Genomic DNA, 195,070 nt, shown 5'->3' on the forward strand with positions numbered 1-195,070 from the left:
TGGCCTCGCGAATGATGCGCTCGACCTCGTCGCCGGTGCCGACCGGCACGGTCGATTTCGTCACTACCACGGTGAAGCCCTGCAGCGACTGCGCGATCTCTTTCGCGGCGGCGTAGACGTAAGACAGGTCCGCGTGCCCGTCGCCGCGGCGCGAGGGCGTGCCGACCGCGATGAACACGGCGTCGGCATCGGCAACCGGCTGCTTCAGATCGGTGGTGAAGTCGAGCCGCTTGGCTTTCACGTTGTTCGCGACCAGCTCGTCGAGGCCAGGCTCGTAGATCGGGATCTCGCCGCGATGGAGCGCTGCGATCTTCCTCTCGTCCTTGTCGACGCAGGTGACGTCGTGGCCGAAATCCGCAAAGCAGGCGCCGGACACCAATCCCACATAGCCCGTGCCGATCATCGCAATTCGCATGAAAAATCCTGTTCCAGCTTGGTTAACGGACGTCCAACTCAGCCCAATCCGGGGCGGTTTAGCATTTTCCCGAGGGCATGGAACAGTCCGCATGCAAAAACCGGCCCGCGATTTGAACCGGTAAAGAAGTCGGAAACCACTGGGCTCCAAACTGGCCCACGCCCACACAGGGACGGGCGGAACGCGCCTCGAAAAGGGACACCATGGCACGATCAGGCACAATCGCGGCGGCCAGCCCTTCCAAGGCCCCTTCGGCCGCGCGTATCGACTGGGTCGATTATGCCAAGGGCATCTGCATCGTCATGGTGGTGATGATGCATTCGGTGCTGGGGGTGGAGCTTGCCGCCGGGCAGACCGGCTTCATGCATGCCCTCGTGGCCTTTGCAAAGCCGTTCCGGATGCCGGATTTCTTTCTGATTTCGGGCTTGTTCCTGTCTCTGGTGATCGATCGGGACTGGCGAACCTATCTCGATCGCAAGGTGGTGCATTTCGCCTATTTCTATGTCATCTGGGTGACAATCCAATTCGGCTTCAAGGCGCCGGCCTTCGCGGCCGAGACCAGCTGGCAGCACGTTGGCCTGTTTTATCTCGAATCCTTCGTCGAGCCGTTCGGCACGCTGTGGTTCATCTATCTGTTGCCGGTCTTCTTCGTCGTCACGAAACTGACACGCAAGGTCCCGCCGCTCGCGGTCTGGCTAGTCGCCGCCGCGCTGGAGACCGCGCGCATCACCACCGGGTGGACCGTCATCGACGAGTTCTGCGCACGCTTCGTCTATTTCTATTCGGGCTATTTGTTCGCGCCTTACGTGTTCGCCCTTTCGGATCGCGCGCGGAAACATCCCGCATTGGCGCTTGCAGCGCTCGCGACCTGGGCGCTGGTCAATGCCGGCCTCGTCGCATCGGGCGCCAGCGAGTGGGCGATCGTCTCGCTCGCGCTCGGCTTCGCTGGCGCCTGTGCCATCATCGCGGCGGGCACGCTGCTCGCGCGGGCGCACTGGCTCAACTTCCTCCGCTTCTGCGGCGAGCATTCGATCGTGATCTATCTCGCCTTCTTCCTGCCGATGGCGGCAACGCGGACGCTGCTGCTGCGGACGGGCGTCATTGCCGATATCGGCACGGTATCGCTGCTCGTCACCGTCGCCGGCGTGCTCGGTGCGCTGGCGATCTGGCAAGCCGCGCTGCGATTTAACGCGCGCTTCCTGTTCGAGCGGCCCGATGCGTTCTGGATTGCGCCGAGGAAGACGGCGCCGGTGTTGCAGGCGGCGGAGTAGCCACCTCTCGGTGTCGTCGCCCGGCTTGACCGGGCGACCCAGTACGCCGAGGCGCCAGCGATTGCGGCGTACTGGATTCCCCGCTTTCGCGGGGAATGACAGCGGGGGATAGTCGCGCTACCAGCTCAAAAATCCGCCTCCCAAGGCTGTCAAAGCCCGCAAAAATTCATACATTGCGGCCATGCCCAAGACATCTCCGAAGACCACCGCCAAAGCTGACACCAAGGCCGCGCCGAAAGCTGCCGAGACCAAGCCCGCTGCTGCCAAGACGGCACCCGCGACAGCTGCTGCCAAACCGGTGGCTGCGAAGGCGGCCGGCAAGGGGGACCATGTCTTCCTGGTCGACGGTTCCTCCTACATCTTCCGCGCCTATCACGCGTTGCCGCCGCTGAACCGCAAGTCCGACGGGCTGCAGGTCAACGCCGTGCTCGGCTTCTGCAACATGCTGTGGAAGCTGCTCCGCGAGATGCCCGAGGACAACCGGCCCACGCATCTCGCCATCGTGTTCGACAAGTCGGAGATCACCTTCCGCAACAAGATCTATCCGGACTACAAGGCGCACCGGCCGCCCGCCCCCGACGATCTCATTCCCCAATTCGCGCTGATCCGCGAAGCCGTGCGCGCCTTTGACCTGCCCTGCCTGGAACAGACCGGTTTCGAGGCCGACGATCTCATCGCGACCTATGTGCGCCAGGCCTGCGAGCGCGGCGCCAGCGCCACCATCGTGTCGTCCGACAAGGACCTGATGCAGCTCGTCACCGATTGCGTCACCATGTACGACACCATGAAGGACCGCCGCATCGGCATATCAGAGGTGATCGAGAAGTTCGGCGTGCCGCCGAACAAGGTGGTCGAGGTGCAGGCGCTCGCGGGCGATTCCACCGACAACGTGCCGGGCGTGCCCGGCATCGGCATCAAGACCGCGGCGCAGCTGATCACCGAATATGGCGATCTCGACCAATTGTTGTTCCGTGCCGGCGAGATCAAGCAGCCGAAGCGGCGCGAGGCGCTGCTCGAGAACGCGGAGAAGGCGCGCATCTCGCGGCAGCTCGTGCTGCTCGACGACAAGGTCGACCTTGAGGTGCCGCTGGACGACCTCGCCGTCCACGAGCCCGACGCGCGCAAGCTGATCGCCTTCCTCAAGGCCATGGAATTCACGACGCTGACGCGGCGCGTCGCCGAATATGCGCAGATCGATCCCGCCAATGTCGATGCCGATCCCGGCTATGCCAGCGGCGCCAGCGTGTTCACGACGCTGCCGCCCTCGGACGTCGTGCCGGTACCAGGCACGGGAACTGCGGCGCCGGCCCGGCCGAACCAGCCCAACAAGTCGACGGGCAAGGAGGACAAGGCTGCGAGCCTGAAGGGTGCGCCGATCTCGCTCGCCGCCGCGCGCGAAGAGGCGCTGCGCAAGCTTCCGGTCGATCGCGGCAAATACCAGACGATCAAGACGCTGAAGGAACTCGAGGCCTTCATCGCGCGCATTCATGATGCCGGCCATGTCGCGATCGAGACGAGAGCGAACTCGATCGATCCGATGCAGGCCGATCTCTGCGGCATCGCGCTGGCGCTGGCGCCGAACGAGGCCTGCTACGTGCCGCTGGCGCACAAGCAATCCGGCGGCGGCGCCGGCCTGTTCGATGCCGGCCTCGCGCCGGACCAGGTCAAGCACGATGACGCGCTGCAGGCGCTGCGGCCGGTGCTGGAATCGGCGGGCATCCTCAAGATCGGCTTCGACGTCAAGTTCGCGGCCGTGATGCTGGCGCAGCACGGCATCACCCTGCGCAACATCGACGATGCGCTGCTGATCTCCTACGTGCTCGATGCCGGCCGCGGCTCGCATGCGCTGGAATCGCTGTCGGAGCGCTGGTTCGGGCATGCCATGCTGAAGGAAAGCGAGCTGCTCGGCAGCGGCAAGGGCAAGATCACCTTCGACCAGGTGCCGATCGACAAGGCCGCCCCGCTATCGGCCGAAGGCGTCGACATCGCCTTGCGGGTCTGGCGCGTGCTGAAACCGCGCCTCGTTTCCGAGCACATGAGTTCGGTCTACGAGACGCTGGAGCGGCCGCTGGTATCGGTGCTTGCGCGCATGGAGCGGCGCGGCATCTCGATCGACCGCCAGGTGCTGTCGCGTCTCTCCGGCGACTTCGCCCAGACCGCAGCCCGCGTCGAGGCCGAGGTCCAGGAGATCGCGGGCGAGCCGGTCAATGTCGGCAGCCCCAAGCAGATCGGCGACATCCTGTTCGGCAAGATGGGATTGCCCGGCGGTACCAAGACCAAGACCGGCGCGTGGTCGACCACCGCGCAGGTGCTCGACGAGCTCGCCGAGCAGGGCCACGACTTCCCGAAGAAGATTCTGGAGTGGCGTCAGGTCTCCAAGCTGAAATCGACCTACACCGACGCGCTCCCGACCTACGTCAACCCGCAGACCCACCGCGTGCACACCACCTACGCGCTGGCCGCGACCACGACGGGACGCTTGTCATCGAACGAGCCGAACCTGCAGAACATTCCGGTGCGCACCGAGGACGGCCGCAAGATTCGCCGCGCCTTCATCGCCACGCCCGGGCACAAGCTGGTCTCGGCCGATTATTCACAGATCGAGCTCAGGCTGCTGGCCGAGATCGCCGACATTCCCGTGCTGAAGCAGGCGTTCCGCGACGAGCTGGACATTCACGCCATGACCGCGTCGGAAATGTTCGGCGTGCCGATCAAGGGCATGCCGAGCGAGATCCGCCGCCGCGCGAAAGCGATCAATTTCGGTATCATCTACGGCATCTCCGCGTTCGGCCTTGCCAACCAGCTCGGCATCGCGCGCGAAGAAGCCTCCGCCTACATCAAGAAATATTTCGAGCGCTTCCCCGGCATCCGCGCCTACATGGATGAAACGCGGGATTTCTGCCGCAACCACGGCTACGTCACCACGCTGTTCGGCCGCAAGTGCCACTACCCCGACATCAAGGCCTCGAATGCCTCGGTGCGCGCCTTCAACGAGCGCGCCGCGATCAACGCGCGGCTTCAGGGCACCGCCGCCGACATCATCCGCCGCGCCATGACGCGCGTGGAGGATGCGCTGGCCGCGAAGAAGCTCTCGGCGCAGATGCTGCTCCAGGTGCATGACGAATTGATCTTCGAGGTGCCGGACGACGAGGTCGAGGCAACGCTTCCCGTCGTGCAGAAGGTGATGCAGGACGCGCCGTTCCCGGCCGTGTTGCTCTCGGTGCCGCTGCATGTCGACGCCCGCGCCGCGAACAATTGGGACGAGGCGCATTAGTGCTCTCTCTTCACCTCTCCCCGCTTGCGGGGAGAGGTCGGATCGCATCGTCAGATGCGATCCGGGTGAGGGGGTACAGGTCTATCGATGACCGCCCGCAGGGAGAGAAGCCCCTCACCCCAACCCTCTCCCCGCAAGGGCGGGGCGAGGGAGCACACCGGCGCAAGAGCTCGATTGTCCTCCGAGCAATTGCGCGGTGGCTCCACGATCCCGCGCATATTAGAACCTTTGCATCTCCCGCACTGGTTCACCCATGCCCCACACCTCCGCCCTGCTCGGCTTTGCCCTGGTCAGCCTCGGTCTCGTGCTCACGCCGGGACCGAACATGATCTATCTGATCTCGCGTTCGATCACGCAGGGGCCCGCGGCCGGCATCGTCTCGCTCGGCGGCGTGGCGCTCGGCTTCGTGTTCTACATGCTGTGTGCCGCGTTCGGCATCACGGCGCTCTTGCTCGCCATCCCCTTCGCCTATGATGCGCTGCGCTTTGCCGGCGCCGGATACTTGCTGTGGCTCGCCTGGCAGGCGGTGAAGCCGGGCGGGCGTTCGCCGTTCCAGGTGAGGAAGCTCGCCATCGACAGCCCGCGCAAATTGTTCGCGATGGGCTTCGTCACCAACCTGCTCAACCCGAAAATCGCGATGCTGTATCTGGCGCTGCTGCCGCAGTTCATTGATCCCTCAGCGGGCAGCGTGCTGACCCAATCGGTGGTGCTGGGCGCGATCCAGATCGCGATCAGCGTCAGCGTCAACGCGATGATCGCGCTCGCGGCGGGCTCGATCGCGCTGTTCCTTGCGAACCGGCCGAGCTGGATGCTGGTGCAGCGCTGGCTGATGGGCACCGTGCTGGCCGGGCTCGCCGTGCGGATGGCGGTGGAAACGAAGAGGGTGTGAGGGCACACTGTCATGCCCCGGCTTGACCGGGGCGTCCAGTACGCCGCGGCCTCTCGGCTCAATCGCTGCCGTCTCTGGAATACTGGGTCGCCCGGTCAAGCCGGGCGACGACAGCCTCCAGCTCAATCCAGCTTCGCCTCCATGCCGCGCTTCACCGCCGGGCGCGCCATCAGGGCGTCGTACCAGCGCTTGACGTTGGGGAAGTCGGCCAGATCAACCTTGTGGCGAGGATGGCGCCAGGCCCAGCCCAGGATGGCAAAATCGGCAACCGAGAGCTCGCCGGCGACGAAGTCGCGCCCCTCCAGCCGGCGATCGAGCACGCCATAGAGCCGGCGCGTCTCGGCCATGAAGCGCCTCAAGCCGTAGGCCCGGTCCTGCTCATTCTCGAGTGCGATGAAATGGTGCACCTGGCCGGGCATCGGGCCGAAGCCGCCCATCTGCCACATCAGCCATTCGTAGACCGGAATGCGCTGGATGAGCGATTTCGGCAGGAATTTGCCGGTCTTTTCGCCGAGATAGAGCAGGATCGCACCGGATTCGAAGATGCTGACCGGCTTGCCGTCGGGCCCCTCGGGGTCGACGATCGCGGGGATCTTGTTGTTGGGCGAGAGCTTGAGGAACTCGGGCGCCATCTGCTCGCCCTTGGTGATGTTCACCGGGATCACCTTGTAGGGCAGCCCCATCTCCTCCAGCGCGACCGAGATCTTGCGGCCGTTCGGCGTGTTCCAGGTATAGAGCTCGATGGTCATTCCGTATCCTTCCCCAAGAGGCTTGCCCCTCACCTACTCCAGAAGGTTGCGCCCCCACAACCGGCGGACCGGGATGGCCGATCCCTGTTGACGGGAGACGCCCCCTCTGGAATGTCGCGTCGGTCGCGGATAAATTCCGCCTCCTCCAAAAACGCTGTTCGAGGGACCGCCGTGTCGAAATCAGCCTCCCGCGCCCGCCTGCTCGAGATCATCCGCCGGCGCTCATTCGGCCGCGGCGAGGTGACGCTCGCGTCGGGCCGCAAGAGCGATTTCTACTTCAACCTCAAGCCGACCATGCTCGACCCCGAGGGCGCGACGCTGCTCGCCGAGCTGACTTACGAGGCGCTGAAGGACGATCAGCTCGATTTCATCGGCGGGCTCGAGATGGGCGCGGTGCCGCTCGCCGGTGCGCTGGCGCAGATCTCCTGGATCAAGGGCCATCCGATCGCGGCCTTCTTCGTGCGCAAGAAGCCGAAGGAGCACGGCGCGAAGCTCGCGATTGAGGGCCTGCCCAAGGGCGAGACGTTGGCCGGCAAGCGCGTCGTCATCGTCGAGGACGTCACCACGACCGGCGGCTCGGCGATGAAGGCGGTGGAATCGGTGCGCGAGGCCGGGGCCAATGTCGTGCTGGTGCTGACCATGGTCGATCGCGAGGAAGGCGCCACCGACACGTTCGGTGCGGCCGGCCTGCCGTTCCGCTCGCTGTACAAGGCGTCGGAATTCTTGAAGGCGTGAAGTGGCGGAAATTTCACCGCCGTCATGCCTCAATGTGTCCCGATAGCAACCATCCGTCCAAAGCTGCGCCCGGCCTTAAAGAGGCCACCGCCTCGTCTTGAAACCGCCGCCGCTCAACTGCTCATTTACCATCCCGCTTTAGGTGAATCGTGTGCTGAGATCCCTCGGTCCAGCCGGTTCAGTAGCGTTGGGTGGAGTAAGCATTGCGTACAGTCATGTTCCATGCGCGCCGGCGGCGTCGCGCGACGCTTGTTGCCGCCATGCTTGCGGTTCCGCTGCTCGCAGCTCCTGCCCCGGTCTCGGCCGAAGGTCTGTTCGATTTCCTCTTCGGCGGAATGCAGCAGCAGCGGCTGCAGCGCGAGGTGCCGCAGACGAGCTCCTACACCGATCCCTTCGGCAGCCAGCAGAATGGCGCCACGCCGCAATATGTGCCGCCGACCCGCTCGGCGGCAGCCGGTGGCTCGGGCCCGGCCTTCTGCGTACGCAGTTGCGACGGGAAATACTTTCCGCTGATGCGCGGCATCGTCTCGCCCGCGCAGATGTGTCAGGCATTCTGCCCTGCCAGCGCGACCAAGGTCTATTTCGGCTCGTCAATCGACGGCGCCTATTCCCAGACCGGTGAGCGCTACGCCGACAGCGAGAACGCGTTCGCCTACCGCAAGGCGCTGCGCGCCGATTGCACCTGCAACGGCCGTGAACCGGTCGGCCTGGCCCCGGTCGACCTTGCGCTGGATTCCTCGCTGAAGGCCGGCGACGTGATCGCCACCACCGACGGCCTCGTCGCCTATACCGGCGTCCGCGTCGGCAACGACCAGACTGCGGATTTCACCCCGGTTGCCTCCTATCCCGGTCTCACCGCGCAGGTTCGCGCGCGGCTCGGCGAGATGAAGGTGGCGCCGGTGCGGGCCGAGACGGTGTCGGCAGATGCGCCGGCGTCCAACGAGATCGTGCGTGAGCCGCTCCCGGATGTGACGGTGCCGAAGACGGCCGCGAAGCCGGCGAAGCGCGCGGGATTGGATTAGCGTGGTCTCGTGTCCCGGACGCGAGCGCGGCATGCAATGACGCGACGCCGAGCCGGGACCCAGAATGCCGCGACATGGGCCCCGGCTCTGCAGCGCACCGCTGAAAGAGCGCTGCGCTGCGTCCGGGGCACAAGAATTCACCTCCCGATGATCACCCCGATCACGTTGGGCGCGGCCAGATATTTCTCCTCGATCGCCGCGCGCGCGGCGGCGCGGTTCTCAGGCGTCAGGAGACCGCGCTTCTCGGCCAGGATCATCCAGCAGAAACCCCACCAGTCCGTCAGCATGCCTTGATCGCCGACGAGGTCATAGCCTTGCTCGGCTGCGAAGATGCGCGCATGCGCCTCGTCCAGCGTGTCGAGAAACAGATGATCCTCGGGCGAGAACAGATCGTCGCTGACGTCGTCGATGGTGTAGCCCCAGATCGATTGGCACACCGCATTGAACTCGCGGTCAAACTGGTCGTCATCGACGGCGTAACGCCGCGCGGCCTGATGCAGCCGCGACAGCGAGCGCGCGAAATCGGCGATCCGGGTGAGGGCAAACTGGTCGAAGGCAATGGTGGACATGTAGTCCTCGCAAAGTCGGACAGACGCTAGATATTGTATCGGCGAGGCGCCGAATCACGATGATATATCAAAGGCTTGCTAAAGTGTTCTTAATTTGTTCTAGACATGTGTGTGCTGCGCGCCTGGCGCGTGCCGGAATCGAAAGGGGCCGCCCGAGGCGACCCCTTGCCGGTTGCAATCTTGTTCGGGAATGAAATTCCAGCCCCGGCAAGCGTGACGTTAAAACCGATAACGGGCTTTGCGCGATTCCGGAAAAATACCGATCGTAGCGCTGTCCTAATTCGGCCGGCGCCTCAATAGCAGCGCGACGCCGCAATGGCGTGGACGCGGCGGTCGCCGAGGAGATGGGCGACAAAGCCGTTCTGCGGAAAGATCCTGGCGAAGGCAGCGTCGCGGATGCTGAGGCCGCCGGCATAGGCGCCGAACGCAGGCATCACCGCGCGCAACCCGTCGCTGGCGAAACAACGGCGCTCCATCGAGCGGCCGCGCGCTGAGACGCGCGCCTTCGGATGCAGATGCCCGGCGATCTCGCCGCGTGCGCCGGTCGGCTCGTGACGGAAGGTGATCGGGCCGATCGCGACTTCATCCGCGATGGTGCCGCCGAGATCGCGCGGCAGCTTGGGATCGTGATTGCCCGAGATCCAGATCCAGTCGCGGCCGCTCTGGAGTGCCGCCACCGCGTCGCGGTCCGCGCCGGATAGACGCTCGTGCGCGCTGCGGTCGTGAAAACTGTCACCGAGCGCGATGACTACTCGCGGATCATGGCGGGAGATGACAGCAGCGAGCCGGCCGAGCGTCGCAATGGTATCGTAAGGCGGCAGCAAGACGCCGCGCGTGGCGAAGCTCGAGCCTTTCTCCAGATGCAGGTCGGAGACGACGAGCAGGCGCTGCTCGTCCCAGAACAACGCGCCGGAGAGATCGGCCGCGAAGGTCACATCGCTGATCGTGACTCTGGAAACGCGCATGTCCTCGACATCTCCCGAAATCAGCGCGCCTGCCGTCACGTCTTACCCGCTTCTATCCATCGCCTCTTTGACGAGTTCGTCGGCGGCTTCCGCCAAAAGCTCGTCTGCAGCTTCGCCATAAACTGACTCGCGGCCGATTTCCAGCATCACGGGCACGGCGAGCGGAGAGACATGGTCGAGTTCCCGGTGCGTGATACGGCCGTGGATGCGCATCAGCATGTCGCCGAGGCGGCGCAAATCGAGCAGGCCGGTGGCCGCATCGGCCCGCGCGGCGCGGAGCAGGACGTGATCGGCCTGGTGCTTGCGCAGCACGTCGTAGACGAGATCGGTCGAGAACAGCACCTGGCGGCGGCTCTTCTCTTCGCCGGTGTGACGGCGCGCGATCAGGCCGGAGATGATCGCGCAGTTGCGGAAGGTGCGCTTCATCAGGGCGGATTCGGCGAGCCAGGCTTCGAGATCATCGCCGAGCATATCGGGGTCGAACAGCGCGTTGAGGTCGATCCGGCCCTGACGGATCATGAAGGAGAGATCGCCAAGGCCCCAGATCGCCACCGCATATTCATTGGCGACGAAGCCGAGCGGCCGCGCGCGGGCGCGCTCCAGCCGCCGCGTCAGCAGCATGCCGAGGGTCTGATGCGCGAGGCGGCCCTCGAAAGGATAGCAGACCAGATAATGCTTGTTGGCACGCGGAAAGCTCTCGACCAGGAGCTCCCGGACGGCCGGCACTTGGCTGACGTCCTTCTGCAGCGACAGCCAGTCGCGCACCTGCTCCGGCAAGCCGCCCCAGGCGCGGCCATCATCGAGCAGCCGGCGCACGCGCTCGGCGAGATAGGTCGAAAGCGGAAACTTGCCGCCCATGTAGGACGGCACCTTCGGGTCCTTGTCATGCGCGCGCGAGACATAGACCTGGTCCTCCACCAGCGTCTCGTAGCGCACCACCTCGCCCGAGAACACGAAGGTGTCGCCGGGCGAGAGGCCCTCGATGAAGGCTTCCTCGATCTCGCCGAGCAGCCGGCCGTCGCGTGCGATCACGCCGGTGGATCCGCCTGCTTTTCCTTGCCCGCCGCCGCGCGAGCGCACCAGCCGCACCTTCAGCATGTCGTCCTCGACGATGGTGCCGACATTCATGCGATAGCTCTGCCGCACCTTGGGATTGGCGACGCGCCAGCGGCCTTCCTTGTCCTGCTTGATGCGGGCGAAGCGCTCATAGGTCTTCAGCGCGTAGCCGCCGGAGGCGACGAAATCGACGACGTCGTCGAAATCCTGCCGTGACAGATCGGCGTAGGGCGCGGCGGTGCGGACCTCCGCATAGAGCTCCTCGCTGAAAAACGGCTCGCCGCAGGCGCAGCCGAGCACATGCTGGGCGAGCACATCGAGGGCGCCCGTGCGCAAGGGCGGCGTATCCTGCGCGTTTTCGGTAATGGCATCAATTGCCACACGGCACTCCAGGACTTCAAAACGGTTGGCGGGCACCAGCACCGCGCGCGAGGCTTCGTCGAGGCGGTGATTGGCGCGGCCAATGCGCTGCATCAGGCGCGAGGAGCCCTTTGGCGCGCCGATATTGACGACGAGATCGACGTCGCCCCAGTCAACGCCGAGATCGAGCGAGGAGGTGCAGACCACGCCGCGCAGCCGGCCCGCCGACATGGCGTCCTCGACCTTGCGGCGCTGGGCGACGTCGAGCGAGCCGTGATGCAGCGCGATGGCAAGGCCATCGTCGTTCATGCTCCAGAGATTCTGGAACAGCATCTCGGCCTGGCTGCGGGTGTTGACGAAGACCAGCGTGGTCTTGTTGGCCTTGATCAGCTCGTAGATCTCGGGGAGCGCGTGGCGCGCGCTGTGGCCGGCCCAGGGCAGCCGCTCGCGCGTGTCGAGCATCTCGACTACAGGCGGCGCGGCACCGCCGGCGAGGACGATGTCGGCTGCCCGCTCCTTGCCGTCGGGCTGCGGCACCAGGACGCGCGCGAGCTGCTCCGGCTCGGCCACGGTCGCGGACAGGCCGATCGCGCGCATCTGCGGGGCGAGGCGCCACAATCGCGCAAGCCCAAGCGAGAGCAGATCGCCGCGCTTGGACGTCACCAGCGCGTGCAGCTCGTCGAGCACGATCCGCTTCAGGGAGGAAAACAGGTACGGTGCGTCGTCGGAGGACAGCAGCAGCGCGAGCTGCTCGGGCGTCGTCAGCAACACGTCCGGCGGATAGCGCCGCTGCCGCTGACGCCGCGAGACCGGCGTATCACCGGTGCGGGTCTCGACCTTGATCGGCAAGCCCATCTCCGCGATCGGACGCTCGAGATTGCGCGCGATGTCGACGGCCAGCGCCTTGAGTGGCGAGATGTAGAGCGTGTGCAGGCCGCCGCTGCGCTGCACGCTGCGGCCGGTGGAGACGAGGTTCTTCTTCGCGCCCGCGTCGCGTGTCAGCGGCTGCGTCGACAGCTCCACCAGTGTCGGCAGAAATCCGGCCAGCGTCTTGCCGGCGCCGGTCGGCGCAATCAAGAGCGCCGAGCGGTCCTCGTGCGCCTTCTGCAGCAGTGCCAATTGATGCGCGCGCGGCGACCAGCCGCGGGCTGCGAACCAGGCCTGGAAGCGATCCGGCAGCAGCGCGGCCGGCTCGGCCGATGTTTGGAGGGCACGGGGCGGCACGGCATGACAGGTAAGCCGTTGGGCTGGCTTCGTCGAGGGGTGCCGCCCTCCCCGCGTGCACGAGGAGGGCTATCGCTTATGGTGTGAACGGTGCTTCGGTGTCGGGACTCGGCTCCCTCTCCCGCTTGCGGGGGAGGGCTGGGGTGGGGGTATCTCCGCGCTGGGATTGTCGAGAAATGCGGATGCTGTCCCCGGGTGGCAAGAGCCCTCACCCGCCGCGCTCTGCGAGCGCGTCGGCCTCTCCCGCAAGCGGGAGAGGCGAAGCAAGCCCGGACAATCCTCGTAAAATCCATATGCGATAGCCCAGCCCTCTGCACCACGAGGTCCAGATCTCTCACGCCTCGGCCGGTACCTGATCGAGAAATCCGGTCACGCTCCTGATCCGGCCGTCCTTCAGCACGGCGAAATCCGTCCCCTTGATCGGGCTGTCGGCGCCGTCAGGACCAAGTCCCCACGAGAAGCGGACGTGGTCGCCGTAGCCATTGGGCTCGCCAATCAGCTTGAATTTGAAATCGGGAAAGCGCTGCTGCACGCCTGATATCAGCGCCTCGATGCCGTCCTGGCCGTCGCCCTTCATCACGGGGTCGACGTAGCTCGCATCCGTCGTCCAGCTTTCGCTCAGCAGCTCGCGGCGGCGGCCGGCGGAGCGCTCGTTCCAGAGCTCGATGTAGCCGCGGGCGATGGTGACGGGGTCGGTCATGGTTCTCTCCTTCGATGGTGCCGTGTTCGTCCGGCTGACCGTGACTATCGAAGGTTCACGCGCGTTGATCGATTACCTCGGAGGTCATCAACGCGCGTGAGGTTTTCACGAAAATTACTTCGCCGCCGTCACCATGATCTCGACGGTGTATTGCGGGGCCGCCAGCTTGGCTTCGACAGTGGCGCGCGCCGGGGTGTTGCCGGGCGAGACCCAGGCGTCCCACACAGCGTTCATCTCTGCGAAGGTCTTCATGTCGGTGATGTAGATCGTGGCCGAGAGCAGCTTCGACTTGTCGGTGCCGGCCTTGGCGAGGTGGCCGTCGATGGTCGCCAGGATGTCCTGGGTCTGCTTCGTCACGCTTTCGCCGGCCGCCTTGTTGGCGACGACACCGGCGAGATAGACGGTGTTGCCGTGCACGACGACCTGGCTCATGCGCGGGCCAGTTTCAAAACGCTGAATGCTCATCTGGGATCTCCTGACTGGAATGGCGGCCCTGTCTAACCCAGCGATTTGCACTGTGCCACCCCAAGCACGCATGCGTTGCCCGGCACGCATGCGTGGGTCAGCAACGCGTGCGCCGTTCACGGAAACCGGCTGAAGAACGTCCAGATCGTTTCGGCGCCGTCGATGTCGCCGTTTTGCGATCCGAGCAGGCTCCTCGCGACCTTCGGAAAGCGGGCATCCGGAGCGAAGCCTGGCATGCGGTGGCCACCATGGTTGATGCGATAGAGCACGACGTCGTGCCCAGCCGGACAGCGCGAGCTGATGCGTGTCACCGTGGACTGGTCCGCCGGCGCCGCGTCGGGCATGTCGGTGATCCCGGCGTCATCGGCCTCGCAGCCATTGAGCCTGCGCCAGAACGCCAGCGTTTCGTCCGTCGACCAGAATCCCTCTGCGGCAAAATAGCTCGATCCGCGCCCGCCCTCATAAGGGACCAGCGGATCGGCGGTCCCGTTCATGAGCAGCATTGGCAGCGGCCGCGACGGATGGCAGGTGACGGCGGCCTCATCGCTGAGATTCATGATCACACTCGCAGCCGCCGCAAACAGATCGGCACGCGCGCAGGCCATGGTCATCGCCATGGCACCGCCATTGGAGACGCCGACGACGTAGACGCGCTTCGGATCGGCCGTGCCGTCGGCCACCAGCTTCTCGACCAGCCTTGCGATGAAGGCGACGTCATCGGTGCCCGCCGGTGGTCCGCGCAAGGAGGGCCCCGCCTTGGTGCGCGCGTCCGCCCATGCATTGTTGAGGCCGTCCGGAAACACCACAGCGAGGCCCTCGCGCTTGGCGACCTGCGGCCAGGCCGTCCGCGTCACCATGTCAGCGCCGCGCTGGGTCTTGCCATGCAGCACGACGACGAGCGGTGCGGGCCGCTTGCCCGGCAGTTGCGCGGTGTAGGAGCGCTTCACCCCGTTGACATCGATCGTATCGGCGCACGCGGCCGAAGCTGCCGTCAAAGCAGCGATCAGCGCCCCGATGCGCATCCGCCGCCGCATGGTCTAGCCCGCCGCCTTGGCGGCGGCACGGCCGGCATTGCGGCCCGAGAACAGGCAGCCGCCAAGAAAGGTGCCTTCCAGCGAGCGATAGCCATGCACGCCGCCGCCACCGAAGCCAGCGGCCTCGCCGACGGCGTAGAGGCCCGGGATGATGCTGCCCTCCTCCCCGAACACCCGGGAGTCGAGATCGGTCTCGAAGCCGCCCAGCGTCTTGCGGGTGAGGATGTTGAGCTTCACGGCGATCAGCGGCCCATGTGCGGGATCGAGGATGCGGTGCGGGGAAGCGGTGCGGATCAACTTGTCGCCGATATAGCGGCGCGCATTGTGGATGTTCATGACCTGCGCATCCTTGACGTAAGGATTGGCGATCTCGCGGTCGCGCGCCTCGATCTGCATCCTGATGTGCTCGAGCTTGAGGAGATCGCTGCCGGCGAGCTTGTTCATGGCCGCAACGAGCTCATCGAGCTTGTCGCGGACAATGAAGTCGACACCATGGCTCTTGAACGCCTCCACCGGCGCCGGCGCCCCCTTGTTGGTGGCGCGGCGAAGCGTCATGCGCCAGCTCTTGCCGGTCAGGTCCGGGTTCTGCTCCGAGCCCGATAGCGCAAACTCTTTCTTGATGATGCTCTGGGTCAGGATGAACCAGGAATAATCATAGCCGGTGGACATAATGTATTTGAGCTGACCGAGCGTGTCCGAGCCGGGGAACAGTGGTGCCGGCAGCCGCGTGCCTGTGGCATCGAACCACATCGAGGAAGGACCTGGCAGGACGCGGATACCGTGGCGCGGCCAAATCGGGTTCCAGTTCTGGATGCCCTCGACGTAGTGCCACATGCGGTCGCGGTTGATCAGCCGTGCGCCGGTTTTTTCCGTGATGCCGATCATGCGCCCGTCGACATGCTCGGGCACGCCGGAGATCATGAACCTCGGGGGTTCGCCAAGCCGCTTCGGCCAGTTCTGCCGCACCAGCTCGTGGTTGCCGCCGATGCCGCCTGAAGCGACGATCACGGCCTGCGCCTTCAGTGCGAAGTCGCCGACCACGCTGCGCGAGGAGCTCTTGCCGCGCGCTGCATCATCAGGCGCAAGAACGACGCCGCTGACGCCATCTACTGTGCCGTTGGTGACAGAGAGCGCGTCGACGCGATGGCGGAATCTGAAGGTCAATCGGCCGGTCTTCATCGCCTCGCGCGCGCGGCGCTCGAACGGCTCGACGATGCCCGGGCCGGTACCCCAGGTAACGTGGAAGCGCGGCACCGAATTGCCGTGGCCCATCGCATCATAGCCGCCGCGCTCGGCCCAGCCGACCACGGGAAAGAAGCGATGGCCCATCGCGCGCAGCCAGCCGCGCTTCTCGCCGGCCGCGAAGGCCACGTAGGCTTCGGCCCATTGGCGCGGCCAGAAGTCCTCGTCGCGGTCGAAGCCAGCAGTGCCGAGCCAGTCCTGCATGGCGAGCTCGTAGGAATCCTTGATGCCGAGCCGGCGCTGCTCCGGCGAATCGACCAGGAACAATCCGCCGAACGACCAGAACGCCTGGCCCCCCAGCGACTGCTCGCCTTCCTGGTCGACAACCATCACGCGCTTGCCCACATCGGCTATCTCGGTGGCGGCAACGAGACCCGACAGTCCCGCGCCGACGACGATGACGTCCGTTTCTTCAGCCATGCGTTTCCCCCTCCATGAGTTCCCCCTGTATTTGCCCGGATTGAAGCCAGCGGTTGCAACTGAGATCAAGGGTATGGCGCGTAAGACCTCGTTAACTTGTTCCACTTTGGGATAGAGACCAGCCGGGTGCAGCGCGGACGCAACACTGGATTTGAATTTGTTTTGAGCCAGCAGGCCTGCCTGGACAAAACCTTGGTTACGACCGACGCTAGCCGTGCATCACCACCTGACACGCAGATTCGAATTCGACTGGGGCGGGGGACAATGAAGTTTCTGACGGGGTTGCTTGCGGCGGTTCTCTTGATCGCGGGCATGGGGGCTTCTCACGCGGTGGTTCGGATCGCGGATGACCGCGGCGGCCGGATTGGAACCTACGTCGACAGATACCAGGACCTCAGGCAATCGGGCGAGACGGTCATCATCGACGGCCTCTGTGCCTCGGCCTGCACCATCGTTCTCGGCGCCATCCCGCACGACCGGATCTGCGTGACCTCGCACGCGACGCTCGGCTTCCACGCCGCTTGGGATTTCGGTGCCAACGGCCGCGCCATCACCAATCCCGAAGCGACCCAGATGCTCTATGCGATGTATCCCTCGCAGGTGAGGCGCTGGATCGGCCAGCGGGGCGGTCTCACCCCGCGGATGCTTTTCCTCAAGGGCAAGCAACTCCAGGCCATGTACAAGCCCTGCTATCTGGATGCGCAGGCCTCGACGAGCAGGCCGTCGCGCCGGTCGCTGCCGCAAGCGGAGCCGCTCGAATCCGCTCGAGGCCAGCTCCTCCACTGACATCGCAGCCTGACGGCGTCCTTTGGCGCCGCGGCGTCTTGCCTGCTGGCGGCGCCTTGCCCGCGGCCGGTGCAAAGCCTATCTGAAAGCCAGGGAACCGGGGCCTTCGTCCCGATCGTTGTCATGGCTCAACCGCTGCACCCAACCCACCAGCTATCGGACAATTCGCCCACTGCCGGGCGGATGCCATCCGTGCTGCTGTGGGCTGGCGCGACAATCGGCGGCCTCGCCGTGATTGGCGCGCTGGCGCTCTGGTTCCACTACGGCAGCCAGGTGTTCTTCGAAATGATCAGGACCGGCTTTGCCGCCTGCTTCTGACCTGCGACAGGAAGTTGTCCGCCCATGAGCTCCGCCACCCGTCCGCTGGTGATCGCGACCGCTTTCGCCGCAAGCCTCGTTGTCGGGCTCCTGATCATGTTCTGGGCCATGGGCGGCGTCGGCAAGGTGGCACAGCCGGCCGCGATCGGCGGTCCGTTCCAGCTGACCGACCAGAACGGCAAGGCCGTCACCGACAAGAGCCTGAAGGGCAAGCCGACCCTGATCTTCTTCGGCTACACCCATTGCCCCGACGTCTGCCCGACCTCGCTGTTCGAGATCTCGGAAGTGCTGCGCGCGATGGGCAAGGACGCCGACAAGGTCAATGCCGTCTTCATCTCGGTCGATCCCGAGCGCGACACGCCGGCGACGATGAAGGATTACCTATCGAGCTTCGATCCGCACCTCCAGGGCCTGTCCGGCGACCCCGCCGAGACCGCCAAGGTCATCACCTCCTACCGGGTCTATGCCAAGAAGGTCCCGACCAAGGACGGTGATTACACGATGGACCACACCGCGCTGGTCTACCTGATGGACCGCGACGGCAGGTTCGTCTCGCCGTTCAACCTGAAGCGGACGCCGGAAGAGGCGGCGGTTGATTTGAAGCGCTATCTCTGAGTTTCACTCTGCCCGCAATCGGCGCTCGCGTTCCCGGGCGGATGGTCTATAAGGCCCTCCGATCCCGACGAAATTCATTCCTTCGGCCGATGGCTCCATCGCAACAGGCGAAATCGTTCAGATCTGTCCGTGGCTTGCTGGCAGGGCTGGCTGCCGGCCTTTGCCTGCTCGGCGGCCTCACCGAGGCGAACGCGCAAGGCCCCGCCAAGCGGCCTCCGGCAGCGTCACAGACCACCCCTCAGGCCGCGCCCCAGGCTGCCCCGCAGGCCGTGCCCGGGTTCTGGGACCCGCGCCGGCGGCCGGAGCGGCCGGACCTGTCGCGCCTGACCGTGATCCGCTTCCTGACCGAGACCGATTATCCGCCGTTCAACTTCACCGGCGCCGACGGCAATCCGGCCGGCTTCAACGTCGACTTTGCCCGCGCGCTTTGCGAGGAGATCAAGGTCACCTGCACCGTGCAGATGCGGCGTTTCGAGACGCTGGTGGATGCGCTCACCTCCAATCGGGGCGATGCCATCATCGCCTCCATGGCAGTGAGCCCGCAGCTGCGCGCCCGCGTCGACTTCACCGATCCCTATTACCGCGTGCCGGCGCGCTTCGTCTCGCGCAAGGATGCGGTGATGCCGGAGATCCGCCCCGAATATCTCGAGGGCAAGAAGGTCGGCGTCATCGCCGGCTCCGCGCACGAGGCATATCTCAAGGCGATGTTCACCGACGCCGAGCTGCACGCCTATCCCAGTGACGATGCGGTGCGCGCAGCTCTGCGCAGGGGTGAGGTCGACTTCATCTTTGGCGACGCCATCTCGCTGGCGTTCTGGATCAACGGTACGGATTCGGCCGATTGCTGCGCCTTCTCCGGCGGTCCGTTCGTCGAGAGCCGTTTCTTCGGCGAGGGCATCGGCATCGCCGTGCGCAAGGGCAACGACGTGCTGCGCCAGGCCCTGAACTGGGCGATGTTCCGGATCTGGGAAAAAGGCCGCTACACCGATCTCTGGCTACGGTATTTCTCGGTCAGTCCGTTCTGATTTTTCGCCTCTCCCCGCTGTGGCAGGTGAGCGGGGACGATCGCATCACGCGCGCGTCACACCCATTCACCACGCTCGCAATTCCCGGTCCCGCCCGCCAGCGAATTCCGCTATTGAGGGACGCGGCAATCGTTCCGTCCTTTCCGCGAGCATTCCGCGTTCGTCGACCCGTCTCGCCGGTGCGCAGGTTCAATGCAGCTTTACCTCCCCATCGCCGATCTTCCCGTCAACGTGTTCCTGGTGCTCGCCATGGGCGCGGCGGTCGGCTTCGTCTCGGGCATGTTCGGAATCGGCGGCGGCTTTCTGATGACGCCGCTTTTGATCTTCATCGGCATCACGCCGGCGGTCGCGGTGGCTTCCGTGGCGAGCCACATCGCGGCGTCCTCCTTTTCCGGCGCCCTCTCCTATTGGCGGCGACGCGCGATCGATCCGGCGCTGGCGAGCGTCTTGTTATGCGGCGGCGTGACCGGCACGACGCTCGGCGTCTGGACCTTCACTCAGCTGCGCGCGCTCGGCCAGCTTGACCTGATGATCGCGCTCTCCTACGTCGTGCTGCTCACCACGGTCGGCAGCCTGATGTTCTCGGAAGGATTACGCGCCTTGATGCGGACCCGGCGCGGGGCGCTGCCGCCGCGCCGCACCCACAACTGGATCCACGGCCTGCCGCTGAAGATGCGGTTCAAGCGCTCGAAGATCTATCTCTCTGTCATCCCTGTGGTGATCGTCGGCATCATGATCGGCTTCCTCGGCGCCATCATGGGAATCGGCGGCGGCTTCATCCTGGTGCCGATCATGATCTATCTCTTGAGGGTACCGACCTCGACGGTGATCGGGACCTCGATGGTCCTCACCCTCGTCACCATGCTGTTCGCGACCATGCTGCACGCGGCGACCAATCACCTGGTCGATGCCGTGCTGGCGCTGATCCTGATGGTCGGCGGCGTCACCGGCGCGCAGTTCGGCGCTCGTGCCGGCCAGAAGATCCGCGGCGAGCAGCTGCGGCTGCTGCTGGGCTTGCTCATCCTCTCGGTCGGAATCCGCTTCGCGATCGAGCTGGTGATCCAGCCCTCGGATCTCTTCACCATCCGTGAGCTCGGAGTGAGCGGATGAGGCGCACACTTCTCGCCATCCTCCTCGTCCTGCTGCTCGGCGATGCTGCGCGGGCCGAGCGGCTGATCGTGTCGGTCTCGAACCACCGCGTCACGGTGACGCCGAACTATTCCGGCGAGGAGCTGGTGCTGTTCGGCTCGGTCGAGAAGGACACGACGACGCCCGCGGACCGCACGCCCTACGATCTCGTCGTCACCGTGATGGGTCCGCGCGCCGACATGGTGACGCGGCGGAAGGAGCGTACCTTCGGCATCTGGATCAACACCGACTACCGGCAGTTCCTGCAGGTGCCGAGCTATCTCGCGCTGTTCGCCAACCGCCCGTTCGACGCCATCACCTCGCCCGAGATCGCGCGGCGGCAGCAGATCGGGCTCAACAACGTGCTGCTGACCCAGCGGGTCAGCGGCGACTTTGCCGACGTGGTGCCGAACGATGCGTTCCGCTCGGCCTTCATTCGCTTGCGCACCCAGCGTGGGCTTTATCGCGAAGACGGAAGCGCGGTGACGTTCCTGACCCCGACGCTGTTCCGCACCGGCATTCCGCTGCCCGCGGAGGTGCCGATCGGTACCTATGAGATCGAGATCAAGCTGTTCGCCAACGGTGCGTTCATCGGCAAGACCGAGACCGCGTTCGAGATCGTCAAGGTCGGCTTCGAGCAGTTCGTCGCGACCACCGCCCGGCAGAACGGCCTGATCTACGGCCTCGCCACGGTGGCGATGGCGCTGATGACGGGGTGGATGGCCTCGATCGTGTTCAGGAAGGACTAGCGGCTGTCATTCCGGGGCGCGCGTAGCGCGAGCCGGAATCCATCTCTCCGCAGAGTTGGTGGCCCGATGGATTCCGGGCTCGACGCTTTGCGTCGCCCCGGAATGACGGCAGGGCTACGCCGCCTCGATCACCGTCCGCACGCCTGGCTCCAGCAGGCGCAGCCGCGGGCCGAAGCCGAGCGCGTCGAAGGTCTTGCGCAAATCCTCGCTGTTCTGGCGGAAATGTGCCCAGCCTTCGGTATGCAGCGGCACGATCATGGCATCGGGAAAGGCGCGCGCGGTCTCGATGGTGTCGTTGGTGTCCATGGTGAGATGGAACGGCCCGCGCGTTTGCGCCGCGCCCGCGAAGGGCAGCACCACGCCGCACTTGAAGCGGCGCGCGACCTCGGCGACGCCGTCAAACCAGGTGGTGTCGCCGCTGATATAGACCGGACGCGTATCCTTGCGGCTCGACGACACCACGAAGCCGATGACATCGCCCGACAGCGGCTCGATACCGGCCGGTCCGTGGCGCGCTGGCGTCGCGGTGATCGTGAGGATGTTGCCCTTGCCATCGTCAAGACGGGCACTGGCCCAGGGCGCAAGGCCCTCGACATGTCCGCCAAGGCGCTTTGCGCCCGCCTCGGTCGTCAGCACGCGCTTGACCTTGAATAGATAGTCGCGGCCGGAATTATCCAGATTGTCGGAGTGCTGGTCGTGGCTGAGCAGCACTGCATCGACCGGGCCGATCGCATCAGGCCTCATGGCAGGCCCGATCGTCTTCTCCAGCTTCACATGCGGGAGTTGATAGGTACCGGGCGCATCGAAGGTCGGATCGGTGAGCAGGCGGAAGCCATCGATCTCCATCAGCGCGGTGGGGCCGCCGATCAGTGTGATGGAAACGGACATGATGTACTCCTGTTATGAGGCAGGCTTCGCCGGCCGCGTCACCAGATAGATGCCGAGCGCGACCGGAATGATGCCGAGCAGGTCGCGCGCCTCGATGTGCTCGCCGAGCACGAGGAACGCGAACAGCATGCCAAGCGGCGGCATCAGGAAATGATAGGCACTGGCGGCGGTGGCGCCACACGTCTTCAAGAGATGAAACCAGAGCCAATAGGCGAGGATCGAGCCGCCGAGCACGAGGAAAGCAAAGGCGCCGATCAGGCTCGGCGTATAGTCGATCGCGTCGACATCGACGAAAATGAGCGCGACCGGCGCGAGCGCGATGCCGGCAGCGAGGTTCTGCACGCCATTGCCGATCCACAGCGATCCCTTCGGCGCCAGCAGCTTGAACAGGATGGTGCCTGCCACGATGGAAGCGAGCGAGGCCAGCGTGAAGACGATGCCGTGCAGGGAATCGGTGCCGACCGACAGGCGGTGCCAGACGATCGCGGTCACGCCGATGATGCCGAGCAGGAGGCCGCTCGCCTTGCGCCAGGTCATGCCTTCGCCGAGCAGAAGCGCGGCGAGCGCCGCCGTGAACACGGGATTGGCGGAGACGATCAGGCCGCCGAGACCGGCGGAGACGGATTGCAGGCCGGTATAGCCGAGCCCGAGATAAAGCGCGTTGTTGGCGATGCCGAGCACCGCGAAGATCGCGGCATCGCGCCACGACAAGGACCAGGCTTCGCCGCGGATCAACGTGGCACCCAGGATCAGGATGCCCGCGAGCGAGAAGCGCGCCGCGAGCAGGATCAGCGGCGGGCAATGGGTGACGCCGATCTTGCCGGCGACGAAGGCGTAGCTCCAGAGCAGGCAGAACAGGCCGATCGCAAGCGGCAACGTGTTGAAGCGGCTGCGGGGGGCTGGAAGCGAGCTGGCGAGCGACATGAGGGCATTCTCGGATGTTCTTTCTTCTGGCCTTCGATCTAGGTGTGCCGCTTGTCATTTGGAAATTAAATGATTAACTCGATACAAGTTGATTTTCGAATGGAGACGGCCATGCTCGATCTCGAGCTCCTGCGCAGCTTCGTCTCTGTGGTCGAGGCCGGCGGCTTCACCCGCGCTGGCGAACGCGTCCACCGCACGCAATCGACCGTGAGCCAGCAGATCAAGCGGCTGGAGGAGGATGTCGGTCAGGTGCTGCTGCACCGCGACGGCAAGGAGGTGCGTCCAACCGAGGCCGGCGAGCGGCTGCTGTCCTATGCGCGGCGGTTGCTCTCGCTGGCCGAGGAGGCGCGCGACGTGTTGCGCCAGCCTGATAGCGAAGGCGCGATCCGGCTCGGCATCCCCGAGGACTTTGCGGCCTATCGGTTGGCAAAACTGCTGGGCGCATTCTCGCGCTCGCATCCGGGATTGCGGCTGGACGTGCGCGCCGACCAGAGCAAGCATCTCGCCCGCGATCTCGGACGCGGCGAGCTTGATCTTGCGCTGTACAAGCGCGAAGCCGGCGCGAAGGACGCGATCGCCGTGTGGCCGGAGCGGGTGCACTGGGTCACCAGCAAGAGCCATCCGGTCAACGTCAACGTGCCGTCGGTGCCGCTGATCGGCTTTCCGCTCGGCTGCATCTATCGCGCCGGCGCTATCCACGCGCTGGAAAGCGCGGGCCGCGCCTGGCACACCGCCTACACCTCATCGAGCCTCGCCGGCATCCAGGCAGCGGTCGCGGCCGGCATGGGCCTCAGCATCCTGTCGGAGATGGCGATCCAGTCCGACCACCGCGTGTTGACGGCGAAGGACGGCTTTGCGCCGATCAACAGGACCGAGGTGGCACTAATGGCTTCGCCGGATGCGAGCCCGGCGACGCTCCGGCTTGCGGACCGTCTCGCAGAGTTTTGCGATGCGGTGCAAAGCAAGGCGGCTTGAGCTCGCCGGCCCCCGACGGCTCTCAATTTGCTGCGGACATCAATTTGCCACCGCACGCGCTTGCATAGAACTTGCCGCCGCATTGGCGCTTGATCGCAGCGCAGCGGGCTGCGGGCGACGCATTCTGCGGCACCGTAAAGCCACAACTGAGCCCGTCGGCGCTGCGACCGGTTTTGCCGGCGGCAAACGCTGCGCTGGTGGCGCTGATGCAGATGACGAGCAGGGCCGCAGTGGCGATTTCGATCAGCAGTCTCACGGGTCCTCTCCTCCACACTGATGGCTGAATCTTTCGTAATCTAGCACCGAATCCGGGCTTCTCCGTGCTCCTCCGGGTTCCCAACTCGGCCCATTCCTTGCATAAATTTGCGCCAGCGCAGTGCACGGCCACACGGGCGACGGTTCCGGTGCAAGGGCAGGACGCGTAGATTGGTGAGAGCTCTTCGACCTAGGAAGTGACGGCTTTGCAGGATTCATCGTTCCAGCCCAGTTTTCCCGCCCCCGGGCAGCCCATCGACGAACTCGCGCTGGCCGAGATCAAGGGCGCAATCCTGGCAAAGCTGCGCCTTGCCATCGGCAAGGACACTGGCATGGCGACCAGGCACGATTGGTATCAGGCCGCGGCGCTCGCGCTGCGCGACCGCATCGTGCATCGCTGGCTCACGGCCGAGAAGCACAGCTACGACGCGGGCCGCAAGCGGGTTTACTATCTCTCGCTCGAATTCCTGATCGGCCGGCTCTTCACCGACGCGCTCAACAACATGGGCCTGCTCAAGATCTTCGAGGTCGCGCTCGGCGATCTCGGCGTCTCGCTGCCGGAGCTGCGCAAATGCGAGCCGGATGCGGCGCTCGGCAATGGCGGCCTCGGCCGGCTTGCCGCCTGCTTCATGGAGAGCATGGCGACGCTGTCGATCCCCGCGATCGGCTACGGCATCCGCTACGATTACGGCCTGTTCCGCCAGATCATCAATCAGGGCTGGCAGCAGGAATATCCGGACGAATGGCTGAGCTTCGGCAATCCCTGGGAATTGCAGCGGCCCGAGGTGATCTACGACGTCTATTTCGGCGGCGGCGTCGAGCATGTCGATGACAAGGGCCGCGACCGCGCGATCTGGCACCCGGGCGAGACCGTGCAGGCGATCGCCTATGACACGCCGATCGTCGGTTGGCGCGGCCAGCACGTCAACGCGCTGCGGCTGTGGTCGGCGCGCTCGCCCGATCCGCTCAAGCTCGATGCCTTCAACAAAGGCGATTATGTCAGCGCCAGCGCCGAGCAGGCGCGCGCGGAGGCGATCTGCAAATTCCTCTATCCGAACGATGAAAGCCCGGCGGGCCGCGAGCTGCGGCTGCGCCAGGAATATTTCTTCGTCTCCGCTTCGCTCCAGGATCTGGTCAAGCGGCATCTGTCGTCCGACGGCCAGCTGCGCAGCCTGGCGAACAAGGTCGCGGTGCAGCTCAACGACACCCATCCGAGCCTTGCCGTCACCGAGCTGATGCGCATCCTCGTCGACCTCCACAATTTCCGCTGGGACGAGGCCTGGAAGATCACGGTCGCCACCCTCTCCTACACCAACCACACGCTGCTGCCGGAGGCGCTGGAGACGTGGCCGGTCGAGCTGTTCGAGCGGCTGTTACCCCGGCATCTGGAGATCATCTACCGCATCAACGTGCAGCATCTGGCGCTCGCCGAAGCGCGCTGCCCCGGCGATATCGACTTCCGCGCCTCGGTCTCGCTGATCGACGAGAAGAGCGGCCGCCGCGTGCGCATGGGCCAGCTCGCCTTCGTCGGCTCGCACCGCATCAACGGGGTCTCGGCGATGCATTCGGACCTGATGCGCGAGACCGTGTTCCACGACCTCAACCATCTCTATCCCGGTCGCATCACCAACAAGACCAACGGCATCACCTTCCGACGCTGGCTGATGCTGGCGAACCCGAAGCTGACCGATTTGTTGCGCGAGACCTGCGGCGAGGCCGTGCTTGACGATCCGTCCCAGCTCTCGCTGATCGAGGCGCGCGCCAGCGACGTCGAGTTCCAAAAGAAATTCCGCAGCGTCAAGCACCACAACAAGGCGCAGCTCGCCCGCCTGATCGGCGAACGGCTCGGCATCAGGGTTGATCCGAGCGCATTGTTCGACGTGCAGATCAAGCGCATCCACGAGTACAAGCGCCAGCTGCTCAACATCATCGAGACGGTCGCGCTGTACCAGGCCATCAAGGACGAGCCCAACGGCAATTGGGTGCCGCGGGTGAAGATCTTCGCCGGCAAGGCGGCGGCGAGCTATCGCTATGCCAAGCTGATCATCAAGCTGATCAACGACGTCGCCGACATCGTCAACAACGATCCCGCGATCGGCGGCAAGCTCAAGGTGGTGTTCCTGCCCGACTACAATGTCAGCCTCGCCGAGGTGATCATTCCCGCCGCCGATCTGTCAGAGCAGATCTCGACCGCGGGCATGGAAGCCTCCGGCACCGGCAACATGAAGCTGGCGCTGAACGGGGCCATCACCATCGGCACGCTCGACGGCGCCAATATCGAGATCCGCGACCATGTCGGCGCGGAGAACATCGCGATCTTCGGCATGGAGGCCGGCGACGTGATGATCCGGCGCAAGCAGGGGCTGGATGCTTCCGACGTGATCCGCAAGTCGCCGAAGCTGCAACGCGCCATCGACGCGATCGGCGCCGGCGAGTTCTCGCCCGGCGATCCCGGCCGCTTCGAATCCATCGCGCACGCGCTGCGCTATCTCGACCATTACATGGTCAGCGCCGATTTCGATTCCTACTACGAGGCGCAGCGCGCTGTCGACGCGCGCTGGCAGGTGACGCCGGCCTGGACGCGCGCCTCGATCCTCAACGTGGCGCGGATGGCCTGGTTCTCCTCGGACCGCACCATCCGCGAATATGCCGAGGAGATCTGGAACGTGCCGGTCAATCCCACCACGCCGCTGCTGCCGAACCTGCGCGACGCCGCGGGCTGATTTTCCGCGAGATGGAAGCGGCATTACCCGATACGTAATTGCACATGCCAGCGATGGCTGTGATAGGACGACCGTCATTCCGGGGCGGCTCGCAGAGCCGAACCCGGAATCTCGAGATTCCGGGTTCGATGCTGCGCATCGCCCCGGGATGACAGACGGGAACACAAATGCACGCCAAGCTTCTGCACCCCTTCGACGAAGCCACGCGCGTCACTGCCGGTGACAGCAGCTGGCAGGGACACACCAGCGACGATTACTGGGCCTTTGTCGGCCCGTTCGGCGGCGCCACCGCCGCGACCATTTTGCGCGCGCTGATCGAGCATCCGCAAGCCGCCGGCGATCCGCTCGCGCTCACCGTCAATTTCTGCGCGCCGATCGCCAAGGGTCCGTTCGATCTCGACGTGCGCCTCGTGAAGGCTAACCGATCCAGCCAGCATTGGAGCGTCGAGCTCAGCCAGGGCGGCGGCGAGGTCGCAACGCTCGCCACTGCGGTGTTCGCCGAGCGGCGCCCGTCCTGGGAGCACAGGGTGGCGCAATATCCGGATGCAACGCCGTTCGAGGAGACGCTGCCGTTCCCGAAGATCTCGGCATCCTGGGCTAACCAGTACGAATTCCGCTTCGTCGAGGGCGAGATGCGGATCGGCCCGCCGCAGACCGAGCCCGCCAGCACTTACTCGAAGATCTGGATCAGCGACCGCACGCCGCGCAAGCTCGACCTGCTCTCGCTGATGTCGATGTCGGACGCCTTCTTCGGCCGCATCTTCCACGCCCGCCGCGAGCTGGTGCCGTTTGGCACGGTGTCGCTGACGACCTATTTCCATACCGACGCCGAGGAGCTCGCGGCTGAAGACATCACGCGCGTGCTCGCGACGGCGGATTCGAAGATCATGCACAAGAGCTACGCCGACCAGCACGGCGAGCTGTGGTCGCCGAACGGCCGGCTGCTCGCGACCACGACGCAGATCGCGTATTTCAAGGCGTGAGCTTTCTTACCCTCTCCCCTTGTGGGAGAGGGTGGCTCGCCGCGGAGCGGCGAGACGGGTGAGGGGTCTCGATCCTCACGAATAGTCTTGCGGGTGGAGAGAACCCCTCATCCGGCGCCTTCGGCGCCACCTTCTCCCGCAAGGGGAGAAGGAAAGAAAAAAGGCGGCCTCTCGGCCGCCCTTTTGCATTGAAGACAGAGCGTTTACTCCGCCGCGAGCTTCACGTCCGGCGCGGCGGCGCGCACCTCGGCGTCGACCTGGGCTTCGAACTTGGCGAAGTTCTTCTGGAACATGCCGACCAGCGCGCGGGCGGTCTTGTCGAACTCGTCCTTGTCCTTCCAGGTATTGACCGGGTTGAGGATCTCGGACGGCACGCCCGGCAGCGCGGTCGGGACCGCGAAGCCGAAATACTTGTCGGTGCGGAATTCGACGTTGCGAAGCGAGCCGTCGAGCGCGGCGGTGAGCAGCGCGCGCGTCACCTTGATCGGCATGCGCGAGCCGACACCATACTTGCCGCCCGTCCACCCGGTGTTGACCAGCCAGCAATCGACATTGTGCTGGGCGATGAGGTCGCGCAGCATGTTGCCGTAGACGCTGGGGTCGAGCGGGAGGAAGGGCGAGCCGAAGCAGGTCGAGAATTCCGGCTGCGGCTCGTTGCCGAGGCCGCGCTCGGTGCCGGCAACCTTGGCGGTGTAGCCGGAGAGGAAGTGATACATCGCCTGCGCCGGCGAGAGCTTGGCGATCGGCGGCAGCACGCCGAAGGCGTCGGCCGCCAGCATCACCACGTTCTTCGGCTGCGGCGCGCGGCCGGTGCGCGAAGCGTTGGGGATGAAGTCGAGCGGATAGGCCGAACGCGTGTTCTCGGTCTTGGAGCCGTCGTCGAAATCGACGACGCGGGTGTCCTCATCGAGTACGCAGTTCTCGAGCACCGCGCCGAAGCGGGTCGAGGCGGCATAGATCTCGGGCTCGGCTTCCTTCGAGAGCTTGATGCACTTGGCGTAGCAGCCGCCTTCGAAATTGAAGACGCCGTTCGGGCCCCAGCCGTGCTCGTCGTCGCCGATCAGGGTGCGGTTGGGATCGGCCGACAGCGTCGTCTTGCCGGTGCCCGACAGGCCGAAGAAGATCGCGGTGTCGCCCTTGGCGCCGACATTCGCCGAGCAGTGCATCGGCATCACGCCGCGCTCGGGCAGATAATAGTTCAGGGTGGTGAAGACCGACTTCTTCATCTCGCCGGCATAATAAGACCCGCCGATCAGGACGATCTTGCGGGCGAAATCGATCGCGACGACGTTCTCCGAGCGGCAGCCATGGCGTTTAGGGTCGGCGCGGAAGCTCGGCATGTCGATGATGGTGAGCTCCGGCACGAAGGTCGACAGCTCGATCGCCTCGGGGCGGATCAGCAGCGTGCGGATGAAGAGCGAGTGCCAGGCAAGCTCGGTGAAGACGCGCGTCTTGATCCGGTAGGCCGGGTCGGCGCCGCCATAGAGGTCCTGCGCGAACAGGCGCTTGCCTTCGGCGTGCTTGAGGAAGTCCTGATAGAGCGCCTCGAACTGCTCTGCGGTGATCGACTGGTTGCCGGCCCACCACATCTTCTTGTCGGTGGTGGCGTCGCGCACCGTGAACTTGTCCTTCGGACTACGCCCGGTGAACTCGCCCGTATCGGCACAAAGCGCGCCGTCGGCGGAGAGCACCGCCTCACCCCCTGCGAGTGAATATTGATAGAGCTGCGGCGCACCCAGGTTCCAGTGAACCTGCTTGAGATTCTTTAAGCCGAATTTGTCGGCGCCGAAGGCACCGTTGCGCACGCCCGTCTCTTGCACGAAAAAATCCTCCTAGAACCCGCGACACTCAGCGCGGCCAAGTTTGGCGCCGTCGCGCTCACCGTCAATATGGGCCGTTCGGCCTCGGCTGAACGACCTAATACTGGTGAACGCTGGCGTTGCCAAGCTGATCCCGCAGGATTTGGTTTATTCAAGGACCGCGCCAAACGTCGCGCATGTCAGCTCTGAAAGGACGCATCGAGAAAGTGCCGATGATCGCGCAACCAAATGCACGTTTGCGCGTTATGTCCGGTTATTGCGACGCACAATCGCTGCGCCAACGCCCTATTTTACCTCGCCCTCGCCGATCAGCGCGAACGGTCCCCACATCGCGGGATAAGCGTTGCGCGGCAACGAGGCGTCGTCGAGATAGGTTAACATCGCGCGGCGCAAGGCTTCGGCACGACCGAGCTTCGGTTCGTTCTTGAGCAGCTCGAACGTCGATGTGGTCAAGCGGGTCGCAGCCTCCGAATCCACGGCCCAATGCGACACCAGGAGCGCGCGGGCACCTGCATAGAAGAACGAGCGCGCCAATCCCGACAACGCCTCTGCACCGGGCTTGTCGCCCGCGATGGTGTTGCAGGCGGACAGCACAACCCAATCGGCATTGAGCTTGAGCTGGGCCACTTCGCTCGCGGTGAGAAGACCATCGTCGAGCTCCGTCGCCTGGTCGGGGATGGAGAGCGCAAGCGAAGGCTCCCCCAATCCCTTGACGTCGCCGGCAACGAGGCCGTGGGTGGCAAAGTAGATGATGCCGTATTGAGCAAGCGCTGCCCGCTTGAGCGTCGTTTCGCTGGCGTCGCGGCCAAGATGGATGTCGGCCTCGGCAGCGCCGACGTCCCTCGCCACCGCGTTCAATTCATCGGCGGTATCGGGCAGCTGCGGCAGTGCATGCGCCAGCCGCGCACGATCCACGCCTGCGCCGCGCCAGAAGTCGGCATAGGCGGTCGTCGCAATGCTGCGTGCGGCGACCTTGCCGCTAGTGGCGCGCCGGTCGGCAGGCCCTTCGGCTGCAGGGTTGAACACGGGATCGCCGAAACCGGTCATCGGCTTGACGCTTTGATCCCTGCGGGCAAAAGCGCGCAGCGATTTAAGGCTGATCACCGACGGCAGCACCGAAACGGCCTGACGCCGCAGCAGCCAGGCCGCGCCGCGATAGCCTTCGAGCTTATCCGGGATCGCAGCCTGCGGCTTCTCCGTGACCAGCAGATGAAACGGCAATGCAGTCAATGCCGCCGACGGCACGACCAGCAGGTTGCGCTTGTCCTTGGTCAGCGCCTCGACCGGGCCGAGCAGCGCGACATAGAGCTCGTTGGCAAGGCCAAGGTCGAACAATCCCGATTTGCCGGATGCATCGCGCGCCTTGCCGACATCGAGCCCCCTGCGGAAAGCCGTGACCTTCTGTGCAACCGCGTCCGCTCCGAGCGGAATCTCCTTCCAGTCGACGCTCTCGCGCGTGATCGCGACGACATAGCTCCGCCTGTCGACGACGGAATAGATCACCATCGCCTCGTCGGACGCCAGCAGCGGCTGGATGTCCTTCACGGTCAGCGGCAGCGGGTTGGAGAGCGAGGAATAGTCGGGAAACTCGACGGCGAGTGTCTTCTGCAATCCATTGCGCGCGCTCGCGATCGCAGCGATCCGCGCACGGCTGCGCTGCTCGGTCGCGACGTCGCGCTGGGCCGATGGCTTCGACACCGCAGCGATGATCGCCTTGTCGAGCGCTTCGGACTCGGCGGCGAGATCCTGATCCTTGCGCACGAGCTCGGCGAGCCGGTCGCTGCCGGCGGCGAGCCGCACCGCGAGCTTGTTCACGGCGGAAGCGGCAGAGGATTGCGTCCCGCGCTGGATCGCACCGAGCGCATCGTCGAGCGCCTTTTCGTTCGCCAGCAGCGATTGCTGCCGCGCCGCGAACAGGATTGGCAGCACGACGCGCAGTTGCGCACGATTGGCCGCGAGCGTCTTCTGCGCGAACGGCAGGGCGTCCGCCGTCCGTCCCGCCGCCTGCAGGAAATCGGCGAGATTGCTCGTCGAGATCGCGACATCAGGATGATCGGGCCCGAGCGCACACTCGCGGATCGCCAGCGCGCGGCGATAGAGCGGCTCGGCATCGACATAACGCTGCTGGTGCTGATAGAGCCCGGCGAGATTGTTGAGCGAGCGCGCGACGTCGGGGTGTTCAGGCCCCAGCACCTTTTCACGGATCGCGAGCGAGCGCTTGATCGGCGCTTCGGCATCGGCGTCGCGATCGAGGTCGCGCTCGACCTGTCCGATGTTGTTCAGGACCGTGGCGACCGCGGGATGCTCGGGACCGGCAGCTTTCTGATAGATCGCGAGCGCACGGCGGAACAGCGACTCGGCATCGGCAAAGCGCTCCTGCTTCACATAGAGCGTGGCGAGATTGTTGAGGGCCCGGCCGACATCGGGATGCTCGCGCGACAGGCTCTTTTCGCTGACGGCAAGCGCGCGCTTGAACAGCGGCTCGGCTTCAGCGAAGCGGCCCTGCCGCTGGTACAGCGCGGCCAGGTTGGTCAGCTCGGGCGAGATCAAGGCGGTGTCGAGGCCGAGCGACTTTTCCATCAGCGCGATCGCGCGCTTGTAGACCGGCTCGGCCAGATCGTCGCGGCCCTGCCCGGCATAGACCTGGCCGAGATTGTTGAGCGCGGCCGAAAGCTCGCGCCCGTCATTGCCCTTCTCCAGGCTCGCGACCATGGCCTGCGCCAGGGGCAGCGCTTCCGCATATTTGCCGGCCTGGTTGAGCGCGTTGATCCGCGCCCCCTGCGCGGCGAGATCGCCCTTCTGCGCGAGGGCCGGGGTGGCCAGCAAGGTGGCGATGGCAAGCGCCAGACCCGCCGTCCATGCCAAACGATGACGCGTCATGACCCCTCTCGCGGCGACCCCGAAAATCAGCACAGTCATGGGTCGCGGCGATCGGTAGCGGCGTTCAAGTGGTTGCGCCCTGGTCCATCTTCCTGCGCGCTTCGCCAGCGAGGCGGACCAGCATCTTGCGAAGCGCCGTGCCATCCGTCACCCGCTCCGGGAAGTCCAGCCGCAGCGTGGCCTGGCCGTCCTGCATGTCGAGGCCTTCGGGATCACAGCCGGTGCAGCGCCAGTCGCCCTCGGCGGCGTCGAGCAGCTTCGTTGCATAGAGATTGAGGGCGTCGCGATGGTCGGCGTTCATGTGCTCGACGGCGCTCGCCTCCGCCGCCAGCAGATCCTCGGCGCCGGTGAGGTCGATCAGGAATTGCTCGGGCTTGAGGTCGACGATCCGGCCGAAGCCGGCGACCAGATGGGTTCCCGTGGGCCGGATCAGGAAGAAGGAGAAATCCTTAAACGAAACAAAGCCTTCTGCTGAGGGATGGGCACTAAGATACCGCCGCTGGATTAGATCCCTGGCGGAATCGGCCTCCTCGGCACGGCCGGACAGCATGATCCGAGCGCCTTCCAGCGGATCGCCCGCCGCCCGCTCGTCCAGCATTAGCGAGACCCTGGAGTCCGCGAGGATGTTCTTGGTGTGCACGGCGAGGCGCGAGATCAACAGGATCGGCGAGCCGTCGGGATGGCTGGCCAGATTGACCAGGGAACAATAGGGATCGCCGCTGCCGGCCATCAGCGTCGCCAGAGCCCCCTGCCGGGACCGCCTCAGCAATGATTTGGCGAGCTTTGCGGGGTCGAAATCGGGGGTCGGTTGCATCGGCTTTCTCGGCTCAGGTGGTTGCAAGGAGGGCCTTTTTTCGGGTAAACGGGGGCCCGGTTATGGGTCGAGATGCGGCGAATCTGCCGTGTTTCGTGGAACTTGGTCACACTTCAGCCCAGCTTGCATTGCTCGGTGACAAGGTTCGAACGCCACGTCGGCACCCATGTATGCGGCGCATCACTGATTGCTCGCCGTTTCAAGCCACGACCCAAACGGAAAGCAGAAAGCAGAGAGGCTCATGCCCACAATCGCTTTGGTCGACGACGACCGCAACATTCTCACATCCGTCTCGATCGCGCTGGAAGCCGAAGGCTACCGTATCATGACCTACACCGACGGTGCCTCCGCACTCGACGGTTTCCGCACCACCCAGCCCGATCTCGCCATCCTCGACATCAAGATGCCGCGCATGGACGGCATGGAGACGTTGCGCCGTCTCAGGCAGAAGTCCGACCTGCCGGTGATCTTCCTCACCTCCAAGGACGAGGAGATCGACGAGCTGTTCGGCCTCAAGATGGGCGCAGACGACTTCATCCGCAAACCGTTCTCGCAGCGTCTGCTGGTCGAGCGCGTCAAGGCGGTGCTGCGGCGCTCGGCGCCGAAGGACCCGACCGTCGCGCCGAAGGAGAACGACGCCAAGGCGCTCGACCGCGGCCTGCTGCGCATGGACCCCGAGCGCCATACCTGCACCTGGAAGAACGAGCCGGTAACGCTCACCGTGACCGAATTCCTGATCCTGCAGGCGCTCGCGACCCGGCCCGGCGTGGTGAAGAGCCGCAACGCGCTGATGGACGCCGCCTATGACGACCAGGTCTATGTCGACGACCGCACCATCGACAGCCACATCAAGCGGCTGCGCAAGAAGTTCAAGGTGGTCGACAACGAGTTCGAGATGATCGAGACGCTCTACGGCGTCGGCTACCGTTTCAAGGAAGCCTGAGGCGCCCCCTCCACGGCGATCGAGAGCATCTCCGGTTCTCGTTCCATCGGGACGAGGATCGCTCTAGGATGCGGGGACCTTCGCACGGGCCGTCCTAACGCGGGCGTAAGCATTGCTTGACCGAACGCAGCCTGACCCTAACCAGAGCGCCGGGGATATCGCATCCGACGGCGTTCGGGAGCACGTTGCCGAGGACAAGCCGCAGGGCTTCCGGCCGCTGAACTGGCTGAAACGCGCCGGGCAGTTCTTCTTCGCGCTGTCCTTCTCGAGCCTGACCCGCCGCATCGTCTCGCTCAACCTCGCCGGCCTCGTCGCGCTGGTGGCGAGCATCCTGTACCTGTCGCAATTCCGTGCCGGCCTGATCGACGCGCGCGCCCAGAGCCTCCTGGTCCAGGCCGAGATCATCGCCGGCGCGATCGCGGCCTCTGCCACGGTGCAGACCAACGCCATCACCATCGATCCCGACCGGCTGCTCGACCTCAAGCCGGGCGAGACCTATGGCGGCTCGGATGAGTATTCGCCGCTGGACTTCCCGATCAATCCGGAGCGCGTCGCGCCGGTGCTGCGCACCTTGATCTCGCCGACCAAGACGCGCGCCCGCATCTACGATCCGAACGGCAGCCTGCTGCTCGACAGCCGCAACCTCGAAAACGTGCTGCGCTTTCCGCTGCCGCCGCCGGCCGACAAACCCGGCATCATCGAGCGCGGCAAGGTCGCGGTGCGCACCTGGCTGAACCGCGGCGACCTGCCGCTCTATCGCGAGCTCGGGCCCGAGAACGGCAACGGCTATGCCGAAGTGGGCGACGCCCTCCAGGGCCAGAAACGCTCGATGGTGCGGGTCAATGCACGCGGCGAGGTGATCGTCTCGGTCGCAGTCCCCGTGCTGCGTTCGCGCGCGATCCACGGCGCCTTGATGCTGTCGACGCAAGGCGACGACATCGACCAGATGGTCACCGCCGAGCGCCTCGCCATCCTGAAGGTCGGCGGCGTCGCCGCCGCCGTCATGATCATGCTGTCGCTGCTGCTGGCGAGCACGATCGCAGGTCCCGTGCGCCGGCTCGCCGACAGCGCCGAACGCGTCCGCCGCCGCATCAAGGCCCGGATCGAGATCCCCGATTTCACCCGCCGCCGCGACGAGATCGGCCACCTCTCCGGCGCGCTGCGCGATATGACCAGCGCGCTCTACAGCCGCATCGAGGCGATCGAGATGTTCGCCGCCGACGTTGCCCATGAGTTGAAGAACCCGCTGACCTCGCTGCGCTCGGCGGTCGAGACGCTGCCGCTGGCGCGCAACGAGAACAGCCGCGCGCGACTGCTCGAGGTGATCGAGCACGACGTCAAGCGGCTCGACCGGCTGATCTCCGACATCTCCGACGCCAGCCGGCTCGATGCCGAGCTGCAGCGCCAGGATGCGATCCCGGTCGATTTGCGCCGGCTGCTGACGACGCTGGCCTCCGTCGCCAACGAAACCAAACTCGGCCACGACGTCGCGGTCGAAACGCGGTTCGAAGGCCGCAGCCCGACCGACACATTCGCCGTGAGTGGCCACGATTCGCGGCTCGGACAGGTCGTCTCCAACCTGCTCTCCAACGCGCAATCCTTCTCCGAACCCGGCAGCAAGGTGCGCCTCACCTGTCGGCGCGTGCGCGGCGAGATCGAGATCGTGGTCGACGACGACGGGCCCGGCATTCGCGAGGACGCGCTGGAGCGCATCTTCGAGCGCTTCTACACCGACCGCCCGCATCAGGGCTTTGGCCAGAACTCCGGCCTCGGCCTGTCGATCTCGAAGCAGATCGTCGACGCCCATGGCGGACGGATCTGGGCGGAGAACCGTCCAGGCCCGCCGGACGCCGACGGCACTCCGACAATTGCCGGCGCGCGCTTCGTGGCGAGGCTGCCGGCGCTATGAACGAAGGTGAGCCCAGCGTTCACGCCTCTGCCGTCAAGGTCGGGCCTTTCGCCGTGCTGATCCGCGGGCCCTCAGGGGCCGGCAAGTCGCGACTTGCCTTCGATCTGATCATGGCGGGGCGCTCGGGCGTTGTGGAAAGGGCCGTTCTTGTCGGTGACGACCGTGTCCATCTGGCGACACTCGGCGATGAAATTGAGGTCCGACCCGCGCCTCGTCTGGCGGGCCTGATCGAGATCCGGGGCCTCGGAATCCGCCGCTGCGACTTCGTGGAGCATGCGACCGTCGGTCTCGTGGTCGATCTGGCCGCCTCGGACGCGGAGCGCCTGCCGCCGGCCGAAGCCCTGAAAACCAGCATTTTTGGTGTCGAAATACCGCGAATTCCTGTTGCCCGCGACTATTCGCCCCTTCCTCTGGTTGTTGCGGCCTTGACCACTACCAAGAGTTCATCTTCCGTTAACCCGTCAGGCGATTGTTTGAAGGGAAATGGTAACCATATGAACCCCACTATCGCGACCGAATAGACCGGCGCAGCTCCCCTCATCCATCCGTCTAGATTCAGGGAGATACGCAACATCCCCTCTTGCGCGGGGGCTCTGGATGGTCAAAGTGGCGCGTTCGTGCGGTGCACCAAAAGCGCCCGCGAGGAGTTTTCCGATGATTGGTCTAGTACTTGTGACCCACGGGCGCCTTGCCGACGAATTCAAGGCGGCGCTTGAGCATGTCATGGGTCCACAAAAGCAAATCGAAGCGATCACGATCGGCGCCGAGGATGATTCCGATCTCTGCCGAAGCGACATCATCGAGGCGGTCAACCGCGTCGATTCCGGCGACGGCGTTGCGATCCTCACCGACATGTTCGGCGGCACGCCGTCGAACCTCGCGATATCCTGCATGAGCCGACCCAAGGTCGAAGTGCTCGCGGGCATTAACCTGCCCATGCTGGTTAAGCTCGCCAAGGTGCGCGAGGAGCGATCGCTGCCCGACGCGATCGCGATGGCGCAGGAAGCCGGCCGCAAATACGTCACCATCGCCAGCCGCGTGCTCGCCGGCAAATGAGCGAGGAGGCGCCACAAGCCGCGACCGGCGTGCCCGCGGGCGCGATCTCCAAGGATCTCCTCATCATCAACAAGCGCGGCCTGCATGCGCGCGCCTCGGCGAAATTCGTCCAGGCGGTCGAGCGCTTCGACGCGCAGGTGTGGGTGACGCGCGGCGGCGAGACCGTCGGCGGCACCTCGATCATGGGCCTGATGATGCTCGCCGCGGGTCCCGGGACGACGATCACGGTGGCGGCGGCAGGGACCGACGCCGAAGCCGCGCTCGCGGCAATCACGGAGCTCGTTGAAAGCAAGTTCAACGAGGAAGGGGTTTAGGGGCTTCGTCAATGAAGCTGCCGTAGGGTGGGCAAAGCGAAGCGTGCCCACCAAGTCTGTCGCGATTGCCGAGAGATGGTGGGCACGGCGCTGCGCGCCTTTGCCTACCCTACGGCAGCTCGGCTATTTTCCCGGCGGCGCGAAGTAGATGTTCCAGCTCATCGACGGGCCGGCCTTGCCGTTGGTGAAGCGGCGCGTGGTCATCACGATGCGCTCGGCGTTGGGCGCGACGTCCGACACCCATTTCTCGAACGCGGGCAGGCGGCCGTCGGTCGGATCGAACACGCCGATGAACCCGTATTTCTTGGCGTCGTCGCGCGAGGTCAATCCGGAATCCCAGGCCTCCAACGGCAGCAGCGCGGCCGGATGATCCGGGCTGTAGAACACCAGCGGCTGGATCTGTTCCATCGTGCCGGCAACGACGGCCCAGCGCGAGCCGAAGCGGGTGTGCCAGGCCTGGGTCAATTCGCGCGCGAGCTCCGAGCGCGCGCCGTAGATCTGTGCATTGCCGGCATTGGCCGCCATCTCGCGCGCGGCGATCCATGGCGAAGCGGCGAGCGTCGCGGCGCTGAGCACGAGCCAGATCGCGGCGATGTTGAACAGCGCGGCGCTCTGCACGCGCAGCGTCGGGATCGCAACCAGTGCGAGCGGCACCAGGAAGAACAGCGAGATGCCCCAATCCGTCTTCATGTAGATGCTGAAGGCGAGCGCGCCGAGCGGCGGGCCGACTGCGACGATGACCTGGACGATCCAGACATTCAGCGCCTGCGAGACATTGACCCCTGCATTGGCGCCGCGCGCCCAGGCGCGCGTGACGATGCGCAACGGCGCACTTAGCAGCAATTTGACCCATGGCGGCACCAGCGCCATGGCCAGCGCCGCGAGCGCCACCGGCAAGGCCAGCAACGCGAAGTTATGCAGCACATAGCCCGCGACGAGCTGATGCAGCTGGGCCTTGTCCTTGAGGCTGTAGGTGTCGCCGGCATAGGTCAGCGGCACGAAATGCGCATCCGCCAGCCAGACGAGGTGCGGGATCATCGCCGCGACCATCGTGGCGATCGCCACCCATGGGGCCGGCGACGAGAGGAAACGCAAGCGGTCGGGATGGATCAGCGCGGCCAACCCAATCGCGCCGATCATCGTCAGCACCCAATATTTCGTCATCAGCGCCAGCGCGCCAGCAAGCCCGAGCAGGATTCCGGATTGCCAGCTCCGCTTCGCGAAGGCGTTGAGATAGGCGAGCACCAGGAGCGGCAGCGTGACGAGCTGCAGCAGGTCCGGGTTGTACTTGAAACCCTTGAAGTTGAAGATCGGGTAGAGCGCGATCATCACCACGACCAGGAACGCGCGGCGCGCATCCACCACGCGCAAGGCGATCAGCCAGCAGAGCACCATGCCGACGCTCACCGTCGTCATCGCCAGCGCATAGGTCGCCCAATCCGCCGCCGGGAACGCCTTGAACCAGAGGCCGGCCACCCAGCCCGACAACGGCGGGTGCTTGCCATAGCCCCAGAGGAATTTCTGTCCCCAGCCCCAGGCTTCTGCGACGTCCATGTGAACGTCCTGCGCCGCCTTCAGATTGATCAGGATGAAGGTCCACAGCACCGCGTGCAGGATGGCGAATTGGATCACCAGCCATAATTGCGCCTCGGGGCGGGTCGCGCAGGCAACCAGGAAGGCCCGGAAGCGGTTGTAACTCAAGCGGGTCTTTGCCCGCGCTCCGGCAGTGGGAATAGAGGTCGTGGACATGGCCGTTGCGTAGCGCGTTTTGGCCCGTCATGGAATCAGCTTGGCGTGAACAAAGGCCCTGAAAATACAGCAATATGGTTGCCGCACGGGGATGTGAGTGGTATCCCGCGCCCATGACGACCGTCCCCATTTCCAACATCCGCAATTTCTCCATCGTCGCCCATATCGACCATGGAAAATCGACGCTGGCCGACCGCCTGATCCAGATGACCGGCGGCCTCTCCGACCGCGAGATGGCGGGCAAGGAGCAGGTGCTCGATTCCATGGACATCGAGCGCGAGCGCGGCATCACGATCAAGGCGCAGACGGTGCGCCTCGCCTACCGCGCCAAGGACGGCAAGGATTACATCTTCAACCTGATGGACACGCCCGGCCATGTCGACTTCGCCTACGAGGTCTCGCGGTCGCTGGCGGCCTGCGAGGGTTCCCTGCTCGTGGTCGACGCCAGCCAGGGCGTCGAGGCGCAGACGCTCGCCAACGTCTATCAGGCGCTCGACAACAATCACGAGATCGTCCCGGTCCTGAACAAGGTCGACCTGCCCGCGGCCGAGCCAGAGAAGGTCAAGCAGCAGATCGAGGACGTCATCGGCATCGACGCCTCCGACGCGGTGATGATCTCGGCCAAGACTGGTCTCGGCGTGCCGGACGTGCTGGAGGCCATCGTCACCCGCCTGCCGCCGCCGAAGGGCGATCGCGACGCCACGCTCAAGGCGCTCTTGGTCGACAGCTGGTACGACGTCTATCTCGGCGTCGTCGTGCTGGTGCGCATTGTCGACGGCACGATGAAGAAGGGCCAGCGCGTGCGCATGATGGGCACCGGCGCGGCCTATGACGTCGAGCGTGTCGGCTTCTTCACGCCGAAGATGCAGCAGGTCGAGGAGCTGGGCCCCGGCGAGATCGGCTTCATCACCGCCGCGATCAAGGAAGTCGCCGACACCCGCGTCGGCGACACCATCACCGACGACAGGAAGCCGGTCGCCGAGATGCTGCCGGGCTTCAAGCCGGCGATCCCGGTGGTGTTCTGCGGCCTATTCCCGGTCGACGCCGACGACTTCGAGACGCTGCGCGCCGCGGTGGGCAAGCTGCGCCTCAACGACGCCAGCTTCTCCTTCGAGATGGAGACGTCAGCCGCGCTCGGCTTCGGCTTCCGCTGCGGCTTCCTCGGGCTGCTGCACCTCGAGATCATCCAGGAGCGGCTATCGCGCGAGTTCGATCTCAATCTGATCGCGACCGCGCCGAGCGTCATCTACAAGATGAAGCTCACCGACGGCCAGGAGATCGAGATCCACAATCCCGTCGACATGCCCGACGTGGTCAAGATCGCCGAGATCGACGAGCCCTGGATCGAGGCGACGATCCTCACGCCCGACGAATATCTCGGCAGCGTCCTGAAGCTGTGCCAGGACCGCCGCGGCGCGCAGAAGGAGCTCACCTACGTCGGCTCCCGCGCCATGGTGAAATACGACCTGCCGCTGAACGAAGTCGTGTTCGACTTCTACGACCGCCTCAAATCGGTCTCCAAGGGCTACGCCTCGTTCGACTATCATCTCACCGACTACAAGCCGGCCGATCTCGTCAAGATGCAGATCCTGGTCAATGCCGAGCCGGTCGATGCGCTCTCGATGCTGGTCCACCGCACCCGTGCGGAGGGCCGCGGCCGCGCCATGGTCGAGAAGATGAAGGAGCTGATCCCGCCGCACATGTTCCAGATCCCGATCCAGGCGGCGATCGGCGGCAAGGTGATCGCGCGCGAGACGGTGCGCGCGCTGCGCAAGGACGTCACCGCAAAATGCTACGGCGGCGACATCACGCGCAAGCGCAAGCTTCTGGAGAAGCAGAAGGAAGGCAAGAAGAAAATGCGGCAGTTCGGCAAGGTCGACATCCCGCAGGAAGCTTTCATTGCCGCGCTGAAGGTGGACAGCTGAGCAACGGACCTTCACTCATCGCGAACCGCCGTCATGCCCGGGCTCGTCCCGGGCATCCACGTTTTTGCCGCGACAAAAGTCGTGGATGGCCGGGTCAAGCCCGGCCATGACGACGATGCGGAGCAACTTTGTCGCGAGACCGGTTTCGGCCAGCAAAACAAAACTGCGAAAACAACCCCATGCACAGTAGCCGCGCCCTTGGCGGCATTGTGCTTTTTTTGATTTTACGAAGTCGGTTTGACCCGTCGGGCAAAACAGGGCTATGTTGGCAGGCTCGCAGCGGGCTGGAAGAGCCAGCACGATCGTTCGTCTAATTTTTAGATATCAAATCATTGAACCCAACGGAGCTATTTCATGATCCGTTCAAGCATCACACGTCGCAGACTTCTTGGCAGCCTTGGCGCGGCAGCCGGCTCGGCCTCCGCATTCGCGCCGGGCGTATTTACCAGTCCGGCCCGTGCGCAATCGACCCAGAAGACCTATGTGCTCGTTCCCGGCGCGTATTACGGCGCCTGGTCGTGGCAGCGCGTCACGGAACGCCTGCAAAAGCTGGGGCATCGCGTCTATGCGCTGACGCTGACCGGATTGGCGGAGCGCTCGCACCTTCTGAACAAGGACATCAGCCTCGACACCCACATCTCCGACATCGCCAATCTCGTCGAATGGGAGGACCTGACGGACATCTGCCTGGTTGCCCATTCCTATGGTGGCTGTCCGGCATCGGGCGCGCTCGAGCGCATCGGAAGCCGGGTCTCGTCGATCGTCTGGGTCGATGCCATCAAGCCCGCGGACGGTCAGTCGTTTCGGGACCTCGTCCCCTTCCCGATCGAGGAGGGCGCGATCAGCCGTCCGGCGCCCAAGGCGGTTCCTCCGAACGCGTTCAACGATCCGAAGGATGTGGCTTGGGTGCTGTCGAAGGTCACCCCACATCCCGTCGGCACATTCCTGCAACCGGTCAAGCTGTCGGGCGCGCGCGAAAAGGTCGCCAAGAAAACCTTCATCCGCTTGCCGAAATTCCAGCTCGCCGCCATGGACAAGGCGGCGGCGGAGTGCAAGGCGGACAACTCCTGGACCGTTCTCGAGAACACCACGTCCGGCCACTCGGTCATGATCGTCGAGCCGGATTGGTTGACGGACGTGTTGACCAAGTCCGCGTGAGATCGGTCTCAGCAAGCCTGGGTTTTTAGGTTAGGCAAAGCGACTTGTCCGCCATAGCTCGAAGAGCGACGGCCGAAGCGTGCCCACCCGCTTGTGTGCCGTCGGGAAGAGTGGTGGGCACGGCGCTCCGCGCCTTTGCCCACCCTTCGAAAGCTGTGCTCGCGTCCGCTCCTTGAGCACGCCCTCACAGCATCTTCTGCTTCGCCTCGACGTACTTCGCAAAATTGTCGAGGATCGCCTGCCAGCCACCCTGCTGCTGTTCGACCGAGTGCGTGGTTTCGGCGTCGAAGGTGACGCGGACGACAACGCCGTTCGGGCCGGATACGAACTCAACCTCGGCCTTCCGATCGCCGAACGCGTATTCGATCCGCTTGTGCTCGACGATCTTGGTGTAGGTGCCCGCGAAGTCGAAGCCCATGCTGCCGTCCTTGGCTTCCATCCGGGACGAGAAGGCGCCGCCTTCGCGCAGGTCGACCGTCGCCCTGGTCGTATGCCAGTCGTCGGACGCCGCATTCCACTTCACGATGTCGGCAGGCGTCGTATAGGCACGCCAGACCTGATCGATCGGTGCGGCTACGCTGGTTTCGACGGTGATCCTCATGGGTATTGCTCCAGTTGCGACTTTGGCGCTCGAATTGACGGAATCACGTCACGTGTGCCGGGTCCATCTCCAGCACGTCCGGGACGTATCCACCCAAGGACGATCGAGACCGGCCCATGCCGACATGGTCCGGCCTCAATGCGCCAAAAAAGTTGGAAATGTCGTCGTGTGGGCAAAGCGAAATGTGCCCACGAAATTGTGTGCTGTCGGAAGAATGGCAGGCCGGCGCTCGGCGCCTTGCTGGTCTTCAAATCGGCCTTGTCTTCCCGCGGATGGCCATCGACCGTTTCAGGACCTGCTGGGCATCGGCATAGCGGCCCTGATCCCTGTAGAGACCGGCGAGGTTGTCCAGAACGCCGGCGAGATCCGGGTGGTTGGGACCGAGGGTTTTCTCGAGAGTGGCCACCGACCGCTTGAACAGCCGCTCGGCTTCGGCGTTACGCCCCTGGCGCGCATAGAGTGCAGCCAGATTGTTCTGTGCCTGGGCGATGTCGGGATGATCGGGGCCGAACGCCTTCTCGGTCACCGCCATCGATCGCTTCAGCAGCTGCTCGGCATCGGCATAGCGACGCCGATTGATATAGGCGTCTGCCAAATTGTTCATCAGCACCGTGGCTTCGGGATCGTCGGGGCCGAGCGCTTTCTGCAGCACGGCAAGGCCTCGCTTGAACAGCGGTATGGCCTGATCGTACTTGCCCTGATTGCTGTAAACGGCGCCGAGATTGCTCAACGCCAGCACGATCGACGGATCATCGCTTTTCTCGCCAATGGCGATCGAGCGCTTGAGAAGCGGCTCCGCTTCTGCGTAACGCTCTTCAGCGCGATAGAGATCGCCCAGATTGTTCAGCACCATTGCGACTTCGGCATGATTCGGACCGAGTGTCTTCTCCCGGATGACCAGCGCGCGCTTGTAGAGCGGTTCGGCAACGGCGTATTGGCCGAGATTGTAATGGATCGTGCCGAGGTCGTTCAGCGGCATCGCGACGTGCGCATCGTCAGGGCCGAACTCCTTCTCGCGAAGGGCCAGCGACTTCTGTGCCAGAGGCAGTGCTTCCTTGTACTTCCCGGCCCGATAAAGCTCCTTCATCTGCCGGATCAGCGCGCCCGCCTCGTCCTCTTCGGCATGGGACGGCACGCCGAACGACAGGCTCAAGGCAAGCGCAGCAATTGCAGCGCAGATCGATGCTTTCAGGGTCCTCATCGCGCCTTCCCTTGTCGCGGTTATCGGGACTTACGCGCCGTTGGTGCTCCCGGAAGCCGGACAGGTTCAATGCAGCCGCGACTTGCGGACCCCATCACCGACTGGTCGGCGAATACCGGCCAGAAGGACGGACCCGACCGACCGCGCCGCCAGCGGGGCTGTATGCCATTGGCAGGCGCGATCAATTCATCATTGCCCGAGCTGCTGCAGCACGGCGAACCACAACGCGAGCGGCTCCCGGAGCGCGTTTGGCTCGGACGGCTTTTGGCGAACGGCCGTGTGCACCATGACGAGCTTGGAGGCGGGATCGACCAGGATGATCTGACCGCGAATGCCGAGCAGGGCAAATCGGCGCTGCTCGCCGGGGAGAAGCCACACCTGATAGCCGTAGCCGAAATAGCGCGTGGCCACGTGCGGGGCGAGATGGCCGTCGGCCGGCCGCACGGTCGTGGCATCGAGCAGCCATTGCCGAGGGATCAGCTGACGGCCTTCCCACGCGCCGTCATGGGCGAGCAACCGGGCCAGGCGCGCATAATCGCGCAGGGTTGCGTTGAAGCAGCAAAAGGCGATCTCCTGCCCGCTCCCGTCGATCACCCAGGAGGCGTCCGCCTCGGTGCCGATGGGGTCCCAGATCCGGTCGTGGAGATAGTCGGCAACCGGCGTGCCCGTGGCGGCGCGCAGGACCAGCCCGAGTATCTCCGTTTCAACGCTGGCATAGTGGAATTTGGTGCCTGGCGGCGCGGTTCGGGTGTTGAACTGCGCGACGATGGCGGCGGGATCTTTCGACGGGCCGCCGAATAGGGCCCGCCCAAGCCGGGCGATGTCGTCGTTCCCGTCATAGACTTCCGAAAATTCGACGCCCGACGACATGTTCAACAAGGCGCGGATGGATGTGTTGCCATATTCCGTGCCTGCAAGGCCGCCGACGTAGGTGGAGACGAGGTCGTCGATCGACTTGATCCGTCCCTCCGAGACCGCGATGCCGACCAGCATGGCCACCAACGTCTTGGCCATGGACTGCGAGACAAAGCGGTGATGGTCGGTCCGCGCATATTGATAGTGCTCGTACAGGATCGTGTCGTCCCTGGCGATCAGGAGACCCGTCACCGGGTTGCGCTTGAGGTAGTCCGCGATGCCGAGCTTTTCGTTACCAAAGCTGTAGGTGATCGACGGCTCCGGCGCGCGCTTGAATTGCCAGGGCGCGGTCGCGCGAGCGACCCGGCGCGAGGGATAGGTCTCGCCGAAATGGCTGTAGCTCCCGACGAGCTTGTTGAGCTCTGGAGTGGCTCCCCGCGTGCCGACCGGATAGCCTTCAGCAGCACCGTAGAGCTCGGCATCGGGACCGCTATCCGAAAAGACCGGCCCCGGCGCGGCGGGCGCGCTTCGGACGTCCTGCGCGCAGGCCAACGGCGCCCAGACCGCAGAGGCGAAAATGACGGTCAGGAAAAGCCTGCGGCACAGGCGCGGCCCAAACAGCGCTGCCCAGTTCATTGGACTTGCCTCCTCGCACGTTGGTGGGTGTGCGCTTGAACGACGTCGCAGGCCGGTGACGCGCGGCATGCTATCATCGCGGACGGGCCGTGTCAGCCTGCGGTGGCAACCCGCCTTGCTCTCGCCCCGCAGATAAGTCACCATCCCTCCCGCGCACCATCAAAAAAGAGCAAAAGCGCTAAGGAAACGCATGAGCAAGCCGTCACGCTTCGACTATGGCTGGGTCGTTGTCGCCGCGGGCGCACTGATGACCTGCATCGGATTCGGCACGATGCTGTCACTGGCGGTGTTCTTGCAACCGATCTCGGAGGCAATGGGCTGGTCGCGCGCCGGCGTGTCGGCGGCCGCGACGCTGGATTTCCTCTGCATGGGATTTGCCGCATTCCTATGGGGCACGCTGTCGGACCGGTTCGGCACCCGCATCGTGGTGCTCTCGGGAAGCCTGCTGCTGGGGTTCGGCCTCGTCGCCGCGAGCCAGGCAGCAAGCCTGTGGCAATTCCAGCTCTGCTTCGGCGTGCTGATCGGGATCGCCGTGGGCAGCTTCTACGCACCGATGATGGCGCTCGCGAGCGCCTGGATCGAAAAGAACCGCAGCCTCGCAGTGGCGCTGGTCTCGGCCGGCATGGGCGTATCGCCAGTGACGGTCGCGCCGGCCGCGAGCTGGCTGATCACGGCCTATGATTGGCGCACCGCGATGCTGATGATCGGCTGTGCTGCCTGGGCGCTGTTGATCCCCGCTTGCTTCCTGGTACGTCCGGCGCCGCCAGCCGCGGGCTCCGCAACGACGGACGCGGCGCCGGAGGTCGCGATGAACGCGGCGCAGGCGCTGCGCACGCCGCAATTCATCGCGCTCGCAGCGGCGCATTTCGCCTGCTGCGCGGCGCATTCCGGCCCGATCTTCCACATGGTGTCCTATGCGATGGTCTGCGGCATTGCTCCGCTCACGGCGGTGACGGTCTACAGCGTCGCCGGCGTCTCAGGCCTCGGCGGACGCCTGTTGCTGGGCGCGCTGGCCGATCGCATCGGCGCAAAACCGGTCCTTGTCGGCGGATTGTTCGTGCAGGCGATGTGCATTGCGACCTATCTGGCGGTGGCGCAGCTCGGCGAGTTCTACGCGCTCTCGGTCGTGTTCGGCCTCGCCTATGGCGGGGTGATGCCGCTCTATGCGGTGCTGGTCCGCGAGTTCTTCGGCGCGCGCATCATGGGCACGGTATTCGGCGCTGTGTCGGCCTTCGCCAGCCTCGGCATGGCGCTCGGGCCCTGGGCCGGCGGGATCGTGTTCGACACGTTCCAGCAATACACCTGGCTCCACGCCGGCTCCTTCGCGATCGGGCTTGCGGCGGTCGCGGTGGCGCTGAGTTTTCCGACGCGGCGCAGGCCGTCGCTCGATCTTAGCCGCGCGACAGCGTGACACCGAGCTGTGGCGATTGCCGGATCTGATTTTCCAGCCGAACGAACCTGCGTCATGACGATCATTTCCCTGGAACGCGCCGCCGACACTCTTCCCGCAGATTTCCCCGCGCTGGAGGCCGACGCCAAGGCCGATGGACACGCGCACATGACCCGTCTGGTTGCGGAATTCGCAACGGATCGAACCATGTTTCACGCCATATTCACCTGCCACCTGGATGGCAGATTGGCGGGCATCGGAGCAATCACCAACGAGCCTGCACCGGCGCCGGTGCCCATGTGGCGGATGCGGCGGTCTTACGTGCACCGGGACTACAGGAGGCGCAAGGTCGCCAGGGCCATCGCGAACGCCTTGCTGCAAGAAGTTGCGGGCAAGGTCGCAACTGTCACCGTCCACGCAGCAAATGCCGGCGCAGTGCGGTTTTGGGAAGCGATGGGATTCACTGAGGTCGACGGCCAACCCTGGTCTCACCAAGCACATCTGCCGATCCCCGAGCCTGCCGGCGGTCCGTGAGCCAGCCGAGCCTTGCCTCGACGGCCGGGCGCACTTTCTGACGCCGATCGGATTGGTGTAGCATTCTCTTGTGATCAGATCGTTCTGGCATCGCGAGAGGCCAAATGAGGCGACGGACGTTTCTCGGCTTCTTGGCAATGACGGCGATATCGGCGCGTGAAGCATTGGCCCAAAAGCGCGTTCCGGTCGTGGGATTCGTCGGATTTGCCACTCCGGACATCGACAATGCGACGCTCGTTCCATTCCGAAAGGCGCTGGCCGAGCTGGGTTACGTGGAGGGCCGCACCATCGTCATCGAGGTCCACTCGACGGCCGGCGATGTGTCGCGGGGCCTTGCATTGATCGACGACCTCGTGGCCAGACAGGTGGACGTCCTGCTTTCGCCAGGCCCAGCCGCAGCACGCGCGATGGTCAGGAAAACCAATATTCCCGTCGTCGCCGTGGCGCTGCCTGCGGTGCAAAGCGACCCTGAACTGTTTCAGAGCCTCGCCCGGCCGGGCGGCAGCCTCACCGGCTTCGCCGCGTTCGGCGAGGAGATGTCGGCCAAGCGCATCGAGATGATCCGGGAGATCCTGCCTTCGCTGAAGCGGATCGGCGTCTTGAACAATGCGACGGACCCGACCTTCAGCGCCTGGGGCGCGCAAACCATCGAGGAAGCACGACGCGCCGGGCTGGAGCCGGTGCGCCTCGGACTGACGAGCGCATCGCCGGCGGCGGTTGCCGAACAATTCAACGTGCTCGCGAACGCGGGCGGGAACGCCGTGATCGTCATTCGCGATTACATGACTGCCGCGATGCAGGACGCAATTTGCCGCATCGGCCTCGACATGAAGATCGCCGTCATCGGCCAGCACAGGGAGTTCGCGCATGCCGGCGCCCTGATCAGCTACGGCGCCGACATCGGCGACCTGTTTCGGCGCGCTGCGGGCTATGTCGATCTGATCCTGAAGGGACAAAAGCCGGCAAATATGCCAATCCAGCTGCCAACAAAATTCGAGCTGGCCGTCAATCTCAAGACCGCGCGTGCGCTCGGGGTGACGATCCCGCCCACCATTCTCGTGCTGACGGACGAGGTGATCGAGTGACGGGGTCGTCCAATATCCGTCGACGTGCGTGAGCGGACAGGCGATGAGAGGCAGCCAGACCAGAAGCCCGAGCACATGGGCCTGGTGCTCGGTGAACAGCAGCGCGCCGGCGACGATCAGGAATCTGAGCAGGACCAGGCCGGCCTTGGCCCTGGTGGACATGCCCGTTCGCGGGCGCTCTCGAAAATCGGACTGTTCTTGCACCGTCATGGCACGCTCCCGCGGCTATCGAAGCCTAGCGGCGCGGCCGTCATCAGAGTTGATTCACATGGTGCCCATCCCCCAGGCGCGAACAACCCAGCCTTCGGCTCGTCCAGGATGGAGCCGACGTGAGCGCGGACCTCTCCGCACCTTGACATTTCTCAAAGATGCCGCCCTCACAACCCTGGAGGATGGACATGATCACGAAGACAGTCTTGGCGGCAGCGGGCGTCGTTTGCCTGCTGGCGGCGCCGGCGATGGCGCAGACCACGGACAAGGAAAAGAACGGCCACCACTACAGCGGCGGACCGAAGAGGGAAGTGCCCCACCACGTGGGCAAGAAAGACACGACCGGCAGCTCGACGAAGGCGGCGTCAGGCGGCCATCATTACACCGGCGGCCCCAATACGCCGACGCCTCACCACATGGGCGAAAAGACCAAGTAGCCTGTCCGGGGGCCGCGGCGTGGATGAGCCGTCTGAGACGGAGTGGTCACGCCACCAGCGCCGCATCCTCGTTGCCGTCGATGCCGCGCTGTGCGGCCAGCAGGCTGACGATCTCCGCGTGCGGCCGCGCCTTGCTGAACAGAAAGCCCTGACCCTCATGGCAGCCTTCGGCGCGGAGGCAGCTGAGCTCGGCTTCGGTCTCGACGCCTTCGGCGGTGATGGTGACGCCAAGGCCCTTGCCGAGGCTGACGATGGAGCGGATGATCGCCTGGGCCTCGCGGTTGGCGGCGAGATCGCGCACGAAGGACTGGTCTATCTTGATCTTGTCGAACGGGAAGCTGCGTAGGTAGCTGAGGCTGGAATAGCCGGTGCCGAAATCGTCCATGGAGATGCGGACGCCGAGCGCGCGCAGCGCATGCAGCGTCGCCAGCACCTGCGCGCTCTTTTCCAGGAGCAGCGTCTCGGTGATCTCGAGCTCGAGCCGGCGCGGCGCCAGGCCGGAATGTTTCAGCGCGTCAGTGACCATCGAGAGCAGATTGCCGCTGCGGAACTGCAGCGGCGACAGGTTGACGGCGACGCGGACGTCGTCCGGCCAGGCTGCGGCGTCGAGGCAGGCCCGGCGCAGCATCAGCCCGCCGAGCGGATTGATCAGGCCGGTGTCTTCCGCGACCGGAATGAACTCGGCCGGCGACACCATGCCGCGCTCGGCATGCGGCCAGCGCACCAGCGCCTCGAAACCGGTGATGCGGCCGCTCGAGAGGTCGATCAGCGGCTGGTAGTACGGCCGCAGCACGTCATTCTGGATCGCGTCGCGCAGCTCGACCTCGATCTTGCGGCGGCTCTGCGCCTTCGCATCGAGTGCGGCCTCGAAGAAGGCGAAGCTGCCGCGCGCATCCAGCTTGGCGCGCGACAGCGCCATGTCGGCGCTCTTGAGCAGCTTTTCGGAATCCTCGCCGTCGCCCGGCGCCATCGCAATGCCGATCGAGGCGCCGATCACCACGGAATGACCGTCGAGCAGATAGGGATCGGCAATGGCCTCCAGGAGGCGCTTGGCCAGCATCACCGCGTCCTCGGGGCGCGCCAGCCCGCTCTGCAGAACCGCGAACTCGTCGGAATTGAGCCGCGCCAGCGCGTCCTCTTCCCGCAAGGTGGAGCGCAGCCGCTTGGCGACGCCGCGCAGGAGCTTGTCGCCGACCGCATGTCCCAGCGTGTCGTTGACCGCCTTGAAATTGTCGAGCCCCAGCATCAGCAGCGCGACCTTCTCGGCGCCGCGGCGCGTGTGCAGCAGCATCTCGTCCATCTGCTGCCGCAGCAGGCTGCGGTTGGGCAGGCCGGTCAACCCGTCATGCTGGGCCATGAAGGCGAGCCGCGCCTCTGCGCGCTTGCGCTCGGTGATGTCCATCAGCGCGAGCAGCACCGCAGGCCGCTCGGCATAAGTCAATTCGCGGGAATAGATCGCAAGGTCGATCAGCGCGCCGTCGGCCCTGACGTGTTTCCAGGTGCGGCCGGCCTGATCTTCGCCGGTCTCATCGACGGTCCAGGGCGGCTCGCTTTCGAACGCCTGCAAGGAGCGGATCTTCAATCGCTCGAACTCGGCCCGGCTGTAGCCATAATGCGCGACCGCGGCATCGTTGACGCCGAGGATGCGCTCGTCGTCCAGCGCGCAGACGATCATGGGCACGGGATTGCCGTCGAACAGCAGGCGGAACGAGGCCTCGCGCTGCTTGAGCTCGGTGATGTCGACGCGCAGACCGACGACGCCACCGTCATCGGTCAAGCGCTCGTCGATCAGGATGACGCGGCCGTCCGACAGCTTCTGCTCGTGGCGCGCGCCGGGCTTGTAGAGCTTTTGCAGGCGCTCGGCGATCCAGGCTTCTTCATTGCCGATGGCCTCGGGATAGTCGCCGCGAGCGACGCCGATGCGCAGCGTGTCCTCGAGCCGCGCGCCCTCCTCGAACAGATCCGCGGTCTTGCTGTAGATCTCGGCGTATTTCTTGTTCCAGAGGACGTAGCGGCCTTCGGCGTCGAGAAACACGATGCCCTGCGGCAGGATGTCGATGGCCTGGCGCAGGCGCTCATGCGACTTGCGCGCATCCGCGATCGCAGCTTCCGCCTCGGCGCGGCTGCGCAGGACCTCGTCGCGTTCGGAAAGCGAGACGCGCGCGAAACGCGGCTTGCGCGCCTTTTGGCCGGCGCGAGCAAGCATGCTCTGCTTTCGCTTTCTTGTTTTTCGAGACCCCAAACTCAACTTCACCCGTCCCAGTCGCGCCCAACGGCCGCAAGCCGTTGGGTCGGAAGTCTTGAGGCAAGTGTCTGAAAAAAAAGTAATCCTGCCCGGTCGCGGTCCGGGCGCGGGTCGCTTGCTGCCTGTTTGCGCGGCGTGGCGAGCGGCGGCAGGCGCCACCAGACTGAGTGATGCGCCGCAATCAAGGAGCGATCTGGCGCAAAATTGCGCGCGCGCCTGAATCGGTTCCGAAATCGCGCGCGACTGCATGCGAGCCGCAGAATTTTCCCCGCGCCGCGCACGAATTTTGGTCAATGCAGGATACGGTTATTGCACCGTTAAGAAACGGCGAGTCGGGGCGCGATTCGGGCGCGCTGCGGTGAGCCGGTGGCGGGCTCGTCGCCTCGTTCTTAACCCTGGTGCAGCATTGGGTTATAAGAACATCAGCATGAGTCGCCGCGGCATCACCCTCCTCCTGCTCTCGTTCGTCTGCCTGGGCGCCGGTGGCGCGCTGGCCCAGGACAAGGGCAGCATCAACCCGAAGCCGCTGCCGCCGCTCGCCAATCCCAACGACCCCGATCTCGCCGCGAAAGAACTGTTCGCGCGAAAGCTGCTGCCATCGAAGGGGCCGGCCCACGTCATCGGCTCCTACACCAGGGGCTGCATCGGTGGCGCGGAGCAGATGCCGGTGAACGGCGATCATTGGCAGGTGATGCGGCTGTCGCGGAATCGCAGCTACGGTCATCCCGACATGATCGCGCTGATCAAGCGGCTCGCCGCGAAAGCGCACAAGCACGCAGGCTGGCCCGGCATCCTGGTCGGCGACATCGCCCAGCCGCGCGGCGGGCCGGCGCTGTCAGGCCATGCCAGCCACCAGATCGGTCTCGACGCCGACATCTGGCTGACGCCGATGCCGGACCGGCGGCTCTCGCGCGAGGAGCGCGAGGAGATGTCGGCGGTGATGATGGTGCGCCAGGACCGGCTCGACATCGACCCCAAGGTGTTCACACCAGGCCATGTGCTGGTGCTGCGCGATGCGGCGCGGGAGCCCGCCGTGCAGCGCATCTTCGTCAACGCCGCGATCAAGAAGGCGCTGTGCCGCGACGCCAAGGGCGACCGCGCCTGGCTTTCGAAGATCCGGCCCTGGTGGGGCCACGACTACCACTTCCACATTCGCATGCGCTGCCCGGCGGGGGCCGGTGAATGCGAGGGCCAGCCGTCACAGGCCGAGGACGAAGGCTGCAAGCCCGCCGATCTCGCCTATTGGTTCTCCGACGCGGTGCTGCACCCCAAACCGCCGCCCGAGCCGCCCAAGCCGAAGCCGCCGATGACGCTCGCGCAGATGCCGGCAGCCTGCAAGGCGGTGCTGCACGCAGGCGACGCGAAGCCGTAAGGGCGGCGCTCATTGCTGTCGTCCGGGGCGCGAAGCGAGCCCGGGACCCATAACCACAGGGAGCGGTTGTGGCGCGAAGTGGTCACTCCGAGTCCTCGCCCAACGCAATCCTGTGGTTATGGATCCCAGGCTCGCGCTACGCGCGCCCCGGGATGACGGACCAGGTTTGACCTTCCAACCCGGCCTGCTATCTTCGCAACTGCGATATCCCCGCCGGCCGTAAGCCGTGGCAAGGGACCGTGGAACAGCGCGTCCGCCCGTCGCATCTGACCCACCCAACGCCAGATTTGCGCGTGCACCTTGCACGCGCGAGCTCGCACGGAGCGCATCCCATGTTTCGTCTCTCAGGACTTTTCACCGCCTTCGTCATTCTTGCAGGCACGGCCCTTTCGCCTGCCGCGGCCGAGGACAAGACCATCACCGTGTTCGCCGCGGCCTCGATGAAGAACGCGCTCGACGAGATCGACGCCGCCTACACCGCCAGGACCGGCGTCAAGTTCAGCGTCAGCTATGCCGCTAGCTCGGTGCTGGCCAAGCAGATCGAGCAGGGCGCGCCGGCCGACGTGTTCGTCTCCGCCGACACCGACTGGATGGACTACGCGATCTCGAAGAAGACCATCAACGAGCCTTCGCGAGTCAATCTGCTCGGCAACAGCATCGTGCTGATCGCACCGAAGGATTCCAAGATCGACAGCGTGACGATCGCGCCAGGTTTCGACCTCGCCAAGCTCGCCGGCGACGGCAGGATCGCGACCGGCGACGTCAAGTCGGTGCCGGCAGGCAAATATGCCAAGGCGGCGCTGGAAAAGCTCGGGGCCTGGCAGGGCGCGGAGCCGAAATTCGCCATGGCCGAGAGCGTGCGCGCGGCGCTGACGCTGGTCGCCCGCGGCGAGGCTGTACTCGGCATCGTCTATTCCACCGACGCCAAGGTCGAGCCGGGCGTGAAGATCGTCGGCACCTTCCCGGCGGATTCGCATCCTGCGATCATCTATCCGGTCGCGGCGACCAGCACCGCCAAGCCGGAGGCGAACGACTATCTCGCCTTCCTGCGATCGACGGCGGCCAAGACTATTTTGGAAAAACACGGCTTCAAGTTCCTGATCAGCCCGACGACCTGATTCTTGCAACCTGATTTTGCGACCTGATTTCTGCGACCTGAAATGACGACTTGATGTTGGATATCTCGCCCGCCGAATGGACGGCGATCCTGCTTTCGCTCAGGGTCGCCGTCATCGCCACGCTGGTCGCGACGCCGTTCGGCATTGCGCTAGCGTGGCTGCTCGCGCGGCGTGATTTCTGGGGCAAGTCGGTGCTCGACGCACTCGTGCACCTGCCGCTGGTTCTGCCGCCCGTCGTCACCGGTTATCTGCTGCTGCTCAGCTTCGGTCGCAAAGGTCTCATTGGCAGCTTTCTCGCCGACCATCTCGGCATGATCTTCGCGTTCCGCTGGACTGGTGCTGCGCTCGCCTGCGGCGTGATGGCGTTTCCGCTTCTCGTCCGTCCGATGCGGCTGTCGATCGAGGCGATCGACCGCCGGCTCGAGCAGGCCGCGGAGACGCTCGGCGCAGCACCGTGGAAAGTGTTCTTCACGGTGACGCTGCCGCTGGCGCTGCCGGGCGTGCTCGCCGGCATGGTGCTGGGCTTTGCCAAGGCGATCGGCGAGTTCGGCGCCACCATCACCTTCGTCTCCAACATTCCAGGAGAGACCCAGACGATTTCGTCCGCGATCTATTCGCTGATCCAGACCCCCGACGGCGACGCCGCGGCAGGTCGGCTCGTGATCGTCTCGATCGTGCTCGCGATCGGAGCCCTGATCGCGGCCGAATGGTTCGCCCGCCGCGCCACGCAGCGCCTGCACGGGAATTGACCATGCTGCGCGTCGACGTCGAAAAACAGCTCGGCGAATTCTCGCTGTCCGCATCCTTCAGCAGCGAGGGGCGCGTCATCGGCCTGTTCGGCGCCTCGGGCGCCGGCAAGAGCTCGCTGGTCAACATGATCGCCGGCCTGCTGCGGCCCGACCGCGGCACCATCGTGATCGATGGCGAGACCGTCGACGACACTGCGGCCGGCATTCACGTCCCCACTTACCGCCGCCGCATCGGCTACGTATTCCAGGATGCGCGGCTGTTTCCGCATCTGAGCGTGGCGCAGAATCTCGACTACGGGCGGCGCATGAACGGACTTGCGCCCGACCCGGCGCAGCACAAGCGCATCATCGACCTGCTCGACATCGGCGCGCTCAGGGATCGCCGCCCCGGGAAGCTGTCCGGCGGCGAGCGCCAGCGCGTCGCGCTCGGGCGCGCGCTGCTATCGAAGCCGCGCCTCCTGCTGCTCGACGAGCCGCTCGGCGCGCTCGACGAGGGCCGCAAGCTCGAGATCCTGCCCTATCTGGTGCGGCTGCGCGACGAGGCCAATGTGCCGATGGTCTATGTCAGCCACGACGTCGCCGAGCTGCGCCAGCTCGCGACACAAATCGTGATGCTCAAGCAGGGGCGGGTCACGAGCTTCGGCGGGGTGAAGGTGCTGACGTGAGCGGCCCGTGGCCTATCCCCGTCATTGCGAGCCAACGAGTCCGCGAAGCGCGGCCCGATGACAGGCTCCGCGAAGCAATCCAGAGTCTATACGCGGCGGCAGTCTGGATTGCTTCGTCGCAAGAGCTCCTCGCAATGACGCGTTCTTGGCCGACTTTGTCCTGCCTCACCTTGGTAGGGTGGGCAAAGGCGCGCTCTTCGCGCGCTGTGCCCACGTCTTGCCTGCTGGTGAGCACGGCGCTTGCCCGCCTTTGCCCACCCTACGGCAGCGTCAGACTCCCGCCACCGAGGACCACAGCTCCGCGAGCTTCTTGCGGACCGCTTGGGCACCTGTGAGCGGCGGCGGTGTCTCGTCCTCCTCCGGCAGGCGCAGGCCGACGAGGTTGACGCGGCCACCGGAGATGCTGCGGGCGACCAGCACGATCTCGTCCAGCGCGAGCTCGGCACCCTCCTTCGGCGCGCGGTCGAGATGGACGTCGAAATAATCAGCGAGCGTGAGCTTGCTCTCGACCTCGCTCACCTTGACGCCGTAGATCGCGGCGAGCTCGGCGAGCGTGTGCTCACCGGAGACCATGAAGTCGCCGAGCAGATGCGGATCGGGCGCGGTGCTCGGCTGCATGTCGACGAAGAAGCGATCGAGCGACTCGGCTTTTTCCGGCGGGGCCAGCAGATAGATGTAATCGCCCGGCGCGACCGGGTCGGCTTCCGCCGGCGTCAGGATGTTCTCGTTGCGGATGACGAGCGTCGGCTTGGACCAGGACGGGATCAGGCCGCGGCGGAAATACAGGCTCTTGGGCCGCACCGGATAGCCGACCAGCTGCTGCTCGAGCTGGCCGGGCAGATCGAGCTCGACGCGGCGGGGGCCGCGCTCGGCGCGGGGCAGCGCCACGTGCAGCTTGCGCGCGGCCGGCGCCAGGGTCCAGCCCTGCAGCAAGAGCGAGATGATGACGACGACGAAGGCGACATCGAAATAGAGATAGGCCTTGGACAGTCCGACCAGCATCGGGATCGAGGCCAGGAAGATCGCGACCGCACCGCGCAGGCCGGTCCAGGCGATGAAGATCTTCTCACGCCAGTTGAAGCGGAACGGCGAGAGGCACACGAACACCGCGAGCGGGCGCGCCACCAGCATCAAGACCAGCGCGACGGCGACCGCCGGCAGCACACTGGAACCCAACCGGCTCGGCGAGACCAGAAGGCCGAGCAGCACGAACATCACGATCTGCGCCAGCCAGGTCGCGGCGTCGAGGAACGTCACCACCGAATTATGCGCGCGGGTCGGCCGGTTGCCGATGATGATGCCGGCGAGATAGACGGCGAGGAAGCCGGAGGCGTGCATGATCTGCGAGCCGCCGAAGATCACGAGCGCGCCCGTGGTCACGAAGGGCGCATGCAGGCCCTGCGGCAGGGCGACCTTGTTGAGCGCAATGACGACGAGGCGGCCACCGAACACGCCGACGACGGCGCCCAGCGCCGCCTCGAGCACGAACTCCATCAGCACATGGCCGGGCGAGCTGGTACCGACCGAGATGTATTCCACCAGCATCAAGGTGAGGAAGATCGCGAAGGGATCGTTGGTGCCTGACTCGGCCTCCAGCGTCGCGCCGACGCGCGGGCGCAGACGCAGGCCCTGGGTGTGCACCAGGAGGAACACGGCGGCCGCGTCGGTCGAGGCCACCACCGCCCCGACCAGCAGCGACTCCGACCAGTTGAGGTCGAGTGTGTATTTGGCGAACGGCGCCGTGACGAGCGCAGTCAGCAGCACGCCGACGGTCGCGAGCACCACGGACGGCGCAAGCACGGTGCGGATGCTGGCGAAGCGCGTGCGCAGGCCACCGTCGAACAGGATCAGGGCGAGCGCGACGGAGCCGACCAGATAGGTGGTGCGGACGTCGTCGAACTGGAGCTGACCGGGGCCGGAATCACCGGCGACCATGCCGATGACAAGGAAGACGAGCAGCAAGGGCGCGCCGAAGCGCAGCGCAAGCAGGCTCGAGAGGATGCCGGCCATGACGAGGACGGCGCCGAGCAATATGGCGAGACTGACGGAGTCGAGGGAAGCCATCCACCTTCCGGGTAAAAAATTGCTGGAATTTCATCCTTATCGTCGGTGGACTCGCGCGCCAACCCATTTTCGCTCTTCGCGGCAATCTGCCCGCATTTTACGGCCTTAACGCGCTTCACTTCACGGTATATCGATGGCCCGGCCGCGCCCTTTGTGGGATTGTCCGGCGCCCTCGAATCAATTTCCCCGCTTGCCGACGAGACCCGATGGACATGGACCTCAAAGACTTCATGGAGTTCGTGCAGACCACCGCACGCAGCGTCGGGGCGGAAATCTCCTCACCCTGGTTCTACCTGCAATTCGGCCTCATCCTGGCCGCGGCAGGCATCGCCTATGCCGCGGAGGCCGCCATTCGCAGCCGTGTCGACCTGACCTCGCTGGCGATGCGCTGGCCGCTGCCGCTCCGGCATTTCGTCCGGGTCATGGTCGCCAGCGCCTCGACGGCGGTGTTCACGCTGCTCGTGATCGTCTCGCGCGTGGTGATGTATCACGCGACCTGGCCGAGCCGCTCCTATCTGCTGATGGTCGCAGCCAAGCTGGGGTTCGCCTGGCTGGTGATCCGGCTCGTGACCTCGGTGCTGCGCAATGCCTTCATCGTCAAGCTGGTGTCGATCACGGCATGGTTCGTCGCCGCGCTCTCCATCGTCGGCCAGCTCGACGCGACGGTCGATCTATTGGATTCCTTCGCGATCGTGCTCGGCGGCCTCAGGCTGACCCCGCTTCTGGCGCTCAAGGCCGGCGCGCTGCTGCTGATCGCGCTCTGGCTCACCAACATCGCCAGCAATTTCGCCGAGAGCCGGATCAATTCGACCACCGATCTGACGCCGTCGGTGCAGGTGCTCCTGGTCAAGATCATCCGCATCGGCCTGCTCACGGTCGCGATCGTGATCGCGCTCGGCGCCGTCGGGATCGACCTGTCCGCGCTCGCGGTGTTCTCCGGCGCGGTCGGCGTCGGCATCGGTATCGGCCTGCAGAAGATCGTCGCCAATTTCATCTCGGGCATCATCCTGCTCGCCGACAAATCGGTGAAGCCCGGCGACCTCGTCACCATCGGCGACAATACCGGCCGCATCAGCGCGATGAAGACGCGCTATATTTCCGTCGCTGCCGGCGACGGCCGCGAATTCCTGGTGCCGAACGAGGATTTGGTGACGCAGAAGGTCGTCAACTGGACCTATACCGACAAGAACACGCTGGTGAAGATCGCCTTCGGCACCAATTACGACGCCGACCCTAAATTGGTCTGCAAGCTTGCGGCCGAGACCGCGGAAGCCCATCCGCGCGCGCAGAAAGGCAAGCCGCCGACCTGTCTCCTGACCGAGTTCGCGGAAGCCGGGATGAAGTTCTCGCTGACCTTCTGGATCGCCGACCCCGATGGCATGGACAAGGTCAAGAGCGACGTGATGCTGGAGCTGTGGGACGCCTTCAAGCGCGAGGGCATCCGGGTTCCCTATCCCGTCCGCGAAATCCGCATCCGCGGCGGCGCCCTGCCGGTGGAAACCGCCGTGGAAGTCCCGAATTAGGTCACTTTCGTCCCCCAAGCAGGCCCCTCGGCTTGCATGAAGCCTGCCAATCATTAAATTGGGGCCTGAAATCAAGCCTTTCCACCGATATCGAGATCAGCCGAAAAGACTGCACATTCATGAGCTACGTCGAAGCCACCGAGACCTCCCTGCGCAAGACCGGACAGATCAAGCTGCACGGGCCGGCCGCCTTTGCCGGCATGCGCAAGGCGGGCGCGCTGGTGGCCAAGTGCCTGGACGAGCTCACCGACATCGTCGGGCCCGGCGTGCCGACCTCCAGAATCGACGACTTCGTCCGCGACTTCGCTTTCAGCAACAACGCCTATCCGGCGACCCTGATGTATCGCGGCTACCGCTACTCGACTTGCACCTCGCTCAACCACGTGGTCTGCCACGGCATGCCCGGCGACCGTCCGTTGAAGGAGGGCGACATCGTCAACATCGACGTCACCTTCATCGTCGACGGCTGGTACGGCGATTCCAGCCGGATGTATGCGATCGGCCCGATCGCCCGCAAGGCCGAGCGGCTGATCGAGGTGACCTATGAAGCGATGATGCGCGGCATCGCCGCGGTGAAGCCCGGCGCCACCACCGGCGACATCGGCCATGCCATCCAGAGCTTCGTCGAGCCGCAGGGCATGAGCGTGGTGCGCGATTTCTGCGGCCATGGCCTGGGCCGCATGTTCCACGACGAGCCCAACATCATCCATATCGGCCGGCCCGGCGAGGGCGTGCAGCTCAAGCCCGGCATGTTCTTCACCATCGAGCCGATGATCAATCTCGGCAAGCCGCATGTGAAGATCCTCTCCGACGGCTGGACCGCGGTGACCCGCGACCGCTCGCTGTCGGCGCAGTTCGAGCACTCGGTCGGCGTCACGGCGACCGGCGTCGAGATCTTCACGCTGTCGGCGCGGCACGGCGAGAAGCAGATCGGGTGAGTTCGCCCGCATCGCTTGCGTCCCTGCACCCTCCGGCCATCTGCGCGATCTGACTTCTGCGGCGGCTGATCCGAAGCGACGATGATCTAATCCGGATACTTTCGAAGCTCAGCGTTCCATCTCTTTGTAACGACGCGATCGCCGATCGTGAAACGCATGAGGTCTTCTCCGATCTCCAGCGGCCCCAGATAGGTGCTTTGCGTCCGTGTCGAGAGTTCACGCACGTCAGTGCCCAGAAGGACGATGTGCGAATAGGCTGCGAGCTTCGGCTTTACCCGGGAAAAAACCGTCCCGGCCTCCTCAGGCGAGGTGTGATGAGCCGCGATGGGCCTGAGTTGCGGCAGTTTTGCCATTTGCTCCGACATCGCGAAAACCTCATGGATCAAAAGATCCGTTCCCGCCGCATGCTTGATCAGGTTTTCATCGAACTTCGTGTCACCTGAGATCGTGACGGACCTTGCCCCATAGTCGATCCGATAGCCCACGGATGGCTTGATCAGGTCGCCGTGGTTGACCGCAAACGCCGTGACCTTGACACCGGCTTCATCGAACACGACTTGGTCGCCGTGAAAGTCGCGCACCTCGATCTGGGTGGCAGCCGCAGAGACATGTTCGTCCAACTGACGGATTCGCACGTCGTCGGAGAACGCCTCGGCAAGGCCTTTGGCAATCTTCGCGACGCCACTCGGCGCACTCGTTCCGTCCGATGGCCCCCACAGCCGCATGGCTTTGGCACGAGATCCGAAGGGCCCAAACATGTATCCCGTCATCCACAGATCGGGCAATCCAGCGACATGGTCCGAGTGATAATGAGTCAGGAAGACGGCATCGATACCGCTGCCGGAGGACGTGCCGAGTTGAAACAGACGTACCGTAACGCCCCGCCCGGCGTCGAAGAGCAGATTCAGTCCGCCGGCTTGGACCAACGTTGCTGGCCCGAAACGCGCGGGACTCGGCAGCGGCGCACCCGTCCCGAGCAGCGTCACGACGATGTCCTTTGACAGCGGTGGTTTGTCTTCCGCAGATGCCGTACCCGACCTTGAAAAGACCAGTGCCGAAATCGCCGCGATACATGCCAGCATGTATCGCAGCGTTGTCATGCCGCCACTTGCCACCATTGAAACAGCTCCTTTGCCCGATCACATCGGTCGTGCACTTCGACCCGCTCAAAATGCAGGCGCAGACCGGCTGCATCTTTTCACGCCATAGCAAATAGCCGCCTTCGATCGACGCGCTTGTATATTTCAGCCATCCGGAGAAAAAATGTTGTCCCAGTCGCCGACAAAATGACTTGGCCCGACGCCGACCAACGCATGGCATTCCCGGATGAAATGTGCCTGGTCGAAATATCCGGCTTCGTGAATGATGCCGGTCCACGGTTTCGCCGGTTCGTTGCGATGGGCCGTCAAGGTTGCGTCAAACCTGACCGTGCGCGCGTAGAGCTTGGGAGAAAGACCCACTTGGGTGGTGAACCGCCGCTGGAATTGGCGAGCACTCAAACCCGATTGCTTCACAAGATGGTCGATGCGGACGCGACCGCGCGTTTCCAGGAGCACACGAGAGGTAAGATCGATTCCATCCTGAGCAGGACTGTCATCCTGCATCATCGCGAACCACCGTTCCGCTGCTGCGACCCGCGAGTCAAAGTCCGTAGCCAGACGTACCGCGTCACTCAGCAACACCGCGCGCTTGCCTAGCACGTCGCGGGCCGGAATGCCTTCATTGACGAGGGACGTCATATCGACGCCGACGAGACGGTTGAGCGCAGCCGGCTGCAACAGAATGTTGAAGATATGGACCTCGCCTGATGCGTAGAGCTGGATGCGCCGCGACCCTTGCGGACCGACCACGACCGTTTCGGGGGCCGCCTGCAGAGGGCCTCCATCGATCCGAAGACGGAAGGGATCACCCAGATAGATATCTATGATCTGATGAGGCCGTGCCGTCAGCGGCCATGTCAGCTCGTCGGAGCCCAACACTCCGTACCGTTCCTCGAACGAGCGAACGACGCTGCGAAGCGCTGCATGGGGGATCTTTCGTCTGACTTCCATCGACGGCTTTTCCGTTTCGGCGCCACCGCAAGGCCTTACGACCGGCAATGGGCATGTTATCACGAACCGGCTTTTGGCAACGATGGCAAGGTGCCGCTCCGACATCTGGCGACGGTCGCCTCGTACGCCGCAATTGGCAGTTGCAAAAACATTAACCTCCGGCGATGCTGGCGCTTGATGCCCGCCAAGCCGGACCACGACAAGAGCAAGCCTGAGGATACGCCGCATTATCACGGCCACCGTGAGCGGCTGCGCGAGCGCTTCTACAGCGCGGGCGCGGATGCGCTGAGCGATTACGAGCTGCTCGAGATGGCGCTGTTTCCGGCGCTCCCACGGCGTGACACCAAGCCGCTCGCCAAGACGCTGATCAAGACCTTCGGCTCGTTCGCCGAGGTCGTGCATGCGCCGGTGGCGCGCCTGCGCGAGGTCGACGGGGTCGGCGAGTCCGCGGTCAACCAGCTCAAGCTGATCGCCGCGGCGGCGCATCGCGTCGCAAAGGGCGAGGTCAACAGCCGCAATGCGCTGTCATCCTGGAACGAGGTGATCGCTTATTGCCGCACCAGCATGGCGTTTGCCGACAAGGAGCAATTCCGCCTGCTGTTCCTGGACAAGCGCAACCAGCTGATCGCCGACGAGGTGCAGCAGACCGGCACGGTCGACCACACTCCGGTCTATCCGCGCGAGGTGATCAAGCGCGCGCTGGAATTATCGGCGACCGCTCTGATCCTGGTGCACAACCATCCTAGCGGCGATCCCTCGCCCTCGCAGGCCGACATCCAGATGACCAAGGCGATCATCGATATCGCAAAGCCGCTGGGGATTGCCGTGCACGACCACATTATCGTCGGCAAGAGCGGGCATGCGAGCCTGCGCGGGCTGCGGTTGATCTAGGCCAAATCAGAACGCCTGGTTTTTGGCGGCTCTCAAGTGGTCTTCCGCGGCTGTGATGCCGGCGAATGCCTTGAGCGTCAGAGCGGTCGGCTTCGGCTTCCATTCGGCAACCAGTTTCTCGGCCTTCTCGAGCTCCGGCTTCGACAACAGGGAAGCCATCTCGTTGACATTCTTGGCCGGCGCCACCTTCGAGAGCTTGAAATAGGCATACGACAGGGAGAGATCCCTCGGCGTGCCCTTTCCTGCGGAATATGCCCGGGACAGGCTGAAGAGGGCGCTGGGAAGGCCCTGGTCGCCCGCCATCTTCCACCATTTCAGCGCTTCTTCCGAATTTCCTTGCCGGTCATACATGAGCGCGACATCGTGCTGGGCACGCGCGTAACCGGCCTTGGCGGCCACAAGCTTGTACTTCAATGCCTGATCTGGATCGGTTGCGACGACGCCCACGCCTTGCCCGTCATAATAACAGCCGAGCTTGTAGGCTCCGAGCGGATCGTTGGCCGCAGCCGATTTTTGAAACCACTCGAATGCCTGGCTGCGATCCTGCTGCGTGCCGATGCCGTTATTGTGCATCATGCCGACATGATATTGCGCCTCCGCATCTCCGCGATTGGCCAGCGCGACCATCGCATTGAAGGTGCGGGTGTCATTCGCGCCGGCGGGCGTTGCGAAAAGCAGAAGGCCCAAAAAGGCCAGGCCAACGAATTTCATGTCAAAGCCCGATCGAGTCTGAACCATTCCGTCTTGGTCGCTCGAGACGGAGAAAAAGTTCGAAATCCGACGGATTCCAAAATCAGCGATTCTTGGCCGGTCCGGGTCCGTCCCATCAGGGCTCCACCCAGCGCTGCACCGCCTCGGCGGTGTCAGCAGGCGTGGTGTTGAAGCAGATCGCGGCGTCCGGCGCCAAACGGTGGACGAGGTTGAGCACCTTCTCGAACAGCAGCAGACGCTCCCTGGGCTCGCGCAGGCCGGCGCCGATCACGATGCAGTCGAAGCGCTCATCGCGCAGCGCGGCCACCACACCGGCTTCGGCTGTGGCATCGAGATCGATCAGGCAGCTCGTGACCTCGAAGCCGAGATCGCGCAGGCGCAACAGCTGCGCCTCGATATAGTCGCGCAGGAGCTCCGGCGTCAGCTGCGGGAATGTGTTGTAGTTGGCATTGCCGGGTTCGATGCCGATCGCGAGGACGCGCTTGGCCATGCAGGACACTCCTTGCCGGACCGTCTCGCCTCGCTAACGGAAAGATGGCCGTGCCGGTTCCCTGAGCGGTGGCCGCCTCGCCCTGGTTCTACCGATGATTTCCCGCCCAAGCTGTAAGCCATTTCACATGCGCCGGGCCGGTGAGCTGCCAGACTTTCGGCAGATCACGCTGGTCTCGGGCACCGATCACGACGCCTGACTAACTTTGGTTTGCACGGCAAGTCGATCATTCAATCAATTTGCGGGAGCGGAAGATGATCTCATTCGAGAGTTTCAAGAACGAATACGAGCGGAATTGGGCCGGTCTCGAAATCCGGCCCGGGCGCCTTGCCGAGGCGAATGCCATCGCCCGCAAGGCGCTCAACAGCAAGGCGACGTATCAGCAGATCGAGCGGCTGACCGGCGTTCCCTGGTACTTTACCGCGCTCTGCCACTACCGGGAATCCAATTTCGATTTCGACACCTATCTGGGCAACGGCGAGTCGCTTCATCGCACGACGACGATCGTTCCGAAAGGGCGTGGTCCGTTCGCCACCTTCGTGGATGGCGCCGTGGACGCGTTCAGAATCGAGAACTTCATCGGCGCCCGCGATTGGGGCATCGCGCGGATGCTCTTCCGCCTCGAGGCGTTCAACGGCTTCGGCTATCATTCCAAGGGCGTCAATTCGCCCTATCTCTACGGCGGCTCGACCCTGTACGGCCCACCGGAAGCACGAGCCGGAAAATTCGTCCGCGACCATGTGTTCGATCCCGGTCATGTCGATGGCCAGCTCGGCACGGCGGTGATCCTGCGTGCGATGATGGCGCTGGATTCGTCGATCACGCTCGACGACGGCCCGCAATTCGCCGGTCGCACCGAGCCCGAGGACGATGTGGCCTCGACGGTCGTTCTGATGCAGCAGGCGCTGAACAAACTCGGCGCCAATCCGCCGCTGGTCGAGGACGGCATCTGCGGGCCGAAGACCAGGGCCGCCGTCTCGCTGTTTCAGCAGCAGAACGGCCTGAGGGACACAGGATTGCTCGACGCCGCGACAGTCGCCGCCATCACGCGCGCGATGCAGCAGCCGGGCCCGGCCGGACAGACAAGCGATCTCTCGCAGATCCTTAAGCGGTTGGAAGACCTCACACAAGTGCTGCGACCGCCCGCAAGCGGCGGGACGCTGCCGGCGATCGTGCCGGGCAACACATTGCCCGCCACCAACGATCCCGTCAGCCTGTTCGAACGGCTGTTCTCCCTGATCAACAAGACGGCGCCGATGCCGGGACCCGTTGCCCCGATGAACCCCGCCCCCGTCGATCAGCTGAAGCAGGTCGTCGATTTGCTCAGCACCCTGCTCGACAACGGCGGCGGCAAGCCGATGCTCGGCCAGGTCAACGGCGCACTCGGCGAGACGATCGGCAAGCTGCTCGACGGCAAGAAGACCGCGCTCGGCCTCGGCGGCTCGCTGATCACCGCGCTGCTATCGTCGGTGACGGCAAGCCCGAATGCGGGCGGCCTTGCCGGGCTGCTCGGAACGATCGTGTCGGCAGTGCCCGGCCTTGGCCAGTTCGCGATGCCGATCTCGCTCGCGCTCGCCGCCTGGGGTGTGCTCGGCAAGATGGAAAAATGGGCGCAAGGCACCGCGCCGCGGCCGAAGGTGACGACGTAAGGAGATCGGGCTCGGGATGCTTCTCCAGGAATAGGTGCGCTCCCTGCCCACTTGCGGGTGAGGGTTGGGGAGAGGGTATCCCCACAATCGAGAACCCGCGAGAGGAGAAAGCCCTCACCCGGCGCTCGCCCTCGCCTACTGGCGCAGCATGATCAGGGGATCGGCGGTGTCGGGGACGCGGCGCCACTGGGCGTTGTCGTCGGCCTCGAACTGCCAGGCGTCGCCTGATTTCGACATCAGGATGATCTGGCCGCGCTCGAGCCGCCATTGCGTCGGGTTGAACTGCGCGATCGCGGCGTCGCATCTCGGCTTCAGGAAGACCTGGAAATTGTCCGGGCCCGCTTCGGTGTTGGTCAGCGTCAGCCCGCACACCGGCTGGCCGTTGCGGCGCACCATGGACCAGTCGCCGATCATCTGGTCCATCGACTTCGCCATCGAACGCGCGGCGGCGAGATCCTGCAGAATGTAGACGCCCTCGCCCTGGCGCAGGCCCTCGAAGATGCCGGCCTCGACCTCGGTGAAATCGATCACGGCTTCGCCGGTCGCATCCTGCAGGCGCACGATGTCGAGGCCCCTCACGCTCCAGGCTACGATGTCCTTGGTGAAGGGCAGCGCGGTCTTGCAGGCCGGCTCCAGCTCCAGCTTGAAACCCTGGCCAGCGGCGTCACCCTTGAGCGTGACGACGCAGGTCTTGCTGCGCTCGGTGGTCGAGAGCTCCCACTGTCCGGGCATCTGCTTCTTCAGGCTCGTCGCATCCTGCGCATGCGCGATGCCGACCGAGGCTAGATAAGCCGCGACGGCGAATGCGACGAGGCGAAGAGAGATCATCAGCGCCCCTTGACCGGCGTTTCCGCAACCGGGGTCAGCGGCGCCTTGCCGGCGAACCAGGCCTTGAGATTGTCGACTACGAGTTGGTCCATGGCGTTGCGCGTCACCACTGAGGCGGAGCCGATATGCGGCAGCAGCACCACGTTCTGCATGGACTTGAGCTCGTCGGGCACGTTCGGCTCGGCCGCGAACACGTCGAGGCCGGCGGCGAGAATGGTGCCCGACTTCAGCGCCTCGATCAGCGCGGGCTCGTCGACCACCGAGCCGCGGGCGACGTTGACCAGCACGCCGCGCGGACCGAGCGCCTTGAGCACCTCGGCATTGATCATCTTGCTGGTCGAGGCGCCGCCGGGCACGATCACAACAAGCGTGTCGACGGCTTTCGCCATCTCGATCAGGTCAGGGTAGTGCTTGTAGGCAACGTCCTTGGAGGGGTTGCGCGAGTGGTAGACCACCGGCACCAGCGAGGCATCGAGCCGGCGCGCGATGGCCTGGCCGATCCGGCCCATGCCGACGATGCCGACCTTGCGGTCGCGCAGCGAGCCGACGCTGAGCGGATAGTTCTGGGTCTGCCAGAGCCCGGACCGCACATAGCGGTCGGCCTTGATGAACTCGCGCAACGTCGCGATCAGAAGGCCCATCGCGACGTCGGCGACCTCCTCGGTCAAGACGTCCGGCGTGTTGGTGACGACGATGTTGTGCTCGGCCGCATATTTGGCATCGATGTGGTCGTAGCCGACGCCGAAGCTTGCCACCATCTCGATGTTGGGCAGCTGCGACAGCGAGTCCTTGTCCGCGCGCACGGTGTGGTAGGTCACCGCGACGCCGCGGATCCTGTCGCGGACCGCGGGCGTCAGCCGCTCGAGATCGCCGCGCGTCTCCGCCTTGTGCACGACGAAATGATCGGAAAAGCCGTTCTCGAGGATCGGCCGCACCGGCCCATAGATCAGAAGGTCGATCTTTTCGGACGAAATCGAACCGGCAGCCATCAGTTTTCCTTTCCAAGCGCGCTCTCATGCCAGCGCCGTAAAACGAGGTGGGAAACTAGCGCCAGCACCCCATAGATGACAATCCCGGCCAGCGACAACAGAAGCAGCGCGGCGAACATGCGGGGTATGTTCAAGCGATAGCCTGACTCGGCGATCCTGTAGGCGAGCCCGGAGCCGGCGCCGGCCGTTCCGGCCGCGATCTCGGCCACGACCGCGCCGATCAGCGACAGTCCGCCGGCGATGCGCAGGCCGCCGAGAATGTAGGGCAGCGCCGCCGGCAGCTTGAGAAAGCGCAGGGTCTGCGGCTTCGATGCGCCATAGAGCTGGAACAGGCCGGCGAGATTGCGGTCCACCGAGTTCAGCCCGAGCGTGGTGTTCGACAGCACCGGGAAGAATGCGACGATGAAGGCGCAGACGACGACCGCGGTCTGCTGCTCCAGATAGATCAGCAGGAGCGGCGCGATCGCGATGACAGGCGTCACCTGGAGCACGATGGCATAGGGGAACAGCGAATATTCCACCCATTTCGACTGATTGAACAGCAGCGCCAGCGCGATGCCGCCGATGCTGGCGGCGACAAAGCCTTCGAGCGTGGTTGCAAGCGTGGTCGCCAGCGATTGTGACAGCACCGCCCAGTCCTTGATCAGTGTCAGCACGATGATTGAGGGCGCCGGCAGCACGTAGGGCGGGATCTCCCGGATGCGGACCACGAGTTCCCAGGCAAGGAGGCCGGCCGCGAAGACGATGACGGGCAGCACCAAGCGCAGCGCGCGTTGCGCATGGGACGATTTTGCGGGCACAGGAGCTTGCGCGCTCATAGCGTCGATTGCTCCGAATAGGACGGCGCCAGCGCGGCGGACACGCGTCGGCAATAATCGGAATAGGCCGCCGAGGTGCGAAACTCCTCACCGCGCGGCTCGACCGTCTCGATACGGATGTCGGCCTGGATGCGGCCGGGGCGCGCCGTCATGACCACGACGCGCTGCGACAGATAGACCGATTCGAACACCGAATGGGTGACGAAGATGACGGTCTTGCGCAGGGACCGCCACAGCGCGAGCAGATCGTTGTTGAGGCGGAAGCGCGTGATCTCGTCGAGCGCGGCGAACGGCTCGTCCATCAGGAGGATATCCGGATCGGTGACGAGCGCACGCGCCAGCGACACCCGCATCTTCATGCCGCCGGAGAGCTCGCGCGGAAAGCTATCCGCGAAATCGGCAAGGCCGACGCTGGCCAAAGCCGCATCGGCACGCGCGCGCCCCTCCGCCTTCGGCACGCCGCCGAGCTTTAGCGGCAGCCGCACGTTCTCACGGACGTTGGCCCAGGGCATCAGGGTCGGCTCCTGGAACACGAAGCCGATGCCGTGGCCGGGCTGTGGCACGCCCTCGTGCCGTGCCACCCGCACCGTGCCCGATGACGGCGCGCTGAGCTCGGCGATCAGCCGCAACACCGTCGACTTGCCGCAGCCGGACGGGCCCAGCAGCGAGATGAACTCGCCCTTGCGGACGGCAAGGTCGAACGGGCCGAGCGCCATCACGCCGTTGTCGTAAACCTTCGTCACGCCGCGCAGGCTGACGGCGAGAGCCGTCAGGCTGGCCTCGACGGCGGGCGACGGATTGCGCTCTACCATTGAGAGCGGGCTGCTGTGTTTCGGGCCCCCTTCACCTCTCCCCAACGGGGAGAGGTCGCGCCGAAGGCGCGGGTGAGGGGCCTCAGGTCCCACGAGAGAGCGTAACCCCTCACCCGCATCGCATCTTGTGATGCGATGCGACCTCTCCCTTCGGGAGAGGTGAGCCCCAGTCGCACCGGCGTGCCCGATCTCAGCATGCGTTACGGCTTGTTCGGGCGCAGCTCGACCCCGACGCCCTTGTTGACGAAGCGCAGCGTGTAGGACTTGCGATAGTCGAGATCCGCCTTCACGACGCCGGCCTTGACCATCTTGTTGAAGAAGGAGGCATAGCGCTCGTCGCTCATCGCACCGATGCCGTTCTTCAAGCTGTCGCCGGAATCGACGATGCCGTGCTCCTTCATCTTGGCGACGGAATAGGCCAGGAGATCGTCGGTCATCTCCGGGTTCAGCTGCTTGATCAGGGCATTGCCGGCGGAATTGTCGCGGTAGATGTAATTGTACCAGCCGATCATGGAGGCATCGACGAAGCGCTGGACCAGGTCAGGCTTCTTCTCGACGATCTCGCGGCGGGTCTCGATCAGCGTCGAATAGGTGTTGAAGCCGTAATCGGCAAGCAGCAGCACATTGGGCTTGAAGCCGGCGGCCTTCTCGACCGCGAAGGGCTCGGAGGTGACGTAACCCTGCATGGCGCTCTTGGGATTGGCGATGAAGGGCTGCGGATTGAAATTGTAGGGGCGGACGTTCTTCTCGCTGAAGCCATATTCGGATTTCAGCCATTGGAAATAGCTGGTCATGCCTTCCTTGGAGACGAACAGCGTCAGCGGCTTGAGGTCCTCGATCTTGGTGACCTTGGCGTCGGGCTGCGTCAGCATCACCTGCGGATCCTTCTGGAACACCGCGGCGATGGTGACGACGGGGACGTTGTTGGCGACGGCGTCGAACGACATCAGCGTATTCGCGGCCATGAAGAAATCGATCTTGCCGGCGATCAGCAGCATCCGGTTGTTCTCGTTGGGACCGCCGGGGACGATGGTGACGTCGAGGCCGTATTTCTTGTAGGTGCCGTCGGCGACCGCCTGGAAGAAGCCGCCATGCTCGGCCTCGGCGACCCAGTTGGTGCCGAAGGTGACCTTGTCGAGCGTCTCGGCACGCGCCGAGATGCTTCCGACCCAAGCGGCCATCAGGCCCGCAATTAACGCTCGCCGCAGATGAAAGGGGGTCATGATGGCACTCCGTCGATCTTGGCTGGCCGATATGAAGGCAACGCGATAAAACTGCATGACATTCGGGGACGCGCGCCGACGAGGTCCGCGTCCCCTCATACCCCAAATTACGTGACAAATTCGGGCAAAGAAACCCACGATGACGCCACCTCGCGACTGGATCGACATCAACTGGGCCAATGCGGCCCCTGTGGATGTGTCGCGCTGGATCGCGGTGCTGCCGTTGGCGGCAACCGAGCAGCACGGCCCGCATCTGCCGCTGACGACGGACGTGCTGATCGCAGACGCTTATCTGGCACGTGTGCGCCAGCTGTTGCCCGAGCGCGTTCCAGCCAGCTTCCTCCCCGTTGAGCCGATCGGGATTTCCACCGAGCATATCGACTATCCGGGCACGCAAACGCTGCCGACCGAAATTGCGCTGAAAAAATGGACAGGGATCGGCGCGGAGGTTGCGCGCCGCGGCGTGAGGAAGCTCGTCATCGTCACCAGCCATGGCGGCAACAGCGCGGCGATGATGCTGGTTGCGCAGGACCTTCGCGCGCATCACAAGCTGCTCGTGGTGACGACGTCGTGGTCGCGGCTCTCAGGCGCCGACAAACTGTTCCCGGCCGCTGAAGTGCGGCACGGCATTCACGGCGGCGCGGTCGAGACCTCGATCATGCTGGCGCGCTATCCGGATCAGGTACGCAAGGATGCGATCGCCGATTTTCCCGCGAGCAGCATCGCGATGGAGCAGCAGTACCGCTGGCTGTCGACTCAGCGGCCGGCGCCCTTCGCCTGGCAGGCGCAGGATCTCAACGCCAGCGGCGCCGTCGGCAACGCGACGCTGGCGCAGCCTGAGAAGGGCGAGCAGCTACTCGACCAGGGCGCGACGGCGTTCTGCGAGCTGTTGGGCGAAGTCGATAACTTCGACGTGAACAGGCTTGCCAAGGGCCCCCTGGGCTAGCCCGCATCTTCCTGGATTTGTTCAGGAAAGATCGAGTCTTCGCGAGCACATTTGCGGTCTTCGAACCAGGCGCGAGGAACCTCCGTCCAACTGGGCACGCGGGCCACAACGGACCGCCTCAACCCCGGATGGAGTTTCACATGTCGATCAAGACCAAGATTGCCGCCGCAGCTCTCGCTGCCCTCGCCGTCACCGGCAGCATCGCGTCCACCACCACCTCGGCCGAAGCCAAGCAGCCCGGCTGGGTCTGGGGTGTCGGTGCCGGCATCGCCACCGCCGCCGTCGTCGGCTCCGCGATCGCCGCCAGCAACGATCCCTATTACCACGGCTATCACCGCTGCGGCTGGGTCGCCCAGTACAACGCCTTCGGCCAGTATGTCGGCCGCGTCCGCACCTGCTACTGATCTGAGTATCTGAGGCCGATCTCCACGTGGATCCTGCGTCCGACACGGGCGCCTCATCCACCCCGTGTCGTGCCCCGACCCCGCCCGGATGTCCCCCCCGGGCGGGGTCATTCGTTTTTGGGACTGCCAGAACAGCCCAACAATGACTCAGACGGTCCTTCCGGTTGCACGTTTTGCGTGTCAGGATGCGAACGGGTAGCTGGAGGGCGAGCGTGAATTGGCGGGTCTCAGTTGGATCGATCCTGACGGCGATCCTGACATCGGCACAAGCATTTCCCGACCCGGCCCCACAGCCGAAAACACTGGCCCAGGGCGACAGCCGCCCCGCCGTGGACCTCGAACTCGGGATCGCGGTCGACATTTCCTACTCGATGGAGCCGGATGACCTGGCAGCCCAACGCGACGGCTATGCCAAGGCCATTGTCTCGGAGGAGTTTCTCCGAGCGGTGCGAGCCGGTCCTGCCGGCAAGATCGCGCTGACCTATTTCGAATGGTCATCGACCAGCGACCAGAAAATAATCGTTCCCTGGCGGCGGATCGACGGGCCGGGTACGGCTGAGGCGGTCGCAACTGAAATCGCCAATGCACCGATCCGCCGCGGTTCGCGCACCTCGATTTCAAGTGCAATTAAGTTCGCCGCGTCGCTGTTCGAGCAGAATCCCTACAGTGGTCCGCGCCGTATCATCGACGTCTCGGGCGATGGTCCCAACAGCAATGGCGATCCGGTCACCTCAGCGCGCGACACAGCATTGCAGCAGGGCATCGTCATCACCGGCCTGCCGGTCATGACCAACGCGACACCCGCTGCTCCAACAGACTTTCAACATATCGACCATATCGATTGGTACTATGAGGATTGCGTGATCGGTGGCCCGGGTTCCTTTGTTGTGCCGATCACCAGCCGCGAAGATTTCAAGGCGGCGATCCGGACCAAGCTGGCTCTCGAGGTGGCGGGCCTCATGCCAGATCGATCGCCTGCCCCCTCTACAGACAAGAAGCCGCGCGTTCTCTGCACGATCGGTGAGAAACTCTGGCAGGAGCGCTGGGGCGCGATCGTGCCGGCGAGCAATAGTCCGGCGATGAGCAAACCGGCGGCGAGCAATTCGTCCAGCAAGGAGGACGCGCTGCTCGACAAGAAGATCAAGGGCATCTGTCGCGGCTGCTAGGTGCTTCTGCCGGCCGGCGGCCGACCGCCGGCCTTCGGCATCCCGCTTGCTCCTCCCATTTGCTTGGCCTCCGATGAGTCCCTGCAGAGGCCGGCCTCCGCTCGGACAGTAGGTGACGGGCGGCGAGGCGTTGTTGCAGCCGCGTCACACAGCGGTGCGAACCCTCCTCTGCGGCGATGCGCATCAGTTGCTATTGCGAATTAATCGCAATAAGGTTTGTCGCAGGTTCAGGAACTTGGGACGGAGTCGGGGCGAATCGAGATCATCTCGACCGGTCGCCCCAATCACGAGGGCCTGATGACAGAATCGCCGCGACCCGGCAGGGATATTGCGGCGGGTGGGACCACAAGCGTTTGGGGGCGTGCGTTTTGGCGTTGAGAGGTCACAGACATCGGTGCTTGCACACGGCCGTGGTGATTGCCACGGGCGTGCTGGCTTTTCCCACCGCCGGCCGCGCGGCCGATCTGCCGCTGAAGGCGCCGGCCTTGAGAGCGGTCTATGACTGGACCGGCCTCTATATCGGCGCGCATGCCGGCTATGGCCGCGGCTCGTCGCACTTTGCGCTGAACGACGGCACCGCACTCAGCGGCAGCGGCGTTTTCAGCGGCATGATCGGCGGCGTGCAGGCGGGGTACAATTACCGCCTCAACTCCGGCTGGCTGGTCGGCGTCGAAGGCGATTTCTCGTTTCCCAACTACATCACGTCGAACTCGATCGTCTCGTTCCTGGCAACGCCCGCCAACATCGTCACCCAGCAATGGGACTACACTGCGAGCCTGCGCGGCCGCGTCGGCTACACCAGCGGGCCGTGGCTCGTCTACGCCACCGGCGGCTTCGCCTTTATGGGCGAGCGCTATTTCGACGCGCCGGCCTCCGGCGCCGAAATCCCGAAGGTCCTGAACACGCGGCCCGGCTGGGTCGCAGGCGCCGGCGTCGAATACGGCTTCGCGCCGCATTGGAGCGCGCGGCTCGAATATCTCTACAGCCGCTTCGATGGCGCCAACGTCGCCTTCTCCACGGGCGCGCAATACACCTCCTCGTCGCTCGATTTCCAGCAGGTTAGGCTCGGCCTCAACCGCAAGGTCGATTGGCCCGGTCTGCCGAGCTACGATCCGAAGAGCTCGCTGATCGACACGGAATCGGACCGCTGGGAGATCCACGGCCAGAGCACCTATCTGCCGCAAGGCTATCCCTCGTTTCCCGCGCTCTACACCGGGCCGAACTCGCTGTCGCCGTCGCGGCAGGCCAAGGCGACGTGGAGCAACAGCCTGTTCCTGAACGCGCGGCTCTGGGACGGCGGCGAGGTCTATTACAATCCCGAATTGCTGCAGGGATTTGGACTGAGCGACACCGTGGGCGTGGCCGGCTTCCCGAACGGCGAGGCGCAGAAGTCGAACTTCCCCTATCCGCACTACAACACCTCGCGCCTGTTCGTGCGCCAGACCTTCGGCTTTGGTGGCGAGCAGGAGGAGCTTGCCAGCAGCCAGCTACAGCTCGGACAGAAGGTCGACGTGTCGCGCCTCACCTTGCAGGCCGGCAAGTTCGCCGTGGTCGACGTGTTCGACGGCAATGCCTATGCCAAGGACACCCGCAAGGACTTCATGAACTGGTCGCTCTGGGCGCCTGGCGCCTTCGACTATTCCGCCGACAAGGTCGGCCTCACCTACGGCGTCACCGCCGAGCTCAACCAGAAGCACTGGGCGCTGCGCGGCGGCTATTTCCTGATGGTCTCCGAGTCCAATTCGAATCATTTCGACACCAGGGTCGGCGAGCGCGGCCAGTACGTGCTCGAGCTCGAGACGCGCTTCTCGCTGCTCGGCCAGCCCGGCAAGCTCAGGACCATGGGCTGGCTCGACAGCGCCAACATGGGCAGCTTCCGCGAGACGCTGGACAATCCCGCGCTCAATCTCGACATCGCGCAGACCCGGCGCGGCCGCGTGAAGTACGGCTATGTGCTCAACCTCGAACAGGCGATCACGGACGATGTCGGGCTGTTCGGCCGCTGGAGCTGGAACGACGGCCGGTTCGAAACGCTGGCCTTCACCGACATCCATCGCAGCCTGTCCGCGGGCTTGTCGATCAAGGGCGCGAGATGGGGCCGGCCGGACGACGTGATCGGCGTCGGCGGCGCGATCAACGCGATCTCGCAGGATTATCGCGACTTCCTCGCCGCCGGCGGCACGGGCGTGCTCATCGGCGACGGTGCGCTGAACTACCGCAAGGAGCGCATCCTCGAAACCTATTACGCCTATGCGGTGAACAAGAACATCACCCTCACCGCCGACTACCAGCTCATCGTCAATCCCGCCTACAACGCCGACCGCGGACCGGTGTCGGTGTTTTCGGGACGGCTGCACGGGGAGTTCTGAGCGCGGGTCGGGTGCGATGAAATCGGGTGGTGGCCGTTTCACCTCTCCCGCTTGCGGGAGAGGTCGGCGCGAAGCGCCGGGAGAGGGCTTTCTCCTCTCGGAGATTGTCCCATTGTGGAAGCACCCTCTCCCCGACCCTCTCCCGCAAGCGGGAGGGGGAGCGCACCTCCGTTGCAGCGATCAACTCTCATATCGCGACGTCCTACGCCGCGCGGATCGCATCCAGGAATTTTCCGACCTCGGTCTTGAGGCGGCCGCTTTCGCCCGAAAGCGACCTTGCCGATGCGAGCACGTTGGTGGAGGCCGATCCGGTCTGGCTCGCGCCGCGCTGCACGTCGACGATGCTGGCGGAGACCTGCTGGGTGCCGCGCGCGGCCTGCTGCACGTTGCGTGAGATCTCGCGCGTCGCCGCGCCCTGCTCCTCGACCGCCGCGGCGATTGCGGACGCGATCTCGGACATGCGGGCGATGGTGTCGCCGATCGACTTGATGGCGCCGACGGAGTCTTCGGTCGCGGCCTGGATGCCCGAAATCTGCTGACTGATCTCGCCGGTGGCCTTGGCGGTCTGCTCGGCCAACGCCTTGACCTCGGAGGCGACGACGGCAAAACCGCGACCGGCCTCGCCGGCGCGCGCCGCCTCGATGGTGGCATTGAGCGCCAGAAGGTTGGTCTGGCCCGCGATCTGGCTGATGAGCTCGACGACGTCGCCGATCCGGCCTGCGGCCCTGGCGAGCTCGCCGACATGCTCGTTGGTCCGCCCGGCCTGCTGCACGGCCTCGCCGGCGATGCGCGCGGAATCCTGAACCTGACGGCCGATCTCGTCGACCGACGAGGCCATCTCCTCGGCCGCGGCGGCAACCGTCTGCACGTTGGTGGAAGCCTGCTCGGAGGCGGCGGCGACGGTCGCCGTGACCTTTTCCGATTGCTCGGCTGTGCTCGTCAGCGTCCCCGCGGAGGCTTCCAGCCCCGAGGATGCCGACGAGACGGTGTTGATGACGTCGCCAATCATGGCTTCGAACTCGCGCGCAATCTGATCCATGCGTTGGCTGCGCTTCAGCTTCACTTCCGCTTCGATCGCAGCCGCCTCGTCGGCGGACTTCTTGGCGAGCAGCGAATCCTTGAAATGCTGGAGCGAGCCGGCGACCTGGCCGATCTCGTCGCTGCGGCCCGTCGCGGGAATCTCGACCTCATGCTGCCCGGCGGCGAGCGCTGCGATCACATCGGCGATCCGGCCGAGCGGCGCCACCACGCGCCTGCGCAGCATGATGGTCACGGCACCGAGCGTCCCGAGCAGGGCCAGCACGGCGACACCGGCGAGCGCGAGCATCGCCAGCGCGCCGTCGCGCGCGGCGGTGGCGCGCTCGGCGGCTTCCGCCAGCGCCGCGTCGCGCACGCCGTAGAACATCTGAATGGCCGGCACGATGATCTTCGCCAGCTCGTCCGCGGTGCCACCGTACTTGCCGTCACCCCTAGCTGCAGGAAGCTCCTTGTCCACGGCGACCGCGGCCTCCGAAATAGGATTCCGTGGCCGCCTTCAGCGCGGCCGCGATGCGGGCGGGATGTCCAAGCTGCTCGAGACCGGCCTCGATGCGCTCGCGGTCGGCCTCGACGCGTCCCTGCATGCGGTCCATCAACGACAGTTCGGCCGCGGTGAGTGGACGGCGCGCGGACAGCGCCGGCGACAGCGTGGCGGCGCGGCTGCCGGCCGAAACGCGCAGATCCTGTGCCGTTCGCGCCAGGCTCAACAGCGCCGCAAGCGAGGAATCGGCGTTGATGACCTTCGCCTCAAGCTTGTTCATGACCGGTTCGATGTGGCCGATGACCGCGGCAACGCCGGGGAGGAAGCCCTTTGTCGCGGCGCTGTCGCGCGCCGCCAGGGGAACGCTCATCGCGCGATCGGCCGCATTGGTGATGTCCTTCAGCCGCCGCGCGGCCCGGTCGAGATTCTCGGCAATCGCGCCGCCGTCATCCAGCACCGAGATGGCGCGCCTTGCGGCCTCGAAGCCCGCCTCGGCCGTTTTCGCGGCCTTCGCGGCAGCTTCGAGCTGCGCCTGCGTTGCGGCGCTTTCCTGGAAGATCGGTCCGATATAGGGAGCGCGAAGGCTGGCGACGTGCTGGTTGGCCATCAGCGTCGCGCCGAACGCCTCCACCGTTTTGATGGCGTCGGAGCGGTTCGTGAAGATGCGAGCCTGAGGTATCAGCACCTCGGCGCCGAGAATGAGTGCAAATACCGTCACCGTCAGCATCGACAGCGCGAAGAGCTTTCCGATCCGCATCCTCAAGTCCCCGAATATATTTCTGCAATCGCGAAAATTAGCCGGCGGCCACTAAGGGCTCGTTAAGCAACGATCCGTAGTTCCGCGGTGACAAGCCGGTCCGGACGGCTGGGGAACGTTGTCGCGCACGGGTTCCCTTTCGGCGGCGAATAAGCAGAATCGCCAGCACTTCCGCACTGAATACCTATATCAATGGCTTGCGCGGCATCCCGGCCACACTTGCTTACCTTCGGAACGTCAAATGCTCTCGCTCGAACTCGTCATCGTCGTCGTCCTGATCGTCGTCAACGGCCTGCTCTCCATGTCCGAGCTCGCCGTGGTGTCGTCGCGTCCGGCACGGCTGTCGCTGCTCGCGGCGAAGGGCGTGCGCGGCGCCGAGCGGGCGCTGACGCTGGCGGCCGATCCCGGCAAGTTCCTCTCCACAGTGCAGATCGGCATCACGCTGGTCGGCGTGCTCTCCGGCGCGTTCTCGGGCGCGACGCTCGGGCAGCGGCTGACGCAATGGCTGCTCGAGCTCGGCCTGTCCCCAGGCATTGCCGACATCGTCGGCGTCGGCATCGTGGTCACGCTGATCACCTACGCCACCTTGATCGTCGGCGAGCTGGTTCCGAAGCAGGTGGCGCTGCGCGACCCTGAAAGCATCGCGGTGCGGGTCGCGCCGGCGATGCACGCGCTTGCGAAAATATCGCTGCCGCTCGTCTTTCTGCTCGACGTCTCCGGCAAGCTGATTCTCGCGCTGCTCGGCCGCGGCGGCAAGGCCGAGGAGAAGGTCTCGGAGGACGAGATCCATCACCTCGTCAGCGAGGCCGAGAGCGCGGGCGTGCTCGAGCCCGGCGAGAAGGAGATGATCGCCGGCGTGATGCGGCTCGGCGACCGGCCGGTCGGCGCGGTCATGACGCCGCGCACCGAGGTCGACGAGATCGACCTAAACGACGATCCCGCCGCCATCCAGGAGATCATCGCCAAGAGCCCGCATTCGCGCTTTCCCGTCTCCGACGGCGATCGCGACAAGCCGATCGGCGTGCTGCAGGCCAAGGATTTGCTGATTGCCTATATGAACGAACGCAACCCGGACCTGCGCGCGCTCGTGCGCGAGGCGCCCGGCATCCCGGTGTCGGCAGATGCGCGCGACGTGCTGACCATCCTGAAAGCGGCCCCGGTTCACGTCGGGCTCGTCTATGACGAATACGGCGGCTTCGAAGGCATGGTGACGGCCGCCGACATCCTCGAGTCGATCGTCGGCGCCTTTCATTCCGAGGAGGGACCGCCCGAGCCGGCCTTCATCAGGCGCGACGACGACTCGCTGCTGATCTCCGGCTGGATGCCGGCCGACGAGTTCGGCGAACTGCTCGGCATCGAGCTGCCGCCGCATCGCTACAACACGGTCGCAGGCCTCGTGCTGCAACAGTTCAACATGCTGCCCAATGTCGGCGACGCCTTCGATTTCGGCGGCTGGCATATCGAGGTGGTCGATCTCGACGGGCGAAGGATCGACAAGATTTTGGCAAGCCGGCTGGGCGAGCAGGCGGCGGCGTGAGTAACTTCTCTCGTCGTCCCGGACAAGCGCGCCCCAAGCGCGCGCCGATCCGGGACCCATACTCCCAGTAAGCAGTTTGGCGAAGACTGGGCGTTCGGTACTGCGACCAACCGCAACGAGAGATCACGCGTTATGGGTCCCGGATCGGCGCTCCGCTCTCGACAACGCTGCGCGTTGTCGAGAGCGGAGCTTGTCCGGGACGACAGCTGAATATGCGGTGAGAGCTCGAGCCAAGCCCGCTCACCCGAACCTCACGCCGATCCGCTTTTCCTTGCGCCAGACTACGGTGCAGGGCAGATGCCTGTGGTCGGCCTGGACGAACAGGGTGAAATGATCGGGAATCCCGACGGGGCTGGTGACGCCGAGTGCGGCGCCGGTATCCGAGAGATTGCGGACGGTGCAGTCGATCGCACCGCCGCCGAACTCGATCGTTCCGGCCTTCAGCACCCGATGTCGGGCTTTGTCGCGTCGCTCGTCCATGGGGCGAATCTACACCCAAAGCTAAACGAGACTTTAAACCCACCCTCCGCCCTTGGCAATTTGACGCCCCTGGCCCACGGCAGAAGCGGCCGGTATCTCACAGAACCGGCTGGAACGTCTCGGCGCGCGCCATCTGCCAGGCGTCGCGGAACCGCGGGTCTTCCGTGCCTTCGAGCAGCTCGCCCGGACGCAGCGCCGGATAAAGCTGCGCGAAGGACTTCACCTGGGTCGTCGACGTCCGTTGGCTGAAATGGATCGGCCGCAGCTGCTGCGGATGTTCGAGCCCGGCCGCGGCGATCAGCTCGGTCAGCGAGTGCAGCGTGGCATGGTGATAATTGGCTACGCGGTCGATCTTGAGCGGCACGTAGAGTGCGCGCGCCCGCGTCGGATCCTGCGTCGCCACCCCGGTCGGGCAGCGGTCGGTGTGGCAGCTCAACGACTGAATGCAGCCGAGCGAGAACATGAAGCCGCGCGCCGAATTGCACCAATCGGCGCCGATTGCCATGGCGCGCGCCATGTCGAAGGCGGTCGCGATCTTGCCAGAGGCGCCGATCTTGATGCGGTCGCGCGCATTGATGCCGACCAGCGCGTTGTGGACGAAATTGACGCCCTCGCGCATCGGCATGCCCAGATGATCCATGAACTCCAGCGGCGCCGCGCCGGTGCCGCCCTCATTGCCGTCGACGACGATGAAATCGGGATAGATGCCGGTCTGAAGCATCGCCTTGCAAATCGCCAGGAACTCCCAGGGATGGCCGATACACAGCTTGAAGCCGGCCGGCTTGCCGCCCGAGAGGCGGCGCATCTCGGCGATGAACTGCATCATGCCCACGGGCGTCGAGAAGGCGCGGTGTGAGGCCGGCGAGATGCAGTCTTCGCCCATAGCGACGCCGCGGATCTTGGAAATCTCCTCCGAGACCTTTGCCGCCGGCAGCACGCCGCCATGACCGGGCTTGGCGCCCTGGCTGATCTTGAGCTCGACCATCTTGATCTGGTCGTCGCCGGCGACGCGCGCGAACGCTTCGGGATCGAAGCTGCCGTCGAGATGACGGCAGCCGAAATAGCCCGAGCCGATCTCCCAGATGATGTCACCGCCCATCTCGCGGTGATAGGGGCTGACGCCGCCCTCGCCGGTGTCGTGCGCGAAGCCGCCCTTCTTGGCGCCGGCATTCAATGCCCGCACCGCATTCGGGCTGAGCGCGCCGAAGCTCATCGCGGAGATGTTGAACACCGAGGCCGAATAGGGCTTTGCGCAATCAGGCCCACCGATCACGACGCGGAATTTCTCCGTCGCATGCGCCTTCGGCGAGACCGAGTGATGCATCCACTCGTAGCCCTCGCGATAGACGTCCTCCTGGGTGCCGAAAGGACGCTTGTCGAGCTCCATCTTGGCGCGCTGATAGACCACCGCGCGGGTGTCGCGCGAGAACGGCATGCCGTCCTTCTCGCTCTCGAAGAAATATTGCCGCATCTCGGGGCGGATCTCTTCAAGCAGGAAGCGGATATGCGCCGAGATCGGGTAGTTGCGCAGCACCGCGTGGCTCTTCTGCAGGAGATCGCGGATGCCGAGCAGCGTCAGCGCGCCGAAGATCAGGATCGGCACCAGCAGGATGTCGAAGATCTTGCGGTCGACGATACCGATGCCGATCAGGAGCGCGGTGACCACCGCGCAGATCGTCAGCACGATGAAGCGCGGCGAGAAGGGCAGCAGCAGGGTTTCCATGATCCCCTCCTCCGCCAGCGGCAGACGTTTGGGGGATGAGTGGTGGGAGGATTCCTGCGTCTTGTTGTCGTCGGCCACGATTCCGGTCCTCTCGCCAGCATGAGGCGGTACGATACGCCTTCGCCTGTCATACGGATATGACGCGGCCCTTGTTTCAGGCTAGCGAATTCGGCCGAGACAAATCAATCAGCCGGACGGACGGATTTTGCGGTGCAACAGAGGGGTGGGATGGAAGAGGACCACAGCGGCCACAAGATCGGCTGTCATCCGGGCAAGCGTAAGCGCGACACGGGATCCATAACCACGGGATTTCGTGGCTGAAGGAAAGCCGTCACTCCAAGTCTTCGCATAACCACTCCCTGTGGTTATGGGTCCCGGATCGGCGCGCGCTTTAGGCGCGCTTGTCCGGGACGACGGCGGAGTTCAAAGCCTGGCAGGCCGGCACGAACACCGGGCTGCAAACAGAGCTTACCGCTCGACGAAGGCCTTCTCGATCACGAAATGGCCGGGCTTGTTGCCGCTTCCTTCGACGAAGTCGCGGCTCTCGAACATCGCCTTGAGCTCTTCGAGCATCGCCGGGCTGCCGCACATCATGATGCGGTCGGTTGCGATGTCGAGCGGGCCCTGCCCGATGTCGTCGAAGATCTGCTCGGAGTTGATCAGATCGGTGATGCGGCCGCGGTTCCGGAACGGCTCGCGGGTCACGGTCGGATAATAGACGAGCTTGTCGGCGAGCAGCTCGCCGAACAGCTCATCCTCGCGCAGGGTCGCGACCAGCTTCTCGCCATAGGCGAGCTCGGAGACCTGGCGGCAGCCATGCACCAGCACGATGGACTCGAACTGGTCGTAGACGTCGGGGTCCTTGATCAGGCTGGCGAAGGGCGCAAGGCCGGTGCCGGTCGAGAGCAGCATCAGCCGCTTGCCGGGAAGCAGGTTGTCGGTGATCAGCGTGCCGGTCGCCTTGCGGCCGACCAGGATGGTGTCGCCTTCCTTGATCTTCTGCAGACGCGAGGTCAGCGGGCCGTCCTGCACCTTGATCGAGAAGAACTCGAGCTCTTCCTCGTGGTTGGCGCTCGCCATGCTGTAGGCCCGCAGCAGCGGACGGCCATCGACCTCGAGGCCGATCATGGCGAACTGGCCGTTCTGGAACCGGAAGCCGGTATCGCGGGTGGCGCGGAAGCTGAACAGCGTGTCAGTCCAGTGGTGGACGGAAAGAACCTTCTCTCGGTAAAACGCGCTCATGATTTTCGATATTCCGAATAACTGCGGTTTTAGGGCAAAAGCGTTGCCCGGCCCTGAAATCGGGGCGGTCACCATTTGCCATGGCGGAGGATTTCGCGTGTGTGATCTACGCCATTGAGACCAATAATCAACCTCGTTTCGGATGCAATTGATGCCGGTCAAACCGGCATTTGCGGCAGAACTGGTCACATCATTAAGAAATCCGCTGCCCGGCGCGTGTGGAGGATAATTTCTTTTCCCTTACGGGCGTCATGGCAGCACTTAATTTCCGCCGCGCTCGCGGGAATTTCATTAAGAATAGCTCTGATTTTCACCCCGGTTTGGCGCCGATGCCCGCATTTTTGCGGCTTTTGGCGACAGGAACACGAACACCATGGCAAGCGGCGAGCGAATCTTCGTTTCTGCGATCAGGCGCTATTGCGCGGAGCGGGGCATCGCGGTCGATGTCCGCTCCGATGGCTGGCTGATCGCGATGCGCCGGGGGCCGCGGCGCCATTTCGCCTTCGGCTACGACATCGGCCTCAACAGCGCCATCGCCCATCGCCTCGCCAACGACAAATCAGCCACCGCCGAGGCGCTGACGCTGGCGGAAGTGCCCTGTGTTCCGCATCGGCTGTTCCTCAATCCGAAGCTGGGCGTGCATGTCGCCGGCGCCGATTGGCGCGAGGCGATGCTGGCGCTGCTCGCCCAAAATCCGCAAGGCGTGGTGGTGAAGCCGAACGAGGGGACATCAGGGCGATCGGTGTTCAAGGTGACGACGGAGGCGGATCTCGACCACGCGGCCAGCGAGGTCTTTTCGATGAGCACGGGGCTCGTGATCTCGCCCTATGTCGCGATCGAGGAGGAGGTCCGCGTGGTGCTGCTCGATGAGGTGCCCCTCGTCGTCTACAGCAAGCAGCGCGGCGCGGATTGGCGGCACAACCTCGATGCCGGCGCAAAGCCGGTGTTGCTGGAGGACGGCGAAGTTCGCGCGGCCTGCGTGAAGCTCGCGATCGATGCCGCGCGCGCCATCGGCATTGTCTTTGCTTCGATCGACGTGGTTCGCGTGAACGGTGAATGGAAGGTGCTCGAGATCAATTCCGGCGTGATGATGGAGACGCTGGGCAAGCTGCATCCGGAGCTGGTGCAGGCGGCGTATGACGCGGCGCTGGACCGGGTGTTTGGGAATGCGAGCTGAGCGCCAAGCGCGCGGTGCAACCCTTCTCCCCTTGTGGGAGAAGGTGGCGCGAAGCGCCGGATGAGGGGTTCTTTCCGCTCGCAAGACTGCTCGTGGAGATAGAGACCCCTCACCCGGCTTCGCTTTCGCGAAGCCACCCTCTCCCACAAGGGGAGAGGGTGCACCGAAATCGCCGCTAATTCTTCGCACTCGCTGAATCGTCCATCGCCCTGAACGCTTCCTCCAGCTGCAGCGAGATCGGCACGTTCAGGCGCTCGCCTGTGGGCAGCCGCGCGGTGAACCATTTGTTGTAGAGCGGGACGAGGTCGCGGTTGGAGCCGAGCTTGCGGAAAGCGCGCTCGACCACGGCTGCGAGTTGCGGATCGCCCTTGCGGAACATGATGCCGTAGGGGTCATAGGACAGATAGTCCCCGACCACTCGGAAATATTCCTGCGCCTTGTGGCGCGCGATCAGGCCGTAGAGCAGGATGTCGTCGGTCGCGAATGCATCGGCCTTGCCGTCGTTCACCATCCGGAACGACTGCTCGTGATCCGGCGCGGTCACGATGTTGAGGCCGAGCGAGAGCTTCTTGTCGACGGCGTGGATGGCCTGCTCGTTGGTCGTGCCCTTGGTGACCACGACGGTCCGGCCCTTCAAATCCGCAACACCGGAAACAGCCGCTCCCTTCGGCACCATCAGCTTGGTGCCGGCGACGAATATCAGCGGCGAGAAGGCGACGCGCTTGCCGCGCTCGGCATTGGCCGTGGTCGAGCCGCATTCCAGATCGATCTTGTTCTGGAGCACGGCGTCAATGCGGTCGTCCGAGGTCACCTTGACGTAGTCGATCCTGAGATTGGGATCGTCGACCTCAATGCCGATCTCCTCGACGATGGCTTCGCACAGTTCGAGGCTGTAGCCGATCGGCCGCCCCGACTGGTCGAGGAACGAGAACGGCGGTGAGCTCTCGCGATAGCCGAGCCGCACGGTGTGGGCCGACTTGATGGCCGACAGCGTCGGGCTGAGCCCTTCGCTGACGGTCTGGGCGAGTACCGACGTCGCGAACAAGGAGATCGCGAGCAACGATGCGGCGAGCAAGAGGACGCCCGACCTCAGCGGCCTTGCCAATATCCGGCCCATGGCCCGCTCCTACCCATGGCCGGCCATCGCGGGCACCTCGCCCGGGACCATGTCCTCGGGCACGACATCGCCGGGACCAAGCTCGTGCTCGGGGCCGAGCTCGCCCTCCCATTTGGCCACGACCGAGGTCGCAAGCGTGTTGCCGATCACGTTGGTGGCACTGCGGCCCATGTCGAGGAAGGTGTCGATGCCCATGATCATCAAGAGGCCCGCCTCGGGGATGTTGAACTGCGCCAGCGTCGAGGCGATCACGACGAGAGAGGCGCGCGGCACGCCGGCGACGCCCTTCGAGGTGATCATCAGCGTCGCCAGCATCGCGAGCTGGGTGCCGAGCGGCATGTCGATGTGATAGCTCTGCGCGATGAAGACGGCCGCGAAAGTGCAGTACATCATCGTGCCGTCGAGATTGAAGGAATAGCCGAGCGGCAGCACGAAGCTCGAGATTCGCGACGAGGCGCCGAAGCGGTTGAGCGCCTCGAGCGTCTTCGGATAGGCCGCCTCCGAACTCGCGGTCGAGAACGCGATCATCAGGGGCTCGCGAACCAGCTTCAAGAGATGGCTGTAGCGCGGCCCGATCACGATGAAGCCGACGACGATCAGGATGGCCCACAGGATCGCCAGCGAGAGATAGAAGCCGCCCATGAACACGACGAGCTTCCACAGCACGGCGAGACCGTTCTTGGCCACCGTCGCGGTGATCGCCGCCCACACCGCGAGCGGCGCGAACAGCATGACGTAGCTCGTCACCTTCAGCATGATGTGGCCGACGTCGTCAATCAGCGCCAGGATCGACTTGGAGCGCTCCGGCATCGCGCCCATCGCTACCGAGAAGAACACCGCGAAGATCACGATCTGCAGAATCTCGTTCTGCGCCATCGCATCGGCGATCGAGGTCGGAATCAGATGGGTCAGGAACTTCTCGATGGAGAAGGCCGAGACCGGCAGGCCGGTCGATTGGCCCGCTGCGGGCAGCGTGCCGGGAAAGTTGGCGCCGGGCTGCAGCAGATTGACCATGATCAGGCCGAGCAGCAGCGAGACGAAGGAGGCGCTGACGAACCAGCCCATGGTCTTGGCGAAAATGCGGCCGAGCTTGGAGCCCGAGCCCATATGGGCGATGCCGCCGACCAGGGTCGCGAACACCAGGGGCGCGATGATCATCTTGATCAGGCGCAGGAACATCATGGCGATCAGGTTGATGGAGGAGGCCCAGTCGGCACGCGTGTCGGGCAGGAAATTGTAGATCGCCGAGCCCATGACGATGCCCAGCACCATCGCGGCCAGAATGTATTGTGTGAATCTGTTGGACATCGCTTACCCTCACATGCTCCGGCGCTTCATGATGTCGCAGATGTCCCAGCGACGCAACACGCTTTGCGTGTGGTCGCGTTTTCGGGATGTTCCCGTTGTGAAATGGAATGCGGCGATCTAGCCTTCATACAGCGCACAACACATGCGGCCTGCATGTTTTCTTTGCGGCGGCTGCATCAATAATCGTCAAGCAAATGGAGAGGGAAACGCCATGAGCGGCAGCATCAATCGCCAGATCCTGCTGGTGGAAAAGCCCACCGGCAAGCTCGGTCCCGAACATTTCAAGATGGTCGAGGGCGCGATGCCGGAGCCGAAGGACGGCGAGGCCTTGCTGCGCGTACGATACATCTCGCTCGACGCGGCCAATCGCGCCTGGATGCACGGCGCGACCTATCGTTCCGCCGTCGAAGCCAACAGCGTGATGGCCGGCGGCGCCATCGCCGAGGTCGTCAGCTCGAAGGCAGCTGGGCTTGCGCCCGGCGACATCGTATTCGGCGACACCGGCTGGCAGGAATTTGCCGCCGTGCCGGCGAAGCATCTGACCAAAATGCCGAAGCTCGAGCCGATGACGCACCTGCTCAGCGTGTTCGGCATCGCCGGTCTCACCGCCTATTTCGGCCTGCTGGAGATCGGCAAGCCCAAAGAGGGAGAAACGGTCGTGGTCTCCGCGGCCGCAGGCTCGGTCGGCTCGATCGTCGGACAGATCGCCAAGATCAGGGGATGCCGCATCGTCGGCATCGCCGGCGGCACTGAGAAGTGCAACTGGCTGACCGCCGAGCTCGGTTTCGATGCCGCCGTGGATTACAAGGATGGCGCGGTGTTCAAGGCGCTGCGCGCCGCAGCTCCCAAAGGCATCGACGTCTATTTCGACAATGTCGGCGGCGACATCCTCGAAGCCTGCCTGCCCCAGATGAACAATTACGGCCGCATCGCCTGCTGTGGCGCGATCTCGCAATATGACGGGGTGCCGGCCGTACACGGCCCGCGCGGCGTACCCGGCCTGATCGTGGTGAAGCGGCTGACCATGCAGGGCTTCATCGTGATGGACTACATGAAGGACAGCGAGCGCGCGCTGGCTGATCTGCAGGCCTGGGTGAAATCCGGCAAGCTCAAGGTGCAGGAGGACATTCTCGACGGACTCGAGAACACGCCGAGAGCGCTGATTGGTTTGCTTGCAGGCGAGAACCGCGGCAAGCGCATGGTGAGACTGACGACGTAATCGCGTCCCAATTGCGCCGGCATTATCCACTTGCGGTAGAGGCCAAAGCGGCCAAAGATGCCGCTCGCGAGCTGACCCTCGCGACGATTGCGCTTGCATATTTTTTCAGGATGGTCGGCGTTCCCGATCGGGCAGGAATTCATTCAAATGTTCAACACGTTGAAGCATGCATCGACGCGCACGGCGTTGCTGGTGACAGCACTCTTCGCAACTGCAACAGGAGCGTTCGCGCAGACCGAGGCCCAGAAGAGCGCCATCCGGTCCGCATGCCGCTCGGACTTCATGGCGCATTGCGCGAGCGTGACGCCCGGCGGAGTGGAGGCGGTTCAATGCCTCGCCAAGAACATGTCGAGCCTGTCGTCGGGCTGCCAGGCTGCGGTTCGCGCGGTCGAGCCGGCCGCCGCGCCGAAGACCGAAGCAGCGCCCGCCAAATCCGAACCTGCCAAATCCGAGCCGGCCAAAACGGAGGCGGCGCCCGCCGCCGAGCCAGCGGCCAAGCCGGGAGCGGCAGCCACCCCGAAGGCAGCTGCAGCAAAGCAGCCGAGCCCCGCGCAGGTTTCCGCGATCAAGAGCGCCTGCCGCGGCGACTATCCCAAGGTCTGCGCCAGCGTGCCGCCCGGCGGAGCGCCCGCGATCGAATGCCTCGAGAAGAACAAGGCAAAGGTGTCGGCCGGTTGCGCCAAGGCCGTGAATGCGGCGTTCGGTGGCGAAGCAGCCGCGCCCACTTCCGCTGCCGCACCGGCCGCCGCGGCGGCGCCTGCCGCGGCACCGGCCGCCATCGTGCTGCGGCCATTGCTCCCGCGCGAAGAGCTGTTCATCGTGCGGTCGGCTTGCGGCGCCGACATCCGCACCCTCTGCGCCGGCGTGGCGCCCGGCGGCGGCCGGATCATCCAATGCATTTCCAACCGGGCGGCATCGCTCTCGCCGGCCTGCAAGGAGGTGCTCGCGCCTTTCGCCGCCAGATAGAGCGGAGTGGATGATGTTCATCCGCAGCACGGAGATGAATTGCGGCGTGCGCGACCGGATGTTCGCACGCTGACGCGGATACTCTCTTCAGACCCAGTTTCGATCACGACAAGCCCCGGGAGGACAACATGCGTTCATTGCTGCTCGTTGCTTCTGCGCTCCTCGCCTTCGCCGCCACCATGACCTTTGAGGCCACCGACGCTAATGCGGTGGTGTGCGCCCGAGGCGTCGTTCGCGCCGGTTGCGCTGGCCCGAACGCGGCCGTGGTCGTCCGCAAGCCGGTGCCGGCGGTCCGCTGCACCAGGGTTCTGGTGAACGGGGTCTATGTAAAGCGCTGCGTCTGACCCCCGGTGGCCAATCCGCCCCGGTTTGGCTATGATTCGCACCTGACGGTTTCGGACCCGCAAGAGCGTGTCCGGACACGTGCTTTGACGTGCCGCGCGCTGCCGATAATTCTGCTGGCGCCGGACGCCGGAGCACATTAGTCTACCCCTAGATAGTAAGTATACTGTCAATTAGGGAGGCAGACGTTGCGGATCGCCGTGATTGGCGGGGGGCCTGGTGGGCTCTACTTCGCCTATCTCTGGAAGAAGCGTCACCCCGAGGATCAGGTCGACCTGTTCGAACAGAACCCGGCCGACGCGACCTGGGGCTTTGGCGTCGTGTTCTCCGACCAGGCGCTGGAGTTCCTGCGCGCGGATGACCCCGAGACGGTCGATGCGATCGCCCCGCACATGGAGAGCTGGGAGAACATCACGCTGAACCTTCACGGCGACAGCGTCGCCATCGACGGCGTCGGCTTCTCCTCGATCGGGCGGCTGGAGTTGCTCAAGTTCCTGCAGCAGCGCGCGTTCGATGTCGGCGTCGCGCCGCGCTTCGACACGCAGATCCAGACGATCGACCAGCTCAACGGCCACGATCTGATCGTCGCCGCCGACGGGCTGAACTCGCTGGTGCGCCGCGCCTATGAGGGCGATTTCGGCACCTCGCTGTCCTACTCATCCAACAAGTTCGTCTGGTACGGCACCTCGAAACGCTTCGACACGCTGTCGCAGACCTTCGTGAAGACCGAGCGCGGCGCCTTCAACGCCCATCACTACCGCTATTCGCCGACCATGAGTACCTTCCTGGTCGAATGCGATCACGCCACCTGGCAGGCCTATGGCTTCGCCTACAAGGACGTCGAGCAGTCCAAGGGCGTCTGCGAGGAGGTGTTCGCCGACACGCTCGGCGGCCATTGTCTCGTCTCCAACAAATCGGTCTGGCGCAACTTCCCCTGGGTCTGGAACGAGCACTGGTCGTTCAAGAACATGGTGCTGCTCGGGGATGCCCTGCATTCGGCGCATTTCTCGATCGGCTCGGGCACGCGGCTCGCGATCGAGGACGCCATCGCCCTCGTCAAGGCGCTGGAGTCGGATGCGCATCTTGCGACCGCGCTGCATCGCTATCAGGCCGCGCGCAAGCCCATCGTGCAGAAGCTCGTCAACGCCGCGCGCACCAGTGCGTTCTGGTACGAACATTTCGCCGAGCACATGAAGCTGCCCCTGATGGACTTCGCCTACAGCTACATCACCCGCTCCGGCCGCATCGACGATTCCCGGCTGCGTGCGATGTCGCCGGCCTTCATGGCGCGCTACGAGGCGACCAGGAACGGCGGAGACGGCGCCGAACACAACGGCGGAGATGCGGCATGAGCCACGACATCCGTGACCAGGTGCCCGCGGACAGCGAAGGCGCGCGCGAGATCGGCTTTGCCGTTCCCGACATCTACAATGCCGGCCGCGTGCTGTTCGACAATCTCGGCAAGGGCCGCGGCGACAAGCTCGCGCTCCTGGGGCCGGCAGGCGCGCGCACTTATGCCGAGCTCTGCGCGGAGGCCTGCCGCTGGGGCAACGGTTTGGCTTCGCTTGGCCTTGCTCGCGGCGATCGCGTGCTGTTGTTTCTCGACGACACGCCGGCCTACCCCGCTGCCTTCTTCGGCGCGGTGCGCGCCGGCTTCGTGCCGCTGCTGATCAACACGTTGACGCCGCCGGACCTGTTGCAGTTCTATCTCTCCGATTCCGGCGCGAGCGTCGCGGTGGCGGATGCAGAATTCGCGGCGCGCTTCAATGCCGAGGCTTGCAAGGAGACGAAGCTGCAGACGCTGATCGTCGCCAATGGCGCGGCCGGCGAGCACGCGGCGCCGCGGGCGCTCGCGGCGGCGAGCTGGCTCGCGCAGTTTCCGACCGAGCTTCCGGAAGCGCCCACGCAGCGCGACGAAATGGCGTTCTGGATGTACTCCTCCGGCTCGACCGGACGGCCCAAGGGCATCGTTCACCTGCAGCACGACATGGCCTACAGCGATGCCGCCTTTGCGCGGAACGTGCTGAAGCTGACGCCCGACGACATCTGCTTCTCGGTGCCGAAGATCTTCTTCGCCTACGGCTTCGGCAATTCCGTCACCTTCCCATTCGCGGCCGGCGCCGCAACGCTGCTGCTGCCGGGCCAGCCGAAGCCGGCCTCGATCTTCGCGGCGATCGAGCAGTATAAGCCGACGGTCTTCTTCGGCCTGCCGACGCTGTACACCGCGCTGACCAAGGCAGAGGGCGCGGAGAAGACGGATTTCTCGTCGCTGCGCATGGCGCTCTCCGCCGCCGAGGTGCTCTCGGCCGAGGTCTTCAACGGCTGGAAGACGCTCACAGGACTTGAAATCATCGAAGGCCTCGGCTCGACCGAGGTGCTGCACATCTATCTCTCCAACCGGCCCGAGCGGAAGAAGCTCGGCGCCGCGGGCCTGCGCGTCCCCGGCTACGAGGTCGCGCTGCGCGACAAGGACGGCCGCGACGTCGGCGACAACGAGGAAGGGATTCTGTGGGTGCGCGGCGATTCCAACACGCCGCTGTACTGGAACCGGCCGGACAAATCCGCCGAGACGATTCGCGAGGGCGGCTGGATCTACACCGGTGATCGCTTCGTGCGGGATGCCGACGGCTTCCACTTCTTCCGCGGCCGCGCCGACGATCTCATCAAGATCTCCGGCCAGTGGGTCTATCCGCTCGAGGTGGAGCTGTGTCTCGCCGATCACCCCGACATCCGCGAATGCGCGGTGTTCGCCGCCGAGCTGCCGGACCGTCGCATGACACTGAAGGCGGTGGTGGTGATGAATAACCGTGCGGTCGACCAGAGTGAGGCGACGCGCAAGCTGCAGGACTATGTCAAGGGCAAGCTGCTGCCGTACAAATATCCGCGCGAGGTGGTCTTCATGGACGAGCTGCCGAAGACCGGCACGGGGAAGATCGATCGGCAGGCGTTGTTGAGGATGTGAGGCGATAGTGCCGCCACACATTCAGTGTCGTCCCGGACAAGCGCGCCTCAAGCGCGCGCCGATCCGGGACCCATAGCCACAGGCGGACGTGGTTGCGGGGACTCGGAGTTATCTTTTCGCGCCCAACTCCTTCCTGTGGTTATGGGTCCCGGATCTGCGCTCCGCTTCGCGGCGCTTGTCCGGGACGACAGTGAGAATGAGGCGCCAGCACAGCCTCACACCACCCTCACCCACCCTTCCCCAGATGCTCCAGCGCGTCCTCGGCACGCAGCGGCACGCGGGAGGCCTCGTTGTTGAGATCGACCAGCTGCGCCAGCAGACCCATCAGCGCCTTGCGGTCGGCGGGCTTGAGCGGCTCCAGCATCCGCCCTTGCGCGCGCTCGACGGCGGGGATGATCTCGCGCAGGATCGCAGCGCCGGACTTGGTCAGATAGAGCAGCTTGATCCGCTTGTCCTCGGGTGCCGGCTTGCGCTCGATATAGGCCTTGGCCTGCAGCCGTTCGATCACGCTGCCGAGCGTCGAGCGGTCGAAGGCGATCACCGCCGACAGCCGCGTCGCGTCGATGCCGGGATGGGTGTGGATTGCGACCAGCGCGGCATATTGCACCGGGGTGAGGTCGAACGCCTTGCACTCCTCCATGAAGATCGAGACCGCGATCTGCTGCATGCGCCGGAACAGATAGCCCGGCGCGGCATAGACCGCGTCCATCGCGATCGGAAGAAGAGGCTTACTCGGCATCGGGTTGCTTCTCCGGTGCGGCATCGGCAAACGCCGGCAGCGCCTTGGCGGCGGCCTCCGCCTGGAGCAGACGGGGATAGGCGGAGACATCGACGCCGAAGCGGCGCGCATTGCCGAGCTGCGGCACGAGGCAGAGATCGGCCAGCGTCGGAGCATCGCCGAAGCAGAACGGACCCGGCTCGGCCTTGATCAGCGTCTCGCAGGCCGACAGGCCCTCGCGATTGACCCAGGCGGCCCAGTCCTGAACTTTCTCCTCGGGCAGGCCGAGCTCGCGCAGCCGCGCCAGCACCTTCAGGTTCTGCACCGGATGGGTGTCGCAGGCGATCGCCAGCGCGAAGGCGCGCACCTTGGCGCGGCGCAGCGGATCTTTCGGCAGCAGCGGTGGATTGGGATGGGTCTCGTCGAGCCATTCGATGATGGCCACCGATTGCGTCAGCACTCCTCCCGCATCATCCTCCAGCGTCGGCACCAGGCCTTGCGGGTTGATGGCGAGATAGCTGGGCGCGCATTGCTCGCCCTTGCGCAAATGATGCGGCAGATGCTCGGCGCCGAGCCCCTTGAGGTTCAGCGCGATCCGCACGCGGTAGGCGGCGCTGGAGCGGAAATAGCCGTGCAGCTTCATGGAGAGCCCTCCCTGTCTGTTATTCCGGGGCTCGCGAAGCGAGAGCCCGGAATCCATACTCCCGATCGTGGGTATGGATTCCGGGCTCGACGCTGGCGCGTCGCCCCGGAATGACGATCTTGTATGTCATCCGTCACATTGACGCTACCTAGATCGTCAGTATACTGTCAATCAACAAAACGACCGGGAGCCGCAACCATGGAAGCCGTGACCAAGACGCCGGAACGCGAGGCGTTCTACAAGAAGATCGACGGCGAAAACCTCACCGCGCTGTGGACGGTGATGAGCGACCTGATCACGCCGGAGCCGAAAAGCGCGTGCCGGCCGCACCTCTGGAAGTTCGACGTCATCCGCGACTACATGCTCGAAGCCGGCAAGCTGATCACGGCCAAGGAAGCCGAGCGGCGCGTGTTGGTGCTGGAGAACCCGGGGCTGCGCGGGCAATCCAAGATCACGACCTCGCTCTATGCCGGCGTCCAGATGGTGGTGCCCGGCGATGTCGCGCCCGCACACCGGCACAGCCAGTCGGCGCTGCGCTTCGTGCTCGAAGGCAAGGGCGCCCACACCGCGGTCGACGGCGAGCGCACCGCGATGGAGCCTGGCGACTTCATCATCACGCCGTCGATGACCTGGCACGATCATTCCAACGAGACCGATCAGCCGATGTTCTGGCTCGACGGCCTCGACATCCCCCTGGTGCAGTTCTTCGACTGCTCCTTTGCCGAAGGCGCGAAGGAAGATCAGCAGAAGATCACCAAGCCCGCGGGCGACAGCTTTGCCCGCTACGGCCACAACCTCTTGCCCGTCGACGTGAAGCGGAGCTCGAAGACTTCGCCGATCTTCAGCTATCCCTATGCCTACACGCGCGAGGCGCTGGAGAAAGCCAGGACGCGCCAGGAATGGGACGCCTGCCACGGCCTCAAGCTGAAGTTCAGCAATCCCGAGACCGGCGATTTCGCGATGCCGACCATCGGCACCTTCATCCAGCTGCTGCCGAAGGGTTTTGGCACCGCGCGCTATCGTTCGACGGACGCAACGGTGTTCTGCCCGATCGAGGGCAAGGGCCGCAGCCGCATCGGCAATACGGTGTTCGAATGGGGCCCGCGCGATCTGTTCGTGGTGCCGAGCTGGCATTGGCTGACGCACGAGGCTGATGATGACGCCGTGCTGTTCAGCTTCTCGGATCGGCCGGTGCAGCAGAAGCTGGATCTGTTCAGGGAAGATCGCGGCAACGCGTGACGGTCTCGTAGGGTGGATTAGCCGAAGGCGTAATCCACTATCCGCTCCTCTGCGGTGAAGTGAGGTGGTGGATTACGCTTCGCTAATCCACCCTACGGCGCCGGTGATTGCCGCTACCGCCAGTGCAACAGCCGCATCTCCAGCCAGCCGATCACCTTCCCGACCACGAGGCCGAACACCGACAGGATCACGACGCCGGCGAGCAGCTGATCGGTCTGCATCAGGTTGCCGGCCTGCAGCACGAAGGCGCCGATGCCGTATTGGGCTCCGATCATCTCGGCGCTGACGACCAGCAGCAGCGCGACGGAGGCGGTGATGCGGAAGCCGGCGAGGATCGCCGGCAGCGCGCCCGGCCAGATCACCTTGCGCACGATGGTGGCAAACGGAACGTTGAAACTCTGCGCCATGCGGATCAGGTTGCGCGGCACGGCATCGACGCCGCTATAGACCGAGATCGCGGTCGAGAAGAACACCCCTAACGCAATGGTCGCGATCTTCGGCTCTTCGCCGATGCCGAGCCAGAGAATGAGCAGCGGCAGCAGCGCGATCTTCGGAATCGGAAACAGCGCCGAGATGAAGGTGATGCCGACGCTGCGCGCGAGTCGCGACAGGCCGATGGCGAAGCCGACGGCGACGCCGGCCGCCGTTCCCAAGAGCCAGCCGACGCCGATCCGCAGCAGCGAGGCCGAAACATGCTGCCAGAGTGCGCCGGAGACCGCGAGCTGATAGATCGCGCGGACAATTGCGGAAGGAGTCGGCAGAAACAGCGCATTGACGAGGCCGGCGCTGCCGGCGGCCTGCCAGATCGCGATGACGAGGCCGAGCGCGATCCAGCCGCCATACCTGCTCGACGCAGGAACGAAACCGGCGCCACGAAAGTGGACGCGCCGTGTCGGCTCGTTCTTGGCCGTCGTGTCCGTTGCCGCGCGATCAAGCATGCTGGACCTCACGCTCGGCATCGATCGCCTCGTTGCGGATCAGCGACCAGATCTGATTCTGCAGCGCCAGCAGCTTTTCGCGCGCCGCCGCTTCGCCGCGCGCCGCGCGCGCCATCGGCACGGTCACGACCTCGCGGATGCGGCCGGGACGCCGCGACAGCACCACGATGCGGTCGGCCAGCCGCGCGGCCTCTTCGAGATTGTGGGTGACGTAGACCGCGCCCATGCCGCCATCGGCGAGCAGGCGGATGAAATCCTCCATCAGCAGCTCGCGCGTCTGCGAATCCAGCGCCGAGAGCGGCTCGTCCATCAAGAGGATCGCGGGCCTCACCGCAAGCGCGCGCGAAATGCCGACGCGCTGGCGCATGCCGCCGGAGAGCTGCTTTGGGTAGGTCTGGCGAAAATCGGTGAGGCCGGTGCGGCACAAGGCATCCTCGACCAGCGCGCGGCGCTGCGCGGCCGAGAGCTGAGTGTGCAGCAGCGGGAATTCGACATTCTCCTCGACCGTGGCCCAGGGCAGCAGCGCAAAGTCCTGGAACACGAAGGTCAGCGGATTGAGACTGTCCGCCGGCGGCGCCCCGCGCAGCTCCGGCGCGCCGGAGGTCGGCTGCAAGAGGCCGCCGAGGATCGACAGGAGCGTGCTCTTGCCGCAGCCGGACGGCCCGACGATCGCCACCACCTCGCCGGCACCGACGGTGAACGAGACGTCGTCGAGCACGGCGAGATCGCCGAAACGGTGGGTGATGTGGCTGGCGATCAGGTCCATGCGGCGAACCCGCTCTTTTCACCCTCCCCTGGAGGGGGAGGGTCGGCTCGCATGTAGCGAAGCGAAATGCGGGCCGGGGTGGGGTGACGGTCTGTCCGCAGTGATACCGAGTATGAATGCACGCAAACTTTCGCCGAATGGTTTGACCAAACGACGGACGGACCGCCGCCGTGGCTCACCCCACCCCGCTCGCTCCGGACGATGCTACGCATCGCCAGAGCGATCGATCCTCCCCCTCCAGGGGAGGGTGGCACATCGACCGCGGCGAGAGACTGCATCTTCAACATCAATCCGCCTTCACGAATTCCTTCGCAATGATCGCTTCCGCATCAAAGCCCTTGTCGACAAAGCCCTGCTCCTGCAGCCATTTGATCTGGTTGTCGACGTTCTTCACATCTAACTTGCCGTCGGGATCGATATAGGCGCAGTTGCCGACCACCTGCTCGACCGGCAGGTTGGTGTACTTGGCGATGATCTCCAGCAGCGGTTTTGTCTGCTCGTTGATCGGGGCGACACCATTCTTCATCGAAGCCAGAATGACATCGTGATATTCGCGATCCGCTTTTGCGAGCACGCCGAGGAATTTCGTCACCAGCGCCTTGTTGGCCAGCGTCTTCGGCGAGGCGAATACCGCCCCCAGCTGCCAGGGCGTCTCGTCGCCGACCCAGCCCAGGAATTTCGCGCCGCCCTCGTCCATCAGCTTTCGCGCAGTCGAGATCGGCAGCAATGCGGCATCGACCGTCTCGCCCTTGAGCGCAGCGGCGGCATTCGACAGCGATTGCAGCGGCACGATCTTCACGTCCGCGAGCTTGAAGCCGTATTTGTCGGCGAGCAGGCCGAGCGAATAGTGGAAGCTCGATCCGACCTGCGTCATCGCTACGCGCTTGCCAGCGAGGTCTTTCGGCGTCTTCAGGCCGCTCGCATAGGCGTTGTTGCTGGCGAAATAGCCGATCAGGGGATAGCCGGGCTTCTCGCGGCTCATGCCGCCGATCACCTTCAGCACCCCCTTGCCGCCGAGATTGTAGAGGCCGGCGGTGAAGGCGGTGACGCCGAAATCGACGTCTCCGGAGGTGGTGGCGACCGCAATCGGCTGCGCTGCATCGAAGAACTTCAGCTCGACCTCCAAGCCGGCCTCACGGAAATAGCCCTTGTCCAGCGCGATGAAGACCGGCGCCGATGAAGACAGGCGGAGCACGCCGATCCTGGCTTTCAGCGCATCCTCGGCCCGTGCCGTAGCCATAGCCATGATCGCCATCAGGCCCGCTACCGCGAGCCGCGCAATCCCGATCATCCCGTTTCCTCCGCGTTGTCTTGCAGTGCGTTTACAGGCCTTCGGGCACCGCCTGGTCCCGTCCGATGAAGGCGCCCTGTTGTTTCAACGTTTCCTGCAACTTTTCAATGGGGATTTCGCGTGGAATCCGGTTTCCGGACAGCGCCAGCGCGGCGGCGGAACCGGCGGCCTCGCCCATCGCGAAGCAGGCACCGGAGACCCGCGCGGCCGACTGACCCTCGTGGGTCATCGACGCACAGCGGCCGGCGACCAGGAGATTGTCGACGCCTTCCGGGACCAGCATCCGGTAAGGCAGCTCGTTATAGCCGCGCGATTCCGGGATCGGCGGGAAGGTGAAGACGACGTCGCCGGGCACATGGGCCTCGATCGGCCAGCCGTTGACGCCGATGGAATCCGCGAACGAGGCACAGCCGAGCACGTCCTCACCGCTGAGCTGATAGCCGCCCTTGATGCGGCGGGTCTCGCGGATACCGAGCTGTGGCGGCAGGTCGACGATGTAGGACTTTTCGAAGCCCGGCACCGCGCTGCGCAGGAATTCGTACGCGGCGAGCGCCTGCTTGCGGCCCTCGATCTCGCCGCGGGTGAGATCGTCGGGCTCGATGCCGTTGATGGCATGGCCGTCCTCGCGCGCCACCTGGGTGAAGTTCACCCGCCATTCGATGCCGGACTTTTGCGGCCGAACGATCGCGCTTTTGCGCGGAAATCTGTGCGTGCCGGCCGCAACGGCCCTGTCCATCAATTGCGGAATGGTGCGCCAGGCCTCGCCGGCCTTGGCGGGATCGATGCCGTTGAGACGCAGCATCATTGAGGGATAGAGCGGGTGGCCGTGCTCGTCGCCGATCTCGAACGGCGCGCCGGCCCACACGGCGAGATCGCCGTCGCCGGAGCAGTCGATGAAGATCTCCGCGCGCACCGCCTGCCGGCCGGCCTTGGTTTCGACCAGCATCGCGTCGATGCGGCGCCCATCGGCCATGACGACGCCGGCGCCGAGCGCGTGGAAGAGCATATTCACCTTGTGGCTGGCGAGCAGCTCGTCGGCCGCGATCTTATAGGCGGCGGTGTCATAGGCCTGGGCAAAGACCTTTCCCAGGATCAGATGCGGCGCGTTGAGGCCGTTCAAGCGATCGATCCGCGCCAGCAGCTCCGAGGCCAAACCCTGCACCAGCCGCCGGTGCTCGCCATGGACATTGCCGTGCAGGCCGCAGAAATTGGTGACGCCGGCCGCGGTGCCCATGCCGCCGAGAAAGCCGTAGCGTTCGATGAGCAGGATCTTCCGCCCCGCGCGCGCCGCTGCGGCTGCAGCGACGATGCCGGCCGGGCCGCCGCCGAGCACGACGACTTCATACTCGCCATAGAGCGGCACTTTGCGCGCTGGTTCATCGATCGTCGTGGCCCGCATGGCGCGTTCCTTCCCGGAATCTGGTTCGAACTGGACCACGACTTAGCCGGGGGTCCTCGTCCTCGCAAGATCGCGGTTGCTCGCCACCGGTGAACCTGAGACAAGTGCGGCCATGAATTCGATCGTCGTCAGATACTGCTTCGCCGCTTCTATGGCTTTCGCGATCGCGGCCGTTCCCGCCTCGGCCGTGGAGCAAAACTGCCGCTTCATCGAGGCCAAGCCCGATCGCGAAGCCTGCTACAAGCGGCAGGAGGAAGAACTCGCGGTCAAGCGCAAGCCTGCACCTGCGACCGACGAGAGCAAGCCGCTCGAAACGCTGCGCCAATTGCGCCAGGACGACGATGCCGTCTATCGCAGCATCAACAACATCTGCCGCGGCTGCTGACGCCTAATCTTTGCCACCACCCCACTCCGCCGCCCGCTTCTCGGCGAACGACGCAAGCCCTTCCGCGGCCTCCGCGCTCTGGCGCTTGAGCGCATGCAGCTGCACGAGCCGCGCATACGCGGCATCGTCCACGGCCATGCCGCCGAACGAACTCTCCAGCGCGAGCCGCTTGGTCTCGGCCATCGCCTCCGGTCCGTTGGCGAGCAGCTGCTCGACCACCTTGGCTCCGGCAGCCTCGAGGTCGGCGAGCGGCACCACCTCGTGAACAAGGCCGATGCGGCGGGCGTCTTCGGCGCCGAAGCGCTCGCCGGTCAGCGCGTAGCGGCGGACCTGGCGGACGCCGATGGCATCGCAGAGTTGCGGGATGATGATCGCAGCGGTCAGCCCCCAGCGCACCTCGGTGATCGAGAACAGGGCGTTGTCGGCGGCAATCACGACATCGCAGGCCGCGATGACGCCGGTACCGCCGCCGAAGCAGCCGCCTTGCACCAGGGCGACGGTCGGGATCGGCAAGGTGTTGAGCCGCTGCACGGCTTCGAACGTCGCCCGCGAGGCCGCCTCGTTCGCCTCGCTCGATTGCGGACGCACGCTGTTGATCCATTTGAGGTCGGCGCCGGCCTGAAAATGCTTGCCGTTGCCGCGAAGCACGACGACGCGCAGATTGGGCTTGCTGCCGAGGTCGTCCATGGCCGCGAGCACGCCTGAGATCAGCGCGCCGTCATAGGCATTGTTGACCTCGGGCCGGTTCAACGTGACGGTCGCCACCCCGCGTTGATCGAGGCTCCACAGGACGGGGCTGGTACTCATCGGCGGTCCTCCGGTTGTTTGCCGCGCACTATGGCCGAGGGCGCGTGCCCTGATCCATATCTTTCCGGCGTAGGGCGGCCGCGTCCATCGCATGGCGGCTTGTGTCATGCTGGCCGCGGGCGACACCACGGGATGGATACGGGATATCAATATGCGCATCTGCATTTTCGGCGCAGGCGCCGTCGGCAGCCACATTGCGGTACGGCTGGCGCGCGCCGGCCATGAGGTCAGTTGCGTGATGCGGGGGGCGCATCTGGAGGCAGCCCGCGCCACTGGCCTTAAGCTGCGCGTCGGCGATTCCGAGGTCGGCGCCAAGGTGAACGCATCAGGCGACCCGGCCCAGCTCGGCCCGCAGGACGTCGTGATCTCGACCCTGAAGGCGACCGCGCTTACCGGGCTGGTTTCCAGCATCAAGCCGCTGCTCCAGGACGACACTGCGATCGTGTTTGCGCAGAACGGCATTCCCTGGTGGTACGGTATCGGCCTGCCGCCGCGGCACCCGGCACCGCCCGACATTTCCTTCCTCGATCCCGGCGGGCGCCTGCGCGCCTGCATCCCGAAGGAGCGGATCATCGGCGGCGTGATCTTCTCCTCCAACGAGGTGATCACGCCGGGCGTAGTCCAGAACCTGACGCCGGACCGCAACCGCCTCCTGATCGGCGAGTGCGACGACCGCAATTGCGAGCGCATCACCAGGCTGCGCGGGGTCTTCAACGATGCGCGGCTGGAATCGCCGCCGGTCGCCGAGATCCGCGAGGCGATCTGGTCAAAGCTGCTGACCAACATGTCGCTGTCGGTGCTGTGCCTGCTCACCGGCCAGACCGCGCGCGGCGTGCGCGACGATCCCGCCTTTGCGGAGGTGATTCCGCGCATGCTGAACGAGGCCAACGAGATCGCCCAATACTTCATTCCCGAGGTCAAGCGTGCCACCCGCAGCGGCCCCGCCCCCAATCACAAGCCGTCGCTGCTGCAGGATTACGAGCTCGGCCGCGCCATGGAGATCGACGTGCTGGTGAAGGCGCCCCAGGCCTTCGCGCGCACCGCCGGCCTGTCGACGCCAACGCTCGACCTGATCGCCGCGCTCGCGATCCAGAAGGCACGCGACAAGGGGCTTTATTCCGCGTGAGCCTCAGGCGAGCGCGTCGATCCAGGTCGCGAGCGTGTCCAGCACCTCGGTGAGCGCCTCGTCATTGGTCCGGCCGGATTTCTTCAGCACCGCAAACGAATGGTCGCCGCCTTCGACCTCATGCAGCGTCGCCTTCCCGAGCCGCTCGATGACGGGCCTGAGATGGGCGAGATCGGCAAGCTCATCGCGCGTGCCTTGCAGGAACAGCATGGGGATGGCGATTGCCGCGAGGTGGTCGGCACGCTCGCGCGACGGCTTCTTGGCGGCATGGAGGGGAAAGCCGAGGAAGGCGAGCCCTTTGACGTCGGGGAGCGGCGACTTCGACTGCGCCTGCGAGGTCATACGACCGCCGAACGATTTCCCGCCCGCGACAAGCTTCAGCCCCGGGCAGAGCCGCGCCGCCTCCGCGACCGCTGCGCGCACGGCTGCGTGCGCGACCGTCGGCGAATCGGGCCGTCCCAGCTTCTTTTCCATGTAGGGGAAATTGAAGCGGAATGTCGCGATGCCGCGATGCGCGAGACCTTCAGCAACCTTCTCCATGAACGCATGCCGCATATCGGCGCCCGCACCGTGTGCCAGCACGTAGCAGGCGCGTGCCTTGGGCGGCTGCGTCAGGATCGCGTAGACCGTGCCGATGCGCTCGATGTCGAGCTTAAGATCTGTCGTCTCGTACGTCATGGGCGTCGTCGATCCTCGACTTGTCCCCTACCGGCGCGCGCCGCTCACGGGCCAAAGATAGTTGAGGACCTGATCGAGCGTCATTATGATCTCGCGGCGGCCGCCGTCCGTTTTCACGGAGCCGAATTTATCTTCGAGCGCAAGCTTGGCAAAGCCGTGAACGGTCGACCAGGCTGCCGCAGCTGCGGTCTTCGCCTGCTTCGGCGTGCTGCCGACCAGTTCGGCGACGACGATCTCGAAGGCATGGCCCGCGGCTCTGCTCGCCTGCCTGAGGCGCGCATCATCGGCGACCAGGCGCTTGTTCGCGAACATCATCTGAAAACGGCCGGGATGTCTCAGCGCAAACTCGACATAAGCAAGGCCCTGGGCGTGAAGCTTGTCGCGCGGGCCCTGCTTGCCGGAGGCCGCCTCCCGCAAGGCGTCGGCAAGCGCGTCGTAGCCGCGGATCGCCACCTCGGTCAAAAGGCCCGGTGCGTTGCCGAAATGATGTGACGGGGCGGCCGGCGAAACGCCGGCGCGGCGGGCGGCCTCGCGCAGCGTGAAGCCTTCGGCCCCCTGCTCGGCGAGAATGGCTTCGCTCGCCGCGATCAACGCCTCCTGCAATTCGCCATGGTGATAGCCGGGCGCCGGCTTCGGGCGCGTGGTGCTGCGTTTGGCGGGGGAGGCCTGCTTCTTCATGTAACTTGACACTGTTCAGATTGCGCCGTATCTATCTTAACACTGTTTAGATAGGGCGAGCTGGAGTTCGAAATGGCCGAAATGCAGGATAGCACCGTGGCGAGCCCGGTAAAGCGTCGTCATCTGGTCGGGGGAGCGGCTTTGGGCATGCTTGCCGGCGCCGCCGGCGGCTTCGCCGGTGGCGTGGCCCTCGGTCAGGGCGCGACGCTGCCCCAGCAGAAGCCGAGCGGAAAACGCCGATTTGTCGACAAGGTCGTCATCGTGACGGGCGGCACCTCCGGGATCGGGCGGGCCGCGACGCTGATGTTCGCGGCCGAGGGCGGCCTCGTCGCATTCTGCGGGCGCAACGCCGAGCGAGGCAAGCAGGTGGAGACCGAGGTGCGCGAGGCCGGGGGCCAAGCGATCTTCGTTCGTGCCGACGTCCGCAATGAGGCGGAGGTCAAGGCTCTGGTCGACACGACCATCCAACGCTACGGGCAGCTCGACGTCGCCTTCAACAATGCCGGCATTTCCATCGAGAAGCCGCTGCATGAATACAGCGCGGCCGAATTCGACGACGTGATCGGCACGGATCTGCGCGGCGTGTTCTTGTCGATGAAATATCAAATCCCGCACATGCTGGAGAAAGGCGGCTCGATCGTCGTCACCTCCTCGTCGAACGCCATTGCAACGTCGGCCAAGCGCTCGGCCTATTCGGCGGCCAAGCGAGGACTGGTCGGCCTGGTGCAGGCCGCCGCACTCGACTACGCAAAGCATGGCATCCGCATCAACACGCTGGTCCCCGGCACCACGGACACTCCGATGATCCGCCGGCTCGCCGGTATGGAGGGCCTGCCCGATGCCGCCTGGCACGTCGGCATCGCGCAATGGGCCAAATCCAATGTCCCCGGGTTGCAGCGCGTGGCAACGCCCGAGGAGATCGCGGCTTTCGCGCTGGTGCTGGCCTCCGACGATCATCCCTACACGACCGGCGGCCAGTTCGTGATCGACGGCGGCAAGACCGCTCATGGGGGCTAAAGCGCGATGCGATAAGCATGAATCGTCATCGCGCTTTAGGTTATTGTTTGAGCATGATCTTTTCGGAAAACCGCTGCACACTTTTCCGGATCATGCTCTAGATCGGACGCAGCCTGAAAACACAATTCATGGCGATCCCGGTGGGCGTACGAAAGGGCACGGCTTGCGCCGGTGCCGGCCGTTGTGGCAGGCCTGACGCGGGCTGTCGCAAGGCGCGACATCACCGATCGAGGTTTCCATGCCCTACCGCTCCTCCTGGATGACCGAAGAGCTCGACGTCTTCCGCGACCAGTTCCGGAAATATCTCGCCAAGGACCTGGCGCCGCATGCCGAGAAGTGGCGCGAGCAGAAGATGGTCGACCGCTTCGCCTGGCGCGGGCTCGGTGAGATGGGCGCGCTGCTCGCGAGCGTGCCGGAGGAATATGGCGGCCTCGGCGCGACCTTCGCCTATGACGCCGCCGTGCTCGACGATCTCGAGAGCACAGTGCCGGAGCTGACCACCGGCGTCTCTGTGCACAGCGCCATCGTCGCACATTACATCCTCAACTACGGCTCGGAGGAGCAGAAGAAGCGCTGGCTGCCGAAGATGGCGTCCGGCGAGATGGTCGGCGCCATCGCCATGACCGAGCCCGGTACCGGCTCGGATCTGCAAGCCGTGAAAACCACGGCGAAGAAGCAGGGCAATTCCTACGTCATCAACGGCCAGAAGACCTTCATCACCAACGGCCAGGCAGCCGATCTCGTCATCGTGGTCGCGCGCACCGGCGAGCTAGGTGCCAAAGGCATTTCGCTGATCGTGGTCGAGACCGCGGGCGCGGACGGTTACAAGCGCGGGCGCAACCTCGACAAGATCGGCCTGCACGCCTCCGATACGTCGGAGCTGTTCTTCGACAATGTCACCGTGCCGCCGGAAAACCTGCTCGGCAAGGAGGAAGGCCAGGGTTTTGTCCAGCTGATGCAGCAATTGCCGCAGGAGCGGCTTGCGCTCGCGGTCGGCGCCGTCGCCTCGATGGAGCGCGCGGTCAAGCTCACCACCGACTACACCAAGGAGCGGAAGGCGTTCGGCCAGCCGCTGATGGATTTCCAGAACACCGCCTTCACGCTGGCCGAGCGCAAGACCGAGGCCATGATCGCGCGCGTCTTCGTCGATTGGTGCATCGAGCGCCTGATCGCAAAAGACCTCGACACGGTGACGGCCTCAATGGCGAAATATTGGTGCTCGGAGAAGCAGGTCGAGACCGCCGATGAATGCCTGCAGCTGTTCGGCGGCTACGGCTACATGCAGGAATACCCGATCTCCCGCATCTTCATCGATTCCCGCATCCAGAAGATCTATGGCGGCACCAACGAAATCATGAAGCTCTTGATCGCGAGATCGCTGTAATCAGGTCGCTGTCGGGGAGAGGCACGCGCGCTTGCACGGCAATCCCAACTCGTCGTCCCGGACAAGCGAAGCGGAGCGGAGCGCCGATCCGGGATCCATAGCCACAGGCAGAAGTTGTGACGAAGACTCGGAGTTATGACTTCGCACGACAACTAGATCCTGTGGTTATGGGTCCCGGATCTGCGCGCGCTTGAGCGCGCTTGTCCGGGACGACGAGCGGAGATCGGGGCCTAAGGCGTTGCCATAGGCGGCCCGCACACTAACTCCCCCTCACCGCGCGCGCCAGTCGCGCGGCCGGCAGCCGAAGCGCTGCTTGAAGCGGCGGGTGAAGTGGGAGAGGTCTGAGAAGCCCCAATCGAACGCGATGGTGCCGATCGCCTGGTCGGCCTTCGCAGGATCGCTCAGGTCACGTGCCGCGCCGTCCAACCTACGGTCCATGACGTAGTCCGAGAATGTGGTGCCTGCGCGCTCGAACAATTTGTGCACGTAGCGTTCGCTGATGCCGATGGCACGCGCGACGTCCGCAACCGCAAGGCGCTGCTCGGAGAGCCACTCATGCACGGCGCGGCGAAGCGCGAGCGCGGTCGCGTCGGCAAAGCTGGCGGCCTCGGCCGTCTGCGCACGCGCGCGGCGCGACAGGCTCAGCGCCACGAGGTCGAGCAGCACGCCGAACAGCCTGACGGCTTCGCCTTCCGTCATCCGCAGCGCGCCGGCATTCAGCGATCGCGCGGTCTCGACGATGAGATGGCCGACGAAGGGATCGTCGGACACGCGCTCCACCCTGAAGTCGAAGGATGGCGGCAGCCGGTCACGCAGTTCGCGCGAAGGCACCCAGAAGGATGCAACCTGCAGCGTCGGCCCGCGATCATGCAACAAGGTCACTTCCCGGTCGCTGTCGCAGATGCCGACCTGGCCGCGCGACAGGCTGACGTCGCAGCCGCCCTGGACCATGCGGCAGCGGCCGGCGAGCTTGAAGTTCAGATAGAAGCAGCTTTCAGTCGACGCAGCGATGTCCGCGCGCGAGCGATGCACGGTGTGCTCGGGAAAGACCACGCGGTTGATGGCACCGCTGCCGAACTTGATCGCCTCGACCTTCGCCGGGAAGCGTGAGGTGGTTGCCGATTCCGGCGTCAGGTTCATGAATGCCTGGCAGATCGCTTCGCGATAGTAGGAGAACTGCTCCTCCGGCCGCGTTTCGCCGGTGTCCCAGACCAGACGACGGGGCCGGCTTTCGGAATTGAGCTGCTCCATCAGTTCGCTCCAGGACCAATCCGGTTCAGCGTCAGACAAGCGCACAACGCGCCCAGCGGTTCAGTATGGCGGCAACGACGACATCGACCGGCGTTCAGCCGGCAAATCCGGGCAAGGTCATCGCCGCGCCGATCTAAGCAGTCTTCCGAGGGAGCCACAACATGTCGACCTACGTTCTCGTCCATGGCGCCTGGCACACAGGTGCCGAACTCGAGCCGGTCGCCGCGCCGATCCGCGCGGCCGGCCATCAGGTCCATACCCCCACCATCAAGGGCAACCGTCCGGGCGATGCCAAGACGACCGGGCTGAAGGAAGCGATCCAATCGATCGCCGACTACCTTGCCGAGAATAATCTGAAGGACGTCATCCTGCTCGGGCATTCCTATGGCGGCATGGTCATCACGGGGGTGGCCGACCTCGTGCCGGAGCGCATCCGTCGCCTGGTCTACTGGAATGCTTTCGTGCCCAACGACGGCGAATGCCTCAACGACATGGTGCCGCCGCACTATATCGGGCTGTTCGACGCCATCGCGGCCGAGCGCGGCGACGGCTCGGTGGTGCTGCCCTTCCCGATCTGGCGCGAGGCCTTCATCAACGATGCCGATCTGGAGACGGCGCAGCGCGCTTATGACGTGCTCAACCCGCATCCGCTGGCGACCTTCAGCGACAAGATCGCGCTCAAGAGCAATCCGGCCGAGATGCCGCTGGCCAAATCCTACATCAACTGCACCGAGGATACCGCACTGCCGCACAGCCATGGCTGGCATCCGCGCCTGTCGGAGAAGCTCGGCCTGTTCCGCCTGGTGCAGGTGCCGGGAAGCCACGAGCTATGCTTCTCCGATCCGGCACGGCTCGCCAAGGCGATCATGGAGGCGGGCCGCGACTGACGGCCACGACGCCGTGATCTCGTAGTGCGATGCCGACGGCGAGATCGACCAGCGCAAATCGATCGCACTCGTCGGCATGTAGCGATCGTCAATTCGGATGCCACCAGCGGCCGCCGACGACGACACCTTCGGACACGATCTTGCGATTCCCCGTCAGGTGCTCGCCAACGACGTCTTCGTAGTCGAACTGGCCGCGGCTGACCGATATCAGCGTGGCGTCGCCGACGCTGCCGGGCTTGAGGCTGCCGAGCTCGGGACGTCGCAGCGCCATCGCCGCATTCACGGTCGACGCCGCGATCACATCCGGCAGCTCCATGCCCATGCACAAGAACTTCGACATGGTCGTGACCTGGTCATAGGCCGGGCCGTCGATGCAAAGCTGATGGATGTCGGAGGAGATGGTGTCGGGATAGAAGCCGTTGGCGAGCATGGCGCGCGCGGTCTTGAACGCGAACGAGCCCTTGCCGTGGCCGATGTCGAACAGCACGCCGCGCTCGCGCGCCTCGAGCACCGCCTTCTTCACGGTGCCTTGCGCCGTCGCCGGCGTATTGGGGAAAGGGCGGAACGCATGGGTCAGCACGTCGCCGGGACGCAGCCGCGCCAGCACCTCCTCATAGCTCGGCGGCGGATGGTCGATATGCGCCATCAGCGGCATGCCGACCTCCTTCGCGACCTCGAGGGCGATGTCGAGCGGCACCGCGCCCGACGTGCCCGACGAATGCAGGCCCACGCGCACCTTGATGCCGACGATGAGATCGCGGTTGGCATCGGCCACCTCGGCCGCCTCGATCGGATTCATCAGGCGCAGCTCCTCGCTCTCGCCGACCATGATCCGGTGCGAGAAGCCGAAGATGCCGGCATGCGAGACGTGCAGATAGGCGAGGATGCGGACCTGGCTCGGCTCGATCACATGCTTGCGGAAGCCGGCGAAATTGCCCGGACCGGCGCTGCCGGTATCGACCGCCGTGGTAACGCCAGAGAGGCGGCAGAACTCCTCGGCATCGATGCCGAGCGAGGTGCCGCCCCAGTAGACATGGGTGTGGAGATCAATCAGTCCCGGCGTGACGATATAGCGCGCCACGTCGCGCACCTCGGTGCCCGGATCGGCCTTGAGCCCGGTGCCGATGGCCGCGACCTTGCCGCCGGCAAAGGCGACATCGGTCACGGCATCGAGCTTCTGCGAGGGGTCGACCACGCGGCCACCGCGCAGGATCAGGTCAAAAGGCATCGGGGTCTCCGGATTTGGGGGGTATTGCAGGGGGCCATACGCCGGGGCCACCTTCCCGCCTATAGCAAATCTTGCACCAACCAAGCAAAGCGCCGGGACGATCCCGAACAGGGCAGGCTGATATCGATCAGCCGTACTTGCGCCACTCACCGAAGTCCTTTTCAACGAACGCGGCGGCAGCTTTTGCAGCGGCATGAAGCCAATCGCGATCGCGCTCGTCCAGGTCATCGGTGATCTTCTTCGACGTGCCCGTCGCCGCGTGAACGGCGCCGACCTCGAAGCCCATGGCGTAGAGCAGCTTGAGCTCCAGCCGCATATTTGCGTGATCACGAAGATTGATCTTCCGCGAATCGGGGGCGATGCGCCGGATCATGAAGCCGCTTTGACGTTGAACCGCCAGGTGCGGATCGGGAGCCCGATACAGACCGCGCGCGAGCTTCAGAAATCGAGACTTGCCCTGCATTTCATGGGCCCAGTCCCAAGCCGACGGCACCAGGGCCTTCGCCTCCCTGACGACCTGGCCACCGCGCCAGTCGGCGACGGCGACGAAACGCGGGCGGCCCAAACTGCCGGCTCCTGCCGAACGTGTGCCGAAGTGACTGAACGAGGCGCCGCGCGGCAGATTTTTGCGGAGCGCCGCGGCGACGGGAGGCGGCGCCGGCAGCGGCATCCCCTTGCGGCGGTATTGCTTCACTTCGTCCCAGAACTCCGCACGCTCTTCGTCGGTGCACGCAACGAACTTACGCATCCAGCTTGCGTCTTCATCCAGAAGCGAGGGCCTCGGATGCTGGAGACCGTTCTTGTAACCGTAGAGAATCGCCTTTGCGGCGTCCCCATTCCCGATGTGGGTCATGGTCCGCCCTTTCTTTTTCTTCGCCTTGGGTGCAAGCCGGGCACTTGCCGCGAGGCGCACGAGATCGAAGGGATAGGGAATGCTCGCAGCCTCATCGAAATCGTTGACACCCCAGACGAGGCGTCCCTCAGCATCGCGCCAGGTCCCGAAATTCTCGATATGCATATCGCCCACGGACAACACGCGCGGCGCCCCCCTCAGGTCCGGGCACAGCGCTTCGATACACCTCGCCCAGCGGAAGAAGGTTGCGCGAAGGAAGACGAACGGATCCTCCTTCATCTTCTTGTGCTTCTCCTCGAGATCAGGCTCGACGACCCTGCATTGGGAGCGCAGCCAGCGCTCGAACGCTTTGTTGTCATCCAGAAAGGAACGCGGCTCGAGCCCGCCGCTCCCATTTGGCGTTTGCTTGATCACGGTGAGAGCTTCCTGAAGCGAGTAGTGATGCTGTGCCGGGCGCTGAATATTCAATTACAAAGCGAACAGGATAGTCCCGCAGCTACCGTTCGGCCAGCCCGGACGATACGACCTCGCCATCGGCAGCGGCGGGGGCGACTGGCGAAACACGCGGGCGAAGCTGAAGGATGGGGAAGATGGACGCAAGCGCGCCTGTGCGCACTCAACAATCACGTCAACCATCTGAGATAACTGGCGATCCCGGGAAGACTCGAACTTCCGACCTACGGTTTAGGAAACCGCCGCTCTATCCGGCTGAGCTACGGGACCGCGGAACCCGGAGCTGCGGGTTCGGCCCCCTCATAGCAGAGCAGGATGCGGTTCGCCAGCCGCAAGGCGGACGAGATCATCTGCAGGCCGAGCAAGGCGCCCGTACAATGCGCCCAGGTCCCTCTTGGCGGAGCAGCCCACATGATCGAGAGCATCAGCGCCATCACGCTCGGCACCCATGACATGGCACGCGCCGTGCACTTCTACCGCTCGCTCGGATTCGAGCTTCTCTATGGCGGCGAAGCCGCAGCATTCACGAGCTTTCGCGCCGGCAGCGGCTATCTCAACCTGACGGCGCAGCCGGACGACAAGCGCTGGTCCTGGTGGGGCCGCGTCATCTTCCATGTCGCCGATGTCGACGCCACCTACGAGCAGGCGCGCGCGGCGGGATGGCAGCCGTCGACCACGCCGCGTGATGCGGAATGGGGCGAACGCTACTTCCACCTCACCGATCCCGATGGTCATGAACTCAGTTTCGCCCGCCGGTTGTCATGACCGGATAAGTCGCAGTCGCTGACGTTCCCCAGCGTGCAAGTAGCGCTGTCTCAGCCACTGTGGCAAGCTGGGCGCGGTTTCCTCAAGCGAGAATTGCATCTGGATTCCTAACCAGGGAGGACGACCATGGTGACCTATGTCGTGCTGGGAAATTTCACTGATCAGGGAGTCCGCAACGTCAAGGACTCGCCGAAGCGGGCCGAGGCCTTCAAGGAGATGGCCAAGACGTTCGGCGTGACCGTGAAAGAGATCGTCTGGACGCAGGGACGATATGACGTTGTGACCGTTATCGAGGCTCCAGATGAGGCTGCCGCGATGTCGCTCAGCCTTAGTCTCAGCGCACTCGGCAATGTCCGCACCGAAACGCTGCGCGCGTTTTCGGCAGCGGATATGACAAAGATTGTTGGCAAGATGCTCTGACGCTCAGGCCCGCGCGAGCGCACCGGACCTGCCACCAGACCCGGGATGGCAATCCCGGGCAGAGGCCTCTCACGCCTTGATGTTGTTGTCCTTCACCACCTTGCCCCAATAGGCGACCTGCTTATCGAAGAAGGTCTTGAACGCGGCGCCGTCCTGGAGCAGCAGCGTCATGTGCTGGGTGTCCTTGAGCTGGGCAGCGGTCGCGGGCTCGCTCAGGATCTCCTTGGAGGCTGCCGCGAAGGCTGCGACGACGTCGGGCGGCGTGCCTGCAGGGGCGAAGATGCCCCACCAGGCCAGCGTCTCGAAGTCCGGGAAGCCGGCCTCGATCGCGGTCTGCGTGTCCGGCAGGGCCGGCAGCCGCTCGCGGCCGAGCTGCAGGATCGGGCGCAGCATGTTGGTGCCAAGCTGGGCGGCGACCAGCGCTGCCGATCCCGCGATGAGATCGACATGGCCGCCGAGCACGTCGTTCATGGCCGGCCCGCCGCCGCGATAGGGCACGTGCATGATCTCGACGCCGGCCTTGCTGCCGAGCACGGTCATGGCGAGATGGCCGAGCGTGCCGATGCCGACCGAGGCATATTTCACCGCACCGGGGCTCGCCTTGCAAGCGGCGACCACGTCGGCAAAGCTCTTGTAGGGGCGGCCGGCGCCGGCCGCGATCACGTAAGGTGCGGTGCCGATCAGCAGCACCGGCATCAGCTCGCGCTCGACATCGACCGGCGGCTTGTCGAGGATCGTCGGGATCACCGCGTGGGAATCGAACGTCACCAGGAAGGTCGAGCCGTCGGCCGGGCTCTTGGCGACCTGCGCCGCACCGAGCGCACCGGCCGCGCCCGATTTGTTCTCGACCACCACGATGCGACCAAGCTTGGTCTGCAGGTTCGTCTGCAGCAGCCGCGCCATGGCGTCGGTTGAACCGCCCGGCGGGAACGGCACCACCAGCGTGATTTTGCCGGCCTGCGCCATCACCGGCGTCAATGCGAGAATAGCCGGCGCGGCCAGCAGCGCCCGTCGTGTGATCGTCATGGTCCCCTCCCTTGTTGTTGCGCCCGGGTTTTGCTCTTTGGCGCCTCCTACGTCGTCCCGAAACCGGACCCCGCTTTCTTGTACTCTGGCCGAGGCGGACTGAAGATGTCCAGCACGCGGGCGCCGTCGGGACCGGCGCGCATGGTGTGCGGCACGTTCCCCGGCGTGCGCCAGAAATCACCCTTCTTCACCGGGATTTCCTCGTCGCCCTGGACGCGGATGGCGGAGCCGTCGAGCAGCACGCCCCACTGCTCCTCGGGGTGATGATGCAGCGTGCCTTGCGCATGCGGCGCCAGCGTCACCACCGACAGCATCGCCTGCTCGCCGGAGAAGATCCGCGTGGTCACGCCGGCGGTGAGCTCGCGGAACAGCCCGTCGCTCGCATCATCGAGATTATGAAACTCTTGCTTCTGGCTCACGCCGTCCTCCCCTTATGCACGCCAGATCAGGCCTTGCCGTAAGCGCCCTGGTAACGGCCCTCGCGGATCGCCTTCAGCGTCTCCTCCTCGCGCGCGACCTGGACGCGCACGGCTTCCAGCAGGGCGGCCGCGCCGGCAGCGGGAAACGACACCACGCCATCCTCGTCGCCGACGACGATGTCGCCAGGCGCAATCACGCTTCCGCCGATCGTCACCGGCACGTTGATCTCGCCGGGACCGTTCTTGTACGGACCGCGATGGATCACCGCGCGGGCGTAGCAGGGGAAGTCGTCGGCCGCGAACGCCGCGACATCGCGGATCGCGCCATCGATGACGTAGCCTTCGGCTTTGCGCCATTGCGCGATGTTCTTCATGATCTCGCCAACCAGCGCGCGCGTCTCGTCGCCGCCGCCGTCGACCACGAGGACGTCGCCGGGACCGACGAGATCCAGCGCGCGGTGGATCGCGAGATTGTCGCCGGGGCGGGTGCGCACGGTGAAGGCCGTCCCCACCAGCTTGCCGCCGCGGTGATAAGGCCTCAGCCCCACTGCGCCGGGCAGCCGGGCGAGATTGTCCGAGATCACCGAGGTCGGCGCGTCCCTGAAACCCTCGATGATACTTGTTGGCGGCTTCGGCACGCTGCTCGCTGCAATGGTGATCGGCATGTCAGTCCTTCCGTGTTTGTCTTATTCAGCATGTGTCCGCTCGAAGGCCCGATCCGGAAGGCCGCCACTTCGCCTTCTTGGCATCGACCGCAGGGACTGAGGCGCTCGCAGCACGAGTGTAGCAGCCTGTCGGCAGGGCGCTGTGACTCCTGCGCCACGTCAAGCACAAAATGTCAGCATCGCAGCCCTGATTTTCCTGGGTTCCATGGGTGACAAGCCGGCAAGAAAGGGGCAAAAATCCGGCTCGACTCAGTTCGGGTTGCGTCTTGCAAGGAATGCTCTCTCAGAATGTCGGCCGTGGTCACATCGCATCGCGCGGCGCTGCTTCTCGTTGCCGCAGCAGGATTTTTCCTGCTGGCGCAGGGGCATGCTGAGGCGCAATGGTGGAAACGCGCACCTGTCGATTTCGAGGAATGCGCCGACGCCGCCGAGAAGGCCGCAACCAAGGCGGAGAAGACGGCCGCCCTTGCCGATTGCAACGCCAAGTTTGCCGGCCGCCGCAAGCCAGGTGGCGGCTATTCCTATTACGATTTCCTCCAGGATCGCACCTTCGACATCGCCGGCCCCAATCCGACGCCGGAGGAGCAGAAGAAGATCGACGAAGCCTATACGGCCTATCTCGCCAGGCAGCGCCGCAGCAACGAAGCGGCGCAGGCTACCGCGCGGCAGCAGCGCGAACAGCAGGAGCAACAGGTGCAGCAGCTGCAGCAGGTTGCGCTGCGGACCGACGTCGCGCGCGTGCCGGTGCCGGTCGAGCGGCCGAAGGTGCAGCAGGCCGCAGGCGCGAGGCCGAAGGCTGCGCCTTGCGCCAAGGGCTCGTTCTCCTGCGAATGGCCGCGGCTGTCCGAAAGCTTGAACGACCTGAAGAAGCTGTTCAGCCCGACGCCGAGCAAGCTCGCGAAGAAGGGGTGAGTTTCCTCGGCTTCATTCTGCTGCCGCGGCAACTTCGCTGTCGTCCCGGACAAGCGCGCCTCAAGCGCGCGTAGATCCGGGACCCATAGCCACCGAATCGAATTTGGCGAAGACTCGGAGTTACTAGCCTCGCGCCCAACTACATCCTATGGTTATGGGTCCCGGATCGGCGCGCGCTTTTGAGCGCGCTTGTCCGGGACGACAGCCGAGTGTGTGGCTTCAGTTCGTGTGCTTCTTCTTGCCACGCTTCGGCTTGACCACCGGCGCTATTGTCGTCGGCGAAGCACCCAACTGCGACCTGCTCTCCTGCAACCGCCTGTCGTAGCCGGGGGAGTTCAAGACCGTCGGCGGCCTCGCAAGGGCGAGCGTCGATGCGCCGCAAAGCGCGGCAAGCGCGAGCCCGATGATCAAGCTATGTTTCATCGCGTCCTCCTTGCGCTCCGGCCGACCCCCGAATCTGCCGCGGCGTCATGCGGAGCGGACCGTTGCCGGCCGCCTCGGCTTCCTTGATCAGCGCAACAATGCGGCGCATCAGCGGCACGGCTACATGGTTCTGCTCGGCGAGCGCGATGACCGCGCCTTGCAGATAGTCGATCTCGGTCTTGCGGCCCTGCTTCAGATCCTGCCACATCGAGGAGCGCGCCTCGGGATCGATCTTCATGGTCCGTCCGAGGATCGCGCTGAAGATCGCATCGGGCAGCCGCAGCAAGGCCGGAGACCAGCTCATCGGGATCGGCGTCGACGACACCGGCACGACGCCGGCGGCCTTCAGCGCGGCCAGCCCTTCCGCCATCTGGTCGGCGAACAATCTTCGCCAGTCGCGGTTCGCCAGTTGCGCGGCGAGCGGCATGTCGGACAGCGCGCTCAGCGCGTTGTTGAGGTTGATGATCAGCTTGCCCCATTGCACGCCTGTGATGTCGCGGCTTGCGCGCACGTTGAGGCCAGCGACCGAAAGCGCCGCGGCCGTATTCTCCGGATCCTCTCCGACGTGGATGGCGCCGGAGGTCGAGCGGTGGAAACGGCCATTGCCCATCGCGATCACGTTGAACGGAACCATGCCGGCGAGCACGTGGTAGCCACCGAGCCGCTCGCGCAGCACCGCGACATTGCCGATGCCGTTCTGGAGCGAGATGATGACGGCATCCTCAGGCGCATGCTGCGCAATCTGATCGGCGACAGCGGCGGTGTCGGCGCTCTTCACCGTGACCAGCACGATGCCCGCGCTGTGGAAGATCGAAGGGTCTTCCGACAGCGCCAGCTGGCCGGCGCCGAGCTTTTTCTCGGAGCCGTCGAAATCGGTCAGAAGCAGGCCGAACCGTTCGATCTCGCTCTTCACCCGCGGCCGCACCAGCAGCGCGACGCGCCGCCCCGCCGCGGCCAGCATGCCGCCGACGAAACAGCCGATGGCACCGGCGCCCGCCACCACGATCGGTCGATCCGCAACCACTAAGCTTGCTCCCTGAATGAACGGCCTTCGATAGCAGAGGCGAGGCCGACAACCAATCGGTGCATCTGACTTGTAACGGTCATGACCGCCCCATATGTTTTGGCCCCGGGGGCAGTCAGCGGCGAGCGCTCGCTTAACGAGAACGCCAAAGGAGAGCACCATGGGTCTACTCGACGTCCTCAACGGCATGCAGAACGGCCCGCGCGGTCCCTCTACGCCGAGCTCCGAGAAATCCTCCGGCGGCATGTCGCCAATGACCATGGCGCTGCTCGGCCTGCTCGCCTGGAAGGCATTCAAGCATTTCACGACCAGCCAGTCAGGCTCGGCGCCGCAACCGTCACCATCGCCCGCACCGCCGCCGGTGAACGCGGGTGCAGGCGGCGGCAGCTTGAGCGACATGCTCAAGGGCGGCCTCGGCGGCCTGCTCGCGGGCGGCGCGGCCGGCAGCATTCTGAGCGGCGGGCTCGGCGATCTCCTCAACCAGCTGCAGCAGAGCGGCCACGGCGACACCGCCAGTTCCTGGGTCGGCAAGGGCGAGAACAAGCCGATCGCACCGGGCGATCTCGCCAGCGCACTCGGCGCCGACCAGATCGAGAGCCTGTCCGCCCAGAGCGGCCTGTCACGCGAAGAGCTGCTCTCCGGCCTCAGCCAATATCTGCCTCAGGTGGTCGACCATCTGACGCCGGATGGACGGCTACCGACCGAGAACGAACTCTCGGGCCGGATCTGACGGCAGCCTGAGCAAGGGGAGCACACTCATGAGCATGGGCGGCCTGTTGTGGATCATCCTCGTCGGCTTCGTCGCCGGCCTCATCGCCCGCTGGCTGGCGCCGGGGCCGAACAATCCGAGCGGCTTCATCCTCACCACCATCCTCGGCATCGCCGGCGCATTCCTGGCGACCTTCGTCGGCCAGGCCATCGGGCATTACAGCCCCGACCAGGGCGCCGGCTTCATCACGGCGACGATCGGCGCGGTGGTGGTGCTGTTCATCTGGCACCGGCTGGTGTCGAGTGGCGTGATCAAGGGGTAGTCACTGTCACGTTGTAGTGCGACCTATCAACCAGCTCGGTGGTCGTCCCGGACAAGCGCGCCCTAAGCGCGCGCCGATCCGGGACCCATAGCCCACAGGGAGGAGTTTGGCGAAGATTGACAACTCCGAGTCTTCGCCAAACCTCTTCCTGTGGTTATGGATCCCCGCCCCACGTGCGCAATTGCGCACTAGGCGGGGATGACAACAGAGAATGCCGCGCGAGCTCACGTCACCAAATGCATCCCCGCATCCATGCGCACGACCTCGCCGGTCATGTTGCTGGAAGCCGGCAGCGCCAGGAAGCAGACGAGCTGGGCGATGTCCTCCGCCGATGATGCGACCTTCAGCGGCACCTTCGCCACGACGCTGTCGCGCACCTGCTTGGCCTGCGCCTCGCCACGGCCCTTGGTGAACCAGGGCGTATCGATGTAGCCGGGGCAGACGGTGTTGACGCGGATCAGCGGCGCCAGCGCGCGCGACAGCGACAGCGTCATGGTGTTGAGCGCACCCTTGCTCGCGGCGTACGCAATCGACGAGCCGACGCCGCTGATGCCGGCGACTGAGGAGACGTTCACGACCGCAGACGGCCGCCCAGAAGCCTTGGCGGCGGCTTCAAGCAGGCTGCGCGCCGCGCGCACCATCTGGAACGGGCCGATGGTGTTGACGCCGTAGACCCGCTGGAAGTCTTCCGCCGACAAGCCATCGAGATCGGCGTGAGCCACATGCTTGGTGGTGCCGGCATTGTTGACGAGGATATCGAGCCGGCCCCAGCCGCTCGCCACTGCAACGATCTTGCGGCAATCCTCATCCTTCGAGACGTCGCCCTGTGCGACCAGCACCTCCGCGGCGCCCGCCTTGCGGCAGGTCTCGGCCGTCGCCTCGGCTTCCTTCTGGCTCGACGAATAGTTGATGACGAGCCGCGCCCCGCTGCGGGCGAGAATTTCCGCAGTCGCTGCACCCAGCCCGGATGCGGACCCCGTCACGATTGCGCACAAGCCCTCTTTTGCCATCCGGATTTCCTTCCCCTGTATCTGGTGTGGCGTCCTGTTTAGCGAGTTTGCCGCGCCCTGCAAATCGAACAAACTCCGCTAAGCGGAATTAGCATTTCCTGAAGCCTGGCCCCATGCCGGCGCCGCAGATGGGCCTGCGATCAACGCTTGTCAGGGCCATGGCTTTTTCCGATCATCGGGCGCAAGAAGAGACTGCGCACTGGCCGATCAGACCGGACGCGCCAATGGAAAGATACGGGGAACGCTGTGGCGGAGAGTGACAATATCGTCGTCGAGACCGCGGAGAAGATCTTCGCTGATCTCGCCGATCCGCAAACCATCAACAACGACAAGACGAATTCCTGGCAGGCGCCGCTGTGGCAGGCACTGAGCGAAGCCGGCCTGCCGCTGGCCTGGGTGTCGGATGATCTCGGCGGCTCGGGCGCGAGCCTCGCCGACGGCTTTGCGCTGCTGAACGCTGCCGGCCGTTTCGCAGTCGCGGTGCCGCTGGCCGAGACCATGCTGGCGGGATGGCTGCTGGCGCAGGCGAAGATTGCTTCGCCCGAGGGCGAGATGACGGTCGTGCCGGCGTCCCCGAAGGACCGCATCGCCCTCGATGCCGACGGTGCGCTCTCCGGCCGTGCGCGCGGCGTGCCCTTCGCCAAAACGGCGAAGCATTTTGCGGTGCTGGCGCACGGCAAGGACGGTGTTTCCATCGCGCTGATCGACGCCGCGAAGGCGCGGATCGAGGCCGGGCTCAACGTCGGCTACGACCACAGCGACACCGTCACCCTCGACAAGGTCCGGCCCGTCGCCATCAAGCTCGCGCCGAAGGGCTTTGAGCAGACCCATCTGATGCTGATGGGCGGCGTCGCGCGCAGCCTGCAGATCGCAGGCGCGCTGGAATCGATGCTCGACATTTCCGTGCGCTATTCCAACGAACGCGTCGCCTTCGAGAAGAAGATCTCGAAATTCCAGGCCGTGCAGCACAATCTCGCCCGCCTCGCCGGCGAATCCGCCGCGGCCCTCGCGGCGGCGACGTCCGCCGCCGACGCCATCGCGAATGCAAGATCGTTCAACGACGAGATCTATCTCGAAGCCGCCTCCGCAAAGATCCGCTGCGCGGAAGCTGCCGAGAAAGGCGGCGGCATCGCGCATCAGGTCCATGGCGCGATCGGCTTCACCATGGAGCACATCCTGCACCGCTATTCGCTGCGCGCGCTGGCCTGGCGCGACGATTTCGGCTCGGAAAGCTACTGGGCCGTCGAGCTCGGCAAGCTCGTCGCAAACCGTGGCGCCGACGAATTGTGGCCGCTCGTGGCATCGCGCTGATCAGGGGACGACCACAATGACCGCTGCCCTCCGTTTCGATCCGATCCGCCTGCCCGAGAAGTGCGAGCAATTGCGCAAGGAAGTCCGCGCCTTCCTCGCCGAGGAGATCGCCGCCGGCACTTTCGATCCGCATAAGCCCAACCGCGAAGACACCGACGCGCCGGAATTTTCCCGCCGGGTCGGCGCCAGGGGCTGGCTCGGCATGACCTGGCCGAAAAAGTATGGCGGCCAGGAACGCTCCTTCCTCGAGCGCTACGTGGTGACCGAGGAGATGCGCGTCGCCAACGCGCCGACGCGGCGCTTCTTCGTCGCCGACCGCCAGAGCGGGCCGGTGCTTTTGAAATACGCGCCCGAGCACATCAAGATGGACATCCTGCCGCAGATCTGCCGCGGCGAGATCTGCTTTGCCATCGGCATGAGCGAGCCGAACTCCGGCTCCGATTTGTTCGCGGCGAAGACGCGCGCGACCAAGACCGACGGCGGCTATCTCATCAACGGCACCAAGATCTGGACCTCTTCGGCGCATATCGCCGACTACATGATCGCGATCTTTCGGACCTCGCCGCCGACCAAGGAGAACCGCCGTCACGGCCTGACCCAGTTCCTGGTCAAGATGAAGCAGCCGGGCATCAAGGTGAACCCGATCGGCCAGATCACCGGCCAGTACGAGTTCAACGAGGTCGTCTTCACCGATCACTTCATCCCCGATGACCATGTGCTCGGCGAAGTCGACGGCGCCTGGAAGCAGGCCACGAGCGAGCTCGCCTATGAGCGCTCGGGTCCCGAGCGCTTCCTCGAAACCCATTACGTGCTGACCGAGCTTGTCCGCGCGGTCGGCCCCAACCCGGACACGCGCAGCGCGGAAGGAATCGGCCGCCTGGTCGCGCAGCTCCACACCATGCGGCGCATGTCGGTCTCGGTTGCCGGCATGCTTGAAGCCGGCAAGGAGCCGGTGGTCGAGGCGTCCATCGTCAAGGACATCGGCACGATCTGGGAGCAGCAGCTGCCGCATCGCGTGCGCGATCTCGCCGCTTTCGTCGAGGAGACTGCGACCAATCGCGAGACCTTGGAGCGGCAGCTCGACTTCGCGATCAAGACCACACCAAAGCTCACCATCCAGGGCGGCACCACCGAGGTGCTGCGCGGCATCATCGCCCGCGGATTAGGTCTGCGCTGAATGGGATCGAAACTCTGGCCTCGCGCTCCGTCCACCTCTCCCATCGGGAGAGGTCGATGTGCGTCAGCAAATCGGGTGAGGGGTTTTGCTCTCACGAGGGACCGCAGCCCCTCACCCGGCGCTACGCGCCGACCTGCATGGGAGAGGTGGTTCTTCGCTACGGACGCATCGAGATGTTTGGAGACTATCTATGAGCACCTATCAAGATATCGGCGTCGAGAAGATCGGGCATGTCGGCACCATCGAGATCCGCCGTCCCCCGCTCAACTTCTTCGACATCTCGCTGATCAACCAGATCGCGGACGCGCTTGACGAGTTCGACCGCGACGTCGAGATTCGTGCGTCCGTGCTCTCCGCGCAGGGGAAGGCGTTCTGCGCCGGTGCGAATTTCGGCGATCCGGCGCGGCAGGCCCAGGAGGCCCGCGAGGCCGAGAAGAAGGGCGATCCGGCCGACAGTCTCGGCCCGATCAACCATCTCTACATCCAGGCGGTCCGCATCTTCCGCGCCAAGAAGCCGATCGTTGCCGCTGTGCAGGGCGCGGCGATCGGTGGCGGGCTCGGACTTGCAGTGTCGGCCGATTTCCGCGTCACCTGTCCTGAAGCGCGCTTCTCCGCAAATTTCACAAAACTCGGCTTCCATCCCGGCTTCGGCCTGACCGTGACGCTGCCGGAGCTGATCGGCAAGAACAACGCCGAGCTGATGTTCTACACCAGCCGCCGCGTCACCGGCGAAGAAGCCTACAAATGGGGCCTCGCCAACGAGCTGGTGCCGCAGGACCAGGTCAAGGCGGCCGCGATGAAGCTCGCCGGCGAGATCGCCGAATGCTCCCCGCTCGGCCTGCTCTCCACCCGCGCGACGATGCGCAAGGACCTCGCCGACCGCGTGATGGCCGCGACCAACCACGAACTCGCCGAGCAGACGCGGCTGCGCGCGACGGAGGATTTCAAGGAAGGCGTCAAAGCCACGGAAGAGCGCCGCGTGGCGAATTTCAAGGGGCGGTGATCGGGGCGATGAACGCTCTCATCTTCCTTCTCCCCTTGTGGGAGAAGGTGGCGCGAAGCGCCGGATGAGGGGTTATCTCCGAGGGCTCCACTGCAAGAGAGTTGCGCGCGGAGAGAACCCCTCACCCGTCTCGCCGCTTCGCGGCGAGCCACCCTCTCCCACAAGGGGAGAGGGGAAGCGCCGGCAAACCTCTAACTCACGCGGAACGTCACTCCGCCGAGCAAGAACTCATTGCCCGCAACCGCGAGGCCCTTTGCCTTGGCGGTATGCAGCACCTGCGCCACGTCAGTCACACGAAACTCCAGCGCACTCATGATCTCGCTGGCGCCCTTCACGAAGCCAAAGGTCGCGTTGGACAGTTTCAGTTCGGTGCCTTCAGGCGCAATGCCGATGATCCTGCCCCAATGCTCGGCCAGCCCTTGCGGATCCGGGCTCTGCATCTCCACCGCCGTCAGCGCCTGCGTCACATCCTTGCGGATGAACTTTTGCCAGTCCGGTCCGGCCGGAGGATACGGCCCGAGGATATCGTCGCTGCCTGCGGTGTGATTGAACTCGATGAAGGCGGCGCGGCAGTCGCGGGGGTGGAGCTGCACGCCGTGATAGGGCGCGTGGTCGATGACGTTGGCGGTGCGCACGCCGAGTGCATTGGCGTTGCGGCCGCGCGCGTCCGGATCGTCGCAGCAGAAGATCGCCATGTACCCGCCGCGGCCGCCGGTCTTCTCGATGAAGCGGCCGGCCGTGGTGCCGTCCTTGAACGGCGCGACCACCTCCAGCAGGATCGTGTCGACCGGGAGCAGCGCGTTCTCCAGGCCGTACTTGGCGACATTGCCGTCGCGGTAGCAGACGGAAAGGCCCATGATCCGACCGATGTCCGTGATGACAGGCTCGAGCTGCGGGGCGACCAGGCAGATCTGACGCAGCCGGATATAGGGCGCCATGGTCATGCGCCCCTAAAGGTCGGCTTGCGCTTCTCGACGAAGGCCTTGGCGGCCTCCTTGTGATCCTCGGTGTCGCCGCAACGGGTGTGATGGATCGCCTCGCCATCGAAGCAATCCTCCAAGGCCAGGTGCTCGGCATTATTGATGTTGCGCTTGATGAAGCCGAGCGCAATCGAGGGACCCTGCGCCAGCGACAGCGCGAGCTCGTGCGCGGCCGCGTCGATCTCGGCGTCGGGCACGACCTTCGTCACCATGCCGATGGCGTGCGCTTCCCTTGCCGTGAGCAACGGCGACATCAGATAGAGCTCGCGCGCCAGCGCGCTGCCGAGCAGCTGGGTGAGGAAATAGGTGCCGCCGTAATCACCGGAGAAGCCGACCTTGGCGAAGGCGGTGGTGATCTTGCAGGATTCGGAGGCGATCCGCAGGTCGCAAGACAGCGCCATCGACAGGCCCGCGCCGGCCGCCGCACCATCGAGCTGGGCCACGACGGGCTTCGGCATCTGATGCAGGATGCGCGAGACCTCCATGCCGCGGCGGAGATTAGCGAGCTTGTGCTCGAACGGCAGCGGCGCGCGCCCCTGAGCCATCGATTTGACGTCGCCGCCGACACAGAACGAGCCGCCGGCGCCCTTGAACAGCACCGCCCGCACCTCGGGATCATCAGCCGCGCGCCGTGCCGCCTCGACCAGCCCGGCGACCATCTCGGAGTTGAGCGCGTTCTTCCGCTCCGGGCGATTCATGGTGATGGTGAGCAGCCCGCCTTCGAGCTTTTGCAGGACCATGTCGTTCATGGGGACGTCTCCCTTCGTTGTTTTACTCTGTCATTCCGGGGCGCGCCCTTTGGCGCGAACTACGGTGCGCAATTGCGCACCTGAGCATCCATCCCTCGATCGTCACTGCCGCCCGATGGATCCCGGGTTCTCGCTACGCGAGCCCCGGGATGACGCTTCGCGTCACTTCTTCACCAGCGGGCAGCGCGACTGCTCCAGCGACTGGAACGCCTCGTTGCCGGGGACGGTGGCGAGCAGCTTGTAATCGTCCCAGCGGCCCTTGGACTCGGACGGCTTCTTCACCTCGAACAGGTACATGTCATGGATCATGCGGCCGTCCTCGCGGATCTTGCCATTCTTGGCGAAGAAGTCGTTGATCGGCGTCTCCTTCATCAGCTTGATCACCGCCGCGGCATCGGTCGTGCCGGCCGCCTTCACGGCTTTCAGGTAATGCGTGACGGAGGAATAGACGCCGGCCTGGGCCGAGGTCGGCACGCGCTTGGTGCGCTCCATGAAGCGCTTCGAGAATGCACGCGTGTCGTCGTTGAGATCCCAATAGAACGCTTCCGCGAGCAGCAGCCCCTGCGCGGTCTCGAGCCCGATCGAGTCGATATCGGTGACGAACGCGAGCAGCGGCGAGACTTTCTGTCCGCCCTTGGTGATACCGAACTCCGCCGCCTGCTTGATGGCATTGATGGTATCGCCGCCGGCGTTCGCGAGCCCGATCACCTTGGCCTTGGAGGCCTGGGCCTGGAGCAGGAAGGACGAGAAATCCGACGTGTTGAGCGGGTGGCGGACGCTGCCAAGCACCTTGCCGCCGGTCTTGGTCACGACGGCGCTGGTGTCCTTCTCCAGATCCTGGCCGAAGGCGTAGTCGGCGGTGAGGAAGAACCAGCTGTCGAGACCGGACTTCACCGCCGCAAGACCGGTCACATTGGCCTGGCCGTAGGTGTCGAACACATAGTGGATGGTGTAGGGGCCGCAGGCCTCGTTGGTGAGACGGATCGAGCCCGGCCCGTTGAACATGATGATCTTGTTGCGCGCTTTCGCGATCTCGCCGGCGGCAAGCGCGGTCGCGGAGGCTGCGACGTCGTAGATCATCTCGACGCCCTGATTGTCGAGCATGTCGCGGGCGATGTTGGCGGAGAGATCGGCCTTGTTGAGATGGTCGGCCGCCAGCACCTGGATCTTGCGTCCCAGCACCTCGCCACCGAAATCCTCGACCGCCATCTTCGCCGCAGTCTCGCTCCCGGAGCCGGTGATATCTGCATAAAGGCTCGACATGTCGAGGATGCCGCCGATCTTCAGCGGCGGCTTTTCCTGAGCCTGTGCGGCGCTCGCATTGAGGGCAAACGCGGCGGCAAAAATGCCGGACAAAATAGTCTTCATCGAAAACAACCTCCCTTATCGCGCCGTGCTCTGATGGCGGCTTGGTTATTGCTCTTGGGTTATTGCTCTTGGCTATTCGCTGTTGCCGCAATCATGCCGCATGCGCAAGAGCGCAGCAAGCGCGCGCTGCGAGGCAGATGAATGATCAATGCGCGCTTTCCGCAAAGCGGAATGCTGAGAAGACGGAAGATGTCTCGGCATCGTCAGTGCGAGGAGCTCTTGCGACGAAGCAATCCAGAATCCCTCCGAGGAGGCACTCTGGATTGCTTCGCTTCGCTCGCAATGACGGAGTATGACGAAACCTCTTCGCGCCCTACTACGCATGAGGTATGATTGCCGCGCAATGCAACCTCTCCGGATCACGTGACGCAACGGCTTCGCTTCATCGTCGCATGTCTTCTCGTCGCAAGTAGCTCGGCATTCGCGAGCCCCTGCCAGTTCGAGTCCCAAGGCGAAGGCCGCGTCGCTGCCATCGTCGATGCGCGCAGCCTGCGTCTCGATGACGGGCGCGAGATCCGCCTCAGCGGCATCGCGCCGACCGCGACCACGAAGCAGGCGCTGACCGCGCTGCTCGCCGGCCGCGACGTCATGCTGCGGAGCGCTGACGACACGCCCGATCGCTACGGCCGCCAGGGCGCACTGGTCTTCATCGGCGAAAGCGACATCTCGGTGCAGGCCATGCTGCTCGCCCGGGGCGATGCCATCGCCTCCGCCGAGATCGTGGACAAGGACTGCGCGGCCGCCCTGATGGCGTCCGAAGCCGCAGCCCGGCGCCAAAAAATGGGCAGCTGGGCTGACCCGTCGGCCATAAAAAACGCGGAAAGTCCGGACGATATTTTGGCGGAGATCGGGCGCTTTGCGGTAATCGAGGGCAAAGTCCTGTCGGTCCGGCAAGCTGGGGCAACGACCTACCTCAACTTCGGGCGGAACTGGACACGTGGCTTTGCCGTGACTATTTCAAAGCGCAATCTAGCGGCGTTCGAAAGCGCTGGTATGACCCTTAAGTCCCTGGAGAATCGGCGTATTCGCGTTCGGGGCTGGGTTGAGGGGAATGCGGGGCCACGCATCGATGTGCGTCTCGTGGGGCAGATCGAGTTGCTGGGCGCAAACGAGCCGACAGGGGTAAGGCCTTAAAACAGGCCAGGCACGGGTTAAGCGACGTGAATGGGGTGCTAGAACGGCACGGACTGGGCGATTGCCGCCGCCTACGGGCTGCGCCGGCCGCGCTTTGCCTTGCGCTGGGCGGACTTCTCGCCGGCTGCGGCGATATGGGCCGGTTCCAGACTGCGGCGACCCCGGCAGCCGTCGCGATGCCGAAGCCGAAGCCCGCCGTCGCCCAAACCCCGGCCACCGAGAAGGAGCACGAGCGCATCCTGGCGAGCTATGGCGGGACCTATGACGATCCCAAGCTCGAGGCGCTCGTCAGCAAGACCGTCGACCGGCTGGTCGCGGCCTCCGACCGGCCCGACCAGGGCTACAAGGTCACCATCCTCAATTCCGGGGCGGTGAACGCCTTTGCGCTGCCGAACGGCCAGCTCTATGTCACGCGAGGCCTGCTTGCGCTCGCCAGCGACACCTCCGAATTGTCCTCCGTGCTCAGCCACGAGATGGCGCATGTGCTGTCCAAGCACGCGGCGATGCGCGAGGACCAGGCCCGCCAGGCCGCGATCGTCACCCGCGTCGTCACCGACATGAGCAACGATCCCGACCTCACTGCACTGGCGCTGGCCAAGACCAAGCTCACCATGGCGAGCTTCTCGCGCAAGCAGGAGTTCGAAGCCGACGGCATCGGCGTCGGTATCTCCGCCAAGGCGCATTTCGACCCCTACGGCGCGGCGCGCTTCCTGTCGGCAATGGAGCGAAATGCCGAGCTGAAGGCCGGCAAGAGCTCGCTCGATCCACGCGCGCAGGATTTCACCTCGTCGCATCCGGCAACCCCGGAACGCGTGCAGAACGCGCAGAACATTGCCCGCCAATACACGGCGCCTGAAGGTGCCGAGCGCGATCGCGAGAGCTATCTCGCCGCGATCGACAACCTCGTCTATGGCGAAGACCCCAGCGAAGGCTTCGTCCGCGGCCGGCGCTTCCTGCATCCGAAGCTCGGCTTCACCTTCCAGGCGCCGGATAATTTCACGCTCGACAACACCGCGCAGGCCGTGATCGGCGTGCGCGAGGGCGGCGCACAGGCGATGCGCTTCGACGTCGTGCGCGTGCCGGCCGAACAATCGCTCGGCGATTACCTCAACTCCGGCTGGATGGAAGGCGTCGAGAAGGCATCGACCGAGGATCTCACCATCAACGGCTTTCCGGCGGCGTCCGCCACCGCCAAGGGCGATCAGTGGCAGTTCAAGGTCTATGCGCTGCGCTTCGGCAGCGACGTCTATCGCTTCATCTTCGCGGCACGGCAGAAATCGACCGAGAGCGAGCGGAATGCGCGCGAGACCGTCAACTCGTTCCGCCGCCTGTCGCTGGAGGAAATCCAGGCCGCTCGCCCGCTGCGCATCAAGGTCATCACCGTGCAGCCCGGCGATACCGTGGAATCGCTCTCGCACCGCATGGCCGGCGTCGATCATCCCGCCGAGCGCTTCCGCGTGCTGAACGGCCTCGATCGCACCGCGCAGGTGAAGGTGCGCGACCGCGTCAAGATCGTGGCGGACTGAGTGTTTGAGCATGATCGTTTCGGAAAACCGCTACACACTTTTCCGGATCATGCTTTAGCGCCGCGCCAATGGCGCCTCATCCCACTGACGAGCGCTTTGCCCGCGGCTTCCCCCGCACCATGATCAGCGCCGCCGCCATCACCTGCAGCGCAATGCAGAGATAGAACGGCAGCGTATAGCCGCCGGAGAGATCGCGCAGGAAACCGACGACGCCGGGACCGAACGCGTAGGTCACCTGGTTGATCGCGGTGTTGAGGCTGATCAGCACGCCGAAGGCGGCTGAGTCGAACTCTTGCTGCACGATGAGCGAGGGCAGCGTGATGAGGTTGCCGACCGAAAAGCCGAACACGGCGCAGGCCGCGATCAGCACGTAATCGTTGTGCAGGTTGATGACGACGAGAAGCGCGACGGCCTGGCTGAGGAACGACAGCGCGGACGCGAGGCGCTGATCGAGGCGGTCGATCACCAGCGAGAACAGCACGCGGCCGACCACTGCCATCGCGGTCAACACCGCGACGGCCACAGCGGCGCGCTCGCGTCCGATCACGGGATCGAGGAACGAGATCAGATGCACGATGAAGCCGACCTGGGCGAACAGCACCAGGGCGAAGGCGATCGTCACCGTGAGGAAGCCGGCGTCACGCAGCGCGAAGTTGCGGATCTCCGTCGATGATTGCGGCTTCGCCTTCGCGGTCGCGTGCCAGCCGTGGCGATCGGGCGGGCGGCCGACGAAAAGGAGGATGACCGGCACGAGCAGCACCAGCATGGCGCCGGCGGCCGCGTACATCGCACCGGCAAAGCCGATATGGCCGATCAACGCGACCAGCAGCGGCACGCCGGCGATGCCGCCGAAGCTGGCACCGTTTAGCGCGAGACTGATCGCCATGCCGCGCTTCTCGTCGAACCAAAGGCTGATCGTGTTGGTGATCATGGCGAGACTGGTGCCGGCCCAGCCGAAGGCGAGCACGGCATCGGCGAGATAGAGCTGCCAGGGCTCGCGCACCGCGCCGATCGCGACCGCGGCCGCCGCCATCGCCAGCGTGCCTGCGATCAGGCTGAGCCGCGCGCCATATTTCTCGACGGCTTCGCCGACGAAGACGACGAGCAGCGCGCCGAACAGATAGAAGAACGTCGTTCCCGATGAGATCGACGACGCCGACCAGCCGTGGGCGCGCTGCAGCTCGGCGACATAGACGCTCTGGCCATAGAAGCCGAGGCCCCAGCCGAAGGTCGCGAGCAGGAAGCAGACGGCGACGATGCGCCAGCCTTCGTAGCGGAAGGAGGATTCGTTGATTGGCGGAGTGTGACGGGGATTGTCGAGCATTTGCGCTTCTCCTTCGCATCCCCGCAAGCGCTGGCTCTGCGCTCGCCTGTTCATGACGAGCATCATGTAACAACGCGGCTCTCGAAAATCACTTCGACCTGGATCGAAGTGTCAACGCTGCTGACAGCCTCCTGCCATCACACCGCATCCGGGAACTCGCCTATGGCCGCCTCCAGGCGCGCCTTGCGGCGGCGGGCCCAGGAGACCAGCGAGAGCACGACAAGACCCAGCACCACCGGCGGGAACACCACGAGGTTTACCGCGGACCAACCGTAATTGGCGAGCAGCTGGCCCGACGAGAACGAGCCGATCGCCATCATGCCGAATACCAGGAAATCGTTGAAGGCCTGCACCTTGTTGCGCTCCTGCGGGCGATGCGTCTCCAGCACCAGCGCGGAGGCGCCGATGAAGGAGAAATTCCAGCCCACGCCGAGCACGATCAGCGTCGCCCAGAAATGCATGGCCGTGAGGCCGGAGAGACCGATGGTGGCGGCGCCCGCTTCCAGCAGCAGGCCGGCGGCCACGATCTTCGGGGCGCCGAAGCGCGCGATCAGCGTGCCGGTGAAGAAGCTCGGCCCGTACATCGCAACGATGTGCCATTGCAGGCCGAAATTGGAATCGGACACGGACAGGCCGCACAGCTTCATCGCAAGCGGCGCCGAGGTCATGACCAGGTTCATCATGGGATAGGAGATGACGCCGCACAGCGCCGCCGCGATGAAGCGCGGCTGGGACACGATCGTGAGCAGCGGCCGGCCGCCGTGCAGATCGGCCGGCGCCGGCTTCGGCATGTCGACCCCGGCGACGATGCCCATCGCGATCAGCGCGACGGCGGCCTGCACCAGGAAACTGAAGGCGAACAGATAAGGCTGCCAGACATCCATGGTCCATTGCACGAGCTGCGGGCCGAGCACGCCGGCGAACACGCCGCCCGCCATCACCCAGGACACGGCCTTGGGCCGGTAGGCCGCACTGGCGCCGTCGGCGGCCGCGAAGCGATAGGATTGCGCCACCGCGCCGTAGAGACCGCCGAGAAAGGTCGCCAGACAAAACAGCGCGAACGAGCCGTGCAGGATCGCAAACGAGCCGAGCAGGCCGGTGAGCGCGCCGAGGCCCGTGCCGATGACGAAGGCGGCGCGTCGGCCGAAGCGGCGCGAGATCGCACCGGTCGGCAGCGTGCCGGCGGCGAGCCCGACCACATACATCGAGATCGGCACGGTCGCGAACGACATGTCCGGGGCAAGCGTGGCGCCGACGATCGCACCGGTGGCGAAGATCACGGCCGAGTTGGCGCCGGTCAGCGCCTGCGCGGCGGCGAGGCGCACCACGTTGGCGCGCACGCGGGCATCGTCGGCGATCTCATTGGCTGCAGTCACGTCAAGCATCGGCATTTCCGCCCGAAGGGCTCGGTTGATTCGCGGCACTATGGAGGGGCGTGAGAGGGCCGGCAACCGGCGCAAACGGGCGCGGGCCATGCCCCTGACGCAATCGCTTGAATGATAGCGCTGCGCGCCCTTGACGGCTTGCGCTCGATCAAATCCTATTCGCCGCGATCTTGGGAGTTACGTTCATGTCCGTCGACGACAGGCCCACGCTTGAAGCTCCCGACGACGATCCCTGGCTGTGGCTGGAGGAGATCGAGGGCCGGCAGGCGCTCGATTTCGTCGAACGGCAGAACAGCCTGACGCTGCAGGCCTTCGGCGGAGCGGCTTTCGAACGCGACCGCGACATTCTCGCCGGCATCTACGATCGTCCCGACAACATTCCCTATGTCGGCCGGCGCGGCGATCGCCTTTACAATCTCTGGAAGGACGCGGGCAATCCGCGCGGCCTGTGGCGGCGGACCACGCTGGAAGAATTTCGCAAAGCCGCGCCTGCCTGGGAAACCGTGCTCGACATCGACCAGCTCGCTGCCAGCGAGGGCGAGGACTGGCTCCTGAACTGGATCAGCTCGAGCCCGCAGCATCAACGCGTCATCCTGAGCCTCTCGCGCGGCGGGAGCGATGCCGTCACCTTGCGCGAGTTCGACATCGGCACCAAGAGCTTCATTGCCGATGGCTTCGTGCTGCCGGAAGCCAAGGGCGGCGTCGACTGGCTCGACGCCGATACGCTGCTGCTCTCCAGCGCCTATGGCGCGAACATGGCGACGACATCAGGCTATGCCAGAACGATCCGGCTGTGGCGGCGCGGCGAGCCGGTCGAGCAGGCGCAGGTGATCTTCGAGACGACCGCCGACCGGATGCGGGTCTATTGCGGCGTCGACGACACTGGCCCTGAGCCGCGGGCCTGGATCGTCGACCAGGTCGACTTCTTCAATTTCGCGATCTGGCTCCGCGACGCCGCCGGCGCGCTCACCAAGCTGGATCTGCCGACCGGCGTCTGGATGCAGGCACATGGCGACTGGTTCGCGATGAAGCTGCGGCAGCCATGGACCATCGCCGGGCGGACATTCGCGGCGGACAGCGTGCTCGGCATCTCGCTGTCGGCCTTTCTCGCCGGCGATCGCGACTTCACCGTGCTGTTCGTGCCCGGACCGCGGCGCGCATTGCAGGGCCTGTTCTGGACGGCGGGCAAGCTCGTGCTGCCGATCCTCGACGAGTTGCGGCCGGTGCATGAGGTCCGCACGCCCTCGCCCACCGGCTGGGCTCGTACGACACTGCTGGGGCTTCCCGACATCGGCGTGGTCGACGTCTGGCGGCTCGATCACCACGAATCCCAAGGCAATGGCGATCTGCTCGCCAATGTGCAGGATCCGCTGACGCCGGCCGCGCTGCTGCTGCTCGAGCACGGCGTCGCAAGCCCGGTCGTGCTGAAGCAGGCGCCAAAAACCTTCACCTCCGATGGCCTCTTGGTGACACAGCACGAGGCGATCTCCGTTGACGGCGAGCGTATCCCCTATGTGCAGACCGGCCCCGCTGGCGAGACCGGCGATGCGCCGGTCTATCTGAGCGCCTATGGCGGTTTCGGGGTCTCGGTGAAGCCGTATTACAACGCCTCGGTCGGCAAACTATGGCTGGAGCGCGGCGGCACGATTGTCCAGGCGAATTTGCGTGGCGGCGGCGAGTTCGGCACGCGCTGGCACGATGCCGGGCGGCTTGCCGGCAAGACGCTCTCACACGACGATTTTGCCGCGGTCGCCGCCGATCTCGTCCGCCGCGGTGTGACGAGCGCGAAACGCATCGCCGCCCAGGGCGGATCGAACGGCGGCATCCTCATCACCAACATGCTGGTGCGCTACCCCGAGCGTTTCGGCGCGCTGTTCTGCACCATCCCGCTGATCGACATGCGCCGCTACACCAAGCTGCTCGCGGGCGCGAGCTGGATCGCGGAATATGGCGATCCCGACAAGCCCAACGAATGGGAATGGCTGAAGACCTACTCGGCCTATCACAACGTCAGGGACGGCCAGTCCTACCCGCCGATCCTGATCGCGACCACGCGGCGCGACGACCGCGTCCATCCCGGCCATGCCCGCAAGATGGCGGCGAAGCTGCAGGCCATGGGCTATGAGGCCTGGTTCTACGAGCCGGCTGCAGGCGGCCACGGCTACGGCAAGGACAACAAGGAGCGCGCCGGATTCGAGGTGCTGGGCTATCGGTTCTTAAAGGAGAAGATCGGGTGGAGGGATGGGGCGTGACGGCCTCTTGATCTGACCAACGCGAGCCCAGTGGGCGGTGCACCTCTCCCGCTTGCGGGAGAGGTCGGCGTGCGAAGCACGGCGGGGGAGGGTTCTCTCCTCTAGGGGACTGTCCCATCGCGGAGACACCCTCTCCCCAACCCTCCCCCGCAAGCGGGGGAGGGAGCGCACCGCCTTCGTAGCTAGCGCGCGAACACCAGCGTCAGATTGTTCGCGGGCATCTCGATCGTATCGATGAGGCCGAGGCCTGCCGCCTTCGCGAGCTTCTCGACGTCGACGACGTCGCGCACGCCCCATTCGGGATTGCCCTCGCGCAACGAGGTGTCGAACACCGCGTTGCTGAGCGCGGTGTGCTTGCCGTCGCGCTTGAAGGGGCCGTAGAGGAACAGCTTGCCGTCACGGCGCAAATAACGGCCGGCGCCGGCGAACAGGCCTTCGGCCACGGCCCAGGGCGCGATGTGAATGACATTGGCGCAGAACACGGCCGCGAGGCTGGTCGGCCCCTGCCCGCTTTTCATTTTCGGGCACCAGTCGGGATCGGTGAGGTCGATGCGCAGGGGTGGGCGGATGTTCGGCAGGCCCGCATGCACGCGCCAGGCTTCGATGCTCTTGAGGTGGCGCTGGTTGAGATCGCTCGGCCACCAGGTCAGGCCGGGCGTGTGGCGGGCGAAATGCACCACGTGCTGCCCGGTTCCACTTCCGAGTTCCACGACGTTGCCGGTCGCATCCGCGAGGTGCTTTTCCAGCGCTGCCCAGATCGGTTCGTGATTGCGATGGAAGGCCGGCGCATCGAGCCGGCCATCCGGCTCCACCCGTCCGCCATCCCTGCCAAATTCGACCACATATTCAGCCAAGTGACGTCCCCAAAAATGCGAACCAGAAAAGAAGGCCAAACGCCCGAGAATAATCTGCTAGTCCACGCCCATCCGAATGAACGAACTATCTCGTCAGTTGCAATGCGGAGGATATTAACTCCATTTTGCCGCGTGCATAGTCTTGATTGTCAGGCGATGGCCTTTGTGCTTTTGAACAATTCCGCAAATGAGATCATCGAGATAACGTTCCGGGACGATGCCTTGACCCTCTTTCCTCGCAAGCCCGCTCTGCTTGCTGCACTGGCCCTCCTCGCCGGCGCGGCAATGGCCCCGGCGGAGGCGCAGTCCACCGTGGCGGAGGGCCAGAAGCTCGCCTTCGACCGCGGCAAGGGCAATTGCCTCACTTGCCACGTCATCAAAGGCGGCGACCTGCCGGGGACGATCGGACCGGAGCTGAAGGATATCAAGTCAAAATACCCTGATCGCAACGAGCTCACCGCGATCATCTTCGACGAGACCAGGCGCAATCCGCAAACCATGATGCCACCGTTCGGCCGGAACCGGATTTTGACCGAACAGGAGATCGACGCGATTGTTGATTTCCTGCAGACGCTGTAACCGCCGGCGGCCCCAGGAGACTTGAGATGACCACGACGACGAGGCCTCATCCGACGCGGCGCCTGATCCTTCAGGGCGCAGCCTCCGTGGCGCTGCTCGGCCTCGGCAATCTGCCGTTGGCGCCCGCGCGCGCTGCGGCGAACGACAAATATCCCGAAGAAGCCTTCAGGCAGAAGAGCGAGGCGGATGCGATCAAGTCGCTCTACGGCAAGACCGCCGAGCCGTCTGACAAGGTCAAGCTGGATGCGCCGGAGATCGCCGAGAACGGCGGCGTCGTGCCGATCTCGGTGACGACGACGCTGGACAAGGTCACCTCGATCTCGCTCTTCGTGGCGGAGAACCCGAACGCGCTGGCGGCCAGCTACAGGATTCCCGATGGCACGATCCCTGCTGTCGCCAACCGGCTGAAGATGGCCAGGACCACCAAATTGACCGCGATCGTAGAGGCCGACGGCAAGCTCTACAGCGCGACCAAGGAGGTCAAGGTCACCGTCGGCGGTTGCGGCGGCTAAACGAGGCAGTTCGACATGGCTTCCAGCATTCGCGTGCGCGCAACATCGAGCGGCGACATCACCGAGGTGCAGGCGCTGATCCAGCACCCCATGGACACCGGCCTCGTCAAGGATTCCAAGGGCGAGTTGATCCCAGCGCATTTCATCCAGCAGTTGAGATTCGAATGTAACGGCAAGGACGTGTTCGTCGCCGATTGGGGTACTGCGGTGTCCAAGGATCCTTATGTGAAGTTCAGCTTCAAGGGCGCCAAGAAGGGCGACGAGATCAAGATCTCCTGGACCGACAACAAGGGCGGCTCGGACACGACCACCGCGAAGATCGCGTGATGAAGGCCCGCTCCGTCCTCCTGCTTGGCTCGCTCGGCGCTGCGCTCATCGCGTTCGCGCTCGCCTCGCCGGGCGTGATCGCTGCCGACATGGTCGATCCCGTCGCCGATGCCAAGGCGTTCCAGAACTTCTTCTTCCAGAAGTTTCCGAACGTGAAGCACGAGGATTTCGTCAACGGTCCGTATTCCATGAACGAGGACATGAAGCGGCAGTGGCAGGAGAAGGAGGAATTCCCGCCTTACGAGTTCGCGCTCGAGGCCGGCAAGGAGATGTTTTCGACCCCGTTCAAGAACGGCAAGACCTATGCCGACTGCTTTCCGAACGGCGGCATCGGCATCCGTCAGAACTATCCGTACTTCGACACCGGGGAAGGCAAGGTCATCACGCTGGAGCTCGCGCTCAACCGCTGCCGCGAGGCCAACGGAGAGGCGCCCTATTCCTACGTCAAGGACGAGATGGCCTCGCTCACCGCCTACATGGCCTACACCTCGCGCGGCAAGCCGATGGAGATCAAGATCCCCGACGATCCCCGCGCGCTGGCGGCGTTCGAGAACGGCAAGCGCTATTTCTACACGCGGCGTGGCCAGATGAATTTCTCCTGCGCGAGCTGCCATGTGCAGAGCCCGGGCGAGCGCATCCGCGCCGAGACCCTCGCTCCGGCGCTCGGCATCCTCAACGCGATGCCGATCTACCGTTCGGAATGGAGCGGCATGGGCACGACCAGCCGCCGCTTCGTCACCTGCAACAGCCAGACCCGCGCGGTTCCGCTGGAGCCGCAGTCGGATGAGTATCGCGACGTCGAATATTTCCTGTCCTACGTCGCCAACGGTCTGCCGATCTCGGGACCGGGAGCACGGCCATGAAGCGGTCACTTAGCTTGGCCATGCTGCTCGCCTTAAGCCTTGCGCCATCCGCGCGCGCGGCGAATGAGGCGGACTACAAGGCGGCCTATGCCGCCGCCGAAGCCGCCTCCAAGGAGGCGGCCGGCATGCGCAACCAGTGGACCGTGACCGCATCTGCGCTGGCGGCCGCGAAGAAGGCTGCCGATGGCGGCGATTTCGACCGTGCGGTGGCCGCGGCCAGGGAAGCCGAAGCGCTGGCGAAGGCGTCGATCTTCCAGGCTGTTTCCGAAAAAGAAGCCTGGAAGGCGATGGAAATCCGCTAGACTGCCCGCAGTGAACGCAGTCCCGACGAGAGGCGCGGAGAATTCTTGAATGGCGATCCGCCGCCGCGATTTCCTGAAAGGTGCAGGCCTTGCCGCCGCAACAATCAGCCTGCCGCGGCTGGCCCGCGGCGCTGATGCCGCCAGCATCTACGACCTCGAACGGTTCGGCAATGCGCGGATCCTGCACATCACCGATACGCATGCGCAGCTCAATCCGGTCTATTTCCGCGAGCCCAGCGTCAATATCGGCATCGGTGAGATGGCGGGACGGCCGCCGCATCTGGTCGGCCGCGCCTTCCTCGAACGCTTCGGCATCCGGCCCGACAGCGCCGATGCCTATGCCTTCACGTGCTTCGAGTTCGAGAAGTCCGCGGGTCGCTTCGGCAAGCTTGGGGGCTTTGCCCACCTGAAGACGCTGGTCGATCGCCTGCGCGCCGATGTCGGCGAGCGGCGTTCGCTGCTCGTCGACGGCGGCGATCTCTGGCAGGGCACGGGGCTGGCCAACCTGATGCAGGGCCGCGACATGGTCGAGGTCGCCAATCTGCTCGGCATCGAGGCGATGACGGGACATTGGGAATTCACCTATGGCGAGCAGGCGCTGCGCGACAATCTGGAGCGCTTCAAGGGCGAGTTCCTGGCGCAGAACGTGTTCCTGACCGAGGAGGCCGCGTTCAACGATGCCCCCGCCTTCGACAAAGCCATTGGACGCGTGTTCAAGCCTTCTGTCATCAAGGAGCTCGGCGGGCATCGCATCGCGATCGTCGGCCAGGCCTTTCCCTACACACCGATCGCGCATCCCAGGAGGTTCACACCGGACTGGAGCTTCGGGATCCGCGAGGAGGAGCTCCAGAAGCATGTCGATGCCTTGCGCGGCACCGACAAGGTCGACGCCGTCGTGCTGCTGTCGCACAACGGCATGGACGTGGACCTCAAGCTCGCCAGCCGGGTCACGGGCATCGACGTCATTCTCGGCGGCCACACCCATGATGCCGTGCCGCAGCCGATGCCAGTGAAGAACGCAGGTGGCACGACGCTCGTCACCAATGCCGGCTCCAACGGGAAATTTCTGGGTGTGCTCGATCTCGCGCTCGACAGCGGCAAGGTCAGCGATGTCAGGTATCGTTTGCTGCCGGTCTATTCGGAGCTGCTGAAACCCGATCCGGCGATGGCCGAGCTGATCGGCCGGGTCCGTGCGCCGCACGTGGCCGACTGGTCGGAAAAGATCGCAACACCGGACCGGCTGCTTTATCGCCGCGGCAATTTCTCAGGGCCCATGGACGAACTGATCTGCACCGCGCTGCGCACCGAGCTCAACGCCGAGATCGCTCTGTCGCCGGGCTTCCGCTGGGGCGTCACCGCGCTGTCCGGCCAGGCGATGACCATGGAGGATCTGCTGGCGGAAACCGCGATCACCTATCCCGAGACCTATGTGCAGGAGATGACGGGGGCCCAGATCAAGGACCTGCTCGAGGACGTCTGCGACAACCTCTTCAACTCCGATCCCTACTACCAGCAGGGCGGCGACATGGTGCGTGCCGGCGGGCTCAGCTACACCTGCACGCCGGACGCCGCGATCGGCAGCCGCATCTCGGAGCTGAGGCTCAGTGGCGGCAAGGCGCTCAGCGCCAGCCACCGCTACAAGGTCGCGGGCTGGGCCTCGGTCAACGGCCAGCAGGGCGCGCCGGTGTGGGACGTGGTCGGCAAATATCTGCGCTCGGGCCGGATGGTTCAGGAGCGACTCGGCTCCGGCGTGACGCTGAAAGGGGTCGAGGGCAATCCGGGCATTGCAGGACTGGGATGAAGCGGTCGCAGCTCTGTCCGCGATCATGCTAGCTGCAACAAGAATCTTCTAAATTTCCTTGTTTATGCAGTAAATTAGTTCTCTACTCGGACCGTATTGTAGTAGAATCTTGGAAATCAGTTCCAAGCCGGGTCCTGCCATGATCTTCCGACAGCTCTTCGACAGCGTTTCGGGCACCTACAGCTATCTCCTCGCCAGCCGCCCCGGCGGCGAGGCGCTGATTCTGGACCCTGTGCTGGAGAAGGTCGACCGTTACTGCCGATTGCTGCGCGAGCTCGACCTCAAGCTGGTCAAGGCGGTGGACACGCATCTACATGCCGACCACGTCACTGGCCTCGGCGAGCTGCGCGACCGCACCCATTGCATGACCGTGATGGGCGACCAGACCAAGGCCGACGTCGTCGCCATGCGGGTGGCCGACGGCGACAAGGTGACGATCGAGGGCCTCTCGCTGGACGTGATGTACACGCCGGGCCATACCGACGATTCCTATTCCTACCTGATGGGCGACCGCGTCTTCACCGGCGACACGCTGCTGATCCGCGGTACCGGCCGCACCGATTTCCAGAACGGCTCGGCGCGCGCGCAATACGATTCGATCTTCAACCGCCTCTTGAAGCTGCCGGACGAGACGATGGTGTTTCCGGCCCACGACTACAAGGGCGACACCGTCTCCACCATCGGCGAGGAAAAGCGCTACAATCCGCGGCTCCAGGTGCGCTCGGTCGACGAATATGTCGAGCTGATGGCCAACCTGAAGCTGCCCAATCCGAAGATGATGGACGTGGCGATCCCCGCCAACATGCATGTCGGCCTGCATCAGGAGGAGCTGGAGAAGGAAGGCCGCGCGCTCAGCGCGATCGAGGCGATCCGCAGCCTCGGCCGGCCCGACATCCTGCTGGTGGACCTGCGCGAGACCAATGAGCGGATGAAGCACGGCATGCTCGAAGGCGCGCTGCACACGCCCTATCCGTCCGTCGAGGAGAGCCTCAAGCCCGGCGGCATGCTGCGCGAGGTCGCGGCTGCAACGGGGCGCCGCATCGTGTTCTTCTGCGCCTTCGGCGAACGCTCGGCGATGGCCGTTGCGGCTGCAAAGGAGGCCGGGCTTGTCAACACCGCGCATATCGCCGGCGGCCTCGATGCCTGGAAGAAGGCGGGCGGGCCGGTGGTGCACTGACGACCTCGTCGCCTCTTGAGATAAATCAGGCGCCGCACATATTTGGCGGGTAAATTCGGATGCAGCATCACCATCCGGGACCAGCCATGGCCAAGACCGGCAAGCCGAGCGAGCCGCCCAAGACCACCGAGAACAAGCCCGCGGACAACAAGGCGAAGAGGGCCCCGCGCCGGCGCGAGACCGATGACGACGATTACGAAGACGGCGACATCGCAACGCCGAAGCGCGACCGCTATGGTCCGGATGACGAGCCATTCTGAGGATGCAGCTCCGCTATCGTTCCTGCGCTCGCTAGGGACAACGGAAGCACACCCGACCCCGCACGGCCGCACCCGCACTACCTGCCATGCGCCTGCGTTCATGGACAAATAACCGCCCTCCCCGATAGTTTGCCCGTTCATCGGGAGTGAAACGGAACTGCAATGGTCGACGTTCTCGCCGCACCGCAGCAAGGCAAAGCGGACAGTGCGCTGCGCACGCTGACCGGAATCTCGATCGCGCATTGGGTCAGCCATTTCCATCTGCTGGTCCTGCCGATGCTGTTTCCGTTCCTGAAGGAGAAGCTCGGCGTCGGCTATGTCGAGCTCGGCTTCTCGCTGACCACGCTCGCCATCGTCTCCGGCCTGACGCAGGCGCCGACCGGCTACCTCGTCGACCATTTTGGCGCGCGCAAAATCCTGCTGATCGGGCTGACACTCGGCGGCTGCGCGCTGATCCTGCTCGGTCTGCACCTCAGCTACGCCGCGCTGATCGCCTGTGCCGTGCTGCTCGGGCTCGCCAACAGCGTCTATCACCCCGCCGATTACGCGATCCTGGCCCAGCACATGGATGAGGCGCGGATGGGCCGCGCCTTCTCGATCCACACCTTCGCCGGCTATCTCGGCGGCGCGGTGACGCCGGCGATCGTGGCGGCACTGGTCACGGTGTGGGGCGGCGTCGGCGCACTGATCGCCTCCGGCGCGATCGCCATTGTGGTGGCGATGCTGCTGGTGGCCATGGGCATCCCCGAGGCCGGCGCACACAAGAAGAAACCGGGCAGCGCAAGCGCGCCGAAGCAGGCCGTGATCACGCCGGCGCTGATCACGCTGACCGCGCTGTTCATGCTGCTCAGCCTGTCGGTCGCCGGCATCAACAATTTCGGCGTGGTCGCGCTGATGAGCGGCCACGGCACGTCCTATTCGATCGCCAATGTTGCGCTGACGGCGTTTCTCGCCGCAAGCGCCGCGGGCGTGCTCGCCGGCGGCTTCCTCGCCGACCGCACCGAGCGACACGGCTATGTCGCCGCGGCCTGCTTTGCCGCCAATGCGGCCATCGTGCTGCTGATCGCGCTCGTAACGCTGCCGGGCTGGGCCCTCACCGCGACGATGGGGACCGCGGGCTTCCTCTCCGGCGTGATCGCGCCTTCGCGCGACATGCTGGTGCGCAATGCCGCGCCTCCGGGCGCCGCGGGGCGCGCCTTCGGCATCGTCTCCACCGGCTTCAACCTCGGCGGCATCGTCTCACCGCTGCTGTTCGGCTGGATCATGGATCAAAGCGCGCCGCACTGGGTGTTCGGCGCGTCCGTGATCTTCATGGTGGCGACGGTGGTGCTGTCGCCGTTTACGGAACGCCGGGCGGCGAAAGCTTGACGACGGCCGAACTCGGATCGCGCGCTCGATACGACGACAGTCGTGAGTGAGGCGGCGGGCGGCCTCCTTACGTCGGCGACACTGCGCCCTTCAGCGCCGTGCCCTGCGCCGTCGCACCACGCGTCAGCCTGGCCTTTTCCGTGTTCGGCCACAGCAGCAGCAGGCCGATGACGCCGGAGCCAATCATGACCACCGCGTTGATGGTGAAGCCGGTCAGGTAGCCGTCGAGCATGCTGCCGGCGCGCTGGATCACGGTGCCCATCACGCTCGGCGCGATGATGCCTGAAAGCGTGTAGAGCGCGCCGTAGATCGCGAGCACTGCACCGCGTTGCGAGGCCGGGGTGAACTCGCCGAGCATCGGCGGGCAGACCACGTAGATCGCGCCGCAGAGGCCGGAGCCGACCACAAGCAGCGCGATCTGCAGGCCGGCGCCCTCGACATGCGCCATCGCGGCGAGGATCAGGCCGCCGACGATGAGCGGCACCGAGCCGAGCACGCCGCGCGAGACGCGCGTGGTGTAGCCGCGGGCCATCATCACCTGCGAGATCCAGCCGGTGAGGATGACGATGGTTGCACCGAACACCCAGGGCAGGATCGAGATGAAGCCGGCCTGGCTCTGCGAGAAGCCGAGCCCCTTGACGATGAAGGGCGTGAACCAGGTGAGGCCGAGCGACAGCGCCCAATAAGCGCCGAAGGTCGCGATCACGCAGCCGAGGAAGGTACGCGAGGTCAGCAGCTGCACGTACGGAATCTTCGGCTCGGCGGCGGCCAGGACCTCTGTATCCTCCAGCGGGCCTTCCTTGCCGAGCGCGAGCCAGGCTGCGACCCAGATCAAGCCGACGACCCCGAGCGCGCCGAAGGCGTAGTGCCAGGAATGGTTGACGATGATCCAGTTCAGCGCCGGCACCGCCAGGATGACGCCGAAGGCTGAGCCCTGCGACAGGATCGCGGTCGGCAGCGTGCGCTTCTCGTCGGGAAACCATTTGTAGATGGCGTGCGCGGCGACCGAGAAGGCCGGCCCTTCGCCCGCCCCCAGCACGATGCGGCAGATCAAGAGCGTGGTGAAGGAGACCGTGCCGACCATCGGGAACTGCGACACCGCCCAGATCACCGCCAGCGTCAACAACACCCAGCGCGTCGGCACCTTGTTGACGATGAAGCCGACCACGATGGCCGAGATCGAGAACAGGAAGAAGAACGAGGACCCGAGCAGGCCGAACTGCTCGGCACTGAGCTTCATCTCGGTCATGATCGGCACGCCGGCGAGACCGACGACGATCTTGTCCGCGAAGTTCACCACCATGAAAAGAAAGAGGAGAAATGTAATGGTCCAGGCGCCCTTTGGCGTTTTGGTCGTCGTAGCCGCCACATTGGGCGTTCCCTGAGCGCTCATCATTCTCCCCGCATGTCTTTTTTCGGCACTTTCTTGATTTGGCCGTCTTGGAAGCTAACAGCGGCTTCAGGGCCAACGCAACCCCGGCATTTCCGCATCAGGTGTGCTAGGCAGCAATTCCGTTAATTCCGTCCGACGCCATCATCGTGCTGAGCATCCGAAACCTCTCAAAGACCTTCTCTTCGGCCGGCGAGCCCGTCCATGTTCTGCGCGGCGTCGACCTCGACCTCGGGGCTGGCGAGCGCGTCGCGCTGACCGGTGAATCCGGCAGCGGCAAGAGCACGCTGCTGCACCTGATCGCCGGCCTCGACGCCGCCGATGGCGGCTCGATCCGGCTGGGCGACATCGAGGTCACCAAGCTCTCGGACGCGGGACGGGCCAGCTTGCGGCGGAATCGCATCGGCCTGGTTTTTCAGCAGTTCAACCTGATCCCGAGCCTCTCCGTGGCGGATAATCTCGCGTTTCAGGCGCGGATCGCCGGCCGGCATGATGCGGCCTGGACAAAAGAGCTTGTCGAGCGCCTGGGACTCGGCAGCCTGCTCAAACGTTATCCGGAGCAAATATCAGGCGGCCAGCAGCAGCGGGTCGCGATCGGCCGGGCGCTGGCGACAAAGCCCTCACTGCTGCTGGCGGACGAGCCGACCGGCAATCTCGACGAAGCCACCGCCGAGGAGGTGCTGGCGCTGGCGCGCGACCTCGTCGCGCGCACCGGCTGCGGCTTCCTGATGGTGACGCACAGCCTGCATCTCGCCGCCACGCTCGACCGTCATCTCACGTTGCATGCGGGGCGCATTTCATGAGGCGCGCGCTCTGGGTTCTCGCCGTGCTGCTCAGCCATTGGCGGCGCCACAAGATGCAGTTCGCGACGCTGCTGATCGGATTGATCGCCGCCACCGCGCTGTGGAGCGGCGTGCAGGCCATCAACCAGCAGGCCCGCAATGCCTATGACCGCGCCGCAGCGACATTCGGCGGCGTGCGCACCGCGATGCTGGTCGCTCCCAATGCGGCGACTTTCCCGCAGGAGCTGTTCATAAAGCTCCGTCGCGCCGGCTGGCCGGTGTCGCCGGTGCTGGAGGGACGTGTCCAGATGAACGGGCATTCGGTGCGGCTGCTCGGCATCGAGCCGGTCACGCTTCCGGTCGATGTCGGCAATGCACCGCGCCTGGGTGCAGCGGATCTCGGCAGCTTCGTTGCTCCGCCCGGCCAGACCTTGGTGGCACGGGAAACGCTGAGGGGCTTGCAAGAGGCGGAAGGCGCGGCGCCGGCGATCAGCAGCGGCGCAAGGCTGCCGCCGCTGCGCGTTCAGCCGCAGCTCGCACCCGATGTGCTCGTGGTCGATATCGGCGTCGCACAGCGGCTGCTGAGCAAGCCCGACCAGGTCTCTCGGCTGCTGATCGGCAAGCCGAGGGGCAAGCCCGCACCACTCGCGAGCGTGGTCGGCGAGCAATTGCAGCTGATAGAGCCGAATGCGGAGACGGAGCTCGAGCGTCTCACCGACAGTTTTCATCTCAACCTCACCGCCTTCGGCCTGCTGTCGTTCTTCGTCGGCCTGTTCATCGTCAATTCGGCCGTGGGCCTTGCCTTCGAGCAGCGGCTGCCGATGCTGCGCACCTTGCGCGCCTGTGGCGCCTCGGCGCGGCTGGTCAACATGGTGCTGGTGATCGAGCTGGTGGCCCTGGCGCTGGTCGCAGGCCTGATCGGGCTCGCTTGCGGCTATTTCATCGCAGCCGCCCTGCTGCCGGATGTCGCGGCCTCGCTGCGCGGGCTCTATGGCGCGCAGATCCCGGGGCAGCTCAGCCTGCGGCCCGAATGGTGGCTCGCCGGCATCGGCATCAGCGTGGCGGGTGCGCTTGTGGCGGCGGCGACCAGCCTGATCAAGGCGATCAGGATGCCGGTGCTGGCGACGGCGCAGCCGGGCGCCTGGCAGCAGCGGCAACGCCGCTGGCTGATCCTGCAGAGCTGTGCGGCCTGCGTCGTGTTCGCCGTCGCGCTGCTGCTGTTCCACTACGGGCAATCGCTGATCGCAGGGTTCGGCGTGCTCGCCGCACTGATGTTCGGTGCGGCCCTGATCCTGCCGGCATTCCTCGAGATCATCCTGCTCGTCGGCCAGCGCACCGCGCGCGGACCGATTGCGCTGTGGTTCTGGGCGGACAGCCGGCAGCAGCTCTCCGGGCTGTCGCTGGCGCTGATGGCGCTGCTGCTCGCGCTTGCCGTCAATGTCGGGGTCTCCACCATGGTGGAGACCTTCAGCCGCACCTTCATCGGCTGGCTCAACGGGCGGCTCGCGGCCGACGTCTACATCAGCGCCTCCGACAACGCGCAAGGTACGGCGATCCGCAACTGGCTTAAGGATCGCAGCGATGTTCAGGCGATCCTCCCCGGCGGGCGCGCGGAGGCGCTGGTGCGGGGCGAGCCGGTCGAGTTGCTCGGCCTGCCCGATCACGCGCTCTATCGCGAGCGCTGGCCGCTGCTCGACACCGCGCCGCGCGCCTGGACCCGGCTGGTGCCGGGCAATGCCGCCTTCATCAGCGAGCAGTTGAGCCGCCGGCTGAACGTGCAGATCGGCGACGTCGTCGAGGTGCCGGCGCCGGGCGGGAGCTGGGAGCTCGACATCGTCGGCATCTATGCCGATTACGGCAACCCCAAGGGGCAGCTCACGGTGAACGTCGCCGCATTGATCCGGCAGTTTCCGCAGACGCCGCAGACGCGGATTGGCCTGATCGTCGCGAAGGACAATATCCCCGGCCTGATCGCGGCCTTGCAGAAGCAGTTCGGGCTCGACGACCGCAGCGTTGCCGACCAGGCGACGGTGAAGGCGGAATCGATCCGTATCTTCAACCGTACCTTCGCGGTGACGTCGGCGCTGAACGCCTTCACGCTCGGCGTTGCAGGCATTGCGCTTCTTACTGGCCTGCTCACGCTGGCCAACTCGCGCCTGCCGCAGCTTGCGCCGCTGTGGGCGATCGGCCTGACGCGGCCGCGCCTTGCCGCGATCGAGCTGACCAAGACGCTCTCGGTCGCGCTGTTCACGGCACTGCTGGCCGTGCCGCTCGGACTCCTGGTCGCGTGGTGCCTGATCGCAATCGTGAACGTGAAAGCATTCGGCTGGCGGCTGCCGTTCCACGTCTTCCCGTTGCGGCTGGTGGAGCTGGTCGCGGTGGCGCTCTGCGCCTCGCTGCTTGCGGCGCTGCTGCCGATGGTACGGCTGGCGCGGATGCAGCCGGCAAACCTCGTCAAGGTGTTCGCCAATGAGCGGTGAAGCAATCACGCGGCGCGCCTTCGCCGGCAGCATCGCCGCCCTTGCCCTGGCGCACCGCGCCGGCGCACAGGGCTATGCCGGGCTCGGCGAGACCGCCGATGGGTTTGCAAAGGTGACGCCGGGAAAGGCGTTCACCTTTCCCGTCGATCACGGACCGCATCCGGACTTTCGTATCGAGTGGTGGTATCTCACGGCAAACCTGGTCGATGCGAGCGGCGCGGCCTGCGGCCTGCAATGGACGCTGTTCCGCCAGGCGGCGCAACCAGGTCCGCAAGGCGAAGGCTGGGCCAATCAGCAGGTGTGGATGGCGCATGCGGCGGTGACGCGCGCCGACACCCACCGTTTCTCCGAGACGTTTTCACGCGGTGGCGTTGGGCAAGCCGGCGTGACGGCAAAACCATTCGAGGCCTGGATCGACGATTGGGAGATGAAGGGTGTCGAGCGCCTCGACGATCGCACCTTGGCGCCGCTGACGCTGAAGGCGTCCGGTGCCGATTTCAGCTACGCGCTGACGCTGGAGGCCAACCGGCCAGTCGTGCTGCAGGGCGATCGCGGCTTCAGCCGCAAGTCGGAGCGCGGGCAGGCCTCGTACTACTACAGCCAGCCGTTCTACCGCGCGCGCGGCACGCTCAGCATCGACGACAAGCCGGCCGCTGTCTCCGGTCAGGCCTGGATGGACCGGGAATGGAGCAGCCAGCCGCTCGACGCCGACCAGACCGGCTGGGACTGGCTGTCGTTGCATCTGTCATCCGGCGACAAGCTGATGCTGTACCGGCTGCGGCAGAAGGACGGCAGAGACTATCCGTTCGGCAATTGGATCAGCGCCAGCGGCGAGACGCAGATGATTGCAGGCAGCGACATCCAGATGATGCCAAAGGCGACGGCGGAAGTCGCGGGACGCAAGCTGCCGGTAGAATGGCAGATTGCGATCCCGTCGCGATCGTTCGCGATCCTGTGCAAGCCGCTCAATCCCAAAGCCTGGATGGGGACCGGTTTCTCCTATTGGGAGGGACCGATCCACTTTGCCGGCACGCAAGACGGCGTTGGCTATCTCGAGCTGACCGGCTATTGAAGCGCGGTTTCTTTCCAAGGGGTTTCGCGATGTATCATCTCACCGCCCTCGTCACGCTGCTGGCGATCGCGTTTTATTTCTTCACCGCCATCAACGTCTCGCGCTCGCGCACCAAGACCGGCGTCAAGGTGCCTGCGATGTCGGGGCATCCGGATTTCGAGCGGGCCTTCCGCATCCAGATGAACACGCTGGAATGGATGCCGATCGTCCTGCCAGCCCTTTGGCTGTTCGCGATCTATATCAGCGACGCCATCGCGGCGGGGATCGGCGCGATCTGGATCACCGGCCGCATCATCTATTTCGTCGGTTATTCGCAAGCAGCGGCCAAGCGCGGCACTGGCTTTGCGATCCAGGCGCTCGCCGCCATCGCGCTGTGGGTCGGGGCGATGGGTGCGGTGTTGGTGCGGTTGGTGTGAGGGGCCGAGCTGCGGACACATACTCGGTGTCGTCCCGGACAAGCGTCAGCGCCGATCCGGGACCCATAACCACAGGAAGATGTCGTGACGCGAGCTGATCACTCTGAGTCCCCGTAACCACGCCTGCTTGTGTTTATGGGTCCCGGATCGGCGCGCGCTTGAGGCGCGCTTGTCCGGGACGACAGCGGAATGTGTGGCGCCCCTACTTCGTCAGCGGACAGCCGCTCTCCTTGGCGGTGAAGAAGGCCTTATCGCCGGGGACGGTGGCGAGCAGCTTGTAATAGTCCCAGGGCTTCTTCGATTCCGAGGGCTTCTTGACCTCGAACAGATACATGTCGTGAACCATGCGGCCGTTCTCGAGCACCTTGCCGCCCTGCGCGAAATCGTCGTCGACCGGCAGCTCCTTCAGCTTCTTGGCGACGGCATCCGGATCCTTGGTGCCGGCAGCCTTGACGGCTTTCAGATAGCTTAGCGTCGCCGAATAGGTACCGGCGTGGATCATGCTCGGCATACGCCCGGTGCGCTTGAGGAAGCGCTCGCCGAGATTGCGCGTCTTGTCGTTGAGATCCCAGTAATAGCCTTCCGTCAGCACCAGGCCTTGCGCGGCCTGCAAGCCGAGGCCGTTGACTTCGGCAAGCGTCATCAAGAGGCCCGCGAGCTTCTGGCCACTCGCGACGATGCCGAACTCGGACGCCTGCTTGATCGAATTGGTGGTGTCGAGGCCGGCATTGGCGAGGCCGACGATCTTCGCCTTCGAGCTCTGCGCCTGCAGCAGGAAGGAGGAGAAGTCCGACGAATTGAGCGGCACGCGTACCGAGCCGAGCACCTTGCCGCCATTGGCGGTGACGATCTCGCTGGTGTCCTTCTCCAGCGCGTAGCCGAAGGCGTAGTCCGCGGTGAGGAAGAACCAGGTGTCGCCACCGGCCTTGGTCAGCGCGCCGCCGGTGCCGACGCCGAGCGCGCGGGTGTCGTAGGCCCAGTGGAAACCGTAGGGTTGGCAGGCATCGCCGGTGAGCCGAGAGGTCGCGGCGCCGACGACGATGTCGATCTTCTTCTTTTCCTTGGAGAGCTCGTGGATCGCGAGCGCGACCGAGGAAGTCGTCAGCTCCGTGATCATGTCGACGTGCTCGACGTCATACCAGCGCCGCGCGATCGAGCTTGCGAGATCAGGCTTGTTCTGGTGGTCGGCCGTGACGAGCTCGACCTTCTGGCCGAGCACCTCGCCGCCGAAATCCTCGATCGCCATCTTGGCCGCTTCGACCGACCATTTGCCGCCGTAATCGGCGTACACGCCGGACTGGTCGTTGAGGATGCCGATCTTGACGCCTTGCGCGGAGGCGGGAACCGCAATCAAGAGGGCCGAGGCCGCTGCGGCCCAAAGTGCTGATTTCATATGTTTAACTCCCGGCATTGTTCTGTGAAATCGCGCGGATAGTAGTGAAGAACCCCGCGTGCGCCCATCCATTTCGTGTTGATCGTTAGTATAGGATTCCGCGCGCCAAGCTCCCGCTGTCGTCCCGGGGCGCGCGGAGCGCGAGCCCGGGACCCATAACCACAGGGAGACGCTTTGGCGATGACTCGGAGTTACCGGTGTCGCGCTGAACTACTCCCTGTGGTTATGGGTCCCCGCGTTCGCGGGGATGAGGCGGCGCCTATGACCATCAAGGCGGACCTCAGGCCATCGCCTCCGGCTTCTTGTCGCGCCGCCCTTCCGCCAGGTTCCGTACCACGACATAGAAGATCGGCGTGAACAGAAGGCCGAACAGGGTGACGCCGATCATGCCGAAGAACACGGCGACGCCGACGGCCTGGCGCATCTCCGAGCCCGAGCCGGTCGAGATCACCAGCGGCAAGACGCCGAGGATGAAGGCGAAGGAGGTCATCAGGATCGGCCGCAAGCGCAAGCGGCAGGCGTCGATGACCGCCTCCAGCCGCGGCTTGCCTTCGTTCTCGATGTCGCGCGCGAACTCGACGATCAGGATCGCGTTCTTCGCCGCCAATCCCACCAGCACGACGAAGCCGATCTGGGTGAGGATGTTGACGTCCTGACCCATGATGCGCACGCCGATGGTGGCGGCTAACAGGCACATCGGCACGATCAGGATCACCGCGAACGGCAGCGTCCAGCTGCCATATTGCGCGGCGAGCACGAGATAGACGAACAGCACGCAGATCGGAAATACGTAGAGACCGGCATTGCCGCCGGTGACCTGCTGATAGGACAGGTCGGTCCATTCGAAGGTGAAGCCGCTCGGCAAGGTGTCGGTCGCGAGCTGCTTGATGGCGTTAAGCGCGGTGGTCGAGCTGGTGCCCGGCGCCGGCTCGCCCTGGAGTTCGGACGCCGCATAGAGATTGTAGCGCGCCACGCGATCGGGTCCCGAGACGTCCTTGAACTCGACCACGCTGCCGAGCATCACCATGTCGCCGGAAGCGTTGCGCGTTCGCAGGCGCGCAAGGTCGCTCGGCTCTTTCCGGAACGGAAAGTCGGCCTGCGCGGTGACATGGTAGGTGCGGCCGAACAGGTTGAAGTCGTTGACATAGGTCGACCCGAAATAGGTCTGGATCGTCTCGTTGATGTTGGAGATGGGCACGCCCAGCTTCTGCGCCTTGGTCCGGTCGATGTCGACGAAGAGCTGCGGCGTGTTGGCCGTGAATGGCGAGAACACCGCGGGGGCGAGCAGCGAAGGCGATTTGCGCGCGGCGGCGACAAGCTCGTCGGTGGCCGCGGCGAGCATTTCAGGCCCACGGCCCTGGCGGTCCTGGATGCGGATGGCAAATCCGCCGCCAGTGCCGATGCCGGGAACGGCCGGCGGCGGAATCACGATGATGAAGGCGCCCTGGATCGCGGACAGGCGCTTGCGCAGCTCGGCCGTGATGGCGTTCGCGGACAGACCCTTCTTCAGCCGCGCCTCGGGCTCGTCGAACACCGGGAACAGCGCCGCCGCATTGCCGGCCTGGGTGCGGGTGGCGCCGGAGAAGCCGGCAAAGGCGGCAACGCGGACGATGCCTGGCGTATCCAGCGAGATCCGCTCGATCTCGCGCACGACCTCGGTGGTGCGCGCCAGCGAAGCGGCGCCCGGCAATTGCACGGATATGATGACGTAGCCGCGATCCTGCGCCGGGATGAATCCCTGCGGCGTGGTCATGATCAGCCAGCCGGCGCTGCCGATCAGCACGACATAGATCAGCAGCATCACCACCGAATGGCGAATCACGAAATTGGCGAGGCCGGCATAGCCATGCGCCAGCCGGTCGAACAGGCGGTTGAACACGCCGGTGAACGCATTCCAGCCGCGCGCGATGACGTTCCAGGCCGCCGGCGGCCGCTTCTCTTCGTGCGGCGTGAGGATCTGCGAGGCCAGCGCGGGTGACAGCGTCAGCGAGCAGAAACAGGAGATCGCCGTCGCAACGGCGATGGTGACGGCGAATTGCTGGAAGAATTGCCCGGAGATGCCGCCGAGGAACGCGGTCGGGACGAACACCGCGCATAGCACCAGGGCGATCGAGACCAGCGCGCCGCCAACCTCCTCCATCGTCTTCAGCGCGGCATCGCGACGACTGAGGCCGTGCTCGAGATGGCGCTCGACATTCTCGACCACGACGATGGCATCATCGACCACGATGCCGACCGCGAGGACGAGCCCGAAAAGGGTCAGATTGTTGATGGAGAAGCCGAGCGCCGCCATCACTGCGAACGTGCCGACCAGCGAGACCGGGATCGCGATGATCGGAATGATCGCGGGCCGCCATCCCTGCAGGAACACCAACACCACGATGACCACGAGCAGCATGGCCTCGTAGATGGTCTTGATCAGCTCGTGAACCGACTGAGCAATGAACTCGGTCGGGTTGTAGCCGATATTGTAGTCGAGGCCCCTTGGAAAGCTCTCCTTGAGCCTCGTCATGGTGTCGGAGATGTTCTTTGCGGTCGCGAGCGCGTTCGAGCCCGGCCGCTGCGTCACCAGCATGGCGACCGCCGACTTGCGCAGCAGGAAGCTGTTGGTGGAATAGGCCAGCGCCCCGAGCTCGATGCGGGCGACGTCGCGCAGCCGCACCGTGCGGCCGTCAGGGCCGGCCTTGATCAGGATGTCCTCGAACTGCTTCTGGTCCTTCAAACGTCCGGTGAAGGTGAGGTTGGGCTGGAAGGCGCGATCGGTGATCGGCGGCTCGGCGATCTGGCCGCCCGCGATCTGCACGTTCTGGGCGCGGATCGCGGCCAGTACCTCGCCCGAGGTCAGGCCGAGATTGGCGATGCGGTCAGGGTCGAGCCACAGCCGCATCGAATAGTCGCGGGCGCCGAAGATCTGGATGTCGCCGACGCCGTCGATGCGCAAGAGCTGGTCGCGGACCTGGAGCAGCGCATAATTGGAGATGTAAAGCTGGTCGAACGTGTCGTCCGGCGACAGCATGAACACGACCATCAGAATGTCGGGCGAGTTCTTGCGGGTGGTGACGCCGTTGCGCTGCACTTCCTCTGGCAGGCGCGGCTGCGCGATCGCAACGCGATTCTGCACGAGCACCTGGGCCTTGTCGAGATCGGTACCGAGCTTGAAGGTGACGGTGATGGTGAGCTGGCCGTTCGACGTCGCCTGGCTGTAGAGATACAGCATGTCCTCGACGCCGTTGATCTCCTGCTCGATCGGAGCGGCGACCGTGTCGGACACGGTCTGGGCGGAGGCGCCGGGATATTGCGTGGTGACGACGACGGTCGGCGGCACCACTTGCGGATATTCGGAGACCGGCAGCGTGGTATAGGCGAGCGCGCCGACGATCAGGAGCACGATCGACAGCACCATCGCCAGAATGGGCTGGTTGATGGAGAGGCGGCCGAGATTCATGGCTTGCCACCGGCCGGCGCTTGCGCGGTCTGGGGAGCGACCTTGGCGCCGACGCGGGCGCGCTGGATGCCGTTGACGATGACGCGATCGTCCGGCTTCAGCCCTTCACGGATCACACGCAGGCCGTCGTCGAGCGGACCGAGCACCACGGGGCGCGCTTCGACCGTGTCATCCGCCTTGACCACGAACACGATCTTGCGGGACTGATCGGTCGCGATCGCAACGTCTGGAATCAGCAGCGCCTCGTAAGGTGCGCTGCCGATCAGGCGGACGCGGCCGAACTGGCCGGGCAGGATCGAGAGATCCGTGTTCTTCACCACGGCGCGGCTGCGCAGCGTGCCGGTCGAGACGTCCAGCCGATTGTCGAGGAAATTGACGGTGCCCTCGTGCGATGGCTTGGTCTCGCCGGCCAGCGCCACCTGCACCGGGTTTGCGGTGTCGCGCGAGCTCGGGCGCCGGCCTTCGAACCACAGCTTGCTGTATTTGATGAAGGTCGCTTCATCCATGTCGAAATAGATGTAGATCGGATCGAGCGCGACGATCGAGGTCAACAGCGTCGAGGTGCCGGTGTCGCTGCCCTGCACGAGATTGCCGGGGCTGACGAGATGCCGGCTGACGCGGCCGGTCAGCGGCGCAGCCACATGCGTGAACTCGATATTGAGCTTGGCAGCCTTCAGCGCGCCTTCGGCCTGCATCTCGGCGGCATGCGCGGCCTGCAGCGCCTGACGGCGTTGATCAACGACCTGCTCGGAGACGGCGCTGGTCTGCACCAGATTGAGACCACGATCGAGCTCGCGCTTGGCAAGCTCCACTCTCGCCCGCGCGTCGGACAGCTGGCCCTCCGCCTGAGTGGCCACCGCCTCGAACGGGCGCGGGTCGATCACGTACAGCAGATCACCCTGACGCACGATGGCGCCGTCTTGGAACTCGACCGAGTTGACGAAGCCGCCGACCCGCGGCCGCACCTGGACCTCCTCCACCGCCTCGAACCGGCCGGTGAACTCGTCCCAATCGGTGACGGTGCGCTTGACGGGCTGGGCGACCGTCACTGGCGGCGCTGGCGGAGCCGCAGCCTGCGATGCCGGCTTGTCGCAGCCGGACAGGGCGAAGGCGGCGGCGAGAAGCCCGGCGATTGCGCTGACCTGAACAAAATCGTGGCTTTTGATCAACTGCCTGCTTCCGTCCGGTCCGCTCATCCCCAGGTCCTCGCATCAAAGCCGCAGAAAAAGGCAGGGTACGCTTCTACCCGCGGGCGCTGCAAGATGGGATGCAAAGATGAACTCTTCAAGACCAATGCGCGGGCAATGCTTCGAACGGTGCCCTGACCGGATGACGGGTTGACAGGGAAAGAGACGGTGTCGGGCGACGCAGCTGAGGCAAGCCGAACCCTGCCGTGAACGATGGGCCCTCGGAATTGCGAGCTCTTCCCGGCGGCTGTCCTTCGAGATGCCCCGCTTCAGGCGGGCCCATCATGACTGAGAGAGCTACTTCCGCAGCCTGGCCTTGGCGCCGGCGACGATCTGCATGGCGACGCCGGCAATCCAGCCGACCAAGACGAGCCAGGTCCAGGCGATGTGCGGATCGAGCCGGAGCACGATCACGGCGACCGAGGCGAAGGCGGTGAGCGTAGCGGAGAGCGTGCCGGCGGCGCTCATGAGCTCGGCGGCATCGATCTGGCTATGCGCGTCGTCGAAAGGCATCTGCGGCGTGTCGATGCCGAGATAGAAGCCGATGCCGCCGAGCAGCATCATCAGCAGCAGGAAGCCCTGCGTGGTGAGAGTGGGGATCGCCGAGCCGACATAGGCGCCGACGAACAATCCGCACGCGGCCCCCGCCATGGCAAGGCCGACGCGTTCGAACACATGGGCAGTTTTACGAAGACGGAAACGCATGGCCAGCCTCCGCGAGGCGTTGAGAGCGAGCAGGTTAGGCCAGTTTTGGGGGGCGTGGAAGGTGAGGAGGTTTACGGATTCGTGAGTGGGAGCGCGCGCACCACGCTCGCTCTCACCTCGCCCCGAACGTGGTCTTGCCGAACAGCGCCTTCTGCGTCGAGGGCTGCGAGCGCCAATATTGCGGCGGCGCCTCGACCGCCCCGCCGAGCTCGGCGGCGGCGTGCCAGCCCCAGCGCGGATCGTAGAGCAGGCCGCGGGCGAGCGCGACCATGTCCGCCTTACCCGACGCGACGATCTCCTCCGCGTGCGTCGGCTCGGTGATCAGGCCGACGGCGATGGTGGGCAGGCCGGTCTCGCGCTTGATCGCCTCTGCAAACTGCACCTGATAGCCGGGGCCGAGCGGAATTTTTTGCAGCGGCGAGACGCCGCCGGAGGATGCATCGATCCAGTCGACGCCGCGCGTCTTCAGCGCGTTCGCGAATTCGATGGTCTGTGCCAGATCCCAGCCGCCCTCGACCCAATCGGTCGACGACACCCGCATGCCGACCGGCTTGTCAGCGGGGAACGCGGCGCGCACCGCGTCGAACACCTCCAGCGGAAAGCGCATGCGGTTCGCGAGGCTGCCACCATATTCGTCGGTGCGCTTGTTGGATATCGGCGACAGGAATTGATGCAAGAGATAACCGTGCGCGCCATGCACCTCGATGGCGTCGATACCGAGCCGCGCGGCGCGCTTGGTCGAATCCACGAAGGCCTCGCGGATGCGCGTCAAGCCTGCCGCATCCAGCGCCAGCGGGGCGGCCTCGCCCTCCTTGTGCGGCACCGCCGACGGCCCGACCGTCTGCCAGCCGCCCTGCTCGACCGGGATCAGCTGGCCGCCGTCCCAGGGGCGCGCGCTCGATGCCTTGCGGCCGGCATGGGCGAGCTGCATCGCAATCGCGGTGGAGGAATATCTGCGCACCGAATGCAGGATCGGCTTCAGCGCGGCCTCGCAGGCATCGCTGTAGAGCCCGAGGCAGCCCGGCGTGATACGGCCGACCGCCTCGACATGCGTCGCCTCGATGCAGAACATCGCCGCGCCCGACAGGCTGAGATTGTTGATGTGGGTGAAGTGCCAGTCGGTGGCGACGCCGTCATCGGCCGAATATTGGCACATCGGCGACACCACGAGGCGGTTCTTCAAGGTCAGGCCGCGCAGCTTGATCGGGGAAAACAGGACGGACATGCGGGGAGTTCCGGGGGATGGAGGATTGTGATGGGAGTGTAGTGAGGGACGCGCGGATTGCTAGTTGCGCGGCGGGAATGGCGGACCGTGGGGCCATGCATTGCGCGCGTCGTACAACTCGGTTGTCATCCCGGGGCACGCGCAGCGTGAGCCCGGGATCCAGAACCACAGGATCCCGTTTGACGAAAACCGGCCACCACGAGCCGTCGCCAAACTTCTCCCTGTGGTTCTGGGTCCCGGGCTCGCGACTTCGTCGCCCCGGGACGACAGCAGAGAATTACTCCACCAATGCGAACTGCAGCAGCAGCGTCCTTTGCAGCATCGAGAAATTGTCGTCGGAGATCAGGGTCAGCACGGTCTCGCCCTCGGCCGTGACATGGGCGTCGATGCCTTCCATGTTGTCGATCTCGTGGCCGAGATCGGCTGCGAACAGCGTCAGGCCGTCGACGACGGCGCCCGGCGCGATCGACTTCAGCGGGATCGCACGGATGCGGATGTTGACGCCGGTGAACCAGGAGAATTTGCGTTCGAGGATGAGGAGATCGCCCGAGGGCAGCAGCACGGCGTCGCTGATGTCGAAATTCTCCGAGCGGCGCACGCTGAACTGGCCGGGCGTGGTGCCACCGATCAGGAAAGCGAGGAGATTGCCGTCGGCATCGAGCCCGCGCTCGGAGAAGGCGATCAGCGTGCCCGCGAGCGGCTGGGCGCTCTTGCCCGGTCCCTGCCCTTTGGGCACGACGACCATCGCCTCCAGCCCCTTGTTGTAAGGCAGCTTGCGCAAGGCCGGCGGGACGGCGATCACTTCGCCGCGGGCGCCGGTAGCACCCTTGGCGAAATCATAGCGCAGGATCTGGTTAACGCGTTCGAGCCCGACATAGACGAGGTTGCCGTCGCGCGCGAGCGACTCGGTGTCGTACCAGAGCCGCTTCTCGGTGATCGGCCGCCCGTCCGCGCCCAGCACCGGCGCAGCCTCGACGTCGGCGAGCCCGACCATCTCGCGGCCGGAATAGCGGATCGTGCCGGTGAACCAGCCGCCCTGATCGGAGATCGCGAGGAAGCGCTCGCCCTTGCCGTCGAGGAAGCGGAGGCCGGACAGGCCGCCGAAGCCGCGATAGGGCGAGGTCAGCACCAGGCCGCTGCGAAAATCGAGCGAGCCGAAGCGCGTGCGCGAGCGGTCGCGCGGCTCGAAATTGGCAATGCTCCGCGCATTGACCTCGACGCTGACCGGCGCGGTGACGGCATGCTCGAGCTGGAGGGCGCGCGGCGGCGGCTCGGTCTTGGGCTGCAGTTGCGCCTGCGCCAAGCGCGGCAGCGCGAGAGTGGAAAATCCCGCCGCCGCGAGGCTGACGAAGCTGCGGCGGGATGGATGCGTGCTCACGAATGCAATTTGCGTCGCGGGCGACCGGCCGCTGGCATTGGCGCTGTGTTGGTCTCACTGAACAGCTCGGCGAGCTTCTCTGTGATGGCGCCGCCGAGCTCCTCGGCATCCACGATCGTCACGGCGCGGCGATAATAGCGCGTCACGTCATGGCCGATGCCGATCGCGATCAGCTCGACCGGAGAGCGCGTCTCGATCTCCTCGATGATGTGGCGCAGATGCCGTTCGAGGTAATTGCCGGGATTGACCGACAGCGTGGAATCGTCGACTGGCGCGCCGTCCGAGATCATCATCAGGATCTTGCGCTGCTCGGGGCGGCCGAGCAGGCGCTTGTGCGCCCAGTCCAGCGCCTCGCCGTCGATGTTCTCCTTCAGCAGCCCCTCGCGCATCATCAGGCCCAGGTTTTTCCGCGCACGGCGCCAGGGGGCGTCGGCGGACTTGTAGATGATGTGGCGGAGATCGTTGAGGCGGCCGGGATTGGCCGGCTTGCCGGCGGCAAGCCACGCCTCGCGCGATTGCCCGCCCTTCCAGGCGCGCGTGGTGAAGCCGAGAATCTCGACCTTGACGCCGCAACGCTCCAGCGTGCGCGCGAGGATGTCGGCACAGGTCGCGGCGACCGTGATCGGGCGGCCGCGCATCGAGCCGGAATTGTCGAGCAGCAGCGTCACCACGGTGTCGCGGAACGTCGCCTCCTTCTCGTGCATGAAGGACAGCGGGTGATAAGGATCGGTGACGACGCGCGACAGGCGCGCGGGGTCCAGAATGCCCTCTTCGAGATCGAACTCCCAGGCGCGGTTCTGCTGCGCCATCAGGCGGCGCTGCAGCCGGTTGGCGAGACGGGCGACGATGCCTTGCAGATGTGCGAGCTGCTTGTCGAGATAGGCGCGCAGCCGCTCCAGCTCGTCATGGTCGCAGAGATCCTCGGCGGCGATGACCTCGTCGAACTTGGGCGCGAAGGCGTGATATTCCGGCCCGCGCGGCTCGTTCCTGCCGTGCTGATTCGGGCGCGTCGCCTCGCCCGGCGTCTCGTCGTCACCGAGCTCGCCGTCGTCGAAGGTGTCGGAGGTGGAGGCCTGCGCGCTTTCCATCGCGCTCTCGCTCATCTCCTCCGAGGTTGCCTGCGCCTGGTCGGCGCTCATCTCCTGCGCGGCGTCGGAATCGGGCGAGCCCTCGGCGCCGGACTGGTCATTGTCGCCGTCCTGGTTCTCGTCGTTCTCGTCATTGTCCTCGCTGTCGGCGTTGCGCTCGTCGCCGAGCTCGAGCGCCGAGAGCAGGTCATGCACGGCATCGCCGAACTTGGTTTGATCCTCGAGCACGCCGTCGAGCCGGTCGAGCCGCTTGCCGATCTTGTCTTCGAGGATCGGCCGCCAGAGGTCGACCATCTTCTTGGCCGCCGTCGGCGGCGCCATGCCGGTGAGGCGCTCGCGCACCAGCATCGCCAGCGCGTCCGCCAGCGGCGCGTCGGCGCGGTCGGTGATCTCGTCGAACTTGCCGCGGTGGAAATGGTCGTCGAGCATGGCCGTGAGGTTCTTGGCAACGCCCGCCATGCGGCGCGCGCCGATCGCCTCGACGCGGGCCTGCTCCACCGCCTCGAACACGCCGCGCGCCTGCGGATTGCCGGGCATCAGCTTGCGGTGAACCTTGGGATCGTGACAGGCGAGCTTGAGCGCGATGGAATCGGCATGGCCGCGGACGATCGCGGCGTCACGCTTGCTCATCTTGCGCGCCGGCTCGGGCAGCCGCGCCTTGCCAGGCGCAAGGCCCGGGCGTTCGGCCGCGAAGGAGACGTCGAGCTCGGGCGCCTTCGCGATCGCCTTCAGACAGGAGGCGACCGAGCGCTTGAACGGCTCGGTCGGTGCTTCCTTGTTGCTGCGGAATTTGGAGTTGGATGATGATGTGCTCATAGCGACTTCGTAAACGAATGGCGCGTCACCCCGCCGGGATAGCCGTCGATGGTGCCGAATTCCTGGTACCCGCAAGAACGATAGAAGCCCGGCGCCTGGAAACTCATCGTATCGACATGGGCTCGGATCGCGCCGAGCCGCCTTGCCTCGTCCTCGATCGCCGCGATCAGCTTCGTGCCGTGTCCCTTGCCGCGCTGCTTCTGGTCGATCCAGAAATACTGGATGAACAGAACCGTGGACCAGAGCTGACCGACGATGCCGCCGACGATCTTGCGGCCGTCCTTCAGCGAAACCGCGATGCTCTTGACTTTCTGCTTCCCAAACTTCTCGTCGTTGTAAGCGCCGAGACCGGCGAGCACAGCCTTCTTGGTGGTCCCAATGGTGCGCTCGACGGTGATTGATGGCATGGTCTAGCTGAGCGCGACGTTGACCGCCGATTCCGGCAGCTCCGCATTGAAGCAGCGCTGGTAGAACTCGGCGACCAGGGGCCGTTCGAGTTCGTCGCACTTGTTGAGGAAGGTGACACGGAACGCAAAGCCGATATCGCCGAAGATGTCGGAGTTTTCCGCCCAAGTGATCACCGTACGCGGGCTCATCACCGTCGACAGATCGCCATTGGCAAAGGCGTTGCGGGTGAGGTCGGCGAGGCGCACCATCTTGTTGACGATGTCGCGGCCCTCCTGGCTGCGATAGTGCTTGGCCTTGGCCAGCACGATCTCGACTTCCTCGTCGTGGCTGAGATAGTTCAGCGTGGTGACGATCGACCAGCGGTCCATCTGGCCCTGGTTGATCTGCTGGGTACCGTGATAGAGGCCCGAGGTATCGCCGAGGCCGACGGTGTTGGCGGTGGCGAACAGCCGGAAGGCCGGATGCGGCTTGATCACCTTGTTCTGGTCGAGCAGCGTCAGGCGACCCGAGACCTCCAGCACGCGCTGGATCACGAACATCACGTCCGGGCGTCCGGCGTCGTATTCGTCGAACACCAGCGCGACGTTGTTCTGCAGCGCCCAGGGCAGGATGCCGTCGCGGAATTCGGTGACTTGCTTGCCGTCGCGGACCACGATGGAGTCCTTGCCGACGAGGTCGATGCGGCTGATGTGGCTGTCGAGATTGACGCGCACGCAGGGCCAGTTCAGACGGGCGGCGACCTGCTCGATATGGGTGGATTTGCCGGTGCCGTGATAGCCGGTGACCATCACGCGGCGGTTCTTGGCAAAGCCCGCGAGAATGGCCAGCGTGGTGGCGCGGTCGAAGCGGTAATCGGCGTCGACTTCGGGCACGTGAGGATCGACTTCGGAATAGGCCGGGACTTCGAGATCGCTGTCGATCCCGAATACCTGGCGCACCGACACCTTCATGTCGGGCAGGCCGGAAACTTCCTCAACTTTGGACAGGGCGGCGGTCGTCATCAATCCTCCGAGGTCCCGGGCGGTCCCGAAACCGGTTATTCGCACGTTGGCTGCGGCTGGGTGCTGATCATCAACCTATCAGAGACAACGAGCCGGCAGAAGCCCGCCCACCAATCAAAGTTCCGTTGTCTTTTCATTTAGATAGGCAAGGAACGCAGTTTTTGGAGGGCTGCCTTGCGAATCACGCCGAAATTCCGGCGGGTCGCGCCCAATCCATGCGAATGGTACTTTGGCCGTATGCAGTTACTTATGTAGGGTCCGAAGCCCCATGCTCCAGCCCTTCAAGAGACGACGTGACGTCCTTTCTCGATCCCCTCATCGCCTTCGTTTCCGCCCATGCGTGGCTGGCTTATCTAACCCTGTTCCTGGCGGCGCTGCTCGAAGCCGTTCCGGTGGTGGGATCGGTGATCCCCGGCTCGACCATCATCCTGGCGCTGAGCGCCCTGGTCCCCGGCGGCGAATTGCAGCTGCCATGGGTGCTCTTGGCGGCCGCAACTGGTGCCGTACTCGGCGACGGGTCGGCCTATTGGATCGGGCACAGGCGGCAGCGCGAGATCCTCGACACCTGGCCGCTGACCAATTATCCGCGCGTCGTCGCCGAGAGCGAGAATTTCTTCCACCGCTTCGGCACCTGGGCCGTGTTCTTCGCCCGCTTCGTGCCGCCGATCCGCGCCTTCGTGCCCGTGACGGCCGGCGCGCTGGGCATGGCGCCCGCGACATTCTATGCCGTGAACATCCCGGCGATCCTGGCCTGGGCGCCGGCTCATGTGCTGCCGGGCGTGCTGGCCGTGTCGGCCCTGCATGAATATGCGGGGCTGCATCATCATACGCATGGCGGCAAACACATCTGGATGCTGACCGTGGTCGGCGTTGCGATCGTGCTCGGCCTGGGGATGTGGATCTATCGCCGGCGGAATGGCGGCGGCGCGACGGCAAAGCCGCAGGTTTAGGGAGACGCCGCATCACAAGCGCCGCCCTGCGTTCGCAGGCACCGAGTTCGTTGCGAGAGCATCGCACCCATGACATCCGTGTGATTGACCTGCTTCACCGCCAGCGGCACGTTGGCCCAGTCCTCGCGCCTGTCACCCCATGTTCACCATCGCCAGCCTCTGGATTCCCTTCACCATCGTGGCCGCGCTCGGGCAGGTCGCGCGCAATGCGATGCAGCGGTCGTTGACCAAGCCGCTGGGGACCTGGGGCGCGACCAATATCCGCTTCCTGTTCGGCTTTCCGTTCTCGCTGCTGTTCCTGGGGCTGGTGCTGCTCGCGACCGGCGATCATCTGAGCGCGCCGCCGGCCATGTTCTGGCCGTGGCTGCTCTTGGGAGCACTCAGCCAGATCGTCGCCACCGGCCTGATGCTGCTCGCGATGAACGACCGCTCGTTTGTCGTGACGACGGCCTACCTGAAGACCGAGGCGATCCAGACCGCGATCTTCGGCTTCGTCTTCCTCGGCGATCACCTGACCTGGCTGAAGGTGCTGGCGATCGTGATCGCCACCATCGGCGTCGTCATCACCGCGCTCCGCCCCGGCGGCGAGAGGAGCTTTGCCGAGCTGAAGCCGACCATCACCGGCCTGGTTGCCGCGGCGGCCTTCGCGCTGTCAGCGGTCGGCTTTCGCGGCGCCATCATCAATGTGCCCGGCGTGTCCTTCGTGACCGCAGCGTCAATCACGCTGGTGCTCGGCCTGTTCGTGCAGACGCTGATCCTGACGATCTACCTGCTCTGGCGCACGCCAGACGTGCTGCGAGGAATCCTCAGGTTATGGCGACCGTCGATGCTCGCGGGCTTTATCGGCGCCTTCGCCTCGCAATTCTGGTTCCTCGCCTTTGCGCTGACGGCCGCCGCCAACGTCCGCACGCTCGCCTTGATCGAGGTGCTGTTCGCGCAAGCCGTCGCCTACTATTCGTTCAAGCAGCCGGTCGCGCCGCGGGAGCTTGCGGGTATCGCGCTGATTGTCTTGGGCGTCGCGCTGCTGGTGGGAGTCTAACCGTCATTCCGGGGCGACGCGCAGCGTCAAACTATGGTGCGCAATTGCGCACCTGAGAATCTCGAGATCCCCCGATGCGCAATTGCGCATCTGAGGTCTGGTCCTTCGGACCATCCCGGATGACGCGCTCCGCGCGGTCAGTTCCTATCTTCCGGCAGCGTCGGCAGCGGCGAGACCTCGATGCCCTCCTCGATCAGCGACTTTGCCTCTTCGGGCGAAGCCTCGCCGTAGATCGGGCGGTGCTCCTTATCGCCGTAATGCATGGCGCGGGCTTCGTTGGCAAAGCGCTCGCCGACATTGTCGGCGTTCTTGACGATGTGGTCGCGCAGCTCTTTCAGCTTGGCGCGCAACTCGCGCTCCTGCGCCATCAGCAGCGAGGTCGGCCCTGACGGCGCAGCCTCGGGCGCGGTCGCGGCCACGGGCTCCGCCGGCGGCGTGGCGCGGCCGCGCCCCTTCTTGCCGACGACGCGCGGCGCCATGATCGCCTTGTCGACCTTGGCCGAGCCGCAGATCGGGCAGGTCACGAGCTTCCGCCTCACCTGCGAATCATAGGCGGACGAACTCTGGAACCAGCTCTCGAAGTCGTGGTCGCGGTCGCAGCGCAGCGCGTAGCGGATCATGCCGAGCCCCGCACGAGGTGCAAATGGTCCGGCCCGGCCTTGGGATCGGAGACGCCGAAGCGGCGGCCGTGCTGGAGCGATGGAATCGCGCGGCGCGCCGTCTCGACCTTGGCCGGGTCGATCTTGGCCATGATGATGCCCGGCTCGACATCGCCCTCGGCGAGGATCTCGCCCCAGGGATCGACGATCAGCGAATGACCATAGGTCTCGCGCTTGTTCTCATGCAGGCCTGCCTGCGCCGCGGCAAAGATGAAGCAGCCGGTCTCGATCGCGCGGGCGCGCAGCAGCACGTGCCAATGCGCTTCACCGGTCTTGCGGGTGAACGCCGACGGCACGGTGATGAAATAGGCGCCGCTTTCGGCCAGCGCGCGGTACAGCGCGGGGAAGCGCACGTCGTAGCAGATCGTCAAGCCGAGACGGCCCCAGGGCAGATCCGAGATCACCGCGGTCTCACCCGGCTGGTAATTGGCGGATTCGCGATAGCTCTCGCCGTCCGGCAGCTCGATGTCGAACATGTGGATCTTGTCGTAGCTCGCGAGCACATTGCCCTCGGGCCCGATCAGGAAGGAGCGGTTGACCGCCTTCTCCGGCGAGAAGCGCAGCGCCAGCGAGCCGACATGGAGGTGAATCTGCAGCTCCGCGGCGAGCGCCCGGTAGGCCTTCAGCGAGGTGTCGTCCTCTTCGCTCTGGAGATGCTCGAACAATGCCTTGCGGTTCACCTGCATCATGTTGCTGACTTCGGGCGTCTGCACGTAATCGGCGCCATTGGCAGCCGCCTGGCGGATCAGCTTCGTGGCCTGCTCGAGGCTCGGCCCGGGCATCAGGCCGGTGCGCATCTGCACCATGGCCGCCGTGAACGTGCGGTTCTCGCTCATGACGTGGCCTTCACGCTTTCGAGCATGCCATCGAGCTTGCCTGCGCGGTCGAGCGCGTAGAGATCGTCGCAGCCGCCGACATGGGTACCGCCGATCCAGATCTGCGGGAAGGTCGAAACCTGGCCGGCGCGGCCGTACATTTCCTGGCGCCAGGACGGGTTCTTGGCGACGTCGAATTCGGTAAAAGTCGCCTTCTTGCGGGTCAGCAGCGACTTGGCGGCGGAACAATAGCCGCAGCCCGGCCGGGTGTAGATCTCGACGGCAGCAGTCATTTCGTCTGGCGCTCTCATGTCATGAATTCGTTGAATTATATGGGACGGGGGCCGCTCTGGACAACCCGCGCAAAGACCAGCACGTCGACCTGGGCCGCCTTGGCGCGCAACAGGGCTCGCGCGCAGGCATCGAGCGTCGCCCCAGACGTCAGGACATCGTCGATCAGGACAACGCGGCGGCCCTGGACCTCGGCCTGGCGGTCGGGAGATACCTGGAATGCGCCCTGCACATTGGTGGCGCGCTGGGCCCGGGACAGGCCGATCTGCTGCTCCGTGGCGCGCACCCGCCGCAGCACGTCGCCCCGAACCTTGACCCCGCTCTGCCGCTCGATCACGCGTGCGAGCGCGCCGGACTGGTTGTAACGGCGCCGCCAGGCCCGCCGCCAATGCAGGGGCACGGGCACCAGCATGTCGGCGCCGGTCAGCAACTCGCGGCCCGCACGCGCCATCCAGCGGCCCATGGCCGGCGCCAGATCGGTGCGGTCCTGGTACTTCAGCGCATGCACCAGCGAGCGTGCCACGTCGTCATAGCGCACCGCCGCGCGCGCCCGCTGATAGGCCGGCGGGCTCGCGATCGCCTCCATCGACAGCATCTCCGGGCCGGGGTCATAAACGAAAGGAATGCCGAGTCGCGGGCAATAGGGTCGTTCGATGAACGACAGCCGGGCCCAGCACGAGGCGCAAACGCCCTCGCCATCGACCGGCTCGTGGCAGGATACGCACTGTGCCGGCAGCGCGATGTCGAGCGCCAGCCGCGCCGCCCGCGCCACCACGTGGCGGCTGGCGGTCCATGCGCTCCGCAGCGGTGCGGCGATGGAACGGATGGTGGTGGCGTCGGCTTCCATGTGGGGAGGCTAACGCTGCACGCAGCGGATTGCCAGAACTGTGGAGATCGGCGTAACCAGCGGCATGGTCCAGACCGCTCAAATCCCGCCCGCCTTGTTCGATCGTGCCTTGCTGCAGAGACGGCAGCAGCGCGCCCAGGCCCAAGGCGCGGTCACATTCCTGCTCGATCGGGTCGCCGAGGACATGTCCGACCGCTTGGCGGCGGTGATGCGGGAGTTTCACGCGCCTGTCGATCTCTGGACGCCCGGCGCCGGGCTGGCGGCATTGCGCACGCGGCTTGCCTCCATCGAACACATCGCGCTTGACGCGGCCGGCGCGGAGAAGCTTGCCTTCGCGCTGGAAAGCCTCGACCTCGTCGTCTCGGCGCTGGCGCTGCAATTCGTCAACGATCTGCCGGGCGTGCTCGCGCAGATCCGCCGTGCGCTCAAACCGGATGGCTTGCTCCTTGCCGCGATGATCGGCGGCGACAGTTTGACCGAGCTGCGGCAGGCCTTTGCCGCGGCGGAAGCCGAATGCGAGGGCGGTGTGTCGCCGCGCGTGGCGCCGTTCGCGGACCTCCGCGACGTCGGCGCGTTGCTGCAGCGGGCGGGCTTTGCGCTGCCGGTCACCGACGTCGATCGTGTCGTGGTGCGCTACGCCAATGCGTTCGCCTTGATGCAGGATCTGCGCCGCATGGGCGCGGCCAATGTGCTGATCGAGCGACGGCGAACGCCGACGCGCCGTGCGACGCTGCTGCGGATGGCCGAGCTCTATGCCGAGCGTTTTGCCGATCCCGACGGCCGCATCCGTGCGACGTTCGACATCGTCTGGCTCTCGGGCTGGGCCCCGCATGGGAGCCAGCAGCAGCCGCTCAAGCCGGGATCGGCGAAAGCAAGCCTGGCGGAGGCGGTGAAGAAGGCGGGGAAGGCGTGATCCCGGCACTGCGGCCATTCCGGGGCGCGCGATAGCGCGACTACGGGGCGCAATTGCGCCCCTGAGAATCTCGAGATTCTCTGGTGCGCAATTGCGCACCATAGTTCGATGCTGCGCATCGCCCCGGAATGACGAGCAGGGGCATCGTCACATCAACAAATCGATCAGATGCGGGATCAGCGGAATGTCCGCGGGCGGCATCGGATAGTCTCGCAGCTTGTTGGCGCGGACCCAGACGAGGTTCTGGCCCTCGCGTGCGGTGACCATCCCCTCCCAGCGCCGGCAGATGTAGAGCGGCATTAACAGATGGAAGGTCTCGTAACCGTAGCTGGCGAAGGTCAGCGGCGCGAGGCACGGCTCGGCGACGGTGATGCCGAGCTCCTCATGAAGCTCCCGGATCAGGCTCTGCTCCGGCCGCTCGCCCGGCTCGAGCTTGCCCCCGGGGAATTCCCACAGGCCGGCCAGGGCCTTTCCTTCCGGGCGCTGCGCGATCAGGACGCGTTTGTCGGCGTCGACAAGCGCGCAGGCCACCACCAGTGTCAGTTTGAGATTGGCCATGCGTGTCTGTCGCTCGCTGAAGATCGTCTGCAACGGTTTGTTAACCTCGTTGCGGTCCAAGTTTCCAAGGCCCCCATAAGTCATATTTAATCCGCAGTTCCTAGAGTGGGAACTCTTTAAACCACTCTAGGCCTACCCATGCGCGCTGCGCTTTCGGTTCTCGTCCGCCGGTTCGTCCGCGACCGGGGTGGCAATATCGCAGTGATTTTCGCTCTCGCCTGCGTTCCCCTGATCAGTGCGGTCGGGTGCGCGATCGACTATTCGCGCGCGACGCTGACCCGGTCCAAGCTTCAGGCCGCGGCGGATGCCGCGAGCGTAGGCTCGATCGCCAAGGCTTCGCCAGCGTTCAAAGCCGCCGGCAACATGACTGCGGACGGCTCGATTTTGGTCGGCGTCACGGATGCCGAGAACATCTTCAACGCCAATCGCGCCAGTCTGTCCGGCTATACGCTGACCGGCCTCACGCCGACCGTGGTGAAGTCCGGCTCGACCGTCACCGCGACGGTTTCGTTCACCGCAACTATGAACACCATGTTCCTCGGCGTGATCGGCAAGTCCGTGCTGACGTTGAGCGGCACGTCGAAGGCGACGGCCAGCATGCCGCTGTATATCGATTTCTATCTGCTGCTCGACAATTCGCCGTCGATGGGCGTCGGTGCGACCCCGGCCGACGTGCAGAAGATGGTCAACAACACGTCGGACAAGTGCGCCTTCGCCTGCCACGATCTCAAGGACAAGAACAACTATTACGATCTTGCCAAGAAGCTTGGCGTGACCACCCGGATCGACGTGCTTCGGAGCGCCACGGAGTCCTTGATGGATACGGCAAACGCCACCGAGACCTATTCAAACCAGTTCAGAATGGCGATCTATGATTTCGGCGGCTCTGCAAGCTCGCTCGGCCTGCGCAGTCTGTTTTCGTTGTCGGCCTCTCTCTCCAGCGCCAAGTCGGCGGCCGGCAAGATCGACTTGATGTCGGTGAACGGCCAGAACGAGAACAACGATCAGGATACCCCATTCACTGCGGTCTTTCCTGCGATCAACGGCGAGATCAGCGCCCCCGGAAGCGGCACGTCGGCCAGTCCGCTCAAATACCTGTTCTTCGTGTCTGACGGCGTGGCCGACGAGAGCAACACGGGATGCCTGAAACCGCTCTCGGGCAGCACGCGGTGCCAGTCGCCGCTCAACCCTGCGCTTTGCAAGACGATGAAGGATCGCGGCGTCAAGATCGCGGTGTTGTACACGACCTATCTCGCGCTGCCGACCAACTCCTGGTACATGAAGTGGATCGATCCGTTCAATGCCGGTCCCTATGGCCCGTCGCCGAACAGCCAGATCGCACAGAACATGCAGAGCTGCGCTTCGCCGGGCCTGTATTTCGAGGTCAGCCCGACGCAAGGGATCGCGGACGCCATGAACGCGCTGTTCAAGAAGGCGGTCGCAGACGCGCGGATCTCGGGGTGACGGCCCTAGCGCCTACGACCTGTAGTCCCCGTTGATCGCCACATATTCCTTGGTGAGGTCGCAGGTCATGACGCGGTCGCGGCCTTTGCCGAGGCCGAGCGAGACCCGAATCGCGATCTCCGGCGCCTTCATCGCTTCCGACACCTGCGCTTCGTCATAATCGGGATCGCGCGCGCCGCTCCTGGCGACGCGGATGCCGTTGAACGAGATCGACAGCTTGTCGCGATCGGCCGGCTCGCCGGCCTTGCCGACGGCCATCACCACGCGGCCCCAATTGGCGTCCTCGCCGGCGATCGCGGTCTTCACCAGCGGCGAGTTCGCGATCGACATCGCGATCTTGCGGGCGGAGGCCTTGGTCTTGGCGCCCTCGACGGTGATCTTGACCAGCTTGCGCGCGCCTTCGCCGTCGCGGGCGACCTGTTCGGCGAGATTGGCGAGCACCTGGTTGAACGCCTTGACGAAGGCCTTCAGGCGTGGATCGCTGGCGCGGCTGATCCTGGGCGCGCCATGCTCGGCGGCGGCGCCGGTGGCGAACGCCAGCAGCGTGTCGGAGGTCGAGGTGTCGCCATCGATCGTCACGGCGTTGAACGTATCCTCGACGCCGCTCTTGAGCAGCGCCTGCAGCGCGGCGGGCGCGATCGGCGCGTCGGTGAAGATGAAGGACAGCATCGTCGCCATGTCGGGCGCGATCATGCCGGCGCCCTTGGCCATGCCGTTGATGGTGACCTTGGCCTTGCCGAGCTTGACCGTCGCGGTCGCCACCTTCGGAAAGGTGTCGGTGGTCATGATCGCCTTGGCCGCGGCGAGGTAACCGCCGGGATCGGCAGCTCCGGCGAGGCGGCCGAGCACGCCGTCGAACTTGGTGGCGTCCAGCGGCTCGCCGATCACCCCGGTCGAGGCCAGGAAGATCTCGCTCTCGCTGCAGCCGACCGCCTTGGCCGCGATCTTCGCCGTCAGCGCGGTGGAGGCGCGGCCGGTCTTGCCGGTGAAGGCATTGGCATTGCCGGAATTGACCACCAGCGCGCGCGCCTTGCCGCCCTTCAGCTTGGCGCGGCACCATTCCACCGGGGCCGAGGGGCACTTCGACTTGGTGAAGACGCCGGCGACCGCAGTGCCCTTGTCCATCACCGCGAGCAGCACGTCGGTGCGATTTTTGTAGCGGATGCCGGCTTCGGCGGTCGCAAGACGGATGCCCGCGATCACGGGCATATCAGGGATGGTTTTGGGGGCCAGGGGAGAGACGGAGGAGGACATCGCGGGCGCCTTGGTAGGGTCTTGACATGCAGATGGCCGGGGGAGCCCCCGGCCATTGTGACGTTAGATACCCTTGGCGTCCGCGAAGTGACAGCGAATTCTTACTTCTTCGCCGGCGGCGCCATCTTGCTGTCGGACGGCTTGGCGTCCTTCGACGCATCCGCCGCCGGCTGGTCCAGCCGCTCGACCTTGGCTTCGGTGCGCAGCTTGGCGACATACTCGGCCTGGGCTTTGCGGGTTACATACTGCTCGATCTGCGCCTTGACCTGCTCGAAATCGGGCGCCTTGCGGTTGCGCTTTTCCTCGACCTTGATGATGTGCCAGCCGAACTGCGACTTCACGGGGTCGGAGATCTTGCCGGGCTCCAGCGAGAAGGCCACGGCCGAGAATTCCGGCACCATCTGCTCCTTGGTGAAGAAGCCGAGGTCGCCGCCATCGGCAGAGCCGGGGTCCTTGGACTTCTTCTTGGCGAGCTCGGCGAAATCGGCCCCCTTCTCGAGCTCGGCCTTCACCGCCTTGGCCTCGTCCTCGGTCTCGACCAGGATGTGGCGGGCGCGCACCTCCTGCTCGCCGGTGATCTGCTTGGCGGCCTCCTCATAGACCTTCTTCATGGCGTCCGGCGTGGTGGCGGCCTTGCCCTCGCCCGCGAGCAGGCTGTCCATCAGAAGCCGGTTGCGGGCGAAGGCCAGGCGCTTCTTGAACTCCTCGCTGTCGGCGATTTTCCTGTCTTCGGCAGCCTTGCTGACGATCTTCATGTCGATCAGGAACGACAGGACGTTCTCGTCCTTGGTGGCCGGGTCCATCTGGGCGAGGCTCGGCCCGAGTTCCTCCTCGGCCATGGTGACGTCGCTCTTCTTGATTTCCGCGCCATTGACCTTCGCCAGCACCGGATCATCGGCGGCCCGGAGCGGGCCCGCAAACGCCAGGGACAGCGCCAGAGCGAGGCTGCCAGCCAGGGCGGACGCGTAGCGGAAGCGCTGGGTTGCCGGGAACGAGGTGGTCATGGAAAATCCTTATGTTGAAGCAGGGGGCTGCTCGAGCGGGGCGGACACTCGCCCAATCAGGGGGGCTTGGCAACGCGAAAAGTCTGTCAAAATGATGAATTAGCCGCACTGCGCCCGCCGTTGACAAGGCCCCGACCGGGCCATATCTCTGCGCGGTCGCGACCATGGCGATGGCGTTTATTTTGCTGCGTTTTTGGCCGTTGAACCCAGACTTGCCCAATTCCCACCCATATGGCGGATGTCCCCCGCAGTTCGGGCTCCGACGCCGCGAAGCGTCACGGTGAGTTGATAGGCGGGCGGGTGACAACTTCTTAGGCCCAACGCGGTTGAATCGCGAACACAGGAACCAGGCATGATCGGCGCGCTCGCCCGCAAGTTTTTCGGCTCCGCCAACGACCGGCGGGTGAAGGGATATCAGTCCCGCGTCAATGCGATCAACGCGCTGGAGCCTGAGCTCGCCAAGCTCTCCGACGAGGCGCTCAAGGCCCGCACCGCGGAATTCAAGCAGCAGCTCGCGAACGGCAAGACGCTGGACGACCTTCTGGTCCCGGCCTTTGCGACCGTGCGCGAGGCCGCCAAGCGCACGCTCGGCCAGCGCCATTTCGACGTTCAGCTGATCGGCGGCATGGTGCTGCACGAGGGCGACATCGCCGAGATGAAGACCGGCGAAGGCAAGACGCTGGTCGCGACGCTTGCGGTCTATCTCAACGCGCTCGCCGGCAAGGGCGTTCACGTCGTCACCGTCAACGACTATCTCGCCCGCCGCGACTCCGGCTGGATGGGCCAGATCTACGGCTTCCTCGGCATGACCACCGGCGTGATCGTGCACGGCCTCGACGATGCCGAGCGCAAGGCGGCCTATGCCTGCGACATCACCTACGGCACCAACAACGAATACGGCTTCGACTATCTGCGCGACAACATGAAGTACCGGCTCGAGGACATGGTCCAGCGGCCGCACTTCTTCGCCATCGTCGACGAGGTCGACTCCATCCTGATCGACGAAGCGCGCACGCCGCTGATCATCTCCGGTCCGCTCGACGACCGCTCCGACTTCTACAACACCATCGACGGCTTCCTGCCCAAGCTCGACAAGACCGATTACGAGGTCGACGAGAAGCAGCGCACGGTGACGCTGACCGAAGGCGGCATGGAGAAGATCGAGACGCTGCTGCGCGATGCCGGCCAGCTCAAGGGCGAATCGCTCTACGACGTCGAGAACGTCTCCGTCGTGCACCACATCAACCAGGCCCTGCGCGCCCACACGCTGTTCACGCGCGACAAGGACTACATCGTCCGCGACAACGAGGTCGTCATCATCGACGAGTTCACCGGCCGCATGATGCCGGGCCGCCGCTATTCGGAAGGCCTGCACCAGGCGCTGGAAGCCAAGGAGCATGTCCAGGTCCAGCCCGAAAACCAGACGCTGGCCTCGATCACCTTCCAGAACTACTTCCGCATGTACGAGAAGCTGGCGGGCATGACCGGCACCGCCGCGACCGAAGCGGACGAATTGTTCGACATCTACAAGCTCGAGGTCGTGGAGATCCCGACCAATCTGCCGGTCGCGCGCCTCGACGAGGACGACGAGGTCTATCGGACCCAGAAGGAAAAATATCAGGCCATCCTCGCCGAGATCGAGCGCGCCAATGCGCGGCTGCAGCCGGTGCTGGTCGGCACCGCCTCGATCGAGAAGTCGGAAGTGCTCGCCGAATTCCTCAAGAAGAACGGCTACAAGCAGATCGATTTCGGCAAGGAGGGTGCGCTCGACAAGCTCTATGCCGCCGCCCGCGCCGGCAAGCCGGCGAAGCTGTTCGCGGTGCTGAACGCGCGCTTCCACGAGCAGGAAGCCTACATCGTCGCCGAAGCCGGCGTGCCGGGCGCGATCACGATCGCCACCAACATGGCTGGCCGCGGCACCGACATCAAGCTCGGCGGCTCCCTGGAGATGCGCATCCAGCAGGAGACTGCGGGCATCACCGACGAGGCCGAGAAGGCCAGCAAGATCGAGCAGATCAAGGCCGATATCGAGCACTTCCGCGACATCGTGCTGAAGGCCGAGGAGACCGTCGAGGTTGAGCCGGCCAAGGGATCCAAGCCCGCCAAGACCGTGAAGAAGCCGGGCGGCCTCTACATCATCGGCTCCGAACGCCACGAATCCCGCCGCATCGACAACCAGCTGCGCGGCCGATCCGGCCGTCAGGGCGACCCCGGCCGCTCGAAGTTCTTCCTGTCGCTCGAAGACGACCTGATGCGCATCTTCGGCTCGGATCGTCTCGACAGCATGCTGCAGCGTCTCGGCCTGCAGGAGGGCGAGGCCATCATCCATCCCTGGATCAACAAGGCGCTGGAGAAGGCGCAGCAGAAGGTCGAGGCGCGCAACTTCGACATCCGCAAGAACCTGCTCAAGTTCGACAATGTCCAGAACGACCAGCGCAAGGTGATCTTCGACCAGCGCGTCGAGCTGATGAAGGACGAGAGCGTCGCCGAGACCGTCGCCGACATGCGCCACGCCTTCATCGACGACCTCGTCGCCAAGCACGTGCCCGAGCATGCCTATGCCGAGCAGTGGGACGTCGCCGGACTGAAGGACGAATTGAAGCGCGTGCTCGATCTCGACCTGCCGGTCGACGACTGGGCCAAGGAAGAGGGCATCGCCGACGAGGAGCTGCTGACGCGCATCGAGACCAAGGCGGACGAGCACATGGCGGCCAAGGTCGCGCAATGGGGTCCCGACGTGATGCGTTACGTCGAGAAGACCATCCTCTTGCAGACGCTCGACCATCTCTGGCGCGAGCACCTGATCATGCTCGACCACCTGCGCCAGGTCATCGGCCTGCGCGGCTACGGCCAGCGCGATCCGTTGCAGGAGTACAAGACAGAAGCCTTCAATCTCTTCCAGGAAATGAGCGCTCACCTGCGCGAGGCCGTTACGGCGCAGCTGATGCGGGTCGAGATCGTCCCGCCGGAGCAGGAAGCCCCGGTGCTGCCGCCGATGGAGGCGCACAAGTTCGATCCGAACACCGGCGAGGACGAGATGGCCCTCGCCAGCGTCACCCTCGGCGCCCAGGCCACCGACGCGGCGCTACGCGATCCGAAGAACCCGGCGAGCTGGGGCAAGGTCGGTCGCAACGAGGACTGCCCGTGCGGAAGCGGCAAGAAGTACAAGCACTGCCACGGGCGGTATGCTTAGCGGCTAACTTCGCTGCCGTGCGCGCGTAAGGCGCGATACCAGCGCCTCATTCTCCGCCGTCGTCGCCCGGCCTTGACCGGGCGACCCAGTACGCCGCGGCGTCTCGGCTCAACCACAACAGCCTCTGGAATACTGGATCGCCCGATTAAATCGGGCGATGACAGCGAGTATGTGGTGTGCCCTCGTAGATGGGGTAACGGGCCGGCCGCCCCTTAATTCGAACTATCTATCAGGCTCTCCAGCAGCCGCTTCAATTCGCTCGTCGACTTGTCGCCGTAGCTCTCCAGGATGTGCTCCTCCTGGTCGACCGCGAGCGAGTTGAGCTTCTTGCACAGCACCTTGCCGCGGTCGGAGATGAACATCAGCACCTTGCGGCGGTCGTTGGGGTCCTGCACGCGGTAGACCAGCGTGTCGGAAACCATGCGGTCGATCATCTTGGTCAGCGTCGGATGGTTGAGCAACACGGCGTCCGCGAGCTCGCCCATCGAATGGCCCTCCCCATCCGACAGCACTTTCAGGATGCGCCATTGCTCGACCGGCACGCCCTCCTTGCTCAACCGCAGTTCGAGCTGCCGGTTGATCTCCCGGTTGGCTTGCGCGAGCAGGTAGGCGAGGTGTTCGGTGATCGGGGAGTTTTCTTTCGGCGGTTTTGCCACGGCTAAGACTTCGCCTTGACCCAAATGAGTGAATGTCTTGCAAACAATGCTGCATCTATATGCACTTCAATTCTTGAATATTCAATATTTTCAAAATAGGATCATTGCCCAACAAAAGGGCGGAAGCCGCGGCCGCCTGCTCAATGTGCTTTCAGGTCTGGTCTCAGACAGGAGTTGGCGTGCACGCGACGGTAAACTTCCCGGCTCACGGCGGTCCGGTGTTGCCGCCGTCCCTGCTGTTCAGGAATTTGTCGTCATCGGCGGCGGATTTCGACCTGTCTCCGGTCGATGCGCATGTCATCCAGCGGCGGGGTGCGCGCAACAAGCTGCGCATCGGCAATTTCCTCACCTTCACCGGCTCGCCCGGAATCTGGGGCCCGACCTCCACCAACAGCGCGATGCTGGCCGTGGCCGAGATCAACAAGCGCGGCGGCATTCTGGGCCGCGAGCTCGAACTATCGATCTACGATTCCGGCGGACCGATCGAGGAGGTGGTGCGCCGCGCCGAGCAGGCGATCGCCTTCGACGAGGTCGACCTCATCATGGGCTCGCATATCAGCGCGGTTCGGGTTGCGCTGCGCAAGGTCACCGGCAACCGCATCCCCTACATCTACACGCCTGTCTATGAGGGCGGCGAGCGCACGCCGGGCGTCATGGCGATCGGCGAAACGCCGCGCTGGCAGAGCCGGCCCTCGATCCATTGGCTGGCGGAGGTCAAGAATGCGGCGCGCTGGTACCTGATCGGCAGCGATTACGTCTGGCCCTGGCAGTCGCATCGCGCGGTCAAGCGCTACATCAAGGAAGCGGGCGGCCAGGTCGTCGGCGAGGAGTTCGTACCCGTAGGCGAGGACAATCACGAGCCGCATCTGGCGCGCATCCGCGCCGCCCGGCCCGATGTAGTGCTGATCTCGCTGATCGGCACCGACAGCATCACCTTCAACCGCGCCTTCGCCGAAGCGGGCCTCGCCACGTCGACGCTGCGGCTTGCAGGTGCGATGGACGAGACCGTGCTGCTCGGCATCGGCGCCGACAACACCGAGAATCTGTTCTGCGCCTCCGGCTATTTCAACGGTCTGGTCTCGCGCGCCAATGACGAGTTCCTCAGCGCCTATTATTCCATGTTCGGTGCCAACGCGCCGCCGGTCGGCTCCGTCGGTCAGTCGAACTATGAGGGGCTGCGCTTCCTGGAATCCGTCGCCAACCGCGCCGGATCATTGGCGTTTCGTCCGCTGCTCAAGGCCGCGCGCAACACCGTCTACTCGGCGGGCCGCGGTCCCGTGACGCTTCGCGACGGCCGCGCCGAGATGCCGATGTATCTCGCTGAAGCCGACGGTCTCGACTTCAAGATCATCAAGACGCTCTGAGAGACGGCTCCGATACGCCGCAGCCGCCTTGCGAAATAATACTTGAAATGGAAAATATTTCCGTCTCTAGTAACGACGTGAAGCCGGTTGGCCCGCGCCCCTGAAGGCGCGAGCGAGAGGCTTTCATCAGTGCCAGGGATCAAGAAGCTTCAAGGAGAGCGCCGTGACAGTTGCCCTTCCCACGCCAGCCCAACTTCGCAGTGTCGCCGAGCAGTGCGGCCTTTCGCTCACCGATGACGACGTCGCCTCGTTCCGCGGTCTCATGCAGGGCTCGATCGAAGCCTACAATCTCGTTGCCGCGATGCCGGACGAATTGCCCGAAGTGAAATATCCGCGCACGCCGGGCTACCGGCCCTCGGCGGAGGAGAACCCGCGCAATGCCTGGTATCGCAAGACGACCGTGAAGGGCGCCGCCAGCGGCAAGCTCAAGGGCAAGACCGTCGCGCTGAAGGACAACATCATGCTGGCCGGCGTGCCCATGACCAACGGCTCGTCGACGCTGGAGGGCTATGTGCCCGATTTCGACGCCACTATCGTCACGCGCATGCTGGATGCCGGCGCCGAGATCAAGGGCAAGGTGCATTGTGAGCATTTCTGCCTGTCCGGCGGCAGCCACACCGGCTCCTACGGGCCGGTGCATAATCCGCACAAGATGGGTTACTCGGCCGGCGGCTCGTCGTCGGGCTCGGGCGTCGTGGTCGCGCTCGGCGAGGTCGACATGGCCATCGGCGGCGACCAGGGCGGCTCGATCCGCATGCCGTCGTCGTTCTGCGGCGTCTACGGCATGAAGCCGACCTGGGGCCTCGTCCCCTACACCGGCATCATGCCGATCGAGATCTATGTCGATCACACCGGCCCGATGACCGCGACCGTCGCCGACAACGCCCTGCTGCTCGAAGTGCTCGCCGGCGACGACGGCTACGATCCCAGGATCAAGGCCCCGAAAGTGGAGGAATACACCAAGGCGCTCGGCCAGGGCGTCAAAGGCATGAAGATCGGCATCCTCAAGGAGGGTTTCGAGCAGCCGACCGCCGAATCTGCGGTGAATGAAAGCGTGCGCGAGGCCGCAAAGCGCTTCAAGGATCTCGGCGCCATGGTCGAGACCGTCTCGATCCCGATGCACCTCATGGGCGGCGCGATCTGGACTCCGATCGGCACTGAAGGCCTGACCCAGACCATGATGTTCGGCGACGGCTACGGCCTCAGCCGCGGCGATCTCTATTCGACCTCGCTGATGGATTTCCATCGCGGCTGGCGCCGGCAGGCCGACTCGCTGTCCGAGACCACGAAGCTTTTCATGATGCTCGGCACCTACATCAACAACAATTTCGGCCCGCGCTTCTATGGCAAGGCGCTCAACATCTCGCGCCGGCTGACCGCCGCCTACGACAAGGCCTTTGCGGATTACGATCTGCTCCTGCTGCCGACCACGCCGATGAAGGCGACCAAGCTGCCGGAGCCCAACGCCAGCCGTGAGGAATATGTTGCCCGCGCGCTCGAGATGATCTCGAACACCGCGCCGTTCGACATCACGCACCATCCGGCGATGTCGCTGCCCTGCGGCATGGTCGACGGCCTGCCGGTCGGGCTGATGCTGGTCGGCCGCATGTTCGAGGAATCCACCATCTACCGCGCCGCCCATGCCTTCGAGCAGATCGGCGACTGGAAGAAGATGTGAACCAAGATTTGATGCAGGCTGACGGAACACAGAAGCGTTTTCAAGCGAAGTGGATGCCGGTTCGCGTGAAGAAAACGCGTCAAAACAAGAATCCAACACATGGCTAACGCGTTCGTCGCGGCGTTCGAGATCCTGAGCTTCGGCGCGATCATCGTCCTGATCGTGCTGGGGCTCGGGATCATCGCCAGCATGATGGGCATCTTCAACTTCGCGCAAGGCGAGTTCGTCCTGCTCGGTGCCTACATCACCTATCTCGCTTATGCCAAGGGCCTGCCGATCTGGGCGGGCATGGTTGCAGCACCTTTCGTGGTCGGCGCGCTCGGCTTCGTGCTAGAGGCACTGATCATCCGACGATTCTACGCCGCGCCGATCGTTGCCATGCTCGGCACCTATGCGCTCGGCCTGATCATCCGCGAAGCCGTGCGCGGGCTGATCGGCGGCTTCTATCTCACCGTGCCGGAGCCGATCGGCGGCTCGATCGACATCGGCGCCATGCATATTTCGGCGTGGCGCTTCACCATCATCGTCATCACGCTGCTGGTGATGGGCCTCTGCTATCTGCTGCTGTCGCGCACCAGCTTCGGCCTGCGCGTGCGGGCGACGCTGGAGAACCCGTCGCTGGCGCGAGCGTCGGGCATTTCAACGCCGCTGATCTACGGCGCCACCTTTGCCTTCGGCGCTGCGCTCGCGGGCCTTGCCGGCGCGCTGATCGTGCCGGTGTTCAGCCTGTTTGCCGATCTCGGACTGCGCTTCCTGATCCAGGGTTTTGTCGCGGTCATGGTCGGCGGGGTCGGCTCCTTCATCGGCCCGGTCGCGGGCGCCGGCGTCATCGGCACGCTGAGCGCGGCGCTGCCCTGGGTGATGGCACCTGTCGTCGCCGACGTCCTCGTCTTCGTGCTCGCCATCGTCTTCATCAAATTCCGTCCGCAAGGTCTCATCGCTGGAAAAGGGGTTTAATCACATGCTCGATCGTACTCAGCTCACGCGACGTCGCTTCCTGTCCAATTTTGCTTTTGCATCGGGCGCGGTCGCGACCGGCGTCGGCAGCTGGGTGATCCCGGCGCCCTGGGCCAATGCTGCCGAGACGCCGATCAAGGTCGGCATCGCCACTGACCTCACCGGCCCGATCGCCTATGCCGGCAACGCCGACGCCAACGTCGCGAAAATGGTGATCAAGGAGATCAACGCGGCCGGCGGCCTGCTCGGCCGTCCGCTCGAGCTCTACATCGAGGACACCGCGTCCAACGAATCCGTCGCCGTCGGCAACGTGCGCAAGCTGATCCAGCGCGACAAGGTCGATATGGTGCTGGGAGGCATCACCTCCTCGATGCGCAATGCGATCAAGGACCCGATCGTGGCGCGCGGCAAGACGCTCTACATCTATCCGCAGCTCTACGAGGGCAAGGAGTGCACGCCCTATTTGTTCTGCACCGGCCCGACGCCGGCGCAGCAATGCGACGAGTTCATCCCCTGGCTGATCAAGAACGGCGGCAAGAAGTTCGCGCTGCCCAGCGCCAATTATGTCTGGCCGCACACGCTCAACGTCTACGCCCGCAAGGTGATCGAGGCGAGCGGCGGCGAGGTCGTGTTCGAAGAATACTACCCGCTCGACCAGGTCGACTTCTCCGCAACCGTCAACCGCATCATCTCCAACAAGGTCGACGTCGTCTTCAACACCGTCATCCCGCCGGGCGTCGGCCCGTTCTTCAAGCAGCTCTATGAAGCCGGTTTCCTCAAGAACGGCGGCCGGCTCGCCTGCGTCTACTATGACGAGAACACGCTCAACATCAACCAGGCTGCCGAGATCGAGGGCCTTGCGAGCTGCCTCGACTATTTCAAGGTGCTGACCAAGGAGAACCCGTTCGACGCCAAGATCCAGGCGGCCTATGAAAAGGATTTCCCAGGCAACTTCCTGTTCGCCGCCGGCAGCGCGGCGACCGGCACCTATCGCGGCCTCAAGCTGTGGGAAGCCGCGGTGAAGGAAGCCGGCAAGATCGACCGCGAGTCGGTGGCCGCCGCGCTCGACCATGCCAAGATCGCCGAAGGTCCGGGCGGACCCGCCGAGATGGTGCCGGGCAAGCGGCACTGCAAGATGAAGATGTACACCGCGGTCGCCAAGAGCGGAAACTACGAGATCGTCGGGCGCAGCAATGGCCTCGTCGATCCCAAGGAATGCTGAGGTGGAATGCTGAAGCCGATGAGTGTGGTAAGAGAGGCCATCGTCGCCGACGCGGACGACGAAGCGGACGGTGCGATGGCTAAGGGCACAGCGGCGGAACGGGCCAATGACCGCGTCAAGGCAGGACGAAAAATCCTGCCCATCATCGAGGGCCTCGTGCTCCTCGCGGCGCTACTCGCGCCGCTGGTGCTGCAGGACTATCTCACGGTGTTCGCGACGCGGGTGATCATCCTCGCGCTGTTTGCGCTGTCGTTCGACCTGGTCTGGGGCTATGCCGGCATCATGAGCTTCGGCCAGGCCCTGTTCTTCGGCTCGGCCGGCTACGGCGTCGCCTTGCTCGCGCGCGACCTCGACATCACCAACATCTTCCTGGTGCTGCCGGCGGGAACGCTGATCGGCCTCACCTTCGCGCTGCTGCTCGGCGGCTTCCTGCTGCTGGGCCGGCATCCCTCCAGCGTGATCTTCGTCTCGCTCGGCACGCTGACCGGCTCCTACGCCGCCGATCGCCTCGCGCGCGGCTGGTATTATCTCGGCGGCCAGAACGGCATCCCCTCGATCGCACCGATGTCGCTCGGCGGTTATGACTTCACGGAAGGACCGGCCTTCTACTATCTCGTGCTCGGCATCCTCGTCGTGGTCTATCTGCTCTGCCGCTTCCTGGTGCGTTCGCAATTCGGTCTGGCGCTGGCGGGCTTGCGCGAGAACGAACAGCGCATCGCCTTCTTCGGCTACAAGGCGCAGCACCTGAAAGCGATCATCTTCACCATCGGCGGCGCCATCGCTGGTCTCGCCGGCAGCCTCTATGCTTTCCACGAAGGTTTCGTCTGGCCCAACATGGTCGGCGTCGTGGTCTCGACCCAGGTCGTGCTCTATGTACTGTTCGGCGGCTCCGGCACGCTGATCGGCGCCGTCATTGGGGCCGTGATCGTCGAGGGCGTCAGCTTCTGGCTCTCGGACAATTATCGCGACATCTGGCCGATCATCCTCGGCCTGCTGCTGCTGCTCGTCATCCTGTTCCGGCCGCTCGGCCTGATCAGTTTTGTGCTCGGCGAACGCGAACGGGTCGGCAGCTTTGGCGCCAAGGTCAAGGAGACGCGCAATGCTCCTTGAAGCGGCCGGCATCAAGAAGGTCTTCGGCAAGCTCACCGCGCTTGACGGCGCAGCCCTCACCGTCGGCGAGAACGAGTTTCACGGCCTGATCGGCCCGAACGGCTCCGGCAAGAGCACGCTGATGAAGTGCATCGCCGGGGCCGAGGTGCCGACGCAAGGAAAAGTCTCCTTCGTCAACACCGACATCACCGCGTTCACGCCGACCGAGCGCGCCCGGGCCGGCATGAGCCTGAAATTCCAGATCACATCCGTGCTGCCGTCATTGACGCTCTACGACAACATCCTGCTCGCGCTGCAGGCGCAGTCCTCGCTGTTCGATCTCGTGTTCTCGCGCACGCGCGGTGCGTTGCACGACCAGGTCATGTCCATGCTGAGGCAGTTCCGCCTCGCCGATCGCGCCTTCGATGCGGCTGCCGCGCTGTCGCACGGTCAGCAGCAATGGCTGGAGATCGCGATGGCGCTCGCCGGCAAGCCGAAGCTCCTGCTGCTCGACGAGCCCACCGGCGGCATGAGCCTGGAGGAACGCCGCGTCACCGGCGAGCTGCTGCAGCCGATCAAAAAACATTGCTCGCTCGTCATCGTCGAGCACGACCTCGATTTCATTCGCGACATCTGCGATCGCCTGACCGTGCTGGACCAGGGCAAGGTGCTGGCAACAGGCACGGTGTCGGAGATCCAGGCCAATACATCCGTCCAGGAGATCTATCTGCGCCGTGCCTGAATTTTTGGACATCAAGCATCTCGACGCCGGCTATGGCCGCAGCCAGGTCCTGTTCGACGTCAGCCTCGGCATTCCCTGGCGCGGCGGCGTTGCCGTGCTCGGCCGCAACGGCGCCGGCAAGACCACGCTGATGAAGACCATCGTCGGCGAGTTGCCGGCATGGAAGGGCGAAGTCGCCTTCGACGGCCGCGACATCAGCCACCGCGCCACCCAGGAGCGCGTGCGCGCCGGCATCGGCTACGTGCCGCAGGAGCATTCGGTGTTCGCCCGCCTGTCGGTGCGCGACAATCTCGCCGTCGGCTCGCTCGCGAACAAAGACGCCTCCGCCATCGACCGCGTGCTAGCGATCTTCCCAAAGCTCGGCCAGCGCCTCGACCAGCCCGCCGGCACGCTCTCCGGCGGCGAGCGCAAGATGCTGGCGATCGGCCGCGCCATGCTGGGCGATCCAAAACTGCTGCTGCTGGACGAGCCGACCGAGGGCGTTTGGATCGGTGTCATCGAGGAGATCACCGAGCGCCTGATCGAGCTCGCCAAGACCATCGCCGTCATCATCGTCGAGCAGCACCTTGACCTCGCTTTGCGAGTCGCCGACTACGCCTATGTGCTCGACCGCGGCCGCGTCGCGCTGCAGGGCTACGCCGGCGAGGTGAAAGGCAATCCGGAGCTGATGCGGTATCTGGCGCCGTAGGGCGCGGCTCTACTTTTATTTTAGATCGGAACGAATCCGTCGGGCCGCGTTGAATCCAGCATGTGTGCTGTTGCGTTGCGTCAGTTGGGACTATCGCGCCTAGCCGGCGCGCGGAAGATTCCGATTCCGTCTTACATCGTGCCATGCGATCCCACGCTGCGCGAAAACCCACCGCAAGGCGGCGGCTGGGTGTTCGAGATAAAAGCCGACGGCTATCGCGCGCAACTTCACCTGCAGGCAGGCGCGGCGACGGTCTATTCGCGCGCTGGATACGATTGGACCGAGCAATTCTCGTCCATTGCAGCCGACGGGCGAAGGCTCAGAGCCGAGAGTGCGATCATCGATGGCGAGGCCGTGGTCTACGGTTGTAATGGCTTGCCGGATTTCCAGCAGCTGCGGCGCGAGCTCGGCGCCAAGCAGAGCCGCCGCATTCGCTATCACGCGTTCGATCTGTTGTATCTCGACCGATACGATTTGCGTGGCGTCGCCTTTGTCCAGCGAAAGCAACTGCTGCAGCGGCTTCTCAAAGAAGCGCCCGAGACTTTCATCTACGTCGAGCACGTCGAAGCCGACGGCGAGGAAATCTTTCGCCATGCTTGCAGGCTTGGCCTCGAAGGGCTGCTCGCCAAGCGCGCCGACGCACCTTATCGCTCCGGACGGCAGGAAGCCTGGCTCAAGCTGAAATGCAAGAAGAGCGAGACGTTTCCCATCGTCGCATTCGTCGAAAAGCTGGGCGCGTACCCGCGGAAGGTGGCTTCGCTCTACATCGGGCGTCACGAGGATGATCGCCTGCTTTATGCCGGCAAGGTCCGCACCGGCTACACCGAGGCGACCGCGCGTGAATTGCGTGAACGGCTCGACCCACTGATCCGGCGCAATTCTCCGCTCGATCTGCCGGTAAAGAAGCCCAAGGCGACGTGGGTCGAGCCGGTGGTGAATGCCGAGGTGGAATATGGCGCCCTGACCGACGATGGCCTGCTGCGTGAAGCCGTGTTCAAGGGCCTGCGCGACGATCTTGCGCCGCGGAAGGTCAGGGCGCCCCGGTTGGTGCCTTCATCGGTCGGACGGCCGAAGCTCGGCGTTCCCAAAGAGAATATCCTGCAGCTGCTGCCCGACGCGATCGTGCCGTCCAAGGAAGAGCTCGCGCGTTACTGGACCCGCGTCTGGAAGAAGGCGCTGCTGCATCTAGGACATCGACCGCTCAAGCTGGTGCGGCACGTGCACGGCACGACGTTCTATCATAAGGGGCCGCTGCCGAAGGACATTCCGCAAGCGGTGCACCAGCTACGCATCCGAAAGCGCGAAGGCGGCGAAGGCACGCGGCTTTGGGTGGACAGCCTTGAGGGTTTCCTCGGACTCGTCGAGATCGGCGCAGTCGAATTGCATCCCTGGAATTCGACTGTCGAGGATGTCGAGCACGCCGATCGCATCGTGATCGACCTTGATCCCGGCGAGGGCGTCGCATGGGATGCTGTGATCGAGACCGCCCTGGAACTTCGCGCGCTGATAAGCCGTGAGGGGTTTGCGACCTGGCCCAAACTGACTGGCGGCAAGGGCATTCATCTGACGGCGCCGCTTGACGTGCCAATGCTGCACGATCAGGCGCATCGCATGGCACGCAACCTCATGGCCGATTTCGCATTGCGTCGACCGGATCGCTACGTCCTCTCCGCCCAGGCCAGGCGCAGCGGCCGCATTTTTCTCGACTATTTGCGCAACGGCCGCGGTACCACCGCGGTCGGCACCTTCTCGCCGCGGGCGCGCGAAAATTTTCCCATAGCTGCGCAGGTGACATGGGAGCGGATCGAAAGCGGCATCGTGCCCGACGCGTTCACGATCCGCAGTCCCTTCCGTGTGGTGCGGAGGAGAGGGCGATAATGAGCGCGTTCGGGCGCCTCGCCGCCCGCCTACTTCATCGCCGAGAACCGGCTGTCGAACGAGTTCGACTGCACCACTCCCACATCAACGTTAGTTGTCAGGCTCCGCGAGCGGAGCATCCAGTACGCCACGGCCTCTCGCTCGATTATGGCTGCGCCGCTTCGTTGCTTAAATGTCAAAGAGCCGAACGTGACATCGCGATCCCGCGGCGCCCAGCGCCCGGGTTTTGCTTCGCTTCTGGCCCCTCGGAATCGGAAGGGGCGCAGGGAAGGCCGGGTACCGGCTGGCACCCGCGAGCCCCTGTGCATGATGCGTAGAGTAGACGCTCACAGGGGAGACACAGGTGCAGCCCGATAACCGGCCTTCCCTGCGCAGTGGTTTGACGGCTTATGTCGCGCTCTCCCCGGGGAGCGATGCACTATTGCCCCCGTCGCCTCGCGAGATCACTGATACGCGCCCTCCGGTTGGAGAACGTGCACCACCGCGAGACTTGACGTACAGACCCCGGACGTCAGGACCACACGATTTTGCCGTACGCGGCCCTGCTTCGCCCCTTGGCTTCGCAGGGCATGGCAGCGCCTGTCGTACCGCGCCCGCTGATCGCTCACGGGGACTACCCGCCCTGCGACCGCATCTGGCGCCAACGCCGCCCGCGTCCACCGCAACCCACCCCACGAACCGTGACGATCGCGACCCGCCCCCTTCCGGAGGGATGAGATGCGCGAAGGATAGGGTGTTTCGGGTGTTCGGGTAAAGCGAATTCCCTTATCCGAAGGAGCGTGCCTACTTCACCGCCGAGAAGCGGCTGTCGAACGAGTTCGACTGCACCACCGGCGCGGCGCCGGCCATCATCGGGGCGCTGTCGCCCGCGCCGTCGCTCACCGACGGCTTCAACGCCGGACGCGTCGCGGCGAGGCGGGTGTCGGGCTTTGCCGGTTCGGCGGTCTTGGCGGCGACAGCCGCCGGCTTCGGCGTATCCTTCGCAGCATCCTTGGACTTGTCTTGCCCCGGCACGAAGCGAGTCACGGCGGCCTTGAGTCGCGAGGCGGCCGTGGCCGGCGTCGTGGACGTCTGGGCGGCCGGCGCGACGGACGCAGTGGCCTGCGGCGCCGGCGTGGTGGTCGCCGTGGTATCGGCGGTGCCGAACCCCATCTTGCGGCCGAGATTGGAGAAGAAACCGCCGCTTGAGGATTTTTCGGCGGGCGCAGCCGAGGCGACGCGGGGGCCAGTCGCGGGCGCGCTGACCGCAACCACCGGCTCCTCCTGCGGCGCGGGCGCGCTTGCCGCCACATCGAGGTTCGGCTTGGGCGGGTTGACGTGGCCGGGGATCGTGCCCGGCGCCTTGGCCATGGCCAGCATCTGCAGCGTGGTGCCTTCGGCGCTCTCGGACAGGCCGGTCGAGCCTTCCGGAATCTTGGCGGCGAAGATCTTGTGCATGCCGCCGTCGATGCCGGTGTTCATCCGCGCCACCGGCGTGCCCTTGGCGACCAGCCTTGCGTATTCGGCTTCGTCCTTGGCCTGCTTCTCGCGCACGGCGCTGGCGATCTCCTCGGGGATCACATAGGCCGGGCACTTGGCCGAGGCGTCGAAAACCGGATCGCGCTTGGCATCCGCGGGCTTTGCCGCGTCGAAGACGTACTTCTTCTCGCAGAAATCGACCTTCGGCTCCTGCCGCGTCACCTCGAAATGATCATAGCCTTGCTTGATCATCTTCCAGAACGGCATGTTCGGATTGTTCCGGTGCCTGGCCATGTTCACCGGCGTCATCTTGAACGGATAGGCCTGCAGCTGGAACGCCTTCTGGCCGCCGAAGAAGGACTCGCGGCCGAGCGAATAGATCTCCGCAATCTGCTCGTCCGTCATCGCGTAGCAGCCGCGCGACGAGCAATCGCCATGCACCATTAGCTGCGAGCCGGTGCGGCCCAGCGCCTTGTCGAACGCGTTCGGGTAACCCGTGTTGAAGGAGAGGTAATAGGCCGATTGCGGATTCATCTGGCTCGGATTGATCGAGTAGAATCCCTCCGGTGCCTGGCGGTCGCCCTCGCGCACCTTGGGGCCGAGATCGCCCGACCAGCGGCAGATCGGATAGGTCTTGAGCAACGCGAACTGGCCCGAGCGGGTCTGCTTCCAGACCTCGAGCTCGGCCTCCTGCTTGAACAGGCGGACCAGGATCGGCGATTGCAGGTCCATGTCCTTCTCGGCCATCGCGGCGATCAGCTTCGGTGGCACCGGCTGATTGGCCTTGGCGTTGGTCGCGAGCGAGGCCTGATCGGTGTTGCAGCCGGCGAGCAGACCGCCGGCCGTCAACAGCGCAACCGAAACCAAGAGCGCGCGAGCAAGCGAACGAGAAATCAAGATGGACCCCACACCGTGCCGGGCTTTGAAGCGCGAACCCCAATTCTTCCGAAGCGCGATCCGACCGGAAAACCGACCCGCCGAGACGGGCCCGGTCAGACCTCGCTCCAGCGCTTATGCCCTGAAGCCATTGATTAAAATTCTAACCTCTGGGTCATGTGGTCGCAACCCGAGCGGGGATCACGAGGGCGTTGGCCCAGTGGCATGGTCAACGAAGACTAAATGGACGCGACTTGGGACGGAACTGGGGCCTTCCAAGCCGACGGGGACAGAGATCGCCGATTTGGGCAAAAAAAGGGTTAATGCAGGGTTACCGGCGTCATCTTCACCTCCCCCGCTTGCGGGGGAGGCCGGGAGGGGGCTCGCGCCGCATTGGGAATGTTGCGAGGGGAGACACCCTCTCCCCAACCCTCCCCCGCAAGCGGGGGAGGGAGCGCACCGCCGTTTGCGGCGCTAATCGAACCGAATCAGCCCAGTTTCCGGCCGATATCGAGGAATTTCTGCCGCCGCATCTTGCGGATGGCCTCTCCATCAAAGTTCCGCAGCTCGTCGAAGGCCTTGGCGATGGCATCCCCAGTGGTGGCGATCATGGCGGCGGGGTCGCGGTGGGCGCCGCCGACCGGCTCCTTCAGGATGGCGTCGATGACGCCGAAGCGGAGCATGTCCTGGGCGGTGATCTTCATGTTGTTGGCGGCTTCCTGCGCCTTGGTGCCGTCGCGCCAGAGAATGGAGGACGCCGCTTCCGGCGAGATCACGCTGTAGATGGCGTGCTCGAGCATCAAGACCCTGTTGGCCGTGGTGATGGCGATGGCGCCGCCCGACATGCCCTCGCCGGTGATGATCGCGACGTTCGGCACGGTCAGCGCCAGGCACGCATCGGTCGAGCGCGCGATCGCCTCGGCTTGTCCCCGCTCCTCGGCGCCGATGCCGGGATAGGCGCCGGCGGAATCGGCGAGCGACAGCACCGGCAGGCCGAACCGCTCGGCCATCTCCATCAGCCGCACGCATTTGCGATAGCCTTCCGGCCGCGCCATGCCGAAATTGTGCCGGATGCGGCTCTCGGTGGAATCGCCCTTTTCCTGGCCCATCACGCAGATCGGCTCGCCGCGGAAGCGGCCGAAGCCGGCGACCAGCGCCTCGTCCTCGCCGAACTTGCGGTCGCCGGCCAGCGGGGTGAATTCGGTGATCAGGCCCTTGATGAAGTCGTTGAAATGCGGCCGCTGCGGATGCCGCGCCACAAGCGTTTTCTGCCACGGCGTCAGGTTCGCATAGAGGTCCGCCAGCGCCTGCGCCGCCTTGTCCTCGATCCGCCCGATCTCGTCGCTGATGTCGGTGCCGGTGGCGGCGAGCGCGCGCAATTCGTCGACCTTGGAGTCGAGCTCGGCGACGGGCTTTTCGAAGTCGAGATAGCTGCGCATCTGGTCTTGCATCAACTCAATATAGAGGACGGGGCGAGGCGGCGAAGCGAATTTAGATCTGCGGAAAGAAGTGTAGCTTCTCCAATGGCTTGACCTGTGCGCTGCGAGCTTGCCCGCCAAATCATGCGAAAGGCCCCGGCTCTTTCTGCGGAGAAGTGGCCGAAGTCAAGGCGGTTTAGGCTGTCCTCCTGGCCCCGATGTCGTGTCCCGGACGCTGCAGCGCAGGGCCGGGACCCAGCAAGCCGCATGGGCCCCGGCTCAGCAGCGCATCACTTACGTGCTGCGCTGCGTCCGGGGCACGAGACCTGTTTACTTCTCCGCCAGCGGGTGCAGGTCACGCACCAGGCTCTTGAGCCGCTCCTCGACCACATGGGTATAGATCTGGGTCGTCGAGATGTCGGTGTGACCGAGCAGGGTCTGCACGATGCGCAGGTCCGCGCCGTTGTGCAGCAGATGGCTGGCAAAGGCGTGGCGCAGCACGTGCGGGGAGACCAGCCGGGCCTGCAGCCCGGACGCAACCGCGAGCTCCTTGAGGTCGCGGGCAAAATGCTGGCGGGTCAGATGACCGCTCTCGCCGAACGAGGGGAACAGCCATTTCGAGGCGGCCACGCTGCTCTTCCTGTCGGCCTTTGCCGCTTCCGTGGCGGCGAGATAATCCGCCATCGCCTGCCGCGAGGCGTCGTTGAGCGGCACCAGCCGTTCCTTGTTGCCCTTGCCACGCACCACGATCATGCGGGCGTCGCGCTTAGCCGCCGAGCGCGGCAGTGCCACCAGCTCGGAGACGCGCAGGCCGGTGGCGTAGAGCACCTCGAGCAGGCAGTAGAGCCGCAAGCTGCGCAGCCGCCTGGAGGGCGAGGCATCTTCCGCCTCGCTCAATTCCTTGGCGCGGCGGAGCATGCGGTCGACGTCGGCAATCGACAGCACTTTCGGCAGGCCGCGGCCGCGCTTCGGGCCTGACAGGATCGCGGCGGGATCGTCAGTGCGGATGCGCTCGTTCAGCAGGAAACGGTAGAGGTGCCGCATCGCGGACAGCCGGCGGGCCACACTGGTGGACTTGAAACCCCGGGTGTCTAGATCGGCGAGATAGTCGCGCAGCGTCTGGGTCTCGGCATCCACGAACGTGTGGCCGACCCGGCCCAGAAACTCAGAGAAATCGGTGAGGTCGCGGCGGTAGGCGTCGAGCGTGTTGGGGCCGGCGCCCTGTTCCGCTGCGAGCATGTCGAGGAACAGGCCGATGAGCTTGGCGTCTGAGGGCGGGCTGCGCATGCCCGGGAGGCTAGCTCCTATTTCTTTAGAAACTTGTCCGGCGGGATCGTCACCGTCATTTCCCGCGGCTTCGGATTGACGAAGTTCGCCAGCGCGAAGACCACGCCATAGACGATGCCGGCGATCACAGCGACGACCGTCAGGAAGCGGAACAGGCTCGGCATCGTTCTGGGGTCTCGGGTCGGGGCGCGGCGGCCAAATTAACCAATGAAATCATCCAACATGTTCGCCGTTTCGTGGCAAGAGTCCTCTGGCGAGGGCCCCCATGGGGTCGTATAGGTGGCCAAAGCATGCCGCATCTGGCGGCAGTTCGAGCGAGATCCAGTCGAGCGAGACGATGTCCGACGCCGCGTTGCCGCTTCCTGCTTCGCCCGAGGCCGACATCCTGTCGGCACTCGGGGCGCGCTCGATCGTGCTCGTCGGCATGATGGGGGTGGGCAAATCCACCATCGGCCGACGCCTCGCGGCCCGGCTCAAACTGCCCTTCGTCGATGCCGACACCGAGATCGAGGCGGCGGCCGGCATGACCATACCGGAAATCTTCGAGCGTTACGGCGAAGCGCATTTCCGCGAGGGCGAGGCCCGGGTGATCGCGCGGCTGCTCGACGACGGGCCGGTGGTGCTGGCAACCGGCGGCGGCGCCTATATGCGGGAGGAGACGCGAACCCGCATCGCGGCCAGGGCGGTCTCGATCTGGCTCAGGGCGGACCACGACGTCATCATGCGCCGCGTCCGCCGCCGTGCCGATCGCCCGCTGCTGCAGACCGCCGACCCGGAAGGGACGGTGACGCGCCTGCTCACCGAGCGCGAGCCGGTCTATGGCAAAGCCGACCTCACCATCGCCTCGCGCGACGTGCCGCACGACAGAATCGTCGAGGAGTGCATCGAGACGCTGCGCGCCCATCTCTGCGGCGAGCACTCCGCCCCACCCCCTCAAGACGTTGCGAGTGCGTCAAGATGACTGCGCCGTTGAAGCATTCCGATCCCGTCAATGTCGGCGTCGCGCTGGAGAATCGCGCCTATGACATCGTGATCGGCCGCGGCGTGCTGGCTTCGCTCGGCGAGCGCCTCGCCGCTCTGCGTCCCGGCGTGCGAACGGCAATCGTGACGGATCGCACGGTGGCAAAACACTGGCTCGAGCCGACCGAAGCATCGCTTGCGGCCGCCGGCATTCCGACCTCGCGCATCGTGGTCGAGGAAGGCGAGATCTCGAAAACCTATGCCGGGCTCGAAAAGGTCAGCGAGGCCCTGATCGCCGCTCGCATCGAGCGCAACGATCTCGTCATCGCGCTCGGCGGCGGCGTGGTCGGCGATCTCGCCGGCTTTGCCGCGGCCATCCTGCGCCGCGGCGTCGATTTCGTGCAGGTGCCGACCTCGCTGCTGGCGCAGGTCGATTCCAGCGTCGGCGGCAAGACCGGCATCAACTCGCCGCAGGGCAAGAACCTGTTAGGGGCCTTCCACCAGCCGGTGCTTGTCATCGCCGACACCGCGGTGCTCGACACGCTGTCGCCGCGTCAGTTCCGAGCCGGCTATGCCGAGGTCGCCAAATACGGCGTGCTGGGCGACGAGGCCTTCTTCACCTGGCTGGAAAAGAACCATGCCGAGATCTTCAAGGGCGGATCGGCCCGCGAGCATGCGATCGCGACCTCCTGCCGGGCCAAGGCCGCAATCGTCGCGCGCGACGAGCGCGAAACCGGCGAGCGTGCGCTGCTCAATCTCGGCCACACCTTCGGCCACGCGCTGGAAGCGGCGACCGGCTTCTCCGACCGCCTGTTCCATGGCGAGGGCGTCGCCATCGGCATGACGCTGGCGGCGCAGTTCTCGGCGAAGCTCGGCATGATCGGCGAGCGTGAGGCGGCGCGTATCGAGCGCCACCTGATCGAGGCGGGTCTGCCGACGCGCTTGCAGGACATCGCGGGCTTTGCGCAGGAAGGGCTTGCCGATGCCGACGCGCTGATGGCGTTGATGGCACAGGACAAGAAGGTCAAGCGCGGCAAGCTCACCTTCATCCTGCTGGAGGCCGTGGGCCGCGCGGTGATCGCAAAGGATGTCGAGCCGGCGCCGGTGCGCGACTTCCTGAAAGAGAAGCTCGCGCAGTGATGACGGGACCGTTCAGATCGGCCGCCCGCGAAACGGCGGGGAATGCCGGGGCGGTCGCGAGGCAAACATGAGTTCGATCTCGATCAATCTGCTGCTTGCGGCCCTCTTGCTCGCCGCCAACGCGTTTTACGTCGCGGCGGAATTTGCGCTGGTGAAGAGCCGCGGCTTCCGCGTCAAGGCCATGGTCGAGCAAAACCGCTTCGGCGCGCGCCTGCTCCAGACGATGATGGGAAACATCGAATCCTATCTCGCCTGCTGCCAGCTCGGCATCACCATGGCCTCACTCGGTCTTGGCTGGATCGGTGAGCCGACCGTGTCTGCGCTGCTGAGCCCCCTGCTCAGCCCGCTCGGATTGTCGGAGGCCACGCTGCACTTCACCTCCTTCGTGGCGGGTTTTCTGGTCTTCTCCTCGCTGCACATCATCATCGGCGAGCAGGTGCCGAAGACGCTTGCGATCAGGGAGCCGATGCCCGTGTCGCAGTGGATTGCTTACCCGCTGCATTTTTCCTACCTGGTGTTCTATCCGCTGAGCTGGTGTCTCAACACGGCGTCGAGCGCGGTCCTGCGTCTGATGGGGGTGCAGGAGTTCTCGCAACACGAAATCCTGACGGATTCCGAGATCGAAGGCCTGGTCGAGGAATCGGCCGTGCACGGCAAGATCGAGAGCGGCGAGGCCGAGTACATTCACAACGTCTTCCGCCTCGGCGAGCTGACGGTGTCCGACGTGATGGTCCACCGCACGGCCATGGTGATGATCAATGCCGACCTGCCGCCGGAGGAGCTGGTGCGGGAGGTGCTGGCGACCGAATACACCCGCATTCCGCTGTGGCGGGACAAGTCGGAGAACATCATCGGCATTCTGCACGCCAAGGATCTGTTGCGCGCGATCCGCGCATCGGAAGGCGACACCTCGCGCATCGACGTCACCACCATCATGCTGCCGCCCTGGTTCGTGCCGGAGATGCGGCCGATATCCCAGCAGCTCAAGGCGTTCCGCCGCCGCAAGACCCATTTCGCGCTGGTCGTCGACGAGTATGGTGAGGTCGAAGGCCTCGTGACGCTGGAAGACATTCTGGAGGAGATCGTCGGCGACATCTCTGACGAGCATGACGTGGTGGTCGCCGGCGTGCGCCGTCAGCCGGACGGCTCCGTCGTGGTCGACGGCTCGGTGCCGATCCGCGATCTCAACCGCGCCATGGACTGGCATCTGCCCGATGAAGAGGCAACCACGGTCGCCGGCCTCGTCATTCACGAGGCGCGCTCGATCCCCGACCGCGGCCAGAGCTTCACCTTCCACGGCTTCCGTTTCCGTGTCCTCCGCCGCGAGCGCAACCGCATCACCGCGCTCCGTATTTCACCGGTGACGCGCGAGGCCGAGCTGGAAGAGGCCAAGCCGAGACGCGCCGGGACGTCTTTTTGATTTTTGCTTACCCTCCCCTGGAGGGGGAGGGTCGATCGCGCGCAGCGCGAGCGGGGTGGGGTGATCTCTCCATACGGGCACTGTCGCGTGAGGAGAGACCGTCACCCCACCCCGTCTCTCGCCTCGCTTCGCTCGACATGAGCCGACCCTCCCCCTCCAGGGGAGGGTAAGAGAAGTCAACCTTCCCCCGGTGCTTGCGCGTTGATCGCGAGCGCGTGGACGCTGCCGGCGAGTTCCGCGGCGAGCGCCGAATTTATCATGCGGTGACGGTCGACCCGGCTCTTCCCTTTGAAGGCGGCAGACACGATATACACCCGGAAGTGCGTCTCGCCGCCCGGCCGATGGCCGGCGTGGCCCTCATGCAAATGTGACTCGTCGACGACTTGCAGGCTTTCCGGCGTGAAAGCTTCCTGCAACTTGTTGCTGATAGTATCTTTCATAGCCATGTGTGCCATTAAGGTGCGCGCTCGCATCTCGTCAATACCCGGACGTCCAAGCTCGTCGCGACCGGGTGCTCAGCGAATTGCAATGTCAAGACTTGAAGGTTTTTGCATTGCGTAGTCAAAGTCAGCCATGCCGATCGATTCATCAAAGTTCTTCGACTCCATCCGCGTGAAGCCGCGGGGCAAGCAGCCGGAAGTGAAGCCGCGCGACATCGCGGTCAATTGCGAATGGGCGGGCTGCGCCAACAAGGGCTCGCATCGCGCGCCGAAGGGCCGCGAGAACCAGCGCGAGTACTGGCACTTCTGTCTCGATCACGTGCGCGAGTACAACCAGAACTACAATTTCTTTTCCGGCATGAATGCCGAAGCCGTGGCGCGCTATCAGAAGGATGCGCTGACCGGTCACCGCCCGACCTGGAAGATGGGAGCCAATGGCGGCAAGAAGGGCGCGGAAGAGATCGACATGGCGTCCGATCCTTTCAGCATGTTCTCCGAGATCAACGGCCGCGCCAGCTGGCGCAAGGGCCCCGAAGCGGAGCCCAAGGCCGAGACGCGCAAGGTGATGAACGCCGAGCGCAAGGCGCTTCAGGTCATGGGCCTCGGCCCCAGCGCGACGCTTGCTGACGTCAAGACCAAGTACAAGGCGCTGGTCAAGCAGCACCACCCCGACGCCAATGGCGGCGACCGCTCGACCGAAGATCGCCTGATCGAGATCATCAAGGCGTACAATTATCTGAAGACGGTCGTGCGCGAGGCGTAAGGGCCTCGCGGCATTCAGTGTCGTAGGGGTGGGCAAATCGAAGCGTGCCCCCGCTTTTTTTAGATCGAGACAGATGGTGGGCACGGCGCAAATGCGCCTTTGCCCACCCTACGATTCCGGCCTCGCGGAGGCATCCGCTCTCAAACTTCCGGCATCGCTCCGACATAGGACGAGCTCGGTCTGATCAACCGCCCCGTCCGTTGCTGCTCGCGGGCATGCGCGGTCCAGCCTGCGCTGCGCGCGACCGCGAAGATCGGCGTGAACGCCTGCCGCGGAATCGCCAGCGCGTCGAGCAGGATCGCGGTGAAGAACTCGACGTTCGTCTCCAGAAGCCGCTCCGGGTTCTTCTTGCGCAGGGCGCTGCGGATATAGGCCTCGACCTCGCCGGCAAACGGCAGATCGGTGCCGCTCGCCGCCAGCGCCTCGACTGCGGTCTTGAGCACGTCGGCGCGCGGATCGCGGACGCGATAGACCCGGTGGCCAAACCCCATCATGCGCTCGCCGCGCGCCAGCGCCGCATCCACCCAGGGTTTTATGCGCTCGCGCGAGCCGATCGCGTCCAGCATTTCCAGCACCGGCTCCGGCGCGCCGCCATGCAGCGGACCGGTCAGCGCGCAATAGCCGGCGGTGACGGCCGCGAACAGATCGGCCTGCGTCGAGGCCACCACGCGCGCGGTGAAGGTCGAAGCGTTCATGCCGTGGTCGCTGGCGGTGACGAGATAGGCATCGAGCGCCGTGACCTCGCGTGCTTCAGGCGCGCGCCCGTGCAGCATGCGCAACGTGTCGGCGGCATGGCTCACGTCGGGATCGGGTGCGACCGGCTCCAGCCCTTTGGCGCGCCGGACCAGCGCGCCCGCGATCACCGGAAACGCGCCGACGATCGTCGCCTCGTGCTCCAGCCCGTGCTCGGCGCGAAGTCCGGCGATGGCGGCACGGAACCCGTCGATGATGCCCATGCCGCGCGTCGCCGGCAGCAGGTCCGGCAGCCGCGCGAAGGCGCGCTCGCGCGCCACGCCCAGGCTCGCCCGGACATTGGCTTCCGTGAGGGTGGTCTTGCTGGCGCCGTTCCAGAGCCGGGCGGTGACGCCCTCGAAGCTCGAGATAGCGGCGAGCCGTCCGACGTGCTCCCCGGCAATGATGAGCTCGCCGCGCTCGCCGTCGACATGACTCAGCACCGTCTCGGCCGCGGGAACGCCGTCCAGCCCGATCTGGCTCTTGGTGAGGTGGATGTTCATGGCCCAAATCTCCTGTTCACGAAAGACAGGGTGAGGCCTCTCGACACATTGATCAATCTTGATTACATAAATCAATATGAAAAATTCCGATGGGCTGTACCTCTCCGCCCGGGAAGCCGCCGCCGAGCTCGCGATCTCCCCGGCCACCCTCTACGCCTATGTCAGCCGCGGCCTGATCCGCTCCGAGCCGACACCGGACTCGCGAAAGAACCGCTATCGCGCCGAGGATGTCCGTGCGCTGAAGGAGCGTCGCGTGCCGTCGCCGGAGCCACGCGGCCTGCGCAGCTTCGATGCCGAACTGCCGGTGATGGACACGGAGATCTCGACCATCACCGAGGAGGGTGCGATCTATCGCGGCGTCAATTGCGTCGATCTTTCCGAGAACGACACGCTGGAGCACGCCGCCACGCTGCTGTGGGATGTCGCCGACGTCGATCCGTTTGCGCCTGACAATCAACCCGAGCTCTCCGCGGAAATGCGCGTGATCGCGGAGGCCGCGCGCCGGGCGGCACCGATCGACCGCGCCATCGCCGTGCTCGCACTGGCCGCGAGCGTCGATCCCCGCGCCTTCACCCGGGCACCCGATGGCCGCGCCATGGTCGGCGCGCGCATCGTCCGCCTGCTGGTTGCGACCATGCTCAATGCGGAAGCCTCGGCCGAGCCGCTGCATCAGCAGGTTGCGCGCGCCTGGGCGGCGGACAACAAGCACGCGCCCGATTTGATCCGCCGTGCGCTGGTGCTGCTCGCCGATCACGAGCTGAACGCCTCGACCTTCACCGCGCGCTGCGCGGCCTCGACCGGCCTCAATCTCTACGATTCCGTCATCGCCGGGCTCGCCGCGTTGAAAGGGCCGAAGCATGGCGGCGCCGGCGTCCTGGCCTCACAGCTCGTCAAGACGCTGGTCGACCGCGATGTCGAGCCAATGGTCCGCGAGCGCGTCGCCCTCGGCGAACGCTTTGCCGGCTTTGGTCATGGCGTCTACAAGCACGGCGACCCCCGCGCCCAATCGCTTTTGAACGCGCTGTCCCGCTCCGGCGCGCCGCGCAAATTCACCAAGGAGGTGCCAGAGCGGATCGCGGAAGCCACCGGCGAGTTCGTCAATATCGACTACGCGCTCGCCGTGCTCGTCCACGCACTGCGCCTGCCCGCCGGCAGCGAGCTGGCGCTGTTTGCGATGGCGCGCAGCGTCGGCTGGATCGCGCACGCCAGCGAGCAATTGCAGTTCGGCAAGCTGATCAGGCCGAGGGCGAGATATGTGGGTCCTGCACCGGGACGCAGGGCGGGGCCTGCTGGTTAGAATCTCTGCGAGTGCGGCGCTCTCCGCTGTCGTCCCTGCGAACGCAGTAGACAGCGTTCTGGGCGGAACAGCTCGTACCCTACCCAGGGCCGTTCACACCATCGCTTCCGCGACGACCATGTAGTTCACGTCCATATCGGACGACAGAGACCATTTGTCGGCGAAGGGCGAGTAGACGACGCCGGTCTGCTCGGTGATGACGAGACGGTTGTCGAGCAGGTATTTCGTCAGTTCGTCGGGCGTGACGAACTTGTTCCACTCATGCGTGCCGCGCGGCAGCCAGCGCAGGACGTATTCGGCCCCGACGATGGCGAGCGCAAAGCTCTTCCAGTTGCGGTTTAGCGTCGAGACCACCATCAGGCCGTTCGGCTTCAGCATCGCGGCACAGCGCTTCAGGAATATGCCGACGTCGGTGACGTGCTCGACCACTTCCATCGCCAGCACGATGTCGAATCGCTCGCGCGGGTCGATCTCCTCCACCGTGGTGCAGCGATAGTCGATCGCCAGATGACTCTTGTCGGCGTGCAGCTTCGCCGCCGCGATGTTGCTCGCAGAGGGATCGATGCCGATGACCTGCGCTCCGAGGCGCGACAGCGGCTCGCAGAGCAGGCCGGCGCCGCAGCCGATGTCGAGCACGCGCAAGGACCCGAGACAATTGAGGCTCCGCACGTTGCGCTCGAACTTGCGGCAGGCGGCATCGCGGATATAGCCGAGCCGCAGCGGGTTGATCCGGTGCAGCGGCGCCATCTTGCCCTTGGGGTCCCACCATTCCGCCGAGAGTTTCGAGAATTTCGCGATCTCGGCGGCGTCGACGCTCGAGCCGGGCTGGGCGGAAAGAGAAGTATTTTGCTGCATGCTCATGGTTGGGCGCGGTCCTACCGCGTGGTGATCGAACTACGGAAGGCGAGCGGCGAGGCAATCGTCTTGATCGTCTCGATACCCTCGCCGACGCCGCGAATCGTCACGTCGCCGTAGTTGAGAATACGTCCAAGAATGGTCTGGTCGACGTCGACGCTCTCGACCTTGTCCAGCGCCATCTCGAAGGTTCGGCGCTTGATGAAGCCCGTCTTATGCACGACCCTGAGATTGGTGACGTCGGTCTCGGTGGTGAAACGATGGAACCAGCCTTTCACAGTCCAGTACAGGGCCGCCAGCGCCGCGAGACCTGCGGCGCCAAGGCAAAGCAGAAGGAGCCAGTCCACGGTTGCCTGCCGCGACAGGATGAGCAGGGCCAGCGCTACGATCCAGGCCACGATGGCCGGAAAGTAAAAGATCCAGTGCGCATTGGTCGAATACAGCACTCGCTCGCCGGGCTGCAGGATCTCGTCGATGTAACGCGCCATGACCTAGCTTAACCCAACTACCCCACCCTGCCCCCGCAGGAACCCGCTTGCC

General features: G+C 65.0%; 178 protein-coding genes, 1 tRNA gene and 2 pseudogenes. 93 read left to right on the forward strand and 88 right to left on the reverse strand.

Annotation, left to right across the window (positions count from 1 at the left end; translation table 11 throughout):
* Positions 1–415: 2-dehydropantoate 2-reductase N-terminal domain-containing protein (locus tag HZZ16_RS19315; protein ID WP_197948788.1), on the reverse strand; the 415-nt coding region annotated here is incomplete at its 3' end.
* 203 nt (positions 416–618) lie between these two features.
* Here HZZ16_RS19315 and HZZ16_RS19320 point away from each other — a divergent pair.
* From HZZ16_RS19320 to HZZ16_RS19330, 3 genes are all read left to right on the forward strand, one after another.
* Positions 619–1,686, forward strand: coding sequence for an acyltransferase family protein (locus tag HZZ16_RS19320; protein WP_197950624.1), 1,068 nt, complete (start codon positions 619–621; stop codon positions 1,684–1,686).
* Positions 1,687–1,867: 181 nt separating this feature from the next.
* Positions 1,868–4,960: a DNA polymerase I gene (polA, locus tag HZZ16_RS19325; RefSeq protein ID WP_197950626.1), complete on the forward strand. Its 3,093-nt coding sequence runs from the start codon at positions 1,868–1,870 to the stop codon at positions 4,958–4,960.
* Between the two features lie 253 nt (positions 4,961–5,213).
* Positions 5,214–5,849: a LysE family translocator gene (locus tag HZZ16_RS19330; RefSeq protein WP_197950628.1), complete on the forward strand. Its 636-nt coding sequence runs from the start codon at positions 5,214–5,216 to the stop codon at positions 5,847–5,849.
* 122 nt (positions 5,850–5,971) lie between these two features.
* Here HZZ16_RS19330 and HZZ16_RS19335 read toward each other — a convergent pair whose 3' ends face one another.
* The gene (locus HZZ16_RS19335) at positions 5,972–6,598 is read right to left on the reverse strand and encodes a glutathione S-transferase family protein (protein ID WP_197950630.1); all 627 of its coding nucleotides are present in this window, start codon (positions 6,596–6,598) and stop codon (positions 5,972–5,974) included.
* Positions 6,599–6,769: 171 nt separating this feature from the next.
* Between HZZ16_RS19335 and pyrE the strand changes: the two genes are divergently transcribed.
* Positions 6,770–7,333, forward strand: a complete 564-nt coding sequence (gene pyrE / locus HZZ16_RS19340; protein ID WP_197950632.1) for an orotate phosphoribosyltransferase — start codon at positions 6,770–6,772, stop codon at positions 7,331–7,333.
* 215 nt (positions 7,334–7,548) lie between these two features.
* Complete coding sequence (locus tag HZZ16_RS19345) at positions 7,549–8,355, forward strand: DUF2865 domain-containing protein (protein WP_197950931.1); 807 nt, start codon at positions 7,549–7,551, stop codon at positions 8,353–8,355.
* 137 nt (positions 8,356–8,492) lie between these two features.
* Here the strand turns inward: HZZ16_RS19345 and HZZ16_RS19350 are convergent, their stop codons facing one another.
* The 7 genes from HZZ16_RS19350 to HZZ16_RS19380 form a co-directional block, all read right to left on the reverse strand.
* Positions 8,493–8,924, reverse strand: a complete 432-nt coding sequence (locus tag HZZ16_RS19350) for a hypothetical protein (protein WP_197950634.1) — start codon at positions 8,922–8,924, stop codon at positions 8,493–8,495.
* A gap of 293 nt (positions 8,925–9,217) precedes the next feature.
* Complete coding sequence (pdeM, locus tag HZZ16_RS19355) at positions 9,218–9,889, reverse strand: ligase-associated DNA damage response endonuclease PdeM (RefSeq protein WP_197950636.1); 672 nt, start codon at positions 9,887–9,889, stop codon at positions 9,218–9,220.
* Between the two features lie 42 nt (positions 9,890–9,931).
* A complete protein-coding gene (locus tag HZZ16_RS19360; protein WP_197950638.1) occupies positions 9,932–12,529 on the reverse strand; it encodes a ligase-associated DNA damage response DEXH box helicase in 2,598 nt (865 codons plus the stop codon).
* Between the two features lie 334 nt (positions 12,530–12,863).
* Positions 12,864–13,229 carry a nuclear transport factor 2 family protein gene (locus HZZ16_RS19365; protein WP_197950640.1) on the reverse strand — a complete coding sequence of 122 codons (366 nt, stop codon included), beginning with the start codon at positions 13,227–13,229 and terminating at the stop codon, positions 12,864–12,866.
* A gap of 114 nt (positions 13,230–13,343) precedes the next feature.
* Positions 13,344–13,694 (reverse strand): RidA family protein, encoded by a 351-nt coding sequence (locus tag HZZ16_RS19370; RefSeq protein WP_025032572.1) that lies wholly within the window; start codon positions 13,692–13,694, stop codon positions 13,344–13,346.
* 116 nt (positions 13,695–13,810) lie between these two features.
* A complete protein-coding gene (locus HZZ16_RS19375; RefSeq protein WP_197950642.1) occupies positions 13,811–14,728 on the reverse strand; it encodes a CE1 family esterase in 918 nt (305 codons plus the stop codon).
* A 3-nt stretch (positions 14,729–14,731) separates the two neighbouring features.
* Positions 14,732–16,390 (reverse strand): FAD-binding dehydrogenase, encoded by a 1,659-nt coding sequence (locus tag HZZ16_RS19380; RefSeq protein ID WP_197950644.1) that lies wholly within the window; start codon positions 16,388–16,390, stop codon positions 14,732–14,734.
* A 264-nt stretch (positions 16,391–16,654) separates the two neighbouring features.
* On the opposite strand from HZZ16_RS19380, the gene HZZ16_RS19385 reads away from it, so the two are divergent.
* From HZZ16_RS19385 to HZZ16_RS19410, 6 genes are all read left to right on the forward strand, one after another.
* On the forward strand, positions 16,655–17,176 hold the full coding sequence (locus HZZ16_RS19385) for a Clp protease/crotonase-like domain-containing protein (protein ID WP_197950646.1): 522 nt from the start codon (positions 16,655–16,657) through the stop codon (positions 17,174–17,176).
* 123 nt (positions 17,177–17,299) lie between these two features.
* A complete protein-coding gene (locus tag HZZ16_RS19390) occupies positions 17,300–17,494 on the forward strand; it encodes a hypothetical protein (protein ID WP_197950648.1) in 195 nt (64 codons plus the stop codon).
* Positions 17,495–17,518: 24 nt separating this feature from the next.
* Positions 17,519–18,109, forward strand: a complete 591-nt coding sequence (locus HZZ16_RS19395; RefSeq protein WP_197950650.1) for an SCO family protein — start codon at positions 17,519–17,521, stop codon at positions 18,107–18,109.
* A gap of 89 nt (positions 18,110–18,198) precedes the next feature.
* A complete protein-coding gene (locus tag HZZ16_RS19400; protein WP_197950652.1) occupies positions 18,199–19,134 on the forward strand; it encodes a transporter substrate-binding domain-containing protein in 936 nt (311 codons plus the stop codon).
* 192 nt (positions 19,135–19,326) lie between these two features.
* Complete coding sequence (locus HZZ16_RS19405; RefSeq protein WP_197950654.1) at positions 19,327–20,244, forward strand: sulfite exporter TauE/SafE family protein; 918 nt, start codon at positions 19,327–19,329, stop codon at positions 20,242–20,244.
* A complete protein-coding gene (locus HZZ16_RS19410; protein WP_197950656.1) occupies positions 20,241–21,011 on the forward strand; it encodes a TIGR02186 family protein in 771 nt (256 codons plus the stop codon). The genes HZZ16_RS19405 and HZZ16_RS19410 overlap by 4 nt, the downstream gene beginning before the upstream one ends.
* A gap of 114 nt (positions 21,012–21,125) precedes the next feature.
* Here the strand turns inward: HZZ16_RS19410 and HZZ16_RS19415 are convergent, their stop codons facing one another.
* On the reverse strand, positions 21,126–21,899 hold the full coding sequence (locus tag HZZ16_RS19415) for an MBL fold metallo-hydrolase (RefSeq protein ID WP_197950658.1): 774 nt from the start codon (positions 21,897–21,899) through the stop codon (positions 21,126–21,128).
* Between the two features lie 12 nt (positions 21,900–21,911).
* Positions 21,912–22,823, reverse strand: coding sequence for a DMT family transporter (locus HZZ16_RS19420; protein ID WP_197950660.1), 912 nt, complete (start codon positions 22,821–22,823; stop codon positions 21,912–21,914).
* Positions 22,824–22,934: 111 nt separating this feature from the next.
* Here HZZ16_RS19420 and HZZ16_RS19425 point away from each other — a divergent pair, with 111 nt between their 5' ends.
* Complete coding sequence (locus HZZ16_RS19425; RefSeq protein WP_197950662.1) at positions 22,935–23,798, forward strand: LysR family transcriptional regulator; 864 nt, start codon at positions 22,935–22,937, stop codon at positions 23,796–23,798.
* Between the two features lie 22 nt (positions 23,799–23,820).
* On the opposite strand, the gene HZZ16_RS19430 is transcribed toward HZZ16_RS19425, so the two are convergent.
* Positions 23,821–24,054 (reverse strand): hypothetical protein, encoded by a 234-nt coding sequence (locus HZZ16_RS19430; protein WP_197950664.1) that lies wholly within the window; start codon positions 24,052–24,054, stop codon positions 23,821–23,823.
* A 205-nt stretch (positions 24,055–24,259) separates the two neighbouring features.
* Between HZZ16_RS19430 and HZZ16_RS19435 the strand changes: the two genes are divergently transcribed.
* Entirely contained in the window at positions 24,260–26,776 is a 2,517-nt protein-coding gene (locus HZZ16_RS19435; RefSeq protein ID WP_197950667.1) for a glycogen/starch/alpha-glucan phosphorylase, read from the forward strand.
* Between the two features lie 167 nt (positions 26,777–26,943).
* Positions 26,944–27,759 carry an acyl-CoA thioesterase gene (locus HZZ16_RS19440; RefSeq protein WP_197950669.1) on the forward strand — a complete coding sequence of 272 codons (816 nt, stop codon included), beginning with the start codon at positions 26,944–26,946 and terminating at the stop codon, positions 27,757–27,759.
* Positions 27,760–27,962: 203 nt separating this feature from the next.
* Here the strand turns inward: HZZ16_RS19440 and HZZ16_RS19445 are convergent, their stop codons facing one another.
* The 3 genes from HZZ16_RS19445 to HZZ16_RS19455 form a co-directional block, all read right to left on the reverse strand.
* A complete protein-coding gene (locus HZZ16_RS19445) occupies positions 27,963–29,579 on the reverse strand; it encodes a phosphoenolpyruvate carboxykinase (protein WP_197950671.1) in 1,617 nt (538 codons plus the stop codon).
* 285 nt (positions 29,580–29,864) lie between these two features.
* Positions 29,865–32,459 (reverse strand): CHAT domain-containing tetratricopeptide repeat protein, encoded by a 2,595-nt coding sequence (locus HZZ16_RS19450; RefSeq protein WP_197950673.1) that lies wholly within the window; start codon positions 32,457–32,459, stop codon positions 29,865–29,867.
* Between the two features lie 64 nt (positions 32,460–32,523).
* Positions 32,524–33,273 carry a HugZ family pyridoxamine 5'-phosphate oxidase gene (locus HZZ16_RS19455; protein WP_197950676.1) on the reverse strand — a complete coding sequence of 250 codons (750 nt, stop codon included), beginning with the start codon at positions 33,271–33,273 and terminating at the stop codon, positions 32,524–32,526.
* Between the two features lie 241 nt (positions 33,274–33,514).
* Between HZZ16_RS19455 and HZZ16_RS19460 the strand changes: the two genes are divergently transcribed.
* From HZZ16_RS19460 to HZZ16_RS19480, 5 genes are all read left to right on the forward strand, one after another.
* Complete coding sequence (locus tag HZZ16_RS19460) at positions 33,515–34,216, forward strand: response regulator transcription factor (protein WP_008542552.1); 702 nt, start codon at positions 33,515–33,517, stop codon at positions 34,214–34,216.
* A gap of 112 nt (positions 34,217–34,328) precedes the next feature.
* On the forward strand, positions 34,329–36,125 hold the full coding sequence (locus HZZ16_RS19465; protein ID WP_197950678.1) for a sensor histidine kinase: 1,797 nt from the start codon (positions 34,329–34,331) through the stop codon (positions 36,123–36,125).
* Positions 36,122–36,646: an HPr kinase/phosphorylase gene (locus HZZ16_RS19470; RefSeq protein ID WP_197950680.1), complete on the forward strand. Its 525-nt coding sequence runs from the start codon at positions 36,122–36,124 to the stop codon at positions 36,644–36,646. The genes HZZ16_RS19465 and HZZ16_RS19470 overlap by 4 nt, the downstream gene beginning before the upstream one ends.
* Before the next feature lie 133 nt (positions 36,647–36,779).
* On the forward strand, positions 36,780–37,181 hold the full coding sequence (locus tag HZZ16_RS19475; RefSeq protein ID WP_024339151.1) for a PTS sugar transporter subunit IIA: 402 nt from the start codon (positions 36,780–36,782) through the stop codon (positions 37,179–37,181).
* The gene (locus HZZ16_RS19480; protein WP_036014186.1) at positions 37,178–37,495 is read left to right on the forward strand and encodes an HPr family phosphocarrier protein; all 318 of its coding nucleotides are present in this window, start codon (positions 37,178–37,180) and stop codon (positions 37,493–37,495) included. Before HZZ16_RS19475 ends, HZZ16_RS19480 begins: the two co-directional genes overlap by 4 nt.
* Positions 37,496–37,618: 123 nt before the next feature.
* On the opposite strand, the gene HZZ16_RS19485 is transcribed toward HZZ16_RS19480, so the two are convergent.
* Positions 37,619–39,244: a glycosyltransferase family 39 protein gene (locus tag HZZ16_RS19485; protein ID WP_197950682.1), complete on the reverse strand. Its 1,626-nt coding sequence runs from the start codon at positions 39,242–39,244 to the stop codon at positions 37,619–37,621.
* Positions 39,245–39,357: 113 nt separating this feature from the next.
* Here HZZ16_RS19485 and lepA point away from each other — a divergent pair, with 113 nt between their 5' ends.
* The 3 genes from lepA (at position 39,358) to HZZ16_RS19500 (ending at position 42,327) form a co-directional block, all read left to right on the forward strand.
* Positions 39,358–41,169, forward strand: a complete 1,812-nt coding sequence (gene lepA / locus HZZ16_RS19490; RefSeq protein ID WP_197950685.1) for a translation elongation factor 4 — start codon at positions 39,358–39,360, stop codon at positions 41,167–41,169.
* A 33-nt stretch (positions 41,170–41,202) separates the two neighbouring features.
* Positions 41,203–41,391 (forward strand): hypothetical protein, encoded by a 189-nt coding sequence (locus HZZ16_RS37220; protein ID WP_246510223.1) that lies wholly within the window; start codon positions 41,203–41,205, stop codon positions 41,389–41,391.
* A 132-nt stretch (positions 41,392–41,523) separates the two neighbouring features.
* Positions 41,524–42,327 (forward strand): alpha/beta fold hydrolase, encoded by an 804-nt coding sequence (locus HZZ16_RS19500; RefSeq protein ID WP_197950687.1) that lies wholly within the window; start codon positions 41,524–41,526, stop codon positions 42,325–42,327.
* Between the two features lie 184 nt (positions 42,328–42,511).
* Here the strand turns inward: HZZ16_RS19500 and HZZ16_RS19505 are convergent, their stop codons facing one another.
* The 3 genes from HZZ16_RS19505 to HZZ16_RS19515 all read right to left on the reverse strand — a co-directional run bounded on the left by HZZ16_RS19505 (position 42,512) and on the right by HZZ16_RS19515 (position 45,620).
* A complete protein-coding gene (locus HZZ16_RS19505; protein ID WP_197950689.1) occupies positions 42,512–42,928 on the reverse strand; it encodes an SRPBCC family protein in 417 nt (138 codons plus the stop codon).
* Between the two features lie 247 nt (positions 42,929–43,175).
* A complete protein-coding gene (locus tag HZZ16_RS19510; protein WP_197950691.1) occupies positions 43,176–44,129 on the reverse strand; it encodes a tetratricopeptide repeat protein in 954 nt (317 codons plus the stop codon).
* 189 nt (positions 44,130–44,318) lie between these two features.
* Positions 44,319–45,620, reverse strand: coding sequence for a serine hydrolase domain-containing protein (locus HZZ16_RS19515; protein WP_246510224.1), 1,302 nt, complete (start codon positions 45,618–45,620; stop codon positions 44,319–44,321).
* A 190-nt stretch (positions 45,621–45,810) separates the two neighbouring features.
* Here HZZ16_RS19515 and HZZ16_RS19520 point away from each other — a divergent pair, with 190 nt between their 5' ends.
* The 3 genes from HZZ16_RS19520 to HZZ16_RS19530 all read left to right on the forward strand — a co-directional run bounded on the left by HZZ16_RS19520 (position 45,811) and on the right by HZZ16_RS19530 (position 48,629).
* The gene (locus tag HZZ16_RS19520) at positions 45,811–47,031 is read left to right on the forward strand and encodes an MFS transporter (RefSeq protein ID WP_197950695.1); all 1,221 of its coding nucleotides are present in this window, start codon (positions 45,811–45,813) and stop codon (positions 47,029–47,031) included.
* A gap of 54 nt (positions 47,032–47,085) precedes the next feature.
* Positions 47,086–47,544, forward strand: a complete 459-nt coding sequence (locus tag HZZ16_RS19525) for a GNAT family N-acetyltransferase (protein ID WP_197950697.1) — start codon at positions 47,086–47,088, stop codon at positions 47,542–47,544.
* A 104-nt stretch (positions 47,545–47,648) separates the two neighbouring features.
* Complete coding sequence (locus tag HZZ16_RS19530; protein WP_197950699.1) at positions 47,649–48,629, forward strand: ABC transporter substrate-binding protein; 981 nt, start codon at positions 47,649–47,651, stop codon at positions 48,627–48,629.
* Between the two features lie 33 nt (positions 48,630–48,662).
* Here the strand turns inward: HZZ16_RS19530 and HZZ16_RS19535 are convergent.
* Positions 48,663–48,839, reverse strand: a pseudogene (locus tag HZZ16_RS19535) (DUF2933 domain-containing protein); the annotation flags it as partial.
* Positions 48,840–49,027: 188 nt separating this feature from the next.
* Here HZZ16_RS19535 and HZZ16_RS19540 point away from each other — a divergent pair.
* The gene (locus HZZ16_RS19540) at positions 49,028–49,276 is read left to right on the forward strand and encodes a hypothetical protein (protein WP_197950701.1); all 249 of its coding nucleotides are present in this window, start codon (positions 49,028–49,030) and stop codon (positions 49,274–49,276) included.
* Positions 49,277–49,322: 46 nt separating this feature from the next.
* Here HZZ16_RS19540 and HZZ16_RS19545 read toward each other — a convergent pair whose 3' ends face one another.
* Entirely contained in the window at positions 49,323–51,482 is a 2,160-nt protein-coding gene (locus HZZ16_RS19545) for an EAL domain-containing protein (RefSeq protein ID WP_197950703.1), read from the reverse strand.
* 466 nt (positions 51,483–51,948) lie between these two features.
* On the opposite strand from HZZ16_RS19545, the gene mepA reads away from it, so the two are divergent.
* The 4 genes from mepA to modC all read left to right on the forward strand — a co-directional run bounded on the left by mepA (position 51,949) and on the right by modC (position 55,425).
* Positions 51,949–52,893, forward strand: a complete 945-nt coding sequence (gene mepA, locus HZZ16_RS19550; RefSeq protein WP_197950705.1) for a penicillin-insensitive murein endopeptidase — start codon at positions 51,949–51,951, stop codon at positions 52,891–52,893.
* A 332-nt stretch (positions 52,894–53,225) separates the two neighbouring features.
* The gene (gene modA, locus HZZ16_RS19555; protein WP_197950707.1) at positions 53,226–54,011 is read left to right on the forward strand and encodes a molybdate ABC transporter substrate-binding protein; all 786 of its coding nucleotides are present in this window, start codon (positions 53,226–53,228) and stop codon (positions 54,009–54,011) included.
* A 53-nt stretch (positions 54,012–54,064) separates the two neighbouring features.
* The gene (modB, locus tag HZZ16_RS19560; RefSeq protein ID WP_197950708.1) at positions 54,065–54,760 is read left to right on the forward strand and encodes a molybdate ABC transporter permease subunit; all 696 of its coding nucleotides are present in this window, start codon (positions 54,065–54,067) and stop codon (positions 54,758–54,760) included.
* 2 nt (positions 54,761–54,762) lie between these two features.
* Positions 54,763–55,425, forward strand: coding sequence for a molybdenum ABC transporter ATP-binding protein (gene modC, locus HZZ16_RS19565; RefSeq protein ID WP_197950709.1), 663 nt, complete (start codon positions 54,763–54,765; stop codon positions 55,423–55,425).
* Between the two features lie 270 nt (positions 55,426–55,695).
* Here the strand turns inward: modC and HZZ16_RS19570 are convergent, their stop codons facing one another.
* On the reverse strand, positions 55,696–57,489 hold the full coding sequence (locus HZZ16_RS19570; RefSeq protein ID WP_197950710.1) for a potassium/proton antiporter: 1,794 nt from the start codon (positions 57,487–57,489) through the stop codon (positions 55,696–55,698).
* Between the two features lie 206 nt (positions 57,490–57,695).
* Here HZZ16_RS19570 and HZZ16_RS19575 point away from each other — a divergent pair, with 206 nt between their 5' ends.
* Both HZZ16_RS19575 and map read left to right on the forward strand, forming a co-directional pair.
* Positions 57,696–59,012, forward strand: coding sequence for a mechanosensitive ion channel family protein (locus HZZ16_RS19575; protein ID WP_197950711.1), 1,317 nt, complete (start codon positions 57,696–57,698; stop codon positions 59,010–59,012).
* A 119-nt stretch (positions 59,013–59,131) separates the two neighbouring features.
* On the forward strand, positions 59,132–59,950 hold the full coding sequence (gene map, locus HZZ16_RS19580; RefSeq protein ID WP_197950712.1) for a type I methionyl aminopeptidase: 819 nt from the start codon (positions 59,132–59,134) through the stop codon (positions 59,948–59,950).
* 86 nt (positions 59,951–60,036) lie between these two features.
* Here map and HZZ16_RS19585 read toward each other — a convergent pair whose 3' ends face one another.
* Positions 60,037–61,068 (reverse strand): MBL fold metallo-hydrolase, encoded by a 1,032-nt coding sequence (locus HZZ16_RS19585; RefSeq protein WP_246510225.1) that lies wholly within the window; start codon positions 61,066–61,068, stop codon positions 60,037–60,039.
* 126 nt (positions 61,069–61,194) lie between these two features.
* On the reverse strand, positions 61,195–62,001 hold the full coding sequence (locus tag HZZ16_RS19590) for an AraC family transcriptional regulator (protein WP_197950713.1): 807 nt from the start codon (positions 61,999–62,001) through the stop codon (positions 61,195–61,197).
* Between the two features lie 177 nt (positions 62,002–62,178).
* Between HZZ16_RS19590 and radC the strand changes: the two genes are divergently transcribed.
* Entirely contained in the window at positions 62,179–62,892 is a 714-nt protein-coding gene (gene radC, locus HZZ16_RS19595; RefSeq protein WP_197950714.1) for a RadC family protein, read from the forward strand.
* 6 nt (positions 62,893–62,898) lie between these two features.
* On the opposite strand, the gene HZZ16_RS19600 is transcribed toward radC, so the two are convergent.
* Complete coding sequence (locus HZZ16_RS19600; protein WP_197950715.1) at positions 62,899–63,519, reverse strand: tetratricopeptide repeat protein; 621 nt, start codon at positions 63,517–63,519, stop codon at positions 62,899–62,901.
* Positions 63,520–63,718: 199 nt separating this feature from the next.
* Complete coding sequence (locus tag HZZ16_RS19605) at positions 63,719–64,093, reverse strand: hypothetical protein (RefSeq protein ID WP_197950716.1); 375 nt, start codon at positions 64,091–64,093, stop codon at positions 63,719–63,721.
* Positions 64,094–64,347: 254 nt separating this feature from the next.
* Here HZZ16_RS19605 and HZZ16_RS19610 point away from each other — a divergent pair, with 254 nt between their 5' ends.
* Positions 64,348–65,742: a peptidoglycan-binding protein gene (locus tag HZZ16_RS19610; protein WP_197950717.1), complete on the forward strand. Its 1,395-nt coding sequence runs from the start codon at positions 64,348–64,350 to the stop codon at positions 65,740–65,742.
* Positions 65,743–65,877: 135 nt separating this feature from the next.
* Here HZZ16_RS19610 and HZZ16_RS19615 read toward each other — a convergent pair whose 3' ends face one another.
* The 5 genes from HZZ16_RS19615 to HZZ16_RS19635 form a co-directional block, all read right to left on the reverse strand.
* Positions 65,878–66,570, reverse strand: coding sequence for an AprI/Inh family metalloprotease inhibitor (locus HZZ16_RS19615; RefSeq protein ID WP_197950718.1), 693 nt, complete (start codon positions 66,568–66,570; stop codon positions 65,878–65,880).
* Positions 66,570–67,559, reverse strand: a complete 990-nt coding sequence (locus HZZ16_RS19620) for a 2-hydroxyacid dehydrogenase (RefSeq protein WP_197950719.1) — start codon at positions 67,557–67,559, stop codon at positions 66,570–66,572. The genes HZZ16_RS19615 and HZZ16_RS19620 overlap by 1 nt, the downstream gene beginning before the upstream one ends.
* A complete protein-coding gene (locus tag HZZ16_RS19625; RefSeq protein ID WP_197950720.1) occupies positions 67,559–68,377 on the reverse strand; it encodes an ABC transporter permease in 819 nt (272 codons plus the stop codon). Before HZZ16_RS19625 ends, HZZ16_RS19620 begins: the two co-directional genes overlap by 1 nt.
* The gene (locus HZZ16_RS19630) at positions 68,374–69,189 is read right to left on the reverse strand and encodes an ABC transporter ATP-binding protein (protein WP_197950721.1); all 816 of its coding nucleotides are present in this window, start codon (positions 69,187–69,189) and stop codon (positions 68,374–68,376) included. The genes HZZ16_RS19625 and HZZ16_RS19630 overlap by 4 nt, the downstream gene beginning before the upstream one ends.
* Before the next feature lie 200 nt (positions 69,190–69,389).
* Positions 69,390–70,412: an ABC transporter substrate-binding protein gene (locus HZZ16_RS19635; RefSeq protein WP_197950723.1), complete on the reverse strand. Its 1,023-nt coding sequence runs from the start codon at positions 70,410–70,412 to the stop codon at positions 69,390–69,392.
* 139 nt (positions 70,413–70,551) lie between these two features.
* On the opposite strand from HZZ16_RS19635, the gene HZZ16_RS19640 reads away from it, so the two are divergent.
* From HZZ16_RS19640 to HZZ16_RS19655, 4 genes are all read left to right on the forward strand, one after another.
* A complete protein-coding gene (locus HZZ16_RS19640; protein ID WP_197950725.1) occupies positions 70,552–71,358 on the forward strand; it encodes a creatininase family protein in 807 nt (268 codons plus the stop codon).
* A gap of 140 nt (positions 71,359–71,498) precedes the next feature.
* Positions 71,499–71,762 (forward strand): hypothetical protein, encoded by a 264-nt coding sequence (locus tag HZZ16_RS19645; RefSeq protein WP_036045494.1) that lies wholly within the window; start codon positions 71,499–71,501, stop codon positions 71,760–71,762.
* Positions 71,763–71,974: 212 nt separating this feature from the next.
* Positions 71,975–72,928: a DUF1194 domain-containing protein gene (locus HZZ16_RS19650; protein ID WP_311974216.1), complete on the forward strand. Its 954-nt coding sequence runs from the start codon at positions 71,975–71,977 to the stop codon at positions 72,926–72,928.
* Positions 72,929–73,326: 398 nt separating this feature from the next.
* Complete coding sequence (locus HZZ16_RS19655) at positions 73,327–75,297, forward strand: carbohydrate porin (RefSeq protein ID WP_197950728.1); 1,971 nt, start codon at positions 73,327–73,329, stop codon at positions 75,295–75,297.
* A gap of 202 nt (positions 75,298–75,499) precedes the next feature.
* On the opposite strand, the pseudogene HZZ16_RS19660 reads toward HZZ16_RS19655, so the two are convergent.
* Positions 75,500–77,573, reverse strand: a pseudogene (locus tag HZZ16_RS19660) (methyl-accepting chemotaxis protein).
* A 241-nt stretch (positions 77,574–77,814) separates the two neighbouring features.
* On the opposite strand from HZZ16_RS19660, the gene HZZ16_RS19665 reads away from it, so the two are divergent.
* The gene (locus HZZ16_RS19665; protein ID WP_197950730.1) at positions 77,815–79,110 is read left to right on the forward strand and encodes a hemolysin family protein; all 1,296 of its coding nucleotides are present in this window, start codon (positions 77,815–77,817) and stop codon (positions 79,108–79,110) included.
* A gap of 240 nt (positions 79,111–79,350) precedes the next feature.
* Here the strand turns inward: HZZ16_RS19665 and HZZ16_RS19670 are convergent, their stop codons facing one another.
* The 3 genes from HZZ16_RS19670 to HZZ16_RS19680 form a co-directional block, all read right to left on the reverse strand.
* Entirely contained in the window at positions 79,351–79,590 is a 240-nt protein-coding gene (locus tag HZZ16_RS19670) for a PilZ domain-containing protein (RefSeq protein WP_197950732.1), read from the reverse strand.
* 97 nt (positions 79,591–79,687) lie between these two features.
* Entirely contained in the window at positions 79,688–81,391 is a 1,704-nt protein-coding gene (locus tag HZZ16_RS19675) for an FMN-binding glutamate synthase family protein (RefSeq protein ID WP_197950734.1), read from the reverse strand.
* 390 nt (positions 81,392–81,781) lie between these two features.
* A complete protein-coding gene (locus HZZ16_RS19680) occupies positions 81,782–82,555 on the reverse strand; it encodes a ferredoxin--NADP reductase (protein WP_197950736.1) in 774 nt (257 codons plus the stop codon).
* Positions 82,556–82,928: 373 nt separating this feature from the next.
* On the opposite strand from HZZ16_RS19680, the gene HZZ16_RS19685 reads away from it, so the two are divergent.
* Positions 82,929–83,732 (forward strand): ATP-grasp domain-containing protein, encoded by an 804-nt coding sequence (locus HZZ16_RS19685; protein ID WP_197950738.1) that lies wholly within the window; start codon positions 82,929–82,931, stop codon positions 83,730–83,732.
* A 175-nt stretch (positions 83,733–83,907) separates the two neighbouring features.
* Here HZZ16_RS19685 and HZZ16_RS19690 read toward each other — a convergent pair whose 3' ends face one another.
* Complete coding sequence (locus HZZ16_RS19690; RefSeq protein WP_197950740.1) at positions 83,908–84,849, reverse strand: amino acid ABC transporter substrate-binding protein; 942 nt, start codon at positions 84,847–84,849, stop codon at positions 83,908–83,910.
* Positions 84,850–84,858: 9 nt separating this feature from the next.
* Positions 84,859–86,157: a dicarboxylate/amino acid:cation symporter gene (locus HZZ16_RS19695; RefSeq protein WP_197950742.1), complete on the reverse strand. Its 1,299-nt coding sequence runs from the start codon at positions 86,155–86,157 to the stop codon at positions 84,859–84,861.
* A gap of 211 nt (positions 86,158–86,368) precedes the next feature.
* On the opposite strand from HZZ16_RS19695, the gene HZZ16_RS19700 reads away from it, so the two are divergent.
* The 5 genes from HZZ16_RS19700 (at position 86,369) to HZZ16_RS19720 (ending at position 91,646) form a co-directional block, all read left to right on the forward strand.
* On the forward strand, positions 86,369–87,376 hold the full coding sequence (locus HZZ16_RS19700) for an NADP-dependent oxidoreductase (protein ID WP_197950744.1): 1,008 nt from the start codon (positions 86,369–86,371) through the stop codon (positions 87,374–87,376).
* 147 nt (positions 87,377–87,523) lie between these two features.
* Positions 87,524–88,342 (forward strand): cysteine rich repeat-containing protein, encoded by an 819-nt coding sequence (locus HZZ16_RS19705; protein ID WP_197950746.1) that lies wholly within the window; start codon positions 87,524–87,526, stop codon positions 88,340–88,342.
* Between the two features lie 128 nt (positions 88,343–88,470).
* Positions 88,471–88,686, forward strand: coding sequence for a hypothetical protein (locus tag HZZ16_RS19710; RefSeq protein ID WP_057027802.1), 216 nt, complete (start codon positions 88,471–88,473; stop codon positions 88,684–88,686).
* Between the two features lie 186 nt (positions 88,687–88,872).
* On the forward strand, positions 88,873–90,036 hold the full coding sequence (locus tag HZZ16_RS19715) for an FAD-dependent monooxygenase (RefSeq protein WP_197950748.1): 1,164 nt from the start codon (positions 88,873–88,875) through the stop codon (positions 90,034–90,036).
* The gene (locus tag HZZ16_RS19720; protein ID WP_197950750.1) at positions 90,033–91,646 is read left to right on the forward strand and encodes a benzoate-CoA ligase family protein; all 1,614 of its coding nucleotides are present in this window, start codon (positions 90,033–90,035) and stop codon (positions 91,644–91,646) included. The genes HZZ16_RS19715 and HZZ16_RS19720 overlap by 4 nt, the downstream gene beginning before the upstream one ends.
* Before the next feature lie 226 nt (positions 91,647–91,872).
* On the opposite strand, the gene HZZ16_RS19725 is transcribed toward HZZ16_RS19720, so the two are convergent.
* Both HZZ16_RS19725 and maiA read right to left on the reverse strand, forming a co-directional pair.
* Positions 91,873–92,385 carry a MarR family winged helix-turn-helix transcriptional regulator gene (locus HZZ16_RS19725; RefSeq protein WP_197950752.1) on the reverse strand — a complete coding sequence of 171 codons (513 nt, stop codon included), beginning with the start codon at positions 92,383–92,385 and terminating at the stop codon, positions 91,873–91,875.
* Positions 92,375–93,007, reverse strand: coding sequence for a maleylacetoacetate isomerase (maiA, locus tag HZZ16_RS19730; protein ID WP_197950754.1), 633 nt, complete (start codon positions 93,005–93,007; stop codon positions 92,375–92,377). Before maiA ends, HZZ16_RS19725 begins: the two co-directional genes overlap by 11 nt.
* Positions 93,008–93,205: 198 nt before the next feature.
* On the opposite strand from maiA, the gene gtdA reads away from it, so the two are divergent.
* A complete protein-coding gene (gene gtdA / locus HZZ16_RS19735; RefSeq protein WP_197950756.1) occupies positions 93,206–94,246 on the forward strand; it encodes a gentisate 1,2-dioxygenase in 1,041 nt (346 codons plus the stop codon).
* Positions 94,247–94,359: 113 nt separating this feature from the next.
* On the opposite strand, the gene HZZ16_RS19740 is transcribed toward gtdA, so the two are convergent.
* The 4 genes from HZZ16_RS19740 to HZZ16_RS19755 form a co-directional block, all read right to left on the reverse strand.
* Complete coding sequence (locus tag HZZ16_RS19740) at positions 94,360–95,184, reverse strand: ABC transporter permease (RefSeq protein WP_197950758.1); 825 nt, start codon at positions 95,182–95,184, stop codon at positions 94,360–94,362.
* On the reverse strand, positions 95,177–95,950 hold the full coding sequence (locus HZZ16_RS19745) for an ABC transporter ATP-binding protein (RefSeq protein ID WP_197950760.1): 774 nt from the start codon (positions 95,948–95,950) through the stop codon (positions 95,177–95,179). The genes HZZ16_RS19740 and HZZ16_RS19745 overlap by 8 nt, the downstream gene beginning before the upstream one ends.
* 286 nt (positions 95,951–96,236) lie before the next feature.
* Positions 96,237–97,241 (reverse strand): ABC transporter substrate-binding protein, encoded by a 1,005-nt coding sequence (locus HZZ16_RS19750; RefSeq protein ID WP_197950762.1) that lies wholly within the window; start codon positions 97,239–97,241, stop codon positions 96,237–96,239.
* A 31-nt stretch (positions 97,242–97,272) separates the two neighbouring features.
* Positions 97,273–98,640: an FAD-dependent oxidoreductase gene (locus HZZ16_RS19755; RefSeq protein WP_197950764.1), complete on the reverse strand. Its 1,368-nt coding sequence runs from the start codon at positions 98,638–98,640 to the stop codon at positions 97,273–97,275.
* A gap of 112 nt (positions 98,641–98,752) precedes the next feature.
* On the opposite strand from HZZ16_RS19755, the gene HZZ16_RS19760 reads away from it, so the two are divergent.
* Complete coding sequence (locus HZZ16_RS19760) at positions 98,753–99,025, forward strand: hypothetical protein (protein ID WP_197950766.1); 273 nt, start codon at positions 98,753–98,755, stop codon at positions 99,023–99,025.
* Between the two features lie 3 nt (positions 99,026–99,028).
* On the opposite strand, the gene HZZ16_RS19765 is transcribed toward HZZ16_RS19760, so the two are convergent.
* Positions 99,029–99,832, reverse strand: coding sequence for an enoyl-CoA hydratase-related protein (locus HZZ16_RS19765; protein ID WP_197950768.1), 804 nt, complete (start codon positions 99,830–99,832; stop codon positions 99,029–99,031).
* 151 nt (positions 99,833–99,983) lie between these two features.
* Between HZZ16_RS19765 and HZZ16_RS19770 the strand changes: the two genes are divergently transcribed.
* Entirely contained in the window at positions 99,984–100,958 is a 975-nt protein-coding gene (locus tag HZZ16_RS19770; RefSeq protein ID WP_197950769.1) for a ketopantoate reductase family protein, read from the forward strand.
* Between the two features lie 3 nt (positions 100,959–100,961).
* Here HZZ16_RS19770 and HZZ16_RS19775 read toward each other — a convergent pair whose 3' ends face one another.
* A complete protein-coding gene (locus tag HZZ16_RS19775; protein ID WP_197950770.1) occupies positions 100,962–101,636 on the reverse strand; it encodes an alpha/beta hydrolase family protein in 675 nt (224 codons plus the stop codon).
* Between the two features lie 27 nt (positions 101,637–101,663).
* Positions 101,664–102,314: a TetR/AcrR family transcriptional regulator gene (locus HZZ16_RS19780; protein ID WP_197950771.1), complete on the reverse strand. Its 651-nt coding sequence runs from the start codon at positions 102,312–102,314 to the stop codon at positions 101,664–101,666.
* A 72-nt stretch (positions 102,315–102,386) separates the two neighbouring features.
* Here HZZ16_RS19780 and HZZ16_RS19785 point away from each other — a divergent pair, with 72 nt between their 5' ends.
* Positions 102,387–103,331: an SDR family NAD(P)-dependent oxidoreductase gene (locus tag HZZ16_RS19785; protein WP_246510227.1), complete on the forward strand. Its 945-nt coding sequence runs from the start codon at positions 102,387–102,389 to the stop codon at positions 103,329–103,331.
* 238 nt (positions 103,332–103,569) lie between these two features.
* On the forward strand, positions 103,570–104,715 hold the full coding sequence (locus tag HZZ16_RS19790; protein ID WP_197950772.1) for an acyl-CoA dehydrogenase family protein: 1,146 nt from the start codon (positions 103,570–103,572) through the stop codon (positions 104,713–104,715).
* A 270-nt stretch (positions 104,716–104,985) separates the two neighbouring features.
* Here HZZ16_RS19790 and HZZ16_RS19795 read toward each other — a convergent pair whose 3' ends face one another.
* Entirely contained in the window at positions 104,986–105,966 is a 981-nt protein-coding gene (locus HZZ16_RS19795; protein ID WP_197950773.1) for a helix-turn-helix domain-containing protein, read from the reverse strand.
* Positions 105,967–106,127: 161 nt separating this feature from the next.
* Here HZZ16_RS19795 and HZZ16_RS19800 point away from each other — a divergent pair, with 161 nt between their 5' ends.
* Positions 106,128–106,853, forward strand: a complete 726-nt coding sequence (locus HZZ16_RS19800) for an alpha/beta fold hydrolase (RefSeq protein ID WP_197950775.1) — start codon at positions 106,128–106,130, stop codon at positions 106,851–106,853.
* A gap of 88 nt (positions 106,854–106,941) precedes the next feature.
* On the opposite strand, the gene HZZ16_RS19805 is transcribed toward HZZ16_RS19800, so the two are convergent.
* The 3 genes from HZZ16_RS19805 to HZZ16_RS19815 all read right to left on the reverse strand — a co-directional run bounded on the left by HZZ16_RS19805 (position 106,942) and on the right by HZZ16_RS19815 (position 109,657).
* Positions 106,942–108,081 carry an amidohydrolase/deacetylase family metallohydrolase gene (locus HZZ16_RS19805; protein WP_197950777.1) on the reverse strand — a complete coding sequence of 380 codons (1,140 nt, stop codon included), beginning with the start codon at positions 108,079–108,081 and terminating at the stop codon, positions 106,942–106,944.
* Positions 108,082–108,208: 127 nt separating this feature from the next.
* Complete coding sequence (locus HZZ16_RS19810) at positions 108,209–109,348, reverse strand: DUF2252 family protein (RefSeq protein WP_197950779.1); 1,140 nt, start codon at positions 109,346–109,348, stop codon at positions 108,209–108,211.
* Positions 109,349–109,580: 232 nt separating this feature from the next.
* A tRNA-Arg gene (locus HZZ16_RS19815) sits at positions 109,581–109,657 on the reverse strand.
* 141 nt (positions 109,658–109,798) lie between these two features.
* Here HZZ16_RS19815 and HZZ16_RS19820 point away from each other — a divergent pair.
* Positions 109,799–110,152: a VOC family protein gene (locus tag HZZ16_RS19820; protein ID WP_197950781.1), complete on the forward strand. Its 354-nt coding sequence runs from the start codon at positions 109,799–109,801 to the stop codon at positions 110,150–110,152.
* Positions 110,153–110,278: 126 nt separating this feature from the next.
* Positions 110,279–110,572 (forward strand): GYD domain-containing protein, encoded by a 294-nt coding sequence (locus tag HZZ16_RS19825; RefSeq protein ID WP_197950783.1) that lies wholly within the window; start codon positions 110,279–110,281, stop codon positions 110,570–110,572.
* A 69-nt stretch (positions 110,573–110,641) separates the two neighbouring features.
* On the opposite strand, the gene HZZ16_RS19830 is transcribed toward HZZ16_RS19825, so the two are convergent.
* The 3 genes from HZZ16_RS19830 to HZZ16_RS19840 are packed head-to-tail and all read right to left on the reverse strand — an operon-like array spanning position 110,642 to position 112,682.
* A complete protein-coding gene (locus tag HZZ16_RS19830) occupies positions 110,642–111,598 on the reverse strand; it encodes a tripartite tricarboxylate transporter substrate-binding protein (protein WP_197950785.1) in 957 nt (318 codons plus the stop codon).
* 47 nt (positions 111,599–111,645) lie between these two features.
* Entirely contained in the window at positions 111,646–112,017 is a 372-nt protein-coding gene (locus HZZ16_RS19835; protein ID WP_197950787.1) for a cupin domain-containing protein, read from the reverse strand.
* Positions 112,018–112,043: 26 nt separating this feature from the next.
* Positions 112,044–112,682, reverse strand: coding sequence for an RraA family protein (locus HZZ16_RS19840; RefSeq protein WP_197950789.1), 639 nt, complete (start codon positions 112,680–112,682; stop codon positions 112,044–112,046).
* 288 nt (positions 112,683–112,970) lie between these two features.
* On the opposite strand from HZZ16_RS19840, the gene HZZ16_RS19845 reads away from it, so the two are divergent.
* Positions 112,971–113,594 carry a hypothetical protein gene (locus tag HZZ16_RS19845; RefSeq protein ID WP_197950791.1) on the forward strand — a complete coding sequence of 208 codons (624 nt, stop codon included), beginning with the start codon at positions 112,971–112,973 and terminating at the stop codon, positions 113,592–113,594.
* A 219-nt stretch (positions 113,595–113,813) separates the two neighbouring features.
* On the opposite strand, the gene HZZ16_RS19850 is transcribed toward HZZ16_RS19845, so the two are convergent.
* Both HZZ16_RS19850 and HZZ16_RS19855 read right to left on the reverse strand, forming a co-directional pair.
* Positions 113,814–114,017: a hypothetical protein gene (locus HZZ16_RS19850; RefSeq protein WP_197950793.1), complete on the reverse strand. Its 204-nt coding sequence runs from the start codon at positions 114,015–114,017 to the stop codon at positions 113,814–113,816.
* A complete protein-coding gene (locus HZZ16_RS19855; RefSeq protein WP_197950795.1) occupies positions 114,007–115,041 on the reverse strand; it encodes a 2-dehydropantoate 2-reductase in 1,035 nt (344 codons plus the stop codon). Before HZZ16_RS19855 ends, HZZ16_RS19850 begins: the two co-directional genes overlap by 11 nt.
* A gap of 160 nt (positions 115,042–115,201) precedes the next feature.
* On the opposite strand from HZZ16_RS19855, the gene HZZ16_RS19860 reads away from it, so the two are divergent.
* Both HZZ16_RS19860 and HZZ16_RS19865 read left to right on the forward strand, forming a co-directional pair.
* On the forward strand, positions 115,202–115,771 hold the full coding sequence (locus tag HZZ16_RS19860; RefSeq protein ID WP_197950797.1) for a YidB family protein: 570 nt from the start codon (positions 115,202–115,204) through the stop codon (positions 115,769–115,771).
* Between the two features lie 28 nt (positions 115,772–115,799).
* Positions 115,800–116,072, forward strand: a complete 273-nt coding sequence (locus tag HZZ16_RS19865; protein WP_197950799.1) for a GlsB/YeaQ/YmgE family stress response membrane protein — start codon at positions 115,800–115,802, stop codon at positions 116,070–116,072.
* A gap of 224 nt (positions 116,073–116,296) precedes the next feature.
* Here HZZ16_RS19865 and HZZ16_RS19870 read toward each other — a convergent pair whose 3' ends face one another.
* Positions 116,297–117,082 (reverse strand): SDR family NAD(P)-dependent oxidoreductase, encoded by a 786-nt coding sequence (locus HZZ16_RS19870; RefSeq protein WP_197950801.1) that lies wholly within the window; start codon positions 117,080–117,082, stop codon positions 116,297–116,299.
* Between the two features lie 246 nt (positions 117,083–117,328).
* Between HZZ16_RS19870 and HZZ16_RS19875 the strand changes: the two genes are divergently transcribed.
* From HZZ16_RS19875 to HZZ16_RS19885, 3 genes are all read left to right on the forward strand, one after another.
* A complete protein-coding gene (locus HZZ16_RS19875) occupies positions 117,329–118,393 on the forward strand; it encodes an acyl-CoA dehydrogenase family protein (RefSeq protein ID WP_197950803.1) in 1,065 nt (354 codons plus the stop codon).
* Positions 118,394–118,409: 16 nt separating this feature from the next.
* Entirely contained in the window at positions 118,410–119,570 is a 1,161-nt protein-coding gene (locus HZZ16_RS19880) for an acyl-CoA dehydrogenase family protein (RefSeq protein WP_197950805.1), read from the forward strand.
* A gap of 190 nt (positions 119,571–119,760) precedes the next feature.
* Positions 119,761–120,573, forward strand: a complete 813-nt coding sequence (locus HZZ16_RS19885; RefSeq protein WP_197950807.1) for an enoyl-CoA hydratase/isomerase family protein — start codon at positions 119,761–119,763, stop codon at positions 120,571–120,573.
* 191 nt (positions 120,574–120,764) lie between these two features.
* On the opposite strand, the gene HZZ16_RS19890 is transcribed toward HZZ16_RS19885, so the two are convergent.
* The 3 genes from HZZ16_RS19890 to HZZ16_RS19900 form a co-directional block, all read right to left on the reverse strand.
* Positions 120,765–121,511 carry a VOC family protein gene (locus HZZ16_RS19890; RefSeq protein ID WP_197950809.1) on the reverse strand — a complete coding sequence of 249 codons (747 nt, stop codon included), beginning with the start codon at positions 121,509–121,511 and terminating at the stop codon, positions 120,765–120,767.
* Between the two features lie 2 nt (positions 121,512–121,513).
* Positions 121,514–122,302, reverse strand: coding sequence for an enoyl-CoA hydratase (locus HZZ16_RS19895; RefSeq protein ID WP_197950811.1), 789 nt, complete (start codon positions 122,300–122,302; stop codon positions 121,514–121,516).
* Positions 122,303–122,464: 162 nt separating this feature from the next.
* The gene (locus HZZ16_RS19900; protein ID WP_197950813.1) at positions 122,465–123,670 is read right to left on the reverse strand and encodes an ABC transporter substrate-binding protein; all 1,206 of its coding nucleotides are present in this window, start codon (positions 123,668–123,670) and stop codon (positions 122,465–122,467) included.
* A gap of 333 nt (positions 123,671–124,003) precedes the next feature.
* Between HZZ16_RS19900 and HZZ16_RS19905 the strand changes: the two genes are divergently transcribed.
* Entirely contained in the window at positions 124,004–124,804 is an 801-nt protein-coding gene (locus HZZ16_RS19905) for a thermonuclease family protein (RefSeq protein WP_197950815.1), read from the forward strand.
* A 35-nt stretch (positions 124,805–124,839) separates the two neighbouring features.
* The gene (locus HZZ16_RS19910) at positions 124,840–126,330 is read left to right on the forward strand and encodes a M48 family metalloprotease (RefSeq protein ID WP_197950940.1); all 1,491 of its coding nucleotides are present in this window, start codon (positions 124,840–124,842) and stop codon (positions 126,328–126,330) included.
* Between the two features lie 76 nt (positions 126,331–126,406).
* Here HZZ16_RS19910 and HZZ16_RS19915 read toward each other — a convergent pair whose 3' ends face one another.
* Both HZZ16_RS19915 and HZZ16_RS19920 read right to left on the reverse strand, forming a co-directional pair.
* A complete protein-coding gene (locus HZZ16_RS19915) occupies positions 126,407–127,654 on the reverse strand; it encodes an MFS transporter (RefSeq protein ID WP_197950818.1) in 1,248 nt (415 codons plus the stop codon).
* A 137-nt stretch (positions 127,655–127,791) separates the two neighbouring features.
* A complete protein-coding gene (locus HZZ16_RS19920; protein WP_197950820.1) occupies positions 127,792–129,039 on the reverse strand; it encodes an MFS transporter in 1,248 nt (415 codons plus the stop codon).
* A 185-nt stretch (positions 129,040–129,224) separates the two neighbouring features.
* Between HZZ16_RS19920 and HZZ16_RS19925 the strand changes: the two genes are divergently transcribed.
* A complete protein-coding gene (locus HZZ16_RS19925; RefSeq protein ID WP_197950822.1) occupies positions 129,225–131,291 on the forward strand; it encodes a prolyl oligopeptidase family serine peptidase in 2,067 nt (688 codons plus the stop codon).
* A 182-nt stretch (positions 131,292–131,473) separates the two neighbouring features.
* On the opposite strand, the gene HZZ16_RS19930 is transcribed toward HZZ16_RS19925, so the two are convergent.
* Positions 131,474–132,145, reverse strand: coding sequence for a DUF938 domain-containing protein (locus tag HZZ16_RS19930; protein WP_197950824.1), 672 nt, complete (start codon positions 132,143–132,145; stop codon positions 131,474–131,476).
* A gap of 285 nt (positions 132,146–132,430) precedes the next feature.
* Between HZZ16_RS19930 and soxX the strand changes: the two genes are divergently transcribed.
* The 9 genes from soxX (at position 132,431) to HZZ16_RS19975 (ending at position 139,334) form a co-directional block, all read left to right on the forward strand.
* Positions 132,431–132,724 carry a sulfur oxidation c-type cytochrome SoxX gene (soxX, locus tag HZZ16_RS19935; RefSeq protein ID WP_246510242.1) on the forward strand — a complete coding sequence of 98 codons (294 nt, stop codon included), beginning with the start codon at positions 132,431–132,433 and terminating at the stop codon, positions 132,722–132,724.
* A 26-nt stretch (positions 132,725–132,750) separates the two neighbouring features.
* Positions 132,751–133,236: a thiosulfate oxidation carrier protein SoxY gene (gene soxY / locus HZZ16_RS19940; protein ID WP_197950826.1), complete on the forward strand. Its 486-nt coding sequence runs from the start codon at positions 132,751–132,753 to the stop codon at positions 133,234–133,236.
* A gap of 15 nt (positions 133,237–133,251) precedes the next feature.
* A complete protein-coding gene (soxZ, locus tag HZZ16_RS19945; RefSeq protein WP_197950828.1) occupies positions 133,252–133,563 on the forward strand; it encodes a thiosulfate oxidation carrier complex protein SoxZ in 312 nt (103 codons plus the stop codon).
* The gene (gene soxA, locus HZZ16_RS19950) at positions 133,563–134,426 is read left to right on the forward strand and encodes a sulfur oxidation c-type cytochrome SoxA (RefSeq protein WP_197950830.1); all 864 of its coding nucleotides are present in this window, start codon (positions 133,563–133,565) and stop codon (positions 134,424–134,426) included. Before soxZ ends, soxA begins: the two co-directional genes overlap by 1 nt.
* Positions 134,423–134,728: a hypothetical protein gene (locus HZZ16_RS19955; protein WP_197950832.1), complete on the forward strand. Its 306-nt coding sequence runs from the start codon at positions 134,423–134,425 to the stop codon at positions 134,726–134,728. Before soxA ends, HZZ16_RS19955 begins: the two co-directional genes overlap by 4 nt.
* A 49-nt stretch (positions 134,729–134,777) precedes the next feature.
* Complete coding sequence (gene soxB, locus HZZ16_RS19960) at positions 134,778–136,529, forward strand: thiosulfohydrolase SoxB (RefSeq protein ID WP_197950834.1); 1,752 nt, start codon at positions 134,778–134,780, stop codon at positions 136,527–136,529.
* 139 nt (positions 136,530–136,668) lie between these two features.
* A complete protein-coding gene (locus HZZ16_RS19965) occupies positions 136,669–137,706 on the forward strand; it encodes an MBL fold metallo-hydrolase (protein ID WP_197950836.1) in 1,038 nt (345 codons plus the stop codon).
* Between the two features lie 86 nt (positions 137,707–137,792).
* A complete protein-coding gene (locus HZZ16_RS19970) occupies positions 137,793–137,966 on the forward strand; it encodes a hypothetical protein (RefSeq protein WP_197950838.1) in 174 nt (57 codons plus the stop codon).
* Positions 137,967–138,128: 162 nt separating this feature from the next.
* Positions 138,129–139,334 (forward strand): MFS transporter, encoded by a 1,206-nt coding sequence (locus HZZ16_RS19975; protein WP_197950840.1) that lies wholly within the window; start codon positions 138,129–138,131, stop codon positions 139,332–139,334.
* 67 nt (positions 139,335–139,401) lie between these two features.
* Here HZZ16_RS19975 and HZZ16_RS19980 read toward each other — a convergent pair whose 3' ends face one another.
* Entirely contained in the window at positions 139,402–140,727 is a 1,326-nt protein-coding gene (locus HZZ16_RS19980; protein ID WP_197950842.1) for an MFS transporter, read from the reverse strand.
* Between the two features lie 146 nt (positions 140,728–140,873).
* Here HZZ16_RS19980 and HZZ16_RS19985 point away from each other — a divergent pair, with 146 nt between their 5' ends.
* From HZZ16_RS19985 to HZZ16_RS20000, 4 genes are read left to right on the forward strand one after another with little or no spacing between them, the layout of a single operon-like run.
* Positions 140,874–141,527, forward strand: a complete 654-nt coding sequence (locus tag HZZ16_RS19985) for an ABC transporter ATP-binding protein (RefSeq protein ID WP_197950844.1) — start codon at positions 140,874–140,876, stop codon at positions 141,525–141,527.
* A complete protein-coding gene (locus HZZ16_RS19990) occupies positions 141,524–143,986 on the forward strand; it encodes an FtsX-like permease family protein (protein WP_197950846.1) in 2,463 nt (820 codons plus the stop codon). Before HZZ16_RS19985 ends, HZZ16_RS19990 begins: the two co-directional genes overlap by 4 nt.
* Positions 143,976–145,058 (forward strand): lipocalin-like domain-containing protein, encoded by a 1,083-nt coding sequence (locus HZZ16_RS19995; protein ID WP_197950849.1) that lies wholly within the window; start codon positions 143,976–143,978, stop codon positions 145,056–145,058. The genes HZZ16_RS19990 and HZZ16_RS19995 overlap by 11 nt, the downstream gene beginning before the upstream one ends.
* A 29-nt stretch (positions 145,059–145,087) precedes the next feature.
* Positions 145,088–145,474, forward strand: a complete 387-nt coding sequence (locus HZZ16_RS20000) for an MAPEG family protein (RefSeq protein WP_197950850.1) — start codon at positions 145,088–145,090, stop codon at positions 145,472–145,474.
* A 202-nt stretch (positions 145,475–145,676) separates the two neighbouring features.
* Here the strand turns inward: HZZ16_RS20000 and HZZ16_RS20005 are convergent, their stop codons facing one another.
* From HZZ16_RS20005 to cobS, 9 genes are all read right to left on the reverse strand, one after another.
* Positions 145,677–146,867, reverse strand: coding sequence for an ABC transporter substrate-binding protein (locus tag HZZ16_RS20005; RefSeq protein ID WP_197950852.1), 1,191 nt, complete (start codon positions 146,865–146,867; stop codon positions 145,677–145,679).
* 280 nt (positions 146,868–147,147) lie between these two features.
* Positions 147,148–150,312 carry an efflux RND transporter permease subunit gene (locus HZZ16_RS20010; protein WP_197950854.1) on the reverse strand — a complete coding sequence of 1,055 codons (3,165 nt, stop codon included), beginning with the start codon at positions 150,310–150,312 and terminating at the stop codon, positions 147,148–147,150.
* Positions 150,309–151,508, reverse strand: coding sequence for an efflux RND transporter periplasmic adaptor subunit (locus tag HZZ16_RS20015; RefSeq protein ID WP_197950856.1), 1,200 nt, complete (start codon positions 151,506–151,508; stop codon positions 150,309–150,311). The genes HZZ16_RS20010 and HZZ16_RS20015 overlap by 4 nt, the downstream gene beginning before the upstream one ends.
* Before the next feature lie 288 nt (positions 151,509–151,796).
* Positions 151,797–152,204 (reverse strand): hypothetical protein, encoded by a 408-nt coding sequence (locus tag HZZ16_RS20020; protein WP_197950858.1) that lies wholly within the window; start codon positions 152,202–152,204, stop codon positions 151,797–151,799.
* 112 nt (positions 152,205–152,316) lie between these two features.
* Positions 152,317–153,429: an NADH:flavin oxidoreductase/NADH oxidase gene (locus HZZ16_RS20025; RefSeq protein ID WP_197950860.1), complete on the reverse strand. Its 1,113-nt coding sequence runs from the start codon at positions 153,427–153,429 to the stop codon at positions 152,317–152,319.
* A gap of 277 nt (positions 153,430–153,706) precedes the next feature.
* The gene (locus tag HZZ16_RS20030; protein ID WP_197950862.1) at positions 153,707–154,807 is read right to left on the reverse strand and encodes an esterase-like activity of phytase family protein; all 1,101 of its coding nucleotides are present in this window, start codon (positions 154,805–154,807) and stop codon (positions 153,707–153,709) included.
* The gene (cobT, locus tag HZZ16_RS20035; protein WP_197950864.1) at positions 154,804–156,711 is read right to left on the reverse strand and encodes a cobaltochelatase subunit CobT; all 1,908 of its coding nucleotides are present in this window, start codon (positions 156,709–156,711) and stop codon (positions 154,804–154,806) included. Before cobT ends, HZZ16_RS20030 begins: the two co-directional genes overlap by 4 nt.
* Complete coding sequence (locus HZZ16_RS20040; RefSeq protein ID WP_197950865.1) at positions 156,708–157,118, reverse strand: GNAT family N-acetyltransferase; 411 nt, start codon at positions 157,116–157,118, stop codon at positions 156,708–156,710. Before HZZ16_RS20040 ends, cobT begins: the two co-directional genes overlap by 4 nt.
* A gap of 3 nt (positions 157,119–157,121) precedes the next feature.
* On the reverse strand, positions 157,122–158,120 hold the full coding sequence (gene cobS / locus HZZ16_RS20045; RefSeq protein ID WP_197950867.1) for a cobaltochelatase subunit CobS: 999 nt from the start codon (positions 158,118–158,120) through the stop codon (positions 157,122–157,124).
* A gap of 293 nt (positions 158,121–158,413) precedes the next feature.
* Between cobS and HZZ16_RS20050 the strand changes: the two genes are divergently transcribed.
* Together HZZ16_RS20050 and HZZ16_RS20055 are read left to right on the forward strand one after the other, a co-directional pair.
* On the forward strand, positions 158,414–159,070 hold the full coding sequence (locus HZZ16_RS20050) for a DedA family protein (RefSeq protein ID WP_197950869.1): 657 nt from the start codon (positions 158,414–158,416) through the stop codon (positions 159,068–159,070).
* A 139-nt stretch (positions 159,071–159,209) separates the two neighbouring features.
* Complete coding sequence (locus HZZ16_RS20055) at positions 159,210–160,109, forward strand: EamA family transporter (RefSeq protein ID WP_197950871.1); 900 nt, start codon at positions 159,210–159,212, stop codon at positions 160,107–160,109.
* A 137-nt stretch (positions 160,110–160,246) separates the two neighbouring features.
* On the opposite strand, the gene HZZ16_RS20060 is transcribed toward HZZ16_RS20055, so the two are convergent.
* The 4 genes from HZZ16_RS20060 to HZZ16_RS20075 are packed head-to-tail and all read right to left on the reverse strand — an operon-like array spanning position 160,247 to position 162,721.
* On the reverse strand, positions 160,247–160,729 hold the full coding sequence (locus tag HZZ16_RS20060; RefSeq protein WP_197950873.1) for a DUF1178 family protein: 483 nt from the start codon (positions 160,727–160,729) through the stop codon (positions 160,247–160,249).
* On the reverse strand, positions 160,726–161,604 hold the full coding sequence (locus tag HZZ16_RS20065; RefSeq protein WP_197950875.1) for a carbon-nitrogen hydrolase family protein: 879 nt from the start codon (positions 161,602–161,604) through the stop codon (positions 160,726–160,728). The genes HZZ16_RS20060 and HZZ16_RS20065 overlap by 4 nt, the downstream gene beginning before the upstream one ends.
* Positions 161,601–161,876 (reverse strand): glutaredoxin 3, encoded by a 276-nt coding sequence (gene grxC / locus HZZ16_RS20070; protein WP_197950877.1) that lies wholly within the window; start codon positions 161,874–161,876, stop codon positions 161,601–161,603. Before grxC ends, HZZ16_RS20065 begins: the two co-directional genes overlap by 4 nt.
* Positions 161,877–161,911: 35 nt before the next feature.
* Positions 161,912–162,721 (reverse strand): ComF family protein, encoded by an 810-nt coding sequence (locus tag HZZ16_RS20075; protein WP_197950879.1) that lies wholly within the window; start codon positions 162,719–162,721, stop codon positions 161,912–161,914.
* A 64-nt stretch (positions 162,722–162,785) separates the two neighbouring features.
* Between HZZ16_RS20075 and HZZ16_RS20080 the strand changes: the two genes are divergently transcribed.
* A complete protein-coding gene (locus HZZ16_RS20080) occupies positions 162,786–163,634 on the forward strand; it encodes a methyltransferase domain-containing protein (RefSeq protein WP_197950944.1) in 849 nt (282 codons plus the stop codon).
* Positions 163,635–163,781: 147 nt separating this feature from the next.
* Here the strand turns inward: HZZ16_RS20080 and HZZ16_RS20085 are convergent, their stop codons facing one another.
* Complete coding sequence (locus HZZ16_RS20085; protein ID WP_197950946.1) at positions 163,782–164,192, reverse strand: (deoxy)nucleoside triphosphate pyrophosphohydrolase; 411 nt, start codon at positions 164,190–164,192, stop codon at positions 163,782–163,784.
* Between the two features lie 138 nt (positions 164,193–164,330).
* Here HZZ16_RS20085 and HZZ16_RS20090 point away from each other — a divergent pair, with 138 nt between their 5' ends.
* Positions 164,331–165,656, forward strand: coding sequence for a TadE/TadG family type IV pilus assembly protein (locus HZZ16_RS20090; RefSeq protein WP_197950881.1), 1,326 nt, complete (start codon positions 164,331–164,333; stop codon positions 165,654–165,656).
* Positions 165,657–165,668: 12 nt separating this feature from the next.
* Here HZZ16_RS20090 and argJ read toward each other — a convergent pair whose 3' ends face one another.
* Together argJ and HZZ16_RS20100 are read right to left on the reverse strand one after the other, a co-directional pair.
* A complete protein-coding gene (gene argJ / locus HZZ16_RS20095; RefSeq protein WP_197950883.1) occupies positions 165,669–166,910 on the reverse strand; it encodes a bifunctional glutamate N-acetyltransferase/amino-acid acetyltransferase ArgJ in 1,242 nt (413 codons plus the stop codon).
* 101 nt (positions 166,911–167,011) lie between these two features.
* Positions 167,012–167,914 carry a peptidylprolyl isomerase gene (locus HZZ16_RS20100; RefSeq protein ID WP_197950885.1) on the reverse strand — a complete coding sequence of 301 codons (903 nt, stop codon included), beginning with the start codon at positions 167,912–167,914 and terminating at the stop codon, positions 167,012–167,014.
* 352 nt (positions 167,915–168,266) lie between these two features.
* On the opposite strand from HZZ16_RS20100, the gene secA reads away from it, so the two are divergent.
* Complete coding sequence (gene secA / locus HZZ16_RS20105) at positions 168,267–171,107, forward strand: preprotein translocase subunit SecA (protein WP_197950887.1); 2,841 nt, start codon at positions 168,267–168,269, stop codon at positions 171,105–171,107.
* A gap of 212 nt (positions 171,108–171,319) precedes the next feature.
* On the opposite strand, the gene HZZ16_RS20110 is transcribed toward secA, so the two are convergent.
* On the reverse strand, positions 171,320–171,763 hold the full coding sequence (locus tag HZZ16_RS20110) for a MarR family winged helix-turn-helix transcriptional regulator (protein ID WP_197950889.1): 444 nt from the start codon (positions 171,761–171,763) through the stop codon (positions 171,320–171,322).
* 179 nt (positions 171,764–171,942) lie between these two features.
* Here HZZ16_RS20110 and HZZ16_RS20115 point away from each other — a divergent pair, with 179 nt between their 5' ends.
* The 8 genes from HZZ16_RS20115 to ligD all read left to right on the forward strand — a co-directional run bounded on the left by HZZ16_RS20115 (position 171,943) and on the right by ligD (position 181,381).
* Positions 171,943–173,127, forward strand: a complete 1,185-nt coding sequence (locus HZZ16_RS20115) for a substrate-binding domain-containing protein (protein WP_197950892.1) — start codon at positions 171,943–171,945, stop codon at positions 173,125–173,127.
* Positions 173,128–173,290: 163 nt separating this feature from the next.
* Complete coding sequence (locus tag HZZ16_RS20120) at positions 173,291–174,805, forward strand: amidase (protein ID WP_197950894.1); 1,515 nt, start codon at positions 173,291–173,293, stop codon at positions 174,803–174,805.
* A 99-nt stretch (positions 174,806–174,904) separates the two neighbouring features.
* Complete coding sequence (locus HZZ16_RS20125; protein WP_025032673.1) at positions 174,905–175,762, forward strand: branched-chain amino acid ABC transporter permease; 858 nt, start codon at positions 174,905–174,907, stop codon at positions 175,760–175,762.
* Between the two features lie 4 nt (positions 175,763–175,766).
* Complete coding sequence (locus HZZ16_RS20130; RefSeq protein ID WP_197950896.1) at positions 175,767–176,984, forward strand: substrate-binding protein; 1,218 nt, start codon at positions 175,767–175,769, stop codon at positions 176,982–176,984.
* Between the two features lie 6 nt (positions 176,985–176,990).
* A complete protein-coding gene (locus HZZ16_RS20135) occupies positions 176,991–178,094 on the forward strand; it encodes a branched-chain amino acid ABC transporter permease (protein WP_197950898.1) in 1,104 nt (367 codons plus the stop codon).
* Positions 178,084–178,815, forward strand: a complete 732-nt coding sequence (locus tag HZZ16_RS20140) for an ABC transporter ATP-binding protein (RefSeq protein WP_197950900.1) — start codon at positions 178,084–178,086, stop codon at positions 178,813–178,815. The genes HZZ16_RS20135 and HZZ16_RS20140 overlap by 11 nt, the downstream gene beginning before the upstream one ends.
* On the forward strand, positions 178,808–179,503 hold the full coding sequence (locus HZZ16_RS20145) for a branched-chain amino acid ABC transporter ATP-binding protein (protein ID WP_197950902.1): 696 nt from the start codon (positions 178,808–178,810) through the stop codon (positions 179,501–179,503). Before HZZ16_RS20140 ends, HZZ16_RS20145 begins: the two co-directional genes overlap by 8 nt.
* A gap of 60 nt (positions 179,504–179,563) precedes the next feature.
* A complete protein-coding gene (gene ligD / locus HZZ16_RS20150; RefSeq protein ID WP_197950904.1) occupies positions 179,564–181,381 on the forward strand; it encodes a DNA ligase D in 1,818 nt (605 codons plus the stop codon).
* Between the two features lie 783 nt (positions 181,382–182,164).
* Here ligD and HZZ16_RS20155 read toward each other — a convergent pair.
* The 4 genes from HZZ16_RS20155 to HZZ16_RS20170 form a co-directional block, all read right to left on the reverse strand.
* Positions 182,165–183,736 (reverse strand): L,D-transpeptidase family protein, encoded by a 1,572-nt coding sequence (locus tag HZZ16_RS20155; RefSeq protein ID WP_246510229.1) that lies wholly within the window; start codon positions 183,734–183,736, stop codon positions 182,165–182,167.
* 467 nt (positions 183,737–184,203) lie between these two features.
* Positions 184,204–185,166, reverse strand: coding sequence for an acetyl-CoA carboxylase carboxyltransferase subunit alpha (locus HZZ16_RS20160; RefSeq protein WP_197950909.1), 963 nt, complete (start codon positions 185,164–185,166; stop codon positions 184,204–184,206).
* A gap of 297 nt (positions 185,167–185,463) precedes the next feature.
* Complete coding sequence (xerD, locus tag HZZ16_RS20165) at positions 185,464–186,420, reverse strand: site-specific tyrosine recombinase XerD (protein WP_197950911.1); 957 nt, start codon at positions 186,418–186,420, stop codon at positions 185,464–185,466.
* A 17-nt stretch (positions 186,421–186,437) separates the two neighbouring features.
* On the reverse strand, positions 186,438–186,584 hold the full coding sequence (locus HZZ16_RS20170) for a hypothetical protein (protein WP_035669499.1): 147 nt from the start codon (positions 186,582–186,584) through the stop codon (positions 186,438–186,440).
* A gap of 173 nt (positions 186,585–186,757) precedes the next feature.
* Here HZZ16_RS20170 and HZZ16_RS20175 point away from each other — a divergent pair, with 173 nt between their 5' ends.
* From HZZ16_RS20175 to HZZ16_RS20185, 3 genes are all read left to right on the forward strand, one after another.
* A complete protein-coding gene (locus HZZ16_RS20175) occupies positions 186,758–187,381 on the forward strand; it encodes a shikimate kinase (RefSeq protein WP_197950949.1) in 624 nt (207 codons plus the stop codon).
* A complete protein-coding gene (gene aroB, locus HZZ16_RS20180) occupies positions 187,378–188,520 on the forward strand; it encodes a 3-dehydroquinate synthase (RefSeq protein ID WP_197950913.1) in 1,143 nt (380 codons plus the stop codon). The genes HZZ16_RS20175 and aroB overlap by 4 nt, the downstream gene beginning before the upstream one ends.
* A gap of 67 nt (positions 188,521–188,587) precedes the next feature.
* Positions 188,588–189,940, forward strand: coding sequence for an HlyC/CorC family transporter (locus tag HZZ16_RS20185; protein ID WP_197950915.1), 1,353 nt, complete (start codon positions 188,588–188,590; stop codon positions 189,938–189,940).
* 176 nt (positions 189,941–190,116) lie between these two features.
* Here HZZ16_RS20185 and HZZ16_RS20190 read toward each other — a convergent pair whose 3' ends face one another.
* Positions 190,117–190,395, reverse strand: coding sequence for a BolA family protein (locus HZZ16_RS20190; RefSeq protein ID WP_197950917.1), 279 nt, complete (start codon positions 190,393–190,395; stop codon positions 190,117–190,119).
* A 118-nt stretch (positions 190,396–190,513) separates the two neighbouring features.
* Between HZZ16_RS20190 and HZZ16_RS20195 the strand changes: the two genes are divergently transcribed.
* Positions 190,514–191,143 carry a J domain-containing protein gene (locus HZZ16_RS20195; protein WP_197950919.1) on the forward strand — a complete coding sequence of 210 codons (630 nt, stop codon included), beginning with the start codon at positions 190,514–190,516 and terminating at the stop codon, positions 191,141–191,143.
* A gap of 140 nt (positions 191,144–191,283) precedes the next feature.
* Here the strand turns inward: HZZ16_RS20195 and HZZ16_RS20200 are convergent, their stop codons facing one another.
* On the reverse strand, positions 191,284–192,378 hold the full coding sequence (locus tag HZZ16_RS20200) for a citrate synthase/methylcitrate synthase (RefSeq protein ID WP_197950921.1): 1,095 nt from the start codon (positions 192,376–192,378) through the stop codon (positions 191,284–191,286).
* Between the two features lie 76 nt (positions 192,379–192,454).
* Here HZZ16_RS20200 and HZZ16_RS20205 point away from each other — a divergent pair, with 76 nt between their 5' ends.
* The gene (locus tag HZZ16_RS20205) at positions 192,455–193,675 is read left to right on the forward strand and encodes a citrate/2-methylcitrate synthase (RefSeq protein WP_197950924.1); all 1,221 of its coding nucleotides are present in this window, start codon (positions 192,455–192,457) and stop codon (positions 193,673–193,675) included.
* Positions 193,676–193,768: 93 nt separating this feature from the next.
* Here HZZ16_RS20205 and ubiG read toward each other — a convergent pair whose 3' ends face one another.
* The gene (ubiG, locus tag HZZ16_RS20210; protein WP_197950926.1) at positions 193,769–194,536 is read right to left on the reverse strand and encodes a bifunctional 2-polyprenyl-6-hydroxyphenol methylase/3-demethylubiquinol 3-O-methyltransferase UbiG; all 768 of its coding nucleotides are present in this window, start codon (positions 194,534–194,536) and stop codon (positions 193,769–193,771) included.
* A 14-nt stretch (positions 194,537–194,550) separates the two neighbouring features.
* Positions 194,551–195,018, reverse strand: coding sequence for a PH domain-containing protein (locus tag HZZ16_RS20215; protein ID WP_197950929.1), 468 nt, complete (start codon positions 195,016–195,018; stop codon positions 194,551–194,553).
* Positions 195,019–195,070 lie beyond the last annotated feature (52 nt).

The sequence above is a fragment of the Bradyrhizobium glycinis genome (genome assembly GCF_016031655.1).
GTDB classification, from domain to species: Bacteria; Pseudomonadota; Alphaproteobacteria; order Rhizobiales; family Xanthobacteraceae; genus Bradyrhizobium; species Bradyrhizobium glycinis.

Excerpts from the sequence above, each read along its gene's own strand:
- modA (WP_197950707.1), top strand. The coding sequence starts at position 53,226 with ATGTTTCGTCTCTCAGGACTTTTCACCGCCTTCGTCATTCTTGCAGGC.
- mepA (WP_197950705.1), top strand. The coding sequence starts at position 51,949 with ATGAGTCGCCGCGGCATCACCCTCCTCCTGCTCTCGTTCGTCTGCCTG.
- ubiG (WP_197950926.1), bottom strand. The coding sequence starts at position 194,536 with ATGAGCATGCAGCAAAATACTTCTCTTTCCGCCCAGCCCGGCTCGAGC.
- gtdA (WP_197950756.1), top strand. The coding sequence starts at position 93,206 with ATGGAAGCCGTGACCAAGACGCCGGAACGCGAGGCGTTCTACAAGAAG.
- modC (WP_197950709.1), top strand. The coding sequence starts at position 54,763 with ATGCTGCGCGTCGACGTCGAAAAACAGCTCGGCGAATTCTCGCTGTCC.
- HZZ16_RS19520 (WP_197950695.1), top strand. The coding sequence starts at position 45,811 with ATGAGCAAGCCGTCACGCTTCGACTATGGCTGGGTCGTTGTCGCCGCG.
- argJ (WP_197950883.1), bottom strand. The coding sequence starts at position 166,910 with ATGTCCTCCTCCGTCTCTCCCCTGGCCCCCAAAACCATCCCTGATATG.
- HZZ16_RS19475 (WP_024339151.1), top strand. The coding sequence starts at position 36,780 with ATGATTGGTCTAGTACTTGTGACCCACGGGCGCCTTGCCGACGAATTC.
- HZZ16_RS19920 (WP_197950820.1), bottom strand. The coding sequence starts at position 129,039 with ATGCTTGACGTGACTGCAGCCAATGAGATCGCCGACGATGCCCGCGTG.
- HZZ16_RS19880 (WP_197950805.1), top strand. The coding sequence starts at position 118,410 with ATGACCGCTGCCCTCCGTTTCGATCCGATCCGCCTGCCCGAGAAGTGC.
- HZZ16_RS19480 (WP_036014186.1), top strand. The coding sequence starts at position 37,178 with ATGAGCGAGGAGGCGCCACAAGCCGCGACCGGCGTGCCCGCGGGCGCG.
- HZZ16_RS19770 (WP_197950769.1), top strand. The coding sequence starts at position 99,984 with ATGCGCATCTGCATTTTCGGCGCAGGCGCCGTCGGCAGCCACATTGCG.
- HZZ16_RS19780 (WP_197950771.1), bottom strand. The coding sequence starts at position 102,314 with ATGAAGAAGCAGGCCTCCCCCGCCAAACGCAGCACCACGCGCCCGAAG.
- HZZ16_RS19590 (WP_197950713.1), bottom strand. The coding sequence starts at position 62,001 with ATGGAAGTCAGACGAAAGATCCCCCATGCAGCGCTTCGCAGCGTCGTT.
- HZZ16_RS19895 (WP_197950811.1), bottom strand. The coding sequence starts at position 122,302 with ATGAACGACATGGTCCTGCAAAAGCTCGAAGGCGGGCTGCTCACCATC.
- HZZ16_RS20080 (WP_197950944.1), top strand. The coding sequence starts at position 162,786 with ATGGTCCAGACCGCTCAAATCCCGCCCGCCTTGTTCGATCGTGCCTTG.
- HZZ16_RS19860 (WP_197950797.1), top strand. The coding sequence starts at position 115,202 with ATGGGTCTACTCGACGTCCTCAACGGCATGCAGAACGGCCCGCGCGGT.
- HZZ16_RS20125 (WP_025032673.1), top strand. The coding sequence starts at position 174,905 with ATGGCTAACGCGTTCGTCGCGGCGTTCGAGATCCTGAGCTTCGGCGCG.
- ligD (WP_197950904.1), top strand. The coding sequence starts at position 179,564 with ATGTGTGCTGTTGCGTTGCGTCAGTTGGGACTATCGCGCCTAGCCGGC.
- HZZ16_RS19690 (WP_197950740.1), bottom strand. The coding sequence starts at position 84,849 with ATGGGCCGGATATTGGCAAGGCCGCTGAGGTCGGGCGTCCTCTTGCTC.
- HZZ16_RS20130 (WP_197950896.1), top strand. The coding sequence starts at position 175,767 with ATGCTCGATCGTACTCAGCTCACGCGACGTCGCTTCCTGTCCAATTTT.
- HZZ16_RS20085 (WP_197950946.1), bottom strand. The coding sequence starts at position 164,192 with ATGGCCAATCTCAAACTGACACTGGTGGTGGCCTGCGCGCTTGTCGAC.
- HZZ16_RS19975 (WP_197950840.1), top strand. The coding sequence starts at position 138,129 with ATGGTCGACGTTCTCGCCGCACCGCAGCAAGGCAAAGCGGACAGTGCG.
- HZZ16_RS20025 (WP_197950860.1), bottom strand. The coding sequence starts at position 153,429 with ATGTCCGTCCTGTTTTCCCCGATCAAGCTGCGCGGCCTGACCTTGAAG.
- xerD (WP_197950911.1), bottom strand. The coding sequence starts at position 186,420 with ATGCGCAGCCCGCCCTCAGACGCCAAGCTCATCGGCCTGTTCCTCGAC.
- HZZ16_RS20000 (WP_197950850.1), top strand. The coding sequence starts at position 145,088 with ATGTATCATCTCACCGCCCTCGTCACGCTGCTGGCGATCGCGTTTTAT.
- HZZ16_RS19510 (WP_197950691.1), bottom strand. The coding sequence starts at position 44,129 with ATGAGGACCCTGAAAGCATCGATCTGCGCTGCAATTGCTGCGCTTGCC.
- HZZ16_RS19710 (WP_057027802.1), top strand. The coding sequence starts at position 88,471 with ATGCGTTCATTGCTGCTCGTTGCTTCTGCGCTCCTCGCCTTCGCCGCC.
- secA (WP_197950887.1), top strand. The coding sequence starts at position 168,267 with ATGATCGGCGCGCTCGCCCGCAAGTTTTTCGGCTCCGCCAACGACCGG.
- HZZ16_RS20195 (WP_197950919.1), top strand. The coding sequence starts at position 190,514 with ATGCCGATCGATTCATCAAAGTTCTTCGACTCCATCCGCGTGAAGCCG.
- HZZ16_RS19470 (WP_197950680.1), top strand. The coding sequence starts at position 36,122 with ATGAACGAAGGTGAGCCCAGCGTTCACGCCTCTGCCGTCAAGGTCGGG.
- soxA (WP_197950830.1), top strand. The coding sequence starts at position 133,563 with ATGAAGGCCCGCTCCGTCCTCCTGCTTGGCTCGCTCGGCGCTGCGCTC.
- HZZ16_RS19525 (WP_197950697.1), top strand. The coding sequence starts at position 47,086 with ATGACGATCATTTCCCTGGAACGCGCCGCCGACACTCTTCCCGCAGAT.
- HZZ16_RS19825 (WP_197950783.1), top strand. The coding sequence starts at position 110,279 with ATGGTGACCTATGTCGTGCTGGGAAATTTCACTGATCAGGGAGTCCGC.
- HZZ16_RS19460 (WP_008542552.1), top strand. The coding sequence starts at position 33,515 with ATGCCCACAATCGCTTTGGTCGACGACGACCGCAACATTCTCACATCC.
- HZZ16_RS19725 (WP_197950752.1), bottom strand. The coding sequence starts at position 92,385 with ATGCCGAGTAAGCCTCTTCTTCCGATCGCGATGGACGCGGTCTATGCC.
- HZZ16_RS19500 (WP_197950687.1), top strand. The coding sequence starts at position 41,524 with ATGATCCGTTCAAGCATCACACGTCGCAGACTTCTTGGCAGCCTTGGC.
- HZZ16_RS19915 (WP_197950818.1), bottom strand. The coding sequence starts at position 127,654 with ATGCTCGACAATCCCCGTCACACTCCGCCAATCAACGAATCCTCCTTC.
- HZZ16_RS19625 (WP_197950720.1), bottom strand. The coding sequence starts at position 68,377 with ATGAGCGCGCAAGCTCCTGTGCCCGCAAAATCGTCCCATGCGCAACGC.
- HZZ16_RS19380 (WP_197950644.1), bottom strand. The coding sequence starts at position 16,390 with ATGGCTGAAGAAACGGACGTCATCGTCGTCGGCGCGGGACTGTCGGGT.
- HZZ16_RS20200 (WP_197950921.1), bottom strand. The coding sequence starts at position 192,378 with ATGAACATCCACCTCACCAAGAGCCAGATCGGGCTGGACGGCGTTCCC.
- HZZ16_RS19900 (WP_197950813.1), bottom strand. The coding sequence starts at position 123,670 with ATGAAGACTATTTTGTCCGGCATTTTTGCCGCCGCGTTTGCCCTCAAT.
- HZZ16_RS19375 (WP_197950642.1), bottom strand. The coding sequence starts at position 14,728 with ATGCGGCGGCGGATGCGCATCGGGGCGCTGATCGCTGCTTTGACGGCA.
- HZZ16_RS19760 (WP_197950766.1), top strand. The coding sequence starts at position 98,753 with ATGAATTCGATCGTCGTCAGATACTGCTTCGCCGCTTCTATGGCTTTC.
- HZZ16_RS19695 (WP_197950742.1), bottom strand. The coding sequence starts at position 86,157 with ATGTCCAACAGATTCACACAATACATTCTGGCCGCGATGGTGCTGGGC.
- HZZ16_RS19615 (WP_197950718.1), bottom strand. The coding sequence starts at position 66,570 with ATGATCTCTCTTCGCCTCGTCGCATTCGCCGTCGCGGCTTATCTAGCC.
- HZZ16_RS19610 (WP_197950717.1), top strand. The coding sequence starts at position 64,348 with ATGATCTCATTCGAGAGTTTCAAGAACGAATACGAGCGGAATTGGGCC.
- HZZ16_RS20135 (WP_197950898.1), top strand. The coding sequence starts at position 176,991 with ATGCTGAAGCCGATGAGTGTGGTAAGAGAGGCCATCGTCGCCGACGCG.
- HZZ16_RS19645 (WP_036045494.1), top strand. The coding sequence starts at position 71,499 with ATGTCGATCAAGACCAAGATTGCCGCCGCAGCTCTCGCTGCCCTCGCC.
- aroB (WP_197950913.1), top strand. The coding sequence starts at position 187,378 with ATGACTGCGCCGTTGAAGCATTCCGATCCCGTCAATGTCGGCGTCGCG.
- HZZ16_RS19750 (WP_197950762.1), bottom strand. The coding sequence starts at position 97,241 with ATGATCGGGATTGCGCGGCTCGCGGTAGCGGGCCTGATGGCGATCATG.
- HZZ16_RS20160 (WP_197950909.1), bottom strand. The coding sequence starts at position 185,166 with ATGCAAGACCAGATGCGCAGCTATCTCGACTTCGAAAAGCCCGTCGCC.
- HZZ16_RS19540 (WP_197950701.1), top strand. The coding sequence starts at position 49,028 with ATGATCACGAAGACAGTCTTGGCGGCAGCGGGCGTCGTTTGCCTGCTG.
- HZZ16_RS20055 (WP_197950871.1), top strand. The coding sequence starts at position 159,210 with ATGTTCACCATCGCCAGCCTCTGGATTCCCTTCACCATCGTGGCCGCG.
- HZZ16_RS19505 (WP_197950689.1), bottom strand. The coding sequence starts at position 42,928 with ATGAGGATCACCGTCGAAACCAGCGTAGCCGCACCGATCGATCAGGTC.
- HZZ16_RS19605 (WP_197950716.1), bottom strand. The coding sequence starts at position 64,093 with ATGGCCAAGCGCGTCCTCGCGATCGGCATCGAACCCGGCAATGCCAAC.
- HZZ16_RS19890 (WP_197950809.1), bottom strand. The coding sequence starts at position 121,511 with ATGGCGCCCTATATCCGGCTGCGTCAGATCTGCCTGGTCGCCCCGCAG.
- HZZ16_RS19335 (WP_197950630.1), bottom strand. The coding sequence starts at position 6,598 with ATGACCATCGAGCTCTATACCTGGAACACGCCGAACGGCCGCAAGATC.
- HZZ16_RS19865 (WP_197950799.1), top strand. The coding sequence starts at position 115,800 with ATGAGCATGGGCGGCCTGTTGTGGATCATCCTCGTCGGCTTCGTCGCC.
- HZZ16_RS19365 (WP_197950640.1), bottom strand. The coding sequence starts at position 13,229 with ATGACCGACCCCGTCACCATCGCCCGCGGCTACATCGAGCTCTGGAAC.
- HZZ16_RS19620 (WP_197950719.1), bottom strand. The coding sequence starts at position 67,559 with ATGGCTGCCGGTTCGATTTCGTCCGAAAAGATCGACCTTCTGATCTAT.
- HZZ16_RS19530 (WP_197950699.1), top strand. The coding sequence starts at position 47,649 with ATGAGGCGACGGACGTTTCTCGGCTTCTTGGCAATGACGGCGATATCG.
- HZZ16_RS19820 (WP_197950781.1), top strand. The coding sequence starts at position 109,799 with ATGATCGAGAGCATCAGCGCCATCACGCTCGGCACCCATGACATGGCA.
- HZZ16_RS20205 (WP_197950924.1), top strand. The coding sequence starts at position 192,455 with ATGAAAAATTCCGATGGGCTGTACCTCTCCGCCCGGGAAGCCGCCGCC.
- HZZ16_RS19600 (WP_197950715.1), bottom strand. The coding sequence starts at position 63,519 with ATGGTCGCGCTGGCCAATCGCGGAGATGCGGAGGCGCAATATCATGTC.
- HZZ16_RS19970 (WP_197950838.1), top strand. The coding sequence starts at position 137,793 with ATGGCCAAGACCGGCAAGCCGAGCGAGCCGCCCAAGACCACCGAGAAC.
- radC (WP_197950714.1), top strand. The coding sequence starts at position 62,179 with ATGCCCGCCAAGCCGGACCACGACAAGAGCAAGCCTGAGGATACGCCG.
- HZZ16_RS19845 (WP_197950791.1), top strand. The coding sequence starts at position 112,971 with ATGTCGGCCGTGGTCACATCGCATCGCGCGGCGCTGCTTCTCGTTGCC.
- HZZ16_RS19995 (WP_197950849.1), top strand. The coding sequence starts at position 143,976 with ATGAGCGGTGAAGCAATCACGCGGCGCGCCTTCGCCGGCAGCATCGCC.
- map (WP_197950712.1), top strand. The coding sequence starts at position 59,132 with ATGAGCTACGTCGAAGCCACCGAGACCTCCCTGCGCAAGACCGGACAG.
- HZZ16_RS19400 (WP_197950652.1), top strand. The coding sequence starts at position 18,199 with ATGGCTCCATCGCAACAGGCGAAATCGTTCAGATCTGTCCGTGGCTTG.
- HZZ16_RS19410 (WP_197950656.1), top strand. The coding sequence starts at position 20,241 with ATGAGGCGCACACTTCTCGCCATCCTCCTCGTCCTGCTGCTCGGCGAT.
- HZZ16_RS19965 (WP_197950836.1), top strand. The coding sequence starts at position 136,669 with ATGATCTTCCGACAGCTCTTCGACAGCGTTTCGGGCACCTACAGCTAT.
- HZZ16_RS19685 (WP_197950738.1), top strand. The coding sequence starts at position 82,929 with ATGGCAAGCGGCGAGCGAATCTTCGTTTCTGCGATCAGGCGCTATTGC.
- HZZ16_RS19570 (WP_197950710.1), bottom strand. The coding sequence starts at position 57,489 with ATGGCTTCCCTCGACTCCGTCAGTCTCGCCATATTGCTCGGCGCCGTC.
- HZZ16_RS19700 (WP_197950744.1), top strand. The coding sequence starts at position 86,369 with ATGAGCGGCAGCATCAATCGCCAGATCCTGCTGGTGGAAAAGCCCACC.
- HZZ16_RS19705 (WP_197950746.1), top strand. The coding sequence starts at position 87,524 with ATGTTCAACACGTTGAAGCATGCATCGACGCGCACGGCGTTGCTGGTG.
- HZZ16_RS19455 (WP_197950676.1), bottom strand. The coding sequence starts at position 33,273 with ATGCAACCGACCCCCGATTTCGACCCCGCAAAGCTCGCCAAATCATTG.
- HZZ16_RS19420 (WP_197950660.1), bottom strand. The coding sequence starts at position 22,823 with ATGTCGCTCGCCAGCTCGCTTCCAGCCCCCCGCAGCCGCTTCAACACG.
- HZZ16_RS19515 (WP_246510224.1), bottom strand. The coding sequence starts at position 45,620 with ATGAACTGGGCAGCGCTGTTTGGGCCGCGCCTGTGCCGCAGGCTTTTC.
- HZZ16_RS19745 (WP_197950760.1), bottom strand. The coding sequence starts at position 95,950 with ATGGACCTGATCGCCAGCCACATCACCCACCGTTTCGGCGATCTCGCC.
- soxZ (WP_197950828.1), top strand. The coding sequence starts at position 133,252 with ATGGCTTCCAGCATTCGCGTGCGCGCAACATCGAGCGGCGACATCACC.
- HZZ16_RS19630 (WP_197950721.1), bottom strand. The coding sequence starts at position 69,189 with ATGGTAGAGCGCAATCCGTCGCCCGCCGTCGAGGCCAGCCTGACGGCT.
- HZZ16_RS20040 (WP_197950865.1), bottom strand. The coding sequence starts at position 157,118 with ATGCCATCAATCACCGTCGAGCGCACCATTGGGACCACCAAGAAGGCT.
- HZZ16_RS19350 (WP_197950634.1), bottom strand. The coding sequence starts at position 8,924 with ATGTCCACCATTGCCTTCGACCAGTTTGCCCTCACCCGGATCGCCGAT.
- HZZ16_RS19775 (WP_197950770.1), bottom strand. The coding sequence starts at position 101,636 with ATGACGTACGAGACGACAGATCTTAAGCTCGACATCGAGCGCATCGGC.
- HZZ16_RS20140 (WP_197950900.1), top strand. The coding sequence starts at position 178,084 with ATGCTCCTTGAAGCGGCCGGCATCAAGAAGGTCTTCGGCAAGCTCACC.
- HZZ16_RS19330 (WP_197950628.1), top strand. The coding sequence starts at position 5,214 with ATGCCCCACACCTCCGCCCTGCTCGGCTTTGCCCTGGTCAGCCTCGGT.
- HZZ16_RS19955 (WP_197950832.1), top strand. The coding sequence starts at position 134,423 with ATGAAGCGGTCACTTAGCTTGGCCATGCTGCTCGCCTTAAGCCTTGCG.
- HZZ16_RS19795 (WP_197950773.1), bottom strand. The coding sequence starts at position 105,966 with ATGGAGCAGCTCAATTCCGAAAGCCGGCCCCGTCGTCTGGTCTGGGAC.
- HZZ16_RS19575 (WP_197950711.1), top strand. The coding sequence starts at position 57,696 with ATGGACATGGACCTCAAAGACTTCATGGAGTTCGTGCAGACCACCGCA.
- modB (WP_197950708.1), top strand. The coding sequence starts at position 54,065 with ATGTTGGATATCTCGCCCGCCGAATGGACGGCGATCCTGCTTTCGCTC.
- HZZ16_RS20065 (WP_197950875.1), bottom strand. The coding sequence starts at position 161,604 with ATGAGCGAGAACCGCACGTTCACGGCGGCCATGGTGCAGATGCGCACC.
- lepA (WP_197950685.1), top strand. The coding sequence starts at position 39,358 with ATGACGACCGTCCCCATTTCCAACATCCGCAATTTCTCCATCGTCGCC.
- grxC (WP_197950877.1), bottom strand. The coding sequence starts at position 161,876 with ATGACTGCTGCCGTCGAGATCTACACCCGGCCGGGCTGCGGCTATTGT.
- soxX (WP_246510242.1), top strand. The coding sequence starts at position 132,431 with ATGGCCCCGGCGGAGGCGCAGTCCACCGTGGCGGAGGGCCAGAAGCTC.
- polA (WP_197950626.1), top strand. The coding sequence starts at position 1,868 with ATGCCCAAGACATCTCCGAAGACCACCGCCAAAGCTGACACCAAGGCC.
- HZZ16_RS20190 (WP_197950917.1), bottom strand. The coding sequence starts at position 190,395 with ATGGCACACATGGCTATGAAAGATACTATCAGCAACAAGTTGCAGGAA.
- HZZ16_RS20175 (WP_197950949.1), top strand. The coding sequence starts at position 186,758 with ATGTCCGACGCCGCGTTGCCGCTTCCTGCTTCGCCCGAGGCCGACATC.
- soxY (WP_197950826.1), top strand. The coding sequence starts at position 132,751 with ATGACCACGACGACGAGGCCTCATCCGACGCGGCGCCTGATCCTTCAG.
- HZZ16_RS19800 (WP_197950775.1), top strand. The coding sequence starts at position 106,128 with ATGTCGACCTACGTTCTCGTCCATGGCGCCTGGCACACAGGTGCCGAA.
- HZZ16_RS19370 (WP_025032572.1), bottom strand. The coding sequence starts at position 13,694 with ATGAGCATTCAGCGTTTTGAAACTGGCCCGCGCATGAGCCAGGTCGTC.
- maiA (WP_197950754.1), bottom strand. The coding sequence starts at position 93,007 with ATGAAGCTGCACGGCTATTTCCGCTCCAGCGCCGCCTACCGCGTGCGG.
- HZZ16_RS19665 (WP_197950730.1), top strand. The coding sequence starts at position 77,815 with ATGCTCTCGCTCGAACTCGTCATCGTCGTCGTCCTGATCGTCGTCAAC.
- HZZ16_RS19585 (WP_246510225.1), bottom strand. The coding sequence starts at position 61,068 with ATGGTGGCAAGTGGCGGCATGACAACGCTGCGATACATGCTGGCATGT.
- HZZ16_RS20215 (WP_197950929.1), bottom strand. The coding sequence starts at position 195,018 with ATGGCGCGTTACATCGACGAGATCCTGCAGCCCGGCGAGCGAGTGCTG.
- HZZ16_RS19450 (WP_197950673.1), bottom strand. The coding sequence starts at position 32,459 with ATGACGCGTCATCGTTTGGCATGGACGGCGGGTCTGGCGCTTGCCATC.
- HZZ16_RS19870 (WP_197950801.1), bottom strand. The coding sequence starts at position 117,082 with ATGGCAAAAGAGGGCTTGTGCGCAATCGTGACGGGGTCCGCATCCGGG.
- HZZ16_RS19345 (WP_197950931.1), top strand. The coding sequence starts at position 7,549 with ATGTTCCATGCGCGCCGGCGGCGTCGCGCGACGCTTGTTGCCGCCATG.
- HZZ16_RS19740 (WP_197950758.1), bottom strand. The coding sequence starts at position 95,184 with ATGCTTGATCGCGCGGCAACGGACACGACGGCCAAGAACGAGCCGACA.
- HZZ16_RS19885 (WP_197950807.1), top strand. The coding sequence starts at position 119,761 with ATGAGCACCTATCAAGATATCGGCGTCGAGAAGATCGGGCATGTCGGC.
- HZZ16_RS19790 (WP_197950772.1), top strand. The coding sequence starts at position 103,570 with ATGCCCTACCGCTCCTCCTGGATGACCGAAGAGCTCGACGTCTTCCGC.
- HZZ16_RS19395 (WP_197950650.1), top strand. The coding sequence starts at position 17,519 with ATGAGCTCCGCCACCCGTCCGCTGGTGATCGCGACCGCTTTCGCCGCA.
- HZZ16_RS19640 (WP_197950725.1), top strand. The coding sequence starts at position 70,552 with ATGACGCCACCTCGCGACTGGATCGACATCAACTGGGCCAATGCGGCC.
- HZZ16_RS19485 (WP_197950682.1), bottom strand. The coding sequence starts at position 39,244 with ATGTCCACGACCTCTATTCCCACTGCCGGAGCGCGGGCAAAGACCCGC.
- HZZ16_RS19680 (WP_197950736.1), bottom strand. The coding sequence starts at position 82,555 with ATGAGCGCGTTTTACCGAGAGAAGGTTCTTTCCGTCCACCACTGGACT.
- cobS (WP_197950867.1), bottom strand. The coding sequence starts at position 158,120 with ATGACGACCGCCGCCCTGTCCAAAGTTGAGGAAGTTTCCGGCCTGCCC.
- HZZ16_RS19785 (WP_246510227.1), top strand. The coding sequence starts at position 102,387 with ATGGCCGAAATGCAGGATAGCACCGTGGCGAGCCCGGTAAAGCGTCGT.
- HZZ16_RS20170 (WP_035669499.1), bottom strand. The coding sequence starts at position 186,584 with ATGCCGAGCCTGTTCCGCTTCCTGACGGTCGTCGCTGTGATCGCCGGC.
- HZZ16_RS19635 (WP_197950723.1), bottom strand. The coding sequence starts at position 70,412 with ATGACCCCCTTTCATCTGCGGCGAGCGTTAATTGCGGGCCTGATGGCC.
- HZZ16_RS19390 (WP_197950648.1), top strand. The coding sequence starts at position 17,300 with ATGGCTCAACCGCTGCACCCAACCCACCAGCTATCGGACAATTCGCCC.
- HZZ16_RS19990 (WP_197950846.1), top strand. The coding sequence starts at position 141,524 with ATGAGGCGCGCGCTCTGGGTTCTCGCCGTGCTGCTCAGCCATTGGCGG.
- HZZ16_RS19850 (WP_197950793.1), bottom strand. The coding sequence starts at position 114,017 with ATGAAACATAGCTTGATCATCGGGCTCGCGCTTGCCGCGCTTTGCGGC.
- HZZ16_RS19405 (WP_197950654.1), top strand. The coding sequence starts at position 19,327 with ATGCAGCTTTACCTCCCCATCGCCGATCTTCCCGTCAACGTGTTCCTG.
- HZZ16_RS20090 (WP_197950881.1), top strand. The coding sequence starts at position 164,331 with ATGCGCGCTGCGCTTTCGGTTCTCGTCCGCCGGTTCGTCCGCGACCGG.
- HZZ16_RS19980 (WP_197950842.1), bottom strand. The coding sequence starts at position 140,727 with ATGAGCGCTCAGGGAACGCCCAATGTGGCGGCTACGACGACCAAAACG.
- HZZ16_RS20185 (WP_197950915.1), top strand. The coding sequence starts at position 188,588 with ATGAGTTCGATCTCGATCAATCTGCTGCTTGCGGCCCTCTTGCTCGCC.
- HZZ16_RS20075 (WP_197950879.1), bottom strand. The coding sequence starts at position 162,721 with ATGGAAGCCGACGCCACCACCATCCGTTCCATCGCCGCACCGCTGCGG.
- pdeM (WP_197950636.1), bottom strand. The coding sequence starts at position 9,889 with ATGCGCGTTTCCAGAGTCACGATCAGCGATGTGACCTTCGCGGCCGAT.
- HZZ16_RS20005 (WP_197950852.1), bottom strand. The coding sequence starts at position 146,867 with ATGAAATCAGCACTTTGGGCCGCAGCGGCCTCGGCCCTCTTGATTGCG.
- HZZ16_RS19755 (WP_197950764.1), bottom strand. The coding sequence starts at position 98,640 with ATGCGGGCCACGACGATCGATGAACCAGCGCGCAAAGTGCCGCTCTAT.
- HZZ16_RS19925 (WP_197950822.1), top strand. The coding sequence starts at position 129,225 with ATGTCCGTCGACGACAGGCCCACGCTTGAAGCTCCCGACGACGATCCC.
- HZZ16_RS19765 (WP_197950768.1), bottom strand. The coding sequence starts at position 99,832 with ATGAGTACCAGCCCCGTCCTGTGGAGCCTCGATCAACGCGGGGTGGCG.
- HZZ16_RS19385 (WP_197950646.1), top strand. The coding sequence starts at position 16,655 with ATGAAGTTTCTGACGGGGTTGCTTGCGGCGGTTCTCTTGATCGCGGGC.
- HZZ16_RS20020 (WP_197950858.1), bottom strand. The coding sequence starts at position 152,204 with ATGCGTTTCCGTCTTCGTAAAACTGCCCATGTGTTCGAACGCGTCGGC.
- HZZ16_RS20010 (WP_197950854.1), bottom strand. The coding sequence starts at position 150,312 with ATGAATCTCGGCCGCCTCTCCATCAACCAGCCCATTCTGGCGATGGTG.
- HZZ16_RS37220 (WP_246510223.1), top strand. The coding sequence starts at position 41,203 with ATGCCCGGGCTCGTCCCGGGCATCCACGTTTTTGCCGCGACAAAAGTC.
- HZZ16_RS19670 (WP_197950732.1), bottom strand. The coding sequence starts at position 79,590 with ATGGACGAGCGACGCGACAAAGCCCGACATCGGGTGCTGAAGGCCGGA.
- HZZ16_RS19840 (WP_197950789.1), bottom strand. The coding sequence starts at position 112,682 with ATGCCGATCACCATTGCAGCGAGCAGCGTGCCGAAGCCGCCAACAAGT.
- HZZ16_RS19830 (WP_197950785.1), bottom strand. The coding sequence starts at position 111,598 with ATGACGATCACACGACGGGCGCTGCTGGCCGCGCCGGCTATTCTCGCA.
- cobT (WP_197950864.1), bottom strand. The coding sequence starts at position 156,711 with ATGAGCACATCATCATCCAACTCCAAATTCCGCAGCAACAAGGAAGCA.
- HZZ16_RS19545 (WP_197950703.1), bottom strand. The coding sequence starts at position 51,482 with ATGCTTGCTCGCGCCGGCCAAAAGGCGCGCAAGCCGCGTTTCGCGCGC.
- HZZ16_RS19415 (WP_197950658.1), bottom strand. The coding sequence starts at position 21,899 with ATGTCCGTTTCCATCACACTGATCGGCGGCCCCACCGCGCTGATGGAG.
- HZZ16_RS19805 (WP_197950777.1), bottom strand. The coding sequence starts at position 108,081 with ATGCCTTTTGACCTGATCCTGCGCGGTGGCCGCGTGGTCGACCCCTCG.
- HZZ16_RS19440 (WP_197950669.1), top strand. The coding sequence starts at position 26,944 with ATGCACGCCAAGCTTCTGCACCCCTTCGACGAAGCCACGCGCGTCACT.
- HZZ16_RS19720 (WP_197950750.1), top strand. The coding sequence starts at position 90,033 with ATGAGCCACGACATCCGTGACCAGGTGCCCGCGGACAGCGAAGGCGCG.
- HZZ16_RS19320 (WP_197950624.1), top strand. The coding sequence starts at position 619 with ATGGCACGATCAGGCACAATCGCGGCGGCCAGCCCTTCCAAGGCCCCT.
- HZZ16_RS20060 (WP_197950873.1), bottom strand. The coding sequence starts at position 160,729 with ATGATCCGCTACGCGCTGCGCTGCGACCGCGACCACGACTTCGAGAGC.
- HZZ16_RS19425 (WP_197950662.1), top strand. The coding sequence starts at position 22,935 with ATGCTCGATCTCGAGCTCCTGCGCAGCTTCGTCTCTGTGGTCGAGGCC.
- HZZ16_RS20015 (WP_197950856.1), bottom strand. The coding sequence starts at position 151,508 with ATGAGCGGACCGGACGGAAGCAGGCAGTTGATCAAAAGCCACGATTTT.
- HZZ16_RS20100 (WP_197950885.1), bottom strand. The coding sequence starts at position 167,914 with ATGACCACCTCGTTCCCGGCAACCCAGCGCTTCCGCTACGCGTCCGCC.
- soxB (WP_197950834.1), top strand. The coding sequence starts at position 134,778 with ATGGCGATCCGCCGCCGCGATTTCCTGAAAGGTGCAGGCCTTGCCGCC.